The sequence below is a fragment of the Cohnella panacarvi Gsoil 349 genome (assembly GCF_000515335.1).
In the GTDB taxonomy this organism is placed as follows: Bacteria; Bacillota; Bacilli; order Paenibacillales; family Paenibacillaceae; genus Cohnella; species Cohnella panacarvi.
The window spans coordinates 4,530,575-4,761,260 of the sequence record NZ_KI911563.1 but is presented as its reverse complement, the minus strand read 5'-3'; the positions used below and the strand labels follow the sequence as shown (position 1 = coordinate 4,761,260).

Here is a 230,686-nt window from a genome sequence, read left to right as displayed (position 1 = left end):
TTGGAACTCTGCAGCCGTATCCAGTTCTTGGGTTTGACCATCTACTGTAACTAAATTGGAACCGACAGGCATGCGAATGATTTTACCCTTGAAGTCAATGACGGCTGTTTGCGTGTCAACCTCCCATTTCACCTCGGCCCCCAACTTCTCGCTGACGAATCGAACGGGAACCATTGTACGCCCGTCCGTATTGATATACGGCTCGGTGTCAGGGAACTTTACTTTCAGGCCGTTGACGATCACGGGAATCATTTGCAGATCTTTACCTGGTTCTGCGGATACGGTATTCGATAAAATACTTCCCAATACGACGATTGCTAGAGCTGTTGATAAAGTTGATTTTTTAAACATTGGATTAAACTCTCCTTCGACAATGTACTCTTATACTAGTATATGGAAAGTTGCCCACTCTTTGAATAGGTAGTCCGCGAAATGTAAGTTAAAAGCCGCGAAATGGATATCTAAACTCGAAACCAGCATTTTCATGCCGCGAAATGTCGTTTATTGGCCTCGAAAAGTTCTTGACAAGATGTGATATTTATGGATATTGTCAAACGGTAATTTGTTGGTTGAGTGAATGGCTTCCGAACCCAGGAGACCGATGAATTCCAGGAGCGGCTGTCGTCTATATAATCGAGGACATCATTGAACACAAACTAATTTGACGAAGAGGGGTTATGATAATGGCATTAACGTCCGCATTCACGAGCTTCAACCTGCCTGTAAAAAACGTAGCACAATCGAAAGCGTTCTTCACCGGACTCGGATTCGGGCTCAACCCGCAATTCCCCGAAAACGAGGATTCGGTAGCCGTCATGATCGGCGACAACCTGCAGATCATGCTGATCCAACAAGCATTCTTCAATACGCTCACGGAGAAGGAAACGGTCGATACGAGCAAGTATGCGCAGATGACGATCGCATTGGCCCTCGAGAGCCGGGAAAAGGTCGATGAAATCGTGAATACCGCGATCTCCTTGGGCGGGAAATTGCACGCTGAACCTGAGTATCATGGGTTCATGTATCATTGGGGCTTCGTGGACTTGGACGGCCATCTATGGGCCATTAACTGCATGAACATGGATACGGCACAAGGTTAGGGCTAACGGAGAGCACGCTCGTATTCGGGTTCAACAAGAAAGACGCCGAGATCTTCTCCGGCGTCTTCTTCGTTTGAAATTGTTCATGATCGCTTGCCAGCCTGCTTATCGGACAAACGATGACTGATTTAACAAAAAAACGATAGTTAATCAAATTTTTAAGTGCTTACTAACAAAGAGCACCGACCGCATAAATTCGGTAAGTGCCGAGATATTAGTATATCCACTGTCTACTTGGCGGGGTGCACTTCACTTATAGCAATCAAGGTTCATTTATTCAATGTAATGAAATCCAAACCCTTACTTAGCGTTTGGATTTATTCCTAGTTCTTGAATAATCTCATCAAAATTTCGCTTTGCATTATTAGTCCTTGTAATTAATTTCATATCGTCAGTACGTATATCAAGCAACTTTAGAGATATTACTGCGAATAATTCTGAGTATGATTTTAAACCCATATCATAGGATAAATAAATTAATCCACTACGTTGACTTCGATGCATCCTACCAATAATTGTTTCTGATATAATAATCCGCTCATTCTCTTTTAAATCATCGAATAATATTTTTAGAGAATCTAACATAATATTAATGCTTCGATCATTCTTGATGCTGATCACTAAATCATACATCTTATTAAAAACTAACCAGTTTTCTGCTTTTATTGTACGTTGCTTAATTTCCTCAAAACATTCGAGTAGCCTCTCTTCTTTCCACAAAATTTCGGTTTGTTTGGAAACGTCAGCAAGCAAATATTCATTATACTTCTGCGGGTTTTCCCGTGACATGACATATGTCGAACACTCCATGGAGCGAAAAAAAGCCTTTACTTCCTCAACAGACATTTTTTTGTTCAAGTTATTCACTCCTAATTAATCCAATAGTGGCTTTCCACATACCATCTGATGTTTCACTAAATATATATCCAGATACAGTTAGATAATCAAGTTCCCTTTGAAAAAATCTCTTTGAACCATCATCAAATAAGTATTGTTCAAACGGGTTATTTGACAATAATATTTCTTTCCCTGCACTTATTTGTTCCTTGATAAATTTTTCATTAACTCTCCATATTTCATCATAGTCTCTGTTAGCATTCGCCACTAAGTCGTCCCAAACCTCATCAGACATTTTAAAATATGTAAAGCCTAATTTGTCTGCCATAATATCATACGAACCTGTCACACCTAGAATAAATTGATCACTTTCCGGATTTTGGGTAGCCTTCATAAGATAGGTCTCTATCTGAGTATCAGTAAGTTTTCCTGCTACGCCAAGCACACGCCCAACATCAACCGCTTCATCTACGGCCGTTAACGATTTATGCCTCCGACTGATGATCCAAATCCTTTTGCGATTTCTCCTTTATACGTCGCATGTATGCAACAAAACCGCCAACTATCATTTCTCTTTTTATTACCATACTTCTACAAACGTTTTGGAGTCGCGACAGAATTATCGGATTCAGATTCCCCTTCGTCGATTTCTTCGCCTGATTCTGATACAAAAAAACCTTGAGAGACATTATGCCAATCAAGGTGATTTTCCCGCGACATGACATAGTGTCGAATCAAACCCCTAACTTGAGGGATATTTATTTTCCAATATAATAAAATCCAAACCCTTGCTAAGAGTTTGGATTAATCTACTTTTGAAATCTAAAAATTAGTCAAATATGAAACTATTCCGCCTCTCACCGAAAATTAAGTAACCCTCCATCTTTGATGGATCCCCAACTACTTCCAACCATAGTACTCTAGAAATTTATCAGGTATTCTCAACTCAATTTGTTCTTGCAAATCTTTGAAAAATTTATCGAAGTCAGCCTCGTCGAACCACTTTTCACTTGATTCTATACTGACTCCATACTCGCCGTTGATTATTGAACACCCAAATCTTCCTCTGTCATAGTTAAACCTAATGTAAAAATACTTGTACATCTTACAAACTATACTCGTCATGGTATATGGGATATCGGTGCTTCCTGAAATCACAAAATTCTCGACTTTCCCATCAAATCGATTACTAAGCTCAGTGATAATAAAATCTTCAATATTCTCTGCATTATTTGGCAATCCAAAAACCTCCTACTTCTTTAAGGGTTTTAAATCCATATTTTGTTTGCAAATAATTCCATTCATCAGCTAATGCACTATCTGCATAGACTTCGAGAGATGGGTCATGAGAAAACTTAATAGTTTTCCCACTTGATACAGCATCATCTAGTGCAGGAATATTAAATAGATTGAACATATCTTTATCAGTTAAATCATACGTTTCTTTAATTTTATCCCAATCACTTCCTAGTGAGAAGTAGGTTGAATCAGAACCGGCTTTTGAGACATATGAGTCGGGTCCTGGAGTCTTCCAATTTGCCACACCATTCTCATATGTGGGAGTGTACTTACCTAGTACAATTGAATCTGCATTGGGGTTATGAATCGATGCACTTCTTATATTGGCAAAGTCATCGAGAGGTATCTTGCCTAAAACCTTATCATCAATCACCTTTAGACCATCAATTACTACATCCGCATCTTCAAGCACACGCCCAACATCAACCACTTCATCTACAGCCGTTAACGATTTATAGCCTTTGTACAATCCCCTGCCGCCCTTGATGGCAGGAGCGATGGCTCCCGCGATGCCGAATCCGTAGTCCCATCCGTTAAGCTCATCGCCCGTTACGAGATTCTCGCCTGTCGCAAGCTCGATCGCCGACTTGACTTGGCCGATGATGGGGAGCAGATCAAGCGCCAGCGATCCTATCACCTTTTGTTCCTGACGGTACATTTCATACGTTTGCACTCGACCGTTGATATAGTTCTGAATGTTCTCCGCTTCCGCCGCGTCGATCGGTTGGAACGTTCGCGGATCGTAGCCCTGCTTGATGGCATAGATGAAGAAATCCGTATAATCGGACTCTCTCTCATCAAGAACAAATCCAGGAATCAGCATGAGATTCGAGACGTAATAATACTCGCCGACCAACTGCTCCAGCTTACTGAAATCCACTTGCATTCGGTTTCCGTCGGCGTCGACGAAGTAAAGCGCGTCTACGCCCGGAGTTTCTCTGTCATATTCGCCGAGATACGCCCGATAGTCGATCGGCTCCTCCGGCGCGGGGCATGAATTGGCCGGAGGTACGGCATTCGCTTTCGCTTGCTCCGTAAACCGCTGTCCGTCCTCGCTTGCCAACCATTCGGTTAACGCGTTATAGGCATCTCCTACGCCGTCGAACAAATTTTCCAACCACGATCTGCGATGCCTTCCCGTTATTTCGCCGACTTTGCTCTTGATTTGCCCTTCAGCGCTGTCGTATTGTTCGATGGCTCTCCGCATGAAGTCGCTTATATTGTACATTCGATCTTCGAGCCCGCGCAATCTTTGCGTCGCGTACGAGATTCGATATTGAAGCTGCCTTCGCGCCTTGATCGCCGGATCCACGCCGTATGCCGCGGAAGATAGTTGATTGGCCGCGTTAGATAAACTAGACGATAACTGCGAGTGTCTGCTTCTAAGCTGCTCTACCGTCTTCAAATCGATTTTGAAAGATGACATGCTATCCCTCATCTCTTGGGGTGTGGTAAGCGGTTCTCGGATTACCTTTCGCGTCTCCGGTCAGCGTATGAACGACTCCCATTCTCGACATGAGGCACTCCTTGGACAGCGGCTCGTCCGAGTTGAATGTACGATGAAGGATTTCCCACGCCCCGTTCGTCATCCAATTGATGAAATCGTACGTCGAATCGTTCATATGCTCGACCCGTTCTGTCGCAGCCTCGTCATCGGGCGCATCGGGCGCTAAAGCAGCCGGGGATTCTATATTTTGGCGCGCAGCCGCATCCGCCTGTCGATATTGTTCCACGGATTCGCGCATGAACTGCTCGAGCTCGGCGAGCCGGTTCACGAGTCCGGCGATCTGCGCCCGATTGTCTCGCAGCCGCCAGGCGATACTCCTCCGCGATATAATGCCCTCGTCGATTCGCGAACCGACCGACGAAAGCTCGTGATTCACGACGTCCAATCGCCGAAACAGCTTGAATAGCTCCTGGCTTTTGCGGACGACTTCATCCAATTTAATCGTTATCAACTTGTGCGCTCCTTCCGGCGAACGAGGATGAGGAGGCTTATCGGAAAGCTTCCTCGTATATCCCCGCGATCTCGTGTTGCTCATACGGTCGTTTGTTCTGAAGCGCGCATATACGCATTTCATTAAGCCTTGGCAGGAGAACCAACTTGGAACGCAGCGGATCGGCATTCAGATCGGACATATGCCGGAACGGATCGAGAGGCGGATCGATCAGCACGACTTTGGTCGCGATGTTCCTCTCTTCGAACGCCTCGATCGTCTCCTTCAGCCGTTCCGTGCTGCGCGGCGAGCAATCGGACACGAAGTGGACCGTCAGCGCCGACTTGGCGAGCAGATTCATCAAATCGGTTTGCCCGGCATCCAACAACACCGTTGCATAAGGGTAATAGTGCAATCTGCGCTTAAGCTCGATCACGAACTCGAATACGGCCTCTTCCGCGGCTGCCAGCGTTCCTTCCACGCAGACGAACGGCCGCTCGATCCGATCCGCCAGAAAACGGTTTAAAGAGACCGGTTCCACGCCGTAATGTCTCGCCTTCGACTGCCCCGTCAAATCGATCAAGAGCGAGTTATGTCTTCTAGACATGACGCCTGCCCATGTGAGCGCGGTCGCGGTCCTGCCGGATTCCGGAGGACCCACGAACAATCGGAGCGCATGTTTGATCAGGTTGTCCACGACGACGACGTCTTCGATCCGCTGGGCTCGGAGCAACCGGATTAACCGCTGCTGATGTTCGATGATCGTCGCATCCTCTTCGCACAAGCGGAATACGAGTTCGATCAGCTTCCTGATCTTCTCTTCCGCAATCGACATCGAGACGCGTCTGCGCTGCAGATCTCCGATCAGACGGCTCGTAACGGCTGCGATATTCTGAGGGACGAAGTACGGCTCCGCCTCCCGCATCGTCTCGTTAACGATGGCGATTCCCGATGCGGAAGAGCTCTCCATACGCTCAACCCATTCGCTTACGCTTCGGTCCATCGCCTTATAAAGCTCGATGATCTCTCTGGACATCTCCATCAAATCGGCTTGGATCGCGATTCTAGCGTCTACCCGTTCCTGAAGCAACTCGAATTCCTCATGCAGCAGCTTCCCGTCCGTCACGGCCCCGAGCGCTTGCCGGATGCGTTCGATTCGCGAATCGACCGTCGCTACGGCGGATACGACGATCGCATCCATAAGAGAGATCAGTTTATCCGCGATCAGCGAATGCTCCAATCCGGCATAGGCGGCGCGCTCGATGCCGATTCCCTTGACTCGCTCGAAGCGCTCCTCCACCGACAGCGTGCCGTCGAGGAATACGCGCTCGATGTCCGCGTCCAGCGCGTCGAGCATCCGGACGACGGCGGCGTATTGCGCGTTCTGTTCATGCAAGTCTTTCAGCAGGTTGTCCTGCTCCAACGCTTCTTTGAAAAACTGATAGTCCGCGAATCTCCCAAGTTCAAGCAGACGCTGCTCCAACGACTTCGGCAGTTCCCGCTCGGGAGGCGGCTCATCGGCAACCGGCACGACCGGTTCCGCGCTTGCCGCCGTTTCATCGGCAGCCTGCTTTTCTTGCCAATTCCGGTCTCCGTACTTGGCGTCCGTCGATTCGAGCGTCCGATCGTCCGTGCCGACTTTGGACAGATCGATCGTACCGGCGACCGCGTCCCCGATCGTTTCCGGCAACAATGCGGGAACATGCAGCTTAATGACATCGCCGCTGATTAATTCGGCTTCTTTATCTTTCTGATAGACATAGATGACCGCGATCGATGCGTGCTTGCGTTCGACGGCTTCTAGCAAAGCTTTCGCCCCCGTCCCTCGCGCGTCCTTCGGGCCTAGCACGACAGCGTCCATACCGGATTGTTCTTGGGGCAGATGAAGCGTCTCTGCAAGTTTCGCCACGCTCGCCTGGAACGCCCGGTCTCCTAGCGCTTTCTTCAAGAACGGTCCGATTGAAGCTCCGAATATCATTCCTTTCCTCCTCCTTCGAACCGTTGTTTATAGTCTTCGAAAAACTTGACGTTCAACTGCGCGTTGCGTTCGCGGTTGTATAGGTACGGGTAATAATAAGCCGAGACGGTCCGGGTTTGTTCGATAAAATATTCGTCCAGGTTGTAGGAAGCCGCCAGCGAAGCATACAGTTGATCCATATAAGCCCCCGCCGCCTCGAATGCTTTGCTAGGCGCCGATGTCACGTCTTTGTCGACGGTCGCCGCCGCATCCAGCAGTCGGCCGTACGATTCGGAGAGAGCGAGACGCATCTTCTCGCTTTTCTCGTCCATCGGTTTGCCTAGCGCTTCCGCGCGTTGTTCCAACTCCTTGATCTGCTTGTCTTTCTCGCCCAGTTGCGTTTTCAGGCTTTCGAGCTTCGCCTCGTATTGTTCGCTCGTCACCGCAGGCGCCTTCTTGCCGCTGCCGAAATCCAGGTCCTTCAACTTGATATAACCAAAGTAGCCGGCAGCACCGACGATCGCGATGATGGCTGCCGCTACGGTACTTTTCGTAACGGCTCCCGCCAGCTTTCTGGCTTGCTTGCGGCTCTCGTCCCGGCTTGCTTCCGCTTTCGATTCGAGCTCCGCGATCGCGATGTCGAGCTCTCGGAGCACGCTAGGATGAACGCCGTTATTTTTCGCCGTTCGATACAGCTCGAGTGCTTCTTTATATTTGCCTTTGTCCTCGTATTGCTTCGCTTTGCGCAGAAGCGCATCATGTCCGGCAGACTCCGGCTCACTTGCGGCGGAACGCGGTTCCGCCGAGGAAACCGATTGAACGGCCGCGCTCGCGGCAGCCGTCTCGAAGACTACCGCTTCCCGCGCGGATACCGTAGCGACCAAATGCTCGCTTCGGGACAACGCGACGCTCCACTCGCCGAAGGTCGGACACGCGCTCAACTCTTCGCTGTCCCATGCGCGAGCGAACAAGTCGGCGATACCGTCCCCCCACTCCCGCCTCAGCCGATCGACCATGCTCCCGGCACGGTCGCCGCCGCGTTGCAGCTCGTCCGGCGCAAAATAGCTTTCGCCCCAAGCTTCGGCATAGAACGCCTCGAAACAAGAGGAAAGCATTTCCGCGATCAATACGGCTCCCGCGAAACGGTCCGCGTGGGCGCTCCACAGCTGGCTTGCCGTCAAGTGGATCGGCGCGTATCCCGGCGATCCGCCTGCAAGCTGCTCCGGTCGATCGAGGGACGAGGCGTACATCTGCTCCAGATCGATCAATTGAACATAATCGATCGGTTTTACGCCTAAGGAGCGCTCGCCGAGCATCGGAAGCATGACGTTCGGTCCGGACAGATCGCAGTGCGCGAGCCCCCGCTGCTCCATGCCCGCAAGCGCCTGCACGAGCGCGAACGCCGCGGAGAACGCTTGCTTGCGCGTAAGCGGCCGCTTGTTCAACATGACGTCCATCCAAGTAGGGCCCTCGATCCAAGGCATGACGACCGCGTACAGCAAATCCGGCTCCCTATGCAGGAGGTCGGGATCGTTCTGAGGCGTCACGATGAATCGTTCGCAAGCGGACAGCCCGGACACGTCGGCGTTGCCGACGATCTGCCGCGAATGATGGGCCAGCGAAGGATTGACGAATTTTCCGCGAAACACCTTTAGCGCTTTTTTCTTCCGCCCGTGCTCGCTCTCCAATAGATAAACCGTTCCTTGCCGGCCTTCTTGGCCGTACGGCAAAGTTTGCGCGTTAGGATGCGCGCCGATCAAATATTCGTTTCCGTTTATTCCTAGGCGCGCGCCCGCTTCGGGTTGAAAGCTCATGCTCCTTAAGCTCCTTATACCAGATTGAAGTTCCATCGAATAAGCTTGTAGCTCATATCGTCGCTTGACGGGTGAAGCGATTCCCGCTCCAAGACGCGTTCCAACGTAACGGCGTCGATTGTCCGGAACGCGTCCAACGCCGCCAAGCCGTCCGAATAGACGAGCAGTTCTCCGTTCCTTCCCGCGCTCGCAAGCCGGTCTTCGATATGGATCCAAGGTCCGCCGCCAACCGTTCCGTCCGAGCTATTCCATTGATGACGGGTGTCGATCGTCGACGGGTCGCGGTACGTGAACTCTCCGTCTTTGCCCCACCAACGAACGCGTACGTCTCCCAGCCAGGCCAGCAGCATTCTGCCGCCCGGATATTGCCCGCCCGGAGGGTCGAGTCTGCCGCATGCGAACACGGTGCCGCTGCCGAGTCGCTTCTTGGCGTCGAGCGCTTCCTTAACGATAGCCGGCAACGACGCCGGATACGTATGCCGATCGAGCAAGCTGGCGCACTCGCCTGCCGCCTCTTGCAGCATGCGTTCGAGCGACTGGCGCACGACGGCCGGCCCGCCGTGTCTGGCGTCCTCGCTTCCAAGCCAGTCCAGCAGCTTATCCCCCGCGAACCTGGCTGCGATGTCCCCGTAATAGGACAGGCTGATTCCGTCGCACACGACGAAAGCAAGCGCTCCGCTCTTGTCCTCGAAGGCAACGTAATCTTGACCCGGATCGCCCGATTGCCTGCAATCGCTCGAACGGATATATCCGTATCGATACGTCCACGTTCCGCTATGAATCGTCCTCGATTTCGTTTCCGCATTTTGCGGCAATCCGATTCTCGCTTCCATTGTCAATGAATGGGCGTCGCCGCGGACATTTGAAACCCGAGAGACACCAAGTCCGGCGTCGTGCCCGGGAACATGAGCAGCGAACCTGCGGCCAGATTGTAATGCGACTCGCGGATCATGCTCCGGTAGCTCTCCGGAATAACCGAAGACATTCGTTTCAATTTATGGCCGTAATCGTCCCGGAACCCGGTATCGTCCCGCACCCCGGGCCACCTCTTCGGTTGGTCGATCGGTTGCGCGAGCAAATCGTCCGATATGAAAATATTCTCGATCAGCACGTTGCCGTCCCGGACGCTCATCCCCATTATTCTGCGCGCGATCGGTTCCGGATCGTCCCCCGTATACGCGCCGTCCGTCATGTGGCAAACGAGCGGAGCCGGGCCGTCCTGTATGCGCGGCAACTCTTCCTTCAGTATCTTCTCGGCATGCAGGAACGCTTGCGCGGTATCCGTGAATCGGTGCGTTCCAAGCGCGGGCAGCATGCCGGCGCCCATGATCTCGTCGATGCTCTTCGGGCCTCCGAGCAAATCCCGCGATTCGTCGCTATAAGCAATGATCGCGACGCGATATCGGGATGCGATCCGGCTGCCCTTCGTCGAACGAAATACCATCTGCCTGAGCGCGACGTGCAGCGATTCGGTTACGACGTCGATCCTTCTTTTGCCCCCGAGCATTAAATCCATCGAACCGCTAACATCCAGCAAATAAATGACGAGAGCCGGCTGCGATTGCGTTGCCTTTACCGAATACGAAGCGCGCGCCCCGATCGAGAGATGGGCGAGATGGGCGAGGTGGGCGGTTGCCGTCGCGGCCGGAACCGAAGCCGTGGCGATAAGGGCTGCCGCCGAGGGAGCGCCCCCGCTTAAGCTCACCGTACGATCCTCGATGGGGGCTACCCGAGTAATCGGCGCAGCGCCTGCGCTTGGCATCGACAGCGCCCGCTTCGCTTCAGCCACGGAATGGAATCGCTTATCCGGATCCGCTTCAAGCATCCGCTCGACCGCATGCACGACATTCTCGGGAACTCCCGCAAGCGCAACCGCGAGCGGATCGCGATTCTGATAGACGAACTTCCCGCCGGAGAGCAAATAGAATAGAATTGAACCGATGCCATAGATATCCGTTCTCGCATCCGTCTGTCGGTTCTCGAACTGCTCCGGCGCGGCAAATGCGATCGTGCCCATCTGAACCGTGTCGGTCATCTTCGCGTTCTCGTAACGACGTGCGATACCGAAGTCGATGAGCTGCAGGCGATCGAGCTCGTCGATCATTAAGTTCGAAGGCTTCAAGTCTCGGAAAATGATCGGCGTCGGCCGATGATGCAAATATTCGAGAATGTCGCAAAGCTGGTCCGCATATGTCAATACCGCCGATAAGGAAAGACGGCGGCCTTCGTTGTCGAATTTTTGTTGCAGCGTTATGCCGCGCACGTAATCCATGACTAGATAACAGTTTCCGTTATCGTCCGGTTCGAAATAATCCGTAATCTTCGGAATATTCGGATGATGAAGCGCCGCGAGAATGCGGGCCTCCTCAAGGAAAGCCCGGCTGTCGGACATCGCGATCTCCTTGATCGCGACCGGTTTGCCACCGAGCTTGCGGTCTCCGGCCAAGAATACGGCGCCCATGCCGCCCTTGGCCAGCATCGACTCGATCTGATACCGGTTGTCCAATACGTCTCCCGGTTGCAGCATGTCATCACCAGTCCTTCGGTTTCTTATTGTTCAGCCTCTTCTTGCCGAAGCCGCCGCGCGATCATCAGCGCCGATACGATTTCGCCGCATTCGCGAGTTGCTGGGCTTGGTACGCTTCATACGCCAAACGCGCTTGGCGTTCCGCTTCCGCCTTCGCTTCTTCCTCGGCTTTAATCTCATGAGCGACGCTTATGACGTCACCTGCGATCGAATCAAGCTCGCCGCTCAGCTTGCCGAGCTCCGCGGCGATTCGTTCGATGACCTCGTTCAGAAATCTCATTTCCCCAGCTTGCCAGGAGACGTTCAAATCACTTTTTTCGTTCAGTAGATCGTTCGCCAAATCGCGTACTGCCGAAGCTTGCGCTCGCAGGCTATTCGCTTGCGACTGCGCGGAACTGATGCTGATCCCCATCATGGACCCTCCCGGATTTGGATATACGGAATTTCCGGCGAAAGCTTGCTGCCGCTTCGCCGGAAACCGAACTTCGGATTACTTGAACAGATCCGCGTTATTTTTGATATGCGTTTCGGTCTTGTCGTACGCTTCTGCCGTATTCATCAAGAAGGTCGCGTAGGATTTCACGACCTCTCTGTATTCTTCAAACTTCGGAGCGTAAGATTCGAAATCTCGGCTCAATTCTGTCGCCGCGTCGCTCTGCCAGCTGTTGGACAGATTCTTCACTTCCTTGCGAATTTCTTCAAGCTGATCCGTCAAGTTTTTATTCAAAGTCGTTATTTGTTCAGCGGTGCTTGTCAGCTTACCCAAAGATATATTGATACCCGTAGTTGCCATAGCAATTCCTCCTTATAGTAGATGGTTCTCCTCTTTCGATTAATTGGCCAAACCCTTCGCGCCGGTTTCGACGTTGTCCTGCGTTTTCTGGTACAGTTCGCCGCTCGATCTCAAGAACGCGGCGTACTTGTCCATGTTCGCTTTCATCGTCTCCATGTCGGGTTTGAAATCCATGATGCGAATGCGAAAAGCTTCGTTGTCTTTTCCTTTCCATTCCGCAGCCAGACCGTCGACCAAATCGAATAATTTGCCGTACAGATCTTGGTACTGTTTCGCTTGTTCTTCCATCTTCCCTGCAGCCGACACCAACACAGCTGGATCCACTACGATTTTCCTTGCCATTTGGGGTTGCTCCCTTCAAATTGTTTTATATTAACATCAACCTGGTGCCATTCATGAGACCGAGTTCTACGGCTGATTGGTTAATATCGAGCGCTAAGCCGGATTTCCTGTCGCAGAGCGACGTATCCGGAGAGGGCACGAATGACCCGTCGGACAGATCCGACAGCACCTGCGCCAATAACGCCTCTACCTCCCGCAGCTTGCTCACCGCGGGAATGTAGGCGTCGAACGTCCTGCCGACGGCAGGAACGTACACTTCCACGAGAATTCTATCCATGCATGACAACCTCCAGCTCGGCTGATCGGGACTTCAATAGCTTCACGAGCGTCGCTTTGCCTTTGACGATTCGGTAACCGAAGTCTTCGCCGATATCCGCGTTCAATTCTCTGGATGAATTCGACAGCTTGAAGGTATACTGGTCCGCGATACCACCTCCGACCCATATTCCATCCGCGTTCGACACGTGTTTCTTAAACCATGGCTCGTAGGTTACCGACGACAGTGCCGAGGCAGCCTCCGCCAAGACGAACGTGACGTTATACGCCGCCTGCCCTTTCTCCAGCATGACTTTGAGCTTGTCCTGCGCGTCTTCGGTAAGGTTGGACGTCAGGTCCGACAGAGAGCTGACGAAGCAGACGATCGGTTCGTAACGCGGCGATTCGAGACCTTGATCCATGGCGTCCCTATAGGCGTTGTGACGCAGGACAAGCTCGCCGAACAGCCTGACGACTTGCTCTTCGGATTTGGACCGATCGTTGCAATAGAGATAATTCGTCCCTCCCGCGCTTATGAAGCGTCTAGTCGGATCGAGCACCACGATTTCTCCGATGCCTTCCGCGAGACTAGCCGCTTCCGCGAAGCCTTGCAGGAAAGCCGGCGATTCGTTGCGCTGCGACAGCACCAGATGGATGTAGGCATCATGTGGCTTCAAGCTGGATGTCGCGAGGCTGTTCTGCTCGACCCCGACCGGAATGCCCCGGGACCCGGCGCTTCGAAGCTCTTCCTCGAAGAAGTCCGTATCCACGCGTTCCGGCAAGATCGGAATTTTCGTCGCGGCAGCTCCCTTCCACTCCTTTGCCAGCCTTTCCGATGTCGCCCGCGCATGCTCGAACGTTCTTTCGGCGTCCGCCGTAATATGCGCGATTTGGTACTCGTACGCCTGATCGCTCTTGAACAGTCCCCGGCCTTTGAACTTGGACGGGACGAGATCCACTTTGCCCAGCAGACTGGAATAATCCGCATCGTCGTTCATCTGCAGCACGTACGTCATCTTGAAATTTTGCAGGAGACGATACCGAATCGCGTTCGTAGCCGTGGCCGTCACGATGAAGTAGATGCCGAACTTAACACCTTCCCGCGTCAGATAAGCGAACTGCTCCTCGAGAGATTCGTACATTTCCGCGAATGCGGAGTAGTTGTGAATCGCCACGACGATCGAAGGAACCGGATCTCCCGACGCTTTCGCATAAGAATGGAAATCGCCGCCGAAATCCGAGAAACGTTTTTTCCGGCTCTCGACTTCTTTGCCCAACATCTTGAACAGGTTGACGATCTTCTCGCTATCGTTTGCGAGCAACACGTCGCCAACTTGAGGAGCTCTGGCGAAAGCACGAAGCGTCTCCGCTCCGAAATCGAGCACGTAGAAGTTGACTTCCTGCGGCGTATGGCTGCACATCAACGAGTAGATCAACGTCGTGAGGAACGTCGTCTTGCCGTTGCCTGCAGAGCCGTACACGATCGTATTCCCGTCGCGAGAGAGAGGGAACACAAGCGGCGCCTGCCTTTGATTCTCCGGATCGTCGTATTCCCCGATGACCGGCTCCAGCCATGAGCCGCCCGATCCTGCAACTCCGTATTTGGCCCGAACTTCGTCAAGGACGATCATCGCCGGAATCGGCTCCAGCCATAGCTTGCGGACCCGGATATTCTCCTCTTCCGCGATCTGCGCCAAATATCGATTGATTTCATCGATCTGCTTCGGCGGATTGGCGGACGTTCGGCTGCGCCTGTCCGGCTTCACCTGCTTGACGACGCGCCCGAGGTTGTCGATGATCGACACGCTGTCATCGCGGTTTCTCGCGATCTTGTCTGTCGGTTCATAAGGCGCGCCGCCCCATGCCGATTGGCCGAGCTCGAACAGTTCGTTGAAGCCGACTTGCACATAATAGCGGCCGGTAACCGACAGTTCGGCGGCGTCCGGGCGTTTAATGACGTCCATGCTATCCGCTCGTTCCTGCACTTTAAGACAGATCCTGAATTTGCTATTGCTCCAGATCTGGTCGTCGACGACGCCCGACGGCTTCTGGGTAGCCAAGATCAAATGTACTCCCAGGCTGCGTCCGATCCGGGCCGCGCTGACGAGCTGCTCCATGAACTCGGGCTGCTGCGTCTTCAATTCCGCGAATTCGTCGGAGATAATGAACAGATGCTGCAAAGGCTCATCCACGCGGCCTTCCCGATATAGCTTCTGGTACTTGTAAATATCGATATTGCTAACGCCGACTTTCTTCCCCGTCTCTCCGAAGATCGCTTGGCGACGTTTCAGCTCGCTCTGTATGGAGATCAGCGAACGTTTCACCGCCGCGCCGTCCAAGTTCGTGATCGTACCGGCAAGATGGGGCAGCCGTTCGAAGGCGTTCGCCATGCCGCCGCCTTTGTAGTCGATCAGAATGAATGCGACTTCGTCGGGGTGATAGCTGACGGCCAGCGACAAGATTAAAGTCATGATGAACTCGCTCTTGCCGGAGCCCGTCATCCCGGCGATCAGTCCGTGAGGGCCGTGGAACTTCTCGTGAAGATCCAGCTTGAACAATTCGCCGCTCGTGCCGACCCCGATCGGCGTCTCGAGCGTCATCGTCGGATCGTTCTCTCTCCAGCGCGTCAGAGCGTTCAGATGCTCGATTTTGCCTACGCCGAACATTTCCAGGAACGTCATCATCGTCGGCAGCGCGAACGCGGAAGATGCGGAATCGAGTATCGTATTCGAAAGATAGGCGGCCAATTCGTGATCGTCTTGCTTCAGGTAGAAATCGGGTTGGAAGGCGATATGCTTCCCGGAAGTATCGTCCTTGTCGTAAATTTTGGACGTGCCGCCGAATTCGACGACCATCGAACATTCCTTGGGCAGATGCCTCAGTTCGTCGTAGAGATGGAAGACGCTGAACCCCCTGTTCGTCTTCGACTTATACAGCCGCTGAAGAAACTCCGCCTTCGTTGCCAACTCTTTGTTCATCGCGAACACGACATAGTGATGTCCCGCTTCTCCGGCTTCCTCCGAATTCCGTTCTTCCCTTGCCGACAATTCCTTCTCAAGCAATCCCGAGAGCGCCTTGACTTCGCTAGCGTCCGTCGCCATAAATCTAACGCCTGTTTCCTTGGACCAGGCATGCGGCAGCCATTTGACGAAGTCCCAAGTCTCTTCCTCGCTCTTGTCATAGATGAATACGAGCTTCAGTTCGTCATAGCTGTGGAGCGATGTGAGCTGCCAGATTACGCCTTTGACCATATCGATGACGCCGCTGCGGCTTCCGATCGCCCCGCTAATCCAATCATCCTCCAGCGAGAGCGTAATCGGGACTTTCTCCAACACCTTGGGCGCATCCGCCAGCTTGAACAGCTCTTCTCTCAGATTGTCGTCCTCAAGCGAGAACGCCTTCTGCGGATATTGGATATCGGCATTCAGAGGCAGCGTGCCGATGCCTAGCCTGACTCTCAGAAAATCGTTCTGGCCGCGCACCCGCTCCCATAGATTCCGCTGACGCGTCCGAATCCGCGTGACGCAGTCGTCCACCGTGACATGATTTTCATGCATGATTTCGACTTGTTCGGCGCACTCGGCTTCGATCTGCTTACGAACTTCCTTTAAATAATCGGAATATTTGCTTTGCCTGAGCCTCTCTTTCTTGTCGCGTTTCTTGGCCTCGTGTTTCCTCATCAGCAGCGGCCATAGCAATGAACCGATCAGCATGCTGGTCGACATGACGAACGTCGGCATCGCGTTGCGGATGCTGCCCGTAGAGTTGATCGAGTTCTGAATGGTGAACATGGCCATGAATGCGGCTGACATCCCCATCGTGAGCGACGGCCCGAGCATCAGCATGAGCGGCGTCTGCTCCTGATTGGCCTGCGCCGGAGGAGGATCGATTCTGAACTCGGCCGTCGCGATATCGCGCTTGAACCGCGGCGAGCGGAAGAACGAATGCCCCGTCCATTCTTCCGGATCGTCTTCTTCCTCTCCGTGATCCGCCGATTGCTTCGCGTAGGCCGGGAGTACGTCGGATTTCACGGTTACGTGGCCGTCCGGATTGTTCAAGGCGACAAAGCCTTGACCGACGATCAGCTTCAAGCCGAGGACGTAGACGATATCTCCCGGATATAAGGTTTGGCGGCGCACCCGCTGGCCGTTCACGAATATGCCGTTCGCGCTGCCCGAGTCCTCGATCGTAAGCTCTTCCCGAACGATCGACAATTCCGCGTGTCTGGATGAGACGTGGGCGTTGGCATACCGAATATCGCAATTGTCCGCGCGGCCGATCAGAAGGCTGCCGTGCACCGGAAGCTTATGCTTGCGGAATCGCCTGCGGTCTTCGGACACCGGCTCCGCGTACAGCATCGCCGTCCGCTGCCCCTTCATGAGCGACAGCGAATAGAAGCTTGGCGCTTCCAGCGAAATCTCCTTGATCGGCTTCCGGTCCGGACCGACAACTTGCGTGTTCCGGTTCGATTTGAGCACCCATTGGCCTTCGACGCCTTCGACGCCGAGCAATCGTTCTTCCTTGCCTTGGTCGTTCCGATGCGTGATCCAGAACTGACCTTTGCGCTTCTCCGGAAGCACGCATGACACCATTTCGTTATCTTTTAGCAATGAGAGCTGCATCGGGCAACAGTACCTCCAGATCAATTGACGTCTTCTACGCGGTATCCGTCCGGACGAACGGAAACTTTCCAGACCTCTTCCATATCGTCGCCCAGCGCAATGCGCAAGCCTTGCTTGGCCTGGACGGTACGGTGCGTAATGTTCTTGCGGACGAGGTAGTATCCGTCGCCCGCCTTGCACACTCGCCAAGTTCGGATTCTAAGAGAACGCGTTCCGAACATCTTCGCCGGGCTGTGGTGGATCCTGTCCATAACGGCATGGCATACGGCGGGCGAGGCGTACGGGCTGAAGAACGAGATCTGATCCGTCTCGTGCGCAAGAATATACCCGTCATCCGCATACTCGAGAAATCGGTACAGTTCATCGTGGATCGGAAGTTCTCCGACGACGGTCCCGCGAAGCTCCCGCTTCTTCATATAGAAGTAGAGCCATAGGAGCGCAGCCGCGGAAGCGGCGAATAGAATGACCGATACAATCAATCCCGTTCACCGCCTGCCGGGCTTCGTTGTTCGACCTTCATGCCTTATTTGCGCAGCGACGTAAGATCGGTTTGCCGCAACGCGAATCCGGCGAGCGCCGCCGGCTGGGATCCCGGTCCCGTCGCGGGAGTCGGTCCGTAGCCGCCCGCCGCGCCGGCAAGCTTCCGGTCGACGAAGTGCTTCGTCTCGTCGAGATCCTGTTTCAGCATCTCGACGGCTTCCGTAACGCCGACGATCGCCGACCTTGCCTGTTCCCCCCGCTCGCCGGGCAGCGAACGAATGAGAGCAAGATCGTTCAACTTCGACAGCTGAATGTGTATCGCATTCATGCATTCGCCGGCCAACCGCTCGAAATTGCGGCTTTCTTGGAACAATCTCTCGAGCAGCTTCGGATCGAGCAGCATCGCTTTACCGCCCATTCGAGACCGCCTCCTTCTGTACCTCGTTATAACCCAGCTGCACTCTGCCGACTTCGGCCGATAGTCCGCCTATATCTTCGGAGAGCTTCTTGTATTGTTCTTCAAGAATTTTCACGAAGGTTAAGTCGCTCGCGATGGCTGCTTCCCCATAGATGGCCCGCAACCGCGCGGAACCGGATAGCAAAGCTTGCAGTTCGTTGCCGATGACCTCCAACGAATGACGAACCTGATCTTCCCCGGATTGGCTGCTCATGGTTTATTCCCCCCTATCGTCGTCAAATCAACAAACTCCTCGTCGCGCTTCTTTCTTCTTGCGACGAACCTTTCTTCGGCGCGGACTCTTGCCTGACAGCAGCATCATCTTCAAGCGGCCGGAACGACGGAAACAGCGGAACCGTATCGGTAACCGACAAGGCTGCTTGATGTTGATGGATCGGCTGGACGGCTTCCGCAACGCCGAAGTGAAACGACGCGTGCCTCTTCTCGTAAGGAACGGCCGATTGTATAAATCTCTCCCAGGCCAGTTCGTACTCCTCGCGAATCGTCAAGGAGAACGACACGCTCTTGCGAACTTCCGGAGGCTTCTCCGGAAACCCCTTAACATGGATCATCGCCGTCACGACGTGCAGGACCCCGCAGCATAATTCCATGTCTTGCTCCAGCGTTCCGTCAATGAGTTGAAGGAACGGAGCCAATACGCTTAACGGCTTGGGCGTATGTTCAGAGAACCATCTCGCGGTCGCTTCTCCTTCCGCGCTTTCGCAGCCGATTGCTTTCGCAAGCGAATCGAACGCGTCATATCGATCGCTCAATATGACCGCTTGGTCGTATACGTCCCTATGCAGGTAGAAGTACCAGTCGTTCATCGCCAGTACCATCGTGTTGACCATCGTCGGCAAATAGCGTTCTCTTGAAGCAACGATCATCCTTGCATTCCTCCTCTCATCCCGCGGCATGAACGAACACGGCCGGATCGACCGAGGTTCCGTTAATCGTTAGCGTAAAATGCAGATGCCCGCCGGTCGTCCGGGAACCGGTATTGCCGGAAGAGGCGATCTGCTCGTATTGCCGCACTTCCTGCCCTTGAGTCACGGATATGGAAGACAGATGCCCGTATAACGTTCGAATCCCGTTGCCGTGCTCGATCCACACATACAAGCCCAACTCGTCGTCGTTTCCCGTCCTCGCGATACGTCCGTTGAACGCCGATAGGACCGGCGTACCTTCCGTCGCCTCAAGATCGATACCGGCGTGAAAGGTCGTCTCGTCTTGCGTTATGGGATCGAGTCGTTCACCGAACGGAGACGTTATTCGTACCGGAACGCCAATCGGCGTGGTGAATCCGGTGACGTCTCCGAGCTCCGCGAATTCGCTTAGCTCCTTCACGCGCTCGCGTTGACGCTCCATATCGACTTTCAGCTGCTCGAGCTCCCGCTTGTCCCGGGCCAGGTTCATATCCTGCTCTCCTAGTCCCGCTTGATCCTCGATCGATTGTCTTTCCTCCTTCTTCCGGAGAAGAAGGCTTGCCGTCTGACGATACTCCGCATCCAGCTTCATGATCGTGTCGACGTCCGCGCCTGCTTGCGCCTTCATTGTTCCTTCCAGCGCAAGCAGCCGATCCGACAGCTCTTGAATCGTCGTGTCCACTTGAGCGAGCCGTTCGCTCACGAAGGCTAATTCGAGCGAGTGAGCGGAGTTCAGCATCGTCCTGCTGCTGACGTCCCGAGTCATGGCTTCGACCTTCTTCTGCATCTGTTCGAGTTTCCTTATATCGGCTGCAGGATCGGGAACTTTGTCGTAGAAGCCCAGCAGCACGGAGGCGTCTTCCGCATGTACGATCGAAACGGGGATCAGCAGCATCCAGATGAACCATATCGCCTTCGCGCATTTTCTCACTTCACTCCTCCTCCTTCTACCTTCGTTTTCATAGCCGCGGCATCGAACCGATATTCCGCTCGCGCCGCCTCTTCCATCGAATCGAACAACGCCTGTGGAACAGCCCCATCGGGCAACTTGTCAGCGAACGCATAGTAACGCGAACCGTCTTTCATGTAACCGACGACTTGTCTCGCCTCCCCGACGCTCGATCCCGCAACGCTGAAACCGCTGAGTTTATTCGTCGTGGAGAAGTATTGCAGGTTCTGCACGAGAACGAGAAAGCTCGGGCCCGTAATCGGGTTGACCCCGACTCGATCGGAAAGCTGGCTAGGGATGTAAAATCGGCTGCTCCAGGCGTAATTCGCTTCGTTCAGCTTCTCTATCGCTTCCGCCATGTGATTCGACACCTTGTCGTTGATGATTCGAAGCGCGATCTCGCGCGTCATGGACGGACCCTCCGGAGTCGGAGGCAAGCCCTCGCGCCTCTCGATGGTTGAACCGTCGTAAGCGACGGTGTCCGCAAGCCCCATGTTGAGCGCGTATTTCGTATTCCCGTTCTCGTATACGTAAGGAAGCTTCATGCCGAACGCAAGCTCCCAATCGGCATCGTCCGGATCGCCTTCGCCCGCGTATATGCCCGGCCGGTTGGTCGTCACGCGATGCTCCGCGATGTAATAACCGTCGTAGGTTGTAACCGCGGCCACCGGAATGTATTCCGAGATCAGCCGCTTATGCCCTTCCGTCGGCAACATATCGTAATTGAAGGCGAACACGTTCAGGAACGCGTCCATGGCCAAATCCGGATTCAACGTAAACTTCTTCTCGTGAGCGTAATCGAGCCCGAGACTGCCCGTATCGAGCAGCATCGCCCGAATGCCGGCGTCGGTCGAATAGTCGATGGCGTAGGCTAACTTCAGCCTCTCGATCTCGTCCTTCTCCTTCTGTACGTAGAATAGAAACCCGACGATCAATGCGCAGAAACCGAGCAGCGAAACGAGATTAACGATTGCAAAAAAACGGCTCATCCTTCACCTACTTCCTGATCATGCCGGCTAACGTCTGGTTGAATTTCGGCGGGGTCATCCGCAACAGTCGATTCTGGAGACGCTGCGCACCCGTATAGTCGATGGCGCGGACCGTCACTTGGATGATGTCTCCGGCGTTCCATGTGGCAATATCCTCGTTGTACACGTAGGAGGCATAAGTCCCGCCCGCGCCGTCAGGGTTTACGACTTTCATATATCGTTTGATCGTCGCGTCCATCGACGCCCCGTATGACGATATGCCCAAGTAGAAGTCCGCCTTATCCTGATCGGTCAGCGTGCCTTTGTCCGTGATTTTGTCGATAAAGTTCGTCATCTCGTTCAGGACGCTGCGGTTCATCGTCAAATCTTTGTTCATCGCGCTAATGACGAAGGGAGCGCCGATGAGCAGGACGAATGCGAGAAGGACGCCGAGTATTTTATTAATCAGATCGGTCATGCTCAGCCCTCCGTTACGCTCTCGCCAGCTTGTCCTCTGCTAACGCGTATAGCACGTCTTTCACCAGCACGCCATAGTAGATGGAAACTTCGCCTTCCGGCGACTTGAACTTCATGATGGATACGATCTTGCCCACGGCGCCTTTCTTCGGCGTTCCATACGGGCTCTTCTTATGCTTCTCCTTCGGATCCAGCACGGCGAACATCATCTCGGCCTTCGCCCCTTTCGCGCAAGCGGGATCCGCGATCTTGACGCTCGTACCTTTACGGAACGACGGTATGTTTAAACCTAGCAGAATCATTCTCGATCTCCTCTCACGGCGCGAAGCCGAAGTTCCAGTACCGCATGCCTTCCGGTCCGGCGTACAACCGCACGTCGACTTTCGCGTGACTCGGTATTCCCGTCCACAACGTTTCCAGCGATTGCTTCCGGTTCGAGAAGAAAGCTTCATCAAGCGTTATCTCTAGCTGCGTTCCATTCCTATCGAACCGGACTTTGCCGGGCTTCGGCGCGTTCTCGTCGGCGACGACCAGCATGAGCAGCGCGTCGCCGCTGTCGTACTGTCTGGCTTCGGGATCGACATTCGCGGACAGCATGCTTCTCGTCACGGGCGCCGTCTTCTCGATCTGCACGTCGAACCCGCCGACGTCTCCTTTCATGAACGGGATCAGGAGCGGAAGCCCGATCGCAAGGAACAGCGCGAGCACGCCGATCAGCAGCAACATGTCGAACGAGCTTTCCGATTCTTCCATCCGTTACTCCTCCGTCTCCTTCTCCTCTGCTATGGCGACTTCGAATCGGTCCCATACAGGCGTAAGCTCGATCGTGACTTTCTTGCCCAGCAGTTTCGGAGCGGCTAGATCCTCCGTATGGCTTACAGCGGTCTTATAGATCGTTACCGGTTTGAGGTACGCTGCGCCATCGCTCCTCCGCAGAATCGCATAAAGCGTCGGCACGGGAACCGCCCCGTAACTCTCGACCTCTCTCAGCTCGGCCGAAACGTTCTCCAATTGAGAATCCGCGATCGCATTAACCTGGTTCCTCTTGAACTCTTGGGTAAAGACGCTGAAGCCGACAACGATGGCGATGATGGCCGCGATTACGACGAGGTTGAACGTTATTTTCACGCCATCGCTTACTTCGTTCTCCATGGCTACTGCCTCCTGAACCTAATGATGCTGACCGCTCCGTTGGCGTCCCTAATAATCTCTGAACGAAATCTAGCCGAGTCAAGAAGATTACCGAACTTGTCGTTGAACTTGCCGGTTAATTCTTCTACGGAGAAAGGATCTGCGGCACCGCTCGGCAAAGGCGATGTCCGTCGCTCCCACGTCAACAACTGGTCCGGAGAAGATAAACCCGTGTACACTTGAATAACCGGATAACCGCCCGACTCCGCGATGGCGGAGATCAGATCTTGCGCGAACAGATCGCTTGTGCCGTCATAAGGGCTGTATTTGCGATGCTCCTTCAGAATTTCGATGGCCGTATCTTGTTCGTGCATGACATTCGCGCTCTCCCTCGCCATTGAGCCGAGCAGAACGACGAAGGAAATGACGATCGCCGCGGCCATCGCGCTCAAGCTCGCCCAGATCGTGGCGGACCATTCGTTCACGGGAGCCCCCTCCTTTCCTGTAATTTACTACTCTACGATTGCCTACGAACCGCGAGATGCGGCTCATAGGCATTAACAGTAGTAATTAAGCGAGTTGTGTAAAACAGATACCCACGATCATTCCCGTAGAATCCTTCATCAGCTCCGCCAAAAACTTGGCCGTCGGGCGAACGAATTGATTCGTTCCGGCATCCGTCATTGGCGTATATTTCAAGTTGTGACTGATAGGCGTAACCAAAGATACTGTATAAAAGGAATCATTTTCTTGAGCCTCAGTGCGGGTAATTACAGCTGTCGTATAGTAATCATTGCCTTCTACTTTGTTAGAGTTCGTCAACAACGCGCCATAATTGTTGCCCGTATTGGCGCCTCCCGCGGCCGACATCGTAGCCGTCGTCCTTACAACGGTCGCCACCGGCTGACCCTCGAACAGCTTAACCGCGGCGATGACTTGCGTACCCGAGATGGTTTTCTGGTCGTAGTCGTCGAACCGCGCCAGCGTCATCGCGTCCATCGAGGTCGATACGCCCGAGATGCCCTGGTTCGTCGTTCCCCGCGTAAAACCTAAGATTACGAAAATGACCGAGATAATAACGCCGATAACAATGAGCGCAATCGCTATTCGCGCGCCCGATCCGAGTTCGCCTTCCATTGTTTAATCACTCCCATAGATTGGTTTAAAGGATTGGCTGGTGCTTCCGATGCGCATTTCCGGCATGCGCTCGCCGTCAACCTCACCTCCTTCGCGGAATAATCGCTTGCGTCTTACATATTCATCTGCTGCAGCGCGTTCTTGAACTCCCGGAACCCGAGGATGCCAAGCGGTACGAGAATGTACAGCACCGCGGTCAACACGAGCGGCGCCATCGCGAGCGGGCTGACCATCCCGCGCTTCTTGTTGAGCGTCGAAGTCTGCGCGATCTCACGTATTCGCATGACGTGCTCCCGCTCGGACACGAGGTCGCTGAACGCTTCGTCCAGACGGATTTGGTGTATCGTGAGCAGAAGCTTGTCCACCATTCGGCGAAAGCTTGGCAGCACAGACTTCACCTTCAGGCGATTAAGCGCCAGATCCGGATTGGACGGATATTCGTGGAACGCGTCGACCAGAGCGTTCTTATGCACCCGGCTCTGCTTCATCAGCCAATACAGCGTCTCGAGCGTATCGCACGACGTATTCATCAGGATGGAGATCAACGTCTGCATCTGCAGCACGTCTTCCTCGCTTTCGGTTTTCAGCAACGCCGAGCGAGCTCGAAGCAGCAGTTCGGGCAAATAATAGAAGGCGCACGCGATGCCGAACGAAACCGCGACCATCCACCATTTGAAATAGGCGTTGTGGTAGCTTCTATACTTCTCCATCAACCGCTTCAATTGGGCGTCCTGATCGTAAGCTTGCAGGTCGGGCAGCCTCGCCTGAACGAGATTCTTGGTCTCGTTCTCCGTCGGCATCTTAGGAAGCGACAAGTAGTAACGATCCAGCTCTCTTCTGACTTGAATGTCTTTCGCCGTCAGCTTCTCGCCGCCGATCAGCGACACTTCCCGTACGTTGTCGTAAATGAACTGCTTGCCGAGCTGCACCGCGAAGAAAAAACAAACGAGCGAGAACAGGAAGGCAGCGGCGGCGTACATGATTTTGCTGCCGTACAGATGCCTCAGATTCGTCATGCTTAACGCGCCTTTGATCGCGCGAAGCTTGCGCAATCGCTTGAACGACTTCTTCGGGATCATCTCGTCGACAAGCTTCGCGAACCACGGCGCCCGAAGCGCTCGCATGACGAGCGGATTCCGGTCGTCCTTCTTGACCGATACGGCGCTGTTCACCCTTACGATCACGGTATATCCGATAATCGAAGCCAGCAGGATGACGACGCGGGACACGTAACCGATCATTCCGTGATACAAGACGGAAGTTCCCGGTATGATCGAGGTGAAGAACCCTTCGATAACCCCGATCGCAAGCAGAGGCACGATCGGCAAATATTCCAGCATCCCGAATCTGGCTTTCTGCAGCGTGATCCGGCGAATTTCCAAGTTCACCTCGTCCGCCAGCATCCCCATCGCCTGCAGGAAATTCGAAGAGCCGTCGCGCAGCTTCGAGTCGCCCGCGTTATTCAGGATGTAGCAGACGCCGGCCAGCGTGCACAGCAGCTTGAATGGCGTCTTGGCGTAAAATTCGTCCAGCTTCTTCTTCCCGTCTACATCCGACAAGATCGCGGAAATATCTTCGAACGCCCGGCGAAGCGAGTTGCCCGCTTCGGTTTCCGCGATCGCCTGGGAGATCGAGTTGAGCCGCAAATAATTCAACCGGAGCGAGGACAAAGCCGTCGACAATTGCTTCAGCAAGCGGTAATGCACGCTGTCGACTTGCTTGCCGACAATAACGTTGTTCATGACGATCGCGTACAACAGAACGAGCAGCGTCGAGAACACGTCCTTGAAGATGAGCGCGCCGGCGGCTAACAAGGCAGCCGAGCAAGAGACGGAGATCACGTAGACCCGCACGGCATACACTTGAATTTCCTGGGCCGAGTAGACCGACAAGTCTCCTATGCGCGTCTTCACCTTCTGGAAGCTTCCGCGCGTCAGGAACGATTCGTCCAGCCTCTTGAACCACCTGAGGTAGGTCGTTAACGGAATAACGCCGCTCCGTTTGCTGCGGATGCCCGACATTCTCGCCCTCGCCTTCTTGCGTTCGGAGACGACGATCCAGGAAATGCCGAATATAGCCGTCAAGACGATCGCGATGAGGAGAAAAACCATCATAGCCTCCAGTTGTCGAGAATGAACGACTTGAAATCTTTGATTCTATCGGGCGGCATCGTGCTGAGCATCTTCTGGGTCAACTCCGTCGTAAACCAATCTTCCGCCTCGTACGTATCGGTCTCCAGGTTGTATCTTAGAATGTCGCGCGTGGCGAACGTCTTGCGATCCGTTTTGCGCTCGTAGTATTCCTGGGTGATCCGGTTCATGGAATGAACGGCGTTGCCCGGATCGTACGTCGGATAAGGGACGTATTCGTCCAACTTTACGATTTCCGATACCCGCTCGATGTACCGTCTGCCATCCGTCGTATAGTTCAGGTGAATGTCGACGCGGATCACATCGATAACCTGCTGTTCGGCGGTCGTCATGTTGCCGGTGAATCCGCCGGCATTAACGAGCGAGTTCCGGATCGCGTACACGAGCTGATCGGCCAGATTCGCATGGTGGGAGAAAATCGTGAATATCGACGCGACCTGCCCCATCTGGATCATTCTCGCCGCGATGGCATCCGTCGCGACTTCGCCGACGATCGAGACGGCGGCGTCCGATTTCTTGAGCGCGTCCTGAAGCTCGGTCGCCGAGATGAACTCCGTTTCTTGCACGGATAAAATGTTCCGTTCGGGGTATAGCTCCCGCAAGTACATCTCCGGAGCCATCTCCAGCACCCGCAGCGTATATCTCGGATCGATATACTTGACCGCGGCGGTCATCATGACCGTCTTGCCGGCGCCTTGCCGACCGGTGAAGCCGCACGTCACTTGCCCCATCATCAGGAACTTGATCAATTCGATCGCCAAATGCGCGTTTTTCACGTAGGGTTTGGCGATCAGGGCGGGAAGCGACGAATCGCTCAGCGTGAACTTTCGGACGAACACCGCCCAATATTCCGCGGCCGGCGGCCTTAGGGCGAGAACGCGGGACTTATCGTACATCGTGTTGACTAGATATCCTCTTTTTTCCGTGAGCGGTCCGGGATTGTTATACCGGCAGAGCAGTTGCACGACCCTGCGCAGCTCTTCTTCCGTCTGAAAAGACAGGAATCTGAGATGGATGTACTTGCCGTTGAAGTACAGCCATACCGATCTTGGCGCTTTCATGATCTTCTTCTCTTTGTTGAGCAGCGCGCTCAGAATCGATCCGGATGTGCCGCAGTTGAAGCCGTTAATATTCATTTCGCGGAGCGTGTCGATGATGCCGAACCCTTTGTACCTCTGGTAGATCATTATCGCGAGCAGATCGAGCATGACATGGTAGCTGAGCTCGAAAGCCTTATCGGCGTAGATCGTATCGATGTCTTCCTCGGATACGAGATAAGAAGGCTGCGACTTGTCCTCGATCTCGTACCGTTCGCGATCGAGCCGGTATTCCTTGACGAGCTCGGCAAGGGCATCCTTGCCGTGCGTCTTCTTGTAGAAGTACATCAAGATTTCGAACTTGACCCGCGGTTCCACGTAACCTCCGAAGTCGAATACCTGAAGGACTTCTTCCTCGGTTTTCAACTGCTCGGCGATAATGCTGCGGATCAAGTCCTGGACGATCAGCTTGGCGGAATCGATGCCGTACACGCAATTCTGCATCGCGTCCTGAATGCGGGCTTTCCGCTTGTACATCGATTCGAATTCCTCGTCCGTGATGCCGGCCAGGTTCTCGTCCTTGACCAAGTCGGCCAAGCTGTACTTGACGATCTCGAGCAGACGGTCGAGCGTCAGCTTATCCGACAGCTCCACGTCCGGCTTCTCGCGCTTCGCTTTCCAATACAGAGCGATTACCAGCGCGGCGATGCCGATGAATGTCGCGACTATGAGCAACGTATTTAAATTCAACGTTAAGTTCCTCCCGTTCCGCTCCCGCCGCTAAGTCTTCTTCTGCGGCCATGCCGTTCTTCTTCCCAAGTTCGAAAGGACGACCATCAGACATTCCTTCAAGTCGTTATTGAGCTCGATCACTCTCGGATCCCGGTCCAGAATGAACGGCAGCATCGTCTGCAGCTTGCCGGTATTGCTCGATTTGCGAATGAACGGGTTGTAGCTGAGCTTGGCGCATCGCCGATGACGCAATCCGAGACGTTTCGTCGTATCCCGGAAAGCCTCGACGTAAGGATCGAACTGGTTGAAAACGTAGACGAGCCCTTTGCCGTTCAGCACACTCAGTACGCCCGCGCGATCCCAATCTCGCAGCTTGTCCCAGACGTCCTTCGATTGCGTAAGCACCATCACGACCAAATCCGATTGCTCGATGACGGCTAACGATGCTTCGTCGTAAATTTCCGTCGCGACGTCCGTTACGACGACTTCGTGGCTAAGATTCTGGATGGCGAATTTCAACAACTTCGTGTTGTCTTCGGCCGATATCGTCTCGGCCGCCGTCTCGATCAGTTGTAAATTCGGCACGCCGGGAACCTTGAGGCAATAATCGACGATCTCGTCGCCGGCGATCGCGTTCGCTTCCAACAATTTGATGACCTGGGTCAAATTGCGCGTCTTGTCTTCTTGCGGCTTGACTCCCAGATAACCGGCCATCGATCGGCCGTCATTGCCCGTGTAAGCCAGACAAGTCGTCATATTCTGCGTCTGCGCGATGCCTAAGGCGAGCATCACGCTCACCGTCGTTCCTCCTTGCCTGCGGTCCGGCGATATGACGGCAATTTTCATTTGCTTCGCCTCCTCGTCAATATTCCGAGCGCTTGCTTCGGCTTAATATTCAGATGCGGAGCAAGCAGCTTCGCGAATTCGACGTTCATCGCTTTGGACGGCATCGGTTCAAGCTGGCGGAAGTGCTCGATCCGCTCGGCGGTTTGCCAGAGCCGGGAGGAAGGAATGACGTGGATCGCGTTCTTCTCGCGCTTACCGTCGTATGCCATCTTCACCGTAACGGGTTCGTTCAACATGGCCAGTACCGCCTGCTCGTCCTCGGATGGCGCGTAAGTTTTCACGTGAAGCGCCATCTGCAGATCGCTCGGTATCGTATCTTGAACGTCGAACAGTACGTGGTCGAAGTCGTCCGGCGCGTAACCGATCTCTTCGAACACCTCGTCGGGCGTGGCGTCCGTCACGGCGATCATGACATTAGCGAAATGTCCTTGGAACTCGCCGGATTCAAGCAATCTAGCATAGTGCCTATTGTTCGTAAGCAACGCGACGTCGCCTGTCGTATGCAGCAATTTCAACAACGCATAGATAACGGGACGTTTGTCCGTGTAGCCGTATACGCCTATCCGCATTACTCCACGACACCTTTCTCGATCGTCAATGTTCCGCCTTCGGACGTCGTATCCGTGCTCGGGATCGTCTCGGGCGCCGGCTCGACCGCGGGTGCTGCCGACTCTTCTGCATCTTGCAACGCCTTATCTCGATCGGCAGCCTCGGAGGCTCCGCCTTCGATCGCGCCTTGGATCGTGCCTCGCCCGGAGCTGATCTTGCCTCCCTGCTCTTCGGTTACCGCCGAGTTGCCGGTATCGATCATCGACCGGATCGGATCGTTGATCTCGCCGTTCAGCTTCTTCGTGATGTTCGGATCGGCAAGCATGATCGCTTCGATGTTCTTCGGAATCGCGTAAAACTGCGACGCGGGCTTCTGAATGCCGGGCTCGAGATACTTCGTCATGTACAACGTCGCGCCTTTTTCCGTGTTTAAGAAATAATCGATGAGAGCCGCTTGATAGAAGTGAATTTCCCGTTCGTTCAAGAGCATCTTGACCGTCTTCTCGTTAATCGCCTGAACCCGCTTATGCGGAAGCACGATATAATCTTCGCCGAGCGGGTATACGATGCGGAGGTCAACATAATCTCCGACGCGAAGCCCGATCGGCATCACGCCCGCGACGACGTCGTATTCGCGCGTCGTATCGTCTACCGGCTGTTCCATGACCAGGTCCATGCTAAGCGGCGTCCCGGACTGCAATGAAACCCGGTAATACTTGCCGACGACCGTCTCCGGTTCCAACACAAGGCTCGGGACAAGCAGCGACTCCGGTATTTCTCGGGACTCCAGGTCTTCGTACTGAATTTGTTTGCCCGAGTATAACGACTTGCCCCCTTCCCGGATCGTCCATATGTTGACCATCGGGCCGATCTGTTCGATTCGTTCCTGCAAAGAAGCGATCTGCCCTTCGTAATCGGCTTTCATATCCGCTTGCTTCGGCTCCCAAATCGCGTAATATTGACCGACGTTCGTACCGACGAACAGCAATACGACCGCGGCAATGATCAGAATCGTCTTCCAGTTCCATTCCCAGCTCATCTCGTTACCTCCGCATCAAGTTCAACCGTTAATAAACTTTTCGGGATCCGGCACGCCGGATTGGACCGGGTACAACAGCTTCATATAGCCCGGCATTGCGACCACTCTGCACATCATTCCGTTATGGGCGAGGTACACGTCCACGTATTTCGCCGTTCGGAACGTTCCTTCGACCGTCCATCCATCCGCGACCATTGTTGCCACGTATTTCGCTGCCGTTGCGATGTCCGATATGTAGGTGAACGGGATGTCTGGCTCGATGCCGCCCCCAATCGAGACGGGGTCGATAATGCTCGAGGATTCGAGATATTCGTACCGCGTTGCCGGCTCCGATGCAGGCCACGCGATCGCAGCGACCGTTTTCGCGTCGTTGGCAGGCAAAGTCGTCTTGAGCTGTTTCCCGTGCGCGATCGCCTCTTTGACGATTACCGTTCGTACTTCTGCTTCGTCTGTCTTCGCGTTTACATCATAGAATCCGCCTGCTATTGTCCATCCGACAACGAGCAACACGGCAACCGACAGCATGATCGTGAACCATAAGATAGCAGGTCTATTCAATTCGTTTCACCTCTTCGCCTTTATATAGCAGGAGAGGATTGCCCTCGGTATTGTCCCGAATCGACAGCCCCAGCGCGCTTAGATAGCTCGCTAAAGTCTGACTTTCTTCGTCGCTGTCCAAGTCGACGCGAAACTGCTGTTTGCCATATTCTACGGTTAGACTTCTGGCATCTACGGAGTAAACGATATCGTCTTTATCCGTAACGCCAAGCTCATGAGTCGGATCCTCGATCGCGCCCCCGCTTCCCATGTGGGTATCCACGATAGTCTTCAGCACCGGGTCGACTGAAGTTTCCTGTTGCAGGCTCCACCAATAGCTCGCGAGGAGGACCGCGACTAATCCTAGAGTAAGAATTGCGGTCTTGCCCATTCCATCACCCCTGTGTCGCATGTCGTTGGGATTGTTGCCCAATGTCGATTCCTGTACGGGCTTGGGTTCAAGTATATGGAAGGACATCCACCTTTGGAATATGTTTGGCGCGAAATGTCAATTAACGACCTCGAATTGGTATCTCCGATATAAATTGGGCTTTTTCGAGCCGCGAAATGTCGATTAATGGCCGCGAAATGTACTTGACAAATTAGGATTTGTGCGATATTCGATCGGGCTGTTGGGAAGGCGATTGCTGCATGGGTTTACTTCCCAGACCGGTATACATAGTAGACCGGCAAAGTTATAATCGTTTCTATACCGCGAGTAAACGAAGATAACAAAAAAACAGGTCGATCATGGCGGTGGTTCCGACCATAATCGACCTATTATGCATTACCGTTCACTAAGAATTAATTTGAATATAATATGCTCTACTTTTCATTGTTTATATCGTGGCAAGCTGCTTTTCCTCAATTAATTGAACTTCTGCGATGTCAACCCATTTTTCGTAAAAATATTTATCGGTTCTGTCAAAACCCAGATCTTCTACTAACTGGAGTTGACTTGTACCTAACAGCACCTTACCGTTCCTCATGCTTCCAACCTTTAACTTAACACCTTTATAGAGGGCAAAGGTATCAATGAGACAAACTTGATCCAATTGTTCTCTAACTACCTTTTTAACAAAAACCCCTTCGTCATAAAAACTAAACCCCTTGTCAATGTCCTTACTGTCATTTGAAATCAACTCTAAACCACCATCTGATATTTCTATCAGTCTATATTCAGAACCTTTGAAAAAAGCGTATAGACCACTTCTCATGTATATTCCCCCTTTATTTTTCTTTAGCTTCGATAAACTTACCTTTTCTTGCATCATAAATTCCTACTAGCCTTTCTTTATCGTCAGAGACTTTATATAATTCAGCCCCGTCTATAGGATTAATCCGACCATCTAGCTTCCATTCCGGGATAATCTCCTCATTTCTTGCTCCAGTGAATCCGTTCTGCGTACACGGATTTCCATCATAATTAGTACCGCCCATTCTTTCACCATAAGGAATCTCTATTTCTTCTACCCTCGAGGTTCTGAATCTTATAACCCCGTAAGAGCTCCCGTTATCTGGAAAGGGCCTGTTGCCTTGGCCATCCAGATAATCTAATCGCAATGAACAATAAGAAAGGCTGTCTATCATGTCCGATTGACCTAATAGACAGCCTACATGTTATCTAGGATCTAACCGCTAAGATAGTTATTTCATCTTAACTACGAGGAAAGGATAAGTAATTATTCCCCTCCTGCATCCACACGATTAAGCGCACTGTCACTTATATCATGAAGTGGAATATGGAGCTCTCGCCAATATTTTAGTGGATAAGACGACCTGCCAACAAGCAATTCGCCTTGTCTGATACCGAAACTTCCTCCTCTTTCGAAGAGTTTTATCATTGGTTCATATAGATCAATGAACTCTATCGCTTCACTTACTCCCTCATCCGCCAATGCGTAAATTTCCAAATAACCATAACATATTGCTTTTACATAAACATGATTAATTTCATGAAGGTTCGGGCATAAATCGTAGATATTAGTATCGACATTCTTTTCTAGTACTTTTGCAATGCTGAATATAGGATATTTATCGGTATGAGCACCAAAAGCATCTAAAAATGCGTTAACTCTTCTAAAGTATTCACTAATCAAGACATGATGTGATTGTCGAACCTTATCGCCGACATTCTCAAATCGAATGGATGATATACGCTTTACAGCATTGTTTAATAATGTTCCCATGTCGTTCCACCAACTCTCTTAATCAAACATATTTTTAAAGAAGTATTCTTCATAACCTGGGAAAGCCGCATTCGGTTGTGGCGGCGCTTTTTCATGCGCACCGGGCGGAAAGCCGTCATAAGTTCCCTTTTGTTTATTCCACGATTCTAAAGTGCGATATTTGTGTCCTTCTGCCATTAACTTTCTCTCTGCAAGTTCGTGTTCACCCAATTGCCTAAACCATGCTTTTTGTTCAGGGGATAACTCTCCCTTTTGAACGGTTTTCCAAGCAAAAGCAATTTCGTCGTCAGCGGCAAAACGTTCAAGTCTAAACTCTTTCCCTCCCGGTTGAGGTATTTGATGTTTACCGAAAAATAAATGTTTCTTCATTGCTCTTATTTCATCAACACGGTGTCCCGTATTCCGAGCAACATCTTCAATGTCCTTCATTCCTAACTTTCTTATTAATTCGTACTCAGCTTCTGCAGCCTTGTCGTAAGCTTTCATGCCTGCCCCGGTAAATTTTTTATGGCTTCCCGCCCCCATACCAGGCTTATTGAGGCTAGGAGACGGTGTACCTTCAACTTCCGGTTTCGCGGGAGTACCCATGTCACGCTTGACCCCCGGCATCCTCCCTCTCAGCACCTCGGGTACGACCCTTACTCCCCCGGCTTCTTGGACAATCTTCGACCCCTTGGCCAGCTTGCCTACCTTATCGACGCCTTTCGTTCCGACGGCTGCGAGCGCGACTTCGCCGATCATCCGTCCGAACCATTTGCCGCGGCTCTGAGCGTCTCCGTTCACGACGTCGTTGTTCCACGATTCGGATACCGCGTTCCAAATCCCAACGGCCACGTCCACGGGATGTGTCACGACATACACGAGTCCTTGAATCGTCTGGATCGGATGGACAACCATGTTAAAGATGCCCTCTACGGTGCCGATCACCGCATCCGCTACGCCTTCCACGAACCCTGTTACGCCGTCAGCCGCCGCGTTGATGGCGCCACCGATTTTATCCCAGACCGACTTCTTCTTCTTTTTCTCGAACGGATGGTCTTTGGCCTTCTCGTCCGCTTGTATGTACTCGTCCATTCCGTAATCAATAAAATTATACAACGCTTGAAGCTGAGTTTGTAAGTCACCTAGTTTTGAACCCGCTTGACTCATCCGCGAGTCGATGTTCCGCCTCCGGGTAATATCTCCGTCCAATCTACGGCGTAACGAAGACAGATCGTCTCTTTCGTCGCCCATCCTGCCGATCATTCTCTTGAACGTTTTGTTCACGGCCCGCACGTCGTTCACGTTAATTTTAATCTGCGACATCCCGGTCGCCCTCCTTCAGGATGCTTAACGAAACATCGAGCGTATATCCTCAATCGTCTTTCGCACGTAAACCGGCTGCAATTGCGCCTTCATAGACTTGGCGAGAGGAACGGCATCGTCAAGCACTACAAATTCGAACGCGTGATCTGTCTGCGGCAATTCCCGCACCGCCGCATTGATCGAGGCGATCAACGCGCTAGCCGTCTCCCGATCCGAGTCATCCAGTTCTAGTCCAACTAACGGAAAAGGCTGCTCGCTAGCGGACGGTCGATATATGCGGGTAACGTAGGCTTTTCGGATGGAAGGATACGATTCGAGACACTTGATCAGCACTTGAAAAGATAGCTCCGGAATTTCGGTCAACCGCTCCTCCAGCATTGCTTTCCTGTCTTGTTCGCTGAGCTGTTCCCAGCAATAGTCTAGAATCGTCCCGTCTTTGAGCGTTTGCAACTCTTCGGGAATGATCATTTTGCTAGGAACGAAGCCCGGATTAAGCACCCATGGATCGTTCAACTCCACCGCGTCAAGCAACAGGTACGCCGGAATTTTAATATAAGCGTATTTCGAACCGTAGACCGAATGGAATTTATGCCAGCTGGAATAGACGGGAAGAACCAATTGCCCCTCCATCTCGACGTACTTCAATTGCAACGTAGACTCATCCGAAACCGTGCCGATGACAACAAGCTCATGCTCCAGGAACGCTAGGTAGAAGGCATAGCGCCCTGTCGATTCCTCTATTGCTGCCGATAAGAGACCGTCAAGCGGATCGAGATTCATTTGATCAGACAACATGCCATGATCAACTCCCATTCGATGTAATTATCATACCTTCTAGTATATGGAAATCTTTACACCTTTGAAATGGGATAGGCGCGAAATGTCAGTAATCGACCTCGAAATGATATAAGGGGTTCGAAGTTGGCAGAATTGAGCCGCGAAATGTTATAAAACGACCTCGAAATGCACTTGACAAATCATTAATGATGTTGTATTTACCTATTCGCTCTATCTGCAAACCTAATTCGCTAGTAATAGACATGATTAGACATGAAAATACATTTAACTCTCTTTGGTAGCCTTGACAAATAAAATAATGTTAGTTTTGATCGAAGTGTGGAAAATAATATCATTTTTCTGCTAACATGGAATGAAAATCTTTTAAGAGAAGGTAGAAGATGGATGATGAGGACAATTATTGCCGAAGATGTACAGCATGTACGCAAACAAATTAGGTCTTTATGTGCAGCGAGCGACCTCGACGTCATAGCCGAGACGCATTCCGGGCTCGAATTCGTGGAGCTGGTCCTAAAGTACCGGCCGGTACTGGTCATTCTGGACATCGAATTAGAGGATATGTCAGGGATTGACGCCGCGCTTAGATTGCGCGAGTTAGGTGAAACCGACTTGACGATCATGTTCGTTACGGGCTCTACGGATCCGTACAACGTCATGATGGCGGTCAACGAGATCGGGGCGTATTACGTCGTCAAACCGATCACGAGCGACCGGTGGAACATTGCCATCGATAAAATTAAGGAGAAGGCCGCGTCCGCAGCCAAAGTCAGCTCGATTGAAAATACGCAAGAAATTCTTGTAGAATCCTCTCGTTCCAAACAAAATTTCGCCATTTCGGAAAGCATGATTCTTATGATCGAGAAGCTACCCTCCAAAAAATCGGTTACGATCTTCCTGACGAACGGCGAACGTATTCGCAGTATCTATACGCTTCAGCAACTCAAGGAGATGATGGCGCCGAACTTGGTCGAAACCATTCGAGGAGTATTAGTCAACTTACGGCACGTATCCGGATTCACGAAGGATCCCGACACTCCGAAGAGCGGATTAATTCGAAGGTTCGTCATTCTCTTCCGGAACAGCACCTTGACAGCCCCGCTCGGCCGTGCTCAAGTATCGAAATTCGCCGAACAGTTGGAGCGCCGAAACCGAGGTGAGTGAGGTGAACCTGCCTTTCTACTGGAGCATCGGCATTATTGCGGTTTTAAGCCTATGGATCATATTAATCAAACGCTCGGAATCCCGATTGAAACACAGCATTCGCTGTTATGCGGAGCAAGTGAAGGAAATGAGAGATCAGCAATTCGAAATACGAGCGCAGAAGCATGATCTTCTGAACCATGTGAATACCATCAACGCTCTGGTGTCCATGCAAGAATATGCGGATCTACTCGAATACACGGAACGATGGGCCAATGATGTAACGTATACGTTCGAGAAGTACGAGCTTGGCCACCCGGTGCTTACTGCCTTACTTCAAACGAAACAGGCAGATGCCGAAACGCGCGGCGTGCTATTCATGTTCCAGTTTGAGAATTGGAGATTGATTCCAGCTCATCTGTCGCCGTTAGAACTCGTGAGATTATTCGGAAACTTGATCGATAACGCCATCGAATATGCGGCCTGCCGAGATCAACATGATCGGTGGGTTCGCGTCCACGGGAATATGAAGAATGATAAGCTGCTCGTTAGGGTCATTAATCCGGGAAAACTTCCCAAGTGCGTTTCTAGAAACATGCTTAAGCAAGGCTATACCACCAAGCATGATCATGGAGGTATCGGTCTTCCGATCGTACAAGAAATTGCGGCCAGGTTAGGAGGGAGATTGCAATACCAGAATAAAGGCGGTCAAATTACATTCAAGCTTGAAATTCCTCTTCTTTGAAAGATAGGCATGTACATCACAAAAAATCCCTTATTCGCCTTGCAAGAACAAGGACGAAAAGGGATTTGTATATCGATGTAGTGGTGCCGAGGACGGGGGTCGAACCCGTACGGTGGTCACCCACCGCAGGATTTTAAGTCCTGTGCGTCCTCAAAACGCTGAAAAGGCTTGATAAATCAACCTTTTGCGACTTGCCGATGAGTTTATTTTACAGGACTTGGTTGTTTGTTGCAAATTAAGATTATATCACTGACTTTTCCATTTCATCACATAGAGCCATAAATTGATTAACTTTTTCAACTATACGTTTCTGTTCATTTAATGGAGGAAGTGGGAATGTTATTTTATTTAAAGACTTTCCTGTAAGATGTTGTATCCCAGAACCGGTATAGTGCTTTTCTAATTCCCCATTCATATCACTTAACAACAAATAATTTAAGAAAAAATAATTCGTATATGTTGATAGAAATCTAACTCTATGAAGTGCTTTCTGAAAAAATATTGAATAATCTTGCTCCCATACTGCTGCCCTTCCTGGATACCCACCTTCGCAAATAATTAGATCACCTTTTATAACTGAATATTTCTCAAACTCATTATCTTCAAATTTCATTTGTAATACGTCATCTAATTCAAAATAAGACCATTTCACATTGTAATTTCTAAGGTAATTATGAAGATTACCCTTATTTTTTTGGTTATCAAGCATTTTACCAAGAGAATGATACGCCACTTCTCCTAAGCGAACCCATGTCCAACCTTGTGGTAGCGTATAAGGGATCTCATGTTCTTGTATTGGAGGAAGAGGCTTCTCTTTATTGATTATCTTTTCCTTTATCAACCGTTCTTTCTCTTCCATAATCCTCTCAAACAAAACGTTTGCTGGTTCATCATTTGGATCTTGTGGAACAAGTTTACCTTCGACGGCGTCTTGAAGGACTTTTTTCCTCATTTTATTAACCAAGTCGTGTGTATCATTTTTTATTTCTTCTAAATCTTTAATTAAGGCAAACATTTCATCAATCTTAAATATGATTTGTTGTTGTTCTTCATAACTCGGCAACGGAAATATAACCTTTTGTAAATGGGACGGGCCAAAGTTTAATTGTGCTGAGCCTGTAATTAATTCTGATAATTGCTTTTTAAAAATTTCACTTTTTAAAAAGTACATAAAAAATCGTATATCCAATTCTTTTGGATTTAGGGATTTGAACCTTATTGTACTTGTATTCATACATAATGGTAGATGTTCTTTTTCCGCAAACCCCATTTTTTTTTCAAAAGTTTCAACGGTAATCCCTGAACTTGCGATTATCAAGTCACCTTCATCTACAAGAAAATGATTGTACCTGCCACATGCTTCCTCTTCAGATATATACCTGTAAGATGTTGTTAAATCCAGTTTCCCTTTTTGTAGATTGGCAACATTCAACAGTTTAACACCCGTGTCTGTATATTGATAACTCCTCACGCCAGGGCCCTCTTGAAAAAAGAGGAATTCAGGAACCCTGACCCACTGCCATCCATTTGGTAGTTCAAAGGGAATTTCACTTGCATTTGCTGACAGATTCAAATCTAATTTACTTTCATCACTTTTATAAAAAGAACTAATCGTCTCATTCATCAAATTTTGCTGAACAAGTTTTCCTTGCATCGCAAGTGCCAACATAGTAGCTTTCAACTCATCAATAAACATGATTACTTCTCCATTCCTTGAATAGACGCTTTAATCTTTCCAACAAGAGTTGAGAAGTGTAATGACTTTAGTTCTAGCATAACTGATAACTGTTCTAAAGAATAATCTGGCTGTTCTTGTATTAAGTTAGGATTTTTAAAATCAATGTTATAGTTTCTAGCTTTAATCTGTTCGATTGTCACTTGATAACCATTCAAGTCATAATCACGATTATTCCACCATTTTCGCACTTGTTCCATATGTTCAGATCTGAATGGACGAGTTTTGGAAAAACTATTATAGCCTTTAGGCAAAGGTACTTGATAATAATCAATTAAATTCGTAGACTTCCCTTTTTCAAAGAATAAAACATTTGTACTTATACTCGTATAAGGTGCAAAGACCCCACTTGGTAGGCGAATAATGGTATGAAGGTTAAATTCATCTAGCAACTTTTCCTTAATTGCTGTTTTAACTCCCTCCCCAAATAAAAATCCATCAGGTAAGACTATTCCCGCTCGACCACCATCTTTTAGAAGATACATAAGCAAAACCATGAATAAATCGGCTGTTTCCTTAGTACGAAACTTTTCAGGAAAGTTAATTTCAATACCGTCTTCTTCAATCCCACCAAACGGTGGATTCGTCACAATTACATCAACTTGATCAATGGGGCGATATTCCCTAACATTTTTCGAAAGTGAGTTATCATGCTTAATCTTAGGTGCATCAATATCATGTAAGATCAAATTCGTCATAGCCAGCATATGTGGTAGAGGCTTTTTTTCAATTCCCATAATCGTTTCCTGTAATAAATGGTTTGATTCAATATTCTTGATTTGATCTGTACTTATATAGTGTTCGATTGTGCTCGTCAAATAACCACCAGTTCCACAAGCGAAGTCCAGGACTTTCTCACCAAGCTGCGGATTAACCATATCTACAACAAATTGTGTTACAGGACGTGGAGTATAGTATTCCCCAGCATTACCCGCATTCTGCAAGTCTTTCAGTATATTCTCGTATATATCATTAAACATATGGCGGTCCTGTTGCGTAGTAAAATCAATTTCATTCAGCTTATTGATCACTTGACGCATTAAAGTACCTGACTTCATATAGTTATAGGAATCTTCAAATACAGCTTTCACAATAAAAGCCTTTGGATCGCTGTATTCATCTAATTGCATATCTTTTAACTCTTTGAACAGCTTATTGTTCACGAAGTCAAGAAGATCGTCACCTGTCATGCCTTCGTCATTGGCTGCCCAATCACGCCAACGTAATCCTTCAGGCACAATTGGCAAATACTCGTCACGCAATAACTCCCATTCTTCTTCCTTAGCATCGAAGACTTTTAAGAACACCATCCATACTAATTGAGAAATTCGTTGAGCATCGCCATCGACACCTGCATCTTTACGCATTGTATCTTGTACTGATTTAATTACTGCTGAAACTGACATTTGTGATTATCCTCCCAGTTGCTTCTATGCTGAATAAATTACTTGTTCTAACTCTTTAATTGCGGTTAAATAACCTTGTTTCCCACCAAATCTTTTTACTATCTCAATTGGTGAACCAAAGGATTGGAATTCTGGAATCTTTAATATCTCAATGCTCTCTAGATTCACGATTCCCTCGTCTGCGTATTTCTCCAGTAAAGCTTCTAAAACGAGTCTAGCTTGCTCACTGTATTTCGCAAAATAATTACGTTTCTTTACGTTCTCAGCCCGCTCTCGACGTGTAAGAGGCGGTTGATCGAACGCCACGTGGCAAATCAGATCAAATGGGTCAAAGTCCTTACCCACTTCCTCCTGCAGTTCATCCAATAAAATGCCTTGAGCCTCTAATTCCTTTAACACGGCATTCTTCTTTTCGGCATCGTTCCATTTGACTAAAAAATCATTTAGTGACTGATACTCATTTTTCACATTTTTCTTAGTGTAATCGATTAGTGACTCGGTAATCAGTTTACCATCTTTGTCGTAGTAATAGACACGATGGTTAAGAACTTTGACTTCAATATTATGCACGTAATATTTGGCAGGTGGCTCATTGGTTCCTCCATCTCCGCCAGGAGGATCTCCATACCCTCCCCCAGGAGTATCGTCACCTGACCCTCCAGCTTCGCCTCCATCTTCAGGACCATCTTCTGGAGGAATATCTCCTGTGACTGGTTTGACGACAATCGGATCACCGTCAAAATCAGGATCGGCAAATAACTTGGTTACATTTCTAAAATCGATAATCGTAAAATATAACTTTCCAAAATCCTCTCGAATTCGAGTTCCACGTCCGATAATTTGTTTGAACTCGATCATATTGTTGATATTGGAGTCTAGAACAATATACTGGCATGTTTTCGCATCAACACCAGTAGTCATGAGTTTACTTGTAGTGACAAGAACTGGATATGGTTCATTAGGATCGATGAAATTATCTAATTCAGCTTTTCCTTCGTCATTATCGCCCGTGATCCTCATTACATACTTCGAGTTCTTAGCTACCAAGTCTGCATTTTCATTAACTAATGCTTGTCGCATACGTTCGGCATGATCAATGTCCACACAGAAGAAAATCGTTTTTGCCATGCGTGACTTGTTGGACTTCAAATAATCCGAAACCATTTTCGCAACAGTATGTGTACGTTTTTCCAAGATCAGATTTTTATCGTAATCCTTGATGTTATACTCCCGATCTTCTATTTCATAACCGTACTTATCTCGCTGGCCTTTGGTCGGTCGGAATCCCTCGACATCTTTATCTAGTAGTACTCGAACGACTTTATATGGAGCAAGGAACCCATCCTCGATACCTTGTTTTAACGAATATGTATATAACGGATCGCCAAAATAACTCAAGTTTGAAACTTCCTTGGTTTCCTTAGGCGTTGCAGTTAGTCCAACATGGGTAGCAGAATCAAAATAATTTAATATCTCCCGCCATGCCGAATCCTCTTTAGCACTGCCGCGATGACACTCGTCTATGATTATCAAATCGAAGAAGTCTCTAGAGAATTCTTTATAAGCATTCTGAAAATCTTCCGTACCTGTAATACCTTGGTATAATGCAAGGTATATTTCATGAGCTTTATCTATTTTACGGTTCTTTATCTTAGTCATCTTGTCGCCAAACGGAGCAAAATCATTGGTCATTGTTTGATCAACAAGAATGTTCCTGTCAGCGAGAAAGAGAATGCGTTTCTTTGTCTTGGATTTCCATAAACGATAAATGATTTGGAACGCTGTATATGTTTTACCTGTTCCAGTCGCCATTACAAGTAGGATACGGTCTTGGCCTTTGGCAATTGCTTCAACTGTCCGGTTAATGGCTATACGTTGGTAATAGCGAGGGCTTTTAGACTCCTGTGTGAAGTAATACTCCTCGACAATTGTTTCTTCAGTTTTTACAGCAATACCTTTGGCGATTTTATATCTCTGCCACAGTTCCTCAGGAGAAGGAAATTGCGACAATGTTAGTTCACGCTCAACTTCTCCTGAGGTAGCTGTCCTGTCATGTTCAAGAAACCCATCCCCATTCGAGGAATAGACAAAAGGAATATCCAGGATATCGCCATAGTTAATCGCTTGCTGCATCCCTGCACCGATAGAATGCTTATTATCCTTGACTTCAATAATGGCGATAGGAAGGTTAGCTTTATAATAAAGGATATAATCAGCACGCTTTTTCTCACCGCGACTTACCATCTTCTTGCGAACGATAATACGGCCGTCTGTGAAAGAAACTTCTTCACGTATTTGCTTCTGTAGATCCCAACCCGATTGAACTACAGCTGGTGTAATGTATTTAGAGCATATATCCCGTTCTGAAAGATCTTTTTTACTCAAAACCGACACGCTCCTTAGTACAATTCCTTTTTTATTAATTAAGATATCAAAAAAGTAGTTCAATAGACTTATTCCACTATTGGACGTTATCTCCTGTAATAATACTACTAAAAAATCTATAAAGAGTGAGAAAAAGAATGATTCAATAGAAGTTTGTTATGTCATTTGTATTTTAGTCAAATAAAAGAGCCCAAAATAATGGGCTCAATTAGACCGTAGTATACATTTTACACAATCACATTCATTGTTCATTTTATGATCCTGTGCGTCCTCTAGTCGCAGGAAAGACTTGATAAGTCAACCATCCACGACCTATTAGTGAATTTATCTTACCGAACCCAGTTATTTAAAAGAATACGTAGTAATTAGCATACTCTCCCATTATGATCTAAACTTAAAATAATATTGTTCCCTTAGCTCAACAGCTCTCAAAACATTGGATTGCATTAATTTCTCGCAAACGATTGGATAGTGATCATTTTTATTACCTAGTGCTTCAAGTATATGCGTCATAATGGTGAAGGCCTCTTCAGCATAAAAGGCCAAATCAGTATCTTTCAAAATGTAATCTAAAAAAATCAACATTGTAAATGGATACCTTTTGCCTAATTCATTTTCGCTGATTTGGTATATAAAATGACTGTTCTTCAATCTTACCTGCCTAGAGGTAACCAACAGATTTACAAATTCTTCAATGACAGGTTCTACGTAAGGAACCCAATCGATTATTTCAAGTATTTCATCATCACTGATTCTGACTGGAAGGTTTTGAAGCCTGGCTGTGATGTAATTACCTAACCAATTTTGCCAAGCAGTCAGTAGAGCTTGTTCATCAAGCTGAATAGTATTGTGTTTCAGCTCTTTGGTCAGAAGTGTTAATTGGTATCCATTTCCTGACGTAATAAAATGATTCATTAATGGTTCATGGAAATCCGTTGAGAATAACAATATCGATGAGCACAGGCGATAAATGCTTTCTTCAATTTTAGCTTTCATATCGTTAGTGAAAGGTAATATCAACAATAAGTTCGGGAAAAGACTTTCTAGAATTCGCTCATTCCATCTTACGCCATATGCATATCCATTCCAGGCCTTTATGGCCATTTCTTTATCATACGTAGGATCAAATAATGGGATTAAATTATCTTTACTCCATTTCTCATCAACGGACAAGAAAATATGCAATCTGTGAGCAAGGATAACTTGACCCAACTGAGCTTTATCATTTTTTTGATTAATCAGCTTAGAAAAAACATCCTTCTTAATTTCACTTATGATTTGCTTATTAGCCCCATCATCATTAAAGCTCTCTATATATACCCAGAAGAAAAATTCAGTTAGCTTACCAACAGGATGATTGATAGCTTGAATAAATGGATCATCAGTCGCAGAGATATCGGAATTTTCCGACGCGTTGAATATTTTATTAAAAATTTTTATTATTACACTGATACTTTGTTGAAAATCTGTTCCAACAGACTTTGTTGCCTTATCAAAAAGATATGCAATCTCATAACGCAGCGTATTGAGGTACCGATGGTCTAATAAGGTTTTAGAAAGTTCAAACCACATTTCATTTGATAAATTCGTTTCTTTTAAACCATTTATAACAGACTTCCACAGATCAGTTTTCCACTTTTTCGGAGGAGCTACCAAACGCCTCATCAATTTCCACCCCCATGCAGGTTGAGTGGCAATTGCGGAACTAACAACCTCTAAAAAACCTTCTCGTCTATCAAAGAAACTATCTTTCTCTTTGTAATTCATAAGCCAATTTAAATCGGTAGGATCATCAGGGTCTTTTGATAATAATTTATCTACTGTTACTTTGCTAGATAACCTTACAAAACCACCAGTCGAACTCCAGTGAGTAAAATCAGGATATTCGTCTCTCGCCTCAAAACGCTTATTTCTCCTTTTTGCATCTTTAAAGGCTCTTCTTGCTAATCTGCAATTTTCGTCTGAAACAGTAAGCCAGTAGTATAAATTAAACTCTTCATAATCCATACTTTCTTTTCTGGAATCTTCTAATACCGCTCTTTTCTTCTCAAACTCATCCTTAATATTCTTCAAAAACTGCCTCTTACTTTTGATTGTCACTTGAAAATATACATGTTTAATTAGCTGATATACCTCATGCTTAAAATCTGATTTAAACAATAATTCATTTTCTATTACCCATTGTAACTTTCCATCATAAGTGATTGTATCAAGTAACTTAAATGAATGGATAGCAATTCGTTTTAGTAATTTGCTATCACTCATAAAACATTGGTTAATAATCGAAGAAGCAAGATCCACATCATGATCGATTAAGTATTTTAGTGAGTCTCTACAACCATCAATAACAATATCCATACTATCTGGATATCGGTCTTGTTCATGCGGTTCGATTGCAGAACGCGAGAAACTAATAGGGTCCCAATCTCCATGCCCTGTTGCTTTTTGAAGGTGAGTTACCAGTTGAAGTTGATTAATTAATAGATTCAGTATAGGAAATGAAAAAAAATCAAGGTTTGGTGCGACATACTTTGACCAAATCTGTCTTAACCAATAAGTATCACCTTGAATTTCTATTTCTACATCAACGAATTCATTATTGCTTTCAGAAAGTGAAAATTTCTTTCTATACTTAGTAATTGGAGTAGTCAAGTATTTAATAAAAACAATAATTTGGTCCCTGTTTTTCGGATACTCCAAATCTTTACAAATAAATTCTATTTGATCTTCCTTCCTATTAAAATTAACATGGTTCAAAATAACCGGTAGCCATTTACCAAAATGATCAGCAGATAGGTTTACACTTTTCAATTGCAATGCTCTCATTAGATAGTCTTTAAAATAACTTCCTATGGCATTTTTATCCATGATTAGTTTTAACATTCTCTCTGAGTCATCGCCAAGGAAACTGGAAAACCATATCGCTTGCATATGTTTAATCGGCGTAAGTTCTGTATCAATCTTAAAGAGGGAATCCAAATAATTGTTACTATCCATCCACTCTACCCATTGAAAATCCTTAGAGAACTCAAAAAAATGTTGTGCTCCTAACTGGTCTTTTAACTGATGTCTGATATAGCTTTCATCGACTGCATTCAATTCAGGAGGGTTTTCAGCAATATCTTTTATAAGCTTCCGTTGTTCAAATACACCCATTTGTGTCCGAACAACCCAAGCTTCAATTGCTTCTTCTAACAATTGATGCCTGGAATACGGGTATTCAATGTATTTGATCTGTAGGTGATTCCAATGTTCGTGTTGCCCTTCTTCAGTAAATGCATATCTATTACGATTGTTTGATCCCAATCCACGTGCAATGTATTGAATAACGGGATCATTTGCACTAAATCCAATAAAAAGAACTACATAGTTAGAGAACATACCCCTTAAAAATGTAGTAGCCCAGCCATCTGTAAAATATGCTCTTCCGAAATCGCTATCTGTTATCACTAAATCATGCGGTCTCTTTGTTACACTTCCATGTAAATGAATAATTCCAGTAAAATCACGACCCAATGGCAGTGCTGGAGCTGAATAAATAGGCAATTCAAGACCATAAGCTGCACTTCTAAAATGATCGTCGAAGTTCGTTGTTACAATTTTAATATCATCTTTATCGAATAGCTTTATTATGTTTTTATGATAAGAACAAGGTTTAGAATCTGGTGAGGTTAGTAGCTCTATGACTTTTTCATGCACTCTTATTCCTCTGTTTAGCAATTTCCCCAAAAAGGTGTCTATTGAAGTGGATTTATTATACGGAATATAACCTTGTGCAATCGCATTAGCTAATTTTTCGAAATTCGGTAAATTTGATGGAGGTGGTGTTGATACACCTGCTCCAGCGAAAATTACAAGTTCACCTTTTTTCTGGGCTTCAATTATTTCATCAGGAAGATCGATATGTTTCGTTATCCACATTGGACAATACTCCTTTGAAGAATTGCAATATAGGGTTATGTCTTTAGTAAGATCAACTTTAATATTACTTATCGCAAAGTAACCATAAGACACAATCTTAGAAGATCGTACTTATAGGGATAATCCACTCAGGTCAAATACTTGTTTTTTGAGTTACCCACTCTCTAATTCTCAATATTAATATTTGTCTCCAATAATTCGTCATAATTAGCTACACACCTTCTTCAAACCTAATCTTTTTGTTCTAGAATGGTGATTTCGCTGTAAGAGTAAAAATGGTCAATTTCCCTCCGCTATTCATATGAGTGCGTAAGGGATATCAACCACAATATTTGAAGGTTAGAATAGCAAGTGGCTTTAGATCATGGGGTTTCAATTAAAGAAGTAGAGAACTGGGTCATTGAGAAATTATCCAAAAAAGTAAAAAGGGACGGATTTTCCGCCCCTTAGAACTATAATTTACCTATCCGATTTTTCTCAGGTACTAGCGAATGGATTGGTGATGCATAGTTATGTTGTTTCTTTAGATCTTCATTCGAAAGAGCAACATACCGCTTTGTCATCGTCAAATCTGTATGTCCTAAGCTTTTTGTAATGCAAATACCGAAGCACCATTGCGTAGAAAATTCAACGAAAAACATGCCGCAAATCATATGGTCTTATTTTCATTCCACGTGCGTTAGAGTAAACCTCCATCCTATCCCCCATGTATGCCTTGTTAGCGAATTTCCTTCCCATGTGCAAAATATGGGCGTTTTAGCAGACCACTCTGAATGCCGTGCTGAAAGCAACTGTTTTATAGACCGTATAGTTTGCATTCTAATCGGTACCAGCAAATGTGTGTTTGTCGGGTAGTTCCAACAGACGCTTCAAGATTTTTGGTCGATATTTTCATACACCACCCAGTCCGAATCATATCTCCGAAAAAACATCGAGATATGTCTCCGATAGTCATCCATTCGTTAACTCACTTTTACTTTGAGCTCGTTTAAAACGTAAGAACCTCTCCAAGCATTCTTTCCAATCCGCAATGAATTTAGATTGCACTCCCTTTACTCTTTTCTTGTACAAAAAAATCCCTCCTTGACCTGATCTCAGCAAGTCAAAAAAGGGATTTATCTTTCGAAATCCTGTGTAGTGAATAGTACCACAGGACTCGTGCACTTTTAGCATTAGCACCGTTATGCAAAAAACCAATAAAATTAAGTGGTGCCGAGGACGGGGGTCGAACCCGTACGGTGGTCACCCACCGCAGGATTTTAAGTCCTGTGCGTCTGCCAATTCCGCCACCCCGGCACGTTCGTTGCCAGCTTCGGAATGATCCGCTAACCGTGACAACAGACTTTATATTACCACGGATCGGCGGCTTATAGCAAGGTCAACTTATCCAATCCCTCCCCCAATTCGTCAAAGTAAATTCGAATAAAAGCAAGAGACCCCATGCTCCTGCGAGCAACGGGATCTCTCTTGATTGGATACCTATGAGTTCGTTCTTCAATTCTGCTGTTGGTGGGCCTTGCAGGACTCGAACCTGCGACCAATCGGTTATGAGCCGACCGCTCTAACCAACTGAGCTAAAGGCCCTCGTCTAGGTCCGGTGAAAAAGGTTGGTTGCGGGGGCAGGATTTGAACCTGCGGCCTTCGGGTTATGAGCCCGACGAGCTACCGGGCTGCTCCACCCCGCGTCGATAGTAATAGGTGCCTTTTATTGGCGACAAATAATAATATACCCTATTGCCATGCCCCGTGTCAACTTCCGAATTGACTTATTCGGTTTTCCCGCCATTATCGGATTTGTCTTTACCGCCTTCGGCCATCGCCATCTCCGCAAGCTTCTGGAGCAAGACATGTTGGGGCATATGCATCAAATGCTCCACCGGCACGTTCATGAATTTCGAAAGTTTCAGGGCTGTATCCGCCGATATCGGCATCGGTCTCATCGTCGTTCCTCCTAAGCAACTGGCGTCGGTCTCAGCTTAGCACAGACGGCCTCGAATGCCAAGAGTCGGGACGACAAGCTCAAGGCAGGTAGCGGACGCCGTAGCGCCCTTTGCGGGACCGGTATACCTCGATTTCGCGCGGCATATCGATGCCGAACACCCAGCCGTCATGCTCCATCCTTTGCACAAGACATCCTACTTGGAACTTGCTCTCATACAGCCTGGACCAGTATACCCATTTCAACGTACATCCCTCCGTAATCCGGGTCGTTCCTTCTAGGATGCACGGCGGAACCGTTTTTGAAACCCGCTCCTGACAATAGAATGCACCCCGCAGCAGATTATCGGATCTCCGACGATACGCTGCGGGGTGCTTCGCAATCCTTACGCTTTATTCAACGACTTGAACGGCTTCCGATGATGCAGCGGAACCTTCTGCGGAATCGGACGCTGCAGAATCATCTGCCGTGTCATCTGCCGGCGCTTCTTCCGTCGTTGCTTCGGACGATTCCGCGGCGTCGGACTCGACGACCTCTCCGGCCGCTCTCATCAACTCAAGCTTCTCGAACGGGATGTTGCCGCCGCCACCGTATACGTCGTCATAGATGCCTTCGATCGGGCCGTCCGGATTCGTCTTGATCTTCTGCAGCAGATCGTTGCCTCTCGTCTGCCATTCCTCGAGCGCTTCCTTGACCGTCTTCGTTCCTTGAATGATTTTGTTGTAAGCCTGGTTGCCGAGCTCGTTCACCATGTTCAGGTTAGGCTTCTGGCGGTACAGCTCCTGGTCCTTAAGGGACGACTGGGATACCGGCGCAGGCTTCATCTTCGTGAACGCATCGATATTGAACGAATCCATGCCTTCTCTGATTTTGATGAACGATTTAAGAGAGGACATTTCATACGTGCTGCGGGACTTGAACTTCGCCGACTTCTCGCCGTTCATGAACTTGATGAATTCCCATGCGTCGTCCGGATTTTCCGCTTTCGCGTTAATGCCGGCCAATTGGTTCAAATAAATGCTGCCGCCGACTCCCGGTTTCTCTTGGAAGAAAGGCATCGTGACGACATCCCACTCCAGCTTATCCATTTTCAGCTTATCCGCGTTCGCGTTCATCTGCTGAATTTGGCTGATCATGCCGTAGTCGCCGACCGTCATGGCCACTTTGCCGTTCAGGAACAGCTGGCCTTGATAAGGATTGTAGCGGATATTCCCATCCGTAGCCGCTTTGTTCTGCTCGTCGTAAATCGCCTGCATATCTTCTTGGGTCGGAATGATATGATCTTTGCTCAGGTCGGTTACCATCTTCCACAGCGCTTCCCACTGCGGCGTATTAACGGTCATCGTCTCTGCTTTGTCATCGAACATGCGAAGCTGCAACGGCGCTCCGAAGCCTTGAATATCGTAATATCCATTGCTTCCGCCCCATTGGTTGAACGTGAAGCCGAAGACCGCGTCTTTGCCTTGGCCTTGCTTCATGCGTCTAGCCAGGTTAAACACGTCATCCCAGCTCATACCGTCGGTAGGCGGCTCTACTCCCTGCTTGGAGAATAGCTTCTTATTGTAATATAGCGCGGAAGGAGAGAACGTCGGCGTCAGCGCGTAGATGAATCCGTTCCCCTGCTCCTTAATGCCGTCGATCACGGTCGGCACGAACGCATTGGTGTCGATCTCGTCTTCCTTAAGAAGCGGATCGAGCTGCTTCAGCATGTTCTCGTTCACAAGCTGCGGGAGCAAGCTCATATCGAGAATCATGACGTCTACCGGACGATCTCCGGTCATAATGGCTTTGACTTTCTCCATCGGATCCGGCTGTTGGTAAGGCTTCGATGGATCCTGGTCGAATTGCATTTGGTTCCAGTCGATCGCCGGAACGATCTCGATGTCGATATTGCCGTGATCGAACTCGAATAAATCCGTATACTGCTGGCGGTAATACTGATCGTCCTGCGCGCTGCCGTACAGCGTACCGATACGGAGCGTGTGGCGGTTGTTCGGGTCGCTTTCATCGTTCTTCGTGCTGCATGCCGCCAATACGGGAACGAGCAGCGTAAGAGCCGTCCCGGCGAGGAGCCATTTGCGTGCTTGATGTCTTTGTGTCATGCGGTTTCTTCCCCCTCCAAAGTTTTCGGTGCGGTAATAATGATTTTGTCTCCGTCGAATTCCATCGTCGCTTTGTCTCCGATCTCGAGCGCCTTCAAGTATTCCTTCGGGATTTGCATCCGTCCTACGCGGTCGACGACGACGTAAGCTTCGTGCACTTCCTCGAGCGAATGTCCGCCGGACAGCGGCAACGACAGATCGAGATTCGGGTTGCGCTTGAGGAATTCCGTGCTCGTTAATCCGTCCCGAATGGCGACGACGCGGTCGACTTTGCCGGCGAGCGACAGGTCGTGCGTGACGATCACGATCGTAAGCCCGAGTTCCTTATTGAACCTGCGGAAAATGTCCATGATGACGTCGGAGGTGCGCGTATCGACGGAGCCTGTCGGTTCGTCCGCCAGCAGCAGTTGCGGACGGTTCGCCAAGGAGATGGCGATCGCCACGCGCTGCTGCTCGCCTCCGGACAGCTGCTGCAGCTTATTGTGCATACGGTCCTTCAACCCGACCCATTCGAGCAACTGCTTCGCATACGCCCGGTCCAGCTTGCCGGCGAACATCATCGGCATCTCGACGTTCTCGAGCGCGGTAAGGAAAGGCAGCAAGTTGCGCGCGTTGTTCTGCCAGATGAAGCCGACGGTATCGCGCTTATACTTAACGAGATCCTCGTCGCTTACCTTTAGCAGATTCCAAGGCCCGACCTGCACTTGCCCGGCGGACGGTCGATCCAATCCGCCGAGAATGTTCAGCAGCGTCGACTTTCCGCTTCCGCTGTTGCCGATGATCGCCATCATCTCGCCGGGCTTTACGCTAAGGTTAAGCCCTTGCAGCGCGACGACTTCTAGATCGTCGGCTTTGTAAATCTTCACTAGCCCTTCGCATGTAATCATCGGTTATCTTTCCTCTCCCAGCTTGACGGCTTGATGGACCTTCAATCTGCGAATATGCGCAAAGAGCAGGGCGACGCCGATGGTCATCATGACGCCGACGACGATATACAGCCGATTCGTATCCGCGGCTTCGAATACGACGCGGAACGGCGGAATTTGGTTCGCCGCATTGTCGGTCGTCTGCAGGAACGGCAAGAACAGCAAACTCGTGATCTTGCCGATGCCGATACCGAGTCCGATCGACAAGCCGGCCGTGAACACTTGCTCCAAGAGCAGCATGCCGGTCAGCTGTTTGCGCGACAAGCCCATCGCCCGCAAGATGCCGATTTGCACGACGCGGCGCGAAAGGTTGAAAAACCAGAACAGAATATAGCCGGACAAGGAGACGATAATCGTTACGATAAAGCCTAAGCTTAGGATTCCGAATACGCCGCCGCGCGCCGGATGCTTGTTCTGCACGGCCAGCTCGCTGCTCATGTCTTCGATCGATTGCAGCTCGATGCCCTGCCCTTGGAGTACCGGAATGATCGGACCCGTAGGGGCGCCGGGCTCCATCTTCAGCCACACGTCGTAAGGAATGAGCGGTACCTGATCATAAATATAATCGAGGTTGGCGATCAGGAACGGCGACTGATCCGGATATTGGCTCGGCCAGTACGGCAACGTATCGATAATGACGAATTCGATCGGCTGCTCCTGCAGCACCGTGCGGACGATATCCCCGCGCTTCAGATCGAACTTCTTCGCTACGTTCGACGAAATGAACGCCCCGTTCGGGAATTTACCCATCCACTCCAAGTACTTGAGCGGGCTGTGCGGGTACAAATCTTCGCGAAACCAAGCGACGCGGGCAAAATCGACGTTATCGAAGCCCATGATGGTCGCCTGCCCCGCTGTCTTGCCGGAAATCGTCAGGCTGCCTTTGGTTTGCAGCACGCGAGCCGCGTGCTCGACGCCCGGCAACGTGCGGAACACTTCGAACGGCGGTTCGTTGAAATTGATTCGAGTCGGCGTTGCGCCTTGCCCGCCGCCCGGACCTCCGGGACTGCCGCCTTGGCCTCCGCCCTGGCCGCCTCCTTGCCCGCCGCCAGCGCCGCCTCCGCTTCCTCCCCCGCCTGAGCCTCCGCCGGAGTTGCCGGACGGGAGCTCGAACTCGGGGCTGCCTTCCCATACGGTTTTGACGACGACGTCGGCTCCGTACTTGTACATCGTGCGCTCTTCCGAATTAAGTCCGATCGTACGTGCAGCGGACGAATTGTATACGCCGAGCCCGAGCGTCAGAATAAGCAAGATCATGAGCGGATAGTAAGACGTGGCCGACCTCGACAGCTGCGTCAGCGTCAAATACAACGGAACCGGCAACAGCTTCTTCCAGATCAGATTGAACAGCTTCAACAAGAGCGGGAACAGCCGAAGGAACAAGAGCCCTCCCGCGAAGATGCTGATCGCCGGCACGAAGAACAGGAACGGCTGCACATTCAGTTGGTCCGTCGTGACGCCGGTCGTGAACGATACCATCTGACGCTCGTTGAACAGATACCAGCCGTAGCCGGCTACGCCGATCAGAACGACGTCGAGGAACCACTTCTGCCAGAACGGCTTGCGATCCGACCGCGCGACTTGCCGCTTGTAGTCGACGATAGACGTTCGCGTGAATACGAGAGCCGGAATGACCGCCGCGCCGATCGCTACGATAACCGCGCCTAGACCCGCTATGACGCTGTCGGACGAGAAACCGACCGGTATCGATTTACGGTCGACGAAATAGAGGAAATCGCTCGCCGAGCCGATGCTCTTCGCCATGAACCATCCGAAGAGAGGTCCGACGACCAACGCTACGATGCCTAGCAGCGCTCCTTCTAGAAGGAACAGGAGGAAGATCTGCCTCGTGCTCGCCCCGCGGCTGCGCAGCACCGCGATATCCGAGCGTTGCTTCTCCAGCGCTTGCCGGGAGTTCATCGTAATAAAGTAGAACACCATCGCGATCATAGGCGCCGCCAGCGTGAACAGCATCGTCTGGAGCTGTATGCTGTCGCGGCGGAATTCTTTAAGCATATCGGCGAACGAAATGCTCAGATGCGTGTCGTTCAGCCGTTTGAACACTTCGATGTCGATACGGTTTAACGTGCTCGACAGCGGAGACAGCTGACTCGTCTTGATCTCGCGCAGGTCGAACGCGGAATACCAGTTCGCGATCTGAATCGGAAGCCCCATTCCTTTGTTCAACTCGTTAACGAACACGTTCTCCGAGATGAACAAGCTGTTCATGAGTCCTTCGAAACCTTGATACCAGTAGCCCCCGTCGGCTTCCTTCGCTTTGATCGAGCCGACGATCTGCACGCGAAGCTCCCTGCCTCCGGATATCGGATAGAGCAGCACGTCGCCGACGTGCAGGTCGTTGCGGAACATCGCCTCGTCCAGCATGACGGCTTGAATCGTGCCGTCTTGGTCCGACTTGTCGGAGAACCATTCGCCTCTCGCCTGCTCCGCTTGCGACTTCAAGTCGCTGAATGCGGAAATCGTCAGCTTGCGCGTTCGGCTCGCATCGACTTTGGTAGAGTCCTCGGGATACACCTCCGAGCTTCGCAGCGTCAAGCTCCGCTGCGACGAATCGATCGGAAAGCCGATGTCGGCTGTCACTTCGTTCTCGATGTAGCCGTTGACGTCGTCGAAGGCTTCCATCCTGGTCTGGCCGTCGGTCGACTGATAGCTGATGAGCAGCGCGCCGGCCGGCAAGCCTTGGCTGTTATCCTGCAGCGATTGGGAGACGACGCGCTTCAGCGCTCCATCCGCATACATCGGAATGCTCGTCGTGAACGCGACGGCGATGAACAATCCGGCTAGCGTGCTAAGCGTCAACCAGCGCGTGTTCCACATTTTGCGGAATAGAAATCGAATGAGCGCCATCGGTTACCTTCCTACGACTTTCTGTCCCGGCGTCAGGCCTTGCAGAATTTCGACGTCCGTCGCGGTTTGCTGGCCGATTTCCACGTCGACCTCGCGCTTCGTGCCGTCCGCCTCGGCGATTTGCACGTAGGCGCGCGCCCCGATCGTGCGCAGCGCCACCGTCGGGATGACGACGACGTTCTCCTTGCGATTCGTGACGACCCCGATGGAGAGCGGAGTTCCGCGCGTAACCGTCTTCGGAAGATCCTTCACGTCGACGAGCAGGAATTGATCGAGACGAAGCGGCGCCTGATTGCCGCCTTGCCCGCCACCGCCGCCGTTGTCGTTGCTCGTGTCGGTCGTCGGCATCTGCTTGACCTTGCCCGTGAATTTGCCCGCATTGTTGATGTCTACTTGCACTTCCATGCCGATCGCGACTTTCTCCAAGTCGTCGCGGGACATCGTAGCCGCTACGACAAGATTGTTAGGATCGGCGATCGTGCAAATCGCGTCGTAGGCCTTGATCTGCGAACCCTCTTGCACGGAAAGCCCGACGACCGTGCCGCTGTAAGGGGCGGTCAGCACGGCTTTGTCGATCTCTTCCTGCATGTCGATGAGTCCTTGACGCGCCTGCTCGAAGTTAAGCACGGCTTGCTCGTATTCTAGCGCGTCCATCTCATCCTTCGTTTGGAGCGTCTTCTTCATCTGCAGCTCTTGTTGCTTAAAGGCAAGAGACTGCGTGCGCAAAGTCTTCTTCAGATCGTCTACGTCCAGCTCGGCGATCAGCTGCCCTTCCTCGACTTGTTGACCGGGCTGTATGTATAGCTTCTTAAGCCGTTTGCCTTCCAAAGTAAAATAGAGGGTTTTCTCCGTTAACGACAGCATTCTGCCGGAGCCCTGCACCTTCGTTTCGAGCGTCTTCGTCGTTACCTCGTAGGTCGGCTTCTCCGAAATTTTCGGAAGCTCGATCGCGGAGAAATCTTCTTCCTCCGGCTCGTCAGGCAGCACGCTGCATCCTGTTATCGCAACGGACAAGGCCATCGTCGCGATTAAGGTCGAGACGAGGCGGCCTCTCTGCCGCGCGTTCCTATTAGCATGATTAGGAGACGAATACGCCGTCCACCATTTCATAGACATGGTCTGCAACCTCCATTATTGTCGGGTCATGCGTCGTCATGCAGATCGTCACGTTCTGCGTAGCGACGATCTCTTTGAACACTTGCATCACTTGCGCCGCCATCTGGCTGTCCAATTCGGCCGTCGGTTCGTCCGCCAGCAGCAGGACGGGCTGATGCGCGATCGCTTTGGCGATCGCCACGCGTTGCTGCTCGCCGCCCGACAGCTCGAACGGCCGATGATGCATGCGTTTGCCTAGGCCCACTAGCTCCAGGCAAGACGTTACTCTGGATTTCCACTCGCTGCGCGGCACTTTGGCCATCCGAAGCGACAATTCAACGTTCTCGTATGCCGATAACAGCGGCAATAGGGCGTATGCTTGAAAGATAAATCCGATATCTTTGCGGCGAACCTCGGTTCGTCTATCGTCTCCCCACTTGTGCAGCGGCCGATCTTGGAACATAATTTCCCCTGCGGTCGGCGTGTCCAGGCCCCCCATAAGGTTCATCAGCGTCGTCTTCCCCGAACCCGAACGCCCTCTAAGCATGATGAGCTGATTCGGATAGAGCGTAAGATTGATGCCTTTCAGAACCTTAAGCTTGCTGCCACCGACATCGAAAGAGCGCTCTACGTCTCGAACGGTCAACAGCGGCTCTTGCGATGAGGGCTTTCGTTGCCCGTCCGCCCGTTCTGCCGATTCGTCGTTCGGATCGCTCGGCGAACTCGCCGTCGTCTCGCGGCGCAGCCATGACAGCATGTGAATTTCCTCCCTTGCCAAACTCTTCATCATTTATAACGAGAGTTACGTTAGAAAAGTTACGGGAAAAATTAAACCTTTATCATTTTTTTAAGAGAAAATGGAGAACATTCTCCTTTCATTGACGGAAACCGCCTACGGACCTTCACCATTTTTGGGCATAGCCCTTTATAAAAGGGGACGATCTTGTGTATTATTAGAAGATATACATTCACCTGGAGAGAGGTTGGTCGGATTGGAAACGAAGACGCCGTCATCAAACTTTATTAAAAATATCGTGATCGAGGATCTCGAAGCCGGCAAAGTGCAAGAGATCGTCACCCGCTTTCCGCCCGAGCCGAACGGCTATCTGCACATCGGACATGCCAAGTCGATCGTGCTTAACTTCGAGCTTGCCGACGAATTCAAAGGCAGGACGAACCTGCGCTTCGACGATACGAATCCGGTCAAGGAAGACGTGGAGTACGTCGAGTCGATCAAGCAAGACGTCGCATGGCTTGGCTATCAATGGGACGGCTTGTTCTTCGCGTCCGATTATTTCGAGCAAATGTACGATCGCGCCGTTCTGCTCATCCGCAAAGGTCTCGCCTACGTGGACGACCAGACGCCGGATCAAATCCGGGAGTCCCGCGGCACGCTGACGTCACCGGGCCAAGAAAGTCCATATCGCAACCGTACGGTAGACGAAAACCTGGATCTCTTCACCCGGATGAGAAACGGCGAGTTCGCCGACGGCGAGAAAGTGCTCCGCGCGAAGATCGACATGGCCTCCCCGAACGTGAACTTGCGCGACCCGATCATTTACCGCGTGCTGCACGCTCATCATCACAATACGGGCGACAAGTGGTGCATCTATCCGATGTACACGTTCGCGCACCCGCTCGAGGACGCGATCGAAGGCGTTACGCACTCCATCTGCACGCTCGAGTTCGAGGACCAACGGCCTTTCTACGATTGGGTGATCCGCGAGTGCGAGATGCCGGCCACGCCGCATCAATACGAGTTCGCGCGCCTTAACTTGACCAACACGGTCATGAGCAAAAGAAAGCTAAAGCTGCTTGTGGACGAGAAAGTCGTGGACGGTTGGGACGACCCGCGCATGCCGACGATATCCGGCCTTCGCCGCAAAGGCTATACGCCGGAAGCGATTCGCGCCTTCTGCCGCGAAATCGGCGTAGCCCGGAGCTACGGCATCGTCGACGAACGGATGCTCGAGCACTTCATTCGCGAGGACTTGAAGCTGAAGGCGCTTCGGACGATGGCCGTGCTGCAGCCGCTTAAAGTCGTCATTACGAACTATCCGGAAGGCCAAACGGAATGGCTGGACATCGAGAACAATGCCGAGAATCCGGAGATGGGCCACCGTAAAATCCCGTTCTCTCGCGAAATCTACATCGAGTCGGACGACTTTATGGAGACGCCTCCGCCGAAGTACTTCCGCCTGTTCCCGGGCAACGAAGTGCGACTGAAAGGCGCGTATTTCATCAAGTGCGAAGAAGTGATCAAGGACGCGGACGGCAAAGTCGCGGAACTTCGCTGTACGTACGATCCGGAGACGAGGAGCGGTTCCGGCTTTACCGGACGCAAAGTCAAAGGCACGCTCCACTGGGTCGACGCGAATCACGCGGTTCCGGCGAAATTCCGTTTATACGAACCGCTTATTGCCGAAGATGATGAGGACGACAGCCAATCGTTCTTGGAGCGGATCAACCCGAACTCGCTGCAAGTGCAGGAAGGCTTCGTCGAGCCCGGCATGAAAGAAGCGGCCGGCGGAGACAAATTCCAATTGTTCCGCCACGGTTATTTTAACGTCGATCCTAAAGACTCGACGCCCGATGCGCCCGTATTCAACCGCATCGTATCGCTGAAAAGCTCTTTCGAAGTTTAAGTTTTTGCGATCGCCTATATTGCATTAGCGCTCCGGCAACCCCAAGACGGGTTCCAGGGGCGTTTTTGTTACAATCCGACGGGGAAGTGTTGATGATGAAACGCCATATCGCATGTTTAGTCACGCTGCTGACTCTCGCAATCATCATCGGGTGCAGCAGCGGGGACAACGGCAATGAAGCTGCCGATCCGCTGCCGATCGAGCAAGGATCTGCCGGGGAGACGGGTACGCCGACCCCATCGGTTTCCGCGCCGCCCGCGGAATCGCAAACCCATGAACCCGAGCCGTCGAATGCTGCTTCTCCTCCGCCCGCAGGCGAGGTTGACGCCGTTTCGGCGATCCTGTCCCGAATGACCCTCGAAGAGAAAATCGGCCAAATGATCATGATCGGCGTCGATGGCACGGCGATGGACCAGACCGCCGAACGGTTGATCCAGGATCTGCATGTCGGCGGAGTTATTTTCTATCAGAACAACTTGAAGACGATAGGCGGTGCCGTCAAGCTCGTGAACGACCTGAAAGCCGCCAACCATAAGGGCGCGGCTCCGCTATTCTTGGCGGTGGATCAGGAAGGCGGGAAGATCAACCGGATGCCGGCCGATTTCGAAACGATTCCCGACAGCCATGCCGTCGGGAAGTCTAACGACGCGAACTTGGCCAAGGCGCTCGGCGGTTTGCTCGCGGACGAACTGCGCGCGATGGGATTAAACTTGAATTTCGCTCCCGTGCTCGACATTAACAGCAATCCGAACAATCCGGTCATCGGGGTCCGTTCGTTCGGCAACAAACCGGACCTTGTCGCCAAGATGGGCGTAGCCGAGATGCAGGGGCTTCAAGACGCCGGGATCATCGCGGCGGTCAAGCATTTTCCCGGTCACGGGGACACGTCGGTCGATTCCCATCGGGAGCTTCCGGTGGTTAGCAAATCGTTGGAGGAACTTCAGGACTTCGAATGGGTGCCTTTCCGGTCGGCGATCGAAAGCGGAGCCGACGTCGTCATGGCCGCGCATATCTTGTTCCCGCGCGTCGATAACGAGGTGCCTGCATCGTTGTCGAAGGTCATTATCGGCGACCAGCTTCGCGGCACGCTTGGCTTCGACGGCGTCGTCATCACCGACGAGATGACGATGGGGGCGATCGCGAACAACTACGGCATCGTTAACGGCTCTCTGAAAGCGATCCTCGCGGGCAGCGATATCGTCATGGTAGCCCACGAATACTCGAAAATGCAGTCTGTGCACAATAAGCTCTTGAATTCCGCGAAAGACGGCACTTTATCGGAACGGCGCATCGACGAGAGCGTCCGCCGCATCCTCTCGCTTAAGCTGAAATACGCGATTTCGGACGAGCCGACGCCGATCCCTACGGCCGCGGATTTGCCGAACGAGCAAATTCGCGAGTGGAAAACTCGTCTGAATCAAGCGACGTCCGGGCGGAAGTAACGCGGATTCCGCTCCCTTATAACAATATCCCTTTCGCTCAGGTTTGCAGCAGGGTTACATTCCTTCCCTCACGACATCCCCGTCACTCAGGCATGCGGCAACGCCGCGCCCCTGAGCGACGGGGATATCGTTATAAGGGACAAACAAAGAAGGCCGTCGCCCCCGCCCGTAAGCGAAGACAACAGCCATTTTCCCATCATTGACTATCTAGCCTCGATCTTCGTTCTCCGATACACCAACGCGCCGATCGCATAGGTGACCGCTCCCCAACCGGCCAGAATGGCGATGCCCAACCAATAATCGGAAGATCCGATTCCGCTGCCGTACGCCATGCCGTCGCGCATGCCTTCCACGAAGTAAGTGAGCGGCAGCACCTCGCTGACCGTCTTGAGCCAATCCGGGAATCCGCTCGTCGGGAAGAAAATTCCGCTCAGGAACATCATGACGAAGCTTGCGATATTGGCATACCCCATATAAGCTTCCATCGTCTTGCTGAACGAGGAGAATAAGTAGCCTAGCGCATTGAAGGTAATCGCTCCGACGAAGAACGCCACGATCAGCGTCGCCGGGTCGATGTGCAGATTCACGCCGAAGAAGCCCGCGCCGATCGCCGTTAACACCAGGATTTGGAACACGCCTAGAATAAACCGTACGATCATACCCGACAACCCGAGCAGCCCTAATCTAACCGGCGTCATCTTCAGCCGCTTAAGCAAGCCTTTGCGGCGCATTTCCACCATGCCGACCATGCCGAACAAGCCGCCTTGCGCGATCGCGAGAGCGATCTGTCCCGTCATGAGGAAGTCCGCGTATTCGAGATCCTCGCTGCCGCCGGAAATCGAGCTTACGTCCAAGTTGAAGGTCGGCGTGACGCCGGCTTCGCTCCAGTTCGCCTGTTCGATGAATTGGCCGACGATGCCGGATATCGCTTGGGATGTCGCGCTCATCTCTGTTTCTTTGTTGAAAATAAGCTTCAACGTCTTCGCGTCCTCGGTCGCAGGAAGCACGATGACCGCGTCCACGTCTTTATCTTCGATCCACTTGTCCGCTTGGGCTTGGTCGACCGGCTGCTCGGATTTCCACTCGAACACCGGCACGTTACGCAGCTCCTGTTCCAACCGATCCGACGTCGCGTTCGCGCTAGTCTCTACGATCGCGACCTTAGCCTTGAAATTCTCGCTGCTGCTTCCGAAGATGAGCATGAAGATAACCATGAGAATAATAGGAAAGAAAATATTCCAGAACCATACTTGCTTCTCGCGGAACATAAGTTTCATATCCGCGACGAACAGCTTGCCGAGTTGCCTCGTGCGACTCATCCTAATCCCTCCATTCCTTGCCCGTAAAGGCAATGAATACGTCTTCAAGGCTTAGCTCGCGAATCGACACTTGCTCGACGCGGAAGCCCCGTTCCTTCGTGAAGCCGAACAGCCCGTAGAGGGACTCTTCCGGTTGAACCGACCATAGTTGCAGGAACGCGCCTTCCCGAACCGTCTTCGTGACGCCCGGCAGTTGCGCCGCGACGCTCTCGGCCTCCGCCGCGGCCGATTCGCCGTCCAAGAACGAAACTCTGACTTCGCGCTCCTTGGTCAATCTATCGATGAGTGCAGCCGGCGTATCCAGCGTAACGATGCGGCCTTGGTCTACGATGCAGACTCGGTCGCTAAGCTTCTCCGCTTCTTCCATATAATGCGTCGTAAGGATCGTCGTTTTCCCGAGCTCTTTCAGCTTCAGCACGATGTCCCAGATGTTGCGGCGGGCTTGAGGGTCCAGTCCGGTCGTCGGTTCGTCCAAGAAAATAACGTCCGGATCGCTAATCATCGCCAGTCCGATCGCAAGCCTTTGACGCTGTCCTCCCGAGAGCGACTTGACGTACTTGCTCCGATGGTCGGTCAAGTTAATCATCTCGAGCACTTCCGCAATGCTCTTGGAGCGGGGGTAGAACGATGCGAACAGATCGAGATTCTCCTCGATGGTCAGCAAATCGAACATCGCGCTCGACTGCGGCTGCACGCCGATCTTGTATTTAATCTCATCTTCGTTCTTTTCCCACGTCAGCCCGTCTACGGTAATCGTACCCGCATCGGGCGGCACCAAGCCTTCGATCATTTCCAACGTCGTCGTTTTGCCGGCGCCGTTCGGACCGATGATCGTGAATACTTCTCCGGCTTCGACGGAGAAACTGATCTCCGCGACCGCCGTTACGGCTCCGAACGTTTTGCGCAAGCCTTTCACTTCTAATACGGGCATGAGCGTCGCTCCTTCATTTTCCAATTAACGATTCCTCATCTATTGTAACTTAACGTGTCAATGTCGCACGACGGTCTTCGGGATGCCGGTTGTCTCGGTCTGAAGACGGAGCAATAGAAAAGCCGACCCTGCGCGCGGGCGCATGAGTCAGCTTATCGGATCGGGGTTATCGATCTCGGGACATATACGTGTTCTGACGAATCCGTTCTTTCATCAATCTCTCTTGTTCAAGGGCGTTGGCGATATCGTCTTGGATTTGCGTTTTGCAGGCGAGGCACATCGTCCCGCTGCGGATCGGCTTCTGGCAGCGGTCGCATTCGTCCGCGAGCTTCGGGTAATCGTAAAGCTTCAGCTTTCCCGAACGGATGAAGGAGCGAATCCGATCCGGCGGGACGGAGGAAGCTTCCGATAACTCCTCGTTCGTCATATGCCGGTTTCGCAGCAATTGCAATTCGATCAGACGAAGCATGGAATCATCTTCCACCGAGCATTCGTTGCACATGTTTCGCATATTTAATTGAAAGATTTTACCGCATTTGGGGCAGTGCGCTACTCGAAGCTCATTGTCCATTATTTTAGACCCCCAACCCTATCTTCATATGATCTAATAGTATCATAAGCTTTCGGATTATGGGTATATTTACTTATGACATTTCGCTATTTTTCGTCTTTGCTTCTCACCCAAGCGACGAACTCGCGGATCCCGTCTTCGAAATGCCATCTCGGCGCATACCCGAGCTCCCGCTTCGCTTTGGAGACGTCCGCGTTCGTCCGCTTCACGTCCCCCGGCTGCATCGGCAGCCGATTCAGTATCGCCTGCTTCCCCACCGCTTCCTCGATCGCCCGGATCATTCGATCCAGTCTGATCGTATTCGATTCTCCCAAATTGAAGATATCGTATTTCTTTTGGCCCTCGCACGCCCAATCGAGCGCTTTCGTAACGCCGTCGATAATATCCTCGATATACGTGTAATCCCTCTCCGTGGAGCCGTCTCCGTAGAAAGGTACCGGTCTGCCTTCCAAGATCAGCTTCGTGAACTTATGAATGGCGAGATCGGGACGTTGCCGCGGCCCGAACACGGTGAAAAACCGCAAGCATGCCACGTTGATTCCGTAAAGGCTATGGTACGTGTGGCATAGCAGCTCGCCGGCTTTCTTCGTCGCGGCGTAAGGTGAGATCGGATAATCCACAATGTCGCTTTCGGAGAAAGGAACCTTCTCGTTATTGCCGTAGACGGACGAGGAAGAAGCGAACAAGAAACTTTGCACTCCGTATTGCCGGCATGTCACGAGCAGGTTGACCGTACCGTTAATGTTCACGTCCGCGTACAAGACCGGTTGTTCGATAGACGGCCTGACTCCCGCGTAAGCGGCAAGATGCACGACCGCATCGAAGGAATGCCGCGCGAAGAGTTCGCCTAGCATTTCGCGATTCCGGATATCGCCTTCGGCTACCGTATAACGGACGTCCGGCGTTTGACTTCGTTTCATCATAGCGCGCGTCTCATCTACGTTCGCCCGCTTAATCGCCGGATCGTAATAGTCGTTATAACTATCGAGATTGACGACCGTATGACCTGCCAGCAGCAACGCCTCGCACAGATGGGAGCCAATAAACCCGGCGCCGCCCGTCACCAGAACGGTTTTCATCAAGACATGCTCCTTTCCTTCCGTCCGCTTCTGCCGATCGACTCGTACAGGATGCCGGCGGCTTTGGCGTCGGCGACCGCGTAACAATTCCGCCCGTCGAACACGTGCGGGGTTTTCATTAACCGGGGAAATTCCTGCAGGTCGATTCTCTTGATTTCCTCCCACTCCGTGAAAATAAAGCAAGCATCCGCATCCGTGAGCGCCTCTTCGATCGTCCGGCAATAGACGACCTCCCCGTCATGAACCTCCCGCAAATGGTCCATGCCCACCGGGTCCCATACATGAACGTTAGCGCCGTCTTCGAGAAGGAACGGGATATTCGCCAGCGCAGGCGCTTCGTTCACTTCGATCGCCGCTTTGATCGTCTTAATCTCGTAGTCGTTGTAGTTGGCGAGCCAATGCAAAGCCTTTGTGTCCTTAGGGAAACACGAGCCGCCGTAGGAACCGGCCGCCGATCCGCTCGTCGTACCCCATCCCTTTGGCGACGTCCTCGACGTTGGCGCCAACGATTTCGCACAAATTCGCGATCTCGTTCATATACGATATTTTCAATGCTAGAAAATCATTCGCGGCATACTTGGTCATCTCCGCGCTACGGCGGTCCGTGATGACGAACGGGCACTCGTATTTCCCGTACAATCGCCTCATGATCTCGACGCCGAAATCGTCCTCCGCGCCGATGACGATGCGCGAAGCATATAGCGTATCCTTGACCGCCTCGGGCGTGCCGACGCAGATCATAATGACCTCGGCTTCCTGATAAGCGCTTGAACCGTCCGTCGTGTAGACGAGCCGATCGGGGTGCGATGCATCATCGGTTCGAGATCGGCCTCGTAGATCAAGCATTTGCCTTGCTGAAGAAGATCGATTTTACCCTTGTCGACGTCAACGCAAACAACCGAATGCCCTTGTTCCGCAAGACATACAGCCGTCGCTAGTCCGACATATCCGGTACCTGCTACTGCGATGTTCATAGCGTCCCATCCTTATCTGCAACTAAGTTGTATGGCGTTGGTCTATACATTGTCTTCTTCAATGGGAAACCGATATCCTGCCGCACGAAAAAAACCGATCCGAGGATCGGTTGGCGGAGTTCGCGTTAATGACGGAACATTCTCGTAATCTTATCGATCAGATTGGATTCCTTGACGATCGTCGGATTCGTCTGCATGGTCTCGTTCGCGAGCAAAGATGCCGCATTATTCTGATAATATTCGGTCCAACCCGGTCCCAATTCATCCGATATCGCTTGGTAGGCTTGCGATAAACTGAACGCCCTGCGTTCCACATGGTGCGCGTCCGAGGATACGATATGGATTAATCCCGCGCGGCATAGCGACCATGCGGTCTTCTTGATCCGATCTCCGAAATCCCCGAGCAGGGAATGCGTCGTCACTTGCGCGATCGCGCCTAGAAAGACGAGCTCGGACAGCAATCTCGGATGTTCGCGAATCGATCGGTTGCGTTCGGGATGAGCGATGACTGGGCGAATGCCGAGGTCCGCCAATCCGCGGACGACTTCTCTCATCTTCGCCGGCATCTCGTGTCCGGGCATCTCGATCAGCATGTAGGACGAGCCCGCAAGCGTAAGCAGCTCTCGCCTGTCCCATGCCCCAAGGAGATCGTCGTTAACCCGGATTTCTTGCCCGGCATGCAGCGTAATGGGGATGCCTTCGGTACGTAACTCGCTTTGAAAATTCCATATCGCGAGCTGAATGTCCGATGCCGGATTCCTGTAGCTTCCGTTCTCGTGGTGCGGCGTAGCGATTATATCGGTTATTCCTTCTGCCGCGGCTGCCCGCGCCATAGCAAGAGCGGTCGTCATGCTGTCGGCACCATCATCTAATCCCGGCAAAATATGCGTATGAATATCGATCATGAGAGCTCCCCTTCCCGACTCTTCCTCTTTTATCCAATATAGCACATTGTTGTATCTTGTTGCATCATGACGAAAGTCATCAATATATAGTGCTATTGCGCGATAATATAGGCGAAGAGCCCTACCTTGGAAAAGGCAGGGCTCTTCGTCGTTGATGCGGATAGACGATTATTTACCGAACGTTTGCGGGCTTTCTCTCCACGATTGCAGGAGCGACACTTGAGCGTCCGTGATCGTGCCTTGCTTGCGGGCTTCTTCGACGAGCGCGCTGTAGTTGGACAGCGTGCGGAGCGGAATGCCCGCCTCGGCGAACGCTTGCTCCGCCTGCGCGAACTGGTAGGTGAAGATCGCGAGCACGCCGAGCGCTTCCGCGCCCACGTCGCGCACTGCTAACGCGGCTTTGAGCGAGCTGCCGCCCGTCGAGATCAAATCCTCGATGACGACGACTTTCTGGCCGGGGGCGATGCGGCCTTCGATCATGTTCTGCTTGCCGTGCCCTTTCGCCTTATCGCGGATGTACGCCATCGGCAGGTTAAGCTTCTGCGCGATCCATGCGGCGTGCGGAATGCCCGCCGTCGCCGTGCCGGCGATGATCTCCGCGTCCGGATGATGCTCGCGGATCAGCGTCGCGAAGCCTTCGGCGATGCGGTCGCGAATGGCCGGATAACCCATCGTCAGCCGGTTGTCGCAGTAGATCGGCGAGATGATGCCGGAAGTCCAGGTGAACGGATCGTCCGGACGCAGCGTTACCGCTCCGATCTCCAGCAGGTTGCCCGCAATGACGGACGGTAATTGCTCAAGTGTCACTTCGCTCATGCTTGGGTCATCTCCTCTAATATAAGGTTCAGTGCCGCGGCAGGATCTGTTGCTGCCGTGATCGGTCTTCCGATAACGAGATAGTCGGTTCCGCCGATGACGGCATCGTACGGCGTCGTAATGCGCGACTGGTCACCGACGTCCGCTCCGCGGGGGCGAATGCCCGGCGTGACCGTGATGAACGACTCGCCGCAAGCGCCTTTGATCGCCGCGACTTCTAGCGGGGAAGCAACGACGCCTTGCAAGCCCGCTTGCTTCGCGAGTTTCGCGTAGCGCACGACCGCGTCCTCGACGGTACCCGCGATGCCGATCTCTTCGTTCAGCGTCGTTTGGCTCGTGCTCGTCAGTTGCGTGACGGCGATGACGATCGGCGAGGCTTCAGAGTCACCTGCTTCGACCGCATCACGCACACCCTCAGCAGCCGCGGCCATCATTGCGACGCCGCCGGCGCCGTGGACGTTGAACAAGTCAACGCCCATGCGCGTAATGCTGCGCGCTCCGCCGCGTACCGTGTTCGGGATGTCGTGCATTTTCAGGTCGAGGAACACCTTGAAGCCCCGGGCTTTAAGCTCGCGGACGACCGCGGGTCCGGCCGCGTAGAACAGCTCCATGCCGACCTTCATCCAGCAGCCCGCGCCTTCCAGCTGCGCGGCGAGCCTAAGCGCCGCTTCCGCGTCCGGCTTGTCCAGCGCGACCATCACTTTCGCGGCCGCTTGTTGCTCAGTAAGTGCCATTCAACCGGGCTCCCTTCATTCCTCGTCAATTTAATATCAATAACAACCATTTGCATTTATTTGGCCTGCTTAACCCCGATTCGAAGATAATAACAAGAATTTGCAGTTATTTATCTGAACTATACGCGCATCGGCGATTTTCAAGGAAAATAACTGTCGATTTGCTTTTATTCCACTTCGACTGGGAAAGTCAGGAGAAATAACTGTCCATTTGCTGTTATTACGGCAAAGTTTAGCCCGATCCTGCCGCAGCGTTAGCGGCATGATCGGGCATTAACTTCATTAAGCTTGGAACGCCGGCATGGCTTCGCTCGAGAAGCGGAGCGCTTGCAGCATGTGGAGCAGGGCGCTGACCGTATCGAGCGACGTGAGGCAGACGACGCCGTTCTCGACCGCTTCGCGGCGAATGCGGAAGCCGTCGCGCTCAGGCGTCTTGCCTTTGGTCAGCGTGTTGACGACGAACTGCGCTTGACCCGTGCGGATCAGATCGACGATGTTCGGCTCGCCCTCGGACAGCTTGGCGACGCGGCGAACCTTCAAGCCCGCCGCTTCGATCGCGTCGGCGGTGCCGCCCGTGGCGATCAGCTTGTAGCCGAGATTGTAGAAGCCTTTCAGAATCTCGATCGCTTCGGCTTTGTCCTTATCGGCTACCGTCGCGATGATCGCGCCGGATTGCGGGATTTTCATGCCGGAACCGATGAGACCTTTGTATAGAGCTTTCGCATAATGGCGGTCGCGTCCCATCACTTCGCCAGTCGATTTCATCTCTGGCGTCAGCGTAGGGTCTACGCGGCGCAGCTTCGCGAAGGAGAACACCGGCACTTTGACCGAGACGAATTCGTCTTCCGGCCACAGGCCGTCTTGGTAGCCGAGATCCTTCAGCTTGTTGCCGAGGATCGCCTGCGTAGCCAGATTCGCCATCGGGATGCGCGTAACCTTGGACAGGAACGGCACCGTACGGGAAGAGCGAGGGTTAACCTCGATGACGTACACTTGCTCCTGCCATACGACGAACTGGATGTTCACGAGGCCGATCGTCTTCAGCTCTTTGGCGATCTTGATCGTAATATCGATCGCTTGCTGTTTCACTTCGTCCGTCAGCGATTGCGGAGGATATACCGCGATCGAGTCGCCGGAGTGAACGCCCGCGCGTTCGACGTGTTCCATGATGCCCGGGATGACGACCGTCTCGCCGTCGCAGATCGCGTCGACTTCGATTTCTTTGCCCAGCATGTAACGGTCGATCAGGACCGGATGCTCCGGATTGATCTTAACCGCGACTTTCATGTAAGCGAGCAGCTCTTCGTCGGAGTAGACGATTTCCATCGCGCGGCCGCCGAGGACGTACGAAGGACGGACGAGCACCGGATAACCGAGCGCTTGAGCCGCGTCTACCGCTTCGTCGACGGAAGTGACCGTCGTGCCTTTCGGCTGCGGGATATTCAGCTTGCGCAGCAGCGCTTCGAACTTCTTGCGGTCTTCCGCTTCGTCGATGGATTCCAGCGTCGTGCCGAGGATGCGTACGCCTGCTTTCGCGAGCGGAGCAGCCAGGTTGATCGCCGTCTGTCCGCCGAATTGCACGATAACGCCCAGCGGCTTCTCTTGCTCGACGACGTTCATGACGTCTTCGAAGAAGAGCGGCTCGAAATAGAGGCGATCGGAAGTCGAGAAGTCCGTCGACACCGTCTCCGGGTTGTTATTGATAATAACGGCCTCGTAACCTGCGTTGCGGATCGCCCATACGGCATGAACCGTCGAGTAGTCGAACTCGATGCCTTGGCCGATCCGGATCGGACCGGAGCCGAGCACGATAATTTTCTCTTTGCTGCTCGGAAGAACTTCGTTCTCCGTCTCGTAGGTCGAATAGTAGTATGGCGTCGTCGCTTCGAATTCCGCCGCGCACGTGTCGACCATTTTATAAACCGGCGTCAAGCCTTGCGCTTTGCGGTATTCGCGTACTTCCGACTCTTGCGTATGCGCGCCGCCCGGATGGCCTTCGCGGCGAAGCTCGGCGATCGCGCGGTCCGTAAAGCCGTTGCGCTTAGCCAGGTGCAGCGTTTCTTTCGTGAGCCCGGGCTCGCGGCGGATAACGTCCTCGAACTGAACGATGCGCTCGATCTTATCGAGGAACCACCAGTCGATGTTGGACAGATCTTGGATCTGTTGCAACGCCCACCCGCGGCGAAAAGCTTCCGCGACGAGGAAGATGCGCTCGTCGTCCGCTTTGACCAGGCGGGCTTTCAGCGTCTCGTCGTCGATCTCGTTCGCGCCTTTAAGGAAGATGCGGTGTACGCCGATTTCGAGCGAGCGTACCGCTTTTTGGATCGACTCTTCGAAAGTGCGGCCGATCGCCATAACCTCGCCGGTCGCTTTCATTTGCGTGCCGAGCTTACGGTTAGCCGAAGTAAACTTATCGAACGGCCAACGCGGGATTTTCGTAACGATGTAGTCCAGCGTAGGCTCGAAGCATGCATAGGTTTGTCCCGTTACCGGGTTGACGATCTCGTCGAGCGTATAGCCGATTGCGATCTTGGCAGCCATCTTCGCGATCGGATAGCCTGTCGCTTTGGACGCCAGAGCCGAGGAGCGGCTGACGCGCGGGTTAACTTCGATAACGTAGTACTGATAGCTTTGCGGGTCGAGCGCGAACTGTACGTTACAGCCGCCTTCGATGTTCAGCGCGCGGATAATCTTAAGCGACGCAGAGCGAAGCATTTGGTATTCGCGGTCGGACAGCGTCTGGCTAGGAGCCACGACGATGCTGTCGCCCGTATGGACGCCTACAGGGTCGAAGTTCTCCATGTTGCAGACGACGATACAGTTGTCGTTCGCGTCGCGCATGACTTCGTATTCGACTTCCTTCATGCCGGCGATCGACTTCTCGATCAAGCATTGGCCGATCGGGCTGTAACGGATGCCGCTGTCGACGATTTCGCGAAGCTCTTCCTCGCTGCTCGCGATGCCGCCGCCCGTACCGCCGAGCGTGTATGCCGGGCGCACGATGACCGGATAGCCGATCGTGTTCGCGAAATCTACCGCGGCTTGTACCGTCGTTACGATATCGCTCTCGGGGACCGGTTGGTCAAGCTCGCGCATCAGCGCGCGGAACAGGTCGCGGTCTTCCGCGCGTTCGATCGCGGTCAACTGCGTTCCGAGCAGCTTCACGCCTTCTTTCTCGAGGACGCCGGCTTTCGCCAGCTCTACCGCCATGTTAAGGCCGGTTTGGCCGCCGAGTGTCGGCAGAAGGCCGTCCGGGCGCTCTTGGCGAATGATCTGGGATACGAATTCGAGGTTAATCGGTTCGATGTATACTTTGTCGGCGATGTTAGTATCGGTCATGATCGTCGCCGGATTGCTGTTGATCAGGACGACTTCGAAGCCTTCTTCTTTAAGCGCTTGGCAAGCTTGCGTGCCGGCATAGTCGAATTCCGCCGCTTGCCCGATGACGATAGGACCGGAGCCGATAACGAGCAGTTTTTTGAGCGAATTATTTTTGGGCATACTGCAGCTCTCCTCTCAGCGTCTCCGACAGTTCCGCTTGGCGAGAACGTGCAGGATTGTCGCGCTTGTGCGCGCGGATCATATCGATGAATCGGTCGAACAGATAGCTGTTATCGTAAGGACCGGGCGCCGCTTCCGGATGGTACTGCACGGAGAACGCCGGGAATTTCTTATGCTTCAAGCCTTCGATCGTTTTGTCGTTGTTGTTAATATGGGTCACTTCGAGCTCGGTGCCGATGAGCGACTCTTCGATAACGGTGTATCCGTGGTTCTGGGACGTGATGAAGCAGCGTCCGGATTCCAGTTCTTTAACCGGATGGTTGCCGCCGCGGTGGCCGAACTTCAGCTTGCCCGTATCCGCGCCGCTCGCGAGGGCGAACAACTGGTGGCCAAGGCAGATGCCGAACAGCGGATATTCGCCGATCAATTGGCGAACCGTCTCGACCGCATGAGGGACGTCTTTCGGATCCCCAGGGCCGTTGGACAATTGGATGCCGTCCGGCTTCAGCTTGCGGATCTCTTCAGCGGTCGCGTCTTGAGGCACGACGACGACGTCGCAGCCGCGTTTCGTAAGCTCGCGAAGAATGCCGCTTTTCGCCCCGTAATCGATCAAGACGATGCGCTCCTTGTCGCCGGGGCTGGAGAACACGCTTTTCGTGGACGTGCGGGCGACTTGGTCGCGCAGCAGCGGCGTCGCGCCAAGGCGCTCCTGGAGCTCCTCGATGCGCTCGTTGCCGGTCGTAATGATGCCTTTCATCGTGCCGTGCTGGCGCAGGATACGGGTCAACATGCGCGTATCGATGTCGCTGATGCCGACGATGCCGTATTCTTTAAGCAGGCTGCCCAGCGTATATTGCGCGCGCCAGTTGCTCGGCACTTCTTCGTGCCGTCTGACGACGAAGCCGTGGATATATGGACGAATGCTTTCGAAATCGTCGCGGTTAATGCCGTAGTTGCCGATGAGAGGGAACGTCATCGTAACGATCTGTCCGCAATAGGATGGATCGGAGAGCACTTCCTGATAGCCCGTAATTCCCGTGTTGAACACCACTTCTCCGACGGAACCGCCTTCCGCGCCGAATCCTCGGCCCGTGAATAACGTGCCGTCTTCCAACAACAATCTTGCTTGCATCCCAATCACTCCTTAGCCGGGTTTATCGTGCGATGCCTTGCTCTTCGGTCCAGACGACTTTGCCGTTAACCATCGTAAGTACGGGCCAACCGTACAACTTCCATCCCGTGAACGGGGTGTTGCGGCCCTTCGTTAAGAACGTCGCGGGATCAACCTCGCGTTCGTTCTCTAAATCGACTAGAACGAGGTCGGCCGGCGCGCCCGCTTCCATCGTCCCGTACGGGAGGCGGAAGACGCGTGCCGGATCGCTCGTCATGCGCCGCAGCAGAAACTCGAGGCTCCAGCGTCCGGTGCGGACGAACTTCGTATAGAGCAGCGGGAACGCGGTCTCGAAGCCGACGATTCCGAACGGGGCTCTTGCCATGCCCCGCGCCTTCTCTTCTTCGCTGTGCGGTGCGTGGTCCGTAACGATGATGTCGATCGTTCCGTCCTCAAGCCCTTGAATGCACGCTTCGACGTCTTTAGGCGTACGGAGCGGCGGGTTCATTTTCCAGTTGGCGTCCATGCTGTCCGGAATATCTTCGTCGGAGAGCAGCAGATGGTGAGGGCAAACTTCGGCCGTCACGTTAACGCCGACCGACTTGCCGAGGCGCAGCAAGCGTACCGATTGCTCGGTACTGACGTGGCAGACGTGATAGTGAACGCCGGTCGCCTCGGAGAGCAGGATGTCCCGCCCGACGTGAATCGCCTCGGACTCGTTCGGAATGCCCTTTAAGCCGTGTTTGCGTGCGAAGTTGCCCTCGGACACCGCGGCGCCTTCGACGAGCGAATCGTCTTCGCAGTGCGCGATGATCGGCATGTCGAGCGACTTGGCGAGCGCCATCGCGTTTTTCATCATTTGCGCGTTTTGCACGCCTACGCCATCGTCCGTGAAGCCGATCGCTCCCGCTTCTTTGATCGCCGGGAAATCGGTCAACTCGCGGCCGAGCTCGTTCTTCGTTATCGCCGCGTACGGAAGCACCCGTACGACGCCTTCCGCCTTCGCCTTATCGAGGACGAACTTGATCGTCTCCGGCGTATCCATGACCGGGCGCGTGTTCGGCATCGGGGCGATCGTCGTGAAGCCGCCTTTGGCCGCCGACTCCGTGCCGCTTGCGATCGTCTCCTTATATTCGAAGCCCGGCTCGCGAAGGTGCACGTGCATGTCGATGAAACCCGGAGAGATCAGTTTGCCGGAAGCGTCGATCACTTCGGAGCCTGCCGTATTCGGCTCGCTCGCGCCGTCTAGCCACTCGGCGATGCTGCCGTTCTCGATGCGCACGTGTTTCTTCTCGAGTTGTCCGGAAGCGGCGTTCAGCGCCAGCGCGTTCTTGATCCATATCGATGCCATAGCCATTGTGCCTCCTCTATCGCTTATCAAATTGCGGATGTTATCTTTGCAGCTCAGCTTCGCGCGGATGCAAGATGGTAACGCAGTCGCTGTCGTCTTTTTCGAGCAACGACACTTCGATTTTCTCGTGCCGCGACGTCGGTACGTTCTTCCCGACGTAATCCGGGCGGATCGGCAGCTCCCGATGCCCTCTATCCACGAGGACCGCGAGCTGGATCGATTGCGGCCTGCCTTGATCGATCAGCGCATCCATCGCCGCCCGAATCGTCCGCCCCGTGTAAAGGACGTCATCGAACAGGATAATACGCTTATCTTTCACCAAAACCGCAAGCTCCCCGCCTTGATTTCGGTCTCGCTGTCCGCCGGTTTCCGGCCGATCGTCCCGATACCGCGTAATATCGAGCTCGCCGACCGCTACCGATTGATCTTCGATCTCCCTTACCCGTTCCGCGACCCGTTTGGCGAGGTATATCCCTCTCGTACGAATGCCGATGAACACGCAATCTTCGATGCCTTTGTTCTTCTCGACGATTTCGTGAGCGATCCGGGTAAGCGCTCGTCTGATGGCGGATTCATCCATTATGACCCTGGAGTCTTGCATGTCGAACGCTCCTTCATGCGAGGATGGCACACAAAAAACCTCCTTGCGTCAGACGCAAGGAGGATTCAGACAGAAGTCGATAGAACCGGATAGGCGCGCGACTCCCCGCTCAGGAAAGGGCATACGCCGATTCACGTCCGGAATGGGACGTGCCGATGCTATAGCTTGCTATTCTGCGTCACCTTGACAGCCTCACGGGACTGAATTAAAGGTACCAGTTCATTAACAAGAATTATCCCATGTTCGACATGAACTGTCAAGGCGGATGCAGGGGTTATCGATTAAAAAAAGCACACCCGATTACAGGCTTAATTTCGTGATGCGTTCCACGGCTTTTTCCGTGTTCTCGCGGCTGCCGAACGCCGTCAAGCGGAAGTATCCTTGACCGCTCTGACCGAAGCCCACGCCCGGGGTGCCGACGATGTTCGCTTCGGACAGCAGCTTATCGAAGAACGCCCACGAATCCAGCCCGTTCGGAGCTTGCAGCCAAATGTACGGCGCGTTGACGCCGCCGTATACCGTAAGGCCGAGCGACTTCAATCCGTCGCGGATCACCGCCGCGTTCGACATGTAATATTCGACGATCGTTGCGATTTGCGCTTTGCCTTCCGGCGAATAGATCGCTTCCGCGCCGCGCTGCGTGACGTACGATACGCCGTTGAACTTCGTCGTGTGCCGGCGGTTCCACAAGTCGGCGACGGTTACTTCGTTGCCGTTCCCGTCTTTCGCTTTTATGTTGCGCGGCACGATCGTATACGCGCAACGCACGCCGGTGAAGCCCGCCGTCTTGGAGAAACTGCGGAATTCGATGGCCACGTCTTTCGCGCCTTCGATTTCATAAATGCTGCGCGGAACGTCTTGCTCTTGGATGTATGCTTCGTACGCCGAGTCGAACAAGATGATCGCATCGTTCGCCTTCGCATAGTCTACCCACACCTTAAGCTCGGCCTTCGTCAGCGTCATGCCGGTCGGATTGTTCGGATAGCAAAGGTAAATCAGATCGACTTTGCGATCGGGCAAACTCGGTTTGAAGTTGTTCTCCGCGTTGCAAGGCAGATAGACGATGTTCTCGTATCGATTCGTCTCGCGGTTAAACGCGCCCGAACGTCCCGCCATAACATTCGTGTCTACATAGACCGGATAGACCGGGTCCTGAACGGCGATCACGGCGTCCTGGCTGAAAATTTCCTGAATGTTGCCGACGTCGCACTTAGAACCGTCGCTGACGAATACTTCGTTGCTAGCCAGCTCGATGCCGCGCGCTTTGTAATCGTGCTCGATAATCGCGTGAATGAGGAAGTCGTAGCCTTGCTCCGGGCCGTAGCCGCGGAATGCGCTTACGGTCGCCAGTTCGTCTACCGCGGCGTGCATCGCCTTCGTGACCGCTTCCGGCAAAGCGCGCGTTACGTCGCCGATGCCCAAGCTTATTATTTGCGCGTTCGGGTTGTCCTGGATGAACTTCGTCCGGCGCTTCGCGATTTCCGAGAAAAGATAGCTGCCTTGCAGGTTCAAAAAGTTATGGTTGATTTTAGCCAAATGAAAGACCGCCTTCCGGTTTGTTCGTCAATGCGGGAGACAAGCTTGGTCGTCCCGTTTCGCTACGTACAGTCTATCGTACTTCGCGAACCGGGTATCATACACCAAACGGTCAAAAGTTTGCATTATTACGAAACAAACCGAAGCTAGCGGCCTTCATTGAATCAACGCGTTCTTAGAATATTCAACGCATGCTCCATGTCTTCGGGAATCGGGGCGGCAAACTCCAGCCACTCGCCGATTCGCGGATGTTCGAATCCGAGTACGCCCGCATGGAGCGCTTGCCCGGACATGCCGAGCGTGCGCCCGCTCTTGCCTCCGTATACCGGGTCTCCGACAAGCGGATGCCCGATATATTTCATATGCACGCGGATTTGGTGCGTACGACCCGTCTCCAGCCTGAGATCGAGCAGCGTATAATCGCCGAATCGTTCGGATACGGCAAAATGCGTAACGGCGTGCTTGCTGTTCTTCTCCGTCACGACGTACAGCTTGCGATCTTGATTCGCCCTGCCGATCGGCGCATCGATCGTTCCTTTATCGTGTTCCACTTGACCGTATACGACCGCGTAGTAGCGGCGATTCACGGTATGTGCCTTAAGCTGCGCGGCGAGAGAAGCATGCGCCAAGTCGTTCTTGGCGACCATGAGCAATCCGGACGTATCTTTATCGATCCGGTGCACGATGCCGGGACGCATCACTCCGTTAATGCCGGATAAGTCTTTGCAATGGTACAACAGCGCGTTCACGAGCGTTCCGTTCGGATGGCCTGCCGCCGGGTGGACGACCATGCCGCGCGGCTTATTGACGACGATTACGTCTCCGTCTTCGTACACGACGTCGAGCGGAATGTTCTCCGGGAACGCTTCAAGCGGCTCGGGACCGGGTATCGTCACGATAATGCCGTCGCCCGCGGCGACTTTGGCGTTCGGCTTCACTTGCCCGCCGTTCACCGTAACGGCGCCGGTCCGAATCCATTCTTGAACCTGCGAACGCGACACCTGCCTGTCCGCCAGACGCTCGGTCAAATGCTTGTCGATGCGCTCTCCGGAGGAAGCGTCGTTCACGCGCCACTCTACCCGGTTATCGGATTCGTCCGATTCCGTATCTTGCGCCCAAGCCTCAAACGGTTGTTTGTTCTCCGCGATCTCGGGTTTGTTCTCCGTTGTCATTAGATTCATTCTCCTGTTTCGGGGTAAGCAGCGCGTCCAAGATGACAAGACCAACGCCGCAGACGATGCCGCAATCCGCTACGTTGAATAGAGGAAACGTGTAAGAGCCGAAGTTGAATTGCAGAAAATCGACGACTTCGCCGTAAATCGAACGATCTAGAAAATTGCCGATCGCACCGCCCAGGATCATGCCCAGCGCGACAAGCAACAGTACTCTCCCTTGGCGATAAGAACGATGCAGATACCAGACGATCGCGCTGACGACCACGATCGTAATCAGGACGAAAAACCAACGCTGTCCCTCCAGGATGCCGAAAGCCGCGCCGCGATTGCGAATATGCGAGATCAAGAAAAAATCTCCGATGACGCTGATTTGCTCCGTATTAAGATCGACGTTGCGAGCGATCATTTTTTTAGTCACGTAGTCCAGTAAAAAAACGAATGCCGCGATAGCGTAATAAAGACCGATCGGCGGGCGGCGCTGTTCCATGAAATCTCGCTCCTCTTCGATTCTCCTGCGTGCCCATTTTATCACATTGCTTTCCACTCGTAAAACGACATCCGGCGGGAAAACTACATCCTGTGAAAGGAAGAAGGGAGTGGACAGCTTGACGATGCAGTTGGACCATGGGCGAATGGAGCGCCTTAAACGAAGGCTGCTGCAGGAGAAAAGCGAGCTTGAAGCTCGAATCAGCGATAACGACCATTTCGGACTGACTTCTTCATTCAAAGAATCGACCGGCGAATTGTCCGGAATCGACAACCATCCCGGAGATGCCGGAACGGAGACGTTCGAACGAAGCAAAGACTATGCGCTCATGGAAAAAGAAGAGCTTCGGCTGGCGCGCGTCGACGCGGCGCTGGGCCGCATGGAGAGCGGCGAATACGGCCGTTGCGTCGCATGCGGCAAGTTCATTCCGCTCGAACGTCTGGAGGCGCTTCCGACGGCGATCTACTGTATCGAACATGAGCCGCGTCAGGAGAACATCGAGCGGCGTCCCGCCGAGGAGTTGTTCTTAACGCCGCCGTTCGGCCGAACGAGCTTGGACGAGAAAGAAAGCCAGAACGGGTTCGACGGCGAAGACGCTTGGCAGATCGTCGAATCGTGGGGCAGTTCGAACAGTCCGGCAATGGCGGAAGGCCGCAACATCGACAACTACGATTCGATGGCGATCGAGTCGGACGAGAACGACGGCTTCGTCGAACCGCTCGAAAGCTTTCTTGCCACGGACATTACCGGCAGTCACGTGAGCATCGTGCGCAATCGCGCCTATCGCCAGTATATGGCCGCCGGCGAAGGAGAGCATTTGCTCGAACCCGATGAGTACGTGGACGAGTGAATAGCTTTGTGCCGTTGAAGCATGGGGGCGTCGGAGGATCAGGAATAGTCATCCTCTGCATCGCCCCTTTATAACGATATCCCCTTCGCTCAGGAATCGCTAAACTTGCCGCGCATACCGGTATCCCCTTCGCTCAGGCGCGTTAATACGGATTAATTTCCAACTGCCGTTTGACGATCCGCACGATATCCGCGATGTAATCGCCTACGATCGGAAGATTCAGCGCGCCGAGCAGCTGCAACAGCCACACGATCGTCGCCGCGAAAAACGTGAATCCTAGCGCGATGCCGACACCCCGAGACAGTCCGGCAAGAAAATTTTTGAGGATGAGCTGCCAAGGCTTATGCATGAGGTTTACGTATTCCTTAAGCTGCGCTTTCTCCATATCTAAAGCCAGCTTATTAATCCGTTCGGACAAAAAATCAAGCGTACTTCTAAGCGCGCTTGCCTCTTCCGCCAGCTTCGACGTTCCGTCGATCTTGGTCATTCCCGGGTCTGCCGTCACTTTTACTTTGATCTGATTGATTTTACCGCTCCCGTTTTTTCCGTTGCCATTGTTGTTAAGATCCATATTGTTCACGCGAATGCCCCCTCGCCCTATGAGCCCCGTTGGTACATCGCTCCTGAGCGACGGGGATATCGTTATAAAGGCAGTTTACCCTCACCGATCGAATGCAAAACGAGCTCTCCCCATCCGACGCAAACGCAACATGCGCCTGAGCGACGGGGATAAGAGCTCGTCGTTATCGTTGTTCCTATTATGTTTAGCTAATCGATCGCGCGATTATGCTTCATTCACTGGATGGCAAGACGGATCGTGAAATCTCCCGCGATGATCGTATCCATGTTTGAAGCCGTTCCGAAAGTGACGTTATTGACCAGCACGTTAGACCGCAGTACTTCATCGAACAGCGCCAACGCCCCGCGAAGTTCCGGTTCGACTTCGAAAACGAGATCCACCCGCTTCTCGATCGGCAAATCGAGCTTCTTCCGTTGGTCTTGCACCGCGCGGATCACTTCCCTCACCCAGCCTTCCTTCTCCAGTTCCGGCGTAATCTCCGTATTGAGCGCGACGGTTACGCCCCCGCCGGATGCCGAGGCGAAGCCGGATTTCGCTTCCTTCTCGACAAGCAGCTCGTCGATTCCGACGGCCAGCGACTCGCCTTCCGGCGAGACGAAGCCGAACACGCCCGATTGCACGACCCCACGAGACTCGTCCCCGGACAATCCTTTCAAAGCCGCTTGAATCGGACCGACGTTTTTGCCGTATTTTTTACCCGCCGCTTTCAGATTGAGCTTCAAGTTGAAGTTTACGAAGCTGCTGTCGTCCGAGGCGATCGTGATCGTCTTCACGTTAATCTCGTCTTTAATGATCTCTTCATAGTCGGCCAAGTTGAACTCGCCGCTCAGCGATACAAGCAGATCGGACAACGGTTGACGCGTTTTAATGTTGTTCTCGTTGCGGATATTGCGAGCAAGTTCGACGAGGTTACGCGCAGTCGCCATATCGCGCTCGAGCTCCTCGTCGATCGCCGAGACGTCCGCGACCGGATAGTCGGTCAAGTGCACGCTACCCGTTCCGCCCAAGTTGCCGTAGATGTCTTCCGCTACAAAAGGCGCATATGGCGCGATCAACCGGGACAACGTCATGAGCACTTCGCCAAGCGTCTGATAAGCAGCCAGCTTATCGTCCGTTAGCCCGCTTCCCCAGAAACGGTCGCGCGAACGGCGGACGTACCAATTGGACAGTTCGTCGATGAACGACTCGATATTTTTCGCGGGGTTGAGGAAGTCGTTCGCTTCCAGTCCTCCGCCGACGGACGACACGAGCGAGTTCAAGCGGGAGACGATCCATCTGTCCAGCTTGTTGTCGCTCTTCGCCTTCGCATGCTGCCCGGGCACGTACCCGTCGATCGTCGCATACAGCGCGTAGAACGCGTGAGTGTTCACCAGCGTATCGACGACTTTCGATTTCGCTTCGGCGACGATGCCTTTGGAGAACCGTTTGCTGTTCCAAGGCGCGCTGTCCGCAAGAAGCGCCCAACGGAACGCGTCGGTGCCGAACTCGTTGATGATTTCCCAAGGATCGATGACGTTGCCTTTGGATTTGCTCATTTTCTGCCCGTTCTCGTCCAGAACGTGCCCCGTGGAAATAACGGATTTGTACGGCGCCTTGCCGTTATAGAGCGTCGAGACGGCCAGCAAGCTGAAGAACCAGCCGCGCGTCTGGTCAATGCCCTCGCAGATGAAGTCCGCCGGATACTGCTCGGCGAACGTCTTCTCGTCGCCAAGCGGGTGATGGTACTGGGCGAACGGCATCGAACCGCTGTCGAACCACACGTCGATGACTTCGGAAGCGCGGTTCATGACGCCGCCGCAAGAGCACTTCAATTGCACTGCGTCGACGTACGGCTTGTGCAGCTCCAAATCCGCCGCTACGTCGCCTACCGCTAGCTCGCGTAGCTCTGCCCGGTTATGCACGGCTTTCTCCTGGCCGCAAGATTCGCACGTCCAGACGTTAAGCGGCGTGCCCCAATAACGGTTGCGGCTGATGTTCCAATCGACGAGATCCTCGAGGAACTTGCCGAAGCGTCCGTCCCGCAAATGCTCCGGGTACCACTGGATCGATTTGTTGTTCTCGATCAGTTGGTCTTTGACCGCCGTCGTCTTGATGAACCAGCTTTCCGTCGCGTAATAGAGCAACGGTGTTTTGCAGCGCCAGCAGAAAGGATAGCTGTGCTCGTATTTTTCCTTATGGTACAGCAAGCCCCGCTCGGAAAGCTTGCGCACGATGTCCACGTCGCATTCTTTCACGAATCGGCCGGCCAAATCCGTCACTTCGTCGATGTAACGTCCCGCGCCGTTCACGACCATGAGCATCGGGATGCCGTGCTGGCGAGCGACGCGATGATCGTCTTCCCCGTGCGCAGGCGCGATATGGACGATACCGGTACCGCTCGTGTCGCTAACGTAGTCCGCGTCGATGATCCGGTACGCGCCTTCTACTTTCACGTAAGGGAACAGCGGCTCATACGTTTGCCCGACGAGATCGCGGCCTTTGACCGTTCCAAGCACTTCGTATTCGCCCTTCATCACTTTCTCGACGAGAGCGCTAGCGAGAATATACACGCCGTCAGCTTGGCGAACGCGCGCGTAATCGAGGTCCGGATGAACGGCAAGCGCTACGTTCGCGGGCAGCGTCCATGGCGTCGTCGTCCATGCGAGCGCATATTCGCCGCTGCCGGACAGCTTGAACTTCGCGGTCGCGGTGAGGTCCTTGACGTCCTCGTAGCCTTGCGCCACTTCGTGCGAGCTTAGCGTCGTCTGGCAGTCCGGACAATAAGGGCTCACGCGGTGTCCGCGGTAGAGCAGCCCTTTCTCGTGAATCGTCGCAAGGATATGCCACACGCTCTCGATATACTCGTCTTTCAGCGTAATGTACGGATCGTCAAGATCGGTCCAATAAGCGATCGCTTCGGTCAGCTCGCGCCACTGGCGCTCATACTCGAACACGCTCTCCCGGCATTTGATGATGAACGGCTCGACGCCGTATTTCTCGATCTCCTGCTTGCCGGAGATGCCGAGCTGCTTCTCGACGCCAAGCTCTACCGGAAGACCGTGCGTGTCCCAACCGGCTTTGCGGATAACGCGGTAGCCCGCCATCGTTTTGTAGCGGCTTACGAAGTCTTTAATGACTCGCCCTAGCACGTGGCCGATGTGCGGTTTGCCGTTAGCGGTCGGCGGCCCTTCATAGAATACGAAATTCGGGCGGCCCGCCCGGTTCTCGATCGATTGGCGGAACGTATTTTCCTTGCTCCATTGCTCCAAAATGCGCTGCTCCCGAGCTCTTGCCCGCTCCTTGACGTCTACGCGACGCATGCGATTCAACCCCTTAACCCAATTGGTAATGACAAACCCTGGAAATACAAAAAAACCTCATCCCGGTAAGGGACGAGGTTCGACTCGCGGTACCACCCTTGTTCCGCACCCTTGAATCCTAAGGCACGGCTCTTGGCAGCCGATCATGATCGGCTAGCTCGTATAACGGCGAGCGGCCGGCTTGCTCTACTGTCCGCGCGCCAGCGCGAAGTTCGAGTAAGCGTCTCGGGGATGATGTTCGGCTAGCTTCGGACATTGGCTTGCACCTGCCGCCAACTCTCTAGAGACCAAAGACAAGCTTACTGTTCCCGTCTTCGACATTGCTTCTTCTTCCCTTCTTTATAACGGACGGGAAGCGAAATGTCAATTCCGGGACATCACTCCTTGAGCCCGTATTAAGCCTCGATGCCTTTCGGCTCCCGGTGATCGAGCGATTCCCAGCCGTCTTGCGTCAGCAATTCGAGCTGCGTCTCGACGAGCGCGCGGAACCGAGCCCGGTAGATCGCCGCTTGTTTCTTGAGCTCTTCCACCTCGAGAGCGACTTTGCGAGACTTGGCGAGCGCGTCGTTAATGATGCGGTCTGCGTTCTTCTCCGCTTCCTTAACGATAAGCTGCGCTTCCTTCTTCGAGTTGGACTTCAGCTCGTCGGCCGCTTCCTGCGCGACGATAATCGTCTTGCTCAGCGTCTCCTCGATATTGGAGAAGTGGCCAAGTTTCTCTTGCGAAGCGCTCACTTGAGCTTGCAGTTCCTTGTTCTCGCGAATCATCGCCTCGTAATCCTTGATGATCTGGTCGAGGAACTCGTTTACTTCGTCTTCATCGTATCCGCGCAGTCGGCGGCCGAATTCTTTATTATGGATATCTAACGGTGATAATGGCATTGGCGCACCTCCGAGTTGGTATGATCGTTGGAAAAGATAAGCTAACTCAACTAATTCGACGAATCCCGAGAAAATCCTGCTATTCCTTTAGACAAATTTGCCGATTCTTACCCGAGTTCGTCCGCTTTTCGACACGCCTTCCACTTCCATAACCTTAAATCGCCCGAGACCTTTCACCGATACGACGTCTCCCGCCTTAAGCGGCTGGGACGGGTCCTCCTCCGCTTTCCAGTTCACGCGGCATCGGCCCGCTCGTATCGGGTCTACGATCTTCGCGCGGCTAAGCCGGAACACGTCGCTGGCGATCCCGTCGAGCCGCATGGATGCGACGGAAAGCACCTGCTCCTCCAATTGCGCAGCGGCGGCGCGCAGCTCGGAAAGCGGACGCACGGAAACGGACACATCGACCCGGTGCGCCTGCTTCATATGTCCGATCAGAAAATCCCCGATTCCTTCGACGACAAGCGCGTGGCAGCCTGTCTCGCCGACGTGGAGATCGCCGATCAGATCCCGCTTGATGCCGACGCCCAGCATTGCGCCCAAGTAATCGCCGTGATCCAGCTCGGAGACGCGGCGATCCTCCGACGCGATGTCCAGCACGACGATGCCTATGTCTTCGTCCTCGAGCCGTCGATAATCCGGCGCGATTAGCGCTCTGCGACGCTCCGCATCGGGATAACCGCCCTCAAGCCTGATCTGTACGTCCGGATTTCGGTTCGCCAATGACGACAAAATATACGCCTGGCGAGGATCGAGGAAGTCCGTGCGCTTCATCTCGTGATAAAGCGCGGCACGCTCGACCCATTCCCAGGCGCGGTCCACGAACGATTTCTCGTCCGGATGAAAATGTTCGTAAATTTCTTTATGTGCCATGTTGCTCCTTCTACTCGACGAAAGGGTCGATAACGACCTGCAAGCCAAGGGCCACGAAACGCAGTGCGATAAGCGCCACGATCGGGGAAATGTCCAGAATTCCGCCGATCGGCGGAATGAGGCGGCGGAAAGGTCTCAAATACGGTTCGACCAATTTGCCTAGCATCTCTCCGATGAAGCTCTCGCGAACGTTAGGGAGCCAAGACATGAGGACGTAAATGAGAATCATGTAAAAATAAATGTCCGCCAACGTATCGATATAACCGGATACTTCGTTCAAGGGGTCACCTCATTCTAGGGTAGTCGGCTTCCTCCGTCATCATTTCCGTAATCGTTCCAGATACTTCAACCGAATCCGGCGTGCACAGGAAAATGTCGGTGCCAATTTTGGAGATATGTCCGCCGAGCGCATAGACCGTCCCGCTTAGAAAGTCGACGATACGAATCGCTTGCTCTCTTCTGACGCGCTGCAAATTCACGACGACGGCGCGGCGGGATTTCAATTGATCGGCAATGTCTTGGGCTTCGTCGTATGTACGAGGCTCGGTCAGCACGACGCGGGCGCTTTTCTGCGAATGGATGCTCACGACATTGTTCTTACTCGATTGTTTACGCGAATCGAACGCCGGGGTTTCAATTTCTTGCTCATCGGCATGAGGAGATTGGCGGTCGACGACTTCTTCCTCTTCTTGAAGTCCAAGGTAGTTCAGAAATTTGTTCATTACGCTCATGATATTCCCTCCTCGATTAATGAAATCTTCGTCGGGCTCGAGAACTTACTCACCCTCAGTATCTTCTTTCCCGACTAACACCGTACCCAAACGCACGTGGGTTGCGCCTTCTTCCACGGCGATTTCGAAATCGTTAGACATCCCCATTGATAGGGCCCATAACGGTTCATCCCATTCCGTCGTCCGATTCAAGTCATCTCTAAGCTGTCTAAGCGAACGGAAGATCGGACGCGTATCCTCCGGCTTGCTTTCATACGGGGCCATGGTCATCAGTCCGATCGGCTTGATCCGATCGAAAGCCCGCAGTTCCCGAATGAATGCCGCCGCTTGATCCGGCTCTAATCCGTGCTTCGTTTGTTCGCCCGAGACGTTCACCTGCACGAAGCATTGCAACGTAACATCGAGCAAACTCGCGCGATGCTGTATCGCTTCGGCTAACGAGAGGCGATCCAGCGAGTGAACGTAGTCGAATTTCCCGACGACGTCTTTGACTTTGTTCGTCTGTAAAGAGCCGATATAGTGGAATACGGCTTGTCCTTGAAGCGTCTCCCACTTTTCCTTGGCATCCGGCCATCGATTCTCTCCGATGTGACCGATGCCTCCGCGTACGACCGCTTCTGCCGCGGCCGTAGATACATACTTCGTCACGGCGATCACTTGAATCTCTTCGCGAGCTCTGCCGCTTCTGCGGCAAGCGTCCATCAGCCGGCTTTCCACGTCCCGCAGACGGGATTGCAACGTCACGGCACGTTCACCTCGTTTTCCTGCCGAGCAGGCTCATCATTCGGCCCGCGTTTCCCTGTTCCATCCGATGGGAATAGAGCAGATCCGTACTGCAGCCAGTACACCATGATGTCATTTCGATGCTGCTCGGCAAAATTCCTGCTTTTATCATAAGATGTCGGTTCAATAGTTTCAAGTCCAGTCTAGCTCGTCCATCCCGCGAAGGCACGACGAATCGCTCGGCAAGCCCGTCGACGCCAGTATCAGCCGACGTATTTAGGATCGGCCTAACGTGCCGTAGAACCGCTTCGTCCACCTCGTAGCAGCATCCGCCGATCGAAGGCCCGATCGCGGCGCGGATGTTCGCCGGGTCCGCACCGAATTCGGCGGACATCTTCCCGACCGTCCGCGCCGCGATATCGGCGACGGTCCCTTTCCAACCGGCGTGCGCGAGTCCCAAACTCTGCGTTACCGGATCGTAAAAATATAAAGGCACGCAATCCGCGTAGAACATCGCTAACAGTATATCGGCTTCGTTCGTCACCAGCGCATCCGTATGGGGGATCGCGCTTTCGCGGTCATAACGTCCGCTGCCGGCGTTATCGCGAGCGATGATTCGAACCTCGTTGCCGTGCACCTGCTCGGCGCACGTCCAAGCGTCGAAAGACCAGCCAAGGCGCTCTGCGACACGCTTCCGGTTGCGAATAACGGCCGCCGGGTCGTCTCCGACATGCAACGCCGTATTATTCGCATGCCTTGTCGTAAACCCCGCCGTGATTCCTTCCTCCGCGCACCAGGATTGCAGCATCAGCAGGGTTTCGTCAGCGTCGTCCTGCCGCAATCGAAAAGGTTCCATGAGGGAACGCCTCCTCGGTAGATATAACTTCTCGTCGGGCTCGAACTAACCCACCCTGTAGCACAGTGTACCATACCCGCGCCGAGGACAGGAAACGGTTACCTCACGATATGTTGTTCCCCGTCCTCCAACCGATACGTCGGCTTCGCGTCGTCTAATCGGACAAGAACGACGTCCGTACCGATTTTCACGATGTTTCGCCAAGGGATAATGACGTCGGCCCCCCCTCCGAACATGCCGAACAGGCGCGTCGACGTCGGCACGACGATGGCATCGATTCTCCCTTGCCGCAGATCGAGTTCCAGGTCGCTTACTTGCCCGAGTTTTTTGCCGTCGACGATATTGATGACGTCCTTCGTCTGAAAATCGGATATTTTCATGCGTTCACGCTCCCCGCTGGCCGGGCTACGTACCCTATAAATCAATATATGAACCGTACGCTTCGATTTTACTCTCGTCAGCAAAAAAAGGTGAAGCGCGAAGGCCTCACCTTTCATCCCGTTCGATATTAAGTTTTCACGTGCTTTTGCATTTGCTGAATAGCCGATTTCTCCAGACGCGACACTTGCGCCTGCGAAATGCCGATTTCGTCGGCCACTTCCATTTGGGTTTTCCCTTCGAAAAACCGCATCGATAAGATCATTTTCTCGCGTTCGTTCAGCTTGCGCATCGCTTCTCTCAGCGCAATCTCTTCAATCCATTGAATGTCCTTGTTCCGCTCGTCGCTGATTTGATCCATGACGAATATCGGATCGCCGCCGTCATGGTAAATCGGCTCGAACAGGGACACGGGATCTTGAATCGCGTCGAGCGCGAATACGATGTCCTCCTTAGGCACGTTCAATGCCTCTGAGATTTCCAGGATCGTCGGCTCGCGGGCATGCTGGTTCGTTAACTGGTCCCTTACTTGCAACGCCTTATAGGCGATGTCGCGAAGGCTCCTAGAGACGCGAATCGGATTGTTGTCCCTCAAATATCTGCGGATTTCTCCGATAATCATCGGTACCGCGTAGGTCGAGAAACGGACGTTCTGGCCGAGATCGAAGTTGTCGATCGCCTTCATGAGACCGATGCAGCCGACCTGGAACAGGTCGTCGACGAACTCGCCCCGATTGTTGAACCTTTGAATGACGCTCAGCACAAGCCGCAGATTGCCATTCACCAATTTCTCCCGGGCCGTAATCTCTCCTCGTGTCTGCAGAGCCAGGAACAGTTCCCTCATCTCGGCATTGGTCAGAACGGGCAGCTTTGAGGTGTCCACTCCACAAATCTCCACTTTGTTGCGGGTCAAGGCAATTCCTCCCGGGGAGCAGCGTTAATGTAAGTATCTCCGCGAAGGGGGTTTTTATTCCCCGCCAAGAGACCTTCTGCCACCGGAGGAAAATGTGCGAAAAGACCGAATTTTTGCTGAAATTCATACCATTTTGTTAAATTCCTTGCGCAGCCGCTTGATGATGCGCTTTTCCAAGCGGGAGATATAAGACTGGGAGATGCCGAGTAAATCCGCGACGTCCTTCTGCGTTTTCTCCTCGCCGTCGGCCAGTCCGAAACGAAGCTCCATGATCGTTCGCTCGCGATCGCTGAGCTTGTCGAGCGCCTTATGAAGCAGCTTGCGGTCGACTTGCTCCTCGATGTTCCGGTAGATCGTATCGTTCTCGGTCCCGAGCACGTCGGATAGCAGCAGCTCGTTGCCGTCCCAGTCGATATTAAGCGGCTCGTCGAACGATACTTCCGTGCGGGTCTTGCTGTTTCTGCGCAAATACATCAGAATCTCGTTCTCGATGCATCGCGAGGCGTACGTGGCCAATTTTATCTTTTTTTCCGGATCGAACGTATTTACGGCTTTAATAAGCCCGATGGCGCCGATGGACACGAGATCCTCGATGTGGATGCCGGTATTCTCGAATTTGCGGGCGATATAGACGACGAGCCGAAGGTTGCGTTCGATGAGCATCGCCCGAATCGCCGCGTCGCCCGTATTCAACCGCTCCAGCAAGTACTCTTCCTCTTCTCGGCTTAACGGCGGAGGCAACGCCTCGCTTCCGCCGATATAGTACACTTCTTCGCTCTTCCAGCCTAGCAAGAACAACAGGCGGTAGAGCGTCAATTGAGATTTCAACTTTAAATTCAAAGGCATATCTGCAATCCTCCTGTCAGGCTGGCTGGGATGGCGCCGGCGCCGCCCCTTTCGCTTGCGGCAAGTCCGGGTGGACGATCGCGCGGTAGCTCGCGTCCGAGGATAACGTCCCTCCGTCCAATCCGATCAACACGCGCTCCGTTGTCAGCGGGGACTGCTCCGGCCGCGATAGGATGACCGCATCCGGCTTAATCCCGAGCATGAGCTTGGGACTGCCGTTGACGGCGCGATACGGGATAAGCCGAAGCCGATGGCTCCATTGGTAAGGCTCGGAGCCGCTCGTTCCCAGCTCTGCGATCAAACGGTCCGCGGACTCGCCTTTTAACCGGTCGGTCCATCCGGCTGGCAATAGGTCTTTCCATACGCTTGCTTCCATGATCATGACCGGCGTTCGGGTCAACGGCTCGTACAACCGATTACCGGTGTCCAGAAGGCCTCGTACCGTCCACGATCTCCCTTCGATCCTAACCTCGACGTCCCAGATCAGCGCCTCTACGTCATACCGCTTTCGGCGCGTCTCTCCGGTACCGTGAAACAACCAAGCGGACAGTAAGAACGCTACCGCAATAAGGCCCAACTGCATTGGCCACCGCACGACGATGCCGCCGTCTTGCGTAAAGGACATTCCGGCCCAGGACGTTCCCGACGACTTGACCAAATAAGTTAAGCCGATCACTCCGCCAAGCGTTGCGAAGCTCACTGTGTAGAAGGCACCGGCATTGCGCAGCAATTGCATAGGTCCGCCATAACCGAACGTGATGAGGACCATGACGAGAGATACGATTACTTTGCCTGCAAAAGAATACGCATACGGGATATCCGTCACGAACATCGATGCCGCGTACAGCGCCCCGAAGACCGCGGCGCCGATCAGCTTCGCTCTCGCGGGGTATAGCCGTCTCGCTTTGGCCGTTAACAACAGTACGATCCCGTCAACGGCAAGATTGGTGAAAAACACGAGATCCACATAAACGACCATTCGCAACCTGCCCCCATCCTTGTTCGCCCGGAAACCGCCGTGTACAAAGGCCGGGATGGATGAAATCAGTATAATCGCTTTCAAATAAGGTGTCTGTCTAATCCTGCCGGCCTTTCAAACCTTTTTTTGTCGACTTCGGCATCCCCTTCGTTCAGCGGTCTTCGCCTCGTTCGCCGACGCGTTTGCCCGCTTTTACACCGATATCCCCGTCGCTCAGAAGAAACTTTCTAAGAAAATGCCAACCCTCGATATCCCCGTCGCTCAGTCGGTTTCTTCATCAAAAGGCGCATTTTTCACTTGAAATAAGAACATATGTTTGCTAAAATTAGGATACAGAACACTTGTTCGATAGGGTGGGGGCGCGAATGATGGAAATAACTTTCGAATCATTTTGCAGCTTAGTGCAGTCAGAGGAGGATTGCATAGAACTGCTATTCAAGGCCAAATGGCCTGACGGATTCCGTTGCCCTGTCTGTTCGCATCCGCAAAGTTTCGTGATCTCGACTCGCAGGCTGCCGCTCTACCAGTGCACGAGGTGCCATACTCAAACTTCGCTTATATCCGATACGATCTTCCGATCTTCTCGCACGCCGCTGAAATTATGGTTTCAAGCGATATTCCTGCATACACGCTGGAGGGGAATTAACGCGCGTCAGCTCTCCGAGACGATTCATGTCACTTACAAAACAGCCTGGCTAATGTGCCATAAAATCCGCTACGCCATGAGCCGAACCGATGGCGAGATATTGCTGGACGGTATCGTACGAGTGACGGATGCTCTTTTGTATAGGAGAATGATCCCGCCTAGCAACTATCATGAAATCGAACAGCCCGTCATCGCCGGCTCTACGGAAGATGAGAACGGGGAGTTTACCCATGTCAAAATAAGAATATCCCCCCGCTCGTTGCGCGAGACCCGACACAGTTCGCCGGATATGTCCGAATTTGTTCAGCAGTGCGTGGCGCCGGAAGCAATACCCGATACCATCGTTACGAAGAGACATGGCAAAATGAGGAATCCCGAGTTGATTTACTTTTGCAGACATGCGGAGATGTGGATGGCATTCACTTTTCGAGGAGTGTGGCTCAAGCATTTGCAAGTCTATTTAGACCACTATTGTTACATTGAAACTCGGCGCAAAAAGTCTTTATATAACGAGTTACTCCGCGATTGCGTACGTCAAAGAGGTATCGATTACCCTACGCTTATCGGAACTAAGGAGAAGCGGTCTTCTAGACCGGTTAGACGAAAGAACGATCATTCGGCACGACAGGCTGGTTAAGGACCCATCTAAGCCGGATCCGCCTCGGATCATCTCTATTATGCGAGTTTTCTGAGCGAAGGGGATATCGCTATAAAGGGAAAAAAAAGATGAAGCCCCGCCCCCACGAAGTGGAAGAGGAGCTTTAGCGCAGTTTCAACTGCATATTAGCGATCGCGACGATTACGCAAGAAAGCCGGAATATCCAGCTGGTCGCTCGTCAAATTCTGAGAGTTGAACGGACGAAGGTTATTCGAGGAAGAGCGGGAATCGCCAACGTTCGTCGCCGGTTCCGCTGCATTGTTCAACGGTTGCTGACTCGGCTGCGAAGCCTGTTGCATGGGCTGCGAAGACGAAGCAGTCGGACGACGGGCCGCGCTCTTGTGCTCGAATCCGGTCGCGATTACCGTTACCTTGATCTCTTCCTTCATGTTGTCGTCGATGCTTGCGCCGAATATCATGTTCACTTCCGGATCGCAAGCTGCGATGATGATTTCGGCCGCTTCGTTAACTTCGTACAATGAAAGGTTAGAACCGCCGGTTACGTTAATGATGATCCCCTTCGCGCCGTCGATCGAAGTTTCGAGCAACGGGCTTTGAATCGCTTTACGGGCCGCATCCATCGCGCGATTCTCGCCAGTGGCCATTCCGATGCCCATAAGCGCCGAACCGCGCTCGGACATGATCGTCTTCACGTCCGCGAAGTCGAGGTTGATCAAGCCCGGAACGGCGATAAGGTCGGAGATGCCTTGTACCGCTTGGCGTAACACATTATCCGCTTCGCGGAACGCTTCCACCATCGGCGTTTTCTTATCTACGATCTCAAGCAAACGGTCGTTCGGGATGACGATAAGCGTATCTACTTTTTCTTTCAGTTCTTCGATGCCAAGAACGGCTTGGGATGAGCGCTTAGGTCCTTCGAACGTGAAAGGACGCGTTACGACGCCGACCGTCAGAGCGCCTGCTTCTTTGGCAAGCTCGGCTACGACAGGAGCCGCGCCGGTTCCCGTACCGCCGCCCATGCCCGCCGTAACGAATACCATGTCCGCGCCTTTAAGGGCGGTCGTAATATGCTCGCGGGACTCTTCAGCCGCTTTTTTGCCGATTTCGGGCTTGGCGCCTGCGCCGAGACCGCGCGTGAGCTTGTCCCCGATCTGAAGCTTTATTTCGGATTTCGTTAATTGCAACGCTTGCGCATCGGTGTTAGCCGTAATGAATTCGACGCCCTTGACGCCGTTTTCGATCATTCGATTGACTGCGTTGCTTCCGCCGCCACCTACACCGATGACCTTAATTTTAGCGAGCGGTTCCATTTCAAAATCAAATTCCAACATAAATCCTAACTCCTCCTCGCTTCGTTCGAATGGTTCTCGTAAGCGGCGGCTTAAATAAATTCCTTGAACATGTTTTTGAACCATTCAACAATGCCAGGTTTGGATGCCGTGCTTCCGGTCGATTTCGTTTTGCTAGGACGCTTCACGCCCGTTGCTCCGCGCGTGCGGACATGCTTGCTCACATATTGTATCATGCCGACGCCGCTGCTGAAGGACGGGTCCCTTACCCCGATATAGTCGGGAACGGCCACTCTGACATTGGACTCCAGTTCGAATTGGGCCAACGGAAGTACGCTCGGCAGCGATACGGAACCGCCGGTCAACACGTATCCGTTGATCTTATCCAGGTATCCCAGACGCTTCACCTCTTGGCGAATCATCTGGAAAATTTCTTGCATGCGAGGCTCGATAATGTTCGCCAGATCGAGCTGGGAGAATTCCTTCTCCACGTTGCTTCCGACCCGCATGACTTTGAATTTCTGGTCTTCTGCCGCGTCTTCGATTCTTGCGCAGCCGTACTTCAGCTTGATTTTCTCGGCATGCTCCGTCTGGGTTTTGAGTCCGTAGCAAATATCGCTCGTGACGTAGTCCCCGCCGATCGGCAGCGTCGATACCGCCGCCAAGCTTCCGCCTTCGAAAATCGCCAGCGTCGTTGCTCCGGCGCCGACGTCAGCGAGTACCGTGCCCATCATTTTCTCGTCTTTCGTGAGCGCCATCATACCCGATGCCAAAGACATCAAGATAACTCCGGAAATACGCAGACCTGCTTTCTCCACGCATCTCATCAGATTGTGTATGGCGGCTTTCGTACCGGTGATGATCGTACATTCCACCTCGAGGCGAACGCCGATCATGCCCCGCGGGTCCTGAATCCCCGAAAGACCGTCAACCAAATACTGCTTCGGCACAAGGCCGATAATTTCCCGTTCGGGAGGCAACGCGACGACTTTGGCCGCTTGCAGTACCCGTTCGATGTCTTCTTCGCCGATCTCCCGATCTTCGTTGGAGACGGCTACCACGCCATGATTGCTCTGCAGTGCAATGTGATTGCCCGCAATCCCGACATAAACCTCGCTTATTCCGATACCGACCATGCGCTCGGCATGATCGACGGCATTACGGATGGATTGCACGGTTTGGTCAATATCTACAATGGCACCCTTGCGAATTCCATCGGAATCCGAAGAGCCTACGCCAATGATGTTAATGGCCCCGTTGCTGATCTCCCCGATAATCACCCGGATTTTCGAAGTTCCAATATCCAGGCTGACGATGAGGTCATTGTTGCTCAACCGGTGGCACCTCCCGTAGATCAATGAAAAAATAGCCGCATACAAGGGATGCTTCCTACTACATATTCCACATCCGTGAGGTTTTCCCTCTTTTTTCAACAATTTTTTTGATTATTCGTCAAGGGCGATAATAACAGTTTAACTAACGCTCTCTCGCTTTGCCCATAGATGAAATTCTAGCATTCTTTTTGATTATTGAGTAGAGTCCTTTTCCTTAATATTATCGGCTTCTTCCGTCTCAAGGTTTGCATTTTCTGCCGAATATGGCAAATAGGTGTCCGCCTCAAGCATAACGACCTTGCCCGGCTCGCGGTTCTGGACGATGTCGCTGAGGTAGGCGATTTTATCGGACAGCTTGTTTACGGTCGTTACGACTTCGAATCTAGAACGAGTAAACAGCTTGAGCCGGTCGGGATACGCCGTCGACGGATCCGGATGGATTTCGGAAAGATCCGACAAGAAAGACGCCGGAACCTCGCTCAATATTCGACATAACTCGATAAAGTTCGGGGCCTTCTGCTCCCACCCCGACAGGATCGGCTTGTCCGGAAAATGTCCGTCACGGAGCGGCAGCACGAGGCCGTTCGCCAGCACGGAAAACACTTTCCCGTCCTCGGACAGCTGGATCGCGACCTCCGGATGTTCGCTGACGGCAACCCGCAGCACGCCGGGAAATTTTTTCGAAATCGTGACGGACTTCAGCGGTTCCAGCTTAGAGACGCGAGCTTTGAGCTCGCTGATTTTCGGGAAGAAAAACGAGTCTCCGGTCTTTACGTCGAGCGCTTGAAGCACTTCCTGCTCGCTAAGATAGGACGTACCGACTACCTGGATGTCCGAATATTTCGAAAGAGACGAGCGGAAGAACAAAAAAATTAAGATAAAAACGACAAGAGCGACAACGATGCCTAGCAACACTTTTTTTCCGCGGCTTGTCCGTTTCACCGGTTCTTCCTTCAAAGCAGGAATACGCTGCGTCATGATTCGTCCTCCTACTTATACGTCACAAAAAAGCTCCCCGCCGCATCGTTAACCGCATCGGCGGGGACGCCTGAACTAGCTGAATACCTTGCTCGCATTCCGTTCTCTGACGATGTTGCCGCCGATCTGGCGGAACATCTCTTCGATCCGGTCGTATCCTCGATCGATATGGTGCACCTGCTCTACGACCGTCCGTCCTTGCGCGGCCAACCCGGCAATGACGAGCGCTGCTCCCGCCCTTAGGTCGGTAGCTTCCACGTTCGTCCCGTAAAGTTGGGGCACGCCGCGGATGAACGCGTTATTCAGATCGACTCGAATGTCGGCTCCCATGCGGCACAGCTCCTCCACATGCTTGAAACGGCCTTCGAATATCGTTTCCTTCATGATGCTGACGCCGTCGGACAATGCGAGCAGCGTCATCACTTGCGCCTGCAGGTCCGTCGGAAAAGCGGGGTAAGGCGAAGTCACGATACGTTCGACCGCCTTCGGGCGACCTGACGATCCGACTTTCATTATATCATTGCCGATATCGATTTGAACACCTGCTCGCCGAAGCGCATGAATCAACGAGGTAAGGTGATCGGGGCGGGTATTCTCTAACGTGACTTCCCCTCTTGTAGCAGCAGCCGCGACCATCACCGTACCCGACACGATGCGGTCCGGTATAACCTCGTAATCGCATCCGCTAAGGGAAGAGACGCCGTCGATCGTAATAATATCCGTGCCTGCGCCTCTAACTTTCGCGCCCATGGCATTCAGGAATTGCTGCAAGTCTTGGATTTCGGGCTCTCTCGCCGAACCGACGATCGTCGTGCTCCCTTGCGCGAGAACGGCGGCCATCATCATGTTCTCCGTCGCTCCGACGCTCGGGAAATCCAATATAATTTCCGCGCCGGTTAGCCTGCGGGCCGTACATACGATACGGCTGCCCTTTTCTCTAATATTGGCGCCAAGCGCCGTAAGGCCCCTTAAATGCAAATCGATCTTTCTTTCGCCGATGGCGCAGCCTCCAGGCTGATAGAGCTGGACCTCGCCGAATCTGGCTAAGAGAGGCCCCATCAAAAATACCGAAGATCGCATCTTCCGCATCAGCGTCTCCGGAATGTGAGAGGATGTCGCTGCCGCCGGTTCGACGGTCACCACCGTATCCTGATGCCGGGCCTGACACCCGATATCCCGCAAAATATCCAGCATCACTTCGATATCGAGCAGTCTGGGTACGTTGCGGATCGTCACTTTTCCTTCCGCGAGCAAGCTGGCAGCCAAAATCGGCAAAGCGGCGTTTTTGGCTCCGTGGATACGAATGGTGCCCGAAAGCGGCTGACCGCCTTCAATCACCAAATTGTCCAAGGGATTCACCTCCGGGTTACCGCTCACCCATCAATAGAACCTCTGGTACAAGTTTTACTCCATATTGTTGTTCGATTGTCGCTTGAACGCGTCGTATAAGGGTGAGGACGTCCTCAGCCGTCGCACCTCCGTGATTCACGATGAAATTGGCGTGCACTTGGGAAACTTCGGCTGCGCCCTCGCGCAGCCCCTTCAGACCGGCTGCTTCGATCAGCCTCGCGGCGTGATCGCCTGGCGGATTTCGGAACACGCTGCCTGCGCAAGCCATCGTGAGCGGCTGAGTCCGTCTTCGCCTGTCTTTGTACGTCGCCATCGCCGCCGCGATCTCCTTGCGGTCTCCGCTCGCGAGCTCGAATACGGCCCGGACGACGATACCCCGCCGCTGGTGAAGAACGGAGTGGCGGTAAGCGAAGCCCATCTCCTCATTCCCGAGTACAGACCGACTTCCGTCCTCCCAGATGATGTCGGCTGACTTTAAGATACGTGAAACGTCCGAATGGTGAGCGCCGGCATTCATGTACACGGCACCGCCGACCGTTCCGGGAATTCCTCCCGCGAATTCCAGTCCGGTCAACCCTTCCTTACCTACCATTACCGACAGCTTGATGAAGGAGTACGAAGCGCCTGCAGTCACCGTAGTCCCTTCGAATTGCACGTCGTCGAAGCCGTCTCCAAGTTTGATGACGGCTCCGCGAACCCCTTTATCGGATACGAGCGTATTGGAGCCTCGGCCAAGCACGCACCAAGGCGTCCCGTGACGGTGCAACAGCATCAGCGCGCGCGACAGCTGGTCTTCGTTCTCGGGGACGAGAAGCACATCGGCGGGTCCGCCGATCTCCCATGTCGTATATTTCGCGAGCGGTTCGTTCGCGCGCACGCATCCGATCTGAGCCTCCATCAGCTCCGAGATCAACTGCTGCATCATAACTACCTCCTTGCGCGTTCCTAAAGGGGCTGTGCTGCTGACGATGCCGGCGCCTTGCATTCGGCTGTCACGATCACGCTGTATCTTATGACAGGTAGGCAAGGGTGGTGACAATCGCCCAGGGTTCGCCCCCTTGGACGCGCTCTATGTTCTCCGGACGAACCGGTCGTTGGCGAATGTAATAAAAAGAAGCGCCCGCGCGGGGCGCCGGGATCTCTCATCTTGCGTACCGAGATAGATTAAGCAAAATTCCTAGCGCGGTCAATAGCAACGTCAAAGAAGATCCGCCGTAGCTCACGAGGGGAAGCGTAATCCCCGTAACCGGCATAAGTCCGATGACGACGCCGATATTGATGAGCACTTGCACGGCGATAATGCCGACGATGCCCGAAGCGAGCAGGCTGCCGAACGGGTCCGTTATCGTGATGGCCGTCCGCATTCCTCGCCAAATAAGCAGCAGGAACAGGAGAAGCAGCAGCGTGCCGCCGATAAATCCGAGCTCTTCGGCCAAGATAGAGAAAATAAAATCCGTCTGCGGTTCGGGCAAGTAGTTGTACTTCTGACGGCTCATGCCGAGCCCGAGACCGACCAAACCGCCCGGTCCGATCGCGTAAAGCGATTGAATCGATTGATATCCCGCGCCGAGCGGATCCTGCCAAGGATCGAGGAACGCCGTAATCCGCTGAAGCCGATAAGGCGCAGCGGCGATGAGTCCGACGAATCCGACCAACCCGACGAGGGCTAGTCCGCCGAGATGAGCGATTCGCGCCCCGGCGACATAGATGACGAGGAGCGACGCTCCGATCATGACGGCGCCCGTTCCGAGATCGGGCTGCAGCATGATAAGCCCGAATGCGAGTCCCAGGGTGCCAAGAGGCGGCATTAATCCCGTCGTGAATTGCTGAATTTGATTTTGCCGTTCGGAGAGCAGCTTGGCTAGGAAAAGCACCATCGCCAGCTTCATGAACTCCGAAGGCTGAATGCCGAACGACCCGATGCCGAGCCAGCTTCGCGCTCCCCCGCGCACGACCCCGAGACCGGGGGTCAGCACGATCACGAGCAAGCCGAAGCACAGCAACACGGCGGGAACGGCATATTTGCGCCAAGCCGTGTACTCTACGTTCATCGTTACGAACATTGCGCCGACGCCAAGCGTCGCGAATAACAGCTGTCTCTTGACGTAATAGTAAGCGTCCCCGTAATCGTGGAAAGCGGCGACCGCGCTTGCGCTGTACACCATGACCACGCCAATGGCCAAGATGCCTATGATGGCGACGATCATCCACAAATCGGGAACGGAACGGGTTTTGGCCATGAACCGGACACCTCGAAAGCAGAAGTAGGGACAAGCCCCCTTCTACAACGTATGCGCCGATTGCTTAAACATGCGACCTCTCGTTTCGTAAGACGGAAACATATCCCAGCTCGCGCATGCGGGCGACAACAGAACGATGTCTCCCGGCCCTGCCATGGCGGCAGCTTCCTCTACCGCGCGGCGAACGGTGCTCTCGGCGTCTCTCATAGGTTCGACGAGTTTAACCGCCTCTAAACCGGCGAGCGCGGCCACGCGCCCTAATTTCTCTCTCGTCTCTCCGATCGCCACGAGCCCTTTGATCCGATCCCGGAATACCGGAACGAGCTCCATGTAATCCGAGCCGCGATCCAGACCGCCCGCGATCAGAATAAGCGGCGAGGGCAGCGATAGGATCGACATCGTCGTGGCCATCGGGTTCGTCGCTTTGGAGTCGTTGTAATACTTGACGCCTTGAATCGTTCCGACGAACTCGAGACGATGCTCGACGCCGCGGAAGTTCCTAAGCGACGGAACGAGCTGTTCCGGCTTGGCACCGGCGCACAACGCGATGGCGATCGCGGCCATCGCGTTCGCCGTATTGTGCCTTCCGGGGAGGCCAAGCTCTCCGACGCGGATGACGCGGTCTTCCGTCCCCTCTTCCGTCCGGCTCACGATCCAACGCTCGGCTTCGTCTTCCCCTTCCGCGCCGGGCTTAATAGCCGCGTACGGCGGATCGACGAATACGCCGACCGCAAGACGTTTCGTCAGCGAGAACGGATAATGCCGCGCCTTGACGCGCTCGGTTACCCGTACGCAAGCTTCGTAATCGGCGTTGTAGATCGCAATGTCGGAATCCGTCTGGTTAGAAAACAATTTCGCCTTCGAACCGACGTAATCCTCCATGTCCCCATGGTAATCGAGGTGCGTCTCCGCGACGTTGAGCAAGCAGCCGATGCGCGGACGGAAGTCCGTCGTCCCTTTGAGCTGGAAGCTGCTCAGCTCCGCGACGAGCCAGCCGTTCGGGTCGACCTCTCGGACGGCGTCGCTGAGCGGGCGACCGATGTTGCCGCCGACGAGCGGGCGAAGTCCCGCGGCTTCGAGCAGGACGCCGGTCAGCGTCGTCGTCGTCGTTTTCCCGTTGGAGCCGGTAATGCCGATGATCGGCGCGGGCGACAGCTGTCCCGCGACTTCGACTTCGCTAACGATTTCGACGCCCAAGCGCTGAGCTTCCACGACAGGTTCCGCGGTGTACGGAATGCCCGGATTTTTGACGAGTAGCGCCGTTGCCGCGTTCACTAGCCCTTCCGGATGGCCGCCGCACACAACAGAAATGCCCAAAGCCGTCAGTTCGTCGGCTTCGGGACATAGTTCGCGCTCTTTGCGATCGTTGACGACGACATCGGCGCCGATGCCGTGAAAAAGCTTGGCTGCGGCAACGCCGCTTCTGGCCAAGCCGAGGACGACGACTTTGCGCCCCCTGTAGCTCGATAGTTCCTTCATGTGGTTATAGCCCCTTATACAGAATCAGACCGGTGCCCGCGAGCAGTAAACCGACGAACCAGAACGTCGATACGACCCGCCACTCCGACCATCCGGACAGCTCGAAATGATGGTGAATCGGGCTCATCTTGAATACCCGCTTGCCGTTCCGCGTTTTGAAAGACACGACTTGAATGATGACCGAAAGCATCTCGATGACGAACACCCCGCCGATGATCAGGAGCAACAGCTCCGTCTTGGTCAGAATCGCGACCGCGGCAATGCCGCCTCCGAGACCGAGCGAACCGATATCGCCCATGAAAATTTTCGCCGGATGCGCGTTGAATACGAGGAAGCCGAGCACCGCGCCAACCGTGGCCGCGCAGAAAACCGCCGCTTGAGGCTGCGTCGCTTCGACCGCGATAATGGCGAACGCGCCGAACGCGATCGCGCTTGTCCCGGAAAGCAAGCCGTCCACCCCGTCCGTGAAGTTCACGGCGTTGCTGGCGGCGAAGAACATGATGACGACGAGCACGTAATAGCCCCAGCCAAGCTCAAGCGACCAATCCGCTCCGGGGAACGAAAGCGCGGTACTGTGGTCCATTTTGTACAGCAGCACGCAGAATACGATCGAGAACAACAATTGGCCCAGCAGCTTCTGCTTCGCCGTCAAGCCAAGGTTGCGTTTAAACGCGATTTTAATATAGTCGTCAAGGAAGCCGACGAGTCCGAAGCCTAGACAAGCGACGATGAGAGACCAATATTCCAGCCCTCTGTCGGCGAATTTCAAGAATGCGAGCGTAAGCGCAAATAAGATGATTATGCCGCCCATCGTCGGGGTTCCTGCTTTCTTCTGATGGGACTCCGGTCCTTCTTCGCGAATATGCTGGCCGAATTTCAGCCTTCTTAAAAGCGGAATGAACAGCGGACCGATGAGAACGGCGAGTACGAACGATACGCCTAACGTCCAGAAGAGCGATGTATAGTCCATGTCGTTACCCCCTGTCTCCTTTCGTCAACGCCGCGACGACCTCTTCCATCCTCATGCCTCTCGAGGCTTTGACCAATACGAGATCTTCCGACTTAAGCTCGGCAAGCAAATGTTCGATCAACGGTTGTTTCTGGTGAAAATAGAGCACGCGGTCCGGCGCGAAATGCGGTTTGGCTGCATCGAAAGTATGCGACGACAACGGACCGAAGAGCAGCACGCGGTCGGTTTTGGCATCGGTCAAATATTCGCCGATGTGCGCGTGAAAAGCTTCTTCGTCCGGCCCAAGCTCGAGCATGTCGCCAAGCACGACCCACTTGGAGCGGTATCCGGTCAACTGCGACACGAGGTCGATCGCCGCCTTGACGGATGTCGGACTGGCGTTATAAGCGTCGTTCAGAACGACCGCTCCGTTGTTCGCCTGAACGCGTTCGATGCGCATGCTCGTCAGCTTGACGGACCGAAGTCCGCTGGCGATCTGTTCGATGCTCAGTCCGAACTCGCGTCCGATGGCGATGGCGGCGAGCGCGTTGATCGCGTTGTGACGGCCCGGAATCGGTAGCTCGAACCGTACGCTCGGCGCGTCCTGCACCGAGAAGGAGGTCCCTTCCGCCGTCAAGAGGATATTGCTAGCCGCAAGCGCGCAATCGCTAGTTTCCCCGTACGTGATCTCTTTAATATGAACGGAACGTTCCAAAGTTGCAAGCTCTTCCGCAATCAGCGGCTCTTGACCGTAATAAGCGAGCAAGCCGCCCGGCTTCATTCCGGACACGATTTCCAGCTTCGCGCGCGCGATGTTGCGCCGCGAGCCGAGCTGCAGCAAATGGGATTCGCCGATATTCGTAATAACGGCCGCGTCGGGCTTAGCCAGCTTGGACAGAAGCTCGATTTCCCCGAACTCGCTCATCCCCATCTCGAGCACGAATACTTCCGTGCCATCCGGCGCGTTCAGGATCGTATACGGCAAGCCCAGTTCGTTATTGAAATTCCCCTCGGTCTTATGTACGCGAAAGCCAGTCCCAAGCACCGCGGCGACGAGATCTTTGGTCGTCGTCTTGCCGTTGCTCCCGGTCACGCCGACGACTTTAGCCTTCGTGTGGCCGACATAACCGGACGCCAGCCTCTGGAACGCTTCGACGACGTTCGCAACGAGAATCAGCGGCAGCTTCGCCTGTTCGGGGCGAGGCCTGCCGGTCTCCCATAGCGCGGCAACGGCGCCCGCTTGTTCCGCGTCGCCGATATAATCGTGCCCGTCATGACGTTCTCCCGCGAGAGGCACGAAAAGACTCCCGGGAACGATCTTCCGGGAATCCCAAGTAACTCCGGTCACGAAGATGCCGGCCGCTTGGTCCGGCAACCCCGCGGCCCCAGCGCTCCCGCACCACTCGGCGACTTGCTCTATCGTTGCTTTCATCTATTCGTTCGACTCCTTATCGCTTCTTTCGCTACGAGGCGGTCATCGAAATCGTAGGCGACTCCGCCGATCAATTGGTAGGTTTCATGTCCCTTCCCCGCAATCAATACTACATCGCCTTGGCTTGCCATTTCAACCGCTTTTTCGATCGCGGCGCGCCTATCTGGCACTAGCTCGTATTTATCGGACGGCACGGAAGCCGCAAGGAGACCCGCTTCGATATGCTGCAGGATCTGATAAGGATCCTCCGTGCGAGGATTATCGCTCGTGACGATGACCGCGTCCGCGTAGGCTGCGGCGATCCGTCCCATCATCGGACGCTTCGCCCTGTCGCGGTCGCCTCCGCAGCCGAATACGCAGATGACCCGCCCGTTCGTCAACTCCTTGACCGTTCTCAGGACGTTCTCTAATCCGTCCGGGGTATGCGCATAATCGACGATGACCGCGAAGGACTGACCGGCGTTGACCGGCTCCACCCGGCCGGGCACGCCCGGAATTCGTTCGAGACTTCGGACCGCCTCCTGCAGATCGATTCCTTCGCATATCGCCGCCCCTAAGGCTGCAAGCGCATTGTAGACGTTAAACTTGCCGACGAGCTTCAGGTTGACGCGCCGGCTGCCCCAGAAAGAATCCAGCAGGAACGACGTGCCTCCCGCCGAGATGGCCAACCGCGATGCCCGCAGCTGCGCTTCGCCGTCGATCCCGTACGTAACCGTCTCCGTCGCCGTCGTTCTCGCGTACGCTGCGGCTACGGGATCGTCCGCGTTAAGCACGGCATAGGAGCGCAGCTTCGGATCGTCGTAATAGACGTTGCCGAGCCGCGAGAAGAACAGCGCCTTGGCTTTCTCGTACGCCTCCATCGAGCCGTGATAGTCCAGATGGTCTTGCGTCAGGTTGGTGAACACCGCCGTGCGGAAGCGGCAACCCTTGACCCGCCCTTGCTCCAGCGCGTGCGAGGACACTTCCATGACGCAACGGTCCGTTCCCGCGTCGACCATCGACTTGAAGATGCTCTGCAGCTCGAGCGAGTCGGGCGTCGTTCCCGACATCGGGTAATGGCGCCCGCCGTAGCGGGTCTCGATCGTGCCGATAACACCCGGCGCGATGCCGGCGTCCGCCAAAATTTGCTCGATCAAATACGTCGTCGTCGTTTTCCCGTTCGTGCCTGTGACGCCGATCGGTCTGAGCCGATGCGAAGGCCGGCCGTAATAGAAGTCGGCCAGCATCGCCAGCGCCTGTCTCGTGTCCGGTACGATCAGTTGGGCGACCGGAAACTCGAGCACGCGCGCGGTGACCAGGGCTGCCGCTCCGCGCTCGACGGCCTGCACGGCGAAGCGATGTCCGTCGTCCTTCAGCCCCGGCAAGCAGAAGAACAGGCAACCCGGCTGCGCAAGCCGGGAATCTGACGCCAGACTCGTGATGATCGCCGCGGGATCTCCGACGATGCTCCGAATCAACAATTGCTTGGCCAGCTCGCTCAATCGCACGAAGATCACGGCTCCCCTCGACCGATGGTCTGAATTACGCTTCTAATCTTCCGCTCCCAAATAGATGCGGATAACCGAACCCCGTTCCAGCTTCGTTCCGGCCGCCGGCGCTTGCCGAATGACCGTGTTGCCGCTGCCGGAAGCGGCTAGCTGGAAGTTCATGTTCATATCCTCGTAAATGTCCGACACCGTCTTGCCTACGAGATTCGGAACTTTGACGATCGGCGTATCCCCGTATTTGAATTCCTTCTCGACTTGCGTCGTCCGAGGCTGAACGCCCAAGTAAGGCAAAGCATCCGCCATAATGTTGTGAACGACGGGCGCGGCGACGACCCCGCCGAATTGGATGCCTTGCGGATTATCGATGGCGACGTACACGATCAGCTTCGGATCGTCGGCAGGCGCGAATCCGATGAACGATACGATATGCTCGCTCGTCGAATAACGTCCGTTCACGACCTTCTGAGCGGTACCCGTTTTGCCACCGACTCTATATCCGTCCAAGAACGCGTTGCGCCCCGTGCCTTGCGCGACGACGTTCTCCAATGCCGCCCTGACCTTCTTGGACGTCTCCTCGCTGATGACCTGCCTCACGAGCTGCGGTTTGCCTTCTTCTAGAATGATGCCGGTGTCCGGTTGCATCCATGCCTTCGAGACGAACGGCTTGTAGAGCTTACCTCCGTTAATGACGGCCGAGACGGCGGCGATCTGCTGAATCGGGGTCACGGATACGCCTTGGCCGAACGCCGTCGTCGCGAGCTCCACCGGACCGACCCGGCTCGGTTTGAACAGAATGCCGTTCTCCTCGCCTTTCAAGTCGATTCCCGTCTTCTTGCCGAAGCCGAATTCGTTAATGTATTGGAACAACTTATCCTTGCCGAGCCGCTGGCCCAGGACGACGAAACCCGGGTTGCAGGAGTTCTCGACGACTTCGAGGAAAGACTGGCTGCCGTGCCCGCCTTTCTTCCAGCACCGCAGTCTCGCGCCTCCCACCTCGATCGCGCCCGGGTCATAGAAATGCTCGTGCTCCAGATCGACCTTCCCCTCCTGAATGGCGGCGGCAAGCGTAATAATCTTGAACGTCGACCCCGGCTCGTAGGTCATCCAGATCGGCAAATTGCGGTTGTACACTTCGGGGGAAACTTCCTGATACTTGTCGGGCTGATAGGTCGGCCTGCTGCCCATCGCGAGAATTTCTCCGGTATTCGGGTCCATCGCGATCGCAATCGCGCTCTTCGGATTGTATTGCAATACCGCTTGGTCTAATTCGCGTTCGACGATCGATTGGACTTTCTGGTCGATCGTCAGCTGCAAGGAAAGACCGTCCTTCGGCGCGTCGAACGTGTCCGAGGAGCCCGGCATCGAATTGCCCGCCGCATCGGCCAAATAGTTCACGCCGCCCTTAATGCCGGTCAGCCTGTCGTCGTATTGCAGCTCAAGGCCGGTTAGCCCTTGATTGTATCCGCCGGTAAAACCGAGCACGTGCGACGCCAGCGAGCCGAACGGATAATATCTGCGGTTGTCCTCCGCCACCACGACGCCCGGAAGCGCCAAATCGCTAATCTGCTGCGCTTTCTCCTTCGTTATTTTGCGTCCGCCCGGCTTGAGGGCGACGATCATCTCTCTCTTCGTCAGCAGCCGATAGAGCTGCTCCTCCGACATGCTAAGAGGCCCGGCGAGCGCGCGCGCCGTGCCTCGCGGGTCTTTGACCTGAACGGGTATCGCCATAATCGTCGGAGTGCTGATATTATAGGCGAGCCGCACGCCGTTGCGATCCAGAATCTCTCCCCGGTTCGGCGCGTACGGAATGTTCCGGCGCCACGAATCCTCCGCCTTTTTCGTAATTTCGCTGCCTTTCCACAGTTGCACGTAACCGAGTCTGACGACCAAAGCGCCGAAAGCGACGATGACGAGGATCAGCGCCAAGTATAGCCTCTTCCGCACGGTCACTTGCGATATTTTCACAACAAAAACCCCCTCGGCCAAGACGTCTGAACAAGCTTTCGCATAGTTCAAACTATTCTTGGACGAGAGGGGTTAGAACAAGCCTTCTCTATTCGGAAGCCGGCTGATCTGACGAGTCGTCCTGATCGGATCCGTCGTCCTGATCGTTCGCCTGTTGCCCTTGGGGGGACAGCGTCAGCTGAAGCGTCCACTGACTGCCGATTTTAGCCGCTTTCTGACTCGTGACATAACCTTCTCCGTCGACCGTGAACGGAACCTGCAGGAGCGAGCACATCTCAATGGCGTCCCGCAACGACAATCCCGTCAGATCAGGCACCCCGCCTTGTTGCGTGGCGGTAAGCAAATAGATGCGCTGGGAATCCGGCATGACGCTGCCCGCTTTCGGAAGCTGCTGAAGCACCTTCGTGCCTTTGCCCAGCACGCCGACCGGGAAGTTCTTCTGCTTTAACGCCGATTGAGCCTGAGACACCGTCATGCCGACGACGTCAGGCACCTTCGCCGTGATCTCGGCGCTTGCGGCCGTATGGGCAGCCGAGATCGACGACGCCTCCAGCTTCGGCATATTCGGCTTCACGCCGAGATGCTCCAGCGACTGGCCCATGATTTCTTTGAAGATCGGCCCGATGAGCGTGCCGCCGAAGGCGCTTTCCGCCTGCGGTTCGTCCATGATGACGTACAACACGATTTTCGGAGCTTCTACCGGGGCATATCCGATGAACGATACGACGAACCGGTCTTTGGCGTAACCGCTGCCGTTAGGATCCGTTTGCCCGCCCGTGCTGACTTTCTGCGCGGTGCCGGTCTTGCCTGCGATCCTGTAGCCCGGGATGTACGCCAGCTTGCCGGAGCCGATCTCTCGGTCGCTGACAACCTGTTCCAAGTAATCGCCTACTTTGCGGGACGTCTCCTCGGATATAACCTGGCGAATCACCTTCGGTTCCGTCACGATTTTCTCGCCGGTCTCGTTATTCGTGATCGATTTTACGATGTGCGGCTCAAGCAGCTTGCCTCCGTTCGCGACGGCCGCGACGGCCGTTACCTGCTGAATCGGCGTGACGAGAACTTTACCTTGTCCGATCGCTGCGGTCGCGACTTCGGACGGGTAATCCAAGCTGTATGGACGCGACACCTCGTTAGGCAGCTCGATGCCCGTTTTCTGGCCGAACCCGAAATTGTTGATGTAGTTGACCAGACGTTCTTTGCCCAACCGCTCATAGCCAAGCGTTACGAACGCGACGTTACTGGAGTGCTTGAGCCCGTCCAGCATCGAGATTTCGCCCCAGCCCGTGTAGTTGTAATCGCGGATCGGCTTGTCTTTCTCGGTATACTTGATTCGGCCGGACATGTACATCTCGTTCGGGTCGAACAAGCCTTCCTGAACGGCTCCTGCCAACGTAACGATCTTAAACGTCGAGCCCGGCTCGTAGAGCGATTGGATCGCGTTATTGCGGAATGCGGCTTGATTGTTCGAATAATCCCAGTAATTGTTCGGATTAAAATCAGGCATGCTCGACATGCCGAGAATCTCCATCGTATTCGGATCCGCGGCAATCGCCGTAATACTGATCGGTTTATACTTCTCATAGGCTTTGCGCAACGCCTCTTCGATGTAGAACTGAATGTCCCTATCGATCGTCAGCGTAACGTCGTTCCCGTTAATGGCTTGCTTGAAATCCAGCTCCCCGTTAGGCAGTTGGGTTCTCGTGCCGTCCTTCTGGTATTTGATGAAGCCCGGTTCGCCCTTCAGCTGATCGTTCAGCTCTTTCTCAAGTCCGATGACCGCTTCGCCTTCCTTACTCTCGTAACCGAGAATTTGCGAAGCGAGCGCGCCGTTCGGATAATAACGCTTCGTATCCTCGACGAAATAGAGACCGACATCGTTCGTTCCGGTCTGCTTGCGAAGCGAGTCGCGGAATTCGCTCAGCGCGTCTTTGACCGCCTTATCGACTTTCCAGCCGTCAGGACGTATTTCCCGCTGATCGCGCAGCTCCCCGTTATCTTTCTTCGATGTTGCAGCTTTGCGAAGATCGCTTTCGCCGGTCCCGAGCACTTCGCGCAGCTTGGCGACGATCTGATCGGTCAGCTTCCATTCCGGATGCTTCTGCTCAAGTTCGTTCAACCTTTTCGGCCCTACCGCGACCGTATAGGCGAGCGCGTCCGCGGCCAGCACTTTGCCGTCCCGATCTAGGAGCATGCCCCGCTCCTGCTTGATCGTCTCGCTCGTAATCCACGTTTTCATCGCTTGCGCCGACCAGAAATCCGCTTTGACGACTTGAACCCAGTAAAGCCTGAAGATTAAACCGACAAATAGGAGGGTGAAAAACCCTCCCATTAACAGCGTTCTGAGCTTTATTCGTTTCGTCATCCGTTAGCCCTCTTCACACGCCGGCCCGCGCTACGGCTTCGCGACAACGGCTTGATCGCCGCCGCTCGAAGTGATCGTGATGCTGCGGTTTTCGACCTGTACCATTCCGTAGCCTGCAGCCAAATCTCGAATTCTTTTCATATCGCTTAGATGTTCTACTTCCCTTTGAAGCTCTTTCATATGCTCGGTCGTCTGCGTGTATTGGCGAGTCGTATCTTGAATTTGCCCGTTGATTTGATAGATTTCAGCGTAACGATAAATGATGAGGCCCGCTACGAGAACGACGACGGCGACCGTAACTAAGTATAACAGCTTTTCTCCCATTGTGATCGACCGGCGGCGAACGACTTTATTTACCTGCTGCGACTGCTGGCGCGCGGGCGATTGCGGTTGTTCTTGAACGCGTTCCGGCCTAAGCGCAAGGTTGCCGTAATATTGCATTCGTCTTTTTCCCCTCTCGTAATTTGGTGTTGTATTTAGGAACCCGCTTTTGCGAGTTTTTCGGCGATTCTTAACTTGGATGATCTAGCGCGCGGATTCGCTTCCAGCTCCGCCTCTGTCGGCACGATCGGCTTGCGAGGCGTCAGCTTGAGCCTGCCGTCCCCGCCGCCGCATACGCATACCGGAAAATCCGGCGGGCAGCTGCAGCTTGCCAGTTCGCTGGCGAACGTCTGTTTGCAAATCCGATCCTCCAGCGAGTGGAACGTAATGACCGCGATCCGCCCTCCGGGGCCGACGCAATCGATGGCTTGTTCCAGCGCGTCTTGGAAAGCGCCAAGCTCGTCGTTCACCGCGATGCGTAGCGCTTGAAACGAGCGCTTGGCAGGATGCGGTCCCGTGCGGCGCGTAGCGGCCGGAATCGACGACTTGATAATCTCCGCGAGCTCGCCCGTCTTCAGGATGGGCGCTTTCTGTCTTGCTTTGACGATGTTCGCGGCGATTTTGCGCGCGAACTTCTCTTCCCCGTAATCGCGAAGGATGTCCGCGATCTCCCGCTCGTCCCATTCGTTGACGATCGTCTTCGCCGTAAGGGGCTCGTCTCGGTCCATTCGCATGTCCAGATCCGCGTCATGGTTGTAGCTGAAGCCCCGATCGGCTTCATCCAGCTGCGGGCTGGATACGCCGAGATCGAACAGCACGCCGTCCACTTGCGGACAGCCGTCTTGCTCCGGCACTCCGACTTCGCGAAGCGCCTGCTTAAGGTAGCGGAAGTTGCTTTTCACCAGCGTAACGACCTTCTCGTAGGAAGCAAGCCTGATTCGCGCGTTCGCAAGCGCCGTTTCGTCTTGGTCGAAGGCGATCAGTCGGCCGCTTGGCCCAAGCTGGCTGGCGATCAACTCGCTATGCCCCGCTCCGCCTAACGTGCAATCGACGTAAATGCCGTCCGGACGAATATTCAAACCTTTTACCGATTCCTCTTTCAATACCGTTACGTGATGAAACATCGTTCCTGCCCCCCGGCACCCTGAAGTCGGGTCCGTCTTTCTTGTGTAAGTCTATATGCTTTGTAGAAGTTGTTAGCTCATTAGAAGTTGAAATCGAAGTCGACGAGCTTCTCCGCGATCTCGTTGAAAGAGTCTTCGGATGCTTTGGAATATTGTTCCCAAGTCGCTTTATCCCAAATCTCTACCCGGCTGGATACGCCGATGACCGTGCATTCCTTATCCAGCTTGGCGTATTCCCTTAAGTGGTTCGGCACGTTTACCCTTCCCTGTTTATCCCACTCGCATTCCGATGCGCCCGAGAACAGGAGCCTGGAGAACGCGCGCGCGTTGGCGGCCATCGAAGGCAAAGCTTTCATTCGCTCTTCGAGCGCATTCCATTCCTTGCGTGGATAAACGAACAAGCAGTTGTCCAAGCCGCGGGTGATGATGAAATCTATGCCGAGAGCTTCGCGGAATTTCGCCGGGATAATAATGCGTCCCTTGTCGTCAATGCTATGCTGAAATTCGCCCAGAAACATTCGCTCTCCGCACCCCCCATCCTCCACCACTTTCCACCACTTTTAACCACTTATAATGATTATTCGCATCATAAAATAAAAATCCTGCCTCGTTAGCAGGATTTTGAAAAAAATATTTTAGGGACTAAAAGACATTGTTCTCTCTTTAATAGCAGCTTTCTTCTATATTTCCTTGCGATCGACTTCGTTCGTGTCCGGGGTTTCCTCCTCTTTCGACGAGATGCGCTCCGATTCGTCTTCGTCGCCTTCCGCGGTGTCGCTCAAGCTCCGATTGTGAGCGATCATCTCTCTTCTTCTCGCTTCGGCGCTCGCCCTTCTTGCCGCATGCCGTCTCCTCATGACGACATAAGCCGGAATGCCGATTACCGTCAGTACGACGAGTACCGGAAGCAGCGCGGCGATCACGACGAGCAAGCCTTCGCCGAACTGCCTAAGCACGTTCGCGCTGCCGGATAACGCGTCGTAGATGCGGTCGCCGAAGCTTTTGTCCTCCGGCTCTTCCTCTGCTTTCGCTTCTGCGTGCTCGCTCTGATAGAGACGAATGCTGACCGTGGAGAACGCGACGTTCTGATCGAGATAACGCATTCTTCCTTTAAGCTGTTCGATCTCCTCTTGCACGCGCGCCAATTCGTTGGAGAACTTGACCAAATCGTCGGTTCTCGTCGCTTTGTCCATAAAGCCGAGCAGACGTTCCTCGACGACTTGCTTCGCTTTCAGCCGCGCGCCGAGATCCACGTATTCTTCGGTAACGTCGTTCCCTTGCAGATCGCGTTCTTGATAGATCGTTTTGATTTTCTTTAGCCCGTCGAGGAAAGAGTTAAAACCGTTCGATGGGACTTTGACGACATAGCTCGCGCCTTTCTCGTCCGGATTGCGGCTGTCGTTGAACTGCAGAATGTACGCGCCCGGCGACATATGAATGAGATTCGTAAGCTGCTCCTCGGCCGTCTCGAACTTCTCCACTTTCATGACCATGTTCGCCCGGTAGATGACTTTGCGATCCATGCCCGCGGCGTTGTCCGAGTTCGCGCCGATGCCTCCGCCGACTGCTGCCTGGCTCCCTCCGAGCGCTTGGCTTTCCGCTTCCGGCATCTCGGGAGCCTCCGACGCCGCAGAGGCCCCTTCGGAGACGGGGGCCCCGTATTGGTCGTTCATCGCGAAAGCGGAATCGGCCTCGTTGTAATTAGCAACCGACTTGGCTGCATTCGCTTGCGGCGCTTCCGCCACAGCCGCGTCTTCGTCTGCATCATTGCTAGAGCATGCCGCTAGCCCGAGCATCAGTAGTACCGCCATCGCGATTCCAAGCAAGGCTTTAAGCTTGCTCCGTCTGTTTCCCTTCATCTCTGATCTCCCCTTTTCGGTTTCTAATGCCCTAGACGAGGGGAGACAAGAAAAGGTTTCCAATAATGGGGGGAGGTAAAAAATCTTCTTTATAACGATATCCCCGTCGCTCAGGAACGGATGACGCACGCATTAGCGCGGTGCTACCGAGTTACTGAGACGGAATTGGCGTGGACGCACGCATTAGCGCGGCGTCACCGGGTTACGTCGAACAGTTGTAGACGGAATACAGGGTACTGAGCGAAGGGGATACCGTTATAAAGGGAGCGAAAACATGGAATAGCCCACCCAAGTCGCAATGTCGTTTACGAAACACCATGAGCTATAATCGATCAACCGACGAATGATGGATACTCAACGTGTCTCTGCCGGAATTTCGCGCACCACAGCAAAAATCCCGCTGCGCGACAACCGCGCATGCGGGATTTCCGTAAGTCAACTTCTCTATTAGTGAGCCGTCCAGCTCTCCAAGTAAGCCTTTTGTTCTTCGGACAAAGTGTCGATCGAGATGCCGAGCGACTCCAGCTTCGTCCGCGCCACTTGCTCGTCGAGCTCGTAAGGCACGTTCACGACTTTGCTGCCGATTTGCTTGTAGTTCTCGTTCACGTAGCGAAGCGACAACGCTTGAAGCGCGAACGTCATATCCATGATTTCCGCCGGATGCCCGTCGCCCGCCGCCAGGTTGACGAGACGTCCTTCCGCCAGCACGTAAATGCGGCGGCCGTCCTTCAGCGTGTACTCCTCGATGTTACGGCGAACGATGCGTTTGCTCGTCGACATGGCCGCCAGCTCGACCAGGTTCACTTCGATGTCGAAGTGGCCCGCGTTGGACAGAATCGCGCCGTCCTTCATATTCGCGATATGTTCGCCGCGGATAACGTCTTTATTACCGGTCACCGTGACGAAGAACTCGCCGACTTTGGCCGCTTCGGCCATCGACAGCACCGTAAAGCCGTCCATGTACGCTTCGACCGCGCGAATCGCGTCGACTTCGGTTACGATGACGTTGGCGCCTAGCCCTTTGGCGCGCATCGCGACGCCTTTGCCGCACCAACCGTAGCCGTTGACGACGACGTTCTTGCCCGCCACGACCAAGTTCGTCGTCCGGTTAATGCCGTCCCATACCGATTGTCCCGTGCCGTAACGGTTATCGAACAAGTACTTGCAGAACGCATCGTTGACCGCGACCATCGGGAACTTGAGCGAGCCGTCTTTCTCCATCGCCTTCAGGCGCAGAATGCCGGTCGTCGTCTCTTCCGCGCCGCCGCGCACGTTAGCCAGCAAATCCTGACGCTCGGCGTGCAGAATCGATACGAGGTCGCCGCCGTCGTCGATGATGAGGTCGGGCTTCGTCTCCAACGTTCGAACCATCAGTTCCTTATACTCGACCGGGTCCGGATTGTACTTCGCGAATACGGTGACGCCGTCTTCGACTAGCGCCGCACACACGTCGTCTTGCGTGGACAGCGGATTGCTGCCGGTAATGACGACTTCGGCGCCGCCGGCCTGCACGACTTTGGCCAGATAGGCCGTCTTCGCTTCCAGGTGAAGAGAGATGGCCACGCGAAGTCCTTTGAACGGCTGGTCGCGTTCGAACTGCTCGCGAATTCGGTTCAGCACGGGCATATGCGCTTGAACCCAATCGATCTTAAGTTTTCCTTCAGGTGCTAGTGCTAGGTCGCGCACGATGCTTTTCGTCTTCGTCGTCATTAATAATTCCCCCCATTGTATTCTTTCATCGGAACCAAGCTCTCGACGACGCGCTGGCCGCCCATCACCTCGTAAGGGACGTTCAGCCATTGAGATAGCCATGCCGAGCCGTATCGGTTCCAGTAATGAATCGTTCCGTATACTCTTTCCTGCGGCTTGCCGAGCGGAGAGAGCGTAACCTGAATACGATCCCATTGCCGGAGCGCTGCTTCATGCTGTTTGGCGATCGCGTCGATAGATCGTGATTCCAAGTAAGACATTTGCTCCAAGATCCGATCCCGGTTGCTCTCCGCCAGCTTGGCCAATCCCGGTTGCAACGAACCGACCGCATCCATGATCGGCGCGTACAGGCTCGCGAATTGCATTCTAGCTTGCTCGAACTTCTCTTCGAGATTCCACCTGTCTTGACGGCTAAGCCACTGCGCCTTCCGGTCTGTCCATTCATGCAATGCGGCTTCGATCGATAGTTCGTATTTGTCCATCAGCTTCCCGATCGTATGCGGCACATAGGTGAAAGATTGGCGAGGTATCAATAAGGGCATCGAGAATTGAAAAGCTTCGAAAGCCGGTCCGAGAATTCCCCAATAGGCGAGCTCCGACGGACCAAGCACCGCTGCAAGCACCGGAAGCACGTAATCTTGCATTAGCGGCCGAGTGAGGGCGTTCGTGCTTAATTGCTCCGGCGCGGATTCCGTCAGGGCAAGCAATTGCTCTCTCGTATAGACGACGTTGCCTCTGCGGTCTACGAAACCGTCCCCATCCTTATGAAGCAACAATCTGCCTTGCTCATGATGCAGGAACAGATTGGCGCTGCGGTCCGCAATTTCCGCTTGCAACGGAAAGCCCCGCCCGCTGACGCGTTGCTCGCCCAGCTTCAACGCTCGCTCCAGATCGTCATTGCGTCCGATCAAGTCGCGGAACATGGGGCCTTCAAGAGCGCGCAGCGCCGGATCGTCCGCATCGAGAAGCACCAACCCCTCGCCGCCGAACCAATCGGCCAGCAGCCTTGCGAATGCCAAGCTAAGGGTAGGCGAATCCTCGACATAGCTTTGCAGGCGAGCGAGCAATTCAGGCTTAAATTCCGTATCGGGAAGCTGGGCGGCCAACTCCTGCAGCGAAGCCCGCCATTCCTCCGCCGAGATCGGCGTCCGGCTTACGGCCAGGCGCGGACCTTCCGGACGGTCGATGCGAAGCCGTCTTACGCTGCCGTCCGCCGCTTGGATGTTGACGTGATTCGCTTCGTCGAAGTCGTGGTCCTCGCCCGCGATCCAGAAGACCGGAACGACGGGTCTTCCAAGCAGTTTCTCCGCGTAGCGAGCGGTCTGGACTACGGTAAGCGCCTTGTAGAAGATGAGCAGCGCGCCGCCGAACAATCCCGCCTGCTGACCGCCGACGACGACTAGCGCGTCGCCTCGTTCAAGCTTGGCGATCGATTGATCGGCTTCAAGGCGCGCGGGCAGCCTGCGATGATATTCGCGAATGACCGAGGCGATTGCTCCTGTGCTTGCTCTGCGGTCGACCGTCGCGTCAAGCGCGGCCGCCCTGATGCGCCAATGGTCGGCATTAGCGGGATGCAGTCCGAATAATTCCGTTGCTTCCGTGCTTCCTTGACGGAACTTTTCGACGATTGACTTATCGTTACGTTCGGTTAATGAGGCAATATGCAAAGGGAGTGTCCCCCCCGATCTGTCAAATTAGATACACAGTTGATTGTACACAAGACCCGAATACTCGTCAAAAAGAAAAGAAGCCGCTCCCGATTGGATCAGCTCCTTGACTATGAGTTCGCTGCTTTTCCGAAGATGACGATGACTTCGACGAACATCAACAAGACGTATAAAACCGCCATGCCGAAAAACGAAAGCCGCCACACGGCCCTGAAAAGCTTGGCCGCGTCGACTTTGCCCCGTGCCCGGTTCTGCGCGTTGCCGATCAGTCCTGCGAGAATCAGCATGATCAATAGAATCAAATAAAGTCCGAACGACCCGCCGAAACGATTATTGATCAGAACGGCGACGGTAGTGATGAGGAAAACGGTCGTTACGTCCATTGCTTTGCGGATCGCCATCTTCCGGTCGCCGGTTCTAGCCCGCATAAAGAAAAAAACGATCAAAAACGGGATAATCGGCACTATGGCGACGCTTGCATACACATGCTTGAGCGCGTCGTAGATCGTACTCATCTTTTAATCTCCCTTGCCTGTATATGTGGCTTTCACGAGCGCGGTTACCGCCTCGTTCCAAGGCACCTTCCTGCCCTGCTCCGCGGCCAGTCGACACACGGAACCGTTAATCGCTTCGATCTCTGTCTCTCTTCCCGCAGCGACGTCCTGCAGCATGGACGATTCGTTATGTTTGGTGTTCTCGCAGACGGCCAGCACCGCCTGCCACATCGTTTCCCTCTCTTCCGCGAAACCGCGCGCTTGTACGATTTCGAACGTTTCGTCGAACAGGCTGCGCATCAACTCCAGCCGCTCCCGCGAGGTTGGCAGCTGCCCGTTCCTGATCCGCAGCAAGGCGGTAAGAGGATTTATGACGGCATTAACGAGCAATTTGCGCATAACGTCGCTTTCCAACTTGTTCGACAAAATAACGGAAAATCCTGCCTGTACCAGACTTCTTTCCAGCAAACCCGACTCTCCGATGCGGGTGTCTCCCCGGCCCGTATGGCGAACGGTCGTCGGCCCGTCCCGCTTAGCCCCTTCCGTCGTTACCGCCAGCATGATCTTCCGGTCCGGCAACGCCGCGCGCAGCTTCTCCGCGTGGCCGATGCCGTTCTGGAACAGGGCGACTTCGCCTCCGGACGGAACGATTGCCGCGAGCCGAACGACGAATTCCGGCGTTAACGCCGTCTGCTTCACGGTCAGTATCGTAAGCCCGTCCGCGACGGGAGCGCCCTCCCACGACGCGGCCCGAACTTTAGCGGTTACGTTCGGCGCGCCCGTAGCGACGTCTTCTATGGTTATCCCGTCCTCCGATAGTTTCCTCGCTTGCTCGGAGCTTCTCGTGACGACAGTCACCTCGGAGCCCGCAGCGGCGAGCTTCCCGGCCAGGAGCAAGCCCAGCGAGCCTCCCCCGACGATGCAATAAGCGGACATGGCGGTCTTCCTTCCCCATTCGTTCTCTATGTGCTTAAGATACCAAAGCAAAGCCCGCGAGGATAGTCCTCGCGGGCGACTCGGGTTGCCGGCTATTCGATTCGTTCGAGATTGCCGTTGGCGTCCATCTTGAATCTTGTCCGATCTTCGTCGACTTCTTCCGTTAGAAAAGCGAGCCTGCGAGCCCGGTCCATTATACGAATGAGCGCTTTATAGTCATCGTTCACGACTCTATAGTCCGTCTGTACCTCATTCACTTCTTTAGACAACCGTTCGTTCAGCTCTCTGTACTCGTTCAGCCGTTCTTCCTTCTCTTTCACGTCTTTCTCTAGCTGCCGGATCTGCCTGCTCATCTCTTGAACCGTGCTCTTCCACTGGCGCAAGTAGCGTATAATCGCTTCCAAAGACATCGATTCGGCGGATAATAGATCGTTCTTGCCGGTCGATTCGACTTCTTCGACGATCATCCGATCCGTTCCGGAAATCGTCGTGATGCCTTGCTTTTTCAAGTAATTGCGCTTCTGGCGCTGTTGTTTGGCAAGCCCGATCGCTTCGTCGTATCTTTTGCGAACGCAGCTATTCCAACGGAATCCGCATGCGGCGGACGTACGGGCGATTCGCTGTCCGACCTCTTCGAATGCCGCCAATTGGGTGCTGCCTTCCCGTATATGACGCAAGGTGACTTCCGCCAGGATCATATCGTCGTCCGGACTCCATGCGTCTTGTCTAATAGCCGTCATGGGAGCTATTCCCTCCTTGTTAAGTTCCGTCTGCTTACGTCTTTGTACATTTCTATGCCCGGAGTAGAATTCATAGAATCTATCGGATACTTCTATGTATAACCATTTTTTGAATCACTATACCTCCCGCTGTAAGCGCATTACCTAACCGCGCGTTCATAATTCGCCCGCCGTCGGGCAATGCTATTCGATAAAGCGAAAAGTTTGCCAATTCGTCACGAGTTGCGGTTTACACCATTTTGGGCAAAAGGTATAATATGCTTTAGTTAGAGAGGGGGATACTTCGTGGCACGTATGTTTCGGGTGCTTGGCTTCTGGACGCTGGTCATCGGTCTGATGGCATTCGCGGGCGATATGTATGAGATGTCGCTGCTGTTCTTCTTCCAGACGGCCGCATTCTTCTTGCTGGGATACTTGAACTTCTCGGAACGGACATACCTCATGATGTTCTGGGGATACATGGTTCTCGCATTCCTCGGGTTCACCTATTGGTCCGTATTCGAAATGGGAATTCCTTTGTAAAACCAACGACAACGAGCAAAACCGGGTATACGCAGACGACGATCTGCATGTACCCGGTTTTTATGTTGTCCCGTTAGGTTCGTTCGAAAATTTGCACTTTGAAAAGCTCGCTCATATTGTCGGATAGCAGCAATTGGCGGATGGCCCGATTACGCCTTGCGAGCGGATGAAAAGGATCCGCGTTCCGGTGTTCGGCGAGCTTGTCCATGACGCCGGATTCGACCAAGAATCGCTTCTGCGTCCCGTACCAAATCTGACGCCAGCCCGACTGCTCCGCCGCTCGGCGCATATGGCTAAAGTTGACGTGCGCGGTCAAATCCTGTTCGCCGGGAAGGATATAGGGATCGTTATGGGCGCGATGCTTGGCGTAACAGAGCAACGTCCCGTCCATGCGATGGGGCGCGGACAGTTCCCTGTCTTCGTCTCCGTAGTCGATGAGGACGAGCAGCGCCCGGTTCGTTCGCCGCGCTAAATCCCGAATCCATCCCGCTGCGTCCGGATTCACCTCGAACGTCTGGCCTTCCAATAACGTAATGCCTTGTTCCTCCAACCAAGCGGACCAATTCGTCCCGCTCCGCGGAAGCATACAGGAAACGAACGACTCGGAACGTTCGTCCCATGTTACGCCCCACTCGACAATCCGGCCGTCGCGTCTTGCGATCCGATGTACGGGAAACGCATCCAGCAGTTCGTTCGCTACGACGACGACGGGTCGATCGCTCCAATCGGGCAACCGGTCAAGCTGTCCGCCTACGACGCGCGCGATTCCGGCATCTATGTACGCGGCCAACTGTTCGCCGGCCTCTTGCCGATGTTCGGGATTTCCTTCGATCACCGTTAACGCGAATCGCTTCCCCGCCTCGCCGCTGTCCGACCAGGCATCCAACATCGCGCGGCTTAACCGTCCGGTCCCCCCGCCCCAATCGACGACTTCGACGGCGTCCGAACCGGCGAATCGTTCGTTCGTTAATCGGAGGATCGAGCTCGCCAATTGCTCTCCCATGATTTCCCCGACGTACGCGCTCGTATAGAAATCTCCCTCCCGGCCGACTCGCGTCTTGCCGGAACGATAATAGCCGTATTCGGGATGATAGAGACAAAGCGACATATAATGGTGAAAGGAGATCGCGGACAACTCCGCGATTTCCGCTCTAATGATCGCCGTTAACGGCGTGGTCGATCGATTGGCATCCATCGTATCGGTACCTTTCCCCATAGGTGCTGACCTATTATAATATTCAAGAACGACCGCATCCGAAAGGAGGAGTGGCATGCATCGGCTGAGATGGGCCGTTCTCATCGTTATCGCCTTGCTGCTTGTCATCGCCAGAGCCGAAGCGCTTGTTCCGGTTAACGCGGAGCCGATGGACGAAGAGACGAGGCAACTGCTCGAGAAAAGCTTATCCGTCGTCGAGCTGGACAGGGAAATCGAACGAATATCCAAGCTTCGCGAAGAGACGCAAGGGTCAATCGAGACGACCGAGCGAAGTCTGGAACAGCAAGAAATCGCGATCGTCGTGCAGCGCGAGAAAGCCGGGCGCATCCTTCGCGAATATTATATGGGTCACAAAGACTTCTGGCTGGACGCGCTATTATCGTCCAAATCGCTGCCCGACCTCATACGCGCGTGGGACATGATGGATATCGTCGTCAGGTCCGATCAGAAGACGATGGATCGCTACGCCGAACAATACGATGAGCTAAGGAACGGCTACGCCGTGCTGCAATCCCACAAGTCGGAGCTGGACTCGGTCTCCGAACAGCTCGTCGCCCAACGCAAGCGGATCACGGCGCTGCGGCAAGAGGTCGACAACGCGCTAGCCGCGAGCGGCGACTCCGAACTGATGAGACAACTCATGGACGAACTCCAAGCCTACTGGAACAACGTCGGGCTGTACGAGGTGAAGCAGCACTTCAGGGCGCTGGCGGACGCCATGCACGACTTGCCGCAGTGGGTCAAGGACACGCCGGGCATCCTGCAGACGAGCGGGCTTAAAGCCAAGCTGACCATCACCGACGAGCAGTTGAACGAATTCTTAAGATCCAAGGATAATCGGTTTGAACATTTCGCGTTTGCGTTCGATGACGGGTTGCTGACGATGAACGGCGACAACGGCAATATCAGCGTCATGATCCAAGGGCGGTACGAAGTCGTTAACGAGCCGGAGAATGCCATCCTCTTTCATGTCGATAAGCTCGTTTTCAACGGACTCGCCCTTCCGGATACGACGCGCGCGGATTTAGAGCGCGAATTCGATCTTGGTTTCTATCCGCAGAAGCTGATCAAGTACATAAAGGCTCAAAGCGTCTCGATGGAGGACGGAAAGCTAATCGTTGCGCTTAAAGTCGGTTAGCGACTAAGACCAATTCTGCTTCCACTCTTCTATCGAAAGCTGACTTGACGCGAACTGCTGCCATAACGACTTCAGCTTCAGCAGGCGCCCCGCAAGCTCCGGGCCGTCCATGGACGAAGCTTGGTTCGGGAACGATTGCCCGCCTCGCGAAGGCAACAGGTTCGAGAGACTGCCCGTATCGCCGTCATAGATGGATCGATAGACGGGCAGCCGATTTAACCTCTTCTCGTTCGCCGACTGGATGGAAGCATCCGTCATTTCCGAAATCCAAGTCATCGCCGCCTCCTCGACGGCCGTGCCGGAAGACATCACGTAACTCGTTCCGCGCGGCCATACGTAAGGCAGCCTCCATGAAGAATGATCGAGCTTCAGCTTGACCGAAGGATTGCCGTTATCCATCAGTTCCATGGCGACGGAATACGGTACGGCGGCGACCAGCGTATCTCCGCCGTACATCTGATCTCGGACCGTCGCGGCCGACGATGCGAATCTCATGCCTGCTCTGTACGCGTCGACAAGCTCAAGCGCATTCCCGAGCGGCGATGCTGCCCAGCTCTCTCCGCCGTCCGTCCATAGCGTGTCCGTTCGGGTGCCGGCCGCGTTCTCTAGCCAGGAGAGAAGCGCGTAAGGATCGTTGGGATCGATCGACAACCAACTGATCGGACCGGACGCAGGTTGGCTCGCATCCGCATCCTGCTGCCCGGCAGCGATGACCGGATTGCCGAACGTCTCTGCGCTCTTGGTTGCGACGGCTCCCCACTGCTCGATCGTCAGCGGCAACGAAACGCCGTTCCCGAGCCATTGTTCGAGCAGCGTCTCGTTCCATACGAGAACGTAAGGATCGAAATCAAGGGGGACTCCCCACTTATAATCGTTCCACTTCACGGGCGCGATCAGAGCATCGAACTGCTCCGCCTCGGCTTTCCCGACGAATGCGGCTTCAACGGGCAGCAAATAGCCGGAAGCGGCGAATTCGCTTACCCAATCGCTGCTTAGCAGCATAACGTCCGCCGCTTCTTCCATCTCCGAAGCCCGCTGAAAATATCGATAGGCGTTGTCCGGCTCCACGCGCGTGAGCGCCACCGTGATGTCTCGATGCCGCTTGCGAAATTCGACGTTCTGCTCGGCCAGCATTTGGAAAGCCTCTTCTTCCATCGCCACGGCTACGGACAAGCGGGCCGGCATCGCCAATTCGGCGGGCTCGGAGACGATGGCGGGCTCCGCCTGCGGAATCGCGACCGCCGGAACGGTTTGTGGCCGCGAAGTCTCCTTCCAAGGAGAGAGAATGAGCACCATCATGCCGACCAATATTAGGATTAGGGCGATCTTCCGACGCGCCACTGCAGTCACCTTTTTCATCGCATTGTGAAATACTGCTAATGCTACTCATCTCCATCATACAGGAATGATCCGGTACTGTCTCGTTTTTTTGGCAGCGCTTTAATAGAAGGAGGCACACTCTTATGCTTGTTCGGATTAACGGTATCGAGCTGATAATGAGCCCAATTAATAACCGCGTCACTCCGTCCGCCGATGTCATGACCGAAATCGTTAGGCTCGCGAAGCCGAGCGACCGAGCGGAGGAAATTCTAATGTTCGAGTCGCCGGAGATCGCGTCCGAAGCGGCAGACTTTCTTCATCGGCGAGAAGTCGATTACGAGAAGCTGGAGCTCTTAAGGATATCTCCGATGGCTTCCGCACGTTTCAAGGCCGGCGCATTATACGCGGATTATGCGATCCATGCCCGCTCGGGCAACGTCTATTTCGACCTTCATCTCGTCGCCGCGTTCCAGATAACGGCGACAAAGCCGGTAGCGGAACCCGCCCCGGCTTTGCTGCAATTGGAAGAGCACTTGATCGGCACGCTATCGTCAGCCCAGGGAAGCGTGCACCTTATCGACCGGCAACTGGCATCGCTGGCCGATCGCGTCGTGCAAGCCTATGGCTGCGCCGCGGCGTGGGAATATTAGAGTCGCTCCGTGGCGAGCTGCGCCAATCTCGAACGCTCTCCCTTCTCTAAGGTCACATGGCCGCTGATCCCTTCCTCCTTGAATCTATCGACCAAGTAAGTTAAACCGTTGCTTTGGGAGTCGAGATAAGGATGGTCGATCTGTTCGGGATCGCCCAGAAGGACGATTTTGCTGTTCTCCCCGACCCGCGATACGATCGTCTTCACTTCGTGCTTGCTTAAATTTTGCGCCTCGTCGATGATGATGAATTGCCCGGGAATCGATCGGCCTCGAATGTAGGTGAGCGCCTCGACTTGGATGCTCCCGAGCCCCATTAATATTTTATCGAGATCGGCGGACTTTTTGGTATCGAATAGATACTCCAGATTGTCGTAAATCGGCTGCATCCACGGACGCAGCTTCTCGTCCTTTTCCCCCGGCAAATAACCGATATCCTTGCCCATCGGCACGACGGGCCTCGCGATCAGCAGCTTCTTGAATTTATGCTCGTCTTCGACCTTCATCAGCCCTGCCGCGAGCGTAAGCAGCGTCTTGCCCGTCCCCGCCCTGCCCGTCAACGTGACAAGCGGGATATCGTCGTTCAACAGCAGCTCGAGAGCCATCCTCTGCTGGGCGTTGCGGGCGGTTATGCCCCACACCGGGTCGTTGCTCATATGCAGCGGCTCTAGCTTCTTCCCGTCGGGAGACACTTTAAGCAACGCCGACTTAGACGTTCCCAGCTCATCCCGCAGAATGACGAACTCATTCGGATGAAGCGAAGCTCTGATCCCCAATTGCTCGATCGCGAGAATTCTGAAGGAGTAAAATTCGTCGATGACGGACGGATGAACATGCAGCGTCAGATGTCCCGTATATTGATCGGATATGGACGGGACGTGATCGGATAAATAATCTTGCGCGGGAATGCCGAGAACGTCGGCTTTCACCCGCACGAGTACGTCCTTGCTGACGATGATGACCGGGCGCGGCTCGTCGCTCTCCTGCTCCTCCATATAATAATTCAACGCCACCGCGAGTATCCGGTTATCGTTGGTCATTTCCCCGAACGACTCCTGTACTCTGACGAACCGGCGATGATTCATTTCCACCTTTAGCAACCCGCCCTGAGGCAACGGTACTCCGTTGTGCAGTTGCCCGAGCTCCCGCATGCGATCCAGCTCCCGCGAGATGTTCCTGGCGTTGCGTCCGATCTCGTCGGCCAGCCTCTTCTTCGAGTCGATCTCTTCGAGCACGATGGAAGGTATGATGACTTCATTGTCTTCGAAGGCATACAAGGAGAGAGGATCATGCAGCAGCACGTTCGTATCGAGCACGTAAATTTTTCTCAATCGTATTCCCTCCCGGATCAGCGGATTAGCTTGCGATTAGTTTTCGTTTACGCTTTTGGCATTAACGTTACATAGTGCACGAACGACAGGGAACACTACAACCATCAATAATCCACTTCCTGTGAAAGCCGACGGCTTCGCGATAATCGCGTCGTTCTTTCGGCTTACCGGGCATCCCTCCAGACTAGGGTGGTGAACAAGACATGCAACGAAATATGAGAATCGCCTGCAGCTCGCTCCTATTGCTGTTGGGCATTGCAGCGAGCGTAACAGGCTGCGGAAACCGATCGGCGGCGCCGAACCAGAATAACGGCGGGGTTCAAGCGCAATCCACGAAGCCGTCCAGAATCGCCGGCGCGGATTCGAAGCAGGTTGCCGCTCATCTAGAGCAGCTTGCTCGCGGCATTCCGGGCGTTAAAGGCGCGAACTGCGTCGTGTTCGGCAATTACGCCATCGTCGGCATCGACGTCGACGACCGAATGGAGCGCGCGCAAGTCGGTACGGTGAAATACGCGGTAGCGGAAGCGTTCCGCAAAGATCCTTACGGGGTCGACGCGCTGGTGACCGCGGATATGGACCTTCGTCAACGGCTTCGCGAGATTAGGGCCGACATCCAAGGAGGAAGGCCGATTGCCGGCTTCGCGGAGGAGATGGCCGATATCGTCGGCCGGCTCGTGCCGCAAATTCCGCGCAACATCGTTCCTCCCAAGGCGCCCGAGAACCATGGTACGACTGAACGGAACGAACCCAATCCATGACGGACAAGCCGTTTATAAAGACGAAAAGCCCAGTGATAGGAGCATCACTGGGCTTTCTTCATCGCGTCGAACACTTGTCCATCCAAGCGGTCGGCGGCTCTTTTATCGTAGGTTTTCTCCACTTCCGGGCCAGCGGTCAGACGTGCGCCGTAGAACATGGCGTCTCTGACGGCCGTAATCTCGATGTCGACGCAAGCAAGCGGGAACGGAACGCCTTCGAGGTGATCCGTAACGATAACCGCTCTGCCGTAGATCGCATGGACGGACTCGCCTCCGAACAGCGTAACGCTTGTCTCGGGACTCTTCGCCATGTTGGCGACAAGACGGGACCGGGCATCCAAGGCAAGCCGCAGCCGCGTTGGATCTACGGCGTAAATCCACGAGATTGCGCTGGTCGTCGGACTGCCGCTATCGGCATCAACGGTGTGGAGGAGCACGAAGGTTTGCTTCTGAAGCTGCGCGTAAAGCGCGTCGTTGAGAACGGTTGTCGTATCTGCCATCCGCAGCCCTCCGTCACGTTACTGGCTCCATTATAGCATACGCGCCAATCGATTCCAACGGACAATCTGCCCGCGCGCGGCTTAATTGCCGGACGAAGACTCCGCGCCTTGCGTCGATTCCGGCGTCTCGGCCGGACGGCCTTCAGGGAGCAATTCCTCCCGCAGCGCCTGCTTCGCTTCCGTTAGCTTCTCTTGGTCTAGGACGACGTAAGGGCTGATCCATTCGCCTTCCAGCGGGATGAATCGGATCGCCGAGCTGTCGATGCCGAAGTACTTCTTGATCATCGCTTCGAGCTGCGATTCCGGAATGTCCGTGCGCATATTGTCTCCGACGGCGTTCAGGACGTCGTCGATCTTCGTAATGCTGCCGAACGACTTCAGCTTGTCGATAATCGCTCCCAGCACTTGGCTTTGGCGCTCGTTGCGCTCGAAGTCGCTCGACGGCGCCGTTCCGCGGTTCGACTTCCGGTACCGGACGAAGCCAAGAGCGTCTTCTCCGTCCAGCTCTTGTTCGCCGGCCACCAGATCGATGTTCGTGCCGTCGGCTTTATCGACCCATCTCATATCCTTGTCGACGTTAACCCTAACGCCATCGAGCGCGTCAACGACGTCTATGAACCCTTGGAAGTCGATGACGGCCGTATAATCGATATCGATTCCGAAAAACTTGCCTAGCATCTCCCGCGTATGATCGCGGGCGTAATCTTTCGCCGCTTCGCCTTCGAGCCCATTGTCATTGCGGGCGATGGAGTCGTAGATCGCGTACCAGGCGTTGGCCTTGTGTTTCTTATATCCTTCCAGCTTCAGATCGCTGTCTCGCGGAATGGAGACGACGGTCGCGGTCTTCGATATCGGGTTAAAAGCGGCAACCATAATGACGTCGGTATTCATGCTGCCTAGCTGCTTGCGATAGTCGAGGCCGAGCAGTACGATCGATACCGGCTTGACGCTCGCCTTCTGATCCTTCGGGATCGGAGGAGCGGTAGGGTCCTGATCGGCGATTTTATGTAGGTTATTCTTGCCGACCATGTACAGATAACCGGCGTAGGATGCCAAAGATATAATAACGAGCGATACTAGAATGAAGACGATTCTGCCCCAGCGAATCTTTCTCTTCTTCGTGCTCTTAGACGACCGAGTGCTGGCTCTGCTGCTCGATCGAGGCGGCATAGGTGTATGCTGATTCAATGCGGTTCCTCCCCGTCGTCCTCGCTTGCACCGTCAAGATCGCCTTGAATGCCGAACATTTCCCTGTTCAGTTGCTCTACGGCCTCGCGATCGAACCATACCGTGCGCGTCGTTCCGTCTTTGGCCGCATAAGTAACGTACACTTTCGCGGGCTCGACCGAAGCGACATCGAACGACGTCAATTCGTGATCTTCCGACAAAATTTGGGCAAAAAAGAGAAGCGTGTCCTTCGCCGCCTCGTCGTCGGGGCGAGCGGAGATTACCCACTTCATCTGAAGCCAATAGAAAAGCGCATCCATCAACGACATCGCTGTATCCCTCTCCTCTTAAGAAGGCTTGCTGTCTTTGCGGGAGTTACGTCTCTTATCGTACAGCTGGCGCAGCCGGAGCAGCAGCATCATCGCTACCGCTACCGACATGCACTGGATGATCGGGAGCCTGTCGAGCTGCATGATAAGCAGAATGCCGCAACCGGCCGCCATCATGAGATAGACGACGACCTCCTTCAGGATCGGGAGTCTTCCCGGTCTGAACACGGCGTTGAAAATATAGATCGTAAACGCAAGGATTAGCAGATAGGAGATGAGCTGATGCTCGTGAAACCATTGCTGCACGGATAATCCCTCCATCACTCAAAGCTGCATATGCTTATGAGCTTATACGCCGGCTTCCGCCGCTACGCGGCGTTGCTTCTCGTATCTGTCGCGCTCGCTCTTATTAAGCACTTTCTTGCGCAGACGCACGCTCTTAGGCGTAATTTCGCAAAGCTCGTCGTCGTTCAAATACTCGAGCGCTTCTTCCAAGGACATGAGACGCGGCGTTTTCATGCGTACCGTCTCTTCCTTGTTCGCCGTACGAATATTGTTCAACGCTTTTTCTTTGCAAATGTTAACGATGATGTCGGTGTCGCGCGTATGCTCGCCAACGATCATTCCTTCGTAGACTTCCGCGCCCGGTTCCAAGAATAGGATGCCGCGATCCTCGACGGAAAGCATGCCGTACATCGTCGACTTGCCCGTCTCGCTGGCGATGAGCACGCCTTGGTGGCGTCCGCCGACTTGGCCGACGACTAGCGGTCCGTAGCTGTCGAACGCATGGTTCATGACGCCGTAGCCGCGCGTCAGCGTCAGGAAGTTCGTGCGGTAACCGATCAAGCCGCGCGCCGGAATAAGGAATTCAAGCCGAATTTGGCCCGTTCCGTTGTTGATCATGTTGACCATCTCGGCTTTGCGCGTGCCCAAGCTTTCCATGACCGCGCCCATGCTTTCCTCCGGTACGTCGATCAGAAGACGTTCGATCGGCTCGCTCTTCACGCCGTCGATTTCCTTAATAATAACTTCAGGCTTGGATACTTGAAGCTCGAAGCCTTCGCGGCGCATGTTCTCGATCAGGATGCCGAGGTGAAGCTCGCCGCGTCCGCTGACGACGAAGGCGTCGGGACTGTCCGTCTCTTCCACGCGCAAGCTGACATCCGTCTCGAGTTCTTTGAACAGACGCTCGCGGAGGTTGCGCGATGTCACGAACTTGCCTTCTTTGCCGACGAACGGGCTGTTGTTGACGAGGAACGTCATCTGCAGCGTCGGCTCGTCGATCGCAAGAACCGGCAAAGCTTCCGGATTGGCGGGATCTGCGATCGTCTCGCCGATATTGATGTCCTTTAAGCCCGCGATCGCGACGATATCGCCGGCGGCGGCTTGATCGATCTCGACCCGCTTCAGCCCTTGGAAGCCGAAAAGCTTCTCGATACGGGCTTGACGCGCTTTACCTTCGCGATCAAGCACCGCGACGACTTGGCCTTGAGAAATTTTGCCGCGGTTCACGCGGCCGATCGCGATGCGGCCCATGTATTCGTTGTAATCGAGCAGCGTTACAAGGAATTGCAGCGGCGCTTCCGTATCTTCCTTCGGATACGGAATATGCTCGAGAATCATCTCGTACAGCGGCTCCATCGTCTGCTCCAGGCTATCCGGCGAATTGCCCGCGATGCCGTTCAAGCCGGACGCGTAGACGACCGGAAAGTCGAGCTGTTCGTCGTTCGCTTCGAGCTCGATGAAGAGCTCGAGAACTTCGTCGATGACTTCAGCCGGGCGAGCGGCCGGACGGTCGATTTTGTTCACGACTACGACAGGAGTCAAGCCGTGCTGCAACGCTTTGCGCAATACGAATTTCGTTTGCGGCATGCAGCCTTCGAACGCATCGACGACCAGCAATACGCCGTCGACCATCTTCATGATCCGTTCAACTTCTCCGCCGAAGTCGGCGTGTCCCGGCGTATCCACGATATTGATCAGGTTGCCTTTGTACTGGATCGCGGTGTTCTTAGCCAATATCGTAATTCCGCGTTCGCGTTCGATGTCGTTGGAGTCCATCGCGCGTTCTTGAACTTGTTCGTTCTCGCGGAACGTCCCGGATTGGCGAAGCAATTGGTCGACGAGCGTCGTCTTGCCATGGTCGACGTGAGCGATAATGGCGATATTGCGGATTTTTTCTCTAGCTTGCATGGTCCCACTCCTTATTTATGTCCGTGCTCAACGCAGTTATCGTTAAGTTAGGATTGTTGATCTTAGCAAGTACAAACCCTTAGCACAACAAAACGCCGACGCGAGGTCGACGTTACAGGACTTAACCGGTACGACCGACCTAAAGTCTCCGGAAGGAGAGATAGGTCATCATCCCTTCTATTATACGCTAGTTCCATTGAAAAGCCAACGTAATTTGTAATCGAACGAAAAACTCGTCCGATGCACTTACCACGTCCGCGGCCGTCTAAGCACAAGCCAAGCGCCGATCGCGATTAGAACGGCGGCGATCAAGTAAATGCCCCACGTCCAGATGAGCGTCAAGCAGAACAACAGCAGCGAGATCGCCGCGAGGCCGACGGCGGCCGTCCAAATTTCCCGGGAGCGGTTGCCGCCGAATACATGGTATTCGTACAAGCCTACGGCGACGGAGAAAATAAACATCGGCCACAAATATTTCATCGTGCCCCAACCGAACCAGTTCCCGATGAGCAGGACGACGGAGATGACGGTCAGAATCCCGGCCGGCACGAGCGTCACCGACGGTACCATGCGTCCGAAATAAAGCACGTGCAGAAGCACGCCCGGAATGAGAATGAATAAAGGCCAGAACACAGCCCCGATAAAAGCGAATACGCCAAGTTTACCTAGTAGGATGATCAATCCAACAGTCAAAACGGTAATTCCGACTGCGGCGGATTGTCTGTTCACGATAGTTCCCCCAGTTCGCCCTATTTGCGTTCTAATCGCCGCTTTTCCGAGTGTCGGATCGTGACGTCTTTCCTATAGTTTAATGGAATTCGGGGGAAAAAACTAGTTCACTCCTGCAAAATAATGCCTAAAAACTTCCTATAGCCCCTCCTGCGGACGCCGGCGCAGCCATAAGGCGATCAGGATCAATGCCGCCACGGCCGCAATCGGCAGAATCTTCTCGACATCCGGATCAAGATAATGGCGATACCGCTGCAAACCCGGGTCCTTCAGCATCATCTCCACGGCCGTATAACCGAGCAGGCCTCCCCCGACGTAGACGAGCCCCGGCGCTTTATCCAATAGCCGCATAATAAAGGAACTGCCCCAAATGATGATCGGAATGCTCATGACGATCCCGATGACGAGCAGAATCGTGTCGCCGTCCGCCACCGCGGCGACCGCGAGCACGTTGTCCAAGCTCATGACGAAATCCGCGGCTACGATGGTCCATACGGCTCCGGTCAGCGTAGAAGCGGCTTTCGTATTCGCGGCATGCTCCTTCCGGTCGACGAGCAATTGCAGCGCTATCGCCAGCAGCAGGAGCGCTCCGACCGTCTGCAGCAAGGGGATATGAAGCAAAGCTACCGCGCCAAGCGTCAGAATGCACCTGAGCGCGATCGCGGCTGCCGTTCCCCACCAGACTGCCGTCCGCCTCTGGTAAGCAGGCAGCCGCCTGCCGGCCATAGCGATCACGATGGCGTTGTCTCCGCTTAGCAGCAAATTGATGATGACGATTTCGATGAACACCCAGAAATGATCCATGAATCCCATGCAGCCACCCCCTCATACCAGTCATATGTACAAGCAGGGAAGAATATGAAGCCGCTTTTTTACGAATCCGTCTTGCATTTACAGCGTATTAGAGGGAGAATAGTGCATCGGGGGGACAAGATCATGGACTTATTGAGCATAGAATTTTGGTCGGCGTTAGCCGCTATCGTATTTTTCGACTTGCTGTTGGCGGGGGATAACGCGATCGTTATCGGCATGGCCGCGCGCAACTTGCCGAAGGATAATCAGAAGAAAGCGATTATATGGGGAACGGTCGGGGCGATTGCCATCCGAATTCTAGCAACGTTCCTTGTCTTGTGGGGAATGCTTGAAATTCCGTACTTGGTCGCGGTAGGCGGCGTATTGCTCGTATGGATTGCCTATAAAATGCTCGTGCAAGAGGAAGAACACGCCGAGATCCAAGCCGGCGCAACGTTGTGGTCGGCCGTACGGACGATCATCATCGCGGACGCGGCAATGGGGCTGGACAACGTCATGGCGATCGCCGGCATGGCCCAGGGCAAACACGGGAGCTACGTGCTCGTCGTACTCGGCTTGCTGATCAGCATTCCGATCGTCGTGTGGGGCAGCACGCTGTTCATCAAGGTCGTCGAGAAATTCCAATGGATCGTGTATATCGGCTCCGGCATTCTGGCGTATACCGCCGCGAAGATGATTACGCACGAAGAGCAATTCAAGAGCGGTTTCGAAGGGAATCCCGTCCTGAGCTGGACGTTCATCGCGACGATCACGGCGCTTGTCATCGTTGCCGGCGTATGGACGAACGCCGTCAAAGCACGGCGCGCCGCATTGGAACGCAAAGCGCAACAGCAACCCAAGTCCGATAAGAGACCAAAGCCTGCATAACCGACCGACATACAGAAAAGCCGTGAAACGCAATTGCGTTTCACGGCTTTTTAGGTTTGCCTAAGTATGATAGAACCTAAAACCAATCGTCCTCTGATCCTACGGAGGCCGCCGAAACGCCGGATTCGGCAGGCGGCGCGGCCCGATCTTCCGCAACCGATTGCTTCTGCTCGCCTTTGCCGGACAGTACGACGACTTCCGTGCCTTCCACCGCTTCCGCGATCATGCGCTCCATCGATTCCGCCAGCTTCGCTTCCACCTGCTCGACGGTTTTCAAGCTTGGATGTATCGCGGGATTTTTCGGCACGAACAGCGTGCAGCAGTCCTCGTACGGCAATATCGACGTTGAATACGTGCCGATACGATGCGCGTGGTCGATGATGTCCTGCTTGTCCATCATGACGAGCGGCCGCAGCAGAGGAAGCACCGTAGCGCGGCCGATCACGTTCATGCTGACGAGCGTCTGGCTGGCCACCTGTCCCAAGCTGTCTCCGGTTACGATGGCCAGCGCCCCGTTCCTCTCCGCGAGTTGTTCCGTAATTCGCAGCATGATTCTTCTCATTAGCGTAATGATCAAGCTATCGTGGCCCGATTGTGCAAGCGTCGTCTGAATTTCCGTGAACGGTACGAGATGAAGCCTGATTCGTCCGCTATAGAACGACAACCGCTTCGCCAGGGACACGACTTTATCCTTCGCCTGCTCGCTCGTGAACGGGTAGCTATGGAAGTGGACCGCTTCGATCGCGAGCCCTTTGCGCATCGCCATCCAGCCCGCGACGGGGCTGTCGATTCCGCCGGACAGCAACAACATCGCTTTGCCGTTCATGCCGAGCGGAAATCCGGCGGCTCCCTTTTCGACCACGCAATAAATGAACGTACCTTCGTATTGGATATCGATCCTCAGCTCGGCTTCAGGCTGGCGCACGTCGACCTTTAACGAAGGCGTATTGCGCAGCAAATGAGCGCCGACGAGATGATTCATCTCGATCGAATTATGCGGAAACTGCTTCCATCCGCGTTTAACGCTCACTTTGAACGTTCGCGGCGCTGGCGTCATTCCTTGCAATAACGCCAGCGAGGCTTCGCGGATCTCCTGCAAGTCGTGCGCGACTCTCACGACCGGACTGAACGAGACGATTCCGAATATGTTTTTCAGCAGCGCGGCGACTTGCTCGTAGCTTTCGCCGTTTAGCCGAACGTACACCCTTCCGTATGCGCGCTCGTAGGTCAGCGCGGGGAATCCGCCGAGGACGGACTGAATTTGGTCGAGCTGCATTTTTTCGAACCGGTTGCGGTTTCTGCCTTTAATCGTGATTTCTCCGAAGCGGACTAAGATCATTTCGTATGTCATCGGTTGCTCCTTTCGAGCGGCTTTAACTCGGCAACCGCTTGCCTCAACGCCGCCGCGAGTATCTCTATGTGAGGTTCGGCATGCTCGTCGCCGAAGCTGATGCGAATGCTGCCCGTCGCGCGCCCTTCCCCGCAGCCCATGGCAAGCAAGACGCGGCTCGGCATCAAGCTCTTGGAGGAACATGCGGACTGCGTCGATACGAGAATGCCGTGTTTCTCCAGCATATGGACGAGCACTTCCGGGCGCATGCCGGGATAGGAAAGATTAACGATATGAGGCGCCGTCCGATGCGTAAGCGAATCGACTGGCTCCTCGATGCCGATCCCGTTCGCGACGAGCTCCGGGATATCGGCTACGGCCTTCAGCAATCTATTCCGCAAGCCATACATGAATGCCGATCGCCTGGCCATCCCTTCCATCGTTAACCGCAACGCCTGCGCCGTCCCGACGATGCCGGGAACGTTCGACGTGCCGGAGCGAATGCCGTCCTCCTGTCCGCCTCCGCTCAGCAGCGGCGCCAATCTTATGCCCTCTTGCACGAGCAAGAAGCCTACTCCCTTCGGACCGCCGATCTTGTGCGCCGAGCCGGAGTAAAGATGTACGCCTGAAGAATGCCAATGAAACGGGACTTTCCCGATCGCTTGAACGCCGTCGACATGGAATCGCGCCTGCGCATGTCCAGCGACGATCCGCCCGATCTCTTCGATCGGCTGGATCGCGCCGGTTTCGTTGTTCACATGCATGATACTAACCAATACGGTGTCTTTGCGCATGGCGGCGGCAACGTCTTCGGGCGACACCCTGCCTTCCGAATCGACCGGCAGTATCGTTACGTCCACGCCTTGAAGTCCTAATTGCTTCACGCATTCGTAAACCGACGCATGCTCGATCCCGGTCGTAATGACGTGTTTGGACGACCTGGCGGCGTTCGCGACCGTTCCTCTGATCGCCAAGTTGTTGCTCTCCGTTCCGCCCGACGTGAATACGACCTCTTGCGGTGCCGCTCCGAACCGCTCGGCGACGCTCGCTCGCGCGCGCTCGACCAGCTTGGCCGCCTCCGAGCCGGCACGATGCAGAGCAGCCGGATTGGCGTAATGCAATTTCATTATATCCGAGATCGTCTCGATCACTTTCGGATACATCGGCGAAGATGCGCTATGATCGAAATAGTGCGTGTTCACCCGGATCCCCCGTTCCGCAACAAAGGGATCGATAACGGCTTCATACGCCGTCATGATCCCTGTTTGCCTGAATTTCTTCTATTGTACACGATTATTCCGTTATGCGCCCCATTGAATCATCGCCGCGGCGACTTTGCGAACGTAATTTTGCGTTTCTTGCGGCAGTTGTTCGTACTTAGCGGCAAGATCCTGCTCGCTGGCGATTCCCAGCCGATCTACCCGGCCCGGACCGGCATTATACGCAGCCAGCGCTACCGGGGTGTTGCCGTCGTATTTACGAAGCAAATAAGATAAAAACCTTGTTCCGCCGTCGATATTCTGGGCGGGATCGAACGAATCCGAAACGCCGAGTCCACGGGCCGTATCGTCCATCAATTGCATGAGTCCTTTGGCTCCTGTCGAAGACACCGCGTTCGGATGGAACGACGATTCCGTCTGAATCACGCTCTTGATTAATGCAGGGGCTACGCCGTATTTCAGGCCTGCGGCGTTAATGAGCTCGTCGAAAGCCGCAGAAGAGCCGATAGCATCGGGCGACAACAAATTCGTATGATGCGGTGCAAGCGCCGATAAAGTCAATCCTTGGGATAAAGGCTGAGCGTTTGCTTCCATCATCTGACCGAGCAGCATATCGAACAATCCTGTATCCTCGGCGGCAGTCGTGCCGGATGTCTTCGTTACCGCTAATGGATTCACGTTCTGCGTCCATTGGGAGAGCAGCAACTGCTTCAATATGCGCGGATCCGTCGTTACATTCACGTCGGCATTCTCCTGCCTTGTCGATTGTTATACGATTCTTATTGTACAACAACCGACGCCAACCGGCTAGTCCCGACAGCTTTCGGGATGAATAGCGACTTCGGACCTAATCTTCTTTAGGCTTGAACGTCAGGCAACAAGTAACGGATGAGTTCGGTGCATGATCTTGGTGAGCGGCGAATTCTTCGGCATATTCCTCGTTCCAACGGTTCGCAGCGTGTGCGTCGATTTCGACTGCGATTTCCTGCGCTGCGCAACGGTTGCCTTCACCCCAGAAAGAGCAATTGCTGACACTACACGAGACGCCGTTCGGCATCCTAATCACCCCCGCTCCTATTGTGCGCCCCGCAGGGACGGGTATGCAGCGAACGAGGCGGAGGCTCTTGGCACGATTTCCTTACGCGCATTACAACAAAAAGCCGCTACCCGTGTGGATAGCGGCGACAGAATCGATTTGGTTACTTGGGTTGGTTTTGCATACGGCGCTGCGTCAAATAATCGCTCTCATAATAAGACAGATCGTCGCGAAGCTCTTCGTAAATCCGGGATGCGCTGAGTACGACGTCGCGGGCGACGCGGATCGGCTTCATACGGAAACGAATGGCGTCTTGTCCGGTATATGCATAACGGCCATCTTCGGAGTAGCACTCGTTCTTCGGATAGAAAAAGGCGTTAACGCCGTTATGGTACACGTCATACAGCGCGCGCTCGGCCAATTCGACATCGAAGTTAGGACGTCTAAGTACAGCCCCAAGCTTCTCGTAAGCCACTTCTGAAAATACGAGCAAATGTCTCATGTCGGACAGCAAGCCGCTGTAAAAGCTTTGCGTCTGCTCGTTGTTCTCTTGCACGAGTTGCGGCAGGGCGTTGTTGTTCAGGAACTCTTCAATCTGAACGATAGCCGCCTTCAGTTTATCTCGGGTGGACTCGGCAAGGCTCTTAATTTTCATAGCTGGCATGAATGGTTCCCCTTTCCAATGTGCAGACCGTACTGAGTATATGCGTTGTTGCGGACTCAAGCGAAATAGTTCCGCATACGCATCACTGTCGCGAAACTCCAATCATCGTACCACAAAATCGTTGGAAACGGTACTGGCAACGGCCAAAATGTTCAGTATATTTTTGCGCTCGCGCCTCATGCTAACGAGTAATGCTCTCGCTTGCGCGAGTACCGATAAGGAGAGATCAACCCGTATGCGACGCACGCTGCAAGGGATCCTGTTGACCGCCGCTTTCGTCATGGTCGTCGTACCGCTTCTGTTCCGCGATTGGAGTCCGAACCAGCCTTCGCCTATGCCTCATGCGGCTTCGAACGAACGACTGCCGGGACAAGAGGCCGTATACAAACAAAAAATCGTCCAGAACGACGTCGCGGCTACGGAAAAGCTCTCCCGAGCCCAGACGGTAGCGGATATTCGGCGTTATTTAAGCAACGGCGAATTTACGGTTCCGGAGATGAAGAGGCTGATGACCGTCCATCCGGAGATGCGCCTTCTCGAATGGACGGATGGAAACAAGAAGCATGCGACCGAATCCGCAACCGTTCCGGCGGCTTTATGGAAAGCTTCCGCTCCGTATTGGGAAGCCGGGCGTCAAGCGATTCGTCACGGCAAATCGTACACCTCCCCCTTGTTCGCGGATCAAGGCAAAAGCTATTACGTCATGGCGCATGCTTCGGCCTCACCGTCGCATAGCGGACTAATATCGCTCATTTCATCGGAAGTCATTCAGTCCGTCGAACGCCATCAACGCCGCAACATGAGATTGATCCCCTATCCCGCGGAAGGAAGATACCGGGTCGAATCCGTCGTGCCGAATACGCTGAAGGATACGACCGTTCGCAAAGGAGAAGACAACGGCAACGCAAGCCACTATTCGGTCGACGAAGTGGTCGTCAAGTTCAGAACGCCGTTAACGGACGCGCAACTGCTTCAATTGCGCAAATCGCTCGATTTAATCGTTGTTCGCCAGACGCGCCGCCAAACTTATGTTTTCCGGTCCAAAAAGCATAAAACGGAAGAGCTCATCGCCTACTTCAATTCCGAGTGGAATCCGATCTACGCGGAACCGCATTACTTATATTTGACGAACGAGTTGCCGGAGGAGCCTGCCTCCGAAGGAACGATTGTCCCTAACGATACACTTTATTCCGAATACCAATGGAACTTGCCTCAGATCGCGACCGAATCCGGCTGGAGCGTATCTAAGGGAAGCGACGACATCGTCGTTGCCGTAATCGACACGGGCGTCCAAGCGGATCATCCCGACTTGCAAGGACGATTGGTCGAGGGCGTGAACATCGTCGACCCCTCCAGCCCTCCCGAAGACGATGTCGGTCACGGCACCCATGTCGCGGGAATTATATCCGCTTCGGTTAATAACCGAGAAGGCGTCGCCGGAATGACCTGGTATACGAAAATCATGCCGATCAAAGCGCTCGACAGCACGGGCGCGGGATCGACCTATTCGGTGGCGGAAGGCGTATTATGGGCGGTAGACCATGGCGCCGATGTCATTAATATGAGCCTTGGCAACTATGCGCAGGCGGAATTTCTTCACGACGCGCTCAAGTATGCTTATGATCACGGCGTCGTGCTCGTCGCCGCCAGCGGCAACGACAATACGGACCGGCCGGGATTTCCTGCCGCCTACCCGGAAGTGCTGGCCGTGGCGGCGACGGACCCCGATAAATCGCGGGCGGAATATTCGAACTACGGCGACTATATCGATATCGCCGCTCCGGGTACATCGATTCCGAGTACCTATCCGGGCAGCCGGTATGCGGCGCTGTCGGGAACGTCCATGGCATGCCCTCACGTCGCGGCTCTCGCCTCTCTTGTACGCGCGGTGAATCCGCAGCTAAACAACGAAGAAGTGATGGACGTGTTACGGCGCACCGCTCGGGATCTTGGTCCGGAAGGAAAGGACGACGACTTCGGTTACGGCGAGATCGACGTGAAGTCCGCCTTGCAGTCGGTCAGCGGGGCAAGCGCGTCGTTGCAACTGTATCCAACGCAAGTCAGGCGGCAGCTCGAGCGGTTGAACTCGCAATAACCGCCTTTACAACGATATCCCCTCCGCTCAGGTGAGCTTAGGGGATATCTCTGTAGCGGTGTATGGTGCCGTTGCACGATACTTTTGTCGAGAATCGCCGCTGTAGCGGTGTGTGGTGCCGTTAGAGTAGCTTTTCCCTTCTCCTGAGCGACGGGGATATCGATATAATGCCCATAAAAAACAGGGCTGTCTCGGCGGGATCCAAGATCAAAATCCGCCGGGACAACCCTGTGTTCGTTACGAAAGCTATGCCGGAAAGATTGCCGTAAGCCGGGTTCTGTACTTCCGGTGGTATCGCGGACAGCTTGCGCCACCCTCCCACGTATGGAAGCGACAATCATCTTTCTAGGCCGTCCATTGCTGAACGGCTCAAGCGACCAACCCGAACGCACCCCGGGCAAGGGCTGCAGCCGCAAGCGGCTGCTACGTTCTCCTAGGTCTTGCTCCAGATGGGGTTTACCAGGAGCAAAGTCACCAGTGCTCCTCGTGGTCTCTTACACCACGGTTCCATCCTTGCCTGTTCCACCTCCCCGCTTATGGGGCCCCCGCAAAGTAATCGGAATATGCTTCGAAGCATTTCGTCACTTTGTGGGGAGTGGTCATCGGCGGTCCATTTCTGTGGCCCTAATCCTTCAGCTCGCGCTGACTGGACGTTATCCAGCATCCTGCCCTATGGAGCCCGGACTTTCCTCTCGTGGCGCGAAGCCACCAGCGATTGTCTGTCAATCTTTCCGGTTTGCAACGATAAGTATATCGCGAATCGCTCGCCAACACAACGGTAATGGATGGGGCGACTGCGTAACAAAGGCAATGCAGCCTATCTGAGCTTAAACGGCTCCGTATGAACTTCGGAGGCGAATACTTCCGTGGCGTAGCCTTTGCTCTTCAATTGCTCTTGCAGCCACTCCGCCAGCTTAGGCTTCATGATTTTCTCCGCGTTATGGCCCGGGTCGACGATCGCCAATCCTGCGGCTTCGGCATCTTGCGCGGAATGGTAGTCGATATCTCCCGTTACGAGCACGTCAGCGCCCGCGAACGTGGCATGACGGATGTATTTCGCTCCAGAACCGCCGAGCACGGCAACTTTGCGAATTGGCCTTGATCCGTCGCCTACGATGCGGACGAACGGAACGTCCAAAGCTTGCTTCACGCGCTCCGCGAATTGATCCAGCGTCTCAGGCTGCGGCAGCACGCCGACTCGCCCAAGCCCGAAAGATCTGCCCTTCAAATCCATCGGATACAGGTCATAGGCCACTTCTTCGTACGGATGCGCTTTGAGCATCGCGGAGACGACCGCTTTCCGAACGCTTTGGGGAACGACGGTCTCGATGCGGATTTCCGCAGCGCTTTCCAATCTACCCTGCTGACCGATGAATGGCTGCGTGCCTTCACGCGGGAGAAACGTGCCCGTTCCCTCGGAGTTGAAGCTGCAGTGGCTGTAATTGCCGATCCAGCCAGCGCCCGCGCCGAATAGCGCAGCCCTGACTTTATCCTGATGCGTCTCCGGCACGAATACGACGAGTTTGAACAGCTTGTCGGTATGGACCTCCTCGAGTACGTCGCGGCCGGTCAAACCGAGCGCTTCCGCCATCCAATCGTTCATCCCGCCTTCGGCGGTATCCAAGTTGGTATGGGAAATGTAAACTGCGATGTCGTTCCGCAATAAACGAGCTGCCAGCGCACCTGCGGGAGTATCCGTACGAAGGTGCGCCAGCGGCCTGTAAATGACCGCGTGATGCGCAATGATCAGCTCCGCGCCTAACTTAGCAGCTTCTTCTACGACAGCAGAATTAACGTCTAGCGCAACTAGCACGCGACGCACTTCGCGAGCCGCCGAGCCGACCTGCAGGCCGATTTTGTCGCCTTCGACCGCATAATGCTTGGGAGCCAACCGCTCTATGAATTGAATGATCGTTTCTCCGCGGGCAAACATGCCAGCACCTCCCGGATTTCTCGCACGTCTTCCTGCCATTCCTTCGCTTTCTCCGCAGCCTCCGGCGCATCCGCGTGCTCAAGCTGCAGGATGACCCGTTCGCGTTTGGCGATCTCCTGCTCCCACTTGCGGCGGAACGTCTCTGTCGGCTCGCGCAGCAGGAGCGGTCCCATCTCGTAAAGCAGCGACGGGGATATTGATTTTAATTTGGGCGCAAGCAGCCCCGTATCGTATAATCGAGCCGCAGTTTCGCGCGCCTCCGCCGCATCGGATATTTTAACCGCGCGAATGATCGAATAGATGACGCCGTCTTCCTCGATCAAAGTTTCCCGGTCGATCCCATATTGGTGCGCCGTAAGCCATCTTCTAACCGCCTCCTCCGCGACGTGCGGAGACAATATCAGCGTGTTCACGCCTTCTAAGCGCGATATTCCTTGATCGAGGATACGAACCATCAGGCTGCCGCCCATGCCGGCGATCGATACCGAATCGACCTCTCCAGGTTCGACGACGGCTAGACCGTCTCCTAAACGAACCGATACGAGAGTATCGAGTCCGGCGTCCCTCACTTGTTTTCTGGCGGCCTCGACAGGCCCCGCGTTAACATCGCCGGCGATCGCCAGCTCCACTTGACCGCTGCCCGCCAGAAAGACGGGGAGCAGCGCATGGTCCGTCCCGATGTCGGCGAGCCTGGCTCCTTGCGGAACCCATTCGGCCAGCGCGGACAGTCGACGGGACAGCTTCAAGCCTGCTCCGAATCGTTGATCCGATTGTTTCATCTTATTATGCAACCCATTCCATCCATTGTTTTCTTAAGCGGAACATCCCTGCTCCAACGATAACGACTTTGCAGAGCAGCTCGATTTGAAGCCAATCTTTATTGATCCCGTATAGAGCCGAGTATACTTCGGGCATGAACCATAATACAAGCGCGACGGCGAATAGAACCGCCCCGCTGGACTGGTAGCGATTATGCACGAACCAGCTCAGCCAACCGAACAGCAATGCCGCGGGAAGCCAGAAAATTTGTACTTCCAGCCATGTCGGATGGGCCACGTGATCGGCAAGAAGCTTCGTGTACGCCGCAATCGCGAGAATCCATCCTAAGCCGTGCAGGATAAACGCATTCAATGCAATGCCGCTGACGATCCACACGACCGCGCAAACGACCAGCAGCAGAATATAACCGAGCGGGCTTGTCCATCCGTGCAATTGGCATATACTGTAGCCCGTCCCAAGCAAGAAGAAGCAGCCCGTACCCGCGAGCATCATGCTGCGGGTTGGGCTAAGCTCTTGGATCTTACCGGCGAAGCCGATGAATGCGGCGGTTACGACACCGGTCAACCCTATTTGCAATGCCAAAGGAAACGCGCTAAAATGAAGTACAACGATACAGATCAAGGTAAAAATGCCAAATGTAAGGAGCCAGTGTTTGCCTGACGCTTGCCCGATTTTCCTGACCGCGTTGCCGACCATCCCTTTCGGACGTTCATTCAGGTCATCCAAATAGAGATTGATCAAGAAATCGCAATAATGTTCGGGTAGCAGCTTGCTGCGTCGCCATGCTTCGATTTCCAGCACGATTGCTTTGCGCTTCTCGTCATCGCCAGAAGCCATGCGGCGTTCCTCCTTGCTCCTTCGGAATAAAAAGACCTTCAACCGATACGGCCAAAGGTCTCATCCGAACGTTCGGCATGATGTTATTCCAAGAAATCTTTCAGACGCTTGCTGCGGCTAGGGTGGCGCAGCTTACGCAACGCTTTCGCCTCGATCTGGCGAATGCGCTCGCGCGTGACGCCGAACACTTTGCCTACTTCCTCAAGGGTGCGAGTGCGGCCGTCATCGAGTCCGAATCGCAGACGAAGGACGTTCTCTTCTCTTTCGGTAAGCGTATCGAGGACGTCTTCGAGCTGTTCTTTCAGGAGCTCGTAGGCAGCCGCATCGGCTGGAGCCAATGCTTCCTGATCCTCGATGAAATCGCCCAAGTGCGAATCGTCTTCTTCGCCGATCGGAGTCTCCAAGGAAACCGGCTCTTGCGCGATTTTCATAATTTCGCGGACTTTATCCACGCTCAGTTCCATCTGCTCGGCGATTTCTTCCGGTGCCGGCTCGCGGCCCAGCTCTTGAAGCAGTTGGCGCGATACGCGAATGAGCTTGTTGATCGTCTCCACCATGTGGACCGGAATCCGAATCGTTCGGGCTTGGTCCGCAATGGCGCGCGTAATCGCTTGGCGAATCCACCATGTCGCGTAAGTACTGAATTTAAAACCCTTCTCGTAGTCGAACTTCTCGACGGCCTTCAATAGACCCATGTTGCCTTCTTGAATAAGATCGAGGAACAGCATTCCGCGTCCGACATAGCGCTTCGCGATACTGACGACTAGACGAAGGTTGGCTTCCGCCAGCCTTTTTTTGGCTTCTTCGGCATCGGCTCCGCCGGCTTCGATTTTCTTCGCGAGATCGATTTCGTCGTCCGCCCCGAGGAGCGGCACGCGCCCGATTTCTTTCAAGTACATGCGAACGGGATCGTTGATCTTGATGCCTGGGGGAAGCGACAGATCGTCATCGAAGTTGAACTCGTCTCGCTCTTCTTCTTCCCCGTGCCTGCCCATCTCGTCATGATCGTTCACGACTTCGATGCCCAAGTCCGCCAATTGTTCGAAAAATTCGTCAATCTGCTCCGGGTCTTGATCGAAAGGAGACAGCTTCTCCATAATGTCTTTATAGGTCAAGGAAGATTTCTTCTTGCCTTGTTCCATCAGTTGCGATTTGACCTGTTCAAGCGTCGATTCCGTCTCAAGCCCTGTGTGTTGATCGTTCGCCATTCCCGACTCCCTCCTCCTTAGCCAGCCTGCGCGCTATTGCTGCTTGCGCCGCTTATCCAAGGCTATAATCTCTGTCAAAATTTGTGCGGCTTTAATCGGATCGCCAGATCTCTCCGCCTGCTGCATTTGTTCCTTCTTCCGTTCTATCTCTCTGGAGAGAGAAGCGCGGCCGATCGTTCGGAGGCAGTCTTCCAACACCCGTTCGTCGAACGGCGTGTTATCGAGCGCGACCGCGCTGGCTAGGCTTTCCAAGCGGTCATCCTGCAAAGTAGATATGAACCGACCGACATCCGGATCGTTGCCTTGAGCGTAATAAGCATATAAATAAGCAGCAAGCGCCGCGTGATCCTCTACGTGAAAATCATCTCCGAGCCGTTCCTGTACGATACCGGCCGTATCCGCATCCAATAACATCCATGCCAGCAATTGCCGTTCCGCTTGAACGTTGGCGGGCGCGAGCGTAGGATGCCTGGACGAAGATCGTTTTTCATTCCATTCATTATTCCACGATCCGCTTGGAATATCCCTTGCGCTTCCCAATTTTTCCCGCTGCCGGACTTCGACGGTTTCCTGCTTCAGCGTATCGATCGATACGCCGAACTCCTGGGATAACTCCTTCAGGAGCAGCTCCCGTTCCGTCGGAGACTCTTGTCTGGCCACGAGCTTAACCGCATCGCGCAAATACCGGATTCTCCCATCTTCTTCTAGGAGTATATGGGCTTTCCTTAAATATATAAGCTGAAATTTAATGGCGGATACCGCGCCTTCGATACATTCCCTGACGAATGAAGCCGGACCGTTCGCCGTAATATATTCGTCCGGGTCCATCCGGTTAGGCAGCACGCTGACCCGAACGTGGAATCCCGCGCCTTCGAGCAACGGGATGCTCTTATGTGCGGCGGCTTGTCCCGCGTCATCGCCGTCATAGCACAATACGATTTCGTCGGCGAATCTCTTAAGCACTGCCGCATGCTCAGCCGTCAACGCCGTTCCCATCGTCGCGACGCCGTTATGAACGCCCGCGGACCATGCTTTGATGACGTCGACGTAACCCTCGAACAATACGGCTTGCCGCGTGCGGCGGATCGCCGGTTTCGCTTCGTGCAGCCGATACAGCGTTCGGCTCTTATTAAAGAGCGGACTCTCGGGAGAGTTCAAGTATTTGGGTTGCCCGCTTGTCATCAACCGACCTGCGAACGCGATCGTATGACCGTTGCCGTCTTGAATCGGGAACATGACCCTGTCCCGAAAACGATCGACGTACCCTTCGCCTTCCTGCCTGCGAGATAACAATCCGCCTGTTTCCATCTCCTTCGCGTCATAGCCCTTGCGTTCCAGCGCCGACGTAAGCGTATCCCATCTGGCCGGAGCGTAACCGAGACCGAATTCCTCGATCAGGTTATCCGTAAACCCGCGGGTTCGCAAGTAATCCATAGCCTGCTTGGCCGGCTCCGTATTGCGCAGAATGTAATGATACAGCTTAGCCGTGTACTCATGCGCTTCGACGAGACGCAGCTTCTCCTGCTGCTGCGGAGTAGGCTCCGCGTTGCTGGACGCCGACCAACTAACGGGCAATCCGATATCCTCCGCGAGCTGCTTCACCGCTTCAGGGAACGAGAGGCTCTCCATGTCCATCACGAACTTAATGACGTTGCCGCCTTTACCGCAGCCATAGCAATGATAAATTTGCTTCTCCGGCGTTACCGTAAAAGAAGGAGTTCTCTCGGAATGAAACGGACAAAGGCCTTTAAGGTATTTGCCGTTCTTGACGAGATGGACGACTTTTCCCACGGTTTCGGCAATATCATGGCGTCGCAGCACTTCATCGATGACGGATTGAGGGATCATGCCGTTATTCATAACAGGTCACCTTCAAGGTTGTCGTAATACAATTCGCTAATCGTCGAAATTTTCCTGCATCCCCCGCAATAGAGTTGTCAGTTTTTGTTGAAAACGCGACCTGTCTTCTTCCGTGAACGGCTTAGGTCCTTTGGTGCGCATGCCATTCCTTCGCTGTCTTGCCGACAAGTGCCGTTGCGTAAGCAAACCGTCGATGTCGGATTCCCGAATCTGTTTGCCTCGCGGCGTTAGCACGGCGGCTCCTCTCGCGAGTCCCAACGCCGCGAGCCCGTAATCTCCGGTAACGAGGATATCCGCTCTCGTCAGCACGTTGGCGATATACAAATCCGCGGATTGGTCGCTAGCGTCGACGGTAACGACTTGCACCGACGGCTCCGGTGTGAGCACATGCGCATGGCTGGACACCATTAACGCCGTCGCTCCCGCATCCCTTACCGTTCTTGCAATTTCCGACTTTACCGGACAGGCGTCTCCGTCCACGACGACACGATTCCGCAAGTTCGCCATCGCTTTCACCACGTTCACCCCAAAGTTTGCCGTATTATTATATACGATAACCGGCAACGAAATCCTGCCTCCCCGATCAATTTTTCACCCCTTGCGATTCGACAGAACGTCAAGACCGGATCTTAGTCCTCGCGACGCGGATGTTCAATATCTGTTCAGACTGAAATTATATAATAATAGAAAACTATCGACAAATTTTGTCGAATAATGACGAAAATGCACTAATTTGTCGCATTGATTTGCGAGGAGATTCGATTTATAGTCTAAAATATCTATTAGTTCCTGTTTCTATGGTCCTATAAATGAGGATACAAGCAGAGAATCGAGGTGCGGCCATGAAGATCATCATTCTGGCGGGTGGAAACGGCAAACGGCTGTGGCCTTTATCTAGCGATATCATGCCTAAACAATATATGAAGGTTGTAAAAAACGATAAAGGCGAATCCTGCTCCATGGTGCAGAAAACTTGGTCGATACTGGCCCAAAAATACGGAGAATCGAATCTTTACGTCGTAGGAGGAGAATCGCAAGCCCTGGTGCTCGCCGAACAGCTCGGACCGACGGCGCAGTTGATCCTCGAACCTTCGCGTCGGGATACGTTCCCCGCGATCGCCCTCGCGAGCGTCTACTTATCGGATATCGGAACGTCTGCCGACGAGACCGTCGTCGTCATTCCCGTGGACGCTCACGCCGACGGCGACTATTACGATTTGCTCGGCAGGCTTGACGAATCCATCCAACGCGGCGAAGCGAATTTAGGCCTTGTCGGCATCCGTCCAAGCGAAGTATCGGAGAAATACGGTTATATCTTATCCGACCCGGTTCCGGGATGCGCGGCTCGCCGCGTAAACCGTTTCGTCGAGAAGCCCGAACTTGCCGCGGCGGCGGCACTAATCGAGAAAGACGCATTGTGGAACGGGGGTATCTTCGCCTTCCGTCTCGCGTACATACTCGGCGTTTTGACCGGAATGAACCGTCCGCTCCAATACGCGAAACTGAAGTCGCGCTACGACACGATGCCCCGGATCAGCTTCGACTACATGGTAACCGAAACCGAGAAGAACATGATTTGCGTCCGCTATGAAGGCGAATGGACGGATCTCGGCACCTGGAAAGACATCGTGCGCGTGCTAGGGGAAAACGACACCCGGAACTTCATTAAGGACGACCGAAGCGCCGGTACTTTCGTTATCAACCAATTGAACGTTCCGATCGTCGTAGCCGGAATTTCGAATGCGGTCGTCGTCGCCAGTCCGGAAGGCATTCTCATCTGCGACAGGAGCGTCTCGCATCAAATCAAACCTCTCATCGAGCAAATCCGCATTAAGGATGCCGTAGACTGGTAGGCGGACCGTCAACCTTACCGATATTGGTTCCATTGAAAGGGATTGTTGTGCATGCTTAATAACGAACGACGGCTCGTCGTCCGCTTTCTTCAATTCATCTTGATCGTACTCCTCGGCATATACGCCTACGTAACCTATCCTTTGCATTCGCATAACGCCGCGCTGACCGCGGCAGCCGTCGTCTTGTTCGTATACGCGTCTTTCAGGAAAGCCGCCGAGGGACTCGTCCTCTGCGCGGTCGCTCTGGCCGCGTTCGGCGGATATTTGTATTACCTGTCGGAATGGAGCGCGCAGCCGACCGCAATCGGGTGGAACGAGCTGATCTGGCTTTTCGTATTCCCGGCTCTTACGTTGCTCGGCGCGCTTCCGCGCGCTTCCGGCGGAGAGATACCGGGGCTGGAAACCACTCTCTTCGGGAGCGAACCCTCCGATCGCCAGCAGAGCGTCGGCGCATGTCTCGTGGACGACCAGCACGGCTATACGAGTACCAACGCCTTTCTATATAAAGTCGAAGAACGCGTTATCGCCTCTCTAAGGGATCGCAGCACGTTCCGGATCGTCCTCGTTCAAATCGAACACTTCCGGGAGTTCAAGCTTCTATTCGGCATCGAACAAGCGACGGCGATTCTAAACGCGGTGGCCGAATGGTTCGCGGAGGTCCGGCCGGAGACGAAAGCGCAAGTCGGCGAATCGTTGCTGGCGGGCGTGATCGCCGGTTCCGATCCTGACGAGGCCGACAACATTCGCGAGACGTTAACGCGCAAGCTGTTCGAGCTGCAGATGACTCGCCCGCGCCGCGAATCTTCGGTCAAGCTTAAGCTTCGGTTCGGGTTCGCGGAATGTCCCGGTGACGGCATCGAAGCAAGGTCGCTGATGGAGCAAGCCCGGACCGCGTTATCGTGGAGCAGCATCGAATCCCCCGAATCCCCTTGAAAGGAGGCGCGCGCATGAACCGCAAGCACGCTTATTGGCTCCATGCAGTCATTCTATTCGTCTTACTCGTCTCACCCGTTTCCGCCTTCGCGGAACCGTCGACATCCGCATCCGCGCCCGCTGCCTCCTCGGGAAATCGGGAATTGCTTACCGCGTTCAACGAGGACCGCGTATTCAAAGGCGACAGCGCCAAACAAGACGCTTATTTCGAAATCGGCAAAAACCGAACCGTCTTGCCCGGCTCTTCGATCGATGTCAGCTTCTCCCACTCTCCGACGCTGCACCCGGATTACTCGACGCTCACCATCCTGCTGGACGACATTCCGATTTCCAGTACCGCGTTGGATCATACGAATACGACAGTAACCGACTGGAAAATCGACATTTCCTCATTCGATCTTAAGCCCGGATTCCATAAGCTGTCGTTCTGGGCCAAGATGAAGGTCAACGCGGCGGTATGCGAAGATCCTCAGAATAGCTCCGCCTGGCTCACGATAGACAGGGAAACCCGCATCAACCTGAAGATCGCGGACGCCGGCTCCGAAGCGGATCTGACGATTTACCCGAGCCCTTTTCTGGCTCGCGGGTCGGAGAAGCCGGTCCAGACGATCCTGATCGTCCCCGACGATATCGAACAGTCGGAATTCAAAGCGGCGGCGCGATTGTCCCAGTTTCTCGCTTCCCAGTCTCCCAACGAGCTGCTGCGGACGCCGATCTATGCGGAGTCCGAAGTAACGGATGCGGTTTTGTCCGGTTCATCCGCCATCTGGATCGGCGCAGGCGATCGCTGGAACGGATTAGGCCACCGCGCGATGGACGCATTCGCCGCATCCCGTCCGGACGGCGCCGCCTTAGCGTCCCAAGGCATTATCGGCGTGGCCGAGTCGCCTTGGCATGAGGGAAGAACGATCTTGGTCGTCACCGGCGAAGGCGACAAGCTCGTGCGAGGCGCCGAGATTCTGACGACCGATACGCTGTACAAGCAATTGCAAGGCGGTTTCACCGTCATCCCGGACAAGCTGCCGAATTCGACATCGGATGCGGACGGAACTACCGACAAGACCTACGTGCTGACGTTCGAGAGTCTGGGGTACGGCAATCTGGTTACCGAGGACGTCCTCCAAGGAGGTTCTTCGATCTATTATCCGATCCCCAACAACTGGGACTTGAACAATGGCGCGACGCTTCACTTGAAGTATAAGCATTCCAAGTCGATTCTATATAATAAATCGGTTATGAAGGTGTTCCTTAACGGAACGCCCGTTCAAAGCGTGAACTTGTTGGAACGCACGAGCGAGGGCGGGGAAATCGATATCCGCCTTGATCCTTCCGTGATCGGCGCAAGCCGCGGGTTGAACATCGAGGTGCGATTCCAATTCGTCAACCCGACGAGCGGTTCCGACCAGCATGAACAGAACACCGCATGCTCCTCGGAGAATCTCATGGGAGATTGGGCGCTGGTCGACAAAACTTCCTATTTCACGTTCACGCCGGATAAACGCGAGAACTACAACCTCGACTCGTTACCGTTCCCGTTCGTATCCGGCAATGAGTGGAGAGACACGACGATCGTCATGGGCGGGAAGACAACGACGGAATTGGTCGCGGCCATGACGTTGCTCGCCCGTACCGGCATGCCGATCGGAAGCGATTCGGACATTGCGCTGGCCGATGCGGACGATCCGGATCTTCAGGCGAAGCTAACGGACCGGAACGTCGTCTACGTAGGCATGTCATCCGCCTTGCCGGCGACTCTGAACGGCTTCGGCGCCAGCTACGTAACGTTCGAGGATGATCGCGTCTCCTCGCAGTCCGATCTCGTGACGATATTGAAGGAACTATCGCAAGACTCCGCTGTGATGCAATTGACGGAATCTCCGATCAGCCAGGGACGAAGCGTCCTGCTCGTAACCGCCACGGGTCCCGAAGAAATGACTTATATCGGAAGAGCGCTATCCGATCCTGCCGCCAGCGGGTCCGTTACCGGCCGCGTCGTGGTGATCGACGTCAGGAATCAAGTGCATGCTTTCCCGGGCACGGCGGACCTCAGAGATCCGAGCGTGCCGCAGTCGAAAGCCGATCGGACCACGCGCGAGCTCCCTAACGGACAATATGCATTCCTCGGCGCGCTTATCGTCATGATTACCGCATTGCTGCTATACGCTCGCAAAATCCGCCGGAACGGCTCTTAAGATGAACCGGGCCAACGAAATCGAAAGACGGGAGGGATCGCGATTCCATGAACCGGAGGAATAGAAGCCGATCAAGAACAGTTCCGACAACCCTTGCCCGCAAGGATGGCGTCGAATTACGGATCGAGGCGATTCGCGACCATGCTCTTCGGATCGGGACTGCGGCCCGGGAAGAACGGGAAGCGTTCCTCTCGTTCTATGAGACGAAGCGCGAATTTCGCGACCGCCTCGCCGAGCAACTGGAATCGCTCTTGGAAGAGGAACTTCTTCTTCGGGACTCCCGGGACCGGGAGAGACCTTCGCCATGAAGGCGCTGAAACGCCGGATCGCCGGACTCTTCTCTAACGAAGAGATGACACGATTGCGCGAGGCGGAGCGCGAGCTGCACGATACGCGAAGCGCGCTTGCGCGCCAACGCGCGCATCAGAAGATCTCGCTCATGCGGCTCGAATCCGAGACCGAAGAGCTGAAACGGCGCATTCTTGCCGCTCGAATGCGCATACAGGTTTTTCGAGCGGAAGAGCCGAACGGTCCGGCAGTCGACGGGCATCCTCCGGTCCTCGGCTCCGGGATCGCTGCGACCGCCGAGACGCTGGTCGCTCCTTCCCGCTCAAGCAACGATTCCGCTCCCGCTGCCCCTCGCGCCAAGCTTGGAGAAGCGCTGATCGTCAGCGGCTTGATTACCTCCTCTCAACTGGAGACGGCCATCGAGAGACAACAAGCGGTCGGCGGGCGACTGGGCGACATTCTGCTCGACCTTGGTTACGTGAACGCAGAGCAGTTGTTGCCGTACGTCACGAACGCCCCGCCGAAAGGCCGGCTTGGCGACATGCTCGTGCAGACGGGTCAACTGACCCGCGAGCAATTAGAGAAAGCTCTTTCGTTCCAGCGCAAGAGCGGCGGCATGCTGGGCGATATCCTGCTGTCGCTGCAGTTCCTCGAGCCCGAACAATTGTACCGGGCGATCGCCACCCAGAACAACTTGGGCCGAATCGGCGCCGAACATGACTTCGATACGTCCGATAAACTCCCCGAGCCGGTCGCCCGGCAATTCGGCGTCGTCCTGCTGCAGCGGTTCGACAACCGATTCCTCGTCGCGGTCAACGAACCGTTATCGGAGGAGAATCGCATCGCGCTGGAGGAAATTCTAGGACTGCCCGCGGAGCAAGTACTTGCGACGAAGAACGAGATGGAGGCGTTCTGGACGGAAGCGTACGGCAACGAGATGCTCGAGACAAGTACCTCTAAGCTCGCGACCGAACAACCGCACAACTCGGCGAACGTCACCTTCACGCGCAAACAGCTCGTCGGGATCTTCCTGACGGTCGCCGCGGCGGCCGGCGGTCTCGCGTGGAACTGGCTTGGGACGTTAATCCTGATGAACGTCGCGGTGCAGCTATTGTATTTTCTAATGACCCTGTTCCGGTTCGCTATCATTATGTACGGCTCCAGAAGCGATTCGCAGTATCGTTTCGATATAAAGGCGCTCCAAGAGATCGACGAGAAGGCATTGCCCGTCTATACGATTCTCGTGCCCATGTACAAGGAAAGCGACGTTATTCCGCAATTGATCCGGAATTTGGAGCGGCTCGACTATCCGAAGGCGAAGCTCGACGTCCGCCTGCTGATCGAGAACGACGATATCGAAGCCCAGGAGCTTCTCAAGAACATGAAGCTGCCGCCGTATTATACGGTGCTCGTCGTGCCGGACAGCCTTCCGAAGACGAAGCCGAAGGCTTGCAACTTCGGCCTAATCAGAGCCCGCGGGGACATCGTCGTCATCTACGACGCGGAAGACCGGCCCGATCCGGACCAGCTGAAGAAAGTGTACCTGACTTTCAAGGCGTGCGACGAGAACACCGCCTGCGTGCAAGCGAAGCTGAATTACTTCAACAGCGGCCAGAACCTGCTGACGAAGTGGTTCACCCAGGAGTACAGCATGTGGTTCGAATTGCTGCTTCCCGGCATCATGAAGCTGAATATCCCGATTCCGCTCGGCGGCACGTCCAACCACTTCAAGACCGATGTTCTGAAAAAATTGAACGCCTGGGACCCGTATAACGTTACCGAGGACGCGGATCTTGGCATCCGGCTGTACAAAGCAGGCTACAAGACGGCGATCGTCGACTCGAGGACTTGGGAAGAGGCGAACAGCCGCGTCGGCAACTGGATCCGGCAGCGGTCGCGCTGGATCAAGGGCTACATGCAAACGTGGCTTGTCCATATGCGCCACCCGTTTCGCCTTTATCGCGAGCTCGGCTTGCGCGGCTTCCTCGGCTTCCATGTCATGGTGCTGGCCACGCCTCTGCTGCCGCTGCTCAACCCGATATTCTGGTCGATGATCCTGTTCTGGTACGGTTTCCATGCCGAATGGATCAGCTTGTTCTTCCCTGACGGGATCTACTACATGGCGTCGGCGGAATTCTATATCGCCAACTTCTTGTTCGTGTTCAGCAGCGCCGCCGGCGTGTACTGGGTTATCCACGCGCTCGAATCGAAAGGCGATCGCCGATTCTCGTACAGTCTCGTCCGCACAACGCTGCTTACGCCGCTCTATTGGGTGCTCATGAGCATCGCCGCGATGAAAGCGGCATGGCAGCTCATTACGAAGCCGTTCTATTGGGAGAAAACCGTGCACGGATTGTCCGAAGATCATCACTTAGATCATGACGAGCATCCTCCGGCAAGCTTCAATTAATTCAAATCGATACGGGAGTGATCGCCAATGTACCGCCCGGCGCCCGAAATATCCGTTCTCATTCCAATGTATAACGAGGAACTGCACCTCAGAGATTCTTTGCTCGCGATCGCCGGTTACATTCGGCTAACCCGGTTGCCATTCGAATTGATCGTCGTCGACGACGGTTCGACAGACGCGACCTGGCTCGCGCTGCAAAGCTTGCCGCAAGAGATCCCGGAGCTGAAGGCGCTGCGGCTTAGCCGTAACTTCGGCAAGGAGCTCGCGCTATGCGCGGGTCTGGAGCATGCTGCAGGCAACGCGGTCATCGTAATGGACGGGGATCTGCAGCATCCGCCCGAGCTCATCCCCGAGATGATTCGCTCTTGGCGCGACGAGGGCTACGATATCGTCGAATGCGTGAAGGAGAGCCGCGGCAAAGAACCGATGTTCAAAAAAGCCGGCGCTAGCCTGTTCTACGGCATGTTGAACCGGCTGGCCGGTTTCGACTTGAAAAACGCGTCCGACTATAAGCTTCTCGACGGTAAAGTCGTGCAGGCATGGCGCGGGTTGAAGGAAAGGAAGACGTTCTTCCGCGGGATGACCGCCTGGATCGGTTTCCGGCGGAAGTCGATTCCGTTCCACGTGCCGCCTCGCGAATCCGGCGCCAGCCGGTGGGGATTCGTCAAGCTGACCGGGCTCGCGGTCGAATCGATCGTCTCCTTCTCTACGGTGCCGCTTCGGATCGTCAGCGCGTTCGGGGTGCTCTTCTCGCTCGGGGCCGTCGCTCTCGGCATTCACACGCTGTGGCGCAAGCTATTCCTGGGCGCCGTGACCGGATTTACGACGGTCATTCTGCTGCAATTGTTCATCGGAGGCGTCATCATGCTGTCCATCGGGGTCGTCGGCGAATATATCGCCGCGATCTATCATGAAGTGAAGGGCCGGCCGCGCTATTTGATCTCCGAGAAGCTCGCGAACGAATCTCGCACCGTACCGATCGGAGCCCGCTCGCATGAATATTGATCGTGCCCTTCGGAGCCCATTCGTCAAGTACGCCGTCGTCGGCGCGCTCGGCACGCTGCTGCATTTTGCCTCGCTGATCTTCCTCGTGGAAGCGGCTGAATTGCCCGCCGTCCTTTCGTCAGCGATCGGCTTCCTGCTCGTCGTCGTCGTGTCATACTACTTAAACCGTCATTGGACGTTCTCGAAATCGGCCGCTTCCCCCGCGCCCGGAAGCTTCGCCAGATACGCGGTCGTCTCGACGTCCGGGCTCGTATTGAACACCGCCATCATGTATGCGATCGTCGACGCGATTGGATGGCCGTATCTGCTCGGCCAAGCCGCGGTTACGGTCATCGTGCCGGTGAGCAACTATTATTTCAACCGGACATGGACGTTCAAGGAACGGGCGCCCGGGACGACTAAGAACGAACGGGGAGGTCGACCTTGACTACCGAAATCCGCAAACGAACGAACCGAGTGGCATGGATGCTCTTTATCGGCATTTTCGCGATCGAATTCGCTGCGGGATACTACGTAAGCCATGTCATCGGATTCCTGCATTCGGACGCGATCAGCCGCGTCGCGAACGCGTTCTATGTGTTATACAGCCGCGATCCGCACTTGGGGGCGATCGGCTTCATTTGGAACCCGCTTCCGAGCTTCCTGGAGCTGTTCTTCCTGCTGTTCTATCCGTTGTACCCGCCGCTGGCTTCGTCGGCGCTCGCCGGCATTCTCCTAACGAGCCTGTTCGCCGGCGCGACGGCCGTGCTGCTGTTCCGCACCGGACGCAAATTCGACATGTCCGTCGCCATGAGCCTGACGATCGCGCTCCTGTACGGACTCAATCCGTTCATGTTCCTGTTCGGAGCTAACGGACTAAGCGACGTTCCTTATATGTTCTTCTTGATTCTAGCGATCACGCGGTTCTGCGTCTGGATTCGCTTTCGCGCGATCGGCAGTTTGGTCGTGGCCGCCTTCGCGCTTGCCTTCGCCTTCTGGACGCGATACGAGGCCGTACCGTTCGGGTTCTCGTTCGCGGCGTCCATATTCATCGTCGTTTACCTGATGCAACGGGACAAAGAATATTCCTGGAAGGAAAAGTGGCATAAATCGGAAGCGACATCGGTGCTCGTTCTGCTTCCGATCGTATTCTCCTCCGCGTTATGGCTGTTTTTCAACTACTCGATCATGGGTAATCCGTTTTACTTCCTCAACTCGGAATATTCCAACGATGCCGCGGCGCTCGTCCTGAAGAACGACGAGCAATTCCAACGCATTTTCCGTACCCCGTGGACGATATTGCAATTCGTGTTCGAGAAGACGTTCTGGTACTCCGTGCCGCTGCTCGGGGTCTTGATCGTACGAACGATAACGGGCCGTCTGCGCGATTGGGATACCGCGGTGCTGCTGCTGCTGTTCTGCGCGGTGCCGGGCTTGCAATACTTGCTGCTGCTGCGTCAAACTTCGTTCGGTTGGTTTCGTTACTTCATGTACGTATTCCCCGTCGTCGTCGCCTGGATTCCATACGAGATGAACCGGGTCGGCTTACGGCTGCGGCGAACCTCGTTCGCCATATTAGCGGGAAGCCTGGTCGTCTCCGCTGTCATGCTCGGCTACGCGATGACGAATCCGAACATCGCCCCGGACGAGAACAACTACTTGACGATCAAGACGACGAACGAGCATTACCAAAGACAGCTCGTGGAAAGAGACCTTGCGAGGTGGATCGAAGTATCGATCGACGGTACGGTCTTGACGGACTCCGCTTCCGCGTTCACGATCCTCGTGAACAGCCGCGAGCCGAGGAAATATTTGATTACGAGCGACTACGATTTCCGCGATGCGGTGCTTCGCCCTCTCGATTATGCCATCGACTACATTCTCATTCCGAAGCCGCTCAACAACGTACAGAGCACCATTAACATGCAATACCCCGATCTATACGAGAAAGGCGCGGAATGGGTAGAACTCGAGCGGGAGTTCGGCGGGTTGTGGAAGCTTTATCGGATTCAACGGGAGAAATAGACGCAACAAAAAAACGGAAGACTCCGGCACAAGGAGTCTTCCGTTTGCGTATTGTACGACACGGCCTATCTCTGAAAATGTTCCAAAATCAAGCTAGCCGTCTCTTCTACCGCTTTATTGGACACGTCGATCACGAGACAGCCGATTCGTTCCATCACTTGGCGGGCGTGCGCCAGCTCCAGATGGATGCGATCCGACGTCGCGTAGGGTGCCGTATCCGGCAGCCCCAGCGCCTTCAGCCGTTCTTTCCGGATCGCGTTCAGGGCGTCCGGATTAATCGTCAGGCCAACGACCTTATGAGCCGGAGCGTCGAAGAGCTCCTTAGGCGGCACAAGCTCCGGAATGAGCGGGACGTTAGCGACTTTGAACGTCTTGTGGGCGAGCACCATCGAGAGCGGGGTCTTCGACGTTCTGGACACGCCCACAAGCACGATATCCGCTTTCAGAATGCCGGACACGTCTCTTGCGTCATCGTAACGGACCGCGAACTCGACCGCTTCGACTTTGCGGAAGTAATCCGCGTTCAGCACGTGGTTCAAACCGGGCTCGTTCCTCGATTCCCTGCCGAGCTTCTCCTCCAGCTTGCCGATGAGCGGCCCGAGCAAGTCGATCGCCGTCAGCTCGATCAGTTGGGCTTGTTCGACCATATAATCCCGCAGGAACGGAATAACGAGCGTGTACAGCACGATGCTATTGTCGGCCTTCGCCGCGCGAATGACGGCATCGATACTCTCCCGCGTCTGAATGAACGCGGCGCGGCGGATATGCACGGCCAGCGGATGGAATTGGGCGGCGGCCGCCCGGACCGCAAGCTCCCCCGTATCTCCCGCGGAGTCGGACACGACGTAGACGGTAACGCTATGCTCGTTCATGGGCAGCTCCCCCCTCTCCATGCATTGACATTAGGTTAACCAGCGAGCTTGGAGAAATCCGCGAACGTTCTTACGTCGTCTGCGATCAGCGACAGCAAGGCAAGGCGGTTTCTGCGGACCGCCTCGTCTTCGGCCATCACCATTACGGCTTCGAAGAACGCCGCGATCGGCGCGCTCAAGGACGATAGCGCGGCAAGCGCTTCGGCCAGGTCAGCCTCGGCGAACGCTTTGACGAATCCGCCGTGCGCGCCTTGCCAAGCTTCGTAAAGCTTCTTCTCCGCGGCGTCGGCGAACAGAAGGGCGTCCACTTGCTTGGAATCCGCCTTCGACGCGAGGTTGAAGACGCGGTTGAACGCTTCTACGGCCGGACGGAAGTCGGCTTTATTGCCTTCCGCGGCCGCGGCTTGCAGCGCTTTGGCTCTGAGCAGCGTGCGGCGAACGTCGCTCGCTCCCGCGCCGATGACCGCGTCCGCGACGTCGTAGCGGATCGATTGCTCGGACAGCACGTTGCGGATGCGGAGCGTAAAGAAATCGTTCAGGTCTTTCGTGATTTCGTACGCTTCGCGTTTCAGTCCGCGCGCGCTATGCTCCTCCAGCGCGATGCGGAATAGATCGGACAGCGGCAGCTCGAGATCGTGCGCGAGCAGCGTGCTGACGATGCCCTGCGCTTGTCTGCGCAGCGCGTACGGATCCTGCGAGCCGGTCGGGATGATGCCGATCTGGAAGCAGCCGACGATCGTATCGATTTTGTCGGCGATGCCTACGATCGCGCCGACAAGCGATGCCGCCGGCTTGTCGCCTGCGTTGCGCGGAGAATAGTGCTCGTTAATGCCGCGCGCGACGCTCTCGCGTTCGCCGGCTTTGCGTGCGTAATCTTCGCCCATGATGCCTTGCAGCTCGGGGAACTCGTACACCATTTGCGAGACGAGGTCGAACTTGCAAATGTCGGCCGTGCGGCTTACGTCGGATTTCGTTGTTTCGTCTACAAGCATTTGCTGCGCGATGCGGTCGGCGATCGCGCGGGTACGCCGAACTTTGTCCGCGACCGTGCCGAGCTCTTCGTGATACACGATATTCTCAAGCTTAGCCAGCGCGTTCGCGATCACCAGCTTCTTGTCTTCTTCATAGAAAAACTTAGCGTCGGACAGACGTGCGCGAAGCACCTTCTCGTTCCCTTTCGCGACGACGTCAAGGGAGCGCGCGTCCCCGTTGCGCACGGTTACGAAATGCGGCTGCAGCTTGCCTTCGCCGTTCAGAACCGGGAAGTAGCGCTGATGCTCCCGCATCGACGTGATCAGCACTTCCTGCGGGATATCCAGGAAAGACGGATCGAACGAACCGGTGAGCACCGTCGGCGTCTCTACGAGAAACAATACTTCTTCGAGCAGATCGTCCTTGACGGCGATTTGCCAGCCGCGCTCCTCGGACAGCTTGCGAATGCCTGCCAGGATCGCCGCTTGGCGCTCTACGACGTCGACGATAACGTGTTGTTCGCGCAACCGCTCGACGTACTGGCTCGGATATTCGATGACCGCATCCTTGCCGAGGAACCGATGTCCCCGAGAGACGTTGCCGGTTGCGACGCCGGTAATCTCGAACGGAACGACCTCGCTGCCGTGCAGCGCCACGAGCCAGCGGATCGGCCGAACGTAGCGCAGATCGTAATTGCCCCAGCGCATATTCTTAGGGAACGTCAGCGACGTAACAAGCGCGGGCAGCGCCTCCGGCAAGAGCGATGCCGTATCGACGCCGACGCTGCTTTTCTTCGCGAACACGTATTCCACGTTCGCGACTTCGCGCACGAACAGCGCTTCGGGATCAACCCCTTGGCTTCTCGCGAAGCCGAGCGCCGGTTTGCTGAGCGCGCCGTTCTCGTCGTATGCGATTTTGCGCGAAGGGCCTTTGACTTCTTCGTTAACGTCCTCTTGTTTATCGGCGAGCCCGATCACTTGCACGGCCAGTCGGCGCGGCGTCGCGTAAGCTTTGACTTCTTCGAAAGCGATGCGGCTGTCCGTCAGCCACTTCTCCGTCTTGTCCTTCAATTGTTCCATCGCCGCGCGCACGAAACGCGCCGGCACCTCTTCCAAGCCGATCTCCAGCAGCAGGTTCTTAGCCATGGTTCGCCGCCCCTTTCTTCAGCAGCGGGAATTCCAGCCGCTCGCGTTCTTGCAGATAGGTTCCCGCGACTTGACGGGCCAGATTGCGCACCCGCGTAATGTAGCCCGTCCGTTCCGTCACGCTGATCGCGCCGCGGGCATCCAGCAGGTTGAACGTATGCGAACATTTGAGCACGTAATCGTAAGCCGGGAACACGAGGTTCTGTTCCATCGCGCGCTTCGCTTCCGTCTCGTAGGTCGAGAACAGCTGGAACAGCATCGCCGCGTCGGACACCTCGAACGTATACTTGGAATGCTCGTATTCCGGTTGCTTGAATACGTCGCCGTAGCTGACGCCTTCGACCCATTCAAGGTCGAATACGTTCTCTTTTTCCTGAATGTACGAAGCCAGCCGCTCCATGCCGTACGTGATCTCGACTGCCACGGGCACGCAATCGATGCCCCCGACTTGTTGGAAGTACGTAAATTGAGTCACTTCCATGCCGTCGAGCCACACTTCCCAACCGAGACCCCAAGCGCCGAGCGTCGGAGATTCCCAGTTATCCTCGACGAATCGGATATCGTGATCCAGCGGATTGATTCCAAGACGCTTCAAGCTCTCCAGATACAGCTCTTGAATGTTGTCCGGCGACGGCTTCATGATGACTTGGAATTGGTGATGCTGATACAGACGGTTCGGATTTTCGCCGTAACGTCCGTCAGCCGGACGGCGGGAAGGTTCTACGTACGCGACGTTCCACGGCTCCGGTCCGATCGAACGCAGGAACGTCATCGGGTTCATCGTGCCGGCGCCTTTCTCCGTGTCGTAAGGCTGAACGACGATACAGTTCTGTTCCGCCCAGAATTGCTGCAGCGTCAGCGTCATTTGCTGAAAATTCATCGCTTCATTCGCTCCTTTAATCGCTCATCGTTATTCGATCAGGCGAACGTCCGAACGGTCCGTGAACACACAAAAAAAGCTCCCGTCCCACGTCCGCCGTTGCAGACATAGGGACGGAAGCTGTCGTCTTCCGCGGTTCCACCCTACTTGGCCTATGCCGATAAGCATAAACCCGCTCTTTCGCGATTTCTCTCCGGAGTGCCCTTCGCCCATGCCGTCCCTCCGGGCTTGCACTACCCCCGGCTCGCTGCGATGACGACGATCATCGGCTACTTTCTCCTTCATCGAGAACGATTCAATTATGTAGCCATTCTAAACTACCGAGGCGACCTGTGTCAAACCGTCCCGTCGCCTGCTTCGGGCGTCTCCGGCTCCTGCGCCCCTGTTGTCGAACGAGGCTGGCCGGTCGGTCCGCCGAGCAAGTCGCCGTACTTCTCGAGCTGGTCGAGAAATTGACGCGATTTCAAATTCAGTCCGAGATGCGTATCCATCCATCTGCGCATGACGAGCTGAAGCTGTCGCTTCGTGTTGTCCTTGACCGCGACGTTGCCAAGCCGTCGTAAATCCAGCGCGGCGAACACCCGAAGCAGCTTCCATACACCTTCTTCCAGCTCCAGAGAGGCGCTGTCGCGATGGCGGCAAGCTTGGCACAACGCGCCCCCGGCAAGCGGACTGAACCGGAACGGCCCCTCCTGGCGGCCGCAGCTTACGCATTCGTCCAGCACCGGTTCATACCCGGCAGCGACGGTGATTTTCATCTCGTACGCGCGAAGCACGATTTGCGGGTCTTTGCCTTCGGCTAACGCCGTCAAGCACGCCTTCAGTTGATGGAACAAGTACGCCGCAGCCTCGTCGTCATTGATCGCACGGTCCGTCAGCTCCGCGGCGTAAGCGGCGTAGGCCGGACCTTCCAGCCCTTCCCGAAGTTCGCGGAACGATTCGAGCAGTTCCGCGCTGTTTAACGTCCCAAGCGAGCTGGTCCTGTAGTACGAATAGTCTCCGTATGTAAAAAGCTGAGCCATCGCGCCGAATCTGCTCTTCGGCTTTTTGGCTCCGCGCACGACAATGCCCTGCTTGCCGTAACTCGGCGTCAGCAGGGTAATGATTTTATTGCCTTCTCCGTAATCAACGCTTCGAATGACTATGCCTTCTACCCGATAGAGCATCGGTCATCATTCCTCGTCCCCGCGATCTCCGTTGTCTTCCGCAAGGCCGTCCGCGCTCGGTTCGGCCATGCTCAGATTGTTCATTTCCTTATACAGCAAATAAGCTTCAATATCGCCGGTTTGCTTAAACACATGCCACGTGAAATCACGCACAGCGCCTCATCCTCCCACGGCGGAAATGAATTGCTTCTCCGTTCTCCACAGTTAGGATGTCACCGTGCGCCGCAGGGTATCCCTGACAAGTTTAGGCGCGCATATCGTCAATCATGCCGGAATCCCAGCGATTTCAACACCGATTCGCGGTTGCGCCAGTCTTTATTGACCTTTACCCACAGCTCCAGAAAAATCTTCGATCCGAGCAGCCGCTCCATGTCCGCTCTCGCCTGCTTGCCGATTTCCTTCAGCAGCGAGCCGCTCTTGCCGATAATGATTCCTTTCTGGGAATCTCGCTCCACGTAGATCACCGCGCCGATGTTAACGAGACCGTTCTCCTCCTTGCTCATGCTTTCGATCTCCACCGCTATCGAATGGGGAATCTCCTCGCGCGTCATTTGCAATATTTTCTCCCGAATCAGCTCCGCGCACACGAACTGCTCCGGATGGTCCGTCACTTGATCCGCCGGATAATACATCGGGCCTTCCCCGAGGTATTTCGACAATTGCTCCAACAGAGCGGTCACGTTGTTGCCTTGAAGCGCCGATACCGGCACGATTTCCGTCCAATCGCGAAGCTTGCGCCACTTGTCGATAATCGGCAGCATGGCGTCGGGCGTAATTTTGTCGATTTTGTTGAGCACGAGGAACACCGGCGTCTTGACGGATTTGAGGCGCTCGATAATGTAGCGGTCTCCTCCGCCCAGCTCCTCGGATACGTCTGTCAGGAACAGCACGGCGTCCACTTCGTCCAGCGCGCTCTCCGCGGCTTTCATCATGTAGTTGCCGAGCTTGGAATTCGGTTTATGGATACCCGGCGTATCGAGGAATACGATCTGTACGTCGTCCGTCGTGTATACGCCATGGATTTTGTTGCGCGTCGTCTGGGGCTTGTCGGACATGATCGCGATTTTCTGCCCGATGACGTGATTCATGAGCGTCGATTTTCCTACGTTCGGTCGGCCGACGATGGCTACGAAGCCGGATTTGAAGCCTTTTGTAGTCATGGGTATTCTCCTTGTATAATAGTGCGTCTGCGTTGACTCGGTTAGAGCGGTAGATCGCTAGCTAGCTGTGCAAATCTTTCGACGTGAAGGCTCCGGGCAGCAACTCGGATAACGTCGTGATTCGGTATTGTCCCTTTAGGTTGCCCAGAACGACAGGCATGTCAGGCCCGCACAGCTCCGCCATCACTTGGCGGCATACGCCGCACGGCGTAATCGGATCGGGCGTGTCCCCGATGACCGCGACAACTTGAAATTGACCCGGGCGTTTGCCGTCCGCCACCGCGCGGAACAGCGCGGTTCGCTCGGCGCAGTTCGTCGGGCTGTACGCGGCGTTCTCGATATTGCAGCCGTAGTGCAGCTGGTTGTCGTCGTCGAGCGCCACGGCTCCCACTTTAAAGTTCGAGTAGGGGACGTAAGCCCGTTCGAACGCGGCTTTCGCCTCCGATAATAATTGTTCGATCGTATAAGGCAATTGGCTGATTTGGTCGCTCATGTTCATGGGTATCCCACACCTTCTTTATATCGGTATCCCCTTCGCTCAGGGATGAAGTATAGATAAATTAGCGGTATGTAGTGCCGTTATCTATTTAGCCCCCTAATCCCTTTGGACACATTCCTTCACTCGAAGTACACTAAAATGAGTGGGGGAAATGTTCAGTGAAGAGACGCTTTTTCTGTAATGAGGACAAGAAGAAGGAATACGTGGGGCTAGTGGTCTCCGGGTATCGGACAGAGCACGTAGCACGGGAACACGGGATGTCTCCTTCTGCCTTACGAGAATGGGTGCGTCAATACTGGGATGAGGTAGAGGCTGATATGGTGAAAAAGAAGCAGCAAGCGGATCAACTTGCAAAAGAAACGCAAGACCTGCAGAAAAAATACGAACAGGCCATGAAGATGCTTGGCGAGAAAGAACTTGAGATCGCCATTCTCAGGGATCTGGTAAAAAAAACGACTCCACGGTCGAGTTCAGACTCCAAGTAGCCTTGCCATGGATTGCAGCGGGATACGCGATCAGGACAGTTCTTCGGATTTGCGGCGTCCCTCGTTCTACGTACTACTACCGATTGAAACATCCGCTAACCAAGCATGCTTCCAAAGGTGGTAGGCCCATCCCGGGGTACAGCTGGAACAATAGGAGCGAGAAAGTACCGGATGGGCGAATTAAGGGCTACATCCGGAATTTGCTCGCGCGCGAAGAGGAATCTACGTACGGCTACAGGAAGTTAACGAAATGTCTGCGGCGCCGCTATGGTCTTTGCATCAACAAGAAGAAGGTCTACAGACTCTGCAAGGCACTTGGCGTCCTAAAGCCACAACGAGAGATTACCAATCGAGTGCCTCGTAAGCTGGCCAACAATCGCGAGGTCACAGGGCCAAACCAACTGTGGCAGATGGACATTAAGTACGGCTACGTGACGGGAAAGCGTCGTCATTTCTACTTGGCCAGCATCATCGACGTTTTCGACCGCTGCATCGTCGCGTATCACCGTGGCAAAGCTTGTGACACCCAAGATATCAAACGGATCGTACACCATGGCTTGCTAAAGCGAGGCGTCTTTGAGGCTGACCAGCGGCTTGTTATACGTACGGATAATGGACCGCAGTTTATTAGCAACGCATTCCACGTGTATTCGGAGGAAATGGGCTTCGAGCACGAACGAACTCCCAATAAGACACCGAACAAGAACGCCTACATCGAATCGTTCCACAGCATTTTAGAAAGGGACTGCTACCAGCGGAATTCATTCGAAACTTACGAGCACGCCTTTACTGCAGTGGACAGATTTATTCGGTTTTACAATGAGAGACGGATGCATGGTAGTCTGCACGATTTAGCTCCTGCAGAGTACCTACGTCAATATGAACTCGGATTGCTCGAACCGCAAAAAATCGCGCTTTGATGCGTTACACCTAGAGTGTGGGCGAATGTGTCCAAACTTAGGGGGTTGAACCGTTATTGCGTGCGGATGGCGTTGCTCCGGCGATTTAGCGGCGCGGAGGCCTTTAATGTGCGGTCCTTGACGTTACTCCGGCGATTTAGCGGCACGTGCGGCCTTTAATTCGCACCCTTGACGTTACTCCGGCGATTAGCGGCACGTGAGGCCTTTAATTCGCGCCATTGAAGTTACTCCGGCGATTTAGCGGCACGTGAGGCCGCTAATGCGCGCCATTGACGTTACTCCGGCGATTTATCGGCACGTGAGGCCTTTAATTCGCGCCATTGACGTTACTCCGTCGATTAGCGGCACGTGAGGCCATTAATGCGCACCCTTGACGTTACTCCGGCGATTTAGCGGCACGTGAGGCCGTTAACTCGCGCCATTGACGTTACTCCTGCGACTAGCGGCACGTGAGGCCTTTATTCCGCGCCATTGACGTTACTCCGGCGATTAGCGGCGCGAGAGGCCCTTATTCGCTACCTGAGCGAAGGGGATATCGTTGTAAAGGGGCTCAACCCGAAACCCCACGCTACCCGAAACATCGCTCCCACAGAGGAGGTCCGAGCACGAAGAAGCCGATAATCGCGGAGAAAACAGCAGCCACTAAAACCGCGCCCGAGGCGATGTCCTTAGCCGCTTTCGCAAGAGGGTGATGCTCCGGCGACGCCAAGTCTACGACGCGTTCGACGGCGGTGTTGAAGAGCTCCGCCGTCCACACGCTTCCGATCGCGGCGATCAACCACAGCCAGTCGCGCGCATCTACCTGCAGCCAACACGCGAAGGACGCGACAATGACTGCCGCAGCCAGATGAAATCGCATATGGCGCTCGCCGCGAACGGCTTCGGCAACGCCTCTTAAAGCGTAGCCGAAAGCGCGGACTTCCCGCGAACGCCAACCGCTCACCGAGTCAACCCCGCTTCCTTAAGCACATCTTCCTGCTTCGCGAACATTTCGCGTTCTTGCTCTTCGTTATCATGGTCGTAACCGAGCAAATGCAAGAAACCATGGACGAACAAGAAGCCAAGCTCCCGTTCGAAGCTGTGCCCGTATTCCTCCGCCTGCGCCTCCGCCCGGGGCACGGAAATGACGATATCCCCGATCATCTCGGCGAACGGGTCGACCGTAATATCCGCATCTTCATCCGGTTCGCCTTCGACGAGTTCGTACTCGTCGTCGTACTTGATGTCGGCGTCCTCGCCCTCCAGCATCGAGAACGACAACACGTCCGTCGGCTTGTCCAATCCACGGTACTGCCGGTTCAGCTCGCGAATTCCTTCGTCGTCGGTCAGCGTCAACGTTACGATGCCGGCAGGCACGCCTTCTTTATCGCCAGCGATGCGAAGCAGCTTCTCCAGCAAGTCCATCCAGGCTTCCTCGCGCGCGCCGGCGCCGCCTTCCCGTTCGTCGATCCATTCCAAGCTCAGCTTATTCGAACTCATTGTTTCGTCTCCTTGTCCTTTGCAGCGCCGGCATCCCTGGATTCCTGCGCTTCTTTCATTTTCTTCAGTTCTTTATCGTCAGGATACTCGATCCGGGAATGGAACATTCCGATCACCGTCTCCTTAAGCGTTTCCGCGATCGTATCCAGTTCCCGCATCGTCAAGTCGCATTCGTTGAACTGACCGTCTTCCAACCGGTCTTTAAGGATTTTGCCGATGATGCCTTCGATTTGTTCGACCGTAGGATGGCTGAGGGAACGCACCGCCGCCTCCACGCAGTCCGCAATGCCGACGATCGCCGCCTCCTTGGACTGCGCCTTCGGACCGGGATAACGAAAATCGTCCTCCGTCCATTCGCTCTCGACGCCCTGCTCCTGCGCTTGCTTCACCGCCTTGAAATAAAAATATTTCAAGAAAGTCGTGCCGTGATGCTGCTCCGCGATGTCGCGGATCGGCTTCGGCAGCTTATGCGCCTTAAGCATGTCCGCCCCGTCCTTCGCATGCGCGATGATTATCGATGCGCTCACGCGCGGATCGAGCTTATCATGCGGGTTGCCGGAGGAGTTCTGGTTCTCGATAAAATAAAGCGGCCGTTTCGTCTTTCCTACGTCGTGGTAGAACGAACCTACGCGGCAAAGCAATCCGTTAGCGCCTACCGATTCCGCAGCCGCTTCCGACAAGTTGCCGACCATGAGGCTGTGATGGTACGTTCCCGGCGTCTCGGTCAACAGCTTGCGCAGAAGCGGATGGTTCGGATTAGACAGCTCGACCAGCTTCAACGCGGACAAGATGCCGAACGTCACCTCGAAGAATGGCATGAGTCCGATGACCAGCACGGTCGTGAGCAGTCCGCTCGAGAACATGAAGCCGATCGATTGGATGAGATCGGACCGGCTCGGGTTCGGATCGACGAGCATGAGCGCAAACACCGCGATGGATCCGAACAGGCTCACCATAATGCCTGCCTTCAGAATCGACGAGCGGTGGCTCGCGCGATGAATCGCCAGCACGGCCGTGAAGGACACGACGGCGGCGACGAAACCGTAGTGGAAATCGAAAATATGCTCCTGCTCGACGTTAAGGATCATGCTAGCGATTAGCGAGAATAAGAACGCGCTGACGAGACCCAGGTGGAAATCGATGAGCAGCGTCACCAGCATGCTGCCGAGCGCGACCGGCGCCAAATAACCGACGAACGGCCAATCCTCGCTATGCGTTAGCGATACGAGGTGCATGAATAGGATATTCAGCCCGAAAATAAGGAGCAGCATCGTCCAATGCACGTTATTGCGCTTGAGCGCCGACGTCGCCGACGTCAACTCTCCGTAACCGTACAGAGCGAGCGTGAATAACAGCGAGAAAAGCAGGACGCCCAGTTGCGGAAAATAATTTTTGCGTTCCTTGAGCAGCCCTAAATCGTTCAGCCGGTCGTATAGCTCCTGATTGATAACTTGTCCGGCCGTGACGATGACATCGCCCTGCTTGATCATGACCGGCGCCGTGTTCTGCCTGGCTTCCGCCCTCGCATCCTCGGTCGCCTGCTTATCGTAGAACTTGTTCGGCGAGATCGCGAGTCTGGCCAGCTCCTGCACGACTTCCCGCTCCGTCTTCAAGGAGAGGGAGCTGGCGTTGACCAGCTCGGCTACCCGCGCGCGCGCCGGCTCCGCTTCCGTGAGCGAATCCAGCATCAGCTTGCGGACGACTTCGCGCCCGACGCTGCGCATCTCGAGCAGTTGGTCGGAAGTGAATTTGGGCAGCTTGTAGTATGTCTCCTCCGGCATCGGGTATTTCTGCGACTGCACGACTTTCTGCATCTCGTCGAGCAAACTTTCCGAATACGTGTCCGAATTCGTCGTCGTTGCGGCGAAATTAGCGAAGTAATTGTCGACCCGCACCGGAATCGTACCTCTATAAATCTCGATTTTCTGCGCTTCCGTAATCGAATCGTCCAAATTCAGCTGTTCGATCCGGGAGAAAATCTCATCGATCAACAGCTCGTTGCGCAGCGAGACGATCGGATAGATCGGATTGACCTGTTCGGCCGCCTGTTCCTGGGCTTGCAGCGTCGCTTCCTTGTCTTCGAACTGTTTCGGCGCTTTAATGTCACGGTCGCTCTTCCCGTTGAGGGTAATATCATAGGTTTCGGGAACGAGCCTCGGCGATATCGAGAAATAGAATAAAAACACAAAAAGCAGGAGCAGGAGCCACCGCATCGCTGCGCTGTTCTTCCATCCTGCCGCTGCTTGGGATAAACTCAGCGGATTTCCAAGCGGACGATCTTTATTACGTCTCATCCGGCGTCTCCCTCCCTGAGAGTAGTTAATCGCTTTGCTGATTATAGGCTACGATGATTTTCTGCACGAGGGCATGACGAACGACATCTTGCTCGGAGAAATAGACGATGCCGATCTCCTCGATATCTTTCAATATGCGCTGGGCATCGATCAGACCGGATTTCTTGCCTTTCGGCAAATCGATCTGAGTGACGTCCCCTGTAATGACCATGTGCGAGCCGAAGCCGAGCCGGGTCAGGAACATCTTCATCTGCTCGGGCGTCGTGTTCTGCGCCTCGTCTAGAATGACGAACGAGTCGTCGAGCGTGCGTCCTCTCATGTAGGCGAGCGGCGCGATCTCGATCAAGCCGCGTTCGAGCGCCTTCGCTACACCGTCGGGACCGAGGACATCGTTAAGCGCATCGTAGAGCGGGCGCAAATACGGATCGACTTTCTCTTGCAGATCGCCCGGCAGAAACCCGAGACTCTCTCCCGCTTCGACCGCCGGACGAGTCAGCAGAATCCGCTTTACCTTGCCTTCCTTAAGGGCGGCGACGGCAGTAACGACGGCTAGGTACGTCTTGCCGGTACCGGCGGGACCGATTCCGAAGACGATATCTTTCTTCCTTATCGTCGTCACGTAATGGCGCTGGCCGAGCGTCTTCGGCACGATCGGCTTGCCGCGGAACGTCGTGGTGATTTCTCCCTTGAACAGGGAAAGCAGCTGATCCGCTTTCAATTCTCTGGCCAGATCGAGCGCGTAGCGAACGTCTCGTTCGTTCAATTGCAATCCGCCGCGGATAAGCTGAAGCAACGTATTGAACAATTGATCGAGCGAGCGGACTTCTTCCGGAGGACCGTCGATGACGATCTCCGCTTCGCGGGTATGAATCTTCGATTCCGTCTCGCGTTCGATCAGACGAAGGAACTTGTCCTGCGGCCCGAATAGGGCGAGGCCTTCAGCTACGTTCAGTAGCGGGATAACAGTTGTAGTCGTTGGCTCCGTCAAAAAGCCTCATTCCCCCTGCGGTATCGGTGGTGTCTCGGGAGCTTGCACGAATGGGCGCGGCTCGGCGATAGACTGCTCCACCTCGAATAGTACGGTTAACATCACTTTACCATTCTCGGTTTGCTCATGCAAAATGTTTTCCGCCTTTATGACAGCGCCGACTCCGCTTTTGGCGAGCAAATCCGATCTTGCCGCCGATAAACCGGCTTGTTTCGCTTCCTCCGGCGTCAATTTCTGCTCCGTCTCGATCACTTCCATCTCGACCTCTTTCATCGAACCGAAAGGCAGCACCCAATCGCGAATTCGCGAGCGTTGCATACTGGACTTGATCTGCGACTGCTCGTATTCCTCTCCTTTATAGCCCGAAATTTGCAGCGCCCGGTTGCCGATGATCCAGTAGTTGCGGGTTTTCGAGGCCCCCGTATAGCTTTTGATTTTCTTCGTCGTCGGCGCCGCGATTCGATACTCGTGCCATACGAGCCCCATGACCGTTCCTTTGGAAACGACGGCCTTGTTATTTTTCTCATCCCCGAGCAAGCCCGAGATGAGCACGTCTCCCTTCTTCACGCGATCGTTGCGCTCGACCTTCGGACGTCCGCTCTCCGCGATGACTTTCGTCACGACGGAATCCGTCTTCGCGACGAGATGCGAGGGGCTCTCCAGCGGCCTCTTCTCGGGCTTGGTCGAATCTACGACGGTAATCATGATCGTCGCGCCTTTCTTCTCGACGCCGACCCACGCCGCGTCCGGGAGCCTTCTCGCCATGTTCTTCGACAGCGTCGAGGTATCCTCCATTCTCCAGGACCATTGGTACTTGTACAGCCCCTCCGCGCGCGCGGCCGCCAGAATCCGCGATTCCGGAATCGCCGTATCCCCCTCGATCTTGACGTTCCATACGAGCATGGACAGAACGAACAAAGCGATAACGAACGCAAGCATTCCTCCGGCGAACACTTTGCGCCGCGCGAGCCTTTCCAGCTTGAACGGTACGCCGTGCCGGGATAAGATGCGCGTGCGGCAGCCGCACTTGCGGAGCAGCGGCCGCAGCTTGAAGAAGTCGGGGATCGAGATCCCGAACGTCAGGCTCCCGTCCTTCTCGAAAGAAATTTGCCACACTTTTATGTTCGCGGCCGTCGCCTCGTTAAGAAACTTGTCCGCATCCCCGCCGATGAGCTTGACCCACACGAACCCGCGAACCGTCTCGAGCCATGTACCTTTCATCCTCTATCTCCTCCTGCGCCGAGCTTGTCCGACAATTGACCGAAATCCGCCCTTCGCATGAATGGCGGAGCGGCGGTTACACGCCAGGCTTGTTTGTCGGGTGCAGCTGGACGCCTAGAATCGTACCTTCGACGAACACTTCCTCTGTTCCGATCGTTCGAATGATCAAATTCTCTCCCGTCACTTCCATCTCGCCGCGATCCATCGCCAATCGAAGCGACTGCGGCGAGAAATGCAACACACCCCGGTGATTTTCCACCGTAAGCTGGAGCCCCCCGATCATCGTGATGCGGGGCAGGTCCAGCGCCACGTCCTGCGGCAGGTCGAGTATGGTTGCGGTCCATTTGCGCAGTTTTCGACTGACACGCATCATACGGCGGTCCTCCCCCGGTTACGGTAATACGGTAAAACATATGCGACGCCGTCGCGCTTTATGAAGCGGAGAGCGGTCAAGCCTGACGAATATCAGAAATGGGATTGACGTACGTATTTCCATTTGCTAGTATATAACCAACGGTTAGTAACCAATGGTTACAATATGAAGGATAGGGTGATTCATATGTTCGCAGGACATTTCGGTTTGGCGGCGGGCGTAAAGGCTAAAGCACCGGAGCTGCCGCTTTGGGTGCTCATGGTAAGCGCTCAGCTATTAGATGTAGCTTTTATCCCTATGGTAGTTGCCGGGAAAGAATCGATGGATTTCACTCAGCACGGCGAAGGCTACGGCAAAGCGATCATTCACGCCGACTATACGCATTCTTTGCTCGGGGCGTTGTTGATTGCGATTATCGCCGGCGTGATCTGCGAGAAGATTTGGGGTGCCCGAGCAGGATGGGTCGCGGGAGGAGTCGCGTTCAGCCATTGGGTGCTGGATCTGATCGTCCATCGCGCGGATATGCCTCTGCTGCCCGGAAACTGGGGGGATTTCCCTCTGCTCGGATTCGGAGCGTGGCGTTCGGAAATGTTATCGGCGGGAATGGAGCTGCTCCTGCTTTCTACAGGTTTCGTCATGTATGTTCGGTACGCATTCAGAAAAGCCGGAAGCGAGAAGAGAAAGACGGCGCTCTTAACTTCGGTTATACTGGGTATCGTACTAGCCGGTTTACTGGCGACAGACGTATCAGGGATGCTATAGGAGGTTGCGCAGGGTGGCATCGAAACAGGAGATTAGATCGGAAGAAACAAGGAAGAGCATCATCGAAGCGGCAAGCCGCTTATTCGGGAGCAAGGGCTACGATGCCGTAACCATGCGCGAGATCGCCAAGGAAGCAGGCTGCTCGCACGCGACGATATACATTTATTTCAAGGATAAAGAAGCACTATTACAGGAGCTGTCAATGCCGCCTCTCCTGTCGCTTTTCGAGCAGATCGACTCGTGGATCGCCCGAGAAACAGAACCTGACGTAAAGCTGAAAGCCATTAGTATGGCGTTAATCTCCTTCTGTCTGGTTAATCGGAATATGTACGATTTATTCCTTAACGTAAAAGCCGGCCGGGTAGACGAGCATTCGCCGAGAATGGAAATCAATCGATTGCGGAACCGGCTGTTCGGGCAGCTTGCCGGCATCATTCGCGAATGTTTGCGCCTCCAACCGCAAGACGATCGCATATGGATGAGCGCCAGAGTCTACTACTACGCTCTGCATGGCATGATCTCGACGTACGCGCATTCGGAAGAATCGGCCGAACAACTGATGGAGCGACTCCAGGCAACGTTCCTTCATACTTTCGACGTCGTGCTTACAGGCTTACAAACACAGACAAGCAAAGACCCCGATCGCTGATCGGGGTCTTTGCTTGTTTACATCGTTACTTAGCGCCGGTGAGGCTTGCGGGCGCGCGGAGGGCCGAGAATTTCGGCCCACATGACGGCGCGCGCGAGCTCGTCGCGGGAGAGGCTCTCCGACGGATGCGGCGACTTCGCGTAGGTCCGCTCGGGAAGAGCAGACCCTGCCTGCGATGCGAGAGGGATCGTGCGCGGCTCCGGAACGATAGCTCTCGGCTCGACACTCTCTTCTTCGAAGATCGGCTGCGGGATCGGACGCGGTTGTTCCTGCCTCGCCGGAGGGATGCGCATCGGCACTCCCCGTTGCGGAGGCGAGCCCGGACGACGCTGCTGGGGGCCTCCGAAATCCGGCATCCGGTTGGGCCGCTTATCCAGCGGCGATTTGCGGACGAACAGCTGGTAGATGATCCCGATGGCAACGACGATCAGGAAGAGACTACTCATTACCGTTTCTCTTCATCGCCGCGGGTGTCGCCCTGTCGGCCGATCGAGCCGCGCATTTGCGTGTCCGCTTCGATATTTTTCAAGTTCATGTAATCCATGACGCCCATTTTGCCGGCCTTGAGCGCATCCGCCATCGCCAGAGGCACCTCGGATTCGGCTTCGACGACTTTCGCCCGCATCTCGACGACGCGCGCTTTCATCTCCTGCTCCTGCGCGACGGCCATCGCGCGGCGCTCCTCGGCTTTCGCCTGCGCGATCCGCTTATCGGCTTCCGCTTGCTCGGTTTGCAGATGCGCGCCGATGTTCTTGCCGACATCGACGTCCGCGATGTCGATGGACAAAATTTCGAACGCCGTACCCGCATCAAGCCCTTTGCCGAGCACCGTTCGGGAAATCAGATCCGGATTCTCGAGCACGGCTTTATGGGAACTGGATGAGCCGACCGTCGTAACGATTCCTTCCCCTACGCGGGCGATAATCGTCTCTTCGCCGGCGCCTCCGACCAACCGTTCGATATTAGCTCGTACCGTTACTCGGGCTCTGACTTTCACTTCGATGCCGTCTTTGGCCACGGCAGCAACGATAGGGGTCTCAATGACGCGCGGATTAACGCTCATCTGCACCGCTTGAAGCACGTCGCGTCCCGCGAGATCGATCGCGGCGGCGCGTTCGAACACCAGCGGAATGTTCGCGCGCTGAGCGGCGATCAAAGCGTTGACGACGCGGTCGACGTTGCCGCCCGCAAGAAAGTGGCTTTCGAGCTGGTTGATGTTAAGGCCGAGCCCCGCCTTCGTCGCCTTGATTAACGGGTTGACGATCCGGCTCGGTATGACGCGGCGAAGCCGCATGGCGACCAGCGTAATAATGCTGATGCGCACGCCGGAAGCAAGCGCGGAAATCCAGAGCATGAACGGAAAGAAGCTTAGAAACACGATAACCGCGATGACGACAAGCGCCACGATTACGAGAAGCTGCACATCGGCGTTTTCCATCGATTAGATAACCTCCACGAAGAGTATAGTTTTAAAGTGACTCTACAATAATTTCGTCGTACCGTGCTTCACTTCCTGCACGACGATCCGCGTACCGTCTACCGCAACGACGCGAACCATCCGCCCGCGTTCCACGAACTCGCCTCCTGTGACGACATCGACGCGTTCTCCACGGATTTCGGCAATACCTGCCGGGCGAAGTTCGCTAATCGCAACGCCCTCACTGCCGATCAAGCTTTCCCGAGGATTGTTCGGAACGTAGCCTTGCTCGGTCGTCAGCGCCTCGCGCAGGATGAACCGGTTCCAGACGCCGCGCTTGCGGAAAATATAGACGAACACGGCGATGATGAGGATCGCGATTAATAGAGACAGCCCAAGCGAGCTCAGCGCGTCTCCCGTATCCTGCGCCCCCATCGTAATGCCCGCAATGACGGCCGCGCTTCCAAGTATGCCCAATATTCCGAAGCTAGGAATAAACAGCTCCGATACGAGCAGAATCAGACCGATGACGAAGAGCACGACCGCTTCCATTCCGGCGAAGCCCGCCACGAATTGTCCGAAGAAATACAAGCCGAACGCGATGACTCCGACGATGCCCGGAACGCCGAAGCCCGGCACGAGCAGTTCGATGGCAACGCCGGCGATGCCTAAGATGAGCAGAATCGTCGTCATGCCCGGGCTGGTCAGAAATTCGGAGACGTGCTCGGCGAGCGATAAATTCACTTCGATGACCGGACGATCGTTCAAGCCTTTCCATGCGATCACTTCTTCGACCGACTTCGCGATCGTATCGGCATAGCCGACTTTAAGCGCTTTCTCAGCCGACAGAGACAAGATCGTTCCGGCTTTGTACGTTTCTCCCAGCTCGGGCACCGTCAGCTCTCGGCTCGGATCGACCATCTTGACCGCGATGTCGGAGTTTCGCCCGTTCAGCTCCGCGGCGCCCGCCATCTCCTGGCTCCAGAACGAGACGTATTTCGGATTGTCCACCGCGTTGCCGTTCTGATCCACGATCATCGCCGCGCCGATCGTCGTTGCCGGCGCCATGGCGATATCGCCCGCGTTCAGAGCCAAGTAAGCGCCGGCCGAAGCCGCTTTGCCGCTCACGAACGCTACAGTCGGCACGGTAGTCTCGCGGATGCGAATTCCGATCTCCTCTGCCGTATCCAACCGACCGCCCGGCGTGTCGACGTCGAGAACGACAAGCGAAGCTTTCGCGTCCTCCGCTTCCGTTAACGCGCGGTCCAGGAACGATGCCAATCCGCTTTCGACGGTCATCTTCACGGGGATGACGTACACGGCGCCGGCTGAACGCGTCTCCGCGTTAGCGGCACTAAGCGGCAGGATGGCTATGAACAACGCCGCCAGCACAGGCATTAACCCGAGAATCAGCGCGAGTTTCTTCCGAACTCGAACCACCTGTATTCCTCCTTCGATCTATGATCCTGTACGTATATTATTACGATCTTTCGGGCGTTGCGTTCCATCTTTCGCCCGGAGACGGCAAAAAGCACTCCCCGCAAAGGGAGTGCCTGTCGTTCGCATGAAATCATTGCAGAAGTTGTTGGACGATACCATTGACCACTTTCCCGTCGGCAACGCCTTTCACCTTCGGCATCAATGCACCCATTAATTTTCCCATATCGGCTTTGGAAGAAGCACCGGTTTCTTGCATGGTCTGCACAACAATAGCTTTGATTTCTTCTTCGTTCAGCTGTTTCGGAAGATATTCGGATATGATCTCAATTTCTGCGCTGACGTTGCTTACCAAATCTTCCCGGCCCGCGTTTTTAAATTCGAGGAGGGAATCTCGTCGCTGCTTGAGTTCACGGCTCAACACCGAAAGCGTTTCGTTATCGTCAAGCGTGCGGCGCAGATCGATTTCTTGGTTTTTGATCGCTGCACGAACCAACCGAATCGTGGAAAGACGGAATTTATTCCCATCTCTCATCGCTTGCTTCATGTCTTCGTTCAAACGCTCCGCGAGGTTCATGCGTGCGGATTCCTCCTAGAACTTGCGTTTACGAGCCGCTTCGGATTTTTTCTTCCGTTTGACGCTCGGTTTCTCATAGTGTTTGCGTTTCTTCACTTCCGCGAGAACGCCGTCTTTGGCGATGGAGCGCTTAAAGCGGCGGAGTGCAGCGTCGATTGTTTCATTTTTGCGTACTTTCGTTTCGGACACCTGTTTTCCCTCCCTCCGCAACAGACCACAACACACGGTTATCAAAGTACATTATAGGCGAAGTGGAAAGTCAGTGTCAACTTCATCGACGCCGTAAATCCCGGTAATTATTCCTTGCCGCCGAGCGTCGCCAGCTTCTCTCCGCCGAGCACGTGATAGTGAATGTGAAACACGACTTGTCCCGCATCCGGACCGTTATTCGTGACGACCCGATATCCGCTTTCCGCGATCCCGGCTTCCTTGGCGACGTGCTGAGCGGCGAGCTGGATGCGTCCGAGAAGCTCGATGTCTTCCGGCTGTGCATCGTTCAACGCGGCGAAATGCTTCTTCGGAATGACCAGAATATGGACCGGCGCTTGGGGCGCAATGTCGTGGAAAGCCACGATGTGCTCGTCTTCGTACGCTTTGCGCGACGGAATCGATCCTTCTATGATTTTGCAAAATAGACAACTCATGAACCGAACACCTCGATCATATGGAAATATACATTATCATAACTGATCGGAATGGTCCGAGTCCAACAAAGACGCGGAGAGCTCGCCGCGCGAGGCAACAAGCTCTCCGTTAATTACCAGTAATAGGGCAGCAGCGTCAACGCCGTCAGCGCGGCAAGCGGCAGCACGAGCCGGTTGAACCTGCGGGGGCGAAACGGCGCGAAGGGCGGGTAGAACGGCCCCGGGAAAAAGCCGCGCATCTGGTCCACCGCTCCGGGTACCGCCAGACATAGCCATTGATCGTCGACATGCTCGACGATACCGTCGTAACAATAACCGTCAGCCGCCTGCACTTCCACGTATCGATGCATATACGATAAGCACGCTTCTTTGTTTGGTTTGTGCGCCATCGGCGCTGCTGCCTGCGAGATCATTGCCGGCTGCTGCGCGGCGATCGGCAGGACCCCCGTCTGTGCTTGCTTAGCCATAGGCATCATCATAGATGCGGTAGGTTTCTTTTCCATCATCGTCTTTCCTCCTTGAGGCTCTATCACCTTCAGCATATGCCTAGGTGGGCGAATGGCTACCTCAAGGATTCAAAATGGGCTTGGACACCGCATCGGCGATCGCATCCAAACTTGCCTTCGCTTCGAGCACCGTATCCAGCCACTCCCCGCCTCCGGCCATGATCCGATACCCGGCGATGCCGGACGGAGCGCGGAACTTGCCGAGAGCTCCTTCGGCTTTAGCCGCGCTTACGGCGACGTTCTCGAGCATCGTTCTTTCCGTTTCGGTTAGCCGGCCCTCGTGCTCGCCTACCGTATTAAGCGGACTGTCCGAGCTCCATAGCGCACCAAGCAGCTGCTCCTTTACGTGCTTCGCCTCTTCCTCCGCCATTCCCTCTCTCATGCGCAGGGCTTCGCCGATCAAACCGACCGCTTCCATCGACGCGAACCTGGCTTCGCCCAGCTTCTCTTTCGCTTGCAGCCGGTCCGTCTCCGAGGACGCTCCAAGCAGTTGCTCGGCTCCTTCCCGCAACAACGACGCGTAAGTTTGCGAGAACACGTATTTCTCGGATAGCCGCATGCCTCTGTCGGACTTCTCGTTCTGCTGGTTCAGCAAGCTCGAAGAATAGAACAAAATGCATAAAACGGCCAGAATGACGACACAGACGAGCAACACGGGAACCGTGTACGATTTCTTCTGTTTGGCTTCCATAACGTCCTCCAATCGTTATATCAATCTCACGGCTTCGCCGCCGTCGAAGAAGTAGACGTAGGCTTCGGCGACGTCCCGGCCGACGATTCGCCCGATCGCTTCGCTGTACTGTTCGACCTGAAACCTGTGCTTCTCCGCCGCTTGAGGGGCGGAGCCGCCCTTCAGGCTGTCCGTCTTGTAATCGATCAAGACGAGCCCGCCGGCATCCGCGAACAGACAGTCGATGATGCCTTGGATCATGACGGTGTCGCCCTGGCCGGTCCCGCGCAACGCCGGATATACGTCTCCGGCCGCAAGTCCGCAGGTGAACGGCACTTCCCGCCAAACCTTCGTCGCCGCACACATTCTGTCATACAGCGGCGTTCGGCAGAATGCGGCAACGGCGTCGGCGTCGATCGCTTGCCGTTGTTCGTGCGACAATATGCGCCGTTCGACCAGGCGGTCGAGCATGGCGACGATTTGCGGAGTATCGGTACCTTGCAGAATCGGCAGATGCTGCATGGCCAAGTGGAACGCCGATCCTCGCTCGGCAGGCGTAAGCTGCCGCGCGGACATGAAGCGCGGACGGCGAAGCCGGAACGTGGCGGCGGATTGCGACGGTTCGGTCGATAGATCAGGCTTCAAGTCGGGCTCGTCGCCGGCCGACAGGCGGAGCGAATCGTCATCCGCGTCGGCTCCTTCCCCGCCTTCGTCGGACGAATGCGCCACTTCAGACGGCAGACGGGCAGCGTCCAAGCGATTCTTAAGCGCGGTAATCGAGGTTTTGGCCGCGGATTGCGCGGCGGCGAGCTCGGGATATTGCCATGACAGCGCGCTCGCGACCGCGGCGGAACGTTCCGTTGCCGGTGCGTCCACCGGTCCCGCTTGCAGAACCGCTTCCCACAAGCGTTGTTGTTCACGGGACGTTGCCCCGGAATCGGTTTCCTTCCTGCGGGTGAACTCGGACGCGGGCACGATCGAACGGATCCACCGTCGCTCGGGATCTTTGAGCTCGCTTGCGATGACGGCCGCAGGGCCCAACCAATCGAAATATCGCGTGGCGGAAGCGGCCGCGAAGTCGGGCAGCCGATCGGTCGCCATCGCCGCCGTCTCGCTCCACGACTCCCAGGCTTTCGCGGCGTCCTTGCTCGTTCCGATCAGGTAGAGCTTCTCTTTCGGCCTGGTAAGCGCCACGTACAGCACGCGCATTTCTTCCGCCAGCATCTCTCCGGCCATCTTGCGCCTTATGGCGAGCTGCGGAAGCGTCGGATAAGCGACGCGCGTCTTCGTCTCCACCATTCTCGGCCCGAAGCCCAGCTTCTTATGCGTCAGGAACGTCCCGTTCAAGTCTCTGCGATTGAACGAGCGGCCGAGCCCCGCAGCGAATACGACCGGATACTCGAGCCCTTTGGAGCGATGAATCGAGACGATGCGCACGACGTTCTCGCTTTCTCCGAGCGCGCGCGCCGCGCCTAAGTCCGCTCCGGTGTCGCGCATCCTTCCGAGATAGCGAAGGAAGCGGAACAAGCCGCGGAAGCGCGAGGATTGCTCATACTGCGCAGCCCGGTTCACGAGCGCCCGAAGGTTCGCTTGCCGCTGGCCTCCGCCCGGCAACCCGCCGACGTAATCGTAATAACCCGTCTCGCGGTAGAGCAGCCATAGAAGATCGCCAAGCGGTTCCCTGCGCGCGAAGTCCCGCCAGCCGCTCAGTCTGGCGATGAATGCGGACAACTTGCGACCGAGAGCTTGGTGCGTCCGATCCGCCGAGGCATCCGGCCTTGCGGCGGCGTTCGCCGCGTCCCAATAGCTCGCGCGGCGCTCGCTGAGCCGAATAAGCGCCAGCTCCTCGGCATTAAAGCCTCCGATCGGCGAACGAAGCACGCCGGCCAGCGGAATATCCTGATGCGGGTTATCGATAATGGACAGCAGCGATAACATGACGTCGACTTCCGTGGCGGCGAAGTAGCCGGTAGCCAGGTCGGCGTAGGCGGGTATGCCCGCGGCTCTCAGCTCGTCGAGCAGCGCCGGCGCCTGCGAAGAGACCGCGCGAAGCAAGATGACGATGTCGCGGAACTGCAAGGGACGATGGAGCTTGCTCTTGCCTTCGTACACGGCGAACGGCGGCGCGTTCCCGTCGCCGTCCATGCCCATCAGCTTCCGGATTTCCGCCGCGATGCAACGGGCTTCAAGCTGAGAGGTTTCCGCATCCTCGGCTTCGGCTTCGCCTTCGGGGGAAGCGTCCGCTTCTCCTGCCTCAGCGAAGTTCGCGTTGTCGGGATCGCTCCCTTCTTGCGAATCCTCCGAAGGCTTCGCAGAGTCGATGACGATCATTTCGACCGAGTACGGCGAAGCCGGAGTTTCCGCGTTTCCGTTAACTATGTCCGGATACCCCTCGCCGTAAATCAACTCGGCCTTGTCGTCGTAATTCATCTCGCCGACCGGCTCGCGCATGATCAATCGAAACACATGGTTGACCGCGTGAATGATTTCCCTGCGGCTGCGGAAGTTTCTCGCCAAGTCGATGCGCAGGCCGTCCGCCTCGCCGCCGTCTTCCGCGGCCGTCTCGGCCGGCGCCAAGCCGTACCCGTCTTGTTCCGCCGTCAGTACGTCGTAGGTTTTGTATTTATGCAAGAAAAGTCCCGGCTCCGCAAGCCGGAAACGGTAGATGCTCTGCTTCACGTCGCCGACCATGAACACGTTGCCGGGGCGGCTGCGCGCGATCAGGGAGACGATCGCTTCCTGCACCTCGTTCGTGTCCTGATACTCGTCCAAGTAGATTTCGGCGAACCGATCGCGGAAATGGAGCGCGGCCGGAGACGGCACGCTATTCTCCGGCGTCGATGACGGATCGCGCAGGATGCGAAGCGCGTAGTGCTCCAGATCGCTGAAATCGAGCAGGCCTTTCGCCCGCTTCGCCTGCTCGTACCGCTCGCCGAAGGAGATCGCCAGCTCGGCGAGCTGCTCGATATGCGGCGCAATCGCGCGGAGCTCTTCGGCGTACCGCTCCGGAGAACGGACGAGCCATTCCTCCGACAGCTTCCCGGCCGCCTTTTTGGCGCTGTCGCGCAACCCTTTCGTCCGCTCGATCAGGACCGGGTCGTAATCGTCGCCTTTGCAAGGCTTAAGCCTCCCGAAGGAGATATTCGCGACGGCCGTCTGCCATTCCGGCCACCCGCCGGTTCTGAAGGCGTCGGCGACGTTCTCGAGACCGTCGATTTCGGCGACGATCGTATCGATGTAAGGCTCAGGTCCCCCCGGCTCTTGAGCCAATCGCAAGGCGGACCGCAGCATATAAATCGTGCCCTGCAGTTGAAGCATCGTATCGCTCATCAAGCTCTTCACCCATAGCGATCTCGGCAAGCTGCCGGCATCGGCGCCGCGGAATTGCCCTGCCATCGACCGAAGCCAGTGCGTCGGCCAAGGGTTGCTGCCGGCGAATTCGTGAAGCTCCAATACGAGCCGGTGCAGCGGTTCGTCGCTGCGTTCTCCGCCGAATACGTCGGCGAGCAGGGCTAACGGCCCTTGATCGCCTTCTTCGGCGTAACGTTCCTCGAACAGCTCGTCGAGCGTGTCCATGCGCAACAGCTCGGACTCCGTCTCGTTCGCCATGCGGAAACCGGGATCGAGATCGATCAGCGGCGCGTATTGCTCGATGATCCGTTGACAGAAAGAATGGAGCGTCGTGACGGAAGCTCTCGGAAGCAGCGCAAGCTGCCGCCGAAGGTGCTTGGAGTCCGGCGACTTCTCGAGCGCCGCGTCCAGCGCGTGGCGGATGCGCTCCTTCATCTCGGCGGCCGCCGCCTTCGTGAACGTAGCGACGAGCATCGCGTCCACGTCGAGCGGCTTCGTCTCGTCCGCGATCCGCGAGATAATGCGCTCGACGAGCACGGCCGTCTTGCCCGAGCCCGCAGCCGCGGCGACGAGCAAGTCGGAGTCGTCCGCTACGATCGCGGCCCATTGTTCGTTCGTCCACTGGCTGCCTTCCGGTTTAAGAGGCCAATCTAGCTGCTTGCTCATTGCGGACCTCCCCCTTCCTCGGCCGTCTTCGCGATCCGCTGCCACAGCTCGTCCTTATTGACCGCCCGCGTTAACGTCTGATGCGGATTTCCGTCCACTTCCGCGTCGATATGGCATACCGGGCGGTATTCGCAGAATTGGCAAGGGCTGCGGCGGTCCATCTTATACGGCTTGATCGCGACGTCTCCGCTTACGATCCGTCTGCCGATCTGGCGAATTTGCGCTCTTACCGATCCGCGGAGCACGTTCCATTGGCCTTCGTCCGCCACTTGGGATCGGGACGAGAACGTGCCGTCCTTCTTGAATTCGACCGGGATGACCGCGGACTTGCTCGCGCCGCCCAGCGTTTCATCCATCAGCTTGACCGAGTCTCCGTCGGCCAGCAGCAATCCCTGCATCCGATATTGCCTGAACAGCGCTTCGCGCGCTTCTTCCGCGGACAGTCCGTTCGGCGTCACGATCAGCGGATTCTGCACGTGGAAATAGAGGACGCCCGCCGGCTTCGCCGGTTTCCCTAGCCAGTGGGGCGCATGGGAGACGACGACGTCGAGATAGGTAAGCATCTGCAGCGATAAGCCGTGCGCGACTTCGTCGAGCTTCAGCTTCACGTTGCTGGACTTGTAGTCCATGATGCGCAGCAGCAAGCCTTCCGCCGATTCCGCGGCGTCGACGCGGTCGATCCGGCCGGCGACGTCCATATAACGTCCGTGTTCCAGCTCCAGCGATAACGGCGGCAGCAGTCCGTTCGGTCCGAAGCTAAGCTCCAAGCCGACCGGCTTGAACCTTGATAGGCCCGCATGCTTGCCGATGATCGCCGATGCTTGGCTGACGATGTCCCTCAGCTTGCGCGCCATCACCTGATGCCGTCCGGACGACAACAGGATGCGCGATTGCACGCGCGGGAGCAGACGTTCGACGGCGGCCGCGGCTTCCGCTTGCCAGCGCATCGCGTCCATTCCCGCCGCGCCTTCCGCGAACAGCTTCTCCGTCGTCTGTCTCAGCGCGGCGTGGAACAACTGTCCGATATCCGGCGAATCGACGCGATAGAGCTGCCGCTCCTTCAGGCGTAAGCCATGCGCGGCGAAGTGCTGGAACGGACAAGCGACGAACCGCTCCATCCTGGAGACGCTCGCCAGCAGCCGATCTCCGTACAAGAGACGGCTCGTCTCCGGCAGAAGCGGCTTTTCTTCGTTCGTATAGCGCAAAGATCCGACTAAGGAAGCCAAACGGTCTCGCCAGCCTTCCCGTCCTCTCAGCCATTCATAGACCGCCCACCAGCCCGGCGCGATCGCCTCGCCTTGCCGCCAGCCTCTTAATCTAGCGATCAAATGCGTGAGCGCGCGGCCGGGATGAACGGCGTATGCAAGCTGCTCCTGTTCGGGTTCGGCGGGATGCGGCTCGGCGGCGATCTGCGCGACCGGGATGCCGGGGAACCGCTTCTGCAGCGTCTTGATCCACGACGATGGCAGAATAGCCGCGCCTTCCTCGTCCGCTTGCGGGTAACTGATCCACAGATGCTTGGAGGCGGTCGTCAACGTCAGATAGGCGAGAAAACGTTCGTCCAGCAGCCTTCTCCGGGCGCCCGGCGCCATCGCGATGCCGTCCGCCGCCAACCGGTCGCGTTCTTGTTCGTCCAACAATCCGTTCTCGGCGATGCGCATCGGCATGACGCCGTCGCTGGCGCCTAGCAGATAGACGATCTGAACGCGATCCGAACGCGTACGCTCCGGACTTCCGATAAGCACGCCGTCGAGCGACGGAGGAACCGCGCCGAGCTTCAGCTCCTCCAAGCCGGAGTCGATCATGCCCGCGAACAAGTTCACGTCCTTCGGCTGATCGCCCATGAGCTCTACCAACTGGTCCAATAGATTCAAGACGCCGTCCCACAGCGGCCGATGCACCATCGTCCGGCCGGGTTGTCCGTTCTCCGCGTCCGCGCGGCTCCATCGTTCTAACGTATCAGCCGCGCATGTCTCCTCGAGGAAAGCGTACAAGCTTTCGCACAAGTCGCGAACGGTGTGCGCCGCTTTCATCCGCTTCTCCAGCGCGACCAGCGGCTGCAATAGCGCGTCCCGCACCGCAAGCAGGCGGCTCATCGCTTCTCCTTGGTCGCCCTCCTCGGGTTCTTCCTCGATATCGCCGCGATGCAACGGAACCCATGCCCGATCGTCGTGCCAGCGCCAACCGTCGATGCCTTTCGCCAGGGCGTAATTTTCCAATCTATCGATTTCGTCTCTCGTAACGATCGTATCCGCGGCGCCCAGCAGATCCGTCTTCGCGCAGCGGAACACGGCCTCGGACTTCCAGCCTCCCGCCACGCATTCCAAAGCGGATCGGACGAATTCGACGAACGGGTGGTGAGAAACCGATGATTTGCCGTCCAAATAGAACGGGATGCCGTATTCCCCGAATATCGCCGTTAACAGGTCCGAGTAATCCCCGATTCGGCGTACGAATACCGCCAGCTCTCGCCAGCGGCAGCCCTTCTCCCTCACCCGTCTCAGCATATCTCGGGCAACGGCCTCGACCTCCGCCCTTCGATTGACGGCGGCATGCAAGGACAACCCGCAATCCGGATGATCCGGATGCAGGACGGCCGCGTCGCCTTGCCAGCGTTGGCGGTTATCCCAGTTGCGGTCAACGAACGCAAGCATCGGATTATTCGCGAATCTCGGCGATACTTCCGGCGACAGCGTCACCGCGGGCGCCACCCGTACGCCCGCCGCGTCGGCGAGCTCGCATAGCAGGGCCGACGTCACTGCGGTAGGATAGAACGACGCCAACTCGTCCGGCCTTTCGCCCGCCGGATACGGCCTGTCCACGCACAGCGTGACCGACAGGTTGTTCACCCGCTTCAACAGCGCTTCGATTGCGGCGTACTCGTTCGGCGTAAAGCCATGGAAGCCGTCAAACCAAATTTCGGCGCCTTCGAGCGAAGGCGCTGCATGCGCGCCTTTCGTCAGCCAGCCGAGCATGTCCTCACCGTCGAGCCATCGTCCCGCAAGCTCTTGCTCCATCTCCTCGTAGACGATCGATAGATCGTGCAGCTTTAGAGATAGCAATGAGCCTTGAGCATGCCCCGATGCGAGCCTTGCCTCTGCTTCCGCTCGCCCGAGCAGCTCGGCGCTGCCTGTGCCGTACCGCTTCAGCTCCGTCAGGAGCTCGTTCATCCGGGCGACAAGACCGGATTCCGTCGCTCCCCCGCGGAACAGCTTCAAACCGTCTCTTTTCGCCTCTAGTATTTTATGTAATAGCATCGCTTTGCCGTTATCGTGAATCGGAATGACCGCGGCCCCGCCCGTCTCCTGCATGACCCTGAACGCGAGCCTGCGGAAGCTGAGCACCTGCGCGCGCATGAAGCCGCCTAATCCCGGCGTCGTGACCATCGCGTATTCCGCTTGGAAAGTCGCCTGCTCGGGCACGATCAGAATGAGCGGTGCGCCGAGCGGATCCTGCTGCAGCTTACTGCGAATTTCGTCCAGCACGAACCGCGTTTTCCCGCTGCCGGATCGGCCGGTAATGAGCCGAAGAGACATGGTCGGCACCTCCTTGGAATAGCTTGCCCGTCGGTTGTCGGAACTTCGAACTAACTCCGACTATTGTACCATAAGCGGGGGTATGCGCACAGGCGTTCGGGGCGTTTCCAGCATCTGTCGCGCGAGCCGAAGCAGCCTTAGCGGGCGAGGAGCAGCAGCCTTAGCGGGCGAGGAGCAGCTGGTCAGTCGCCGTATAACAACCATTTGCATTTATTTCTCTAGTAAGTCCCGTTAAACGCAAAAATAACAACAATGCGCAGTTATTCGGGGCGAAAATCGGCCATCCGGCACGATCTCTCGAAAATAACTATCGATTTGTTGTTATTTTTCCACTTAGATAGGAATGGTAAGAAATAACTGTGGTTTGGCTGTTATTTATTAGCCCTTTTAATCGGTATCCCCTTCGCTCAGTGTCGCTATCGCTGTCTGTGTCGCTGTCGCTGTCTGTGTCGCTGTCAGTGTCGCTGTCGCTGTCTGTGTCGCTATCGCTGTCAGTGTCGCTATTGCTGTCAGTGTCGCTATCGCTGACAATATCGCTGCCTTACCTGAGCGACGGGGATATCGTTAGGATATGTTCAAGTACCACTTGGTGCCGTCTTCATAGCGGAAAATAGCCGCGTCCGACCAAAGCTCAATGTAGCTAACATATTTCCAACGGCGGCGAAAATCGAGGTCGTCCGACAAATCGCGAAGGCGGTTCGTTAACCGGCTTCTGCTGTTCAGCGCTTTCGCCCGGTTATCCAGCGGCACTGCTCTTTTACCGAAAAGAATCACGTCATGCGTCATGTAAATTCCCCCCGTTCACTTAACCTTATAGGCTAAGCATATACGGAACGCGTTAGGAATGTTCGTGGGCTATGTCACACATTGTCGTAAAATCGCTAACACTTTCCTAACGAGTTTGTCGAATGCGCTAACTTATAGCTCCTTGCGGCTACGCACCTCGAAGATAGCGAATTTCAGATAGTGTCCTTCTTCGACTCCGGCCAGCTGCGGGTGGTCTTTGCCGGCGCCGTTCCATTCGACCCGGCGAATGATTTTGCCCGCGTCTTTGGCGGCATCTTGGATCGTCTCCAGGAAAAGATCGGGACGGACGTGGAACGAGCAGCTTGCGGTGACGAGATAGCCGCCTTCGTTAAGCAGCTTCATCGCCTGAAGGTTGATCTCCTTGTATCCTCTGCAGGCCGCTTCCACCGCGCGCTTCGATTTGGTGAACGCCGGAGGATCGAGAATGATGACGTCCCAGGTGCGTCCTTCCGTCGTCAGAGGTTTGGACGTGTCGACCTTCGCCCCGCCGGCGCGAGCCGCCCGCTCTTCGCGTCCCTTCACCTGCTGGCGCAAATATTCGAACGCGTCCGCCGCGACGAACTCGACGCGATCGGTGAACCCGTTCAGCTCCACGTTGATTCTCGCCGTCTCGAGCGCGTGCTCGGAAATATCGAGGCAGGTTACTTTCTTCGCGCCGTACTTGCATGCGTGAAGCGTAAAGCTTCCCGTATGGGCGAAGCATTCGAGAACGGTCGCCCCGTCCCAATACGGGAACGTGACGACGTTGCCTTTGGCGTTGACCGGCACGAGCGCTCCATCCCGTTCCTCCAGCTCGATGCCGCTGCGTGAGCCCCAGCCGCGAACGATCGGAGCGATCGATGCGCGATTCTCGCGTTGGTCGAAGAAGTAGCCCGTTTTCTGTCCGCCGACGATGTCGACTTGAACCTTAAGGCCGTTCTCCTCGATTTCGAGATGTCTCGGACATTCGCCGTACAGCGCGCCCGTACGCTCCTCGAGGCCTTCGAGCGTCCGTACCCCGACATCGCTGCGTTCGTAAACGCCGGTCGGCTTTAACGTCTCGATCAGCGCGGGGAGCCACGCCTCCTTGGCCGTCTCCATGCCGAGAGTAAGCACCTGCACGACTAGCACGGTGCCGAATCGGTCCACGATCAAGCCCGGGAGGAAATCCGCTTCCCCGTATACGACGCGGCAGGAAACGCCCGCGCCTACGAAGCGGTCGCGATGAGCCAGCGCGCGGGTAAATCTCGCGCGGAAGAACGCCTCGTCCATCCGTTCGAGCTCCCCGTAAGCTACGATCCTTACCGTAATCTGCGAGGCAGGGTTCCAGTAACCGGTACCGAGCAGCAACCCTCGATGGTCTTTCACCTGGACTAGCCCGCCGGGCTCGGGTTCTCCTTCCGTCTTGGCGATCTCGTTCGCGTAAATCCACGGATGGCCTTCCTCTATTCTGGGTCTTCTGCCCTTGTTCAGCCATACCGTCGCCATCGTTCCCATTGTTCTTCGCTCTCCTCGTTCGATCATAAACTTGTCCCGCGTTCGCATAGTCATCTAGAAGGCTTAGTCATGCTACTCGCTATGCGCAGGAGGGATAATCGCTATGTGGCTTGATCTCGTCATACCGTCCTTGCTCGGCTTCGCTCTCTTGCTATCGGGCATGAAAGTAATGGAAGTCGCTCTGCAGCGCTGGGCCGGACAACGGCTATCCCTTTGGGTTGCGCGATCCACCTCAACTCCGCTGAGGGGATTCGCCGTCGGCACGATCGCTTCGGCGCTGCTGCAGAGCAGCACGGCCGTAACCGTCTTGACGATCGGCTTCGTGAACGCCGGATGGCTGTCGCTCTCGCGCAGCCTCGGCATCATCCTCGGCACGAACGTCGGCACCTGCCTGACGACGGAGCTGATGAGTCTGAAGCTGCACCGGTTCGGTTTCGCGATCCTCGCCGCCGCCGTCGCCGGCTGGCTCGTCACAGCGCTCCTGTATGAAGTGCGCAGCGCCGTTGCGCCGACGAAACGAGCACTATTGCTTCGATATGTATCCGTTGCTTTCGGAGGCTTCGGTCTGCTGCTTGTCGGCTTTAAAATTCTGCAAAGCATGGGGCCTTCCCTGCAAGACAGCGGCACGTTCGACGCCCTCATGCGGCATGCCGCCGCCAATCCGCTATGGGGCGTACTCGGCGGAGCGGCGCTTACCGCGCTCGTCCACTCGAGCGCCGCCGTCATCGCCTTAAGCATGGGACTCGCCGCAACAGGCGCGCTCCCGCCCGAAGCCGGCATCGCCATCGCGCTCGGCGCCAACGTCGGTACGTGCTTCACCGGGCTCGTCGCCTCGCTGGGCGGCGGCCCGGGCGGCCGCTTCGTCGCCCTGTCCCAACTTGCGCTCAACAGCGCCGGCGCGCTTCTGTTCTATCCGCTCATCGGCGCCCTTCACGCCGCAGCCGCCGCCATCGCGCCTGGCGATCCATCCGCGCAAATCGCGCACGCCCAGACGATCTTCAACGTCGTATGCTCGCTCGTCGTACTGCCGCTCGCCTACTTGCCGCGCTGGCGGAAGCCCGCGTCCATGACGCCTTAACGCAGCGTAGGCACTCCTCGGGCGACCGCCATTCCCGCGCTCGTCCCGATCCGATTCGCGCCGGCGTTCAACAAGGCGATCGCGGAGGCAGCGTCGCGAACCCCGCCGGACGCCTTCACGCCGATCGCGTCGCCGACCGCTTCCCGCAGCAGCCGCACGTCGGCTACGGTCGCCCCTCTCCCGCCGTAACCCGTCGACGTCTGCACGTAATCCGCTCCCGCGGCTGCCGCCAGCTTGCCGGCAATACGAATTTGTTCCTCCGTCAAATACCCCGTCTCCACGATCACTTTGACGAGCGCGCCGCCTTGAACCGCTAGCACGACGGCGGATATATCGCGTTCCGTCGCCTCGATATCCCCGTCCCTCAGCTTTCCGACGGACAGCACCATATCGATCTCGGACGCGCCGTCCTCCAGCGCCGCAGCCGCTTCGAACGCCTTCGCGCGGGTTGACTGAGCCCCCAGCGGATAGCCGACGACGGCGCTAACCTTGACGTTCGTTCCGCCTAGACGTTCCCGGCATAGACGAACCCATCCGCCGTTGACGCATACGCTGTGGAAACCCCCGGACTCCGCGGCGTCGCATAGCCCGCGCAGCTCCTTCGAGCCGGACTCGGCGACTAAATGCGTATAATCGATAACCGAAGCCAGCGGCTGCCCCGGTTGCCAGATCGGAAGATTACTACTTTCAGTCACTCCTGTAAGCCCCCTGCCCCGCTTCGCTTCAGCGTAAAACTTGGTGTCCGAGCTTGTCTAGCGCCGCTCTCACAAGCTCGTTATTGTTGTCGTACCCTCTCGACCGCTGCAGTTCCCAGGCGCGATCCGGAGAATACCAGCCTACGCCGGCGATCTCTTCGACTTGGGCGACATGTTCCCCTTCGCGCGCTTCGACGAGAAAATAATGAACGGTTTTCTCGACTTTGCCGAGCGTCTCGTGCTCGTACGCGTAGCCGCCAACCGAAATTTTATCGATCAGCTTGCCGACGATTCCGGTTTCCTCCTCGATTTCGCGCAACGCCGTCTGTTCGATCGTTTCTCCCGGCTCCATTTTGCCCTTGGCGATCGTCATCTTGCCGAACCTGTCTTCGATGAGCTGGATTTCCAATCGTCCTTCGCGCCGTCTATATACGACGCCTCCGGCAGATACTTCTTTAACCATCCGCTGATCTCTCCCCCGAGTACGAGAAAAAGACTTCACTCCGGGCTGCGCTCGACCGCTTCCCGGAATGAAATCTTTCCTCTTCGTTTATGCTTGCAGCGCGACCGGACGATCCGAGTCGATGACTTCGAGCAATTGTCCTTTGCACTCGTTAACGCCCGAATCCGTAATCCGCACTCTGCACAGTTTGCCGATGAACGACGGATCACCATTCAAGACGACTTGAATGTAATTGTCCGTGTAGCCGGACACGAGCCCTTGGCCTTCGCGGCCTTTGGCTTCGCGTTCCGGAATAACGTCGAGCGCTTTGCCTACCCACTCTCGGCCATAGGCTGCTTGCATCCGCTCCGACAGGTCTATCAGCTTGTGCACGCGCTCGTGCTTCACTTCTTCGTCCACCTGATCTTCCATGCGGGCAGCGGGAGTTCCCGTGCGCTTGGAATAAGGGAACACGTGCATTTCGGCGAATTTCATCCGCTCCATGAATCGGTAGCCGTTCTCGAACTGCTCCTCCGTCTCGCCCGGAAAGCCGACGATGACGTCCGTCGTAATCGCAACGCCGGGCATCGCTTCATGAATGCGGCGAATCTTCTCGGCGAATTCGGCGGTCGTATATTTGCGGCGCATCCGCTTCAGGATCGCATCGTCGCCGGCTTGCAGCGGAATGTGCAGATGACGGCACATCTTCGGCGAACCGTTAAGCACCGCGATCATCTCGTCGTCGATCTGCGACGCTTCGATCGAGCTGATCCGGATGCGCTCAAGCCCGTCGATCCGATCGAGATCCTTCAGAAGATTCGCGAGACGGTAGTTCTCGAGATCGTCGCCGTAGCCGCCCGTATGAATGCCGGTCAGGACGATCTCCTTGTAGCCCGCGGCGACGAGCTGCCTTGCTTGGTTCAGCACGCTCTCCGGCTTCCGGCTGCGCGACAGGCCGCGCGACCACGGAATGATGCAGAACGTGCAGAAGTTGTTGCAGCCCTCCTGGATCTTAAGGAAAGCGCGCGTCCGGTCGGAAAAGTCGGGTACGTCCAGCTCTTCGAATTCGCGCGTCTTCATAATGTTGCGCACCGCGTTCATCGGCTTGCGGTCGCTTTGGATGTCCGCGATATAGGTCATGAGCTTGTCGCGGTCTTGCGTGCCCACGACGAGGTCGACGCCGGGAATCGCCATGATCTCCGCAGGCGACGTCTGCGCGTAGCAGCCGGTTACCGCGATGATCGCTTCCGGGTTGCGGCGCACGGCGCGGCGAATGATCTGGCGGCTCTTCTTGTCGCCCGTATTCGTTACCGTGCAAGTATTAATGACATACACGTCGGCCGCCTTCTGTTCGAAGTCGACTTGCTCGTAGCCTTCGTTCTTGAACAACTGCCAGATCGCTTCCGTATCGTAAAAGTTGACTTTGCAGCCAAGCGTATAGAATGCCACGTTAGGCATCGTTAATCTCCTCCTAGCTCGCCGGACGCATAAGCGATGCACGCGAGAGCGTATAACGCCGCCGTCTCCGTCCGCAATATTCGTTTGCCTAAGCCGATCGGCTTTGCTCCTGCCGCCGCAGCCGCTTCCGCTTCCCGTTCGTCGAAGCCGCCTTCCGGGCCGACGACGATCAGGATGCGCGGCTTTCCGCCTTCCGCCTGCTTCGCCGCGAACTCAGTCAGTACGCGCCGAAGCCCGTTCCCCGCGCGACCCTCTTCTTCGTAACAGAGAAGAACGAGGTCGTACTCGGCGAACCGGCCGATCAGCGACTTCCATGAGCTAACCGCCATCACCTCGGGCACGACGCCCCGATGGCTTTGCTCCGCCGCTTCCTTGGCGATTCGGCGCCAGCGTTCGACGCGCTTCGCTTCCTTGCGCTCGTCGTACTGGACGACGGTGCGTTGGGATAGGAACGGCAGGAATACCGCAGCTCCCGCTTCCGTTCCTTTCTGGATGACGGTCTCGAGCTTGTCTCCTTTGGGCAAGCTTTGAGCGACCGTCACGCGCCATGCCATCTCGGATTCGGCGAAACGTTCCTCTACGATCTCCGCGCGAACGATATCTTTATCGACCGTGACGACCTTCGCTAAAGCTTCTCGTCCCGATCCATCGCATACGATAAACTTGTCGCCGGGCCTAGCTCTCATAACCTGAGCCAGATGCCGGGCATCATCGCCTTCCAGCACCGCGGTATGCCCGCTAATCTGCGCCGGAGCAACGAAATAACGCTGCATGACCATAGCCTCCCGATTGTGTTCCATCCCACATCATACCGCGAATAGACAGCTTTCGCCATAATCCTTTATTTAGAACCGCCACCAGTAAAAGTAGCTGTCCGAGAATAGTGTCGTAAGGATGTCAACGAACGTTCGGATGATCGGGATACGCATATCCATCAGCGGACCGATCGTGGAATCCCTTAGCGGCGGAACGAAGATCAGCAGCAAGAAGACGAACGTCACCCATTGCGCCTTCTCTTGGATCTGTATCCGCGTGCGGATCGGCAGGAACTCTTCGATGATTCGATATCCGTCCAACGGCGGCACCGGGATCAGATTGAAAATGAAGAGAGCGAGATTGATCTGAAGCCATAAAAGAATGAATTCGTTTAATCTATCGATAAAAGAGGATTCCGCGAAAACGCCGAACGCGTGCAGAATATCGACGAACAGCATCAAGACGAACGCCAGCAGCAAGTTGCTGATCGGTCCGGCGGCCGTCACGAGAATGCTCATGAGTCGCGGATTTTTGAAGCGGCTGCGGCGAACCGGCACGGGCTTCGCCCAACCGAAGCCCGCGATCAGAAGAAACAGCATGCCCATCCAATCTAAATGCGCGCGCGGATTCAGCGTTACGCGTCCTTCGCGGTATGCGGTATCGTCCCCGAATTTCCAAGCCGTCCATGCGTGTGCCCATTCATGAACGGTGAACGCGATCAACATAATGAATATGATGACCGGCAAGTCCTTGATATCGAACCAGAATAGACTCACTCTTCATCCCCCTTAGGCTTGCCGGCAACGAACGCCACCCAATCTTCTTGCCGGAGCTTGTCGACGATCTCGAAGCCTGCCGCGAGCAGCCCCGCTTCGACCGCAAGCTCTTTATTCTTGTAGATGCCCGAGCAAATATAGATGCCGCCCGGCTTCAACACGTTCATGACGTCGTCGATGAACAGCAGAATAATCTCGGCGAGGATGTTGGCGACGACGATGTCGACGGGCGGCTTCACGCGATTACGCGCCGCAATCTCGCCCTCATTATCCCCTTCGCTCAGAACGCCGAGCAAATCGCTCTCCCGCGCTTCGATAACGTCCTGCAGCCCGTTCTGCGCGATATTCTCCTTCGCGTTCGTTACCGCCATCGGATCCAGATCGACGGCCAGCACTTTGTCGGCGCCGAGCTTAATCGCACCGATCGACAGAATGCCCGAACCCGTCCCGACGTCGATCACCTGCTCGCCGCCGGAAATCGCGCTATCCAGCGCCTTCAAGCAGAGCGCGGTCGTCGGATGCGTTCCCGTGCCGAAAGCCATGCCCGGATCGAGTTCGATGATCAACTCGCCTTCGCGGCTTGGCGCATACTCTTCCCATGTCGGCTTGATCGTCAACCGCTCCGTTACCGCGATCGGCTTGAAGTATTTTTTCCAGGCGTGCGCCCAATCGTCCTCGTGAACGTCGCCCATAGCGATCGTAAACTCGCCCGCGTCATAGCCGTATTCGGGCAGCTCCCGCATAAGAACGCGCATCTGTTCCGCGATCGCGGCCATGTCGGTGCCTTCGGCAAAATACGCCTTGATCTCGGCATAGCCTTTGCGGATATCGTTCAGCGGCCGGTCGTACAGCTCGCCGTATTTCGTATCGCGGGGCTTCGTCTCGTCCCAGCCTTCTTCGACCGAGACGCCCCCGGCGCCTAACTCCGTCAAATAGTATGTAACCATCTCTTGGGACGACTCCGCCGCCAAGACGGTCAATTCATGCCACCGCAATGAAGTTTCCTCCTATGTATACCAGCCCTGCAATCCGCGAGCATTCGTAACCTCCATTATACACGTTACGATTTGCTCGGCGCAAAGGCGCGCAAAAGCGCGCCTCCGCATAGGAGACGCGCGCGAACTTGCTATGACAATATTCCGCCCGCGTCGCGAATGACCGAACGCGCTTGCTCGGTAGCCGAACCCGGCACGTTGACGGATAACGAATACAACGCTTTCGGACTGGCGATTTCCCCTAACGTGCCGGAAGCTTCGACGGAGAACGCCGGCTGAGCGGAATCCGTGAATATCTCGTCCGATTCCGCGCTCGGGATTTTCTCGAGCCTGAATTGATCGCCGCGAAGCGCGGACAACTTGCGGATCGCCGATTCGGCTTCCTCCTGGGAGTTGAATGCCGCGTGCAAAGACTGCATCTCCACGCTAGGTCATCCTCCCTCGTAGTCTTCGACGCGCCGCGCGGCAGCTTCCGCCCGTTCCTGCGCTTCGCGGTCTTCCTCGTCGGCGAGCTCGTCGGAAAATTCTACGTCTTGGTTAGAGGCGATGGGTAGTTGGCTGCTCGTCTGTCCTTCGGAAAAATGGCGTCTGGTCATAACAGCGATTCCTCCCTCGTTGGTCGCGGGATGCGTAGGCCCGCAAATCTCCATTATCGTGCGCAGTAGGGAGCGAGGTTATTCATATGCTTTATTCCCTACTAGATGACAAGAACCTCAATCCCCGCCATTGAGCAGCGAGCGATTGAGGTCTTTTCGGGTATTTGAGTATGCCTTATCTGTATGGAATGCAGTTATTCTGGCAGTAATTCGTTTATTCAACCAAATACCTGCACGGAATACATCTCGTTCATCGCCAAACCGTCCCAAACCTCGTTTTTGACAAACTAAATGTACTTCGTGCAGTCGACGAGAAAAGCTGGTGCCCCGTCGTCAAATAACTGTACTTCATGCAGTTAGTGCATGAGTGTGACTCTTAATCCCCGAGAAACGCCCGCTTCATCCGCTCGAATATCGTCTGATGCTGCTCGTGGGTAGACTCGCCGCTCTTGGCCGCGAACTCGCGAAGCAGCTCGCGCTGGTCTTCGCTAATCTGCGTAGGCGTTACGACCGTGACCTTCACCTGCTGGTCGCCTTGGCCGTAGCCGCGAAGCTTCGGCACGCCTTTGCCTTTGAGGCGGAAATACGTGCCGGTCTGCGTGCCCGCGGGAATCTTGAGCTTCACTTTCTCGGTCAGCGTCGGGATTTCGATCTCGTCGCCCAGCGCCGCCTGCGTGAACGTGAGCGGAATTTCGCAGTAGATATCGTCGCCTTCGCGCTCGAAAAATTCGTGCGATTTCACGCGAAGCACGATGTACAAGTCGCCGGCAGGACCGCCGCGCACGCCTGCTTCCCCTTCGCCGGTCACGCGGAGCTGCGAGCCCTCGTCTACGCCGGCGGGAATCTTTACGTGAATTTTCCGTTGCTTCTTGACTTGGCCGCTGCCGCCGCACGTGCCGCAGCGCTCCTTGATGATTTTGCCGCGTCCGCCGCAGCCCGAGCAGGCCCGGCGATTAACGATGCGGCCGAAAGGCGTGTTCTGCGCCACTTCCTGTTGACCGGTGCCTCGGCAGATCGAACACGTCTCGGGCTTCGTGCCCGGCTTCGCGCCGTTGCCGTGGCAGGTGTCGCACGTCTCCGTGCGAGGAATCGTAATGTCCATTTCTTTGCCGAACACGGCTTCCTTGAACTCGATCGTCATCGTATATTGCAGATCGTTGCCGCGTTGCGGCGCGTTCGGATCGCGCCGACCGCCCCCGCCGCCGAAGAACATATCGAATATATCGCCGAAGCCGCCGCCGAAATCCGCGCCGCCTCCGCCGAAGCCCGCAGATGGGTCCTGATGGCCGAATTGGTCGTAACGCGCGCGCTGCTGGTCGTCGCTCAGCACGTCGTACGCTTCCTTCACTTCCTTGAACTTCGCTTCCGCGTCGGGCGCCTTGTTCACGTCGGGATGATATTTACGGGCTAGATTGCGGTAGGCTTTCTTGACGTCTTCCGCGCCTGCGTTCTTCTCTAAGCCAAGCACTTCGTAGTAGTCTCTTTTGTCGGCCACTTCTCCACCTCCTCGATACATTTGAATCTTCGTCGGGCTCGAATTAACTCACCCTCATGAGGAAAGTCAAAGCAGCTCCGCGCTAGGCGGGAGCAGCTTTGACTTTCAGTCTATCTATCGCTTCGCGATTCCGGGTTTTATTTCTTTTCTTCGTCGACGACTTCATAGTCGGCATCGACGACGTTGTCTTTCTTAGGAGCCGAAGAAGCCTCCGGTCCGCCTTCCGGCGCGCTCTGGCCTTCCGGCGCGCTCTGGCCTTCCGCCGCGGCTTGCTCGTACAGCTTCATCGACAGCTGTTGAACGATTTCGCTGAGCGCGTCGGCGGCTGCTTTGATTTCCTCGGCATTGTCGCCTTTCAGCGCTTCGGTTACTTTCTCTTTCGCCGCGTTGGCTTTCTCGATCTCGCTCGCGTCGACTTTGTCGCCCAGCTCTTTGAGCGTCTTGTCGACGGTGTAGACGAGTTGGTCGGCGCTGTTCTTCGTCTCGATCAGCTCGCGGCGAGCTTTGTCTTCTTCGGCATGGAGCTCTGCGTCCTTCTGCATGCGATCGATGTCCTCTTTGCTTAGACCGCTGGAGGAAGTGACCGTAATTTTATGGCTCTTGCCTGTGCCTTTGTCGAGAGCGGATACGTTAACGATCCCGTTGGCATCGATATCGAACGTAACCTCGATTTGCGGTACGCCGCGCGGCGCAGGCGGAATTTCGCTTAGCGTGAACTGACCCAGCGTTTTATTATCTCTTGCCATCGCGCGTTCGCCCTGCAGGACGTGGATTTCAACCTGCGTCTGCATGTCGGCGTACGTCGAGAACACTTGCGATTTGCTCGTCGGGATCGTCGTGTTGCGATCGATCATTTTGGTCATGACGCCGCCGGCCGTCTCGATGCCGAGTGAGAGCGGGGTAACGTCGAGCAATACGACGTCTTTAACGTCGCCTGTCAGAACGCCTGCTTGAACGGCAGCGCCCAGCGCGACGACTTCGTCCGGGTTAACGCCTTTGTGAGGCTCTTTGCCCGTCAGCTTCTTGATCGCTTCGACGACGGCCGGAATACGCGTGGAACCGCCGACGAGTACGACTTTGTGAATATCAGCAGGCGTCATGCCCGCGTCGGACAAAGCCTGACGCGTAGGGCCCATCGTGCGCTCTACGAGCGATGCCGTCAGCTCGTCGAATTTCGCGCGCGACAGCGTCAGCTCCAAGTGCTGAGGCACGCCGTCTACGACGGTAATGAACGGAAGCGAGATCGTCGTCGTCAGGACGCCGGACAGCTCTTTCTTCGCTTTCTCCGCCGCGTCCTTGAGACGTTGTACGGCCGCTTTATCTTTAAGCAGGTCAATGCCGTGCTCTTTCTTGAATTCGACGGACAGCCATTCCATGATCGCTTGGTCGAAGTCGTCGCCGCCGAGGTGGTTGTCGCCGCTCGTCGCTTTAACTTCGAAGAAGCCGTCGCCAAGCTCGAGGATACTGACGTCGAACGTACCGCCGCCAAGGTCGAATACGAGAATCGTTTGGTCTTCGGATTTCTCCAGGCCGTACGCAAGCGCGGCTGCCGTCGGTTCGTTGACGATCCGCAGCACTTCGAGGCCCGCGATCGCGCCCGCGTCCTTCGTCGCTTGGCGCTGGCTATCGTTAAAGTATGCCGGAACCGTAATAACGGCTTGCGTTACCGGTTGGCCCAGGTAAGCTTCGGCGTCCGCTTTCAGCTTCTGCAGGATGATCGCCGAAATCTCTTGCGGGGAAAACGATTTGTCGTCGATCGTTTCCTTATGGGATGTCCCCATATGACGTTTGATCGAGATGACCGTGCGGTCAGGGTTCGTGATCGCTTGGCGCTTAGCCGTCTCGCCGACGACGCGCTCTCCGTCTTTCTTGAAGCCGACGACCGACGGGGTCGTGCGGTTTCCTTCCGCGTTAGGGATGACGACCGCCTCGCCGCCTTCCATGACGGCGACGCAAGAGTTCGTCGTTCCCAAGTCTATTCCGATAACTTTACTCATTGTCGAATGCTCCTCCTCCAAGTACGCGCGCTCAGCGCGCCCGATTGATCCTTGTTTTTCTCTTAGTAACGGGCCCGTATTAACCGCTGACTTTAACCATTGCGGGGCGAATGACTTTGTCTTTCAGCCAATAGCCGGGCTGCATCACTTCTACGACGATGCCTTCCTCGTATTCGTCCGACTCCACCTGCATGATCGCTTGATGATGCTCCGGATCGAATGGCTGCCCTACCGGCTCCATCGGCTTCAAGCCCTCGGTCTCCAGCACCTGGAACAGCTGGCGGTAGATCATCTCCACGCCCTTAGCGAAAGAATCTCCCTGCGCGGCGTCGCCGTTCGTCTGAAGCGCCCTCTGGAAGTTATCCAGCACGGGAAGAAGCTCGCCTACCAGCTTCACCGTAGCGTATTGCGCTAATTCTTCTTTCTCCTTCAACGTCCGGCGACGGAAGTTATCGAAATCGGCCTGGGCGCGCAAATAACGGTTCTGATTCTCTTCCGCGAGCCGCTCCAGCGCCGCCAGCTTGGCGTCTTGTGCGCCCTCCGCCTTGGCCGCTTCGTCTTGCTCGGCCGCGGCATCGCTTGCATCGTTAGAAGATTGCTCGTTCTCCGCGATCAATTCCTCTTGCTGTTCGTCCATCGTTACAGACTCCTTCGTTTCGTTCGTGCTCATGCCGTCTACACCTCCTTACCCTGCCACCCTCTCAAGGGCGCTATGCAACTATTATTTGAATCCTCGGGACATCAGCTTGGCGATATCCCTGGATAAATAATCAAGCAAACTGATGACTTTGCCGTATTCCATGCGAACCGGTCCAAGAATGCCGATCGTGCCAAGCGACTGTCCCTCATGCGTATAAGTCGCGGTAATCAGGCTGCACTGGTTGATCGCCTCGACGGCGTTCTCCGTGCCGATTCTCACCTGGATGCCGCCCGGATGCGCTTGAATCAGCTGAGTCAGCTTCTGCGTCTCCTCCAGCATGTCGAGTATCGTCTTCGCTTTGTCGACGTCTTTGAACTCCGGCTGAGTCAGCATATTCGAAGCGCCGCTTAAGTACACTTTCGGTTCGTGTTCGTCCGTAATCGCTTGTTCGAGTATCGCGAGCACTCCTTCGCAATGATCGACATAACGGGCGAGCTCCTTGGCGATCTCGCTGTGCAGAACCGCCTTCACGCGGAAGAACGGAACGCCGGCCAATTTGTCGTTAAGCACGTTCACGATCTTGCTCATGTCGTCCATCGTGATGCCTTCCGGTATCGTTATCGTGCGGTGCTCCACGTGACCCGTGTTCGCCACGATGATCGCGACGGCCGAAGCATCGTTAATCGGCACAAGCTGAAAATGCTTCAACGTCGTGTTGAAAATCTCGGGCCCGAGCACGATCGAAGTATAATTCGTCAACTGGGACAGGATCGTTGCCGCGTGGCCGATGACGTTCTCCCAATGGTTCATTTTCTCGGCGAAAAAGGTGCGGATCTTCCGAATGTCATGCTCGGACGCGCCATCCACCGTGATGAGATGATCGACGTAATAACGGTATCCTTTAATAGAAGGAATCCGACCTGCGGAAGTGTGGGGCTGCTCGAGCAAACCCAGTTCTTCCAGATCGGCCATCTCGTTGCGGATCGTAGCCGGGCTGAAGGACACGCCGGCGCGTTTGGAAATGCTGCGCGAGCCGACAGGTTCCGCGGAACGTACGTAATCGTCGATTATGGCACCCAAGATCATTCGTTGACGTTCGCTTAACATCCTTGTGTCCTCCTTATGCGTCGTCCGCCTCTCTTTCGTTAGCACTCAAATTCATCGAGTGCTAACGGCTAATACAAAAATACCAAACCCCACTCGGTCGTGTCAAGAACGTACCGGGTAAGGTTTGGCATGCGCGACTACTGTCGCGCGTAGATCATTCCCGCCGGTTCCGGCGCGACTTCGATCCGTTTCAAGACGGCGATTTCGTCGCAATTGTGCTGCTTCGCGCAATTCACGCAATCGGTCCATACTTTCTCCGGGAAAATTTCTTTATCGACGACGCGGAAGCCGTTTTTCAGAAAGAAGGCTACCTCGTACGTAAGCGCCATGACTTTCGGAATCCGCTGCTCCTTCGCTTCGGCGATCAACAGGTCCACGAGCTTCGTACCGATCCCTTGGCCTTTGTAGCCGTCGGCGATGCCGAGCGATCGGATTTCGACGAGATCGGACCCTAGCTTGAGAAGCGAACCGCAGCCGACCAGCTTCCCATTATCATCCGCAACGACGAAGTTGCCGATGTTGCGGCCGAGCGCTTCGCGCGAGCGCGGCAGCATGATGCCTTGCTCGGCATACCCTTGTATGAGATCGTGAAGCGCGTCCACATCTTCGGACTGCGCATTGCGGCATATGACGGACATGCGGACACCTTCTTTTCGTGGAGGACTGAGTAATATGAATAAATATACAACAGTATTCAGCCAGGCACAATACCGAAAAGTCGCCCGCCGGCGACATCCGTTCAGTCTCCGGAATCCGGCTTGCGCTTCCACGGCGGATCGGTCAACTGATGCAGCTTTCGATTGATCCGATAGGCTATATGAGGGAAGATCGCGCACAACGCCGTGTAGAACCACCCGGCTCCCGACGGAGAATGCTCGTTAATAAATCTCCACATCACGGATCGTCATCCCCTTCTGATTTGTTGAATGTTCCCTACGCGCCTTACTTTCGTCCGAACCTCCACTTTGATCCGAACATGCGAGAACATCATGTCGCCGCGTTCCCAATTTCCCTCGACTTTTTGCCACAAGCGGTAATGATTCCTATACAAATAAGAGCCTATCCCAACCACGTCTTTCTTGAATTTGCGCTGCAGTTTTTCCAAGGTGTCCTCGCAGTTGCTCGCGATCGTTGACGAAACCGCTTGTTCGATTTTATCGAGAGCTTCCTGTTCCGAGAAGTTGTCCAGCGCGGTCGTCTCGTTCAACGATCCGTTGACGGATATTCTGATCGTGAACGCAAGACTACTCGGATCGCGGTTCGCCAATACGATCTTGCTGCTCGCCTTCTCCAGTTGGAGGGCGGACTCCCGACCTTCTAATTTGAAATTGACGACTCCCCCCTTGACCGTGCCTCTCATAAAATTCAAAGATTGCGTGTCCCGCCCCCGGAGCGATCCGACCATTCGGTTAGCCCTGCCGTCGATGATCGCCAAACTTTCGAGAGAAGCTTCCTCTTTCCCTTTCAATGAAACTTCAGGTATGACGAACGTCTCGTACTGAAGCAGCTTTTCCTGCACATCGCCGATGCGGACTTGAGGAGGGATAAAAGAGCTTGAGCGCCGGTTCCGATCGAAGATGTTTAAATAGATGGAAGGCAGCGGCTCGTTCGGCACTTCGAGCTCAAGCGCTTTCCGAGCCTCTTCCTTGGCGATGAGCACATGAGCGGAACGTCTCATATCGTTATCCCTAAGGAAAAAGTCGAACATATTGCCCAATCCCTCCGAGGAGCGCGCCATTGTCGAAGAGACGACGATCGTTTTCAAATGTTCCATGAACGGCAACCGGCTCGTCCGATTCGATAATTTGGCCGCGACGGCGGAAAAGGTTTTTTCTTGAACGGTGATGTTGGTGTAGGCTTTGCCTTTCCCTTCGCCGTCTCCCCCGCCGGATTTGCCTTGGCCTGCCTTGATCGCGGAAGTAGTGACGATTTGGAACGTTACCCTGTACTTACCGCTGGATTCCCCGCCGCGAGCTTGTTCAGATTGGACGGGAGCGTCGATCGCAACTCCGATGACGAAACCTCGCTGGTCGATTTCCACGCGATCCCAGCACCCGCCAATCAGCATGGTGCAGACGAGCATTGTCCCCGTCAGTTTAATCGCCCGTCTATCCATTACCCTTTATTCCTCTTGCTTTCGAGACGATGAGAAGCGAAGTCGGCACGACGCCGACGAGCACGATTCCGATATAACTCAGCCATTCTCCGAAGAGCGAAACTTCGCCGATGGTTTGAGGAGTCATGCCTATGAAATAAACGACCGGAATGATCCCGGATATCGCGACAGGCTTTCTCACGGACACCAATATCGATCTCATGCAAGCGAGAGCGACGTCGATCGATATGCTTGCCGTATTGAACACCGTCATGATCCAAATCGTGAAAAACAACGATTCGAATCGCTCGAAAAACTCGCCGGGAAGCTCGACCTCTTTCGCGAGCTCGACCGTAGGATACTGAACGTTCGCCGTGCCCTCGTTCGTGAATACGCCGATCGCAATAATATAAACAAGCAAATATAAGACAAGCGGGATAAGCACCCCGATAACCGAAGCGATCGGAGCTTTGGCTGGTTTGCGCATAAGGAACGCGTAGAACAGCACCATTTCGAAACCCAAGAACGAAAATACGCTTTCCTTGCTTGCGCCGATCAGGTCGAACGACTTGGTGACGAAAAACGGTTTCAAGTGGTTGACTTCGAACAAATTGGTGCTGAACACGAGAACGAACAACAAAATAAACAGAACGATAGGCAGAAACAATACGTTAAGCCGAAGGAGCGCGATCTGCGTGCCGGATACCGAATACGCCATCACCGCGATAAAAACGAAAGCGATCACTTCCACGGGCGTCTGATCGAATAAATATTGCTTCGAGATGTTCGCGATCATTCGGGTCTCGTACGCTCCGTAACCGATGAAATACGCGCTAAAAGCGGCTGTAATGACGATCGCGATCGGTTTCGTAACGACGGAAGACGCGAATTCGTAAAAGGTACGGCCGGGAAACTTGGATGCGAGCTTGGAAGCAATCAAAGCGAAGAAAATCGCGATCGCTCCCGCGATTAGAATCGATACCCAACCGTCCGAAGATTTCGTTATTTGCGCAATCGATCGCGGCATCGTCAACACGCCAACGCCCAAAATGATCGAAGATATCAATATCGCCATTTCCCTCGTTCCGATCTTCGCGTCGGCATAGTCGAAGGGCTTCATGCTTCTCCTCACTCCCTTTCTTTCATGCGTTTGTTCTCCACGGTTTGCATCATTTCCGGTCTTTTGCTCATTTGCATAACCGGCGCTCTAAAGAGGAAATCTTTCCAATCCTGAAGGAAAGTCGGCGCGATGGGCGTCGTATACGGCACGCCGAACGACTGCAAGTTAACGACGTGCACGTTTATGGCAATGTACGCCAAGATGATGCCGTACAGCCCGAATACGGCGGCGCATAACATAATGAAGAAGCGAAGGAGCCTCAAGGAAATCGCAAACGAATACGCAGGCAAAGCAAAAGACGTAATCGCGGTAATCGACACGATGATGACCATGATCGGGCTGACGATACCGGCTGCCACCGCGGCCTCGCCGATGACAAGTCCTCCGACGATGCCGATCGTCTGGCCGATCGGCTTCGGCAACCGTATTCCCGCTTCGCGCAGCAATTCTAACGTCACTTCCATCAGTAGGGCTTCTACGACCGCCGGAAAAGGAACGCCTTCCCGCGACCCGGCCAGCGAGAAGGCCAACTTGGAAGGCAGCATCCCGTGATGGTATTCTAGCAAGGCGATATACAAAGCCGGCAGGAACGTCGCGATGAAAGCCGCCAAATACCGCAGTACCCGCAGCGTTGTCGTGATATACCAGTTCTGATAATAATCTTCCGGCGATTGGAAGAAAGTCGTGAACGTCGCCGGAACGATCAGTTGGAAAGGCGTGCCTTCGACGATGAGCGCGATGCGGCCCTGCAATAACGCACCCGTCACTTTATCGGGACGTTCGGTGCTTGTTATCGTCGGAAAGGGGGACAAGGGATGATCCGCAAGCCATTGCTCCACGAAACCCGACCCTTCGAAATCGTCCATGTCCAGCGTATCGATTCTTCGCATGACTTCCTTGAGCAATTCGGGATTAACGATGCCTTCCACGTAGGCGACGACCAGCTCTTTACGCGCACGCCTGCCAATGACTTTCGAAACCATCCGTAGATTGTGATCTCTTATTCTTTTGCGAATAAGCGACGTGTTCGTGCGAATTTCTTCCGTGAAGCCGTCCCGCGGCCCCCGGATGATCGCTTCCGTCTGCGGTTCTTCGATCGACCGTGTTTTCCACCCTTGGCTGCTGACGACGAGCGCTTGTCGCGAGGCGTCGGAGAACAGCACCGTATCCCCGGCGAGCAACGCGTCGACGGCTTCGTTCAGATCGTTCGCGAGCGAAGCGCCTTGCAAGGGAAGCACGGAATCTTGCAGCCAAACCAAGAATCCGGGAGACGCGATAACCGCCTCGTCCAGAGGGGCTTTGCTCATCAACGGGCGCAGCAATCGCTCGTCGACGAGCGTACGGTCAACCAGTCCGTCGATGCAGCACACGACGACGCGCTCGCCTTCCGCTCCGATCGCGAGCTCCTTCAAGACTAAATCCGTCGGCGAAGCCAGCAGATCTCGTACGTATTCCGCGTTCATCGTTGCCTTGGGATCTACCGGCTTGGCGTCTGGGCGAGGAGCGAAAGCCCTCATGGCGGAAATGCCCCCTTTTCTCAACCCCACCATACGAGAAAATGGTGGAATTCGATATCCAATATTCCCCTGCATGTTGTCGATTATCCAATTCCGTCCTTGCGTCCGCCGTCGCATAATAAACAAAAATTTACAGCATCCTAGCGTTATGAAACGACATCACTTATCCGACGGGGCATCCGCCAATACCGCCCGGACGAACGGTTACGATCTAATCGCCCGCTACGATCCTCGAACCGCCGCATGGCTATCCGCAATCTTCCCCGGCTTCGGGCATCTGCTAATCAACCACAACGTGCGCGGCGTCTTTTTTACGCTGTCCGAGGTGTTCGTCAACACGTTCGCCCACGTGAACGAATCGATGGTATACACGTTTTGCGGCCAATTCGAGAGAGCTGCCGAAGAACTGAATCCGAACTGGGCGATCGGATATGCCGTCATCTATTTATTCTCCATGATGGATAGTTATCGGCTCGCGATCGACCAGAACCGACTGATCGACAGAGGCGTCAGGGGAATTAACCGCATCGCCCCGGCGTACGTCCGTTCCCAGGAATTCATCTATTCCAACGAGAAAAACCCGTGGGTCGGAGTCGCGTTCTCCTGTTTGCTGCCCGGGCTCGGTCAATTCTACGTGCAACGGTATTGGCTGGCCATCTACGGTGTTTTCTGGTCGTGGGTTTACGGCACGCTTTCGGGCTTCAATACGGCGTTGATCCGCCTGCTGCTCGGGGACATGGAAGGCGCCGCGCGGCTAGATCCGCATTGGCTGTTATTCATGCCCTCGTTAGTAGGCGGCGCCGCGCATCATACGTTCGTCTGCTGCCTGCGACAGAATCGGCTATTCCGAACGGAACAGCGCCTTTATCTATGCCGCGAATACCAACGGGCGAACATCCGTCTCGCTCGTTATCGCGGCCAATGACCGCGGAGGTGTACGGATGCTCGTTATCGGTACGTTCCCGAACGACACTAGGGTCATGCAGGCCGTGCTCGCGCTGGAGAAATCCGGGGTCGGCAAAGACAGGATGCTCGTCGTTCCGATGGATCATAGCCCGGATACGGCGAACTCGCACCGGGAGATCGGCAATCCGATATCCGGTCACACAAGCGTCGAATTCGGACTCGCCTTCGCGACCGCCGTGTCCGTAATCGGCATTAGCCGCGGCTTCATGCTCGCATGGGGGCCGATCCTATGGGGATTGATTTCGGCCGCCTCCGGTTTCGCCCTCGGATTCGGGATACATAAAGGGTGGGAAAGAAGACGGATGTCCGTCATGCGAAGGAAAAAATCGTCCGATATCACCGTCCTCGTCGAATGCGAGGCAGCCGAACGCAAGCTGATCGTCAGCGTGCTGTGGAACCACGACGCCTTCGCCGTCGGCGAATGCCCGAACGATTACGTTAACGGCGGATAAGCGAAGAAGCCTGCCCGGACTCGCCGGACAGGCTTACTTTTGTTTATGGGGGCTATAAATAATCGTATCTTGAAAATGCCCGGTCGTCGCGTATGATAAAGGGGTAACCGATAAGACGCGAAGGAGCGGTGTTCATGCCTAATCAAGACGACCTTGCCGTACAATATCTCGACACGAGCCTCTCGACTTTCAGAAGCCAAAAGAAGCTTGCCGATCGGGCGATGGAGCAATTGGACGATGCGGGATTGTTCTGGGTACCTGATCCGGAAAGCAACAGCATCGCGATTATCGCCAAACACGTAGCGGGCAACATGATTTCCCGCTGGACCGATTTCCTTACAACGGACGGAGAGAAGCCGAATCGCAACCGCGACGATGAATTCGTGGACGGCTTCACGGATAAGCAACAAGTGCTAGACCTATGGGAGCAAGGCTGGAACGTGCTGTTGGCTACGTTGTCGGAGCTGACGCCAGACGATCTGCTGCGCACGGTAACGATTCGCGAGGAACCCCACACCGTCGTCCAAGCGATCCAGCGTCAAATTTCCCACTACGGCTACCATGTCGGGCAGATCGTCTATGCGGCCAAAGCGTATCGATCGGCGCAATGGAATACGCTCAGCATCGCCAAGAACGCGTCCGCGCGGTTCAACGCGTCCATGAAACGGAGCTAGACGAAAGCGCCGAACACTTCGTTGCCGAGCAGCACGCCTTGCGGCGTCAGCCGGTATCCCCCTCGCTCGGTCCGCTCCAGCAGCCCTTGCTTCTGTAGCTTGGATAGCGCCGGACCGAACGTCTCCTCCATCGTCGCGCCGCCGAATTGGCTTCCGAAGTCTTCCTCGCGTACGCCGCCCAGCATGCGCAGACCGACCATCATGAAGTCGCCCATCGCGTCGGCCGCGTCTACCGGATTCGTCTCCAACCGCGGAAGCGCGCTGTTCGCGGCATCGATATAAGGCTGCACGCCTTTAATGTTGACGTGGCGCAGACCGTGCGCGTAACCGTGTGCGCCGGCCCCAAGTCCGTAATACGGTTCGTTGCGCCAGTACGTGATGTTGTGGCGGCTTTCGAAACCCGGCCGCGCGAAGTTGCTAATCTCGTACTGCCGATACCCTTCCCCGCTTAACCGTTCCATTAAATACTCGTACATCGCCAGCTCCTCTTCTTCCTCCGGAAGAGGCAGCTCGTCGCGCTGATAGAGCCGGTAGAACAACGTGTTCTCTTCTACTTTTAACCCGTACAACGAATAGTGGGGCAGATCGAGCTCGATCGCTTTGTTCACGCTGTCCTTGAGCTGCGCTAGCTTCTGGTTGGGCAAACCGAACATCAAGTCGATCGACAGGTTCTCAAAGCCGGCGGCTTTCGCGTTCGCGATGCTTTGCACGACGTCGCGGGCTTCGTGAATGCGGCCGATCGTCTTCAGCAACTCCTCGTCGAACGTCTGCGCGCCGAAGCTGATCCGATTGACGCCGCCTTCGCGCATCGTGGCGAGCTTCTCGGGATCGGTCGTGCCCGGGTTCGCCTCCATCGTGAACTCCGCGTTCGACGCGATCGGGAAATGCCTGCGCACGGACGCCAAGAACCGCGTCATCTGCTTCGGATCAAGCACCGTCGGCGTCCCTCCGCCTACGAACACCGTATCGATCGTCTCCGGCGGCAGCTTAGCAACCGTCAGCTTCATTTCATTGTCCAACGCGTCCAGATAGGCATCGATCGGTTGTCCCGCAGCCACGTACGAATTGAAATCGCAATAGAAGCACTTGTTCGTGCAAAAAGGAATATGGATGTACAGCGCCCGCGGGGTCCATGCGTGCAGAGGCGGACTAGTTGCTTTCATGTTGTTCATCGTTACACCACGTTTCAAGGAATAACATCGTAATAAATTACAATAGCGTTACCGGACAACGCTAGTCTCATATCCAGGCGAGTCGCGGCGCCCCGAGAGAACAAGAAACGTTGCCGTATAACGCTACAATCGTGCTTAACGGAACATCGTTCCGCTATTTCGCTCCAGATACGTCTGATACGCGGAATAGCGGAACTGACTTCCGTTATTTCCGGAATTTCAACCGATACTAACCTCGAACCGCCCTGATAACGGAACTGAGTTCCGTTATTTAGCTTGCGGCACACTTTTTCTTTGAATTAGAGGAAATGGGTTCCGTTAAGTTACTTTCAGTAGGACAAGTTTAATCTTCGTCCAGCTTCAGCACGGCCATGAACGCTTCCTGCGGCACCTCGACGTTGCCGACCTGCTTCATCCGCTTCTTGCCTTCCTTCTGCTTGTCGAGCAGCTTCCGCTTACGCGAGATGTCGCCCCCGTAACACTTGGCGAGCACGTTCTTGCGCATCGCCTTGATCGTCTCGCGGGAGACAATCTTCTGGCCTACAGCCGCTTGGATCGGCACCTCGAACATTTGACGCGGGATGAGGTCCTTCAGCTTCTCGCAAATGATTCGTCCGCGATTATAAGCACGGTCGCGGTGAACGATAAAGGACAGCGCGTCGACTTTCTCGGCATTGAGGAGAATGTCCATCTTGACCAAACTAGACTGCCGGTAACCGGACAGCTCGTAGTCGAAAGACGCATAGCCCTTCGTGCTCGACTTCAATTGGTCGAAGAAGTCGTAGACGATCTCTGCGAGCGGAATGTCGTACTTGAGCGTGACGCGGTTCGTATCGAGATATTGCATGTCGATAAACTCGCCGCGCTTGCCTTGGCAAAGCTCCATAATCGCGCCGACGTAATCGTTAGGCACGATGATGGAAGCTTTGACGAACGGCTCCTCGACGAAATCGATCTTGCCCGATTCCGGATAATCCGCCGGGTTCGAAATCTCGAGCTTCTGCCCGTCCGTCTGCATGACGTGATAAATAACGGACGGCGCCGTCGTAATGAGCGGAATGTTGAACTCGCGCTCGATGCGCTCCTGGATGATCTCCATGTGGAGCATGCCGAGGAAGCCGCAGCGGAAACCGAAGCCGAGCGCTTGGGAAGACTCCGGCTCGAAACGAAGCGATGCGTCGTTCAGCTCCAGCTTCTCCAGCGCGTCGCGCAGGTCGTTGTAGTCCGTGGATTCGATCGGGAACAGACCGCAGAATACCATCGGATTAATGCGGCGGTAACCCGGAAGCGCCTCGGCAGTCGGATTCTTCGCGTCCGTGATCGTATCCCCTACGCGCGTATCCTTCACGTTCTTGATCGATGCGGCCACGAAGCCTACATCGCCCGGACCGAGCTCGCCGACGAGCGTCTGGCGCGGCATGAACGTGCCGACTTCGACGACGTCGAACTGCGCGCCCGTCGCCATGAACTTCATCTTCGTACCCGGACGGATCGTGCCGTCGATGACGCGGATGTAGCAGACGACGCCGCGGTAGGCATCGTAGTGGGAGTCGAAAATAAGCGCTTTAAGCGGCTTGTTCCGGTCGCCGACGGGAGCCGGCACCTTCTGAACGATTTGCTCGAGAATTTCCTTGATCCCGATGCCGTTCTTGGCGGAAGCGAGCACGGCGTCGCTGGCGTCGAGGCCGATGACGTCTTCGACTTCCTGCTTGACGCGCTCGGGCTCGGCGCTCGGCAAGTCGATCTTGTTGATGACCGGCACGATCTCGAGGTTATTGTCGAGCGCGAGGTACACGTTGGCGAGCGTCTGCGCTTCGATGCCCTGCGCGGCGTCGACCACGAGGATCGCGCCTTCGCATGCCGCCAAGCTTCGCGACACTTCGTACGTGAAATCGACGTGCCCAGGCGTATCGATCAGGTGCAGCAAATACGTCTCGCCGTCGTCGGCTTTGTACTTCAGGCGCACGGCCTGAAGCTTGATCGTAATGCCGCGCTCTCGCTCGAGGTCCATCGAATCGAGCACCTGCTCCTGCATTTCGCGGGAGGTGAGCGCGCCGGTATATTCCAGAATGCGGTCGGCCAACGTCGATTTGCCGTGGTCGATGTGCGCGATAATACAGAAATTGCGGATATGGCTTTGCTTGATCGTAGGTTCTGCCATGAAAATAAATACCCTCCAGCCGGTTCCATGCGTCGCTTGAACTATCACTTCATTATAACAGCGCCGGACGGATGCATCAATGAATGGATGCCTTGGTTATTTTTCCGGCTGAGATTCGATCGATAGTCCGTCTACGTGGCGTTTGTTCATCAGCTTTCGCTTCTTGCGATTTTCCACGGTGTCGAACACGATGTCCATGTCGTAATCTTGCCCGGGATACAGTTGCTTGCGCTCGATGTATCGGCGGACGCGCTTATGGTTAATGACGATTTTCTCCTTCTGGATTTGGATCGTCACGTTGCCGCGTTCGTCAGGCAGCCGGTAGATGACGCCGGTCCGCTTCAGATGCGGGACGAAGACGACGTCGCCAACTTCCCAATCCGGCTGGACGGAGGCAGGCTGTTGCACGGCATGGCGGGCTTGCTGCGCGTTCGCCTTCTTCGGTTGCGCTTCTTCTAACTGAGCGACGGGGATAACGGCGCGTTGGCCGGCATGATCGCCGTTGCCCGCCTTAATACTCTCGGCAATGACGCGCGCCCGCTCGACGATCTGCCGCGGAATGCCGAGCTTCGCGGCGATAACGAACGCGTAGCTGTTGCCTGCTTCGCCCATGTCCAGCCGGTAGAGCGGACGCAGCGTCTCTTCGTCGAACGCCATGCGGGCGTTGCGGAATCCCGGGGTCACGCGGGCATATTCCTTGATCTCGTTGAAATGGGTCGTCGCCATCAGCGCGGCGCCGCGGCGATACAGCTCTTCCAGGACGGCAATGGACAAACCCACGCCTTCTCCGGGGTCCGTGCCTGTCGCCAGCTCGTCGAGCAGGACGAGCGTCTTGTTGCCGGCGTGCCCGAGAATATCGATGACGTTGCGAAGATGCGACGAGAACGTGCTGAGCGAGGCGTCCAAGCTCTGATCGTCCCCGATATCGACCTCGATCGAACGGAATATCGCCAGATTGCTCCCTTCCGCCGCCGGAATGAGCAATCCGGACTGGGCCATCAGCGTAAGCAGCCCGACCGTCTTCAACGCGACGGTCTTGCCGCCCGTGTTCGGGCCGGTAATGAGCAGCGCCCGGTAGTCTCCGCCGAGCATGACGTTCAGCGGCACCGGAGCGGCGGACAATAGCGGGTGCCGGGCTTCCCGCAGATCGATCAGCCGGTCTTCGTTCACCTTCGGCGCGATGCCGCCGATCGCGAGGCCCCACTTCGCTTTCGCGAATAGACAATCGTAGTGGCCCACCGTCTCCATATTAATGCCAAGCTCATGCGCGTATCCTTCCGCGGCGCCCGTAAGCTGCGCCAAGATGAGCGCTTCCTCGCGCGTCTCCTCGGACTTCAGCGCGCTAAGCTCGTATTGAAGACCCGCGACTTCAGACGGCTCCACGAATACGGTCTGCCCGCTGGCGGATTCATCGAGCACCGTGCCCGGCACCCGTTTGCGGAATTCCTTCTTCACCGGCAGCACGTACCGACCGTTCCGCTGGCTAACGAGCCGCTCTTGCAGAATGTCGGACAGGCGCGATAGCATTCCGTCCAGCCGTTTATGCAGCCGTTCCTCGGCGACGCGAATCTTCTTGCGCGCTTTATGCAAGTTGCCGCTGGCCGTATCCGCGATCCGCCCTCGGTCGACGCATTGCTCGATCTGCTCGCGAAGCGGCTTCAGGTCGTGCATGGCATAGACGTAAGAGGCGACGGACGGCGCCTCCGTCTTCTTGGAAGCCATATACTGCTTCAACTGCTCGCAGCTGCGCGCGAATTGGGCAAGATGCCCGAAATCTTGCTCCGATAAAACATACCCGGTGCCGAGCAGCGCCATGATCGTCTCCATTCCTTCAAGCGACGGCAGCGGCGCGCTCGCGCCTTTGGCCAGCAGACTGCGGGCTTCTTCCGCTTCGGCCAGCTTTCGGGCGATGACCGGCATGCTGTCGCTCGGCTCCAGCTTCTCGATCTGCTCGCGTCCTAAATAGGTCGTCGCATAAGTCCGTAAAATATCGATAACGCGGTTATATTCTAATTTGTTCAACGCGTGTGGTCTCAAGGGGAGAGCCTCCTGTCAGTTGGTTGGTGTGTCCTCTGGGAAATAACAACGATTAGCAGTTATTTATCCCGCTGTTGCTGGTTTGCCTAGAAATAACAACCAGTTGAAGTTATTTCAGCCCAGATGCCTAATGGCCGCGTTGCTTCGCCCCAATAGCGATCGATTTGTTGGTATTCGCGCTTCAACCTTATTTTCGATGCGAAATAACTGTCGATTTGCCGTTATTGGCTCTGACGAAGCGTAACGCCCCGGCGCAAACTCCGCGAAGACGCAAAAAAGCCGTGCCCGAACGGACACGGCTAACATTCCTAAGATACGCCCGCAGGCGAGGAATTGTACCGGGTTCTTCACTGGCATCCGACCGCGCCTCATGAATACGGCGAAACAGGCCTTCGGTAGAAGGCGATTCGACTCGCATGGCATTGGCACAGCTTATTGGATTATCAGTTCAGAACCAAGACCAACATAAATTCGTTCCCCTTAACGGTTGAAGTAACTTCATCATAGTAGATGGGCCGCGGGTTCGTCAAGCGGCTCCCGCCTGCCGCTGCCGCGGAACGCATATACGACCGCCGCCCCAAGCGCCAACGCCAGCGCGCCGCAGCTTATGAACGCGACGTCGACGCCGTACTTGTCGGCCGTCCAGCCCGTGAACAAATTGCCGAACGGCGTGCTTCCGGCGAATACGAGCGTGTACACGCTCATGACTCTCGCGCGGTATTCGTCGGCTGCGGACATCTGCAGCAAGGAGTTGCTGTTCGTCGATATCGCGATGTTCAGAAAGCCGCACGCGAGCAGCAACGCGCCGGCCGCCGCAGGAGTACGCGCGAACGCCAGCAACGCGAGGCTGATCGGGACGATCAAGCTCAGCGAGATCGTCAGCTTCAGCTTCGGTCCGCTTCGGCTCCTCATGCCGATCGTCAGAGCGCCGATCAGCGACCCGACGCCTAGGCATGACATGAGAACTCCGTACGTCGCTTCTCCCGCTCCGAGAACTTCCTTGGTCAATACGGGGACGAGCACGTTGAAGTTGAAGCCCAGCGTCCCGACGATCGCGACGAACAGCACCGTCTGCGCCAGCCGCGCGTTCGAACGGATGTACGATAATCCGTCGCGGATTTCGCCCCATACGGTCGTGCCGGCGCGAGCCGCTCTGATGAACGGGGACAGCTTCAACTGCCTGAGCGTAAACAAGACGAAGATGAACGTCATCCCGTTGAGGGCATAGCACCAGCCCACCCCGACGGTGGCCATAAGGAGCGCGCCGATCGAGGGCCCGACGATCCGGGCGAGATTGAACGTCATGGAATTAAGCGCTACCGCGTTCATGAGATCGTCGCGGCCGACCAACTCGATGTTCATCGATTGTCGCGTCGGCATGTCGAACGTATTGGATACGCCCAGCAGAAAAGCCATGACGAGGATGTGCTCGAACCGAATCGCGCCGGAGAAGACGAGCGCCGCGGTCGTGAAGGCAAGCGTCATCGCGACCGTCTGCGTGACCATTAGAATCGCCCGCTTCGGAAATTTATCGACGAGCACTCCCGCGAACAACGACAGAACGGTTAACGGCAGGAATTGCGCCAGCCCCAGCATGCCGAGCAGCAGCGGCGACTTCGTGAGCGAGAGAACGAGCCAGGCTTGGCAGATGTTCTGCACCCACGTGCCGATCAAGGAAACGCACTGCCCCAGCCAGAACGTACGATAGTTCCGGTGAGTCAGCGCGTGAAAATAAGTATGGACGAACTTGGTCGTCCGATCCGCGTATACGGTCATCGCCGCGCGGCGGTCGGTACGGGCAGCAAGCTATCGCGCGCGGAACGTCGGCCGTTCGGCTTCTCCCTCTCGCGCAGCGCTTCCGGCAATGAAACCGCATCTCCGCGATAGCCGAGCGCGATGACCGCGTGCAATTCAATCGCGTCCGGCGTACCCAGCGCTTCTCTCGCCTTGTCGCGGTCGTATCCGCCTACGGCGCGCGTCGACAATCCGACGAGCTGCGCTTGCAATGCGAGAATCCCCCACGCCGCTCCCGCGTCGAATGCGTGCGCGCCGTTCGGCCCGCCGTCTTCCTTCAGCTTCTCCGATGCGATCAGAATCAGGACCGGAGCACCGTCCGTCCATAGTCTGTTGTTCGGCTTGATGAAGGAACGGAACGTCTCATGCTCCTCCGGCGTACGCGCCACGTAGAACCTCCAAGGCTGCTGGTTGCTGGAGGAAGGAGCCCAGCGGGCGGCTTCCAGCACGGTCGCCAGCAGCTCTTCCGGCACCGGACGCGGTTCGTAGGCTCTAGGCGACCAACGGTTTAATATAAGCGGGTGAACGGGGGCGTTCGCCTCGCGAGCGTTCGCGACTTCTTCCGTATAACGGACCGGCAGCTCCCAATCTTGCGTCTGTATCGTACTCATGACGATTCCCTCCGATTCTATTGGGCAGCGAACACTCTCCGCAAAAACCGGAGCGAGTGCTCGAATGCTTCTTCCAAATGCTTCGTGAAGCCTTCGTACGGGTGCTTCGCTCCGAACGTGTGGTCGGCGCCGGGAATACACGCGACCGAATGGTCGGGATAAGCTTCCTCCAGCCCGAAACTCTCTATAGCAAGCGCATGCGATGCCAACCCGTATCCCTCCTTATTTCACGATCCATTCGCTGATTTGGAAATCCGACGTGGCGAGCTTCTCTTCCACGAGGAAACCTTTCGTGCCTTCCAGCAGCTTCAATCCGTCGTCCGTGAACGGCGCGTCTTTGTTCTGCGAAAGCGGCGACACCTTCTTCACGAGCTCCGGCGTCGTGTTGTTCACTTGCGCCAGAAATTCGTAATACTCATCCTCATGCTGCTTCGCGTCCTCCAACGCCTTTAGGCGCGCCTCGTTCCATATTCGCGGGAAATCCGGGAACTTCTCGAGATACGGCTCGGAGACGACCGTCGTGCTCGTTCCGAGCAGCTCGGGATGCTTCGAGGAATCGTCCAGGAGCGGGAAACCCTGGTCGATCAGCTTCAAGGACGGGACGCCGGAATTCGTCATGGCGTCGACTTCGCCGCGCGCGAGCGCCGCTTCCCCGTCAGGACGGAGCATATGGACGTACTTCACGTCCTTGATGCCTTCCGAATTCAACAAACCGACGATATAACGATGCATATAGGAGCCTTTCTGGATCGCGATCGTCTTCCCTTCCAAGTCCTTGAGCGTCTTCGGACCGTCCTTCTTGCCGATCAAATAACCAATGAGATCCGTTACTTGTTGCGTGATAATGCGGGTTTTGGCGCCCGATGAACGCGCGAGAATCGCCGGCGTGTCGCCTAAGCTGCCGAAATCGAGACGCCCGCTGATGAGCGCTTCGGTCTGGTCCGGACCGTTCGGGAATCCGACCGTGGCGACTTCGGTAATGCCGTATGGCTTCAACTCTTCCTGGATAATGCCTTTATAGAGCCCCCAGCCTTCCGCGCCGCCGGGCAGGTTGAGCTTGTTCGCGCCGATGTATCCGTAAGTTAGCGTCTTCGGCACGTTCGCGTAAGGCGAATCCGAAGCGGCGGCGGCCGCGGGCGAAGTCTCGCCGTTGTCTTTCTTGCCGCAAGCCTGAACGGCGATCAACGCGATAACGGCGATAACGATCAAGCTTGTATGTCGTAAATGATGGCTGAACCTTTGTCTTGTCATGTCGGATGACTCCTCTCAACTATGAAACCGCAATGCTATTGCATCGTTACAATGACGTTTTGACCGCGAGCTGGTACATGTATTCGTGCTTCGACACCGGCGTGCGTCCGGGTCCCCAGCCGACTTTCTCCCGATAACCGCCGAGCAAGCCGCTGCTTTCCAGCTCTTCCTCGCTCACGGGTAACGGAGTCTCGGAGTCCGGAGCGACGTACAGGGCATCGACCGGGCAATACAGCTCGCACATGAAACACGTCTGGCAATCGCTCTGGCGGGCGATGACCGGAATGCCGTCTTCGACTTTCTCGAACACGTTCGTCGGGCAGACGTTCACGCATTGATTGCAGGAAATGCATTTCTCTTGGCTGAGCAGCTCAATCATTAATGCGCACCCTCCTTCAGCGCCGCGATCGGTTCGGCGACTTCCACCTTGCGGACGCGAATATCGTCCAGACCGCCGGCTACAAGACGGTAACGCTGAGCGGCATCCATCTTCGGATAGTCTTCCCGCTTGTGCATGCCCCGCGTCTCGGTGCGCGCTTGGGCGGAGCGATACATCCAACGCGCGGTTGCGGTCATGGCTGCCGTCTCCCTTGCCTTCACGCCTTCCGCATCGCGAGTCGATACGGAACCGCGAATGTCTTTCCACAGATCGTCGAGTCGATCGAGCGACTGGGAGAGCCCCTCATCCGTACGGAACAAGTTACGATCGTAAGGAGCCACCTCATCCCTGACCGCTTGAATCCGCTCCTGCGTCCGCGACGCGGTCAGCGCCTCCGGCGTTCCCGTCTTCCGATGGGTCAACGTCGTGGACGACAAGCCTCTCAGCTTGCGCGTCTCGTTCCTCTCGCCGAGCTTCTTCACGTAATTCGCCGCGCCGCCGCCCGCGAACGAACCCGAGGACATCGCCCATGCGGCATTGTGGCTGCCTCCGCCGGTGAAACCGCCGCAGATGAATTCGCGCGTCGCCGCGTCGCCGGCCGCGTACAGCCCCGGCACGATCGTCGCGCAGCTCTCGTCGATGACGTGAATGCCGCCGGTTCCGCGCACGGTACCTTCAAGACGAAGCGTAACCGGGAACTTATCGGTGAACGGATTAATGCCGAGCCGGTCGAACGGCAGGAAGAAATTCGTCTGGCCGACACGCAGCAGGCGATGGATATCTTCCGGCGCCTGGTCGAGCCGCGCGTACACCTGTCTGCCTTGAAGCAGGTTGCGGGCGATCACCGACCTCCCGCGAGTCGAACCGGCCCCCTCTACGACCGTTCCGTCTTCATAATAGAACGAAGCATAGCGATAGTAGGCCGTTTTCGTAACCGACGAGAACGTCGGCGAGATGGCGTACGCGTTCGAGAACTCCATGCCCGACAGCTCCGCTCCCGCTTCCGCGGCGAACAAGTAACCGTCGCCCGTGAGCACGTTCGTGCCGAGCGCCTTGCTCAGGAACGCGCAGCCTCCCGTCGCGATGATGACCGCGCCTGCCCGCACCGTCCACGTCCCTCCGGCTTGCAGCCGTACGCCCGTAGCGCCTCCGACGCCGTGTTCGTCCGCAAGCAGCTCTACGGCGGGGCTATGATCGAGAATTTTGACGCCCGCTTTGTGGACGAGCTTGCGCATGAGCTTCATGTACTCGGGACCTTGCAACCCCCGTTTGTACGGCGTGCCCGAGTCGTCGAGCGGGAACGGATACCCCCAGGCCGCTAGCTTGTTCATATTCTCATAGGTCCGATCAAGCACCTGGTCCATCCAACGGGATTCCGCGAGATGTCCGCCGAGCGTATACCGGCTCCCCTTCGCTTCCTCGCGAAGCTTCTCTTCCGGCTTGACGTACCAGACTCCCGTGCCTGATGGCGCCGTCGCGCCGCTCGAACCGCAATAACCTTTGTCTACGAGCACGACTTTCGCCCCGTTCCCCGCCGCCGTAAGCGCCGCCCATGTACCTGCCGGGCCTCCTCCGATGACGAGCACGTCGGTATCCAATACCAAATCGTTCAGTTGTTGTACGCTCATTCGCCAATCCTCCTAATCTATCTATTAAGTTGATGTTACCCTTCAAAGCTCTCGCGCCAATGCAGCAGTTTCCGCTCCAGCAATCGCACGAAGGAATCGACCAGCTTGCCGACGATGGCGAAGATGATGACGCCGACGAAAATATCTTCCGTGGCGGACGTCTGCTTCCCGAGATTGATCAGGAATCCGACGCCGGACTGCGAGCCGATCAACTCCGCGACGACGAGACCGATCCAAGAAAGCGCGAGTGACAGCCGAACGCCGAGCAGAATGCCGGGCAAAGCCGCAGGCAGCACGAGTCTGAACAACAGCTTCGCGCGACCGAACGCGAGCACCTTCGCCACGTCGAACAGCTTGTTGTCGACGTTGCGTATGGCCACGAAAGTGTTCACGTACAGCGGGAAAAAGGCGCCTAGCGCGATAATGACGATTTTCGACTGTTCCCCGAAACCGAACCAAAGCAGCACGAGAGGGGCGATAGCGAGATGGGGAACCGTCCTCAGCATTTGCAAGCTCGGGTCGAGTACGTACTCCGCTTTGCGGGACAATCCCGACAACAGTCCGAGCAGCAATCCGACGCTGCCTCCGACTACGAATCCGATCAGCGCGCGCCAGACGCTGATCCCTAAGTGATGGAACAGCTCTCCCGACGAGATGAGAGAGCCGAAAGCGTCGGCGATGACGTCCGGCGCCGGAAAAAACAGCGGATTCGTCCACCCTCTCTCCGCCGCCCATTGCCACAACGCGACGATCAGGACGGGCAGCGCGGCCCCGATCGCCGTATCGATGACGATCGACTTCCACCCGGAAGCCGGCTTCTTGACTATTGCCTGGATCGAACCCGTCCGGGTGTCCCCGATCGGCGGCGCGGGAGGCACCGCGGCCGGCGGCAGCCGAAGTTCCGCTTGTTCGATGCTCATGATCATTCCCTCCTTCTCGGTTATCCCTTATAGGTGTCTTGCCAACGAAGCCATCTTCTCTCGAGCATACGGACAAGCGAATCCGTCAGCTTCCCGACGATCGCGAATACCGCGATGCCGACGAATACGACCGGGGTCTTCGTGAATTGCCTGGCGTCCGACATCAAATAGCCGATTCCGGACGTGGAAGCCATCAGCTCCGCCACGACCAATCCGAGCCACGCGACGCCTAGCGATATCCGTATGCCCAGCAGCACGTTAGGCAACGATGCAGGCAGCACGAGCCTGATGATTTGCTTGAAGCGGCCGAAAGAGAGGACGCGCGACACGTCGAACAGCTTGCGGTCCACCGACCGGATGCCCAAGTACGTATTGATGTAGAGCGGGAAGAAAGCGCCTTTGGCGATAAGCAGAATCTTGGACTCTTCCCCGATGCCGAACCACAGCACGAACAGAGGCGCCAGCGCGAGCGACGGCACCATGCGCAGCATCTGGACGGTCGGGTCGAGCGCCTTCTCCGTGCTTCGGAACAAGCCTACGGCTACGCCCAGCAGAAGTCCCAATCCTCCGCCGAGCGCGAACCCGAGAGCGGCCCGCGTCAAGCTGATCTGCAAGTGCGTCCACAGCTCTCCCGAGGCGCTTAGATCGACGAATGCTTCCGCGATCGTAAGCGGGGTCGGATACAGCATCGTGGATATATACCCGAGATCGCCGAGCGCTTGCCATACGGCTAACAAAGCGACCGGCAACAGCGAGCCCAACGCGAGAATGACCCGGCGTTTCGGCGCCCCCGCGGCGGGTCCGGCTATCCCGGCCGTTTCGGCTTGTCGGCTCATGAACCATACCCCCTTTCGTTATAAGCCGGCACGATCGACGTACTCGGTTTCCTCGAGACGCTCGAATTCGTCCAGCACCTTCAACCGGAGCGATTGAAAGCTCGTCGTGGCCTTCTTGCGCGGGTACGGCAACGTTACCGGCACAATGCCGCGAATGCTGCCCGGACGCGGTTTCAAGATCACGATCCGGTTCGCGAGGAATATCGCTTCGTCGATGTCGTGGGTGACGAAGATCATCGTCGTCCGGTTATGCTGCCAGATGTCGAGCAGCACCTCTTGCATGTGCGCCCTCGTAAAGGCATCGAGAGCGCCGAACGGCTCGTCGAGCAGCAGTACTTTCGGATTGCGGAGCAGCGCCCTGGCGATCGCGACCCGCTGCGCCATGCCCCCCGACAGCTCGCGCGGATACGCCTTTTCGAAGCCTTGCAGCTTGACGAGTTCGATTAAAGAATCGACCTTCTTCCGTACTTCGGGATTTCTGAGCGACAGATCCGCGGCGATGTTCTTCTCGACGGTCAGCCAAGGGAACAGCCTCGGCTCCTGGAAAATAAACCCTTTATCGATTCCAGGTCCCGCAACCTCCTTGTCGCTTAGCTTGACGCTTCCTTCGTAGGCTAGGTCCAAGCCGGCGACGATCTTGAGCAGCGTGCTTTTCCCGCAGCCGCTCGGGCCGATCACGGTAATGAACTCCCCCTCTTGTACCTTCAGATCGATGCCGCTTAGCGCGGTCACGACCGTCTTCGGCGTCTGGAACGATTTGTTCAACCGTTCGATTTCCAGCACAGGCACGCTCATCGTCCTTCATCCTTTCATGCCCCTTAAACGCAAAAGAGACTTTCCAACTACCCGTCAAAGGTAGGGAAAGTCTCCATGCGAATGGTGGACTGCATTCAATTCCGATAATTCTAGTAAGCTTTCTTGGATATGAGATTAACACACGCATCTTCTGTTGTCAACAAGTGGATTTCTAACCTGTTACTTTATCGAACAACGATACGACGAATTTAATTCCGCCCTTCGAAATTCCGTGCAACGCTTCGGCCGTCGCGCCGGAGACGCGGTCGACGAGCGGTTTATGATCGTTGCGGGGAACGTCGTACAACTCGGCGTCCCAATCGTTGTATTGCTCTTCGTCCAGCAGCTTGCCCGGATCGGTCGTCCTCGGGGACGACGGCTTTTGCTCGGCGGGCTCGCGAGTCGGCAACACCCACTCGTCCGCCGCTTCGACATCCGACAGAGAGTCGTCACGGGCGTTTACGACTTTACCGTTCACGTTCTCGATTCCCCTGGACGACAGCTCCATGCCGTATAAAACCGCGAACGCGACGATTGCCGCCAGCATGGCCAGCTTGAACGTATCCCGACGCATATCGATTCCTCCTTCGCTTTATTGCGCAGCGTTAGCCTTCACCGCGTCTTGTTCATCCCAATATTGTTCCGCGATGACTTCCGCCAGCGCATCCGCCGTGCGGTAGCATTCTTCGAGCGTATTGTCGACGCCGCCGATCTCGATCAGCACGCTTTCCGGGGCGACCGATTGATTGTATTCCCCGTTGCCGTTCGCCGCCGTCTTGCCCCACACGCCGCGCGACAAACCCGGGTACTTGTCCTCCAGCTTTTCGTGAAGCTTGTTGGCGAACGCTTCGTTCTCGCGCCAATTCGGGTTCCGGTGGCCGATAATGAAATACACTTGCGCGTAATCCTTGCCTTTAATCGTGGCCGTCGTCTTGGAACGCCGCTGCGAATCTCTATGGAGATCGAAAAAGAAAGTGAGCTTATCGTTGCGGGCAAGCGCTTGTTTAACCGTCTGCAACGAATACTTGTACGAATAATTCCAGTTGTAGCCTTTGACCGAAGAGGAATAATCTTTGTTCGAATGCGTGCTTCCGACGCCTTCCTTCTCTAGCTGCCGTGCCAGCCGTTTGCCTACGAGCGTTACGTTGACCGTACCGGAGTTCGGGTCTTTCGTGCCGGACTTCAGCTCCGGATAGTAAGATTCCCGATTATGCGAATGGTAGATGAATACGACCTTCCTGCCGTTAGTCGTTTGCTCGTCCGTCTCGTCTCCGGGCGAAAGCTCTTCGGGCGTCGCGGACGGCTGCGAAGGTTCGGGCTCTACCGAAGCCGTCGGCTCCGTCTGCAATTCCTCGGAAGGTTGCGTCCCGGTTCCTTCGATCGGGCTATGGTCCTCCGGCGCCTCCGGTTCTCCCGCCCCAGGGCGAAGCAATACGGAATGGTCTCGATCCATGCCCGGCATCTCTTGGGCGATGAGGCTTTGCGGGTCGCCAGGATCAATGCCTGTAACGAAGCGAAGCAGGAACGCCGCCAGCTTGTCCGCCTGCAGCGGGGAGCCGTCGTCATCCGCCTCCATGTTCGGAAGCTCCATGCTAAGCAGCGATTGAAACACTTGTCTAGGCAACGATGCCGCAAGCCCTTGCATCGATTGAACGGGAGAAGCCGAAATATGCTTTTGCAGCATGCCCCCTAATCCCAGCAGAATGAACAGAATCATCGAACAGAGGCTAAGTACGATAAAGGCTTTGCCCGTAATGAGTACCCGCCGCCATCTCGCTCGTAAATGCGCCCAATTCATCTCCACGACGACTCGTTTCATCGGTTTACCTCCCGGGCGCGTCTAGCGGATGCGCCCTCTATCTCTAGGAATAGTCTCTTAATGCATCCTATGAGAGAAAGTAGACTGATAGAACGAATGCGGATAGAAGTCGGCTGCAAGAACGATGATCATTATTGCCTTCCGGAGAGCCTGCCAAACGGCGAGTTCGGCATGCACAAAGGCCGCTCTTCGGCGGAAGAGCGGCTCTGCCTTTAGGCTTCAGTGCGTATAAGCGGCTACGTTATCGGTGTCAACGGCCTCGTGGAGGGCGGCGTTCAACCCGCTTGCGATCACGTTCGCGATATCCTCCATGAACTTATCGATCTCCTTCGGCGTAACGAGCAGATCGTGCCCGACCGGTTGAAGGACCTCCTTAACCAATTGCAGCCTTTCATTCGTCTCCAATTCACCGAGCGTACCGAACATCTGCCCTGCATTCGGAGAGTGCTTCTTCATGTGTTCCACCATCAATTCGATCGTGCTGCCCACGATCGTCGAAGCATAGACGACCGTCGGCACGCCGATTCCGATAACCGGGACGCCGAGAATATCTTTGGTAAGCCCTTTGCGCTTATTGCCGATGCCCGATCCCGGATGAATGCCCGTATCGGCGATCTGAACCGTCGTGTTCACCCTTTCGAGCGCCTTGGAGGCAAGCGCGTCGATCGCAATGACGAGATCCGGCTTCGCCTTCTCTACGATGCCTTGAATAATATCGCTAGACTCGATTCCCGTCGTGCCGAGCACTCCCGGCGCTATCGCGCTGACCGGCCGGTAACCGGGACTGACCTGATCCGGCATGAGCTCGAAAAACTGCCGCGTCACCATGACGTTCTCTACGACAAGCGGCCCTAACGAATCCGGCGTCACGTTGCGGTTGCCCAGCCCGACGATAAGCACGCTCCCCATTCGGTCGAACCCGATCCGCGTCAAGAACGCTTCGAATTCCTGCGCGAACGTCGTCGCGATCCGATCTTGAAGATCGGTGTCGCCTTGACGCATGCCGGGCACGTCAAGCGTAACGTAATGACCGATCATTTTGCCGATTCGTCTGGATCCTTCATCGGTCTGAATGTGCATCCTGCTGACGATCACTTCGCCTTGCTCCACTTTCTCGGACCATACGCCGGGAATGTCCGCGCCTTCCTGCGACGCGAGCTCCTTCGCCTCGATCGCGAGGTCCGTTCGAATGTCGTATAAAGCCAAATCTTTGTCCATCTGGAGTGTGGATCCCCTTTCTTATGCGGGTCGTAAACTTGTAAGGGGCATACGGGATCATCCGGCATGCTGGCGGGACATATACCTTGCTATTTACCCCCCTCCATGATAGAATGTTACAAGTTGTGTGGAGAAATACTTCTGTTTTTCAGGAGGTGAAAAGAATGCCGAACATCAAATCCGCTATCAAACGCACGAAAACGAACGAAGCTCGCCGTCTGCGCAATGCTTCGCAGAAGTCCGCACTGCGTACGGCCGTTAAACTTGCCGATCAAGCAGTAGTCGGAACGGACGTTGCTGCTGCTAAAGCGGCGCTGGTCGCGGCTCAGAAGAAGTTGGATAAAGCGGTAACGAAAGGGCTCGTTCACAAGAACGCAGCCGCCCGCAAAAAATCCCGTCTGGCCAAAAAATTGAACGCATTGTCCGCGCAAGCGTAAGCTTGTGCCTGATGCATATGGGTTAACCGCTCTCTTTCGGATACGGTTAGCCGACGAAAAAGCCATCCTCTCGGGGATGGCTTTTTGCATGGAAATCGCTCGGACATACTCATGCCCGTAGCATAGATGTCAAATAACAATCATCTGCAGTTAAACTCGGTCGGATCGTATGTCAGTGTATTATTAACACATATAGGTAGTTATTTAGCAACTCCGACATGAGAATGACCACGTTGTATAATAATAACTGCAAATCGTTGGTATTCATTGCTCATTGAAGCCTATTGCCTAAAATAACTGCGAATGGTTGTTACTTGGACGAGCGGTTAACTCGCGCCGGCGGAACTCGTCTTGAGCAGGAAGAGCTCGAGCCCGAGCGTCTTGTCGATTTGGCCGGTCTTCATCGCGTAATCGAGGTCCGCGAGCTCCGAGAGCAGCGTCGCCAGTCGCTCCAGGCTGAACTTGCGGGCCTGCTCCGCGGTGATCTTAACCGCATAAGGATGCAGCCCGAGTTGTCCGGCCATCTGCTGCGGCGAATAGCCTTGGCCGGCAAGCTCCTTGACATGCAGCATGTTGCGGAATTGCCGCACCATGAGAGCCATCAGCTTTATCGGCTCTTCGCGCTGCCGGAGGAGATCGTAGTATAGGGCGATTGCCGGGCCCGTTCTGAGCGCGGCAAGCTCTTCGGTTAATCGGAACACGTTCTGTTCCGTGGCGACCATGACAAGCTCGTTCACGGCTTCGAGCGTAATGGTGCCTTCCGCTCCCGCATGCAGAATGAGCTTGTCCATCTCCGCCGCAAGCGAATGCATGTCGGTGCCGACGCGCCTGAGCAGTTCCTCTCCGGCGTCCTTCGCCAGCGTTCTGCCGCGGCTGGTCGCGCGTTTGTGAATCCATTGCGCGAGTTCTTCGGCCGACAAAGGCGTGAACGGAATGACGAAGTCTGCGGCCTTGGCCGCTTTGACGAGTTTCTTGCGTTCGTCCAGCTTCTCGTGCGGGACGAGGAATACGAGCACGGTCGTCTCAGACGGCTGCTCGAGATACGCCAGCAGCCGTTCGGGACGGTGCTCGACTTTGCTCGATTCTTTCCCCGATGCGAACAATACGCTGTCGCGCACGAGCACGACCTTGCTCGGGACGAGGAACGGCAGCGTCTCCGCTTCTTCGAGAATCGCATCGACCGGCGACTCGCCCGTATCGAACCGGACGAGCGCCATCTCCCGATGCTCCGGCTCCACGAGCTTCTCGACGAGCCGCTCGATAAATTCGTTCATTAAATAGGATTCCGTTCCGAAGCATATGTATACGGGCGCGACTTGGCCCTGTTTGATCATGCGAAAAGCTTGTTTGGCATCCATCCTGCATGCTCCTTCTTCGCTTGCGTGATACGTTGAGTTAGTTCCTTAACCCACAATAACACAACAAAGAGATCACGCCTACCATTCGGCATGATCCCTTTGTTCTCGGACATCTATATCAACGTTCGCCGGCCGGTCCATGGTACCGTGCGCGAACGACCGTGACGCCGTCCGATCGAACGAACGTCAACTCTCTCCGTATACTATACGCTGGAGGTGCGGGATAGGTGACTCGTCTTAAGGCGTAAATTCCCGTATTTCGTCCGCGTTATAGGCAAGATTCTTCTTATTGCCCTGCTCATCGATCCAAGTATACGTCAGCTGTTCGCTCTCCGGTTCCCATGCGAGGCCCGTGAGCGAGCCCGCGCGGTGCTCGGACTCGAATACTAAGCTGTCGTCCTTCGTCGCGTAGATCCGGAGCGTTCCGTCGCCTTCGTACGCGACGGCGCGCCACAGGCCGTCGGGAGAGACGAGCGCCGTTACCTGGGCGGTTAAACCGTTGATCGAATTTACATCCGAGGTTTTCGACTTGGTCTCTTCATCGGAGCCGATGGACGGAGTCACGAACGCGTTGGCTCCGTACTGATCGCCCACCTCGACGCTATTGATGCCGGGCTCCGCGATCGATGCCGCGCTGCCGTTATCGATCGCCTGCTCCGATGCCGCCGGGGCTTCTTGGGCTGCGCCGCCCGCCACCGAGTCCGGCGCTATCTTCGCGGACGAGCTCCGCTCGGATACGCCCGCTTCGGGCGCCGCTGCCGGGGCCTCGCCGTCTTCCATCGTGGCTGCGTATTCCGGAGCCTTCACGCTGAATGCCGCGTTTCCGAATTCTCCCGGCGCCGCCGCGTCATTATCGCTATGGTCGTTAGACAATTGAAGCTGCTGAGAGATCAACAACAGGCCCGCAACGATGCCGGCAGCCACGATCCCCGACCATCTGCGCAGCAGACGCCCCCGCGGACGTTCGGAACGCAACCGTGGAACGACGGCCTTCGTATCGGTCTTGTCTTCCGCCGATTCGCTCAGCCGTTCCGATTCAAGCCGAACCAACTGAGGTAAGATCGCGTCGACGATGCTGAACTTCGGCTCGACTCGAGGCAATAGCGATAAATCATCAGATAGCCGCTGAAGTCGCTCCAGCATAACGGCGCACTCCGGGCATCCGCCGACATGAGCCGTCATGAGCGCGGTTTCCTGTTGATCCAAATCCCCATCCACATGACGCTGCATGAGTTCCATCACCTCTTGGCAATTCATCCCCGGACACCACCTTTCTGATAATCATGGAGTAAAGTTTGCAGTTGTTGCCTAGCCCGGAACAAGTACGACTTGACCGTATTGAGCGGCAGATCGAGCGAGTCCGCGATTTCGTTGTACGAAAAATCCTGCAAGTAACGGAGCACGACGACGCTGCGATGATGCTCAGGCAGCTTGCCGATCGCTTCGCGAATTTCTTCTGCCGCGTAGGCCGTCAGCACCTCGGTTTCTACGTTGTCCCTCGACTCGAACACCAATTCATGCTCGTCGATCGATACGGACGGACGCTTGCGCCGAAATTTATCTATGCAAATATTCGTAACGATTTTCTGGACCCATGTCCGAAACTGGGCTTTTTCTTCGTACGTGTTGATTTTCGTATAAATCCGTATAAGCGCTTCTTGCGCCGCATCCATCGCGTCCTGCTCGTGGTTCAGCAAGTAATACGCCGTGCGGTAAACATGATTCTCGATTTCGCGAAGCAGCGCCACGAGAGCTTCCCGATCTCCCGCTTGCGCGGATTTGATGAGAGCCGGCTCGATCACGAAGATCCACCTCCCATGCACCCTCTCAGACGCGGATGTCCGCCGAAAGGTTGCAACGTTGTTATTAGAAAGATTAGACAAACGATTCTATCATCCATAGTTCAGTCTAGCAAATTTGAACGAATCCGCCTATTGTATTATGCAGGATAATAAAAGAGGAAGATAACGGAACGCCCATCGGTCCGATTCTGTCTAATAGGTTGGAGGTGAGCGAATGGGGCTGGAATATTTGAAGCACGTCAGCGCCGTCGAAGCGGTTACCCTTGACGAGCTGATGGACGAATACGGCGACGATGTGCTGAATTACGCCTATGCCATTACGAAAGACAGGGAGCTGGCCAAGGACGTCGCGCAAGAGACGTTCATCAAGGCGCATTATAAGATCGATTCCTACCGCGGGCAGTCCAGTTTGAAAACGTGGTTGTTCGCGATTGCACGCAACTTGGCCCTCAACTACTTGTCTTCGAGCTATATTCGCCGAGTGCTGTCGTTCGCCAGCGTTAAACCGCGACAGACGGCAATGTCCGCGGAAGCCGCCTATATCGGAAAGCAATCCGCCGACGATATTTGGCGCATCGTGATGTCGTTGCCGGACAAGCTGCGCGAGGCGCTTGTCCTCGATCTGCGGCACGAACTGTCGGTTCAGGAGATGTCCGGTTTGCTCCGCATTCCGGAAGGCACGGTTAAATCCAGGCTTCACCGGGCGCGGCAGAAGGTCGAAGCTCAGTTAAAGAGGTGGGAACATGAACAGCGTTAAACCCGATTGGTATCGGCGCGCGCGAGGCCGGTTGGAAAACAGGCTCGTGTTCACGGATGAGATGAAGCAGGCGGTGAACGGCGCAATCGCCCGCGGAGGGAGACGTAGTAAAGTATGGCATAAATGGTCTGCAGCGGCTGCCGCGTTAATCGTATGCGTTGCGGTTGCGATATGGGCGCTGGAAGGCGCGGACGCGGACGATGCCGGCGTTGCGGGGGTACAGGCCGTGACGCCGCAGGAAGCCGTCGCGCTCGCCTATGTCTCCCTCGCGCCTAGCGAGACTCGCTATACGGAAATGAAGCGCATGCTTAAGGCGTCCGTTACGGTTACGGCCAGCAAACGTTTCGAGGGAATCGGCACTTTCTACAGCTATACGACGACTCCGGACGATAAGCTGCCGCACCTTGCCGTATCGTTCGAGACGAAGCTGGATTCGACGCCGGAGGACCAGTTCTACGATTTCGGCTACGGCTTATTGAACCAATTTTCACTAGAGAACAGTACATTGTTCGGGGAGCCTCACGTGAGGATCAACGGAAACGGTTGTATCGTGCCTAACTGCGCCTATTCGGTATGGGTCCGGTTCGACGGGGGTTCCGCCGCGACCGAATTCAGTACGGATATCCCTGGAGTGGAATCGGATTTCGACGGAGACGGGCGCAGCGAGTTCGTCGAAACGCATCGTTCCAAGAGCAGTTCCGTTACCCTTTACAAAAAATTCGGCAGCGAGATTCGATCCGCCGAAGTCTATGATCCGTTAGGATTGACGTATCCGGACTCTCTCGTTTACGATCCGCTGACCCATACGTTCAACGCGGTGACGGGAGACGATATCCGCAGCTATCGTTATTCGGAACAAGGGGACGTACTAGAACGCGTACCAACGCCGCAGTTCGAGGTTCAACCGGAGCTGGCGACGGACTTGAATCGCGACGAATATCGGTATAGAACGCAGCCGCCCCATACCGACACGCTGCTCTTCGACCGCATTCGATCGTTGCGGATGCAGGTCGGCGGGTACGATATATACTCGCAGTGGCATCAGACGGATACGGAGAACTTCGGGCTGTTCCTGCCTAACAACGCGACGCCTGTTGAGCGGAGCGACGGAAAGGTTTCGTATGATTTGATGAAAGGCAAAGGATCGCTTACGTTCCGTGATGACGCGCCGGACGTTCCGCTAACCTACGAGGACGATCTCGCCGTCGTTCTTAACTACGCGGGCACGGCCGCGCGGGAGTCGGATTCCGACTCGAGGACGGATTACTTCCTGGTTGAGTACGATGCCGATCACCGGGTATACGTCGAGATCGCTTACAAGCTGGCGGAGCTGGACAAAGCTCGCCCGATTCTGCTTGCGATGATGGCGAACGTGAAGTATGCGCCAAAGTAGCTCGAACGATGACAGAGCCGCCCCTCTTACAGAGGGTGCGGCTCATTGCTGTTGTTCTATGAATGCATGATGTAAGTATCCAGGAACGCGTTCCTGAACTTTCCGGCCGGATCGTAACGAAGCAGCATGTCGCGGAAATCCTGCAGCCGCTCATACCGAGCTTGAACCTTGCCCGGTTCCATCGCGAACAGCTTTCCCCAGTGCGGGCGCACGTCGAACGCTTCCAGCTCCCGCTCGATCAGCGGCAGCACTTGGCGGACTCGCTCCCACTCCGGCTTCCAGGTGAAATGCAAGCCTACGCTGTCCTGCTTGTAGCACGGGCTCATCCAGAAGCCGTCGGCAGCGATCGTGCGAATTTCGGAAATGTAGAGTAGCGGCGCGATATGCTCGCGCAACCGTTCCAGCGCTTTCAACGCATCGAATGCGTGCCGCCTAGGCACGAAATATTCGCTTTGCAGCTCGTTGCCCGCGCTCGGCGTAAACGCCATGCGGAAGTGCGGCAATCGTTCGTGCCACGGCCCCGGAACGCCGAACTGCTCGCTGCAGTTCACCTCCGATTGGCCGGGAACGGGATGCCGCTTGGCCGGAGCGGCCGCCGCCCCGAAGAAATCGGTTGACGCTCGCAGGGCGTCCTCCTCGTGCTCGCCGCTCTGCTTCCGCTTCACCCAAACTTGATTAAACGTCGGGCCTTCCCAATTCGTGAATAAACTGACGCTGTACGCGGAAGAGAAAACTCGGTCCACGCCCCCGTCTTCAAGCGCCGATAAAGGAAGCTCGTCATATACGGTCTGGCTCACTTGGAACGAAGGTAGGACGTCAAGCTGAAGCTTCGTCACGACGCCCAACCCTCCGAGCCCGACGACTGCCCCGTCGAACTCGCTGTCCGCACCGCGCGTCAGCGCGATGGTTTCTCCGTCCGCTTTCACGAGTTCGAGGGAACGGACGGCGCCTCCCAAGCCTTGGTTCCGATCGCCCGAGCCATGCGTAGCGGTCGCAACGGCGCCGGCTACGCTAATGTGCGGCAGCGAAGCCAGGTTGTGCAAGGCGTAGCCTTGCTCGTTCAGATAGCGGCACAGCTCGCCATACCGAATGCCGCCTTCGACGGTCGCCGTCCCTTGCGACTTGTCCAGCTCGATGACCCGATTCAGCCTACGAAGCGAGAGCTGAGTCCCTTCCGTGTCGGCAATCCCGTTAAAAGAGTGCCGCGAGCCGAGCGCGCGGATCCGGTCTGCGCGCGCAACCGCTTCCCTTACTTCCTCGACGCTTCCCGGTTCCATGATTTTCGACGAGCCGTAGCGATAGTTGCCCGCCCAATTCAACCTATCATCCATAGGGGTTGCCTCTTCTATTCTAAGTATAGTAAGATCATATTTTTCTATTATAACAGCCTTTTCGTCCGTCGTTCCATCGTCCCGTCGGGATAAACGCGATATTGGGCTTCTCCTTTCCGATCCGTTCGAACGATGTTCGTGCCCGATTCCTCCAGCCTCTCGACGACCGTAGGATGAGGATGTCCGTACAGGTTATTCCGCCCGACGGAGATCACGGTTTCCGTCGGGCGCCAATAGTCGAGCCAAGACTGCGTCGTCGACGTTCGGCTGCCGTGGTGGCCGGCTTTCAGGACATCGACCGGCTCATCGACGGCGGCGAATGCTCGTCTATTCGCCACAATGCTCAGCTCCCCTTCCGCTTCGAGATCGCCAGGCAGCAAGAAGGTACGCCCGTAGAGGGTGGCGAGCAGCACGACGCTGTTAGCGTTCTGTTCATTCTCGATCGGAACTCCGTTCATGAGGTGCCTCTCAGCCGCCGGATATAACGCCTCGAGCTTTAACGAATCGTCAACCTCCCAGCTCGTTGCATCGTGAACCGCATACAGGGGAATTTTTGTTCGGACGGCCAGTTCGAACAGAGCGATTGCCCCGGGGGAATCCCGCAACGTCCCGTTGAACAGGAGCGCCCGCACGGGAATATTCTCGATCACCGCGGCTGCCCCGCCGATATGATCGGCATCGAGATGCGTGAGCACAAGCGCATCCAGCTGCCTTACGCCTCTTTGCAACAACAGCGGCACGAGCAGCTTGCGTCCGACCTCGTACGGGTCGCTTCGCACTCGCCATTCGTCCCCTTTCTTGTTGAAGCTGACCGCTCCTCCCGTATCGATCATCACATGCTTGCCATGCCCCGAACGAATGAGAATGCTGTCCCCTTGGCCCACATCGAGGAACATCACTTTGCCTTCGTCCGACGTCCAGCTTGGACGTAAACCCCAGACGATCCAAAGAACGATCAACGCCGTAAGTCCGATCGACAACGCCCGTACAGTCATAGGGGAGCGGTGAAATACGGGGTGCCCCACTTCCGGCCGGATCGTCGCCGATTGCCGCTCGGCCTGCATTCTCGCAGACTCGTCTCGCGACTCCAGCCAACGATCCTCTTGGATGCGCCTCTGACGCCGATGAAGGAGCGCCGCGACGCCGCACATGCAGGCGAATCCGGCCAACACCCACTCGAAGCTCGGCTGGGGCCATGCCGTTCGCAGCCTTACGAGCGTCGCCAGCACGTCCACGACTTTGAACGTAAGCTCGTTGCCGAGCGTCGCCAGCATCGCAGGCGGTTTGCCGAGCGGCTCCCCTATCGCCCCTAATGCGACCGAAACCATGCCTAGCGGCAAAATCACGAAGCTGACGAACGGAACGAGCACGAAGTTGGCTAGCAGCGACAACGAATGAACGGCATGAAAATAATAGACGGTTACCGGGAAAGAGACGGCTTGGGCGGTTAACGCTACGGCAATCGAAGCGCGTAGCCACGGCCACGGCAGCGGGAGGGACGCCGTAACGACGGGAACGAACAGCAGCAACCCGGCCGTTACGATGAAAGAAAGTTGAAAGCTAACGTCTTCGATCAGAAGCGGATTCCAGAGGAGCATGACGACCGCGGTTGCCGCAAGCAGATGCAAGCCGTCCTTCAACCGATGCCTTCGGGCAAGCCAGAGTGCGAGCATCGCCATTAAGCAGGCGCGGATCGCGGACGGAGACGCGCCGGTGGCCAGCATATAGACAGGCATCATGACGATCGTAACGTCTATCGTCCTCTCTCGCGTCAGCCTCAACCAATCGCCCAATCGAAGCAGAATGAACACGATAACGCCGACGTGCAGGCCCGAGATGGCAAGGATATGCGTAAGGCCCAGCTTCGCAAAATCATCGTATTGCCGGGGGTCGATATCCGCGGTAATTCCCGCTACGAGACCTTTCATATAGCCGGCATCCCCGTGCGGATAGAGTCGATCCATCATAGCACCGATATGTTCGCGGAACTGATCCAATCCTCTGAGCGGTCTGTATAACAGCGGAATCCGGCCTGTGATCACTTGCACGGATTCGGCGCCTTTGGCGGTTAGCGTCCAGAACACGCCTTGTTTTCTTAAATACTCGCGGTAATCGAAAGCGCCGAAGTTGCCTGCATCCCCAGGCTGGGCGAGTACGCCTGTCAACTGAATCTTGTCTCCGCGCTGCCATCCGGATGCCGTTCCTTGTTCCTCTTGCTTGGCGAGCTTCACGCGTACCATGATGGACTCCGACAATCGGCTAGGCTTAGCCCCCGTGGAGAACGCGATCGTTGCCGCTCGAAGCTTGAACGCAGCGAGATCCCCGTCGACTTCGACCGGGGAAACGATGAGTCCCGCGATCGACGCATCGGCTTCCGTCGCATGATTCGGAATAGAGACACTCGTCGCGTTGCGATCATCGACCCATTGCCGTTCGACCGTCGCGACGAGCAATCCCGCCAGACAGAGAGTTGCAATGCTCCATTGGGCGACGCCCATCGCACCGAGCGCGACGAGCAATAAGGAAATTCCGATCAGGGCGTATATGCCGCCGGCACTCGGCCACGCCGAAGGGATCGCGGTCCCTGTCACGAAGCAGCAGGCGATCGCGACTAACGGTCTTCTGTTCACTCTCGTTCCCCCTACGAACATACGAAAAAACCTCTTAGCCGCAATCGGCCAAGAGGTTCTTCCCCTGAATGGTATGGATTAGAATGCGTCAATGACTTCGGTATCCGACGGCGGCACATAGTTCGCGGTCCGGCGGAAAACGATGCCTCGCTGCTGCATGAGCTCGTTCACCTTATCGAAGTCTTTCTGGTACGGACGATGGTAGACGATTTCCGCGACGCCGCTATTGGCGAGCATATTCGCGCAAGTCCAGCATGGCTGATCCGTGACGTACACGACCGAACCTTCGCGGTCGACGCGATCCGTGAACAGCAGCAGATTCTGCTCGGCGTGAATCGTGCGGATACACCGCTCCTTCTTCACCATGGCGCCCTCTGTCGGAACGAATTCCTCGACGATCATGCAGCCCGCCTCGGAGCAATCTTGAACGCCCATCGGCGCGCCATTGTAAGCCGTACCGAGAAGCTTTTTCCCTTGCACGAGCACGGTTCCGACATGCCGTCTCGGACAGCGCGAACGCGTGGACGCCATGAAGGCGATATCCATAAAATACGTATCCCAGTCTTTGCGAAGGGAAGTCATGCGTTAGTTCCTCCGGTAACGTTATTTTACTGTTGGCTTGCGGCCAATGCTTGCTCCAAGTCATGGATAATATCTTGGATGCCTTCCGTCCCGACCGATAGGCGAATCATACCCGGCTGCACGCCTGCCGCCGTTTGCTCGGATTCGGACAGCTGCTGGTGAGTCGTGCTCGCCGGATGAATGATGAGCGACTTGGAGTCGCCGACGTTCGCCAGGTGAGAGAACAGCTTCACCGCGTTGATTACTTTTTTGCCGGCTTCGACGCCTCCCTTGATTCCGAACGTCATAATCGCGCCTTGACCGTTCGGCAAGTAACGCTGACCGAGCTCGTAGGAAGGATGGCTCGGCAAGCCCGCATAGTTGACCCACTCGACCGCCGGGTGGCTTTCGAGGAATTTCGCGACCGCGAGCGCGTTGCTGCTATGGCGCTCCATGCGCAGATGCAGCGTCTCCAAGCCTTGCAGAAGCAGGAACGAGTTGAACGGCGCGATCGCGGCTCCCATATCGCGCAGGAGCTGTACTCGCATCTTAATAATATAAGCGATCGGACCGACCGCATCGGTATAGACGACGCCGTGATAGCTCGGGTCCGGCTGCGTAAGTCCTGGGAACTTGCCGCTTGCTTTCCAGTCGAATTTGCCGCCGTCGACGACGATGCCGCCGATCGACGTTCCGTGGCCGCCGATGAATTTGGTAGCCGAATGAAGAACGATGTCGGCTCCGTGTTCAAGAGGACGGCACAGGTACGGGGAAGCGAACGTATTATCGATGATTAGAGGAATGCCGTTATCATGCGCGATGGATGCGATCGCGGCGATATCGATAATATCTCCGCGAGGGTTTCCGATCGTCTCGGCGAAAATCGCTTTCGTCTTCGGCGTGATCGCCGCGCGGAAATTTTCCGGATTCGAGGGATCTACGAACTTGACGTTAATGCCAAGCTTCGGCAGCGAGTGGGAAAATAAATTCCACGTTCCGCCGTACAAGCTGGATGCCGAGACGATCTCGTCCCCGGCTCCGGCGATATTGAAGATGGAATATGTAATGGCTGCTTGTCCGGACGCGACGGAGAGTGCCGCCGCGCCGCCTTCGAGGGCGGCAACACGCTGCTCGAATACGTCGGAAGTCGGGTTCATGATCCGCGTATAGATGTTGCCGAATTCCTTAAGCGCGAATAAATTGGCAGCATGATCGGTATCGCGGAATCCGTACGACGTTGTCTGATAGATCGGAACCGCCCGCGACAGCGTTGCGGGATCCAAC

The 230,686-nt window shown here is 55.2% G+C and carries 214 protein-coding genes, 3 tRNA genes, 1 other RNA gene, 2 pseudogenes and 1 other annotated feature (2 of these 221 cut by a window edge); of the genes and pseudogenes, 32 read left to right on the top strand and 188 right to left on the bottom strand.

What is annotated here, in order from left to right:
• Positions 1-351 carry the start of a stalk domain-containing protein gene (locus tag COHPA_RS24745; protein WP_027088439.1) on the bottom strand. Its footprint begins 816 nt before the window's first position, so only the first 351 of its 1,167 coding nucleotides appear in the window; the start codon lies at positions 349-351; its stop codon lies off the left edge, out of view.
• Between the two features lie 332 nt (positions 352-683).
• Between COHPA_RS24745 and COHPA_RS0122700 the strand changes: the two genes are divergently transcribed.
• Complete coding sequence (locus tag COHPA_RS0122700) at positions 684-1,100, top strand: VOC family protein (protein ID WP_027088438.1); 417 nt, start codon at positions 684-686, stop codon at positions 1,098-1,100.
• Between the two features lie 300 nt (positions 1,101-1,400).
• On the opposite strand, the gene COHPA_RS0122695 is transcribed toward COHPA_RS0122700, so the two are convergent.
• The 39 genes and pseudogenes from COHPA_RS0122695 to COHPA_RS0122505 form a co-directional block, all read right to left on the bottom strand.
• The gene (locus COHPA_RS0122695) at positions 1,401-1,958 is read right to left on the bottom strand and encodes a hypothetical protein (protein WP_027088437.1); all 558 of its coding nucleotides are present in this window, start codon (positions 1,956-1,958) and stop codon (positions 1,401-1,403) included.
• A gap of 1 nt (position 1,959) precedes the next feature.
• Complete coding sequence (locus tag COHPA_RS0122690) at positions 1,960-2,331, bottom strand: hypothetical protein (RefSeq protein WP_027088436.1); 372 nt, start codon at positions 2,329-2,331, stop codon at positions 1,960-1,962.
• A 506-nt stretch (positions 2,332-2,837) separates the two neighbouring features.
• Positions 2,838-3,176 (bottom strand): hypothetical protein, encoded by a 339-nt coding sequence (locus tag COHPA_RS0122680; protein ID WP_027088434.1) that lies wholly within the window; start codon positions 3,174-3,176, stop codon positions 2,838-2,840.
• On the bottom strand, positions 3,166-4,662 hold the full coding sequence (locus COHPA_RS25345) for a pre-toxin TG domain-containing protein (protein WP_027088433.1): 1,497 nt from the start codon (positions 4,660-4,662) through the stop codon (positions 3,166-3,168). Before COHPA_RS25345 ends, COHPA_RS0122680 begins: the two co-directional genes overlap by 11 nt.
• A 1-nt stretch (position 4,663) precedes the next feature.
• Positions 4,664-5,194 carry a hypothetical protein gene (locus tag COHPA_RS0122670; protein WP_027088432.1) on the bottom strand — a complete coding sequence of 177 codons (531 nt, stop codon included), beginning with the start codon at positions 5,192-5,194 and terminating at the stop codon, positions 4,664-4,666.
• 37 nt (positions 5,195-5,231) lie between these two features.
• The gene (locus tag COHPA_RS0122665; protein ID WP_027088431.1) at positions 5,232-7,151 is read right to left on the bottom strand and encodes a hypothetical protein; all 1,920 of its coding nucleotides are present in this window, start codon (positions 7,149-7,151) and stop codon (positions 5,232-5,234) included.
• A complete protein-coding gene (locus COHPA_RS24055; protein WP_027088430.1) occupies positions 7,148-8,944 on the bottom strand; it encodes a serine/threonine-protein kinase in 1,797 nt (598 codons plus the stop codon). Before COHPA_RS24055 ends, COHPA_RS0122665 begins: the two co-directional genes overlap by 4 nt.
• A 14-nt stretch (positions 8,945-8,958) precedes the next feature.
• Positions 8,959-9,783 carry a PP2C family serine/threonine-protein phosphatase gene (locus COHPA_RS0122655; protein WP_027088429.1) on the bottom strand — a complete coding sequence of 275 codons (825 nt, stop codon included), beginning with the start codon at positions 9,781-9,783 and terminating at the stop codon, positions 8,959-8,961.
• The gene (locus COHPA_RS26225; protein WP_245590366.1) at positions 9,780-10,460 is read right to left on the bottom strand and encodes a vWA domain-containing protein; all 681 of its coding nucleotides are present in this window, start codon (positions 10,458-10,460) and stop codon (positions 9,780-9,782) included. Before COHPA_RS26225 ends, COHPA_RS0122655 begins: the two co-directional genes overlap by 4 nt.
• Positions 10,461-10,835: 375 nt before the next feature.
• Positions 10,836-11,471: pseudogene (locus COHPA_RS26220) on the bottom strand (serine/threonine protein kinase); the annotation flags it as partial.
• A 64-nt stretch (positions 11,472-11,535) separates the two neighbouring features.
• The gene (locus COHPA_RS0122645) at positions 11,536-11,883 is read right to left on the bottom strand and encodes a hypothetical protein (RefSeq protein WP_027088427.1); all 348 of its coding nucleotides are present in this window, start codon (positions 11,881-11,883) and stop codon (positions 11,536-11,538) included.
• A gap of 78 nt (positions 11,884-11,961) precedes the next feature.
• A complete protein-coding gene (locus tag COHPA_RS0122640) occupies positions 11,962-12,264 on the bottom strand; it encodes a pore-forming ESAT-6 family protein (RefSeq protein WP_027088426.1) in 303 nt (100 codons plus the stop codon).
• A 39-nt stretch (positions 12,265-12,303) separates the two neighbouring features.
• Entirely contained in the window at positions 12,304-12,606 is a 303-nt protein-coding gene (locus COHPA_RS0122635; RefSeq protein ID WP_027088425.1) for a WXG100 family type VII secretion target, read from the bottom strand.
• A gap of 25 nt (positions 12,607-12,631) precedes the next feature.
• Positions 12,632-12,883, bottom strand: coding sequence for a ubiquitin family protein (locus COHPA_RS0122630; protein ID WP_027088424.1), 252 nt, complete (start codon positions 12,881-12,883; stop codon positions 12,632-12,634).
• A complete protein-coding gene (essC, locus tag COHPA_RS0122625; protein ID WP_027088423.1) occupies positions 12,876-17,483 on the bottom strand; it encodes a type VII secretion protein EssC in 4,608 nt (1,535 codons plus the stop codon). The genes COHPA_RS0122630 and essC overlap by 8 nt, the downstream gene beginning before the upstream one ends.
• Before the next feature lie 20 nt (positions 17,484-17,503).
• Complete coding sequence (locus COHPA_RS24040; protein ID WP_027088422.1) at positions 17,504-17,962, bottom strand: hypothetical protein; 459 nt, start codon at positions 17,960-17,962, stop codon at positions 17,504-17,506.
• A 44-nt stretch (positions 17,963-18,006) separates the two neighbouring features.
• Positions 18,007-18,381: a hypothetical protein gene (locus tag COHPA_RS0122615; protein ID WP_027088421.1), complete on the bottom strand. Its 375-nt coding sequence runs from the start codon at positions 18,379-18,381 to the stop codon at positions 18,007-18,009.
• Positions 18,371-18,634: a hypothetical protein gene (locus COHPA_RS0122610; RefSeq protein WP_027088420.1), complete on the bottom strand. Its 264-nt coding sequence runs from the start codon at positions 18,632-18,634 to the stop codon at positions 18,371-18,373. The genes COHPA_RS0122615 and COHPA_RS0122610 overlap by 11 nt, the downstream gene beginning before the upstream one ends.
• 22 nt (positions 18,635-18,656) lie before the next feature.
• Positions 18,657-19,307, bottom strand: coding sequence for a hypothetical protein (locus COHPA_RS24740; protein ID WP_027088419.1), 651 nt, complete (start codon positions 19,305-19,307; stop codon positions 18,657-18,659).
• A 16-nt stretch (positions 19,308-19,323) separates the two neighbouring features.
• Complete coding sequence (locus tag COHPA_RS24735; protein ID WP_027088418.1) at positions 19,324-20,277, bottom strand: M23 family metallopeptidase; 954 nt, start codon at positions 20,275-20,277, stop codon at positions 19,324-19,326.
• The gene (locus tag COHPA_RS0122595; RefSeq protein ID WP_027088417.1) at positions 20,274-21,284 is read right to left on the bottom strand and encodes a hypothetical protein; all 1,011 of its coding nucleotides are present in this window, start codon (positions 21,282-21,284) and stop codon (positions 20,274-20,276) included. The genes COHPA_RS24735 and COHPA_RS0122595 overlap by 4 nt, the downstream gene beginning before the upstream one ends.
• A gap of 7 nt (positions 21,285-21,291) precedes the next feature.
• A complete protein-coding gene (locus COHPA_RS0122590; protein WP_027088416.1) occupies positions 21,292-21,741 on the bottom strand; it encodes a hypothetical protein in 450 nt (149 codons plus the stop codon).
• Between the two features lie 13 nt (positions 21,742-21,754).
• The gene (locus COHPA_RS0122585) at positions 21,755-22,042 is read right to left on the bottom strand and encodes a hypothetical protein (protein ID WP_027088415.1); all 288 of its coding nucleotides are present in this window, start codon (positions 22,040-22,042) and stop codon (positions 21,755-21,757) included.
• 13 nt (positions 22,043-22,055) lie between these two features.
• Positions 22,056-22,493 (bottom strand): hypothetical protein, encoded by a 438-nt coding sequence (locus tag COHPA_RS0122580; protein ID WP_027088414.1) that lies wholly within the window; start codon positions 22,491-22,493, stop codon positions 22,056-22,058.
• Between the two features lie 3 nt (positions 22,494-22,496).
• A complete protein-coding gene (locus tag COHPA_RS0122575) occupies positions 22,497-22,892 on the bottom strand; it encodes a hypothetical protein (protein WP_027088413.1) in 396 nt (131 codons plus the stop codon).
• Between the two features lie 2 nt (positions 22,893-22,894).
• Complete coding sequence (locus COHPA_RS0122570) at positions 22,895-23,356, bottom strand: hypothetical protein (RefSeq protein WP_027088412.1); 462 nt, start codon at positions 23,354-23,356, stop codon at positions 22,895-22,897.
• 85 nt (positions 23,357-23,441) lie between these two features.
• Positions 23,442-24,008 carry a hypothetical protein gene (locus COHPA_RS0122565; RefSeq protein ID WP_027088411.1) on the bottom strand — a complete coding sequence of 189 codons (567 nt, stop codon included), beginning with the start codon at positions 24,006-24,008 and terminating at the stop codon, positions 23,442-23,444.
• A 113-nt stretch (positions 24,009-24,121) separates the two neighbouring features.
• Entirely contained in the window at positions 24,122-26,122 is a 2,001-nt protein-coding gene (locus tag COHPA_RS0122560) for a hypothetical protein (RefSeq protein WP_169733292.1), read from the bottom strand.
• Complete coding sequence (locus COHPA_RS0122555) at positions 26,119-27,945, bottom strand: hypothetical protein (protein ID WP_027088409.1); 1,827 nt, start codon at positions 27,943-27,945, stop codon at positions 26,119-26,121. The genes COHPA_RS0122560 and COHPA_RS0122555 overlap by 4 nt, the downstream gene beginning before the upstream one ends.
• A 30-nt stretch (positions 27,946-27,975) precedes the next feature.
• Positions 27,976-28,773, bottom strand: coding sequence for a CpaE/TadZ family protein (locus tag COHPA_RS0122550; protein ID WP_027088408.1), 798 nt, complete (start codon positions 28,771-28,773; stop codon positions 27,976-27,978).
• A complete protein-coding gene (locus COHPA_RS0122545) occupies positions 28,770-29,342 on the bottom strand; it encodes a hypothetical protein (RefSeq protein ID WP_027088407.1) in 573 nt (190 codons plus the stop codon). The genes COHPA_RS0122550 and COHPA_RS0122545 overlap by 4 nt, the downstream gene beginning before the upstream one ends.
• The gene (locus COHPA_RS0122540) at positions 29,342-30,361 is read right to left on the bottom strand and encodes a CpaB family protein (RefSeq protein WP_027088406.1); all 1,020 of its coding nucleotides are present in this window, start codon (positions 30,359-30,361) and stop codon (positions 29,342-29,344) included. Before COHPA_RS0122540 ends, COHPA_RS0122545 begins: the two co-directional genes overlap by 1 nt.
• Before the next feature lie 21 nt (positions 30,362-30,382).
• Positions 30,383-30,919: a hypothetical protein gene (locus COHPA_RS0122535; RefSeq protein ID WP_027088405.1), complete on the bottom strand. Its 537-nt coding sequence runs from the start codon at positions 30,917-30,919 to the stop codon at positions 30,383-30,385.
• Complete coding sequence (locus tag COHPA_RS0122530; RefSeq protein ID WP_027088404.1) at positions 30,912-31,289, bottom strand: hypothetical protein; 378 nt, start codon at positions 31,287-31,289, stop codon at positions 30,912-30,914. Before COHPA_RS0122530 ends, COHPA_RS0122535 begins: the two co-directional genes overlap by 8 nt.
• 448 nt (positions 31,290-31,737) lie before the next feature.
• Entirely contained in the window at positions 31,738-32,115 is a 378-nt protein-coding gene (locus COHPA_RS24730; protein WP_027088403.1) for a hypothetical protein, read from the bottom strand.
• 13 nt (positions 32,116-32,128) lie between these two features.
• On the bottom strand, positions 32,129-32,488 hold the full coding sequence (locus COHPA_RS25745) for a hypothetical protein (protein WP_156926726.1): 360 nt from the start codon (positions 32,486-32,488) through the stop codon (positions 32,129-32,131).
• A 92-nt stretch (positions 32,489-32,580) separates the two neighbouring features.
• Positions 32,581-33,087, bottom strand: coding sequence for a hypothetical protein (locus tag COHPA_RS0122515; RefSeq protein WP_027088401.1), 507 nt, complete (start codon positions 33,085-33,087; stop codon positions 32,581-32,583).
• Between the two features lie 18 nt (positions 33,088-33,105).
• Complete coding sequence (locus tag COHPA_RS0122510; protein ID WP_027088400.1) at positions 33,106-34,392, bottom strand: hypothetical protein; 1,287 nt, start codon at positions 34,390-34,392, stop codon at positions 33,106-33,108.
• Between the two features lie 24 nt (positions 34,393-34,416).
• Entirely contained in the window at positions 34,417-35,187 is a 771-nt protein-coding gene (locus COHPA_RS0122505; RefSeq protein ID WP_027088399.1) for an enhanced serine sensitivity protein SseB C-terminal domain-containing protein, read from the bottom strand.
• 387 nt (positions 35,188-35,574) lie between these two features.
• On the opposite strand from COHPA_RS0122505, the gene COHPA_RS0122500 reads away from it, so the two are divergent.
• Both COHPA_RS0122500 and COHPA_RS0122495 read left to right on the top strand, forming a co-directional pair.
• Positions 35,575-36,351 carry a LytR/AlgR family response regulator transcription factor gene (locus COHPA_RS0122500; RefSeq protein ID WP_027088398.1) on the top strand — a complete coding sequence of 259 codons (777 nt, stop codon included), beginning with the start codon at positions 35,575-35,577 and terminating at the stop codon, positions 36,349-36,351.
• A gap of 1 nt (position 36,352) precedes the next feature.
• A complete protein-coding gene (locus COHPA_RS0122495; protein WP_027088397.1) occupies positions 36,353-37,075 on the top strand; it encodes a sensor histidine kinase in 723 nt (240 codons plus the stop codon).
• Between the two features lie 241 nt (positions 37,076-37,316).
• Here the strand turns inward: COHPA_RS0122495 and COHPA_RS24725 are convergent, their stop codons facing one another.
• The 14 genes from COHPA_RS24725 to COHPA_RS0122420 all read right to left on the bottom strand — a co-directional run bounded on the left by COHPA_RS24725 (position 37,317) and on the right by COHPA_RS0122420 (position 56,209).
• Positions 37,317-38,771: a restriction endonuclease subunit S gene (locus COHPA_RS24725; protein ID WP_027088396.1), complete on the bottom strand. Its 1,455-nt coding sequence runs from the start codon at positions 38,769-38,771 to the stop codon at positions 37,317-37,319.
• A 2-nt stretch (positions 38,772-38,773) separates the two neighbouring features.
• A complete protein-coding gene (locus COHPA_RS0122480; RefSeq protein WP_027088395.1) occupies positions 38,774-40,216 on the bottom strand; it encodes a type I restriction-modification system subunit M in 1,443 nt (480 codons plus the stop codon).
• A gap of 24 nt (positions 40,217-40,240) precedes the next feature.
• Positions 40,241-42,601, bottom strand: coding sequence for an EcoAI/FtnUII family type I restriction enzme subunit R (hsdR, locus tag COHPA_RS0122475; protein WP_035121767.1), 2,361 nt, complete (start codon positions 42,599-42,601; stop codon positions 40,241-40,243).
• 381 nt (positions 42,602-42,982) lie between these two features.
• Positions 42,983-46,522 (bottom strand): SIR2 family protein, encoded by a 3,540-nt coding sequence (locus tag COHPA_RS0122470; protein WP_027088393.1) that lies wholly within the window; start codon positions 46,520-46,522, stop codon positions 42,983-42,985.
• A 1,207-nt stretch (positions 46,523-47,729) separates the two neighbouring features.
• A tRNA-Leu gene (locus COHPA_RS0122465) sits at positions 47,730-47,818 on the bottom strand.
• A gap of 211 nt (positions 47,819-48,029) precedes the next feature.
• Positions 48,030-48,106, bottom strand: a tRNA-Ile gene (locus tag COHPA_RS0122460).
• Positions 48,107-48,130: 24 nt separating this feature from the next.
• A tRNA-Met gene (locus tag COHPA_RS0122455) sits at positions 48,131-48,207 on the bottom strand.
• Positions 48,208-48,288: 81 nt separating this feature from the next.
• On the bottom strand, positions 48,289-48,462 hold the full coding sequence (locus COHPA_RS24890) for a YycC family protein (protein ID WP_069202074.1): 174 nt from the start codon (positions 48,460-48,462) through the stop codon (positions 48,289-48,291).
• A 79-nt stretch (positions 48,463-48,541) separates the two neighbouring features.
• On the bottom strand, positions 48,542-48,706 hold the full coding sequence (locus tag COHPA_RS25905; RefSeq protein WP_169733291.1) for a hypothetical protein: 165 nt from the start codon (positions 48,704-48,706) through the stop codon (positions 48,542-48,544).
• A gap of 147 nt (positions 48,707-48,853) precedes the next feature.
• Positions 48,854-50,563, bottom strand: coding sequence for an extracellular solute-binding protein (locus COHPA_RS0122440; RefSeq protein WP_027088392.1), 1,710 nt, complete (start codon positions 50,561-50,563; stop codon positions 48,854-48,856).
• A complete protein-coding gene (locus COHPA_RS0122435; RefSeq protein ID WP_027088391.1) occupies positions 50,560-51,450 on the bottom strand; it encodes an ATP-binding cassette domain-containing protein in 891 nt (296 codons plus the stop codon). Before COHPA_RS0122435 ends, COHPA_RS0122440 begins: the two co-directional genes overlap by 4 nt.
• 3 nt (positions 51,451-51,453) lie before the next feature.
• Positions 51,454-54,357: an FtsX-like permease family protein gene (locus tag COHPA_RS0122430; protein WP_027088390.1), complete on the bottom strand. Its 2,904-nt coding sequence runs from the start codon at positions 54,355-54,357 to the stop codon at positions 51,454-51,456.
• Positions 54,358-54,360: 3 nt separating this feature from the next.
• The gene (locus COHPA_RS0122425) at positions 54,361-55,473 is read right to left on the bottom strand and encodes an efflux RND transporter periplasmic adaptor subunit (protein WP_027088389.1); all 1,113 of its coding nucleotides are present in this window, start codon (positions 55,471-55,473) and stop codon (positions 54,361-54,363) included.
• Complete coding sequence (locus COHPA_RS0122420) at positions 55,436-56,209, bottom strand: ABC transporter ATP-binding protein (RefSeq protein ID WP_027088388.1); 774 nt, start codon at positions 56,207-56,209, stop codon at positions 55,436-55,438. The genes COHPA_RS0122425 and COHPA_RS0122420 overlap by 38 nt, the downstream gene beginning before the upstream one ends.
• Positions 56,210-56,435: 226 nt before the next feature.
• Here COHPA_RS0122420 and COHPA_RS0122415 point away from each other — a divergent pair, with 226 nt between their 5' ends.
• Positions 56,436-58,097 (top strand): glutamine--tRNA ligase/YqeY domain fusion protein, encoded by a 1,662-nt coding sequence (locus COHPA_RS0122415; protein WP_027088387.1) that lies wholly within the window; start codon positions 56,436-56,438, stop codon positions 58,095-58,097.
• A 92-nt stretch (positions 58,098-58,189) separates the two neighbouring features.
• Positions 58,190-59,539 (top strand): beta-N-acetylhexosaminidase, encoded by a 1,350-nt coding sequence (gene nagZ / locus COHPA_RS0122410; protein WP_245590317.1) that lies wholly within the window; start codon positions 58,190-58,192, stop codon positions 59,537-59,539.
• 203 nt (positions 59,540-59,742) lie between these two features.
• Here the strand turns inward: nagZ and COHPA_RS0122405 are convergent, their stop codons facing one another.
• The 15 genes and pseudogenes from COHPA_RS0122405 to lspA all read right to left on the bottom strand — a co-directional run bounded on the left by COHPA_RS0122405 (position 59,743) and on the right by lspA (position 76,630).
• Positions 59,743-60,858, bottom strand: coding sequence for an ABC transporter permease (locus COHPA_RS0122405; RefSeq protein ID WP_027088385.1), 1,116 nt, complete (start codon positions 60,856-60,858; stop codon positions 59,743-59,745).
• A 1-nt stretch (position 60,859) separates the two neighbouring features.
• Positions 60,860-61,789 (bottom strand): ABC transporter ATP-binding protein, encoded by a 930-nt coding sequence (locus COHPA_RS0122400; RefSeq protein WP_027088384.1) that lies wholly within the window; start codon positions 61,787-61,789, stop codon positions 60,860-60,862.
• Between the two features lie 166 nt (positions 61,790-61,955).
• The gene (locus tag COHPA_RS24015; RefSeq protein ID WP_027088383.1) at positions 61,956-62,258 is read right to left on the bottom strand and encodes a hypothetical protein; all 303 of its coding nucleotides are present in this window, start codon (positions 62,256-62,258) and stop codon (positions 61,956-61,958) included.
• A 188-nt stretch (positions 62,259-62,446) separates the two neighbouring features.
• The gene (locus COHPA_RS0122390; RefSeq protein ID WP_027088382.1) at positions 62,447-63,439 is read right to left on the bottom strand and encodes a GDP-mannose 4,6-dehydratase; all 993 of its coding nucleotides are present in this window, start codon (positions 63,437-63,439) and stop codon (positions 62,447-62,449) included.
• Positions 63,439-64,413: pseudogene (locus COHPA_RS24885) on the bottom strand (UDP-glucose dehydrogenase family protein). Before COHPA_RS24885 ends, COHPA_RS0122390 begins: the two are co-directional and overlap by 1 nt.
• A 125-nt stretch (positions 64,414-64,538) precedes the next feature.
• Positions 64,539-65,318, bottom strand: coding sequence for a tyrosine-protein phosphatase (locus COHPA_RS0122370; protein WP_027088378.1), 780 nt, complete (start codon positions 65,316-65,318; stop codon positions 64,539-64,541).
• A 168-nt stretch (positions 65,319-65,486) separates the two neighbouring features.
• Positions 65,487-66,134 carry an orotate phosphoribosyltransferase gene (gene pyrE, locus COHPA_RS0122365; RefSeq protein ID WP_027088377.1) on the bottom strand — a complete coding sequence of 216 codons (648 nt, stop codon included), beginning with the start codon at positions 66,132-66,134 and terminating at the stop codon, positions 65,487-65,489.
• Positions 66,131-66,868: an orotidine-5'-phosphate decarboxylase gene (pyrF, locus tag COHPA_RS0122360; protein WP_027088376.1), complete on the bottom strand. Its 738-nt coding sequence runs from the start codon at positions 66,866-66,868 to the stop codon at positions 66,131-66,133. Before pyrF ends, pyrE begins: the two co-directional genes overlap by 4 nt.
• 282 nt (positions 66,869-67,150) lie before the next feature.
• Entirely contained in the window at positions 67,151-70,369 is a 3,219-nt protein-coding gene (gene carB / locus COHPA_RS0122355) for a carbamoyl-phosphate synthase large subunit (protein WP_027088375.1), read from the bottom strand.
• Positions 70,356-71,501, bottom strand: coding sequence for a glutamine-hydrolyzing carbamoyl-phosphate synthase small subunit (carA, locus tag COHPA_RS0122350; RefSeq protein WP_027088374.1), 1,146 nt, complete (start codon positions 71,499-71,501; stop codon positions 70,356-70,358). The genes carB and carA overlap by 14 nt, the downstream gene beginning before the upstream one ends.
• Before the next feature lie 22 nt (positions 71,502-71,523).
• Positions 71,524-72,831 carry a dihydroorotase gene (locus COHPA_RS0122345; RefSeq protein WP_027088373.1) on the bottom strand — a complete coding sequence of 436 codons (1,308 nt, stop codon included), beginning with the start codon at positions 72,829-72,831 and terminating at the stop codon, positions 71,524-71,526.
• A gap of 40 nt (positions 72,832-72,871) precedes the next feature.
• Positions 72,872-73,432, bottom strand: a complete 561-nt coding sequence (pyrR, locus tag COHPA_RS0122340; RefSeq protein WP_035121753.1) for a bifunctional pyr operon transcriptional regulator/uracil phosphoribosyltransferase PyrR — start codon at positions 73,430-73,432, stop codon at positions 72,872-72,874.
• Positions 73,433-73,732: 300 nt separating this feature from the next.
• The gene (locus tag COHPA_RS0122335) at positions 73,733-74,968 is read right to left on the bottom strand and encodes an LL-diaminopimelate aminotransferase (protein ID WP_027088371.1); all 1,236 of its coding nucleotides are present in this window, start codon (positions 74,966-74,968) and stop codon (positions 73,733-73,735) included.
• Between the two features lie 164 nt (positions 74,969-75,132).
• Positions 75,133-76,140, bottom strand: a complete 1,008-nt coding sequence (locus COHPA_RS0122330) for an RluA family pseudouridine synthase (protein WP_027088370.1) — start codon at positions 76,138-76,140, stop codon at positions 75,133-75,135.
• Entirely contained in the window at positions 76,091-76,630 is a 540-nt protein-coding gene (gene lspA / locus COHPA_RS0122325) for a signal peptidase II (RefSeq protein WP_027088369.1), read from the bottom strand. The genes COHPA_RS0122330 and lspA overlap by 50 nt, the downstream gene beginning before the upstream one ends.
• A gap of 124 nt (positions 76,631-76,754) precedes the next feature.
• On the opposite strand from lspA, the gene COHPA_RS0122320 reads away from it, so the two are divergent.
• The gene (locus COHPA_RS0122320) at positions 76,755-77,480 is read left to right on the top strand and encodes a TraR/DksA C4-type zinc finger protein (RefSeq protein ID WP_035121748.1); all 726 of its coding nucleotides are present in this window, start codon (positions 76,755-76,757) and stop codon (positions 77,478-77,480) included.
• Between the two features lie 142 nt (positions 77,481-77,622).
• On the opposite strand, the gene COHPA_RS24005 is transcribed toward COHPA_RS0122320, so the two are convergent.
• The 12 genes from COHPA_RS24005 to spoIIGA all read right to left on the bottom strand — a co-directional run bounded on the left by COHPA_RS24005 (position 77,623) and on the right by spoIIGA (position 88,539).
• Positions 77,623-77,967: a DUF5665 domain-containing protein gene (locus tag COHPA_RS24005; RefSeq protein ID WP_035121746.1), complete on the bottom strand. Its 345-nt coding sequence runs from the start codon at positions 77,965-77,967 to the stop codon at positions 77,623-77,625.
• Between the two features lie 308 nt (positions 77,968-78,275).
• On the bottom strand, positions 78,276-81,359 hold the full coding sequence (gene ileS, locus COHPA_RS0122310; protein WP_027088366.1) for an isoleucine--tRNA ligase: 3,084 nt from the start codon (positions 81,357-81,359) through the stop codon (positions 78,276-78,278).
• A 65-nt stretch (positions 81,360-81,424) separates the two neighbouring features.
• Positions 81,425-81,683: a binding site (T-box leader), on the bottom strand.
• 71 nt (positions 81,684-81,754) lie between these two features.
• Entirely contained in the window at positions 81,755-82,240 is a 486-nt protein-coding gene (locus COHPA_RS0122305) for a DivIVA domain-containing protein (protein ID WP_027088365.1), read from the bottom strand.
• An 87-nt stretch (positions 82,241-82,327) separates the two neighbouring features.
• Positions 82,328-83,113: a YlmH family RNA-binding protein gene (locus COHPA_RS0122300; protein ID WP_027088364.1), complete on the bottom strand. Its 786-nt coding sequence runs from the start codon at positions 83,111-83,113 to the stop codon at positions 82,328-82,330.
• A gap of 10 nt (positions 83,114-83,123) precedes the next feature.
• Positions 83,124-83,393, bottom strand: coding sequence for a YggT family protein (locus COHPA_RS0122295; protein WP_027088363.1), 270 nt, complete (start codon positions 83,391-83,393; stop codon positions 83,124-83,126).
• Between the two features lie 4 nt (positions 83,394-83,397).
• Entirely contained in the window at positions 83,398-83,844 is a 447-nt protein-coding gene (locus COHPA_RS0122290) for a cell division protein SepF (RefSeq protein WP_027088362.1), read from the bottom strand.
• Between the two features lie 45 nt (positions 83,845-83,889).
• Entirely contained in the window at positions 83,890-84,588 is a 699-nt protein-coding gene (locus COHPA_RS0122285) for a YggS family pyridoxal phosphate-dependent enzyme (RefSeq protein WP_027088361.1), read from the bottom strand.
• Between the two features lie 7 nt (positions 84,589-84,595).
• Positions 84,596-85,423 carry a peptidoglycan editing factor PgeF gene (gene pgeF / locus COHPA_RS0122280; protein WP_027088360.1) on the bottom strand — a complete coding sequence of 276 codons (828 nt, stop codon included), beginning with the start codon at positions 85,421-85,423 and terminating at the stop codon, positions 84,596-84,598.
• Between the two features lie 98 nt (positions 85,424-85,521).
• Complete coding sequence (locus tag COHPA_RS0122275) at positions 85,522-85,803, bottom strand: YlmC/YmxH family sporulation protein (protein ID WP_027088359.1); 282 nt, start codon at positions 85,801-85,803, stop codon at positions 85,522-85,524.
• 128 nt (positions 85,804-85,931) lie between these two features.
• Positions 85,932-86,714, bottom strand: coding sequence for an RNA polymerase sporulation sigma factor SigG (sigG, locus tag COHPA_RS0122270; protein ID WP_035119744.1), 783 nt, complete (start codon positions 86,712-86,714; stop codon positions 85,932-85,934).
• A gap of 123 nt (positions 86,715-86,837) precedes the next feature.
• Positions 86,838-87,560 carry an RNA polymerase sporulation sigma factor SigE gene (gene sigE, locus COHPA_RS0122265; protein WP_027088357.1) on the bottom strand — a complete coding sequence of 241 codons (723 nt, stop codon included), beginning with the start codon at positions 87,558-87,560 and terminating at the stop codon, positions 86,838-86,840.
• Positions 87,561-87,576: 16 nt separating this feature from the next.
• Positions 87,577-88,539 (bottom strand): sigma-E processing peptidase SpoIIGA, encoded by a 963-nt coding sequence (gene spoIIGA / locus COHPA_RS0122260; RefSeq protein ID WP_027088356.1) that lies wholly within the window; start codon positions 88,537-88,539, stop codon positions 87,577-87,579.
• Between the two features lie 365 nt (positions 88,540-88,904).
• On the opposite strand from spoIIGA, the gene COHPA_RS26550 reads away from it, so the two are divergent.
• Entirely contained in the window at positions 88,905-89,822 is a 918-nt protein-coding gene (locus tag COHPA_RS26550) for a transposase (RefSeq protein ID WP_051421773.1), read from the top strand.
• Between the two features lie 146 nt (positions 89,823-89,968).
• On the opposite strand, the gene ftsZ is transcribed toward COHPA_RS26550, so the two are convergent.
• From ftsZ to COHPA_RS0122150, 21 genes are all read right to left on the bottom strand, one after another.
• A complete protein-coding gene (gene ftsZ / locus COHPA_RS0122250) occupies positions 89,969-91,135 on the bottom strand; it encodes a cell division protein FtsZ (RefSeq protein ID WP_027088354.1) in 1,167 nt (388 codons plus the stop codon).
• A gap of 50 nt (positions 91,136-91,185) precedes the next feature.
• On the bottom strand, positions 91,186-92,427 hold the full coding sequence (gene ftsA / locus COHPA_RS0122245; protein WP_027088353.1) for a cell division protein FtsA: 1,242 nt from the start codon (positions 92,425-92,427) through the stop codon (positions 91,186-91,188).
• A gap of 192 nt (positions 92,428-92,619) precedes the next feature.
• The gene (locus tag COHPA_RS0122240; protein WP_027088352.1) at positions 92,620-93,405 is read right to left on the bottom strand and encodes a cell division protein FtsQ/DivIB; all 786 of its coding nucleotides are present in this window, start codon (positions 93,403-93,405) and stop codon (positions 92,620-92,622) included.
• A 75-nt stretch (positions 93,406-93,480) separates the two neighbouring features.
• The gene (murA, locus tag COHPA_RS0122235; RefSeq protein WP_027088351.1) at positions 93,481-94,755 is read right to left on the bottom strand and encodes a UDP-N-acetylglucosamine 1-carboxyvinyltransferase; all 1,275 of its coding nucleotides are present in this window, start codon (positions 94,753-94,755) and stop codon (positions 93,481-93,483) included.
• Between the two features lie 16 nt (positions 94,756-94,771).
• Positions 94,772-95,677: a UDP-N-acetylmuramate dehydrogenase gene (gene murB / locus COHPA_RS0122230; RefSeq protein ID WP_027088350.1), complete on the bottom strand. Its 906-nt coding sequence runs from the start codon at positions 95,675-95,677 to the stop codon at positions 94,772-94,774.
• Positions 95,678-95,897: 220 nt separating this feature from the next.
• The gene (gene spoVE, locus COHPA_RS0122225; RefSeq protein ID WP_027088349.1) at positions 95,898-96,995 is read right to left on the bottom strand and encodes a stage V sporulation protein E; all 1,098 of its coding nucleotides are present in this window, start codon (positions 96,993-96,995) and stop codon (positions 95,898-95,900) included.
• A 42-nt stretch (positions 96,996-97,037) separates the two neighbouring features.
• Positions 97,038-98,474, bottom strand: a complete 1,437-nt coding sequence (gene murD, locus COHPA_RS0122220) for a UDP-N-acetylmuramoyl-L-alanine--D-glutamate ligase (protein WP_027088348.1) — start codon at positions 98,472-98,474, stop codon at positions 97,038-97,040.
• 4 nt (positions 98,475-98,478) lie between these two features.
• Positions 98,479-99,444, bottom strand: a complete 966-nt coding sequence (gene mraY / locus COHPA_RS0122215; protein ID WP_027088347.1) for a phospho-N-acetylmuramoyl-pentapeptide-transferase — start codon at positions 99,442-99,444, stop codon at positions 98,479-98,481.
• Between the two features lie 4 nt (positions 99,445-99,448).
• Positions 99,449-100,855 carry a UDP-N-acetylmuramoyl-tripeptide--D-alanyl-D-alanine ligase gene (locus COHPA_RS0122210; RefSeq protein ID WP_027088346.1) on the bottom strand — a complete coding sequence of 469 codons (1,407 nt, stop codon included), beginning with the start codon at positions 100,853-100,855 and terminating at the stop codon, positions 99,449-99,451.
• Complete coding sequence (locus COHPA_RS0122205) at positions 100,852-102,342, bottom strand: UDP-N-acetylmuramoyl-L-alanyl-D-glutamate--2,6-diaminopimelate ligase (protein WP_035121742.1); 1,491 nt, start codon at positions 102,340-102,342, stop codon at positions 100,852-100,854. Before COHPA_RS0122205 ends, COHPA_RS0122210 begins: the two co-directional genes overlap by 4 nt.
• Positions 102,343-102,384: 42 nt before the next feature.
• Complete coding sequence (locus tag COHPA_RS0122200) at positions 102,385-104,307, bottom strand: stage V sporulation protein D (RefSeq protein ID WP_027088344.1); 1,923 nt, start codon at positions 104,305-104,307, stop codon at positions 102,385-102,387.
• 88 nt (positions 104,308-104,395) lie between these two features.
• Positions 104,396-106,672, bottom strand: a complete 2,277-nt coding sequence (locus COHPA_RS0122195; RefSeq protein ID WP_027088343.1) for a penicillin-binding transpeptidase domain-containing protein — start codon at positions 106,670-106,672, stop codon at positions 104,396-104,398.
• 30 nt (positions 106,673-106,702) lie between these two features.
• Complete coding sequence (gene ftsL, locus COHPA_RS0122190) at positions 106,703-107,113, bottom strand: cell division protein FtsL (protein WP_027088342.1); 411 nt, start codon at positions 107,111-107,113, stop codon at positions 106,703-106,705.
• Between the two features lie 35 nt (positions 107,114-107,148).
• Entirely contained in the window at positions 107,149-108,117 is a 969-nt protein-coding gene (gene rsmH / locus COHPA_RS0122185) for a 16S rRNA (cytosine(1402)-N(4))-methyltransferase RsmH (protein ID WP_027088341.1), read from the bottom strand.
• Between the two features lie 80 nt (positions 108,118-108,197).
• On the bottom strand, positions 108,198-108,635 hold the full coding sequence (mraZ, locus tag COHPA_RS0122180) for a division/cell wall cluster transcriptional repressor MraZ (RefSeq protein WP_027088340.1): 438 nt from the start codon (positions 108,633-108,635) through the stop codon (positions 108,198-108,200).
• 162 nt (positions 108,636-108,797) lie between these two features.
• Positions 108,798-109,976 (bottom strand): DUF4349 domain-containing protein, encoded by a 1,179-nt coding sequence (locus COHPA_RS24705; RefSeq protein WP_027088339.1) that lies wholly within the window; start codon positions 109,974-109,976, stop codon positions 108,798-108,800.
• Between the two features lie 447 nt (positions 109,977-110,423).
• The gene (locus tag COHPA_RS0122170; protein WP_027088338.1) at positions 110,424-111,686 is read right to left on the bottom strand and encodes an adenosylhomocysteinase; all 1,263 of its coding nucleotides are present in this window, start codon (positions 111,684-111,686) and stop codon (positions 110,424-110,426) included.
• Positions 111,686-113,353 carry a bacillithiol biosynthesis cysteine-adding enzyme BshC gene (gene bshC, locus COHPA_RS0122165; RefSeq protein ID WP_027088337.1) on the bottom strand — a complete coding sequence of 556 codons (1,668 nt, stop codon included), beginning with the start codon at positions 113,351-113,353 and terminating at the stop codon, positions 111,686-111,688. The genes COHPA_RS0122170 and bshC overlap by 1 nt, the downstream gene beginning before the upstream one ends.
• A 110-nt stretch (positions 113,354-113,463) precedes the next feature.
• Complete coding sequence (locus COHPA_RS0122160; protein ID WP_027088336.1) at positions 113,464-113,868, bottom strand: DUF3397 domain-containing protein; 405 nt, start codon at positions 113,866-113,868, stop codon at positions 113,464-113,466.
• 3 nt (positions 113,869-113,871) lie between these two features.
• The gene (locus COHPA_RS0122155; RefSeq protein ID WP_027088335.1) at positions 113,872-114,783 is read right to left on the bottom strand and encodes a ketopantoate reductase family protein; all 912 of its coding nucleotides are present in this window, start codon (positions 114,781-114,783) and stop codon (positions 113,872-113,874) included.
• A 92-nt stretch (positions 114,784-114,875) separates the two neighbouring features.
• Positions 114,876-115,523 (bottom strand): RsfA family transcriptional regulator, encoded by a 648-nt coding sequence (locus COHPA_RS0122150; RefSeq protein ID WP_027088334.1) that lies wholly within the window; start codon positions 115,521-115,523, stop codon positions 114,876-114,878.
• A gap of 285 nt (positions 115,524-115,808) precedes the next feature.
• Here COHPA_RS0122150 and COHPA_RS0122145 point away from each other — a divergent pair, with 285 nt between their 5' ends.
• Complete coding sequence (locus COHPA_RS0122145) at positions 115,809-116,045, top strand: DUF2626 domain-containing protein (protein WP_035119740.1); 237 nt, start codon at positions 115,809-115,811, stop codon at positions 116,043-116,045.
• Positions 116,046-116,118: 73 nt separating this feature from the next.
• On the opposite strand, the gene COHPA_RS0122140 is transcribed toward COHPA_RS0122145, so the two are convergent.
• Positions 116,119-117,240 (bottom strand): class I SAM-dependent methyltransferase, encoded by a 1,122-nt coding sequence (locus COHPA_RS0122140; RefSeq protein WP_035119737.1) that lies wholly within the window; start codon positions 117,238-117,240, stop codon positions 116,119-116,121.
• Positions 117,241-117,316: 76 nt separating this feature from the next.
• Between COHPA_RS0122140 and COHPA_RS0122135 the strand changes: the two genes are divergently transcribed.
• Positions 117,317-118,399, top strand: a complete 1,083-nt coding sequence (locus COHPA_RS0122135; protein WP_027088331.1) for a coiled-coil domain-containing protein — start codon at positions 117,317-117,319, stop codon at positions 118,397-118,399.
• Between the two features lie 3 nt (positions 118,400-118,402).
• Here COHPA_RS0122135 and COHPA_RS0122130 read toward each other — a convergent pair whose 3' ends face one another.
• Entirely contained in the window at positions 118,403-119,740 is a 1,338-nt protein-coding gene (locus COHPA_RS0122130; protein ID WP_027088330.1) for an extracellular solute-binding protein, read from the bottom strand.
• A 122-nt stretch (positions 119,741-119,862) separates the two neighbouring features.
• Between COHPA_RS0122130 and COHPA_RS0122125 the strand changes: the two genes are divergently transcribed.
• Positions 119,863-120,369, top strand: coding sequence for a hypothetical protein (locus tag COHPA_RS0122125; protein ID WP_027088329.1), 507 nt, complete (start codon positions 119,863-119,865; stop codon positions 120,367-120,369).
• Here COHPA_RS0122125 and COHPA_RS0122120 read toward each other — a convergent pair.
• Positions 120,366-121,697, bottom strand: coding sequence for a PhoH family protein (locus COHPA_RS0122120; protein WP_027088328.1), 1,332 nt, complete (start codon positions 121,695-121,697; stop codon positions 120,366-120,368). The two genes, COHPA_RS0122125 and COHPA_RS0122120, sit on opposite strands and share 4 nt — an antisense overlap.
• 203 nt (positions 121,698-121,900) lie before the next feature.
• Here COHPA_RS0122120 and COHPA_RS0122115 point away from each other — a divergent pair, with 203 nt between their 5' ends.
• Complete coding sequence (locus COHPA_RS0122115) at positions 121,901-122,455, top strand: YhcN/YlaJ family sporulation lipoprotein (protein WP_027088327.1); 555 nt, start codon at positions 121,901-121,903, stop codon at positions 122,453-122,455.
• Between the two features lie 44 nt (positions 122,456-122,499).
• Here the strand turns inward: COHPA_RS0122115 and COHPA_RS0122110 are convergent, their stop codons facing one another.
• The 7 genes from COHPA_RS0122110 to COHPA_RS0122080 form a co-directional block, all read right to left on the bottom strand.
• Positions 122,500-122,955 carry a pyridoxamine 5'-phosphate oxidase family protein gene (locus COHPA_RS0122110; protein ID WP_027088326.1) on the bottom strand — a complete coding sequence of 152 codons (456 nt, stop codon included), beginning with the start codon at positions 122,953-122,955 and terminating at the stop codon, positions 122,500-122,502.
• Between the two features lie 81 nt (positions 122,956-123,036).
• Entirely contained in the window at positions 123,037-124,143 is a 1,107-nt protein-coding gene (locus COHPA_RS0122105) for an LCP family protein (RefSeq protein ID WP_051421772.1), read from the bottom strand.
• The gene (locus COHPA_RS0122100; protein WP_027088324.1) at positions 124,140-124,451 is read right to left on the bottom strand and encodes a hypothetical protein; all 312 of its coding nucleotides are present in this window, start codon (positions 124,449-124,451) and stop codon (positions 124,140-124,142) included. Before COHPA_RS0122100 ends, COHPA_RS0122105 begins: the two co-directional genes overlap by 4 nt.
• Before the next feature lie 18 nt (positions 124,452-124,469).
• Positions 124,470-124,757 (bottom strand): YlaH-like family protein, encoded by a 288-nt coding sequence (locus tag COHPA_RS0122095; RefSeq protein WP_027088323.1) that lies wholly within the window; start codon positions 124,755-124,757, stop codon positions 124,470-124,472.
• Between the two features lie 42 nt (positions 124,758-124,799).
• Positions 124,800-126,644: a translational GTPase TypA gene (gene typA / locus COHPA_RS0122090; RefSeq protein ID WP_027088322.1), complete on the bottom strand. Its 1,845-nt coding sequence runs from the start codon at positions 126,642-126,644 to the stop codon at positions 124,800-124,802.
• A gap of 246 nt (positions 126,645-126,890) precedes the next feature.
• Positions 126,891-127,373 carry a hypothetical protein gene (locus COHPA_RS0122085; protein ID WP_027088321.1) on the bottom strand — a complete coding sequence of 161 codons (483 nt, stop codon included), beginning with the start codon at positions 127,371-127,373 and terminating at the stop codon, positions 126,891-126,893.
• A gap of 138 nt (positions 127,374-127,511) precedes the next feature.
• Positions 127,512-128,186, bottom strand: coding sequence for a TerC family protein (locus tag COHPA_RS0122080; protein WP_027088320.1), 675 nt, complete (start codon positions 128,184-128,186; stop codon positions 127,512-127,514).
• Positions 128,187-128,309: 123 nt separating this feature from the next.
• Between COHPA_RS0122080 and COHPA_RS0122075 the strand changes: the two genes are divergently transcribed.
• Positions 128,310-129,053, top strand: coding sequence for a TerC family protein (locus tag COHPA_RS0122075; RefSeq protein WP_027088319.1), 744 nt, complete (start codon positions 128,310-128,312; stop codon positions 129,051-129,053).
• A gap of 76 nt (positions 129,054-129,129) precedes the next feature.
• On the opposite strand, the gene thiI is transcribed toward COHPA_RS0122075, so the two are convergent.
• The 5 genes from thiI to COHPA_RS0122055 form a co-directional block, all read right to left on the bottom strand.
• Entirely contained in the window at positions 129,130-130,404 is a 1,275-nt protein-coding gene (gene thiI / locus COHPA_RS0122070) for a tRNA uracil 4-sulfurtransferase ThiI (RefSeq protein WP_027088318.1), read from the bottom strand.
• Positions 130,401-131,639, bottom strand: coding sequence for a cysteine desulfurase family protein (locus COHPA_RS0122065; protein ID WP_027088317.1), 1,239 nt, complete (start codon positions 131,637-131,639; stop codon positions 130,401-130,403). The genes thiI and COHPA_RS0122065 overlap by 4 nt, the downstream gene beginning before the upstream one ends.
• Positions 131,640-131,684: 45 nt before the next feature.
• Positions 131,685-132,344 carry a lytic transglycosylase domain-containing protein gene (locus COHPA_RS26295; protein ID WP_027088316.1) on the bottom strand — a complete coding sequence of 220 codons (660 nt, stop codon included), beginning with the start codon at positions 132,342-132,344 and terminating at the stop codon, positions 131,685-131,687.
• 106 nt (positions 132,345-132,450) lie between these two features.
• Positions 132,451-132,660: a DUF1540 domain-containing protein gene (locus COHPA_RS25335; protein ID WP_084760882.1), complete on the bottom strand. Its 210-nt coding sequence runs from the start codon at positions 132,658-132,660 to the stop codon at positions 132,451-132,453.
• A gap of 142 nt (positions 132,661-132,802) precedes the next feature.
• The gene (locus tag COHPA_RS0122055; protein WP_027088315.1) at positions 132,803-133,303 is read right to left on the bottom strand and encodes a DUF3907 family protein; all 501 of its coding nucleotides are present in this window, start codon (positions 133,301-133,303) and stop codon (positions 132,803-132,805) included.
• A 235-nt stretch (positions 133,304-133,538) separates the two neighbouring features.
• Here COHPA_RS0122055 and COHPA_RS0122050 point away from each other — a divergent pair, with 235 nt between their 5' ends.
• Positions 133,539-135,398, top strand: a complete 1,860-nt coding sequence (locus COHPA_RS0122050; protein WP_027088314.1) for a S8 family peptidase — start codon at positions 133,539-133,541, stop codon at positions 135,396-135,398.
• A gap of 251 nt (positions 135,399-135,649) precedes the next feature.
• On the opposite strand, the gene rnpB is transcribed toward COHPA_RS0122050, so the two are convergent.
• The 7 genes from rnpB to COHPA_RS0122020 form a co-directional block, all read right to left on the bottom strand.
• Positions 135,650-136,129: RNase P RNA component class A (gene rnpB, locus COHPA_RS24765), an RNA gene on the bottom strand.
• 86 nt (positions 136,130-136,215) lie between these two features.
• Entirely contained in the window at positions 136,216-137,331 is a 1,116-nt protein-coding gene (locus tag COHPA_RS0122045; protein ID WP_027088313.1) for a Nif3-like dinuclear metal center hexameric protein, read from the bottom strand.
• A complete protein-coding gene (locus COHPA_RS0122040) occupies positions 137,295-138,110 on the bottom strand; it encodes a tRNA (adenine(22)-N(1))-methyltransferase (RefSeq protein ID WP_035121720.1) in 816 nt (271 codons plus the stop codon). Before COHPA_RS0122040 ends, COHPA_RS0122045 begins: the two co-directional genes overlap by 37 nt.
• A 4-nt stretch (positions 138,111-138,114) precedes the next feature.
• The gene (locus COHPA_RS0122035; protein WP_027088311.1) at positions 138,115-138,948 is read right to left on the bottom strand and encodes a hypothetical protein; all 834 of its coding nucleotides are present in this window, start codon (positions 138,946-138,948) and stop codon (positions 138,115-138,117) included.
• A gap of 83 nt (positions 138,949-139,031) precedes the next feature.
• A complete protein-coding gene (gene rpoD, locus COHPA_RS0122030; protein ID WP_027088310.1) occupies positions 139,032-140,156 on the bottom strand; it encodes an RNA polymerase sigma factor RpoD in 1,125 nt (374 codons plus the stop codon).
• Between the two features lie 33 nt (positions 140,157-140,189).
• Positions 140,190-142,016: a DNA primase gene (gene dnaG, locus COHPA_RS0122025; RefSeq protein ID WP_027088309.1), complete on the bottom strand. Its 1,827-nt coding sequence runs from the start codon at positions 142,014-142,016 to the stop codon at positions 140,190-140,192.
• A 36-nt stretch (positions 142,017-142,052) separates the two neighbouring features.
• Positions 142,053-142,523 carry a YaiI/YqxD family protein gene (locus COHPA_RS0122020; protein ID WP_035121718.1) on the bottom strand — a complete coding sequence of 157 codons (471 nt, stop codon included), beginning with the start codon at positions 142,521-142,523 and terminating at the stop codon, positions 142,053-142,055.
• A gap of 335 nt (positions 142,524-142,858) precedes the next feature.
• Here COHPA_RS0122020 and COHPA_RS0122015 point away from each other — a divergent pair, with 335 nt between their 5' ends.
• The 8 genes from COHPA_RS0122015 to COHPA_RS0121980 are packed head-to-tail and all read left to right on the top strand — an operon-like array spanning position 142,859 to position 152,701.
• Entirely contained in the window at positions 142,859-143,869 is a 1,011-nt protein-coding gene (locus COHPA_RS0122015; protein ID WP_027088307.1) for a sugar phosphate nucleotidyltransferase, read from the top strand.
• Positions 143,870-143,920: 51 nt separating this feature from the next.
• Entirely contained in the window at positions 143,921-144,802 is an 882-nt protein-coding gene (locus COHPA_RS0122010; protein WP_027088306.1) for a diguanylate cyclase domain-containing protein, read from the top strand.
• Between the two features lie 14 nt (positions 144,803-144,816).
• A complete protein-coding gene (locus tag COHPA_RS0122005) occupies positions 144,817-146,994 on the top strand; it encodes a cellulose biosynthesis cyclic di-GMP-binding regulatory protein BcsB (protein WP_027088305.1) in 2,178 nt (725 codons plus the stop codon).
• A 47-nt stretch (positions 146,995-147,041) separates the two neighbouring features.
• The gene (locus tag COHPA_RS0122000; RefSeq protein WP_027088304.1) at positions 147,042-147,302 is read left to right on the top strand and encodes a hypothetical protein; all 261 of its coding nucleotides are present in this window, start codon (positions 147,042-147,044) and stop codon (positions 147,300-147,302) included.
• Positions 147,299-149,692 (top strand): cyclic di-GMP-binding domain-containing protein, MshE-related, encoded by a 2,394-nt coding sequence (locus COHPA_RS0121995; protein WP_027088303.1) that lies wholly within the window; start codon positions 147,299-147,301, stop codon positions 149,690-149,692. Before COHPA_RS0122000 ends, COHPA_RS0121995 begins: the two co-directional genes overlap by 4 nt.
• Positions 149,693-149,719: 27 nt before the next feature.
• Positions 149,720-150,697 (top strand): glycosyltransferase family 2 protein, encoded by a 978-nt coding sequence (locus tag COHPA_RS0121990; protein WP_027088302.1) that lies wholly within the window; start codon positions 149,720-149,722, stop codon positions 150,695-150,697.
• Positions 150,687-151,124, top strand: coding sequence for a GtrA family protein (locus COHPA_RS0121985; protein ID WP_027088301.1), 438 nt, complete (start codon positions 150,687-150,689; stop codon positions 151,122-151,124). The genes COHPA_RS0121990 and COHPA_RS0121985 overlap by 11 nt, the downstream gene beginning before the upstream one ends.
• A gap of 38 nt (positions 151,125-151,162) precedes the next feature.
• Positions 151,163-152,701: a glycosyltransferase family 39 protein gene (locus tag COHPA_RS0121980; protein ID WP_035121705.1), complete on the top strand. Its 1,539-nt coding sequence runs from the start codon at positions 151,163-151,165 to the stop codon at positions 152,699-152,701.
• 65 nt (positions 152,702-152,766) lie between these two features.
• Here COHPA_RS0121980 and COHPA_RS0121975 read toward each other — a convergent pair whose 3' ends face one another.
• The 7 genes from COHPA_RS0121975 to cdd all read right to left on the bottom strand — a co-directional run bounded on the left by COHPA_RS0121975 (position 152,767) and on the right by cdd (position 159,395).
• Entirely contained in the window at positions 152,767-153,573 is an 807-nt protein-coding gene (locus tag COHPA_RS0121975; RefSeq protein ID WP_027088299.1) for a pyruvate, water dikinase regulatory protein, read from the bottom strand.
• Positions 153,574-153,608: 35 nt separating this feature from the next.
• Entirely contained in the window at positions 153,609-155,690 is a 2,082-nt protein-coding gene (gene glyS / locus COHPA_RS0121970) for a glycine--tRNA ligase subunit beta (RefSeq protein WP_027088298.1), read from the bottom strand.
• Positions 155,683-156,570 carry a glycine--tRNA ligase subunit alpha gene (gene glyQ / locus COHPA_RS0121965; protein ID WP_027088297.1) on the bottom strand — a complete coding sequence of 296 codons (888 nt, stop codon included), beginning with the start codon at positions 156,568-156,570 and terminating at the stop codon, positions 155,683-155,685. The genes glyS and glyQ overlap by 8 nt, the downstream gene beginning before the upstream one ends.
• 335 nt (positions 156,571-156,905) lie before the next feature.
• Positions 156,906-157,736, bottom strand: a complete 831-nt coding sequence (gene recO, locus COHPA_RS0121955) for a DNA repair protein RecO (RefSeq protein WP_027088295.1) — start codon at positions 157,734-157,736, stop codon at positions 156,906-156,908.
• 6 nt (positions 157,737-157,742) lie between these two features.
• Complete coding sequence (locus tag COHPA_RS25330) at positions 157,743-157,889, bottom strand: YqzL family protein (RefSeq protein ID WP_084760879.1); 147 nt, start codon at positions 157,887-157,889, stop codon at positions 157,743-157,745.
• Positions 157,890-157,996: 107 nt separating this feature from the next.
• Entirely contained in the window at positions 157,997-158,896 is a 900-nt protein-coding gene (era, locus tag COHPA_RS0121945; protein ID WP_027088294.1) for a GTPase Era, read from the bottom strand.
• 61 nt (positions 158,897-158,957) lie between these two features.
• On the bottom strand, positions 158,958-159,395 hold the full coding sequence (gene cdd / locus COHPA_RS0121940; RefSeq protein ID WP_027088293.1) for a cytidine deaminase: 438 nt from the start codon (positions 159,393-159,395) through the stop codon (positions 158,958-158,960).
• A gap of 158 nt (positions 159,396-159,553) precedes the next feature.
• On the opposite strand from cdd, the gene COHPA_RS23990 reads away from it, so the two are divergent.
• Positions 159,554-159,880, top strand: coding sequence for a transposase (locus COHPA_RS23990; protein ID WP_027086807.1), 327 nt, complete (start codon positions 159,554-159,556; stop codon positions 159,878-159,880).
• Positions 159,881-159,882: 2 nt separating this feature from the next.
• Positions 159,883-160,800: an IS3 family transposase gene (locus COHPA_RS0121930; RefSeq protein ID WP_069202070.1), complete on the top strand. Its 918-nt coding sequence runs from the start codon at positions 159,883-159,885 to the stop codon at positions 160,798-160,800.
• A gap of 568 nt (positions 160,801-161,368) precedes the next feature.
• On the opposite strand, the gene COHPA_RS0121925 is transcribed toward COHPA_RS0121930, so the two are convergent.
• From COHPA_RS0121925 to yqfC, 6 genes are all read right to left on the bottom strand, one after another.
• Positions 161,369-161,743, bottom strand: a complete 375-nt coding sequence (locus COHPA_RS0121925) for a diacylglycerol kinase family protein (RefSeq protein WP_027088292.1) — start codon at positions 161,741-161,743, stop codon at positions 161,369-161,371.
• Positions 161,740-162,279 (bottom strand): rRNA maturation RNase YbeY, encoded by a 540-nt coding sequence (gene ybeY, locus COHPA_RS0121920; RefSeq protein WP_027088291.1) that lies wholly within the window; start codon positions 162,277-162,279, stop codon positions 161,740-161,742. The genes COHPA_RS0121925 and ybeY overlap by 4 nt, the downstream gene beginning before the upstream one ends.
• Positions 162,276-164,573 carry an HD family phosphohydrolase gene (locus COHPA_RS0121915; protein WP_027088290.1) on the bottom strand — a complete coding sequence of 766 codons (2,298 nt, stop codon included), beginning with the start codon at positions 164,571-164,573 and terminating at the stop codon, positions 162,276-162,278. Before COHPA_RS0121915 ends, ybeY begins: the two co-directional genes overlap by 4 nt.
• A gap of 25 nt (positions 164,574-164,598) precedes the next feature.
• Positions 164,599-165,561: a PhoH family protein gene (locus tag COHPA_RS0121910; protein ID WP_027088289.1), complete on the bottom strand. Its 963-nt coding sequence runs from the start codon at positions 165,559-165,561 to the stop codon at positions 164,599-164,601.
• 6 nt (positions 165,562-165,567) lie between these two features.
• Positions 165,568-166,782: a sporulation protein YqfD gene (yqfD, locus tag COHPA_RS0121905; RefSeq protein ID WP_027088288.1), complete on the bottom strand. Its 1,215-nt coding sequence runs from the start codon at positions 166,780-166,782 to the stop codon at positions 165,568-165,570.
• Between the two features lie 76 nt (positions 166,783-166,858).
• On the bottom strand, positions 166,859-167,155 hold the full coding sequence (yqfC, locus tag COHPA_RS0121900; RefSeq protein ID WP_027088287.1) for a sporulation protein YqfC: 297 nt from the start codon (positions 167,153-167,155) through the stop codon (positions 166,859-166,861).
• A gap of 186 nt (positions 167,156-167,341) precedes the next feature.
• On the opposite strand from yqfC, the gene COHPA_RS0121895 reads away from it, so the two are divergent.
• Positions 167,342-167,917: a metal-dependent hydrolase gene (locus tag COHPA_RS0121895; protein ID WP_027088286.1), complete on the top strand. Its 576-nt coding sequence runs from the start codon at positions 167,342-167,344 to the stop codon at positions 167,915-167,917.
• A 13-nt stretch (positions 167,918-167,930) separates the two neighbouring features.
• Positions 167,931-168,566: a TetR/AcrR family transcriptional regulator gene (locus COHPA_RS0121890; RefSeq protein WP_027088285.1), complete on the top strand. Its 636-nt coding sequence runs from the start codon at positions 167,931-167,933 to the stop codon at positions 168,564-168,566.
• 29 nt (positions 168,567-168,595) lie between these two features.
• Here the strand turns inward: COHPA_RS0121890 and COHPA_RS0121885 are convergent, their stop codons facing one another.
• The 12 genes from COHPA_RS0121885 to COHPA_RS0121830 form a co-directional block, all read right to left on the bottom strand.
• A complete protein-coding gene (locus COHPA_RS0121885) occupies positions 168,596-169,012 on the bottom strand; it encodes a hypothetical protein (RefSeq protein WP_027088284.1) in 417 nt (138 codons plus the stop codon).
• Positions 169,012-170,004, bottom strand: a complete 993-nt coding sequence (gene floA, locus COHPA_RS0121880) for a flotillin-like protein FloA (protein WP_027088283.1) — start codon at positions 170,002-170,004, stop codon at positions 169,012-169,014. The genes COHPA_RS0121885 and floA overlap by 1 nt, the downstream gene beginning before the upstream one ends.
• A 42-nt stretch (positions 170,005-170,046) precedes the next feature.
• Complete coding sequence (locus COHPA_RS0121875) at positions 170,047-171,423, bottom strand: NfeD family protein (RefSeq protein WP_027088282.1); 1,377 nt, start codon at positions 171,421-171,423, stop codon at positions 170,047-170,049.
• Positions 171,424-171,553: 130 nt separating this feature from the next.
• Positions 171,554-171,997 (bottom strand): GatB/YqeY domain-containing protein, encoded by a 444-nt coding sequence (locus COHPA_RS0121870; protein ID WP_027088281.1) that lies wholly within the window; start codon positions 171,995-171,997, stop codon positions 171,554-171,556.
• 15 nt (positions 171,998-172,012) lie between these two features.
• Positions 172,013-172,186: a 30S ribosomal protein S21 gene (gene rpsU / locus COHPA_RS0121865; protein ID WP_005547957.1), complete on the bottom strand. Its 174-nt coding sequence runs from the start codon at positions 172,184-172,186 to the stop codon at positions 172,013-172,015.
• A gap of 107 nt (positions 172,187-172,293) precedes the next feature.
• Positions 172,294-172,641 (bottom strand): histidine triad nucleotide-binding protein, encoded by a 348-nt coding sequence (locus COHPA_RS0121860; protein WP_027088280.1) that lies wholly within the window; start codon positions 172,639-172,641, stop codon positions 172,294-172,296.
• A gap of 113 nt (positions 172,642-172,754) precedes the next feature.
• Positions 172,755-173,147: a hypothetical protein gene (locus tag COHPA_RS23985; RefSeq protein WP_027088279.1), complete on the bottom strand. Its 393-nt coding sequence runs from the start codon at positions 173,145-173,147 to the stop codon at positions 172,755-172,757.
• Positions 173,148-173,208: 61 nt separating this feature from the next.
• Positions 173,209-173,838 carry a hypothetical protein gene (locus COHPA_RS0121850; RefSeq protein ID WP_027088278.1) on the bottom strand — a complete coding sequence of 210 codons (630 nt, stop codon included), beginning with the start codon at positions 173,836-173,838 and terminating at the stop codon, positions 173,209-173,211.
• A 15-nt stretch (positions 173,839-173,853) separates the two neighbouring features.
• Positions 173,854-177,834 (bottom strand): helicase-exonuclease AddAB subunit AddA, encoded by a 3,981-nt coding sequence (gene addA / locus COHPA_RS0121845; RefSeq protein WP_027088277.1) that lies wholly within the window; start codon positions 177,832-177,834, stop codon positions 173,854-173,856.
• Positions 177,831-181,370, bottom strand: a complete 3,540-nt coding sequence (gene addB, locus COHPA_RS0121840) for a helicase-exonuclease AddAB subunit AddB (RefSeq protein WP_027088276.1) — start codon at positions 181,368-181,370, stop codon at positions 177,831-177,833. The genes addA and addB overlap by 4 nt, the downstream gene beginning before the upstream one ends.
• 564 nt (positions 181,371-181,934) lie before the next feature.
• Positions 181,935-182,156 carry a hypothetical protein gene (locus COHPA_RS0121835; protein WP_027088275.1) on the bottom strand — a complete coding sequence of 74 codons (222 nt, stop codon included), beginning with the start codon at positions 182,154-182,156 and terminating at the stop codon, positions 181,935-181,937.
• Positions 182,157-182,288: 132 nt separating this feature from the next.
• Positions 182,289-183,644: a class I SAM-dependent rRNA methyltransferase gene (locus COHPA_RS0121830; protein WP_035121691.1), complete on the bottom strand. Its 1,356-nt coding sequence runs from the start codon at positions 183,642-183,644 to the stop codon at positions 182,289-182,291.
• Between the two features lie 112 nt (positions 183,645-183,756).
• Between COHPA_RS0121830 and COHPA_RS0121825 the strand changes: the two genes are divergently transcribed.
• A complete protein-coding gene (locus COHPA_RS0121825; RefSeq protein WP_027088273.1) occupies positions 183,757-184,731 on the top strand; it encodes a Na/Pi cotransporter family protein in 975 nt (324 codons plus the stop codon).
• Here the strand turns inward: COHPA_RS0121825 and deoC are convergent.
• From deoC to COHPA_RS0121740, 17 genes are all read right to left on the bottom strand, one after another.
• Positions 184,728-185,426, bottom strand: coding sequence for a deoxyribose-phosphate aldolase (deoC, locus tag COHPA_RS0121820; RefSeq protein ID WP_027088272.1), 699 nt, complete (start codon positions 185,424-185,426; stop codon positions 184,728-184,730). The genes COHPA_RS0121825 and deoC overlap by 4 nt on opposite strands.
• 28 nt (positions 185,427-185,454) lie before the next feature.
• On the bottom strand, positions 185,455-185,889 hold the full coding sequence (locus tag COHPA_RS0121815; protein WP_027088271.1) for an NUDIX hydrolase: 435 nt from the start codon (positions 185,887-185,889) through the stop codon (positions 185,455-185,457).
• An 87-nt stretch (positions 185,890-185,976) separates the two neighbouring features.
• Positions 185,977-187,326 carry a tRNA (N(6)-L-threonylcarbamoyladenosine(37)-C(2))-methylthiotransferase MtaB gene (gene mtaB / locus COHPA_RS0121810; RefSeq protein ID WP_027088270.1) on the bottom strand — a complete coding sequence of 450 codons (1,350 nt, stop codon included), beginning with the start codon at positions 187,324-187,326 and terminating at the stop codon, positions 185,977-185,979.
• 2 nt (positions 187,327-187,328) lie between these two features.
• A complete protein-coding gene (locus COHPA_RS0121805) occupies positions 187,329-188,099 on the bottom strand; it encodes a 16S rRNA (uracil(1498)-N(3))-methyltransferase (protein ID WP_027088269.1) in 771 nt (256 codons plus the stop codon).
• Between the two features lie 72 nt (positions 188,100-188,171).
• The gene (locus COHPA_RS0121800) at positions 188,172-188,858 is read right to left on the bottom strand and encodes a site-2 protease family protein (protein ID WP_027088268.1); all 687 of its coding nucleotides are present in this window, start codon (positions 188,856-188,858) and stop codon (positions 188,172-188,174) included.
• On the bottom strand, positions 188,855-189,853 hold the full coding sequence (gene prmA / locus COHPA_RS0121795) for a 50S ribosomal protein L11 methyltransferase (protein WP_027088267.1): 999 nt from the start codon (positions 189,851-189,853) through the stop codon (positions 188,855-188,857). The genes COHPA_RS0121800 and prmA overlap by 4 nt, the downstream gene beginning before the upstream one ends.
• A gap of 131 nt (positions 189,854-189,984) precedes the next feature.
• Positions 189,985-190,278 carry a hypothetical protein gene (locus COHPA_RS0121790; protein WP_027088266.1) on the bottom strand — a complete coding sequence of 98 codons (294 nt, stop codon included), beginning with the start codon at positions 190,276-190,278 and terminating at the stop codon, positions 189,985-189,987.
• Between the two features lie 6 nt (positions 190,279-190,284).
• A complete protein-coding gene (locus COHPA_RS25320; RefSeq protein ID WP_084760877.1) occupies positions 190,285-190,449 on the bottom strand; it encodes a YfhD family protein in 165 nt (54 codons plus the stop codon).
• A 376-nt stretch (positions 190,450-190,825) separates the two neighbouring features.
• The gene (dnaJ, locus tag COHPA_RS0121780; RefSeq protein WP_027088265.1) at positions 190,826-191,944 is read right to left on the bottom strand and encodes a molecular chaperone DnaJ; all 1,119 of its coding nucleotides are present in this window, start codon (positions 191,942-191,944) and stop codon (positions 190,826-190,828) included.
• 137 nt (positions 191,945-192,081) lie between these two features.
• Complete coding sequence (dnaK, locus tag COHPA_RS0121775; RefSeq protein WP_027088264.1) at positions 192,082-193,941, bottom strand: molecular chaperone DnaK; 1,860 nt, start codon at positions 193,939-193,941, stop codon at positions 192,082-192,084.
• Positions 193,942-194,020: 79 nt separating this feature from the next.
• Positions 194,021-194,611 (bottom strand): nucleotide exchange factor GrpE, encoded by a 591-nt coding sequence (grpE, locus tag COHPA_RS0121770; protein WP_027088263.1) that lies wholly within the window; start codon positions 194,609-194,611, stop codon positions 194,021-194,023.
• 51 nt (positions 194,612-194,662) lie between these two features.
• Positions 194,663-195,688 (bottom strand): heat-inducible transcriptional repressor HrcA, encoded by a 1,026-nt coding sequence (hrcA, locus tag COHPA_RS0121765; protein ID WP_027088262.1) that lies wholly within the window; start codon positions 195,686-195,688, stop codon positions 194,663-194,665.
• A gap of 137 nt (positions 195,689-195,825) precedes the next feature.
• On the bottom strand, positions 195,826-196,326 hold the full coding sequence (locus COHPA_RS0121760) for an N-acetyltransferase (protein WP_027088261.1): 501 nt from the start codon (positions 196,324-196,326) through the stop codon (positions 195,826-195,828).
• A gap of 101 nt (positions 196,327-196,427) precedes the next feature.
• Positions 196,428-196,586 (bottom strand): hypothetical protein, encoded by a 159-nt coding sequence (locus tag COHPA_RS25740; RefSeq protein WP_156926722.1) that lies wholly within the window; start codon positions 196,584-196,586, stop codon positions 196,428-196,430.
• A gap of 6 nt (positions 196,587-196,592) precedes the next feature.
• Positions 196,593-197,804 (bottom strand): Ger(x)C family spore germination protein, encoded by a 1,212-nt coding sequence (locus tag COHPA_RS0121750; protein WP_027088260.1) that lies wholly within the window; start codon positions 197,802-197,804, stop codon positions 196,593-196,595.
• Positions 197,797-198,903 carry a GerAB/ArcD/ProY family transporter gene (locus COHPA_RS0121745; RefSeq protein ID WP_027088259.1) on the bottom strand — a complete coding sequence of 369 codons (1,107 nt, stop codon included), beginning with the start codon at positions 198,901-198,903 and terminating at the stop codon, positions 197,797-197,799. The genes COHPA_RS0121750 and COHPA_RS0121745 overlap by 8 nt, the downstream gene beginning before the upstream one ends.
• Positions 198,904-198,911: 8 nt before the next feature.
• A complete protein-coding gene (locus tag COHPA_RS0121740; RefSeq protein WP_027088258.1) occupies positions 198,912-200,420 on the bottom strand; it encodes a spore germination protein in 1,509 nt (502 codons plus the stop codon).
• Between the two features lie 148 nt (positions 200,421-200,568).
• On the opposite strand from COHPA_RS0121740, the gene COHPA_RS0121735 reads away from it, so the two are divergent.
• The 3 genes from COHPA_RS0121735 (at position 200,569) to COHPA_RS0121725 (ending at position 202,512) form a co-directional block, all read left to right on the top strand.
• Positions 200,569-201,345: a hypothetical protein gene (locus COHPA_RS0121735; protein ID WP_035119726.1), complete on the top strand. Its 777-nt coding sequence runs from the start codon at positions 200,569-200,571 to the stop codon at positions 201,343-201,345.
• Positions 201,346-201,361: 16 nt separating this feature from the next.
• Positions 201,362-201,838 carry a hypothetical protein gene (locus tag COHPA_RS0121730; protein WP_027088256.1) on the top strand — a complete coding sequence of 159 codons (477 nt, stop codon included), beginning with the start codon at positions 201,362-201,364 and terminating at the stop codon, positions 201,836-201,838.
• A 134-nt stretch (positions 201,839-201,972) separates the two neighbouring features.
• Positions 201,973-202,512, top strand: a complete 540-nt coding sequence (locus COHPA_RS0121725; protein WP_027088255.1) for a DUF1572 family protein — start codon at positions 201,973-201,975, stop codon at positions 202,510-202,512.
• On the opposite strand, the gene hemW is transcribed toward COHPA_RS0121725, so the two are convergent.
• From hemW to gpr, 15 genes are all read right to left on the bottom strand, one after another.
• The gene (gene hemW / locus COHPA_RS0121720) at positions 202,509-203,684 is read right to left on the bottom strand and encodes a radical SAM family heme chaperone HemW (protein ID WP_027088254.1); all 1,176 of its coding nucleotides are present in this window, start codon (positions 203,682-203,684) and stop codon (positions 202,509-202,511) included. The two genes, COHPA_RS0121725 and hemW, sit on opposite strands and share 4 nt — an antisense overlap.
• 343 nt (positions 203,685-204,027) lie before the next feature.
• Entirely contained in the window at positions 204,028-205,845 is a 1,818-nt protein-coding gene (lepA, locus tag COHPA_RS0121715; protein WP_027088253.1) for a translation elongation factor 4, read from the bottom strand.
• A gap of 96 nt (positions 205,846-205,941) precedes the next feature.
• A complete protein-coding gene (locus COHPA_RS0121710) occupies positions 205,942-207,882 on the bottom strand; it encodes an endonuclease MutS2 (protein ID WP_027088252.1) in 1,941 nt (646 codons plus the stop codon).
• 501 nt (positions 207,883-208,383) lie between these two features.
• Entirely contained in the window at positions 208,384-209,658 is a 1,275-nt protein-coding gene (locus COHPA_RS0121705) for an MFS transporter (protein ID WP_027088251.1), read from the bottom strand.
• Positions 209,655-210,287, bottom strand: a complete 633-nt coding sequence (locus COHPA_RS0121700; RefSeq protein ID WP_027088250.1) for a nitroreductase family protein — start codon at positions 210,285-210,287, stop codon at positions 209,655-209,657. Before COHPA_RS0121700 ends, COHPA_RS0121705 begins: the two co-directional genes overlap by 4 nt.
• Positions 210,288-210,304: 17 nt before the next feature.
• Positions 210,305-210,496: a hypothetical protein gene (locus tag COHPA_RS0121695; RefSeq protein WP_027088249.1), complete on the bottom strand. Its 192-nt coding sequence runs from the start codon at positions 210,494-210,496 to the stop codon at positions 210,305-210,307.
• A 13-nt stretch (positions 210,497-210,509) separates the two neighbouring features.
• Positions 210,510-211,538, bottom strand: a complete 1,029-nt coding sequence (locus COHPA_RS0121690; RefSeq protein WP_027088248.1) for an ABC transporter substrate-binding protein — start codon at positions 211,536-211,538, stop codon at positions 210,510-210,512.
• Between the two features lie 46 nt (positions 211,539-211,584).
• Positions 211,585-211,917 (bottom strand): 4Fe-4S dicluster domain-containing protein, encoded by a 333-nt coding sequence (locus COHPA_RS0121685; RefSeq protein WP_027088247.1) that lies wholly within the window; start codon positions 211,915-211,917, stop codon positions 211,585-211,587.
• A complete protein-coding gene (locus tag COHPA_RS0121680; protein ID WP_027088246.1) occupies positions 211,917-213,545 on the bottom strand; it encodes an FAD-dependent oxidoreductase in 1,629 nt (542 codons plus the stop codon). The genes COHPA_RS0121685 and COHPA_RS0121680 overlap by 1 nt, the downstream gene beginning before the upstream one ends.
• A 35-nt stretch (positions 213,546-213,580) precedes the next feature.
• Positions 213,581-214,423 (bottom strand): ABC transporter permease, encoded by an 843-nt coding sequence (locus COHPA_RS0121675; protein ID WP_425393719.1) that lies wholly within the window; start codon positions 214,421-214,423, stop codon positions 213,581-213,583.
• A 62-nt stretch (positions 214,424-214,485) separates the two neighbouring features.
• Positions 214,486-215,301 (bottom strand): ABC transporter permease, encoded by an 816-nt coding sequence (locus COHPA_RS0121670; protein WP_027088244.1) that lies wholly within the window; start codon positions 215,299-215,301, stop codon positions 214,486-214,488.
• 18 nt (positions 215,302-215,319) lie between these two features.
• Positions 215,320-216,096: an ABC transporter ATP-binding protein gene (locus COHPA_RS0121665; protein WP_027088243.1), complete on the bottom strand. Its 777-nt coding sequence runs from the start codon at positions 216,094-216,096 to the stop codon at positions 215,320-215,322.
• A 172-nt stretch (positions 216,097-216,268) separates the two neighbouring features.
• Positions 216,269-216,670 carry a hypothetical protein gene (locus COHPA_RS0121660; protein ID WP_027088242.1) on the bottom strand — a complete coding sequence of 134 codons (402 nt, stop codon included), beginning with the start codon at positions 216,668-216,670 and terminating at the stop codon, positions 216,269-216,271.
• An 18-nt stretch (positions 216,671-216,688) separates the two neighbouring features.
• A complete protein-coding gene (locus COHPA_RS0121655; protein WP_027088241.1) occupies positions 216,689-217,915 on the bottom strand; it encodes a stage II sporulation protein P in 1,227 nt (408 codons plus the stop codon).
• A gap of 219 nt (positions 217,916-218,134) precedes the next feature.
• Positions 218,135-219,133: a GPR endopeptidase gene (gpr, locus tag COHPA_RS0121645; RefSeq protein ID WP_027088240.1), complete on the bottom strand. Its 999-nt coding sequence runs from the start codon at positions 219,131-219,133 to the stop codon at positions 218,135-218,137.
• 164 nt (positions 219,134-219,297) lie between these two features.
• Here gpr and rpsT point away from each other — a divergent pair, with 164 nt between their 5' ends.
• Positions 219,298-219,570, top strand: coding sequence for a 30S ribosomal protein S20 (gene rpsT, locus COHPA_RS0121640; RefSeq protein WP_027088239.1), 273 nt, complete (start codon positions 219,298-219,300; stop codon positions 219,568-219,570).
• 326 nt (positions 219,571-219,896) lie between these two features.
• Here rpsT and holA read toward each other — a convergent pair whose 3' ends face one another.
• From holA to COHPA_RS0121625, 3 genes are all read right to left on the bottom strand, one after another.
• Positions 219,897-220,928 carry a DNA polymerase III subunit delta gene (gene holA / locus COHPA_RS0121635; RefSeq protein ID WP_027088238.1) on the bottom strand — a complete coding sequence of 344 codons (1,032 nt, stop codon included), beginning with the start codon at positions 220,926-220,928 and terminating at the stop codon, positions 219,897-219,899.
• A 237-nt stretch (positions 220,929-221,165) separates the two neighbouring features.
• On the bottom strand, positions 221,166-222,185 hold the full coding sequence (locus tag COHPA_RS0121630) for an anti-sigma factor family protein (RefSeq protein ID WP_027088237.1): 1,020 nt from the start codon (positions 222,183-222,185) through the stop codon (positions 221,166-221,168).
• Entirely contained in the window at positions 222,182-222,730 is a 549-nt protein-coding gene (locus tag COHPA_RS0121625; RefSeq protein WP_027088236.1) for an RNA polymerase sigma factor, read from the bottom strand. Before COHPA_RS0121625 ends, COHPA_RS0121630 begins: the two co-directional genes overlap by 4 nt.
• 214 nt (positions 222,731-222,944) lie before the next feature.
• On the opposite strand from COHPA_RS0121625, the gene COHPA_RS0121620 reads away from it, so the two are divergent.
• Together COHPA_RS0121620 and COHPA_RS0121615 are read left to right on the top strand one after the other, a co-directional pair.
• On the top strand, positions 222,945-223,487 hold the full coding sequence (locus COHPA_RS0121620) for an RNA polymerase sigma factor (protein WP_027088235.1): 543 nt from the start codon (positions 222,945-222,947) through the stop codon (positions 223,485-223,487).
• Positions 223,474-224,880, top strand: a complete 1,407-nt coding sequence (locus tag COHPA_RS0121615) for a hypothetical protein (RefSeq protein WP_027088234.1) — start codon at positions 223,474-223,476, stop codon at positions 224,878-224,880. The genes COHPA_RS0121620 and COHPA_RS0121615 overlap by 14 nt, the downstream gene beginning before the upstream one ends.
• Before the next feature lie 56 nt (positions 224,881-224,936).
• Here COHPA_RS0121615 and COHPA_RS0121610 read toward each other — a convergent pair whose 3' ends face one another.
• The 4 genes from COHPA_RS0121610 to COHPA_RS0121595 all read right to left on the bottom strand — a co-directional run.
• Positions 224,937-226,211 (bottom strand): FAD-binding protein, encoded by a 1,275-nt coding sequence (locus COHPA_RS0121610; RefSeq protein ID WP_027088233.1) that lies wholly within the window; start codon positions 226,209-226,211, stop codon positions 224,937-224,939.
• 47 nt (positions 226,212-226,258) lie between these two features.
• Positions 226,259-228,841, bottom strand: a complete 2,583-nt coding sequence (locus tag COHPA_RS0121605) for a DNA internalization-related competence protein ComEC/Rec2 (protein ID WP_169733290.1) — start codon at positions 228,839-228,841, stop codon at positions 226,259-226,261.
• Positions 228,842-228,919: 78 nt separating this feature from the next.
• Positions 228,920-229,423, bottom strand: coding sequence for a deoxycytidylate deaminase (locus tag COHPA_RS0121600; RefSeq protein WP_027088231.1), 504 nt, complete (start codon positions 229,421-229,423; stop codon positions 228,920-228,922).
• A gap of 26 nt (positions 229,424-229,449) precedes the next feature.
• On the bottom strand, positions 229,450-230,686 hold the 3' portion of the coding sequence (locus COHPA_RS0121595) for a homocysteine synthase (protein WP_027088230.1). The gene runs 56 nt beyond the window's last position; only the last 1,237 of its 1,293 coding nucleotides appear in the window; its start codon lies off the right edge, out of view; the stop codon is at positions 229,450-229,452.

Excerpts from the sequence above, each read along its gene's own strand:
- COHPA_RS0122510 (WP_027088400.1), bottom strand. The coding sequence starts at position 34,392 with ATGTCGCAGATTAAAATTAACGTGAACGACGTGCGGGCCGTGAACAAA.
- pyrF (WP_027088376.1), bottom strand. The coding sequence starts at position 66,868 with ATGGCACTTACTGAGCAACAAGCGGCCGCGAAAGTGATGGTCGCGCTG.
- COHPA_RS0121690 (WP_027088248.1), bottom strand. The coding sequence starts at position 211,538 with ATGACAAGACAAAGGTTCAGCCATCATTTACGACATACAAGCTTGATC.
- ileS (WP_027088366.1), bottom strand. The coding sequence starts at position 81,359 with ATGCGTCGCGTAGACGTCAAGGAGCGGGCAAGAGCTCGGGAGCAGCGC.
- COHPA_RS0122170 (WP_027088338.1), bottom strand. The coding sequence starts at position 111,686 with ATGACGACGAAGACGAAAAGCATCGTGCGCGACCTAGCACTAGCACCT.
- COHPA_RS0122540 (WP_027088406.1), bottom strand. The coding sequence starts at position 30,361 with ATGAGCTGGGAATGGAACTGGAAGACGATTCTGATCATTGCCGCGGTC.
- COHPA_RS24705 (WP_027088339.1), bottom strand. The coding sequence starts at position 109,976 with ATGAAGGGAAACAGACGGAGCAAGCTTAAAGCCTTGCTTGGAATCGCG.
- COHPA_RS0122275 (WP_027088359.1), bottom strand. The coding sequence starts at position 85,803 with ATGAAAATATCCGATTTTCAGACGAAGGACGTCATCAATATCGTCGAC.
- COHPA_RS0121985 (WP_027088301.1), top strand. The coding sequence starts at position 150,687 with ATGAATATTGATCGTGCCCTTCGGAGCCCATTCGTCAAGTACGCCGTC.
- COHPA_RS0122345 (WP_027088373.1), bottom strand. The coding sequence starts at position 72,831 with ATGGCATCGATATGGATCAAGAACGCGCTGGCGCTGAACGCCGCTTCC.
- murB (WP_027088350.1), bottom strand. The coding sequence starts at position 95,677 with ATGCAGCAGTTGATCTCGGAGCTGATGGAGGCTCAGATCGGATGCGTG.
- COHPA_RS0122545 (WP_027088407.1), bottom strand. The coding sequence starts at position 29,342 with ATGCGGATAGGCGTATACGGCTACACGGACAAACGTCCCGTTATCTAT.
- COHPA_RS0121895 (WP_027088286.1), top strand. The coding sequence starts at position 167,342 with ATGTTCGCAGGACATTTCGGTTTGGCGGCGGGCGTAAAGGCTAAAGCA.
- COHPA_RS0122405 (WP_027088385.1), bottom strand. The coding sequence starts at position 60,858 with ATGAGTCGCACGAGGCAACTCGGCAAGCTGTTCGTCGCGGATATGAAA.
- grpE (WP_027088263.1), bottom strand. The coding sequence starts at position 194,611 with ATGAGCACGAACGAAACGAAGGAGTCTGTAACGATGGACGAACAGCAA.
- COHPA_RS24725 (WP_027088396.1), bottom strand. The coding sequence starts at position 38,771 with ATGTTTATTGATGAGTTGAAAGCTACTATGTTGGCACTTGCGATGCAA.
- COHPA_RS0121860 (WP_027088280.1), bottom strand. The coding sequence starts at position 172,641 with ATGAGTTGTCTATTTTGCAAAATCATAGAAGGATCGATTCCGTCGCGC.
- COHPA_RS0121750 (WP_027088260.1), bottom strand. The coding sequence starts at position 197,804 with ATGGATAGACGGGCGATTAAACTGACGGGGACAATGCTCGTCTGCACC.
- thiI (WP_027088318.1), bottom strand. The coding sequence starts at position 130,404 with ATGACATACGAAATGATCTTAGTCCGCTTCGGAGAAATCACGATTAAA.
- hemW (WP_027088254.1), bottom strand. The coding sequence starts at position 203,684 with ATGAACAACATGAAAGCAACTAGTCCGCCTCTGCACGCATGGACCCCG.
- COHPA_RS0122500 (WP_027088398.1), top strand. The coding sequence starts at position 35,575 with ATGATGAGGACAATTATTGCCGAAGATGTACAGCATGTACGCAAACAA.
- COHPA_RS0121830 (WP_035121691.1), bottom strand. The coding sequence starts at position 183,644 with ATGGCGACGGTATGGCTGAACAAGGGCAGAAGACCCAGAATAGAGGAA.
- COHPA_RS0121885 (WP_027088284.1), bottom strand. The coding sequence starts at position 169,012 with ATGAGTAGTCTCTTCCTGATCGTCGTTGCCATCGGGATCATCTACCAG.
- COHPA_RS0122330 (WP_027088370.1), bottom strand. The coding sequence starts at position 76,140 with ATGACAACGGAGAACAAACCCGAGATCGCGGAGAACAAACAACCGTTT.
- COHPA_RS0122590 (WP_027088416.1), bottom strand. The coding sequence starts at position 21,741 with ATGACCGATCTGATTAATAAAATACTCGGCGTCCTTCTCGCATTCGTC.
- ftsZ (WP_027088354.1), bottom strand. The coding sequence starts at position 91,135 with ATGTTGGAATTTGATTTTGAAATGGAACCGCTCGCTAAAATTAAGGTC.
- floA (WP_027088283.1), bottom strand. The coding sequence starts at position 170,004 with ATGGAAAACGCCGATGTGCAGCTTCTCGTAATCGTGGCGCTTGTCGTC.
- yqfD (WP_027088288.1), bottom strand. The coding sequence starts at position 166,782 with ATGAAAGGTACATGGCTCGAGACGGTTCGCGGGTTCGTGTGGGTCAAG.
- COHPA_RS0121620 (WP_027088235.1), top strand. The coding sequence starts at position 222,945 with ATGGGGCTGGAATATTTGAAGCACGTCAGCGCCGTCGAAGCGGTTACC.
- COHPA_RS23985 (WP_027088279.1), bottom strand. The coding sequence starts at position 173,147 with ATGATGGAAAAGAAACCTACCGCATCTATGATGATGCCTATGGCTAAG.
- pgeF (WP_027088360.1), bottom strand. The coding sequence starts at position 85,423 with ATGGAACCTTTTCGATTGCGGCAGGACGACGCTGACGAAACCCTGCTG.
- COHPA_RS0122700 (WP_027088438.1), top strand. The coding sequence starts at position 684 with ATGGCATTAACGTCCGCATTCACGAGCTTCAACCTGCCTGTAAAAAAC.
- hrcA (WP_027088262.1), bottom strand. The coding sequence starts at position 195,688 with ATGTTAAGCGAACGTCAACGAATGATCTTGGGTGCCATAATCGACGAT.
- COHPA_RS0122035 (WP_027088311.1), bottom strand. The coding sequence starts at position 138,948 with ATGGCTTCTGGCGATGACGAGAAGCGCAAAGCAATCGTGCTGGAAATC.
- COHPA_RS0122580 (WP_027088414.1), bottom strand. The coding sequence starts at position 22,493 with ATGGAAGAATCGGAAAGCTCGTTCGACATGTTGCTGCTGATCGGCGTG.
- COHPA_RS0122530 (WP_027088404.1), bottom strand. The coding sequence starts at position 31,289 with ATGGGCAAGACCGCAATTCTTACTCTAGGATTAGTCGCGGTCCTCCTC.
- COHPA_RS0121760 (WP_027088261.1), bottom strand. The coding sequence starts at position 196,326 with ATGTCCGTCATATGCCGCAATGCGCAGTCCGAAGATGTGGACGCGCTT.
- COHPA_RS0122645 (WP_027088427.1), bottom strand. The coding sequence starts at position 11,883 with ATGGGGATCAGCATCAGTTCCGCGCAGTCGCAAGCGAATAGCCTGCGA.
- COHPA_RS0122050 (WP_027088314.1), top strand. The coding sequence starts at position 133,539 with ATGCGACGCACGCTGCAAGGGATCCTGTTGACCGCCGCTTTCGTCATG.
- COHPA_RS24015 (WP_027088383.1), bottom strand. The coding sequence starts at position 62,258 with ATGCTTCGTCTGATCGAATTGCAATTGCTGCGAAACCGGCATATGACG.
- COHPA_RS0122470 (WP_027088393.1), bottom strand. The coding sequence starts at position 46,522 with ATGTGGATAACGAAACATATCGATCTTCCTGATGAAATAATTGAAGCC.
- COHPA_RS0122305 (WP_027088365.1), bottom strand. The coding sequence starts at position 82,240 with ATGCCATTATCACCGTTAGATATCCATAATAAAGAATTCGGCCGCCGA.
- COHPA_RS24890 (WP_069202074.1), bottom strand. The coding sequence starts at position 48,462 with ATGAGACCGATGCCGATATCGGCGGATACAGCCCTGAAACTTTCGAAA.
- COHPA_RS0122425 (WP_027088389.1), bottom strand. The coding sequence starts at position 55,473 with ATGTCTATGAAATGGTGGACGGCGTATTCGTCTCCTAATCATGCTAAT.
- addA (WP_027088277.1), bottom strand. The coding sequence starts at position 177,834 with ATGAGCAAGCAGCTAGATTGGCCTCTTAAACCGGAAGGCAGCCAGTGG.
- COHPA_RS0121835 (WP_027088275.1), bottom strand. The coding sequence starts at position 182,156 with ATGACGCATGACGTGATTCTTTTCGGTAAAAGAGCAGTGCCGCTGGAT.
- COHPA_RS0122550 (WP_027088408.1), bottom strand. The coding sequence starts at position 28,773 with ATGAAAATTGCCGTCATATCGCCGGACCGCAGGCAAGGAGGAACGACG.
- carA (WP_027088374.1), bottom strand. The coding sequence starts at position 71,501 with ATGCAAGCAAGATTGTTGTTGGAAGACGGCACGTTATTCACGGGCCGA.
- COHPA_RS0122515 (WP_027088401.1), bottom strand. The coding sequence starts at position 33,087 with ATGGGAACATTATTAAACAATGCTGTAAAGCGTATATCATCCATTCGA.
- COHPA_RS0122000 (WP_027088304.1), top strand. The coding sequence starts at position 147,042 with ATGAACCGGAGGAATAGAAGCCGATCAAGAACAGTTCCGACAACCCTT.
- carB (WP_027088375.1), bottom strand. The coding sequence starts at position 70,369 with ATGCCCAAAAATAATTCGCTCAAAAAACTGCTCGTTATCGGCTCCGGT.
- COHPA_RS0121975 (WP_027088299.1), bottom strand. The coding sequence starts at position 153,573 with ATGAACGAGCATAGCGTTACCGTCTACGTCGTGTCCGACTCCGCGGGA.
- pyrE (WP_027088377.1), bottom strand. The coding sequence starts at position 66,134 with ATGAGCGAAGTGACACTTGAGCAATTACCGTCCGTCATTGCGGGCAAC.
- COHPA_RS0121740 (WP_027088258.1), bottom strand. The coding sequence starts at position 200,420 with ATGAGGGCTTTCGCTCCTCGCCCAGACGCCAAGCCGGTAGATCCCAAG.
- COHPA_RS0121615 (WP_027088234.1), top strand. The coding sequence starts at position 223,474 with ATGAACAGCGTTAAACCCGATTGGTATCGGCGCGCGCGAGGCCGGTTG.
- COHPA_RS0122055 (WP_027088315.1), bottom strand. The coding sequence starts at position 133,303 with ATGCCAGCTATGAAAATTAAGAGCCTTGCCGAGTCCACCCGAGATAAA.
- recO (WP_027088295.1), bottom strand. The coding sequence starts at position 157,736 with ATGCTCTATCGGGTAGAAGGCATAGTCATTCGAAGCGTTGATTACGGA.
- gpr (WP_027088240.1), bottom strand. The coding sequence starts at position 219,133 with ATGGACAAAGATTTGGCTTTATACGACATTCGAACGGACCTCGCGATC.
- mraY (WP_027088347.1), bottom strand. The coding sequence starts at position 99,444 with ATGGACTATACATCGCTCTTCTGGACGTTAGGCGTATCGTTCGTACTC.
- COHPA_RS25320 (WP_084760877.1), bottom strand. The coding sequence starts at position 190,449 with ATGACCAGACGCCATTTTTCCGAAGGACAGACGAGCAGCCAACTACCC.
- murD (WP_027088348.1), bottom strand. The coding sequence starts at position 98,474 with ATGAAGGAACTATCGAGCTACAGGGGGCGCAAAGTCGTCGTCCTCGGC.
- COHPA_RS0122610 (WP_027088420.1), bottom strand. The coding sequence starts at position 18,634 with ATGAGCAGCCAATCCGGGGAAGATCAGGTTCGTCATTCGTTGGAGGTC.
- COHPA_RS0122440 (WP_027088392.1), bottom strand. The coding sequence starts at position 50,563 with ATGACACAAAGACATCAAGCACGCAAATGGCTCCTCGCCGGGACGGCT.
- COHPA_RS0122630 (WP_027088424.1), bottom strand. The coding sequence starts at position 12,883 with ATGGATAGAATTCTCGTGGAAGTGTACGTTCCTGCCGTCGGCAGGACG.
- COHPA_RS0122575 (WP_027088413.1), bottom strand. The coding sequence starts at position 22,892 with ATGGAGAACGAAGTAAGCGATGGCGTGAAAATAACGTTCAACCTCGTC.
- COHPA_RS0121610 (WP_027088233.1), bottom strand. The coding sequence starts at position 226,211 with ATGGATGATAGGTTGAATTGGGCGGGCAACTATCGCTACGGCTCGTCG.
- COHPA_RS0122140 (WP_035119737.1), bottom strand. The coding sequence starts at position 117,240 with ATGGATGCCAATCGATCGACCACGCCGTTAACGGCGATCATTAGAGCG.
- glyS (WP_027088298.1), bottom strand. The coding sequence starts at position 155,690 with ATGGCTAAGAACCTGCTGCTGGAGATCGGCTTGGAAGAGGTGCCGGCG.
- COHPA_RS0122560 (WP_169733292.1), bottom strand. The coding sequence starts at position 26,122 with ATGATGGTTTTTCTCCTCATCGCGATCGTCTTGACGGCTATATTCGGC.
- essC (WP_027088423.1), bottom strand. The coding sequence starts at position 17,483 with ATGCAGCTCTCATTGCTAAAAGATAACGAAATGGTGTCATGCGTGCTT.
- COHPA_RS0121870 (WP_027088281.1), bottom strand. The coding sequence starts at position 171,997 with ATGAACCTCGCGGAGCGTTTGAACGAAGACATGAAGCAAGCGATGAGA.
- COHPA_RS0122435 (WP_027088391.1), bottom strand. The coding sequence starts at position 51,450 with ATGATTACATGCGAAGGGCTAGTGAAGATTTACAAAGCCGACGATCTA.
- yqfC (WP_027088287.1), bottom strand. The coding sequence starts at position 167,155 with ATGATGCGTGTCAGTCGAAAACTGCGCAAATGGACCGCAACCATACTC.
- COHPA_RS24005 (WP_035121746.1), bottom strand. The coding sequence starts at position 77,967 with ATGACCAAGATCGACGGAACGTCGAAGCTGGCGGAAGAGGCAAGCGCG.
- COHPA_RS26225 (WP_245590366.1), bottom strand. The coding sequence starts at position 10,460 with ATGGATTTAATGCTCGGGGGCAAAAGAAGGATCGACGTCGTAACCGAA.
- COHPA_RS0122005 (WP_027088305.1), top strand. The coding sequence starts at position 144,817 with ATGAACCGCAAGCACGCTTATTGGCTCCATGCAGTCATTCTATTCGTC.
- COHPA_RS24740 (WP_027088419.1), bottom strand. The coding sequence starts at position 19,307 with ATGATCGTTGCTTCAAGAGAACGCTATTTGCCGACGATGGTCAACACG.
- COHPA_RS0121995 (WP_027088303.1), top strand. The coding sequence starts at position 147,299 with ATGAAGGCGCTGAAACGCCGGATCGCCGGACTCTTCTCTAACGAAGAG.
- COHPA_RS0122320 (WP_035121748.1), top strand. The coding sequence starts at position 76,755 with ATGCAGTTGGACCATGGGCGAATGGAGCGCCTTAAACGAAGGCTGCTG.
- COHPA_RS0122045 (WP_027088313.1), bottom strand. The coding sequence starts at position 137,331 with ATGTTTGCCCGCGGAGAAACGATCATTCAATTCATAGAGCGGTTGGCT.
- COHPA_RS0122020 (WP_035121718.1), bottom strand. The coding sequence starts at position 142,523 with ATGGCGAACTTGCGGAATCGTGTCGTCGTGGACGGAGACGCCTGTCCG.
- typA (WP_027088322.1), bottom strand. The coding sequence starts at position 126,644 with ATGCAAGCTAGAGAAAAAATCCGCAATATCGCCATTATCGCTCACGTC.
- COHPA_RS0122135 (WP_027088331.1), top strand. The coding sequence starts at position 117,317 with ATGCATCGGCTGAGATGGGCCGTTCTCATCGTTATCGCCTTGCTGCTT.
- COHPA_RS0122430 (WP_027088390.1), bottom strand. The coding sequence starts at position 54,357 with ATGGCGCTCATTCGATTTCTATTCCGCAAAATGTGGAACACGCGCTGG.
- COHPA_RS0122400 (WP_027088384.1), bottom strand. The coding sequence starts at position 61,789 with ATGCCCGTATTAGAAGTGAAAGGCTTGCGCAAAACGTTCGGAGCCGTA.
- COHPA_RS0122665 (WP_027088431.1), bottom strand. The coding sequence starts at position 7,151 with ATGATATTCGGAGCTTCAATCGGACCGTTCTTGAAGAAAGCGCTAGGA.
- COHPA_RS0122240 (WP_027088352.1), bottom strand. The coding sequence starts at position 93,405 with ATGACGCAGCGTATTCCTGCTTTGAAGGAAGAACCGGTGAAACGGACA.
- COHPA_RS0122100 (WP_027088324.1), bottom strand. The coding sequence starts at position 124,451 with ATGTCGTTGATGGATGCGCTTTTCTATTGGCTTCAGATGAAGTGGGTA.
- COHPA_RS25335 (WP_084760882.1), bottom strand. The coding sequence starts at position 132,660 with ATGCCGAACGGCGTCTCGTGTAGTGTCAGCAATTGCTCTTTCTGGGGT.
- COHPA_RS0122635 (WP_027088425.1), bottom strand. The coding sequence starts at position 12,606 with ATGGCAAGGAAAATCGTAGTGGATCCAGCTGTGTTGGTGTCGGCTGCA.
- COHPA_RS0122640 (WP_027088426.1), bottom strand. The coding sequence starts at position 12,264 with ATGGCAACTACGGGTATCAATATATCTTTGGGTAAGCTGACAAGCACC.
- COHPA_RS26550 (WP_051421773.1), top strand. The coding sequence starts at position 88,905 with ATGATGGAAATAACTTTCGAATCATTTTGCAGCTTAGTGCAGTCAGAG.
- COHPA_RS0121685 (WP_027088247.1), bottom strand. The coding sequence starts at position 211,917 with ATGATTGAGCTGCTCAGCCAAGAGAAATGCATTTCCTGCAATCAATGC.
- glyQ (WP_027088297.1), bottom strand. The coding sequence starts at position 156,570 with ATGAATTTTCAGCAAATGACGCTGACGCTGCAGCAATTCTGGGCGGAA.
- COHPA_RS0121705 (WP_027088251.1), bottom strand. The coding sequence starts at position 209,658 with ATGACCGTATACGCGGATCGGACGACCAAGTTCGTCCATACTTATTTT.
- lspA (WP_027088369.1), bottom strand. The coding sequence starts at position 76,630 with ATGGAACAGCGCCGCCCGCCGATCGGTCTTTATTACGCTATCGCGGCA.
- COHPA_RS0122115 (WP_027088327.1), top strand. The coding sequence starts at position 121,901 with ATGCAACGAAATATGAGAATCGCCTGCAGCTCGCTCCTATTGCTGTTG.
- COHPA_RS0121730 (WP_027088256.1), top strand. The coding sequence starts at position 201,362 with ATGCTCGTTATCGGTACGTTCCCGAACGACACTAGGGTCATGCAGGCC.
- rpsT (WP_027088239.1), top strand. The coding sequence starts at position 219,298 with ATGCCGAACATCAAATCCGCTATCAAACGCACGAAAACGAACGAAGCT.
- COHPA_RS0121670 (WP_027088244.1), bottom strand. The coding sequence starts at position 215,301 with ATGAGCCGACAAGCCGAAACGGCCGGGATAGCCGGACCCGCCGCGGGG.
- era (WP_027088294.1), bottom strand. The coding sequence starts at position 158,896 with ATGACTACAAAAGGCTTCAAATCCGGCTTCGTAGCCATCGTCGGCCGA.
- COHPA_RS0122210 (WP_027088346.1), bottom strand. The coding sequence starts at position 100,855 with ATGAAAGCAACGATAGAGCAAGTCGCCGAGTGGTGCGGGAGCGCTGGG.
- COHPA_RS0121700 (WP_027088250.1), bottom strand. The coding sequence starts at position 210,287 with ATGAGTACGATACAGACGCAAGATTGGGAGCTGCCGGTCCGTTATACG.
- sigE (WP_027088357.1), bottom strand. The coding sequence starts at position 87,560 with ATGCCTTTGAATTTAAAGTTGAAATCTCAATTGACGCTCTACCGCCTG.
- COHPA_RS0122585 (WP_027088415.1), bottom strand. The coding sequence starts at position 22,042 with ATGATTCTGCTAGGTTTAAACATACCGTCGTTCCGTAAAGGTACGAGC.
- COHPA_RS0122125 (WP_027088329.1), top strand. The coding sequence starts at position 119,863 with ATGCTTGTTCGGATTAACGGTATCGAGCTGATAATGAGCCCAATTAAT.
- COHPA_RS0122110 (WP_027088326.1), bottom strand. The coding sequence starts at position 122,955 with ATGGCAGATACGACAACCGTTCTCAACGACGCGCTTTACGCGCAGCTT.
- ftsL (WP_027088342.1), bottom strand. The coding sequence starts at position 107,113 with ATGCAATATTACGGCAACCTTGCGCTTAGGCCGGAACGCGTTCAAGAA.
- COHPA_RS24730 (WP_027088403.1), bottom strand. The coding sequence starts at position 32,115 with ATGAGAAGTGGTCTATACGCTTTTTTCAAAGGTTCTGAATATAGACTG.
- COHPA_RS0121805 (WP_027088269.1), bottom strand. The coding sequence starts at position 188,099 with ATGCAGCGTTATTTCGTTGCTCCGGCGCAGATTAGCGGGCATACCGCG.
- COHPA_RS0121735 (WP_035119726.1), top strand. The coding sequence starts at position 200,569 with ATGAAACGACATCACTTATCCGACGGGGCATCCGCCAATACCGCCCGG.
- COHPA_RS0122370 (WP_027088378.1), bottom strand. The coding sequence starts at position 65,318 with ATGATCGATATTCATACGCATATTTTGCCGGGATTAGATGATGGTGCC.
- COHPA_RS0121850 (WP_027088278.1), bottom strand. The coding sequence starts at position 173,838 with ATGGAAGCCAAACAGAAGAAATCGTACACGGTTCCCGTGTTGCTCGTC.
- ybeY (WP_027088291.1), bottom strand. The coding sequence starts at position 162,279 with ATGAGTTCGAATAAGCTGAGCTTGGAATGGATCGACGAACGGGAAGGC.
- COHPA_RS0122300 (WP_027088364.1), bottom strand. The coding sequence starts at position 83,113 with ATGGCACATAAAGAAATTTACGAACATTTTCATCCGGACGAGAAATCG.
- COHPA_RS0121915 (WP_027088290.1), bottom strand. The coding sequence starts at position 164,573 with ATGAGACGTAATAAAGATCGTCCGCTTGGAAATCCGCTGAGTTTATCC.
- COHPA_RS0122155 (WP_027088335.1), bottom strand. The coding sequence starts at position 114,783 with ATGTCCGCTTATTGCATCGTCGGGGGAGGCTCGCTGGGCTTGCTCCTG.
- rsmH (WP_027088341.1), bottom strand. The coding sequence starts at position 108,117 with ATGTTTCATCACGTAACGGTATTGAAAGAGGAATCGGTAAAAGGTTTG.
- COHPA_RS0122195 (WP_027088343.1), bottom strand. The coding sequence starts at position 106,672 with ATGACGAAACGAATAAAGCTCAGAACGCTGTTAATGGGAGGGTTTTTC.
- COHPA_RS0121990 (WP_027088302.1), top strand. The coding sequence starts at position 149,720 with ATGTACCGCCCGGCGCCCGAAATATCCGTTCTCATTCCAATGTATAAC.
- lepA (WP_027088253.1), bottom strand. The coding sequence starts at position 205,845 with ATGGCAGAACCTACGATCAAGCAAAGCCATATCCGCAATTTCTGTATT.
- spoVE (WP_027088349.1), bottom strand. The coding sequence starts at position 96,995 with ATGGCCAAAACCCGTTCCGTTCCCGATTTGTGGATGATCGTCGCCATC.
- COHPA_RS0122015 (WP_027088307.1), top strand. The coding sequence starts at position 142,859 with ATGAAGATCATCATTCTGGCGGGTGGAAACGGCAAACGGCTGTGGCCT.
- COHPA_RS0121725 (WP_027088255.1), top strand. The coding sequence starts at position 201,973 with ATGCCTAATCAAGACGACCTTGCCGTACAATATCTCGACACGAGCCTC.
- dnaG (WP_027088309.1), bottom strand. The coding sequence starts at position 142,016 with ATGAATAACGGCATGATCCCTCAATCCGTCATCGATGAAGTGCTGCGA.
- COHPA_RS0122480 (WP_027088395.1), bottom strand. The coding sequence starts at position 40,216 with ATGTCAGTTTCAGCAGTAATTAAATCAGTACAAGATACAATGCGTAAA.
- COHPA_RS0122065 (WP_027088317.1), bottom strand. The coding sequence starts at position 131,639 with ATGACGGCGTATGAAGCCGTTATCGATCCCTTTGTTGCGGAACGGGGG.
- COHPA_RS0122505 (WP_027088399.1), bottom strand. The coding sequence starts at position 35,187 with ATGTTGTCTGATCAAATGAATCTCGATCCGCTTGACGGTCTCTTATCG.
- holA (WP_027088238.1), bottom strand. The coding sequence starts at position 220,928 with ATGGATGCCAAACAAGCTTTTCGCATGATCAAACAGGGCCAAGTCGCG.
- COHPA_RS0121980 (WP_035121705.1), top strand. The coding sequence starts at position 151,163 with ATGCTCTTTATCGGCATTTTCGCGATCGAATTCGCTGCGGGATACTAC.
- COHPA_RS0122010 (WP_027088306.1), top strand. The coding sequence starts at position 143,921 with ATGCTTAATAACGAACGACGGCTCGTCGTCCGCTTTCTTCAATTCATC.
- COHPA_RS0122290 (WP_027088362.1), bottom strand. The coding sequence starts at position 83,844 with ATGAGCGTAATGAACAAATTTCTGAACTACCTTGGACTTCAAGAAGAG.
- COHPA_RS25745 (WP_156926726.1), bottom strand. The coding sequence starts at position 32,488 with ATGATAGACAGCCTTTCTTATTGTTCATTGCGATTAGATTATCTGGAT.
- COHPA_RS0121825 (WP_027088273.1), top strand. The coding sequence starts at position 183,757 with ATGTGGCTTGATCTCGTCATACCGTCCTTGCTCGGCTTCGCTCTCTTG.
- COHPA_RS0122420 (WP_027088388.1), bottom strand. The coding sequence starts at position 56,209 with ATGCTGTCATGGCTGCGCCGCGAGACGACGGCGAGTTCGCCGAGCGAT.
- COHPA_RS0122565 (WP_027088411.1), bottom strand. The coding sequence starts at position 24,008 with ATGGAAGGCGAACTCGGATCGGGCGCGCGAATAGCGATTGCGCTCATT.
- COHPA_RS0122040 (WP_035121720.1), bottom strand. The coding sequence starts at position 138,110 with ATGAAACAATCGGATCAACGATTCGGAGCAGGCTTGAAGCTGTCCCGT.
- dnaK (WP_027088264.1), bottom strand. The coding sequence starts at position 193,941 with ATGAGTAAAGTTATCGGAATAGACTTGGGAACGACGAACTCTTGCGTC.
- COHPA_RS0121600 (WP_027088231.1), bottom strand. The coding sequence starts at position 229,423 with ATGACTTCCCTTCGCAAAGACTGGGATACGTATTTTATGGATATCGCC.
- COHPA_RS0122390 (WP_027088382.1), bottom strand. The coding sequence starts at position 63,439 with ATGAAAACCGTTCTGGTGACGGGCGGCGCCGGGTTTATTGGCTCCCAT.
- COHPA_RS25345 (WP_027088433.1), bottom strand. The coding sequence starts at position 4,662 with ATGTCATCTTTCAAAATCGATTTGAAGACGGTAGAGCAGCTTAGAAGC.
- COHPA_RS0121655 (WP_027088241.1), bottom strand. The coding sequence starts at position 217,915 with ATGAAACGAGTCGTCGTGGAGATGAATTGGGCGCATTTACGAGCGAGA.
- COHPA_RS0121815 (WP_027088271.1), bottom strand. The coding sequence starts at position 185,889 with ATGGTTAAAGAAGTATCTGCCGGAGGCGTCGTATATAGACGGCGCGAA.
- COHPA_RS0121630 (WP_027088237.1), bottom strand. The coding sequence starts at position 222,185 with ATGAATTGCCAAGAGGTGATGGAACTCATGCAGCGTCATGTGGATGGG.
- rpoD (WP_027088310.1), bottom strand. The coding sequence starts at position 140,156 with ATGGCGAACGATCAACACACAGGGCTTGAGACGGAATCGACGCTTGAA.
- mtaB (WP_027088270.1), bottom strand. The coding sequence starts at position 187,326 with ATGCCTAACGTGGCATTCTATACGCTTGGCTGCAAAGTCAACTTTTAC.
- COHPA_RS0121665 (WP_027088243.1), bottom strand. The coding sequence starts at position 216,096 with ATGAGCGTGCCTGTGCTGGAAATCGAACGGTTGAACAAATCGTTCCAG.
- COHPA_RS0121745 (WP_027088259.1), bottom strand. The coding sequence starts at position 198,903 with ATGAAGCCCTTCGACTATGCCGACGCGAAGATCGGAACGAGGGAAATG.
- COHPA_RS0122690 (WP_027088436.1), bottom strand. The coding sequence starts at position 2,331 with ATGAAGGCTACCCAAAATCCGGAAAGTGATCAATTTATTCTAGGTGTG.
- COHPA_RS0121680 (WP_027088246.1), bottom strand. The coding sequence starts at position 213,545 with ATGAGCGTACAACAACTGAACGATTTGGTATTGGATACCGACGTGCTC.
- COHPA_RS0122075 (WP_027088319.1), top strand. The coding sequence starts at position 128,310 with ATGGACTTATTGAGCATAGAATTTTGGTCGGCGTTAGCCGCTATCGTA.
- COHPA_RS0122150 (WP_027088334.1), bottom strand. The coding sequence starts at position 115,523 with ATGACGGCTATTAGACAAGACGCATGGAGTCCGGACGACGATATGATC.
- mraZ (WP_027088340.1), bottom strand. The coding sequence starts at position 108,635 with ATGTTTCTGGGCGAATTTCAGCATAGCATTGACGACAAGGGACGCATT.
- pyrR (WP_035121753.1), bottom strand. The coding sequence starts at position 73,432 with ATGCAAGACTCCAGGGTCATAATGGATGAATCCGCCATCAGACGAGCG.
- COHPA_RS24055 (WP_027088430.1), bottom strand. The coding sequence starts at position 8,944 with ATGAGCTTTCAACCCGAAGCGGGCGCGCGCCTAGGAATAAACGGAAAC.
- COHPA_RS0122080 (WP_027088320.1), bottom strand. The coding sequence starts at position 128,186 with ATGGGATTCATGGATCATTTCTGGGTGTTCATCGAAATCGTCATCATC.
- spoIIGA (WP_027088356.1), bottom strand. The coding sequence starts at position 88,539 with ATGGTCGTTTATGTGGATCTCGTGTTTTTCACCAATCTTGCCGTTGAC.
- addB (WP_027088276.1), bottom strand. The coding sequence starts at position 181,370 with ATGTCTCTTCGGCTCATTACCGGCCGATCCGGCAGCGGGAAAACGCGG.
- COHPA_RS0122595 (WP_027088417.1), bottom strand. The coding sequence starts at position 21,284 with ATGAGCCGTTTTTTTGCAATCGTTAATCTCGTTTCGCTGCTCGGTTTC.
- nagZ (WP_245590317.1), top strand. The coding sequence starts at position 58,190 with ATGATGAAACGCCATATCGCATGTTTAGTCACGCTGCTGACTCTCGCA.
- COHPA_RS0121660 (WP_027088242.1), bottom strand. The coding sequence starts at position 216,670 with ATGCGTCGGGATACGTTCAAGCTGGCCATGCTGGCGGCAATCGTCGCG.
- COHPA_RS0122615 (WP_027088421.1), bottom strand. The coding sequence starts at position 18,381 with ATGGGCGGTAAAGCGATGCTGCTCGATCCGAAGCTGCTCGAGAGATTG.
- cdd (WP_027088293.1), bottom strand. The coding sequence starts at position 159,395 with ATGAACATGAGCGACCAAATCAGCCAATTGCCTTATACGATCGAACAA.
- COHPA_RS0122160 (WP_027088336.1), bottom strand. The coding sequence starts at position 113,868 with ATGAGTACGATCTACGACGCGCTCAAGCATGTGTATGCAAGCGTCGCC.